Origin of the sequence: Granulimonas faecalis (genome assembly GCF_022834715.1) — a bacterium.
In the GTDB taxonomy this organism is placed as follows: Bacteria; Actinomycetota; Coriobacteriia; order Coriobacteriales; family Atopobiaceae; genus Granulimonas; species Granulimonas faecalis.
This window is the reverse complement of the sequence record NZ_BQKC01000001.1, coordinates 222,501-453,186: the sequence shown is the minus strand read 5'-3', so window position 1 is coordinate 453,186 and position 230,686 is coordinate 222,501. Positions and strand designations below refer to the sequence as shown.

189 protein-coding genes, 5 rRNA genes, 1 other RNA gene and 8 pseudogenes (2 of these 203 only partly in view) are annotated in these 230,686 nt (G+C 68.6%); 67 read left to right on the top strand and 136 right to left on the bottom strand.

From position 1 onward, the window contains the following. The 4 genes from OR600_RS02050 to mfd form a co-directional block, all read right to left on the bottom strand. On the bottom strand, positions 1 to 586 hold the 5' portion of the coding sequence (locus OR600_RS02050; protein WP_135978092.1) for a Ppx/GppA phosphatase family protein. The gene continues 425 nt to the left of window position 1, outside the view; the window shows 586 of its 1,011 coding nt (coding positions 1–586); it begins with the start codon at positions 584 to 586; its stop codon lies off the left edge, out of view. Beyond that, entirely contained in the window at positions 579 to 1,610 is a 1,032-nt protein-coding gene (locus OR600_RS02045) for a septum formation initiator family protein (protein WP_135978093.1), read from the bottom strand. Before OR600_RS02045 ends, OR600_RS02050 begins: the two co-directional genes overlap by 8 nt. Before the next feature lie 146 nt (positions 1,611 to 1,756). Beyond that, positions 1,757 to 3,718 (bottom strand): nucleoside triphosphate pyrophosphohydrolase, encoded by a 1,962-nt coding sequence (gene mazG, locus OR600_RS09960; RefSeq protein ID WP_373871640.1) that lies wholly within the window; start codon positions 3,716 to 3,718, stop codon positions 1,757 to 1,759. A 218-nt stretch (positions 3,719 to 3,936) separates the two neighbouring features. Beyond that, positions 3,937 to 7,386, bottom strand: a complete 3,450-nt coding sequence (gene mfd / locus OR600_RS02030) for a transcription-repair coupling factor (protein ID WP_265590563.1) — start codon at positions 7,384 to 7,386, stop codon at positions 3,937 to 3,939. Positions 7,387 to 7,752: 366 nt separating this feature from the next. Here mfd and OR600_RS02025 point away from each other — a divergent pair, with 366 nt between their 5' ends. Beyond that, positions 7,753 to 8,745 (top strand): putative endonuclease domain-containing protein, encoded by a 993-nt coding sequence (locus OR600_RS02025; protein WP_265590562.1) that lies wholly within the window; start codon positions 7,753 to 7,755, stop codon positions 8,743 to 8,745. Positions 8,746 to 8,820: 75 nt separating this feature from the next. Here OR600_RS02025 and OR600_RS02020 read toward each other — a convergent pair whose 3' ends face one another. The 3 genes from OR600_RS02020 to OR600_RS02010 are packed head-to-tail and all read right to left on the bottom strand — an operon-like array spanning position 8,821 to position 11,417. Next, entirely contained in the window at positions 8,821 to 9,654 is an 834-nt protein-coding gene (locus OR600_RS02020; RefSeq protein WP_251164020.1) for a MetQ/NlpA family ABC transporter substrate-binding protein, read from the bottom strand. A gap of 42 nt (positions 9,655 to 9,696) precedes the next feature. Continuing rightward, entirely contained in the window at positions 9,697 to 10,356 is a 660-nt protein-coding gene (locus OR600_RS02015) for a methionine ABC transporter permease (protein WP_204406972.1), read from the bottom strand. Next, positions 10,353 to 11,417, bottom strand: coding sequence for a methionine ABC transporter ATP-binding protein (locus OR600_RS02010; RefSeq protein ID WP_204406971.1), 1,065 nt, complete (start codon positions 11,415 to 11,417; stop codon positions 10,353 to 10,355). Before OR600_RS02010 ends, OR600_RS02015 begins: the two co-directional genes overlap by 4 nt. A 329-nt stretch (positions 11,418 to 11,746) precedes the next feature. Between OR600_RS02010 and OR600_RS02005 the strand changes: the two genes are divergently transcribed. Continuing rightward, positions 11,747 to 13,204, top strand: a complete 1,458-nt coding sequence (locus tag OR600_RS02005; protein WP_204406803.1) for an LCP family protein — start codon at positions 11,747 to 11,749, stop codon at positions 13,202 to 13,204. Positions 13,205 to 13,394: 190 nt separating this feature from the next. Here OR600_RS02005 and OR600_RS02000 read toward each other — a convergent pair whose 3' ends face one another. After that, a complete protein-coding gene (locus OR600_RS02000; RefSeq protein WP_204406802.1) occupies positions 13,395 to 14,825 on the bottom strand; it encodes an LCP family protein in 1,431 nt (476 codons plus the stop codon). Positions 14,826 to 15,086: 261 nt separating this feature from the next. On the opposite strand from OR600_RS02000, the gene guaA reads away from it, so the two are divergent. The 7 genes from guaA (at position 15,087) to OR600_RS01965 (ending at position 20,965) form a co-directional block, all read left to right on the top strand. Continuing rightward, entirely contained in the window at positions 15,087 to 16,676 is a 1,590-nt protein-coding gene (gene guaA / locus OR600_RS01995; RefSeq protein ID WP_135978101.1) for a glutamine-hydrolyzing GMP synthase, read from the top strand. Between the two features lie 135 nt (positions 16,677 to 16,811). Further along, on the top strand, positions 16,812 to 17,591 hold the full coding sequence (locus OR600_RS01990) for a MerR family transcriptional regulator (RefSeq protein ID WP_265590561.1): 780 nt from the start codon (positions 16,812 to 16,814) through the stop codon (positions 17,589 to 17,591). Positions 17,592 to 17,800: 209 nt separating this feature from the next. Beyond that, complete coding sequence (locus OR600_RS01985; protein ID WP_265590560.1) at positions 17,801 to 18,220, top strand: hypothetical protein; 420 nt, start codon at positions 17,801 to 17,803, stop codon at positions 18,218 to 18,220. Between the two features lie 600 nt (positions 18,221 to 18,820). Next, entirely contained in the window at positions 18,821 to 19,177 is a 357-nt protein-coding gene (locus OR600_RS01980; RefSeq protein ID WP_135978109.1) for a helix-turn-helix domain-containing protein, read from the top strand. A gap of 4 nt (positions 19,178 to 19,181) precedes the next feature. Then, positions 19,182 to 19,745, top strand: a complete 564-nt coding sequence (locus tag OR600_RS01975; RefSeq protein WP_135978110.1) for an ImmA/IrrE family metallo-endopeptidase — start codon at positions 19,182 to 19,184, stop codon at positions 19,743 to 19,745. A gap of 157 nt (positions 19,746 to 19,902) precedes the next feature. Then, complete coding sequence (locus OR600_RS01970) at positions 19,903 to 20,580, top strand: DUF4417 domain-containing protein (RefSeq protein ID WP_135978111.1); 678 nt, start codon at positions 19,903 to 19,905, stop codon at positions 20,578 to 20,580. After that, positions 20,567 to 20,965 carry a hypothetical protein gene (locus tag OR600_RS01965; RefSeq protein WP_135978112.1) on the top strand — a complete coding sequence of 133 codons (399 nt, stop codon included), beginning with the start codon at positions 20,567 to 20,569 and terminating at the stop codon, positions 20,963 to 20,965. Before OR600_RS01970 ends, OR600_RS01965 begins: the two co-directional genes overlap by 14 nt. Positions 20,966 to 21,607: 642 nt before the next feature. Here OR600_RS01965 and OR600_RS01960 read toward each other — a convergent pair. Beyond that, a complete protein-coding gene (locus tag OR600_RS01960; protein WP_265590559.1) occupies positions 21,608 to 22,249 on the bottom strand; it encodes a metallophosphoesterase in 642 nt (213 codons plus the stop codon). Between the two features lie 202 nt (positions 22,250 to 22,451). Here OR600_RS01960 and OR600_RS01955 point away from each other — a divergent pair, with 202 nt between their 5' ends. From OR600_RS01955 to OR600_RS01910, 10 genes are all read left to right on the top strand, one after another. Further along, positions 22,452 to 23,420, top strand: a complete 969-nt coding sequence (locus OR600_RS01955; RefSeq protein ID WP_265590558.1) for an ABC transporter permease — start codon at positions 22,452 to 22,454, stop codon at positions 23,418 to 23,420. Then, positions 23,413 to 24,285 (top strand): ABC transporter permease, encoded by an 873-nt coding sequence (locus OR600_RS01950; protein WP_265590557.1) that lies wholly within the window; start codon positions 23,413 to 23,415, stop codon positions 24,283 to 24,285. The genes OR600_RS01955 and OR600_RS01950 overlap by 8 nt, the downstream gene beginning before the upstream one ends. A 14-nt stretch (positions 24,286 to 24,299) precedes the next feature. Further along, a complete protein-coding gene (locus tag OR600_RS01945) occupies positions 24,300 to 25,886 on the top strand; it encodes an ABC transporter substrate-binding protein (RefSeq protein ID WP_135978117.1) in 1,587 nt (528 codons plus the stop codon). A gap of 67 nt (positions 25,887 to 25,953) precedes the next feature. Next, complete coding sequence (locus OR600_RS01940) at positions 25,954 to 26,751, top strand: ABC transporter ATP-binding protein (protein ID WP_135978118.1); 798 nt, start codon at positions 25,954 to 25,956, stop codon at positions 26,749 to 26,751. Further along, positions 26,741 to 27,481: an ABC transporter ATP-binding protein gene (locus OR600_RS01935; RefSeq protein ID WP_135978119.1), complete on the top strand. Its 741-nt coding sequence runs from the start codon at positions 26,741 to 26,743 to the stop codon at positions 27,479 to 27,481. Before OR600_RS01940 ends, OR600_RS01935 begins: the two co-directional genes overlap by 11 nt. 285 nt (positions 27,482 to 27,766) lie before the next feature. Further along, entirely contained in the window at positions 27,767 to 28,390 is a 624-nt protein-coding gene (gene radC, locus OR600_RS01930) for a RadC family protein (RefSeq protein WP_135978120.1), read from the top strand. Positions 28,391 to 28,511: 121 nt separating this feature from the next. Beyond that, entirely contained in the window at positions 28,512 to 29,081 is a 570-nt protein-coding gene (locus tag OR600_RS01925) for a restriction endonuclease subunit S (RefSeq protein WP_135978121.1), read from the top strand. Between the two features lie 2 nt (positions 29,082 to 29,083). Then, the gene (locus OR600_RS01920) at positions 29,084 to 32,278 is read left to right on the top strand and encodes a type I restriction endonuclease subunit R (protein ID WP_265590556.1); all 3,195 of its coding nucleotides are present in this window, start codon (positions 29,084 to 29,086) and stop codon (positions 32,276 to 32,278) included. An 11-nt stretch (positions 32,279 to 32,289) separates the two neighbouring features. Further along, positions 32,290 to 33,516, top strand: coding sequence for a restriction endonuclease subunit S (locus OR600_RS01915; RefSeq protein ID WP_265590555.1), 1,227 nt, complete (start codon positions 32,290 to 32,292; stop codon positions 33,514 to 33,516). Positions 33,517 to 33,529: 13 nt separating this feature from the next. Further along, a complete protein-coding gene (locus OR600_RS01910) occupies positions 33,530 to 35,113 on the top strand; it encodes a type I restriction-modification system subunit M (RefSeq protein ID WP_251164389.1) in 1,584 nt (527 codons plus the stop codon). A gap of 32 nt (positions 35,114 to 35,145) precedes the next feature. On the opposite strand, the gene OR600_RS01905 is transcribed toward OR600_RS01910, so the two are convergent. Then, positions 35,146 to 36,225 (bottom strand): restriction endonuclease subunit S, encoded by a 1,080-nt coding sequence (locus tag OR600_RS01905; protein ID WP_265590553.1) that lies wholly within the window; start codon positions 36,223 to 36,225, stop codon positions 35,146 to 35,148. 87 nt (positions 36,226 to 36,312) lie between these two features. Here OR600_RS01905 and OR600_RS01900 point away from each other — a divergent pair, with 87 nt between their 5' ends. Beyond that, positions 36,313 to 37,239, top strand: coding sequence for a site-specific integrase (locus tag OR600_RS01900; RefSeq protein WP_135978126.1), 927 nt, complete (start codon positions 36,313 to 36,315; stop codon positions 37,237 to 37,239). A gap of 135 nt (positions 37,240 to 37,374) precedes the next feature. Then, positions 37,375 to 38,352, top strand: a complete 978-nt coding sequence (locus tag OR600_RS01895; protein ID WP_251164347.1) for a restriction endonuclease — start codon at positions 37,375 to 37,377, stop codon at positions 38,350 to 38,352. Between the two features lie 157 nt (positions 38,353 to 38,509). On the opposite strand, the gene OR600_RS01890 is transcribed toward OR600_RS01895, so the two are convergent. The 5 genes from OR600_RS01890 to OR600_RS01870 form a co-directional block, all read right to left on the bottom strand. Next, positions 38,510 to 39,025 (bottom strand): helix-turn-helix domain-containing protein, encoded by a 516-nt coding sequence (locus OR600_RS01890; RefSeq protein ID WP_265590552.1) that lies wholly within the window; start codon positions 39,023 to 39,025, stop codon positions 38,510 to 38,512. A gap of 274 nt (positions 39,026 to 39,299) precedes the next feature. Further along, positions 39,300 to 39,743 carry a hypothetical protein gene (locus tag OR600_RS01885; protein ID WP_265590551.1) on the bottom strand — a complete coding sequence of 148 codons (444 nt, stop codon included), beginning with the start codon at positions 39,741 to 39,743 and terminating at the stop codon, positions 39,300 to 39,302. Positions 39,744 to 40,137: 394 nt separating this feature from the next. Continuing rightward, on the bottom strand, positions 40,138 to 40,974 hold the full coding sequence (locus OR600_RS01880; RefSeq protein ID WP_204407222.1) for a tetratricopeptide repeat protein: 837 nt from the start codon (positions 40,972 to 40,974) through the stop codon (positions 40,138 to 40,140). Further along, positions 40,967 to 41,386: an HIRAN domain-containing protein gene (locus OR600_RS01875; protein ID WP_204407223.1), complete on the bottom strand. Its 420-nt coding sequence runs from the start codon at positions 41,384 to 41,386 to the stop codon at positions 40,967 to 40,969. Before OR600_RS01875 ends, OR600_RS01880 begins: the two co-directional genes overlap by 8 nt. Continuing rightward, entirely contained in the window at positions 41,383 to 42,186 is an 804-nt protein-coding gene (locus OR600_RS01870; protein WP_204407224.1) for a hypothetical protein, read from the bottom strand. The genes OR600_RS01875 and OR600_RS01870 overlap by 4 nt, the downstream gene beginning before the upstream one ends. Before the next feature lie 170 nt (positions 42,187 to 42,356). Between OR600_RS01870 and OR600_RS01865 the strand changes: the two genes are divergently transcribed. Then, entirely contained in the window at positions 42,357 to 42,581 is a 225-nt protein-coding gene (locus OR600_RS01865) for a GNAT family N-acetyltransferase (protein WP_135978132.1), read from the top strand. Between the two features lie 641 nt (positions 42,582 to 43,222). Here the strand turns inward: OR600_RS01865 and OR600_RS01860 are convergent. Both OR600_RS01860 and OR600_RS01855 read right to left on the bottom strand, forming a co-directional pair. Beyond that, positions 43,223 to 43,912, bottom strand: coding sequence for a DNA-3-methyladenine glycosylase I (locus OR600_RS01860; protein WP_265590550.1), 690 nt, complete (start codon positions 43,910 to 43,912; stop codon positions 43,223 to 43,225). A 123-nt stretch (positions 43,913 to 44,035) separates the two neighbouring features. After that, positions 44,036 to 45,520 carry a uracil-xanthine permease family protein gene (locus OR600_RS01855; RefSeq protein WP_135978134.1) on the bottom strand — a complete coding sequence of 495 codons (1,485 nt, stop codon included), beginning with the start codon at positions 45,518 to 45,520 and terminating at the stop codon, positions 44,036 to 44,038. A 364-nt stretch (positions 45,521 to 45,884) separates the two neighbouring features. Here OR600_RS01855 and OR600_RS01850 point away from each other — a divergent pair, with 364 nt between their 5' ends. Further along, positions 45,885 to 46,436, top strand: a complete 552-nt coding sequence (locus OR600_RS01850) for a GNAT family N-acetyltransferase (protein ID WP_251164344.1) — start codon at positions 45,885 to 45,887, stop codon at positions 46,434 to 46,436. A gap of 269 nt (positions 46,437 to 46,705) precedes the next feature. Further along, positions 46,706 to 47,149, top strand: a pseudogene (locus OR600_RS01845) (alpha/beta fold hydrolase); the annotation flags it as partial. Between the two features lie 17 nt (positions 47,150 to 47,166). Here the strand turns inward: OR600_RS01845 and OR600_RS01840 are convergent. From OR600_RS01840 to OR600_RS01825, 4 genes are all read right to left on the bottom strand, one after another. Next, positions 47,167 to 47,685: a pyridoxamine 5'-phosphate oxidase family protein gene (locus OR600_RS01840; protein WP_204406840.1), complete on the bottom strand. Its 519-nt coding sequence runs from the start codon at positions 47,683 to 47,685 to the stop codon at positions 47,167 to 47,169. A gap of 108 nt (positions 47,686 to 47,793) precedes the next feature. Beyond that, on the bottom strand, positions 47,794 to 48,741 hold the full coding sequence (locus OR600_RS01835; protein WP_204406841.1) for a magnesium transporter CorA family protein: 948 nt from the start codon (positions 48,739 to 48,741) through the stop codon (positions 47,794 to 47,796). A gap of 137 nt (positions 48,742 to 48,878) precedes the next feature. Then, positions 48,879 to 50,345 carry a S10 family peptidase gene (locus OR600_RS01830; RefSeq protein ID WP_265590549.1) on the bottom strand — a complete coding sequence of 489 codons (1,467 nt, stop codon included), beginning with the start codon at positions 50,343 to 50,345 and terminating at the stop codon, positions 48,879 to 48,881. A gap of 156 nt (positions 50,346 to 50,501) precedes the next feature. Further along, a complete protein-coding gene (locus OR600_RS01825) occupies positions 50,502 to 51,971 on the bottom strand; it encodes an ATP-binding cassette domain-containing protein (protein WP_265591058.1) in 1,470 nt (489 codons plus the stop codon). Positions 51,972 to 52,403: 432 nt separating this feature from the next. Here OR600_RS01825 and OR600_RS01820 point away from each other — a divergent pair, with 432 nt between their 5' ends. After that, the gene (locus tag OR600_RS01820; protein ID WP_265590548.1) at positions 52,404 to 52,685 is read left to right on the top strand and encodes a hypothetical protein; all 282 of its coding nucleotides are present in this window, start codon (positions 52,404 to 52,406) and stop codon (positions 52,683 to 52,685) included. A 196-nt stretch (positions 52,686 to 52,881) separates the two neighbouring features. Here OR600_RS01820 and OR600_RS01815 read toward each other — a convergent pair whose 3' ends face one another. Next, positions 52,882 to 53,508 carry a putative ABC transporter permease gene (locus OR600_RS01815; protein ID WP_135978142.1) on the bottom strand — a complete coding sequence of 209 codons (627 nt, stop codon included), beginning with the start codon at positions 53,506 to 53,508 and terminating at the stop codon, positions 52,882 to 52,884. 307 nt (positions 53,509 to 53,815) lie between these two features. Further along, entirely contained in the window at positions 53,816 to 54,592 is a 777-nt protein-coding gene (locus OR600_RS01810; RefSeq protein ID WP_265590547.1) for a ZIP family metal transporter, read from the bottom strand. A 216-nt stretch (positions 54,593 to 54,808) separates the two neighbouring features. On the opposite strand from OR600_RS01810, the gene OR600_RS01805 reads away from it, so the two are divergent. Continuing rightward, the gene (locus tag OR600_RS01805) at positions 54,809 to 58,588 is read left to right on the top strand and encodes a phosphoribosylformylglycinamidine synthase (protein ID WP_265590546.1); all 3,780 of its coding nucleotides are present in this window, start codon (positions 54,809 to 54,811) and stop codon (positions 58,586 to 58,588) included. A 212-nt stretch (positions 58,589 to 58,800) separates the two neighbouring features. Here OR600_RS01805 and OR600_RS01800 read toward each other — a convergent pair. From OR600_RS01800 to OR600_RS01780, 5 genes and pseudogenes are all read right to left on the bottom strand, one after another. Beyond that, positions 58,801 to 59,928, bottom strand: a pseudogene (locus tag OR600_RS01800) (ABC transporter substrate-binding protein). A gap of 541 nt (positions 59,929 to 60,469) precedes the next feature. Then, the gene (locus tag OR600_RS01795; protein WP_265590543.1) at positions 60,470 to 61,090 is read right to left on the bottom strand and encodes a DedA family protein; all 621 of its coding nucleotides are present in this window, start codon (positions 61,088 to 61,090) and stop codon (positions 60,470 to 60,472) included. A 298-nt stretch (positions 61,091 to 61,388) separates the two neighbouring features. Then, on the bottom strand, positions 61,389 to 61,943 hold the full coding sequence (locus OR600_RS01790) for an aldo/keto reductase (protein ID WP_265590541.1): 555 nt from the start codon (positions 61,941 to 61,943) through the stop codon (positions 61,389 to 61,391). After that, on the bottom strand, positions 61,843 to 62,409 hold the full coding sequence (locus OR600_RS01785) for an aldo/keto reductase (protein ID WP_251173489.1): 567 nt from the start codon (positions 62,407 to 62,409) through the stop codon (positions 61,843 to 61,845). Before OR600_RS01785 ends, OR600_RS01790 begins: the two co-directional genes overlap by 101 nt. Before the next feature lie 34 nt (positions 62,410 to 62,443). Continuing rightward, positions 62,444 to 62,629 carry a hypothetical protein gene (locus OR600_RS01780; protein ID WP_135978148.1) on the bottom strand — a complete coding sequence of 62 codons (186 nt, stop codon included), beginning with the start codon at positions 62,627 to 62,629 and terminating at the stop codon, positions 62,444 to 62,446. Between the two features lie 128 nt (positions 62,630 to 62,757). Between OR600_RS01780 and OR600_RS01775 the strand changes: the two genes are divergently transcribed. Beyond that, positions 62,758 to 64,302 (top strand): MDR family MFS transporter, encoded by a 1,545-nt coding sequence (locus OR600_RS01775; protein ID WP_168354039.1) that lies wholly within the window; start codon positions 62,758 to 62,760, stop codon positions 64,300 to 64,302. Positions 64,303 to 64,640: 338 nt separating this feature from the next. Here OR600_RS01775 and OR600_RS01770 read toward each other — a convergent pair whose 3' ends face one another. Further along, positions 64,641 to 66,761, bottom strand: coding sequence for a cation:proton antiporter (locus tag OR600_RS01770; protein ID WP_135978150.1), 2,121 nt, complete (start codon positions 66,759 to 66,761; stop codon positions 64,641 to 64,643). A 163-nt stretch (positions 66,762 to 66,924) separates the two neighbouring features. On the opposite strand from OR600_RS01770, the gene OR600_RS01765 reads away from it, so the two are divergent. Beyond that, on the top strand, positions 66,925 to 67,392 hold the full coding sequence (locus OR600_RS01765) for a YbaK/EbsC family protein (RefSeq protein ID WP_265590540.1): 468 nt from the start codon (positions 66,925 to 66,927) through the stop codon (positions 67,390 to 67,392). Positions 67,393 to 67,476: 84 nt separating this feature from the next. On the opposite strand, the gene OR600_RS01760 is transcribed toward OR600_RS01765, so the two are convergent. Then, positions 67,477 to 67,941: a GNAT family N-acetyltransferase gene (locus OR600_RS01760; protein ID WP_135978152.1), complete on the bottom strand. Its 465-nt coding sequence runs from the start codon at positions 67,939 to 67,941 to the stop codon at positions 67,477 to 67,479. Positions 67,942 to 68,113: 172 nt separating this feature from the next. Here OR600_RS01760 and OR600_RS01755 point away from each other — a divergent pair, with 172 nt between their 5' ends. The 3 genes from OR600_RS01755 to OR600_RS01745 are packed head-to-tail and all read left to right on the top strand — an operon-like array spanning position 68,114 to position 70,104. After that, a complete protein-coding gene (locus OR600_RS01755) occupies positions 68,114 to 68,497 on the top strand; it encodes a GntR family transcriptional regulator (RefSeq protein ID WP_135978153.1) in 384 nt (127 codons plus the stop codon). Between the two features lie 31 nt (positions 68,498 to 68,528). After that, positions 68,529 to 69,410, top strand: a complete 882-nt coding sequence (locus tag OR600_RS01750; RefSeq protein ID WP_135978154.1) for an ABC transporter ATP-binding protein — start codon at positions 68,529 to 68,531, stop codon at positions 69,408 to 69,410. Between the two features lies 1 nt (position 69,411). After that, a complete protein-coding gene (locus tag OR600_RS01745; RefSeq protein WP_204407793.1) occupies positions 69,412 to 70,104 on the top strand; it encodes an ABC-2 transporter permease in 693 nt (230 codons plus the stop codon). 130 nt (positions 70,105 to 70,234) lie between these two features. On the opposite strand, the gene OR600_RS01740 is transcribed toward OR600_RS01745, so the two are convergent. The 6 genes from OR600_RS01740 to OR600_RS01715 form a co-directional block, all read right to left on the bottom strand. Continuing rightward, a complete protein-coding gene (locus tag OR600_RS01740) occupies positions 70,235 to 70,549 on the bottom strand; it encodes a UxaA family hydrolase (protein WP_309295234.1) in 315 nt (104 codons plus the stop codon). A gap of 130 nt (positions 70,550 to 70,679) precedes the next feature. After that, on the bottom strand, positions 70,680 to 71,474 hold the full coding sequence (gene pflA / locus OR600_RS01735) for a pyruvate formate-lyase-activating protein (RefSeq protein WP_373871639.1): 795 nt from the start codon (positions 71,472 to 71,474) through the stop codon (positions 70,680 to 70,682). A 99-nt stretch (positions 71,475 to 71,573) separates the two neighbouring features. Beyond that, the gene (grcA3, locus tag OR600_RS01730) at positions 71,574 to 71,825 is read right to left on the bottom strand and encodes an autonomous glycyl radical cofactor GrcA3 (protein ID WP_135978157.1); all 252 of its coding nucleotides are present in this window, start codon (positions 71,823 to 71,825) and stop codon (positions 71,574 to 71,576) included. A 52-nt stretch (positions 71,826 to 71,877) separates the two neighbouring features. After that, positions 71,878 to 74,013 carry a formate C-acetyltransferase gene (gene pflB / locus OR600_RS01725; protein ID WP_265590537.1) on the bottom strand — a complete coding sequence of 712 codons (2,136 nt, stop codon included), beginning with the start codon at positions 74,011 to 74,013 and terminating at the stop codon, positions 71,878 to 71,880. A gap of 373 nt (positions 74,014 to 74,386) precedes the next feature. Then, on the bottom strand, positions 74,387 to 75,451 hold the full coding sequence (gene ychF / locus OR600_RS01720) for a redox-regulated ATPase YchF (protein WP_265590536.1): 1,065 nt from the start codon (positions 75,449 to 75,451) through the stop codon (positions 74,387 to 74,389). Positions 75,452 to 75,523: 72 nt separating this feature from the next. Further along, positions 75,524 to 76,813, bottom strand: coding sequence for a 4Fe-4S binding protein (locus OR600_RS01715; RefSeq protein ID WP_265590535.1), 1,290 nt, complete (start codon positions 76,811 to 76,813; stop codon positions 75,524 to 75,526). Between the two features lie 128 nt (positions 76,814 to 76,941). Here OR600_RS01715 and OR600_RS01710 point away from each other — a divergent pair, with 128 nt between their 5' ends. From OR600_RS01710 to OR600_RS01665, 10 genes are all read left to right on the top strand, one after another. Beyond that, positions 76,942 to 79,497 (top strand): DEAD/DEAH box helicase, encoded by a 2,556-nt coding sequence (locus tag OR600_RS01710; protein WP_265590534.1) that lies wholly within the window; start codon positions 76,942 to 76,944, stop codon positions 79,495 to 79,497. A gap of 426 nt (positions 79,498 to 79,923) precedes the next feature. Continuing rightward, the gene (locus OR600_RS01705) at positions 79,924 to 80,811 is read left to right on the top strand and encodes a substrate-binding domain-containing protein (RefSeq protein WP_265590533.1); all 888 of its coding nucleotides are present in this window, start codon (positions 79,924 to 79,926) and stop codon (positions 80,809 to 80,811) included. 4 nt (positions 80,812 to 80,815) lie between these two features. Continuing rightward, positions 80,816 to 81,676, top strand: a complete 861-nt coding sequence (gene pstC / locus OR600_RS01700) for a phosphate ABC transporter permease subunit PstC (protein WP_265590532.1) — start codon at positions 80,816 to 80,818, stop codon at positions 81,674 to 81,676. Beyond that, positions 81,673 to 82,563, top strand: coding sequence for a phosphate ABC transporter permease PstA (pstA, locus tag OR600_RS01695; protein WP_265590531.1), 891 nt, complete (start codon positions 81,673 to 81,675; stop codon positions 82,561 to 82,563). Before pstC ends, pstA begins: the two co-directional genes overlap by 4 nt. Further along, the gene (gene pstB, locus OR600_RS01690) at positions 82,563 to 83,402 is read left to right on the top strand and encodes a phosphate ABC transporter ATP-binding protein PstB (RefSeq protein ID WP_251173481.1); all 840 of its coding nucleotides are present in this window, start codon (positions 82,563 to 82,565) and stop codon (positions 83,400 to 83,402) included. Before pstA ends, pstB begins: the two co-directional genes overlap by 1 nt. Before the next feature lie 53 nt (positions 83,403 to 83,455). Beyond that, on the top strand, positions 83,456 to 84,175 hold the full coding sequence (locus OR600_RS01685) for a response regulator transcription factor (protein ID WP_135978165.1): 720 nt from the start codon (positions 83,456 to 83,458) through the stop codon (positions 84,173 to 84,175). Further along, positions 84,168 to 85,556: a sensor histidine kinase gene (locus tag OR600_RS01680; protein ID WP_265590530.1), complete on the top strand. Its 1,389-nt coding sequence runs from the start codon at positions 84,168 to 84,170 to the stop codon at positions 85,554 to 85,556. Before OR600_RS01685 ends, OR600_RS01680 begins: the two co-directional genes overlap by 8 nt. A 370-nt stretch (positions 85,557 to 85,926) precedes the next feature. Beyond that, on the top strand, positions 85,927 to 86,940 hold the full coding sequence (locus OR600_RS01675; RefSeq protein ID WP_204407840.1) for an alpha/beta hydrolase: 1,014 nt from the start codon (positions 85,927 to 85,929) through the stop codon (positions 86,938 to 86,940). Next, the gene (locus tag OR600_RS01670; RefSeq protein WP_204407842.1) at positions 86,913 to 88,274 is read left to right on the top strand and encodes a phthiocerol/phthiodiolone dimycocerosyl transferase family protein; all 1,362 of its coding nucleotides are present in this window, start codon (positions 86,913 to 86,915) and stop codon (positions 88,272 to 88,274) included. Before OR600_RS01675 ends, OR600_RS01670 begins: the two co-directional genes overlap by 28 nt. Continuing rightward, positions 88,271 to 88,927: a DUF6320 domain-containing protein gene (locus tag OR600_RS01665; protein ID WP_135978169.1), complete on the top strand. Its 657-nt coding sequence runs from the start codon at positions 88,271 to 88,273 to the stop codon at positions 88,925 to 88,927. The genes OR600_RS01670 and OR600_RS01665 overlap by 4 nt, the downstream gene beginning before the upstream one ends. On the opposite strand, the pseudogene OR600_RS09955 reads toward OR600_RS01665, so the two are convergent. The 6 genes and pseudogenes from OR600_RS09955 to OR600_RS01645 form a co-directional block, all read right to left on the bottom strand. Further along, positions 88,853 to 89,299: pseudogene (locus OR600_RS09955) on the bottom strand (response regulator); the annotation flags it as partial. The gene OR600_RS01665 and the pseudogene OR600_RS09955 overlap by 75 nt on opposite strands. Positions 89,300 to 89,487: 188 nt before the next feature. Continuing rightward, a pseudogene (locus tag OR600_RS10005) lies at positions 89,488 to 89,544 on the bottom strand (hypothetical protein); the annotation flags it as partial. A 328-nt stretch (positions 89,545 to 89,872) separates the two neighbouring features. Next, positions 89,873 to 90,148: pseudogene (locus OR600_RS09945) on the bottom strand (sensor histidine kinase); the annotation flags it as partial. Positions 90,149 to 91,231: 1,083 nt separating this feature from the next. Next, positions 91,232 to 91,738 (bottom strand): PaaI family thioesterase, encoded by a 507-nt coding sequence (locus OR600_RS01655; RefSeq protein ID WP_265590528.1) that lies wholly within the window; start codon positions 91,736 to 91,738, stop codon positions 91,232 to 91,234. 113 nt (positions 91,739 to 91,851) lie between these two features. Beyond that, positions 91,852 to 92,595: a HAMP domain-containing histidine kinase gene (locus OR600_RS01650; RefSeq protein WP_135978173.1), complete on the bottom strand. Its 744-nt coding sequence runs from the start codon at positions 92,593 to 92,595 to the stop codon at positions 91,852 to 91,854. A gap of 312 nt (positions 92,596 to 92,907) precedes the next feature. Next, the gene (locus tag OR600_RS01645) at positions 92,908 to 93,615 is read right to left on the bottom strand and encodes a response regulator transcription factor (protein ID WP_265590527.1); all 708 of its coding nucleotides are present in this window, start codon (positions 93,613 to 93,615) and stop codon (positions 92,908 to 92,910) included. 148 nt (positions 93,616 to 93,763) lie between these two features. Between OR600_RS01645 and OR600_RS01640 the strand changes: the two genes are divergently transcribed. After that, on the top strand, positions 93,764 to 94,357 hold the full coding sequence (locus tag OR600_RS01640; RefSeq protein ID WP_265590525.1) for a hypothetical protein: 594 nt from the start codon (positions 93,764 to 93,766) through the stop codon (positions 94,355 to 94,357). A gap of 72 nt (positions 94,358 to 94,429) precedes the next feature. Beyond that, a complete protein-coding gene (locus OR600_RS01635; RefSeq protein WP_135978176.1) occupies positions 94,430 to 94,702 on the top strand; it encodes a hypothetical protein in 273 nt (90 codons plus the stop codon). Between the two features lie 142 nt (positions 94,703 to 94,844). Here the strand turns inward: OR600_RS01635 and OR600_RS01630 are convergent, their stop codons facing one another. The 4 genes from OR600_RS01630 to OR600_RS01615 all read right to left on the bottom strand — a co-directional run bounded on the left by OR600_RS01630 (position 94,845) and on the right by OR600_RS01615 (position 99,751). Further along, positions 94,845 to 95,381, bottom strand: coding sequence for a GNAT family N-acetyltransferase (locus OR600_RS01630; protein ID WP_135978177.1), 537 nt, complete (start codon positions 95,379 to 95,381; stop codon positions 94,845 to 94,847). Positions 95,382 to 95,524: 143 nt separating this feature from the next. Further along, positions 95,525 to 97,162, bottom strand: coding sequence for a chaperonin GroEL (gene groL / locus OR600_RS01625; RefSeq protein WP_135978178.1), 1,638 nt, complete (start codon positions 97,160 to 97,162; stop codon positions 95,525 to 95,527). A 54-nt stretch (positions 97,163 to 97,216) separates the two neighbouring features. Continuing rightward, positions 97,217 to 97,507 carry a co-chaperone GroES gene (locus tag OR600_RS01620; protein WP_135978179.1) on the bottom strand — a complete coding sequence of 97 codons (291 nt, stop codon included), beginning with the start codon at positions 97,505 to 97,507 and terminating at the stop codon, positions 97,217 to 97,219. A gap of 273 nt (positions 97,508 to 97,780) precedes the next feature. Further along, positions 97,781 to 99,751: an NAD(+) synthase gene (locus tag OR600_RS01615; protein ID WP_265590524.1), complete on the bottom strand. Its 1,971-nt coding sequence runs from the start codon at positions 99,749 to 99,751 to the stop codon at positions 97,781 to 97,783. Between the two features lie 277 nt (positions 99,752 to 100,028). Here OR600_RS01615 and OR600_RS01610 point away from each other — a divergent pair, with 277 nt between their 5' ends. Continuing rightward, positions 100,029 to 100,406, top strand: coding sequence for a hypothetical protein (locus OR600_RS01610; protein ID WP_251173473.1), 378 nt, complete (start codon positions 100,029 to 100,031; stop codon positions 100,404 to 100,406). A 138-nt stretch (positions 100,407 to 100,544) separates the two neighbouring features. Here the strand turns inward: OR600_RS01610 and OR600_RS01605 are convergent, their stop codons facing one another. From OR600_RS01605 to OR600_RS01570, 8 genes are all read right to left on the bottom strand, one after another. After that, complete coding sequence (locus OR600_RS01605; RefSeq protein WP_265590523.1) at positions 100,545 to 101,813, bottom strand: zinc-ribbon domain-containing protein; 1,269 nt, start codon at positions 101,811 to 101,813, stop codon at positions 100,545 to 100,547. A 184-nt stretch (positions 101,814 to 101,997) separates the two neighbouring features. Next, on the bottom strand, positions 101,998 to 103,626 hold the full coding sequence (locus OR600_RS01600) for an amidohydrolase (protein ID WP_204406825.1): 1,629 nt from the start codon (positions 103,624 to 103,626) through the stop codon (positions 101,998 to 102,000). 893 nt (positions 103,627 to 104,519) lie between these two features. After that, positions 104,520 to 105,080 (bottom strand): SPRY domain-containing protein, encoded by a 561-nt coding sequence (locus tag OR600_RS01595; RefSeq protein WP_265590522.1) that lies wholly within the window; start codon positions 105,078 to 105,080, stop codon positions 104,520 to 104,522. A 390-nt stretch (positions 105,081 to 105,470) separates the two neighbouring features. Further along, complete coding sequence (locus tag OR600_RS01590; protein ID WP_135978185.1) at positions 105,471 to 106,238, bottom strand: amino acid ABC transporter ATP-binding protein; 768 nt, start codon at positions 106,236 to 106,238, stop codon at positions 105,471 to 105,473. 12 nt (positions 106,239 to 106,250) lie between these two features. Continuing rightward, on the bottom strand, positions 106,251 to 107,504 hold the full coding sequence (locus OR600_RS01585) for an amino acid ABC transporter permease (protein ID WP_265590521.1): 1,254 nt from the start codon (positions 107,502 to 107,504) through the stop codon (positions 106,251 to 106,253). Between the two features lie 94 nt (positions 107,505 to 107,598). Then, positions 107,599 to 108,522 carry a transporter substrate-binding domain-containing protein gene (locus OR600_RS01580; protein ID WP_135978187.1) on the bottom strand — a complete coding sequence of 308 codons (924 nt, stop codon included), beginning with the start codon at positions 108,520 to 108,522 and terminating at the stop codon, positions 107,599 to 107,601. A gap of 361 nt (positions 108,523 to 108,883) precedes the next feature. Next, on the bottom strand, positions 108,884 to 110,356 hold the full coding sequence (locus tag OR600_RS01575) for a M20/M25/M40 family metallo-hydrolase (protein ID WP_265590520.1): 1,473 nt from the start codon (positions 110,354 to 110,356) through the stop codon (positions 108,884 to 108,886). A gap of 2 nt (positions 110,357 to 110,358) precedes the next feature. Then, positions 110,359 to 111,285 (bottom strand): transporter substrate-binding domain-containing protein, encoded by a 927-nt coding sequence (locus OR600_RS01570; RefSeq protein WP_265590519.1) that lies wholly within the window; start codon positions 111,283 to 111,285, stop codon positions 110,359 to 110,361. A gap of 536 nt (positions 111,286 to 111,821) precedes the next feature. Here OR600_RS01570 and OR600_RS01565 point away from each other — a divergent pair. After that, complete coding sequence (locus OR600_RS01565; protein WP_204406821.1) at positions 111,822 to 112,355, top strand: PTS sugar transporter subunit IIA; 534 nt, start codon at positions 111,822 to 111,824, stop codon at positions 112,353 to 112,355. Positions 112,356 to 112,487: 132 nt separating this feature from the next. Here OR600_RS01565 and OR600_RS01560 read toward each other — a convergent pair whose 3' ends face one another. The 11 genes from OR600_RS01560 to OR600_RS01510 all read right to left on the bottom strand — a co-directional run bounded on the left by OR600_RS01560 (position 112,488) and on the right by OR600_RS01510 (position 123,956). Continuing rightward, positions 112,488 to 113,993 carry a PSP1 domain-containing protein gene (locus OR600_RS01560; RefSeq protein ID WP_135978190.1) on the bottom strand — a complete coding sequence of 502 codons (1,506 nt, stop codon included), beginning with the start codon at positions 113,991 to 113,993 and terminating at the stop codon, positions 112,488 to 112,490. Further along, on the bottom strand, positions 113,972 to 115,132 hold the full coding sequence (locus OR600_RS01555) for a DNA polymerase III delta subunit-related protein (protein WP_135978191.1): 1,161 nt from the start codon (positions 115,130 to 115,132) through the stop codon (positions 113,972 to 113,974). Before OR600_RS01555 ends, OR600_RS01560 begins: the two co-directional genes overlap by 22 nt. Next, positions 115,125 to 115,751, bottom strand: coding sequence for a dTMP kinase (tmk, locus tag OR600_RS01550; protein WP_135978192.1), 627 nt, complete (start codon positions 115,749 to 115,751; stop codon positions 115,125 to 115,127). Before tmk ends, OR600_RS01555 begins: the two co-directional genes overlap by 8 nt. Before the next feature lie 9 nt (positions 115,752 to 115,760). Next, positions 115,761 to 116,645, bottom strand: a complete 885-nt coding sequence (locus tag OR600_RS01545) for an SDR family oxidoreductase (protein WP_135978193.1) — start codon at positions 116,643 to 116,645, stop codon at positions 115,761 to 115,763. Between the two features lie 39 nt (positions 116,646 to 116,684). Beyond that, complete coding sequence (locus tag OR600_RS01540; RefSeq protein WP_135978194.1) at positions 116,685 to 117,308, bottom strand: flavodoxin family protein; 624 nt, start codon at positions 117,306 to 117,308, stop codon at positions 116,685 to 116,687. A gap of 28 nt (positions 117,309 to 117,336) precedes the next feature. Then, positions 117,337 to 119,853 (bottom strand): DNA topoisomerase I, encoded by a 2,517-nt coding sequence (locus OR600_RS01535; RefSeq protein ID WP_265590518.1) that lies wholly within the window; start codon positions 119,851 to 119,853, stop codon positions 117,337 to 117,339. Between the two features lie 68 nt (positions 119,854 to 119,921). Further along, the gene (tatC, locus tag OR600_RS01530) at positions 119,922 to 120,716 is read right to left on the bottom strand and encodes a twin-arginine translocase subunit TatC (RefSeq protein WP_135978196.1); all 795 of its coding nucleotides are present in this window, start codon (positions 120,714 to 120,716) and stop codon (positions 119,922 to 119,924) included. 15 nt (positions 120,717 to 120,731) lie between these two features. Beyond that, positions 120,732 to 121,316 (bottom strand): Sec-independent protein translocase subunit TatA/TatB, encoded by a 585-nt coding sequence (locus OR600_RS01525; protein WP_135978197.1) that lies wholly within the window; start codon positions 121,314 to 121,316, stop codon positions 120,732 to 120,734. A 142-nt stretch (positions 121,317 to 121,458) separates the two neighbouring features. Continuing rightward, on the bottom strand, positions 121,459 to 121,773 hold the full coding sequence (locus OR600_RS01520) for an STAS domain-containing protein (RefSeq protein WP_135978198.1): 315 nt from the start codon (positions 121,771 to 121,773) through the stop codon (positions 121,459 to 121,461). Between the two features lie 74 nt (positions 121,774 to 121,847). Continuing rightward, the gene (locus OR600_RS01515) at positions 121,848 to 122,567 is read right to left on the bottom strand and encodes a tetratricopeptide repeat protein (RefSeq protein WP_265590516.1); all 720 of its coding nucleotides are present in this window, start codon (positions 122,565 to 122,567) and stop codon (positions 121,848 to 121,850) included. Positions 122,568 to 122,669: 102 nt separating this feature from the next. Further along, positions 122,670 to 123,956 carry an aspartate aminotransferase type Ic gene (locus OR600_RS01510; protein WP_265590514.1) on the bottom strand — a complete coding sequence of 429 codons (1,287 nt, stop codon included), beginning with the start codon at positions 123,954 to 123,956 and terminating at the stop codon, positions 122,670 to 122,672. A 137-nt stretch (positions 123,957 to 124,093) separates the two neighbouring features. Between OR600_RS01510 and OR600_RS01505 the strand changes: the two genes are divergently transcribed. Continuing rightward, positions 124,094 to 124,348: a hypothetical protein gene (locus tag OR600_RS01505; protein WP_135978201.1), complete on the top strand. Its 255-nt coding sequence runs from the start codon at positions 124,094 to 124,096 to the stop codon at positions 124,346 to 124,348. Positions 124,349 to 124,450: 102 nt separating this feature from the next. Here OR600_RS01505 and nhaA read toward each other — a convergent pair whose 3' ends face one another. Continuing rightward, positions 124,451 to 125,842 (bottom strand): Na+/H+ antiporter NhaA, encoded by a 1,392-nt coding sequence (nhaA, locus tag OR600_RS01500; protein ID WP_265590513.1) that lies wholly within the window; start codon positions 125,840 to 125,842, stop codon positions 124,451 to 124,453. A gap of 195 nt (positions 125,843 to 126,037) precedes the next feature. Between nhaA and OR600_RS01495 the strand changes: the two genes are divergently transcribed. Continuing rightward, positions 126,038 to 126,931: a DegV family protein gene (locus tag OR600_RS01495; RefSeq protein ID WP_265590512.1), complete on the top strand. Its 894-nt coding sequence runs from the start codon at positions 126,038 to 126,040 to the stop codon at positions 126,929 to 126,931. A gap of 10 nt (positions 126,932 to 126,941) precedes the next feature. Here OR600_RS01495 and OR600_RS01490 read toward each other — a convergent pair whose 3' ends face one another. From OR600_RS01490 to OR600_RS01465, 6 genes are all read right to left on the bottom strand, one after another. Next, a complete protein-coding gene (locus OR600_RS01490; protein ID WP_265590511.1) occupies positions 126,942 to 128,000 on the bottom strand; it encodes a nucleoid-associated protein in 1,059 nt (352 codons plus the stop codon). A gap of 65 nt (positions 128,001 to 128,065) precedes the next feature. Next, positions 128,066 to 128,848 carry a mechanosensitive ion channel family protein gene (locus OR600_RS01485; protein WP_135978205.1) on the bottom strand — a complete coding sequence of 261 codons (783 nt, stop codon included), beginning with the start codon at positions 128,846 to 128,848 and terminating at the stop codon, positions 128,066 to 128,068. A 1-nt stretch (position 128,849) separates the two neighbouring features. Then, positions 128,850 to 131,297, bottom strand: coding sequence for an ATP-dependent helicase (locus tag OR600_RS01480; protein ID WP_265590510.1), 2,448 nt, complete (start codon positions 131,295 to 131,297; stop codon positions 128,850 to 128,852). A gap of 162 nt (positions 131,298 to 131,459) precedes the next feature. Then, positions 131,460 to 133,892, bottom strand: coding sequence for a homocysteine S-methyltransferase family protein (locus OR600_RS01475; RefSeq protein WP_135978207.1), 2,433 nt, complete (start codon positions 133,890 to 133,892; stop codon positions 131,460 to 131,462). 32 nt (positions 133,893 to 133,924) lie between these two features. Further along, positions 133,925 to 134,557 (bottom strand): vitamin B12 dependent-methionine synthase activation domain-containing protein, encoded by a 633-nt coding sequence (locus OR600_RS01470; protein ID WP_204408126.1) that lies wholly within the window; start codon positions 134,555 to 134,557, stop codon positions 133,925 to 133,927. Continuing rightward, positions 134,554 to 135,423, bottom strand: a complete 870-nt coding sequence (locus tag OR600_RS01465; protein ID WP_135978209.1) for a methylenetetrahydrofolate reductase — start codon at positions 135,421 to 135,423, stop codon at positions 134,554 to 134,556. Before OR600_RS01465 ends, OR600_RS01470 begins: the two co-directional genes overlap by 4 nt. Before the next feature lie 189 nt (positions 135,424 to 135,612). On the opposite strand from OR600_RS01465, the gene OR600_RS01460 reads away from it, so the two are divergent. Then, entirely contained in the window at positions 135,613 to 136,062 is a 450-nt protein-coding gene (locus OR600_RS01460; protein ID WP_168354041.1) for a hypothetical protein, read from the top strand. A 416-nt stretch (positions 136,063 to 136,478) separates the two neighbouring features. Here OR600_RS01460 and OR600_RS01455 read toward each other — a convergent pair whose 3' ends face one another. After that, positions 136,479 to 137,420 carry an undecaprenyl-diphosphate phosphatase gene (locus OR600_RS01455; RefSeq protein ID WP_135978211.1) on the bottom strand — a complete coding sequence of 314 codons (942 nt, stop codon included), beginning with the start codon at positions 137,418 to 137,420 and terminating at the stop codon, positions 136,479 to 136,481. 217 nt (positions 137,421 to 137,637) lie between these two features. Here OR600_RS01455 and OR600_RS01450 point away from each other — a divergent pair, with 217 nt between their 5' ends. The 6 genes from OR600_RS01450 to OR600_RS01425 all read left to right on the top strand — a co-directional run bounded on the left by OR600_RS01450 (position 137,638) and on the right by OR600_RS01425 (position 146,888). Further along, complete coding sequence (locus OR600_RS01450) at positions 137,638 to 138,087, top strand: universal stress protein (RefSeq protein ID WP_135978212.1); 450 nt, start codon at positions 137,638 to 137,640, stop codon at positions 138,085 to 138,087. A 392-nt stretch (positions 138,088 to 138,479) separates the two neighbouring features. Continuing rightward, complete coding sequence (locus tag OR600_RS01445; protein ID WP_265590508.1) at positions 138,480 to 139,526, top strand: coiled-coil domain-containing protein; 1,047 nt, start codon at positions 138,480 to 138,482, stop codon at positions 139,524 to 139,526. Between the two features lie 178 nt (positions 139,527 to 139,704). Continuing rightward, positions 139,705 to 140,682, top strand: a complete 978-nt coding sequence (locus OR600_RS01440) for a DMT family transporter (protein ID WP_135978214.1) — start codon at positions 139,705 to 139,707, stop codon at positions 140,680 to 140,682. An 87-nt stretch (positions 140,683 to 140,769) separates the two neighbouring features. Beyond that, positions 140,770 to 143,700, top strand: a complete 2,931-nt coding sequence (locus OR600_RS01435; protein WP_265590506.1) for an insulinase family protein — start codon at positions 140,770 to 140,772, stop codon at positions 143,698 to 143,700. A 21-nt stretch (positions 143,701 to 143,721) separates the two neighbouring features. Beyond that, entirely contained in the window at positions 143,722 to 145,074 is a 1,353-nt protein-coding gene (locus tag OR600_RS01430) for a 2-hydroxyacyl-CoA dehydratase subunit D (RefSeq protein WP_265590504.1), read from the top strand. Next, on the top strand, positions 145,071 to 146,888 hold the full coding sequence (locus tag OR600_RS01425) for an acyl-CoA dehydratase activase (RefSeq protein ID WP_265590503.1): 1,818 nt from the start codon (positions 145,071 to 145,073) through the stop codon (positions 146,886 to 146,888). Before OR600_RS01430 ends, OR600_RS01425 begins: the two co-directional genes overlap by 4 nt. 655 nt (positions 146,889 to 147,543) lie before the next feature. Here OR600_RS01425 and OR600_RS01420 read toward each other — a convergent pair. From OR600_RS01420 to OR600_RS01375, 10 genes are all read right to left on the bottom strand, one after another. Next, positions 147,544 to 149,193 (bottom strand): hypothetical protein, encoded by a 1,650-nt coding sequence (locus tag OR600_RS01420; protein ID WP_265590502.1) that lies wholly within the window; start codon positions 149,191 to 149,193, stop codon positions 147,544 to 147,546. After that, positions 149,190 to 149,927 (bottom strand): ABC transporter ATP-binding protein, encoded by a 738-nt coding sequence (locus tag OR600_RS01415; RefSeq protein ID WP_204407748.1) that lies wholly within the window; start codon positions 149,925 to 149,927, stop codon positions 149,190 to 149,192. Before OR600_RS01415 ends, OR600_RS01420 begins: the two co-directional genes overlap by 4 nt. 168 nt (positions 149,928 to 150,095) lie before the next feature. Next, positions 150,096 to 150,290, bottom strand: coding sequence for a type II toxin-antitoxin system antitoxin (locus tag OR600_RS01410; RefSeq protein ID WP_135978947.1), 195 nt, complete (start codon positions 150,288 to 150,290; stop codon positions 150,096 to 150,098). A gap of 6 nt (positions 150,291 to 150,296) precedes the next feature. Beyond that, entirely contained in the window at positions 150,297 to 151,289 is a 993-nt protein-coding gene (locus tag OR600_RS01405; protein WP_135978946.1) for an SPFH domain-containing protein, read from the bottom strand. Between the two features lie 350 nt (positions 151,290 to 151,639). Beyond that, positions 151,640 to 152,635, bottom strand: coding sequence for a ketol-acid reductoisomerase (gene ilvC / locus OR600_RS01400; protein WP_135978945.1), 996 nt, complete (start codon positions 152,633 to 152,635; stop codon positions 151,640 to 151,642). A 93-nt stretch (positions 152,636 to 152,728) separates the two neighbouring features. Then, positions 152,729 to 153,214 carry an acetolactate synthase small subunit gene (ilvN, locus tag OR600_RS01395; RefSeq protein ID WP_135978944.1) on the bottom strand — a complete coding sequence of 162 codons (486 nt, stop codon included), beginning with the start codon at positions 153,212 to 153,214 and terminating at the stop codon, positions 152,729 to 152,731. Continuing rightward, entirely contained in the window at positions 153,211 to 155,139 is a 1,929-nt protein-coding gene (gene ilvB, locus OR600_RS01390; protein WP_135978943.1) for a biosynthetic-type acetolactate synthase large subunit, read from the bottom strand. The genes ilvN and ilvB overlap by 4 nt, the downstream gene beginning before the upstream one ends. Then, positions 155,136 to 156,800 carry a dihydroxy-acid dehydratase gene (ilvD, locus tag OR600_RS01385; protein ID WP_265590501.1) on the bottom strand — a complete coding sequence of 555 codons (1,665 nt, stop codon included), beginning with the start codon at positions 156,798 to 156,800 and terminating at the stop codon, positions 155,136 to 155,138. Before ilvD ends, ilvB begins: the two co-directional genes overlap by 4 nt. Before the next feature lie 408 nt (positions 156,801 to 157,208). Further along, positions 157,209 to 157,781 carry a GNAT family N-acetyltransferase gene (locus OR600_RS01380; RefSeq protein ID WP_204408262.1) on the bottom strand — a complete coding sequence of 191 codons (573 nt, stop codon included), beginning with the start codon at positions 157,779 to 157,781 and terminating at the stop codon, positions 157,209 to 157,211. A 274-nt stretch (positions 157,782 to 158,055) separates the two neighbouring features. After that, the gene (locus OR600_RS01375) at positions 158,056 to 158,901 is read right to left on the bottom strand and encodes an ABC transporter ATP-binding protein (protein ID WP_251173450.1); all 846 of its coding nucleotides are present in this window, start codon (positions 158,899 to 158,901) and stop codon (positions 158,056 to 158,058) included. Between the two features lie 148 nt (positions 158,902 to 159,049). On the opposite strand from OR600_RS01375, the gene ilvA reads away from it, so the two are divergent. After that, positions 159,050 to 160,270: a threonine ammonia-lyase gene (ilvA, locus tag OR600_RS01370; RefSeq protein ID WP_135978939.1), complete on the top strand. Its 1,221-nt coding sequence runs from the start codon at positions 159,050 to 159,052 to the stop codon at positions 160,268 to 160,270. Between the two features lie 366 nt (positions 160,271 to 160,636). Here ilvA and leuB read toward each other — a convergent pair whose 3' ends face one another. The 15 genes from leuB to OR600_RS01295 all read right to left on the bottom strand — a co-directional run bounded on the left by leuB (position 160,637) and on the right by OR600_RS01295 (position 174,143). Continuing rightward, entirely contained in the window at positions 160,637 to 161,752 is a 1,116-nt protein-coding gene (gene leuB, locus OR600_RS01365; RefSeq protein ID WP_265590499.1) for a 3-isopropylmalate dehydrogenase, read from the bottom strand. Beyond that, a complete protein-coding gene (locus tag OR600_RS01360; RefSeq protein ID WP_135978937.1) occupies positions 161,749 to 162,255 on the bottom strand; it encodes a 3-isopropylmalate dehydratase small subunit in 507 nt (168 codons plus the stop codon). The genes leuB and OR600_RS01360 overlap by 4 nt, the downstream gene beginning before the upstream one ends. Positions 162,256 to 162,257: 2 nt before the next feature. Next, positions 162,258 to 163,535, bottom strand: coding sequence for a 3-isopropylmalate dehydratase large subunit (gene leuC / locus OR600_RS01355; RefSeq protein WP_239654510.1), 1,278 nt, complete (start codon positions 163,533 to 163,535; stop codon positions 162,258 to 162,260). A gap of 25 nt (positions 163,536 to 163,560) precedes the next feature. Continuing rightward, positions 163,561 to 165,090, bottom strand: coding sequence for a 2-isopropylmalate synthase (locus tag OR600_RS01350; RefSeq protein ID WP_135978936.1), 1,530 nt, complete (start codon positions 165,088 to 165,090; stop codon positions 163,561 to 163,563). Between the two features lie 473 nt (positions 165,091 to 165,563). Beyond that, positions 165,564 to 166,502 carry a transketolase family protein gene (locus OR600_RS01345; protein ID WP_251164353.1) on the bottom strand — a complete coding sequence of 313 codons (939 nt, stop codon included), beginning with the start codon at positions 166,500 to 166,502 and terminating at the stop codon, positions 165,564 to 165,566. A gap of 3 nt (positions 166,503 to 166,505) precedes the next feature. After that, positions 166,506 to 167,363 carry a transketolase gene (locus OR600_RS01340; protein WP_204408303.1) on the bottom strand — a complete coding sequence of 286 codons (858 nt, stop codon included), beginning with the start codon at positions 167,361 to 167,363 and terminating at the stop codon, positions 166,506 to 166,508. A 299-nt stretch (positions 167,364 to 167,662) separates the two neighbouring features. Beyond that, positions 167,663 to 168,346 carry a transaldolase family protein gene (locus OR600_RS01335; protein WP_135978933.1) on the bottom strand — a complete coding sequence of 228 codons (684 nt, stop codon included), beginning with the start codon at positions 168,344 to 168,346 and terminating at the stop codon, positions 167,663 to 167,665. Positions 168,347 to 168,536: 190 nt separating this feature from the next. Beyond that, complete coding sequence (locus OR600_RS01330) at positions 168,537 to 169,178, bottom strand: beta/alpha barrel domain-containing protein (protein WP_265590498.1); 642 nt, start codon at positions 169,176 to 169,178, stop codon at positions 168,537 to 168,539. A gap of 2 nt (positions 169,179 to 169,180) precedes the next feature. Further along, positions 169,181 to 170,071 (bottom strand): dihydrodipicolinate synthase family protein, encoded by an 891-nt coding sequence (locus tag OR600_RS01325; protein WP_265590496.1) that lies wholly within the window; start codon positions 170,069 to 170,071, stop codon positions 169,181 to 169,183. Positions 170,072 to 170,073: 2 nt separating this feature from the next. Next, entirely contained in the window at positions 170,074 to 170,694 is a 621-nt protein-coding gene (locus OR600_RS01320) for an SIS domain-containing protein (RefSeq protein ID WP_265590495.1), read from the bottom strand. A 9-nt stretch (positions 170,695 to 170,703) separates the two neighbouring features. Then, a complete protein-coding gene (locus OR600_RS01315) occupies positions 170,704 to 171,231 on the bottom strand; it encodes a hypothetical protein (RefSeq protein WP_265590494.1) in 528 nt (175 codons plus the stop codon). Beyond that, entirely contained in the window at positions 171,228 to 172,001 is a 774-nt protein-coding gene (locus tag OR600_RS01310) for an HpcH/HpaI aldolase family protein (RefSeq protein WP_135978929.1), read from the bottom strand. The genes OR600_RS01315 and OR600_RS01310 overlap by 4 nt, the downstream gene beginning before the upstream one ends. 70 nt (positions 172,002 to 172,071) lie before the next feature. After that, entirely contained in the window at positions 172,072 to 173,391 is a 1,320-nt protein-coding gene (ulaA, locus tag OR600_RS01305; protein ID WP_265590493.1) for a PTS ascorbate transporter subunit IIC, read from the bottom strand. 42 nt (positions 173,392 to 173,433) lie between these two features. Beyond that, positions 173,434 to 173,730, bottom strand: coding sequence for a PTS sugar transporter subunit IIB (locus OR600_RS01300; protein WP_135978927.1), 297 nt, complete (start codon positions 173,728 to 173,730; stop codon positions 173,434 to 173,436). Then, positions 173,730 to 174,143: a PTS sugar transporter subunit IIA gene (locus OR600_RS01295; protein WP_265590492.1), complete on the bottom strand. Its 414-nt coding sequence runs from the start codon at positions 174,141 to 174,143 to the stop codon at positions 173,730 to 173,732. Before OR600_RS01295 ends, OR600_RS01300 begins: the two co-directional genes overlap by 1 nt. A gap of 401 nt (positions 174,144 to 174,544) precedes the next feature. Between OR600_RS01295 and OR600_RS01290 the strand changes: the two genes are divergently transcribed. Continuing rightward, complete coding sequence (locus OR600_RS01290; protein ID WP_265590491.1) at positions 174,545 to 175,339, top strand: DeoR/GlpR family DNA-binding transcription regulator; 795 nt, start codon at positions 174,545 to 174,547, stop codon at positions 175,337 to 175,339. Between the two features lie 321 nt (positions 175,340 to 175,660). Here OR600_RS01290 and deoC read toward each other — a convergent pair whose 3' ends face one another. The 4 genes from deoC to OR600_RS01270 form a co-directional block, all read right to left on the bottom strand. After that, the gene (deoC, locus tag OR600_RS01285; RefSeq protein ID WP_135978924.1) at positions 175,661 to 176,365 is read right to left on the bottom strand and encodes a deoxyribose-phosphate aldolase; all 705 of its coding nucleotides are present in this window, start codon (positions 176,363 to 176,365) and stop codon (positions 175,661 to 175,663) included. Positions 176,366 to 176,518: 153 nt separating this feature from the next. After that, complete coding sequence (locus OR600_RS01280) at positions 176,519 to 177,301, bottom strand: GntR family transcriptional regulator (RefSeq protein WP_251164354.1); 783 nt, start codon at positions 177,299 to 177,301, stop codon at positions 176,519 to 176,521. 115 nt (positions 177,302 to 177,416) lie between these two features. Beyond that, the gene (locus OR600_RS01275; protein WP_135978922.1) at positions 177,417 to 178,652 is read right to left on the bottom strand and encodes a sensor histidine kinase; all 1,236 of its coding nucleotides are present in this window, start codon (positions 178,650 to 178,652) and stop codon (positions 177,417 to 177,419) included. Continuing rightward, complete coding sequence (locus tag OR600_RS01270; RefSeq protein WP_135978921.1) at positions 178,649 to 179,356, bottom strand: response regulator transcription factor; 708 nt, start codon at positions 179,354 to 179,356, stop codon at positions 178,649 to 178,651. Before OR600_RS01270 ends, OR600_RS01275 begins: the two co-directional genes overlap by 4 nt. Positions 179,357 to 179,550: 194 nt before the next feature. Here OR600_RS01270 and OR600_RS01265 point away from each other — a divergent pair, with 194 nt between their 5' ends. Next, positions 179,551 to 180,276 (top strand): C39 family peptidase, encoded by a 726-nt coding sequence (locus OR600_RS01265; protein WP_204407926.1) that lies wholly within the window; start codon positions 179,551 to 179,553, stop codon positions 180,274 to 180,276. 237 nt (positions 180,277 to 180,513) lie between these two features. On the opposite strand, the gene tsaD is transcribed toward OR600_RS01265, so the two are convergent. The 12 genes and pseudogenes from tsaD to OR600_RS01205 all read right to left on the bottom strand — a co-directional run. Beyond that, positions 180,514 to 182,904, bottom strand: a complete 2,391-nt coding sequence (tsaD, locus tag OR600_RS01260; RefSeq protein WP_265590490.1) for a tRNA (adenosine(37)-N6)-threonylcarbamoyltransferase complex transferase subunit TsaD — start codon at positions 182,902 to 182,904, stop codon at positions 180,514 to 180,516. Between the two features lie 73 nt (positions 182,905 to 182,977). Beyond that, the gene (tsaE, locus tag OR600_RS01255) at positions 182,978 to 183,523 is read right to left on the bottom strand and encodes a tRNA (adenosine(37)-N6)-threonylcarbamoyltransferase complex ATPase subunit type 1 TsaE (RefSeq protein ID WP_251164356.1); all 546 of its coding nucleotides are present in this window, start codon (positions 183,521 to 183,523) and stop codon (positions 182,978 to 182,980) included. A 2-nt stretch (positions 183,524 to 183,525) separates the two neighbouring features. Then, positions 183,526 to 184,170, bottom strand: a complete 645-nt coding sequence (locus OR600_RS01250) for a uracil-DNA glycosylase (RefSeq protein WP_135978919.1) — start codon at positions 184,168 to 184,170, stop codon at positions 183,526 to 183,528. Positions 184,171 to 184,180: 10 nt separating this feature from the next. Next, positions 184,181 to 185,341, bottom strand: a complete 1,161-nt coding sequence (alr, locus tag OR600_RS01245) for an alanine racemase (RefSeq protein ID WP_135978918.1) — start codon at positions 185,339 to 185,341, stop codon at positions 184,181 to 184,183. A gap of 1 nt (position 185,342) precedes the next feature. Beyond that, positions 185,343 to 186,968 carry an NAD(P)H-hydrate epimerase gene (locus tag OR600_RS01240; RefSeq protein ID WP_265590489.1) on the bottom strand — a complete coding sequence of 542 codons (1,626 nt, stop codon included), beginning with the start codon at positions 186,966 to 186,968 and terminating at the stop codon, positions 185,343 to 185,345. Positions 186,969 to 186,972: 4 nt separating this feature from the next. Further along, entirely contained in the window at positions 186,973 to 187,515 is a 543-nt protein-coding gene (locus OR600_RS01235; RefSeq protein ID WP_135978916.1) for a holo-ACP synthase, read from the bottom strand. A 3-nt stretch (positions 187,516 to 187,518) separates the two neighbouring features. Further along, positions 187,519 to 189,363, bottom strand: coding sequence for a glutamine--fructose-6-phosphate transaminase (isomerizing) (gene glmS / locus OR600_RS01230; protein WP_135978915.1), 1,845 nt, complete (start codon positions 189,361 to 189,363; stop codon positions 187,519 to 187,521). Positions 189,364 to 189,404: 41 nt separating this feature from the next. Next, on the bottom strand, positions 189,405 to 190,739 hold the full coding sequence (gene glmM, locus OR600_RS01225) for a phosphoglucosamine mutase (RefSeq protein ID WP_135978914.1): 1,335 nt from the start codon (positions 190,737 to 190,739) through the stop codon (positions 189,405 to 189,407). 143 nt (positions 190,740 to 190,882) lie between these two features. After that, complete coding sequence (gene rpsI / locus OR600_RS01220) at positions 190,883 to 191,278, bottom strand: 30S ribosomal protein S9 (RefSeq protein WP_135978913.1); 396 nt, start codon at positions 191,276 to 191,278, stop codon at positions 190,883 to 190,885. Between the two features lie 3 nt (positions 191,279 to 191,281). Then, complete coding sequence (gene rplM, locus OR600_RS01215) at positions 191,282 to 191,719, bottom strand: 50S ribosomal protein L13 (protein ID WP_135978912.1); 438 nt, start codon at positions 191,717 to 191,719, stop codon at positions 191,282 to 191,284. A 508-nt stretch (positions 191,720 to 192,227) separates the two neighbouring features. After that, the gene (locus OR600_RS01210) at positions 192,228 to 193,106 is read right to left on the bottom strand and encodes a patatin-like phospholipase family protein (protein WP_135978911.1); all 879 of its coding nucleotides are present in this window, start codon (positions 193,104 to 193,106) and stop codon (positions 192,228 to 192,230) included. Positions 193,107 to 193,245: 139 nt separating this feature from the next. Continuing rightward, positions 193,246 to 193,368, bottom strand: a pseudogene (locus OR600_RS01205) (PTS sugar transporter subunit IIB); the annotation flags it as partial. A 627-nt stretch (positions 193,369 to 193,995) separates the two neighbouring features. Between OR600_RS01205 and OR600_RS01200 the strand changes: the two are divergent. The 9 genes from OR600_RS01200 (at position 193,996) to OR600_RS01160 (ending at position 202,985) form a co-directional block, all read left to right on the top strand. After that, positions 193,996 to 194,205: a hypothetical protein gene (locus OR600_RS01200; RefSeq protein WP_265590486.1), complete on the top strand. Its 210-nt coding sequence runs from the start codon at positions 193,996 to 193,998 to the stop codon at positions 194,203 to 194,205. A gap of 159 nt (positions 194,206 to 194,364) precedes the next feature. Beyond that, complete coding sequence (locus OR600_RS01195) at positions 194,365 to 195,129, top strand: DeoR/GlpR family DNA-binding transcription regulator (RefSeq protein ID WP_204408007.1); 765 nt, start codon at positions 194,365 to 194,367, stop codon at positions 195,127 to 195,129. 29 nt (positions 195,130 to 195,158) lie between these two features. Next, a complete protein-coding gene (gene pfkB, locus OR600_RS01190; RefSeq protein ID WP_135978908.1) occupies positions 195,159 to 196,082 on the top strand; it encodes a 1-phosphofructokinase in 924 nt (307 codons plus the stop codon). Between the two features lie 272 nt (positions 196,083 to 196,354). Further along, complete coding sequence (locus OR600_RS01185; protein WP_251173534.1) at positions 196,355 to 197,068, top strand: helix-turn-helix transcriptional regulator; 714 nt, start codon at positions 196,355 to 196,357, stop codon at positions 197,066 to 197,068. 121 nt (positions 197,069 to 197,189) lie between these two features. Beyond that, positions 197,190 to 198,146: an ABC transporter ATP-binding protein gene (locus OR600_RS01180; RefSeq protein ID WP_265590485.1), complete on the top strand. Its 957-nt coding sequence runs from the start codon at positions 197,190 to 197,192 to the stop codon at positions 198,144 to 198,146. Between the two features lie 9 nt (positions 198,147 to 198,155). Then, the gene (locus OR600_RS01175; protein ID WP_265590483.1) at positions 198,156 to 199,370 is read left to right on the top strand and encodes an ABC transporter permease; all 1,215 of its coding nucleotides are present in this window, start codon (positions 198,156 to 198,158) and stop codon (positions 199,368 to 199,370) included. Next, on the top strand, positions 199,357 to 200,604 hold the full coding sequence (locus OR600_RS01170; protein ID WP_265590482.1) for an ABC transporter permease: 1,248 nt from the start codon (positions 199,357 to 199,359) through the stop codon (positions 200,602 to 200,604). The genes OR600_RS01175 and OR600_RS01170 overlap by 14 nt, the downstream gene beginning before the upstream one ends. Before the next feature lie 229 nt (positions 200,605 to 200,833). Continuing rightward, the gene (locus OR600_RS01165) at positions 200,834 to 202,477 is read left to right on the top strand and encodes a DEAD/DEAH box helicase (RefSeq protein WP_265590481.1); all 1,644 of its coding nucleotides are present in this window, start codon (positions 200,834 to 200,836) and stop codon (positions 202,475 to 202,477) included. Positions 202,478 to 202,769: 292 nt separating this feature from the next. Further along, a complete protein-coding gene (locus OR600_RS01160; RefSeq protein ID WP_135978903.1) occupies positions 202,770 to 202,985 on the top strand; it encodes a DUF6485 family protein in 216 nt (71 codons plus the stop codon). A gap of 61 nt (positions 202,986 to 203,046) precedes the next feature. On the opposite strand, the gene OR600_RS01155 is transcribed toward OR600_RS01160, so the two are convergent. The 3 genes and pseudogenes from OR600_RS01155 to OR600_RS01145 form a co-directional block, all read right to left on the bottom strand. Next, positions 203,047 to 203,550: a PTS sugar transporter subunit IIA gene (locus OR600_RS01155; protein WP_135978902.1), complete on the bottom strand. Its 504-nt coding sequence runs from the start codon at positions 203,548 to 203,550 to the stop codon at positions 203,047 to 203,049. A gap of 48 nt (positions 203,551 to 203,598) precedes the next feature. Beyond that, positions 203,599 to 203,925, bottom strand: coding sequence for a hypothetical protein (locus OR600_RS01150; RefSeq protein ID WP_265590480.1), 327 nt, complete (start codon positions 203,923 to 203,925; stop codon positions 203,599 to 203,601). Between the two features lie 364 nt (positions 203,926 to 204,289). Next, a pseudogene (locus OR600_RS01145) lies at positions 204,290 to 205,903 on the bottom strand (family 4 glycosyl hydrolase). Positions 205,904 to 206,175: 272 nt separating this feature from the next. Here OR600_RS01145 and OR600_RS01135 point away from each other — a divergent pair. After that, complete coding sequence (locus OR600_RS01135) at positions 206,176 to 206,931, top strand: GntR family transcriptional regulator (protein WP_265590479.1); 756 nt, start codon at positions 206,176 to 206,178, stop codon at positions 206,929 to 206,931. 80 nt (positions 206,932 to 207,011) lie between these two features. Here OR600_RS01135 and ssrA read toward each other — a convergent pair. The 19 genes and pseudogenes from ssrA to OR600_RS01045 form a co-directional block, all read right to left on the bottom strand. Further along, positions 207,012 to 207,380, bottom strand: a transfer-messenger RNA (tmRNA) gene (ssrA, locus tag OR600_RS01130). Positions 207,381 to 207,424: 44 nt separating this feature from the next. After that, positions 207,425 to 207,571, bottom strand: coding sequence for a rubredoxin-like domain-containing protein (locus OR600_RS01125; RefSeq protein ID WP_135978899.1), 147 nt, complete (start codon positions 207,569 to 207,571; stop codon positions 207,425 to 207,427). Between the two features lie 101 nt (positions 207,572 to 207,672). Continuing rightward, a complete protein-coding gene (locus tag OR600_RS01120; RefSeq protein ID WP_265590478.1) occupies positions 207,673 to 208,182 on the bottom strand; it encodes a flavin reductase family protein in 510 nt (169 codons plus the stop codon). Positions 208,183 to 208,226: 44 nt separating this feature from the next. After that, positions 208,227 to 208,727, bottom strand: a complete 501-nt coding sequence (smpB, locus tag OR600_RS01115; RefSeq protein WP_265590477.1) for an SsrA-binding protein SmpB — start codon at positions 208,725 to 208,727, stop codon at positions 208,227 to 208,229. Continuing rightward, entirely contained in the window at positions 208,727 to 209,572 is an 846-nt protein-coding gene (locus OR600_RS01110; protein ID WP_265590476.1) for a tetratricopeptide repeat protein, read from the bottom strand. The genes smpB and OR600_RS01110 overlap by 1 nt, the downstream gene beginning before the upstream one ends. Next, positions 209,573 to 211,642: a ribonuclease R family protein gene (locus tag OR600_RS01105; RefSeq protein ID WP_135978896.1), complete on the bottom strand. Its 2,070-nt coding sequence runs from the start codon at positions 211,640 to 211,642 to the stop codon at positions 209,573 to 209,575. 92 nt (positions 211,643 to 211,734) lie between these two features. Beyond that, the gene (ftsX, locus tag OR600_RS01100; protein ID WP_135978895.1) at positions 211,735 to 212,661 is read right to left on the bottom strand and encodes a permease-like cell division protein FtsX; all 927 of its coding nucleotides are present in this window, start codon (positions 212,659 to 212,661) and stop codon (positions 211,735 to 211,737) included. Further along, on the bottom strand, positions 212,648 to 213,610 hold the full coding sequence (ftsE, locus tag OR600_RS01095) for a cell division ATP-binding protein FtsE (RefSeq protein WP_251164362.1): 963 nt from the start codon (positions 213,608 to 213,610) through the stop codon (positions 212,648 to 212,650). Before ftsE ends, ftsX begins: the two co-directional genes overlap by 14 nt. 111 nt (positions 213,611 to 213,721) lie before the next feature. After that, positions 213,722 to 214,003 (bottom strand): PTS sugar transporter subunit IIB, encoded by a 282-nt coding sequence (locus OR600_RS01090; protein ID WP_135978893.1) that lies wholly within the window; start codon positions 214,001 to 214,003, stop codon positions 213,722 to 213,724. Positions 214,004 to 214,125: 122 nt separating this feature from the next. Then, entirely contained in the window at positions 214,126 to 215,004 is an 879-nt protein-coding gene (locus OR600_RS01085; protein WP_135978892.1) for a YitT family protein, read from the bottom strand. A gap of 8 nt (positions 215,005 to 215,012) precedes the next feature. Then, a complete protein-coding gene (gene prfB / locus OR600_RS01080) occupies positions 215,013 to 216,128 on the bottom strand; it encodes a peptide chain release factor 2 (protein ID WP_135978891.1) in 1,116 nt (371 codons plus the stop codon). Then, positions 216,129 to 216,200, bottom strand: coding sequence for an SEC-C metal-binding domain-containing protein (locus OR600_RS10000; RefSeq protein ID WP_420840274.1), 72 nt, complete (start codon positions 216,198 to 216,200; stop codon positions 216,129 to 216,131). 117 nt (positions 216,201 to 216,317) lie between these two features. After that, positions 216,318 to 218,870 (bottom strand): annotated as a pseudogene (secA, locus tag OR600_RS01075) (preprotein translocase subunit SecA); the annotation flags it as partial. Between the two features lie 181 nt (positions 218,871 to 219,051). Further along, positions 219,052 to 222,018 carry an AfsR/SARP family transcriptional regulator gene (locus tag OR600_RS01070; protein WP_135978889.1) on the bottom strand — a complete coding sequence of 989 codons (2,967 nt, stop codon included), beginning with the start codon at positions 222,016 to 222,018 and terminating at the stop codon, positions 219,052 to 219,054. Between the two features lie 520 nt (positions 222,019 to 222,538). Then, a 5S ribosomal RNA gene (gene rrf, locus OR600_RS01065) occupies positions 222,539 to 222,654 on the bottom strand. Between the two features lie 94 nt (positions 222,655 to 222,748). Then, a 23S ribosomal RNA gene (locus OR600_RS01060) occupies positions 222,749 to 225,731 on the bottom strand. 295 nt (positions 225,732 to 226,026) lie between these two features. Next, positions 226,027 to 227,545 (bottom strand): 16S ribosomal RNA (locus OR600_RS01055). Between the two features lie 718 nt (positions 227,546 to 228,263). Then, positions 228,264 to 228,379 (bottom strand): 5S ribosomal RNA (gene rrf, locus OR600_RS01050). Between the two features lie 94 nt (positions 228,380 to 228,473). Next, positions 228,474 to 230,686, bottom strand: a 23S ribosomal RNA gene (locus OR600_RS01045) (it continues 770 nt past the right edge of the window). The 16S, 23S and 5S rRNA genes sit together here, the layout of an rRNA operon.

Below are 230,686 nucleotides of genomic sequence, written 5' to 3'. Positions count from 1 at the left end.
CGAAGGCCATGCGGGTCTCGCAGCAGCAGGCCACCAAGTCGTCGCGGGAGGGCGGGTCGTTGCGCGAGAGGAACCGCTCGGTCAGGCGACGCGCCCCCAGGTCGAAGGAGTGGGTCCAGTCCACCACGAGCCCGTCGTCGGTGCGGCCGCCGCAGGTGAGCTCGGTGGAGCCGCCACCGATGTCGGCCACGGCCATGCTGTGGCAGTCGAAGGCCTGGGCGACCCCGCGGAACGCCAGGGCCCCCTCCACCGTTCCCGTGAGCACCTCGGGCGCGAGGCCGCGGGCGCGCAGGGCGTCCAGGAGCTCGTCGGCGTTGCGGGCGTCCCGGGCCGCGGAGGTGAGGAAGCACCCCACGACGTCGCAGCGGTGGTCGCGCAGGAAGGCGATGAAGCCGTCCACGGCCTCGAGCACGCGGGCGATGGCGTCGGGAGAGATGAGCCCCACGGCGTCCACTCCCTCGCCGAGGTTGCAGATGCGGCTCTCGCGCACGATGGAGAGGACCACATGGTCCTGGATGTCGGCCATGCCCACGCGGGCGGTGACGGTCCCGATGTCTATGACGCCCACACGGCGGGTCTCACTCATGGTTCTGGTCCCCCTTCTGGTAGAAGAAGAGTCGGTCGAGGGCCTGGATGTACCAAGGGTCCTCCCGGGCAAGCACGGCGGCCCGGACGTCCTCGGGAATGGGCACGGCCTCGCCCCCCTGCCCACCGGGGAGGCCGGAGACCGTTGCGGCCTCCTCGCCCTCCTTCACGTAGCCGTGGAGCCGGGCCTCGTCCTCGATGCCCTGCTCGGTGGTGAGGTCGCGGGCGCGCTTCTCCACGGCCTCGTTCTCGGCGTTTATCTCGGCGAGCACGTCCTGGATGATCTGGTTGTTGCGCTTGGCCATGTAGAGGTCCCGCACCGGCCCGTAAAGCGCCACGACGGCGACCACGACCACCGCGAGCACGGCGAGGGCGCGGCGGGACGGACGCGGGAGGCGCCCCTTGCCCGGCTGCCCGTCGGCACCTTCCTGGGGGGAGGTGCGGCCGCGGCGGGCCCGGGACGGGGAGTCGCCGCCGCGCCGGGCCGACGTCACGGCCGCCGTCAGACGCTGCGCCGCGGAGCGCGCCCCCCCGGCGACGGCCGCACCGGCCTTGGCCGCGGCGGACGCGCCCTTGGACGCCTTGGGGGTCCCCGCCGTCTTGGCGGCCTTGCCAGCCTTGGCGGTCTTGGCCTTGGCGTCTGCGGCCCCCCGGGCGCGCTGCCCGGCCCCGACGCCCCCGCGGCGGCGGGTGCGGTCGCCGCGGCCATCGGCCGCCTGGGCGCGCGCGGCGTCGCGGGCGCGGTGGAGGTCGCCCGTGGACGCCGCGGAAGAGGCGGTGCGGGCGGGGTGCGGGCGGAGCGGCGTGGGGTCGCCGGCATCGGAGGTGGCACGGGCGCGGCGGTGCGACCGGGCCCTGGTGGAGGGCGACGCCAGCTCGCCGCCGGAGGGCCTGGGGCTCACAGAGCCGTCCGGGCCCACGGCGACGTCGTCGACCTCGTAGACGGGCTCGTCGACCGCCTCCGGGGAGGCGTCGCGGCGCGCCCGCGGCCTGAAGGCGATGGTTTTGTCGTCGCGCTGGGACATGGTTCCTCATCTGCTGCGTTTGGGGTGCTCTCTTGAGGGACGCGCCCTCAGGAGAGCCATCATACACGCGTTGCCCCCGCCCCCGGAGGCGGGGGTCGGGGGCGTGCGCGGGATACCCTTGAATCCTCAGAGCCCTGCAGGGCGGCTCAGCGCTCCCCCCGCTCGCCCTCCTTGACGCGGGCCCAGAGCCCCTCCAGCTCCCCATGGGAGAGCTCCTCCAGGGGCGTCCCGGCCTCGCGGGCGGCCCGCTCCATGGCGGCCCACCGGCGGCGGAACTTGGCCGTGGAGCGACGGAGCGCCCGCTCGGCGTCCACGCCCCCCTTGCGGGCCACATTCACCAGGGCAAAGAGCACGTCGCCGAACTCCAGCTCGGCGGCCTCCCCGCCGGGCTCCTCGGCCTCGAACTCGGCGCGCTCCTCGGCCACCTTGTCCCACACGGCGTCGGCGGAGGGCCAGTCGAACCCGGCGCGCGCGGCCCGCTTGGAGACCTTCTGGCACTCCATGAGGGCGGGCAGCGAGCGCGGCACGGAGTCCAGGAGGCCCTGCTCGGCGTCCTCGCGCTCGGCGTCCTTCACCTGCTCCCAGATGGCGAGCACCTCGCCCTCGTCGGCCGCCGCGGCGTCGCCGAACACGTGGGGGTGGCGGCGCACGAGCTTCTCGTCGAGGCCGGCCACCACGTCGTCGATGGAGAACGCGCCGGCGTCGTCCGCGATCTGGGCGTGGAGCAGCACCTGCATGAGCACGTCGCCGAGCTCCTCGGCCAGATGGCGCGGGTCTCCTCCGTCGATGGCGTCCACGGCCTCGTAGGCCTCCTCCACCATGTTGCGCTGGATGGAGCCGTGGGTCTGCTCGCGGTCCCAGGGACAGCCGTCGGGCTGGCGCAGGCGCCAGATGGTGCGCACGAGGGCGTCGAATCCCGGGTGCTCCCCCGGTGCGCCCGCGCGGTCGCGGCTCTGCCCGTCGGCCGCGGTGGCGACGGCCGAGAGGCCCGTGGCCGGGTCCGTCACGGGGCCGGAGGCGATGTCGGCTCGGATGCGCACGGCCAGGGACCGGGCCATGGAGGCCGAGCCCTCGGCGTTGGGGTGCAGCCGCAGGTCGCCGAAGAGGCGGGGGTCGTGGGCCACGAGGTCGAAGCCGTCGACGAAGGAGAATCCCAGCCCGGCGCACTCGTCGCGCAGGATCTGGCCCACCCAGCCCAGGGGCTTGCCCGAGGCGGAGGCGATGGCGGCGTCGGCGCGCCACAGGGGCGACACCACGTACACGCGGGCGCAGGAGCCGTAGAGGTCGGCCACGCGCCGCAGGTAGGCGTGGATGTTCTTCCGGATGCGCCTGGCCGAGCTGATGCGTGCCCAGTCGTTGGTGCCGTAGGCCACGACCACGGCGGCGGGGGCGGCCCTCCGCAGGCGACCGGAGCCCTTGAGGGTGCCCGGGTCGAACACGTGGCCCGCCACGCCCTGGTTCACCAGGCAGAAGTCGAGGTCGCGTCCCAGGCGCACGGGCCAGGTCTCGCCGGAGCAGCCGGCGACGAAGCCCTGGGTGATGGAGTCTCCCAGGGTGAGCAGCAGCGGGCGGTCGGGCATGGGCTCCAGGCTGCCGTCCGTGCGCAGCCCTCCCACCGCCACGGCCATGATGTAGGGCAGCCACACGCGGCACTCCAGGGGAACGTGGGCCCCGTTGTCGAGGACGAACGTGAGCGTGCCCGACTCCACGGTGGCCACATGCTGGACGCCGGCGACCTCGAGGGTCACGGAGTCCACGAGCCCCGCCTCCGGGGCCAGGGAGCGGCCCTCGGCGGCGCGCACCTCGCGCACCATGTCGGCGTCGTGGGCGAGGTCGAAGACCACCTCGAGGTCCACCTGCACCTCGCTGCCGTCGGTGACGAAGGCCAGGCACACGCCCGCCGTGGAGCCGGCGCGGTGGCTGCGGCCCACCTCGGCGAGGTGGCGGAGCTGCTTGGCCGAGAAGCGCCAGGGCCGCACGTAGCCGTCGTCCTGGACCTCCGCACGCACGCACCCGCGCAGGTAGCGGCAGACCTCGGGCACGTCGGCGCCGGTCAGGGTGCGCCCCCGAGCGTCGACCACCTTGGGCTCGAGGGAGGATGAACCCATCAGCGCACCTCCCTGTCGCCGGTGGACGCCGCCTGTCGGGCGGCCCTGCGGCCGGTCGTGCCCCGGCCGGGCTGTATGGGTGCTAGCATGGCGCTCCCTTCCCGCGCTCCTGCGGGGCGCCGCGACGGGCACCCCTCGGACGGTATCAATCTTGGCACAGGCGGCGCAGGGGTCGCCCCGCGCGGGGCCCGGTACATCATTCCGGCGCCCGCAGGGGCTCACTCCCCGTCGTCGCCGCCCATGGCCTCCAGCACGGCCAGGGCGCCGGCCACCACGTCGTCGCCGGCGCGGTGCGGGTAGGCCACCTTGGCGGTCTTGGGGTACACGAGAGCCCCCTTCGCCTTGAGCTCCCGTGTGACGTCGCGGTCGGGGCTGTGGCCCAGGAACACGAACCTGCCGCCCGTGAGGGCCACCGAGGTGACGCCCAGGCGCTCGGCGCGGATGCGGATGCGCTGGCGATCCAGGAGGTTCCGCGCGGCCTCGGGCAGGTCGCCGTGCTCACGGGCGAGGTCGCTCTCCAGGCGGTCCACCTGCTCGAGCTCCGTTGCCGCCGCCACGCGGCGGTAGGCCATGACGCGCTTGTCGATCTCGGGGACGTACTCGTCGCTGAAGTAGAAGTCGGCCGAGAGGTTCACGGTCACCTCGGGAGGCTCGACGTCGCCCACCTCGCCGCGGGCCTCCGAGACGGCGGCACCCAGCATCTGCGTGAACAGGTCGAAGCCCACCTGCTGGAGGTTGCCGTGCTGCTCGGCCCCCACGAGGGAGCCGGCGCCGCGGATCTCGAGGTCGCGCATGGCCACGCGCATGCCGCTGCCCAGGTCCTGGTACTCGTTGATGGCCGTGAGGCGCTCGGTGGCCTCCTCGGTGAGGGGCTTGTCGCCGTCGAAGAGGAAGTACGCGTAGGCCTGGGTGCGCCCGCGGCCCACGCGGCCCTTGAGCTGGTAGAGCTGGGCGAGGCCCAGGCGCTGGGAGTCCTCGATGACGAGGGTGTTGGTGTGGGGGTTGTCGATGCCGCTCTCGATGATGGTGGTGGCCACGAGCACGTCGATGTCGTGCTCCTGGAAGCGCTCCATGACGTCCTCCACCTCGCGGGCGCTCATCTGGCCGTGGGCCACACCCACGCGGGCCTCGGGAGCGGCCTCGTGCACGCGCCCCACGGCCTCGTCGATGGTGGTCACGCGGTTGCTCACGTAGTACACCTGGCCGCCGCGGGCGGTCTCGGTGCGGATGGCGTCGGAGACGACGTCGGGGTCGAACTCCCCCACGTGCACCTTCACCGGCAGGCGGCCGGGGGGCGGCGTCATGATGAGGCTCATGTCGCGCACGCCCGAGAGGCTCATCTGCATGGTGCGCGGGATGGGCGTGGCCGAGAGCGTGAGCACGTCCACCTGCTCGCGCAGGTTCTTGAGCTGCTCCTTGTGCTGGACGCCGAACCGCTGCTCCTCGTCCACGATCACGAGGCCGAGGTCCTTGGGGTTGACGTCGCGCGACAGCAGCCGGTGCGTGCCGACGAGCACGTCCACCTCGCCGGCCGCGAAGCCCTCGAGGGCGCGCCGCTGCTGCGCGGCGCTGCGGAAGCGGCTGAGCACCTCCACGGTCACGCCGAACGGCGAGAAGCGCCGCTCGAACGTCTCGTAGTGCTGCTGGGCGAGGATGGTCGTGGGGCAGAGCACCATGACCTGCTTGCCGTCCTGCACGCACTTGAAGGCCGCCCGCAGGGCCACCTCGGTCTTGCCGAACCCCACGTCGCCGCAGAGCAGGCGGTCCATGGGGCGCGAGGCCTCCATGTCTGCCTTGATGTCGGCGACGGCCCTGGCCTGGTCGGGCGTGAGGGCGTAGGAGAAGCTCGCCTCCATGTCGGCCTGCTCGGAGTTGTCCGGGGCGAAGGCGTGACCTTTGACGGCCGCCCTCCTCGTGTAGAGGTCCACCAGGTCGAAGGCCAGCTTCTTGGCGTTCTTGCGGGCCTTCGCCGTGGCGCGCGACCAGTCGGCCGTGTTGAGGCGCGTGAGGCGCGGGCTGTTGCCGTCGGGCCCCACGTAGCGGGTGATGCGGTCAACCTGCTCCAGCGGCACGTAGAGCTTGTCGCCCTCGGAGTACTCGAGCAGGAAGTAGTCGCGCTCCTTGCCGGCCACCTCGCGGCGCACGATGTCGGCGAACCTCGCGATGCCGTGGGTGGCGTGGACCACGTAGTCGCCGGGCTTGAACGGGAAGGTCACCTGGGTGGGGTCCACCTGCCGGCCGCGGCCGCGCTTGGCCATGCGGGAGGTGAGGTCGCCCACCGAGAAGACCGCCAGGCGCACGGAGGGCACCACCACGCCGGCGGGCACCGGGGCGTCGAAGAACGTGACGCTCTCCCGGGGGAGCGCCTGGGCGTCGGCCTGGGCCCGCGGGTCGGTCACGGGGAGGCGGCCGGCGGCGTCGGCGGCCAGGGCCTCCGAGAAGGGCACGTGCTCGTCGCCGAAGGTGAGCTCCAGGGCCTCACGGGCGCCGCGGTCCGGCACGGCGAAGGCGATGGAGAAGCCGTCGTTCACGAGCTGGCGCACGCGGCCGAGGAGGCGCGTGTCGGAGCCGGCGATCTGGGGCTGGCGCACCTTGAGCTCCACGGGCCGCTGGGCCCCTGCCGTGGCGATGGACGAGAACGACAGCCGCTGGCGGTTGCCGAAGTCCAGCTCCCGGGCCGCCGTGTAGAGGCCGTCGAGGGTCGCGCCGGCGCCCTGGGCCGAGGAGGCGAGGTCGTCGGTGGCGCGCAGGCAGTCGTCGAAGAGAGCCCGGGGCTCGTTGAGGCACACGAGGGTCGACGGCCCCACGTGGTCGAGGGGCGTGCCGGTGGCGCCGTAGAGCTCCCGCAGGTAGAGGCCCGTGCGGGCCGTGGGGATGCGGGCCTGGATCGCCTCGAGGTCGGCCGCCACGGCGGAGGACTCCTTGGCGCGGTTGTAGAGGGCCTTCTCGGCGCGGGCCACGGTCTCGTCGGTGAGGGCGAACTCGCGGGCCGGGAGCAGCTCCACCTCCCGGAGCTCTCCGATGGTCTGGCCCGTGGAGGGGACCACGCGGCGGATGCGGTCGATCTCGTCTCCGAAGAACTCCAGGCGCACGGGGCCGGTCCCCTGGGCGGGGCAGACGTCCACGGTGTCGCCGCGGGCCGAGAAGCACCCGGGCTCCTCGGCGTCGCCGGTGTCGACGTAGCCCGAGGCCAGGAGCGCGGCGACGACGTCGGCGGGCTCCGCCTGCCGGCCGGCGCGCCACACGGTGGAGGCGTAGTAGGGGCTGCCCGCCGGCGGCACGCGGCGCATGAGCGAGCGGGCGCTGGCCACCACGACGCAGGGCTCCTCGGCCGCCAGCGCCGCCATGGCGCGGGTACGGGAGCCGAGCTGCGCCATGTCGGGGGCGATGCGCTCGTTCCAGGGGCGGTCGCGACGCTCGGGGTAGCGCATCACGTGCTCGAGGCCGAGCCAGGCCGAGAGGGCGTGGGCGGCGCGGTCGGCCGCCTCCTCGCCGGAGACCACGTAGAGGCAGGGGCGCGGGTCCGCCGCCCAGAGGGAGGCGAGCACGAGGTTGCGGCCCGACTGCGACACCGAGAGGGTGGCGTCCTCCCCCTCGCGGAGCTGCGACGCGATGGTGCGGAGCCCCTTGTCGGAAAGGAGCTGGCGGGCGATGCGGTTGATGAACATGGGCGGGGTCTCGCTTTCGCACAGCGCAAAGCGCCCTCGGACAGGCCGAGGGGCGCGGGGAGCGACGGGTTTTCGCCTAGAATGGTACCCCGAGCGACGGGGCCCGACGCCGGGCGTCCGATTCCATCCAGGCCGCGGCGCCCCTCTCCCGCAGGGCCGGAGCACCCTTCCTGCGCCTTGGGCGCCTCCGGGCAGAACCTCCGGGCGGAGCCTCCGGACGAGTGCGCGATATCAAATCGCATTCCATGCTGTTTTATGCGCATGTACCTCCAAGACAGGGCGTTTTATCCGTTTTCAAGCGTTTCTTATCCATGTTGCGTCGTTTATATCGCGCAGAGCGTTTTCGGCTACCGAGAGGAGCACCCCATGGCCCACAGGATCGTCATCGGAGGCCCCACCGCCCTCCGCATCGCGTGCGACCGCGCCTGCGCGCTGTGCATACGGCCCACCGAGGTGCGGGCCCACGACTCCCTCGACGACATCGGCTGCCACCGGCACCCGCCCCGCCACCGGGAGCTCGAGGCCATCCGCGCCGCCTGCGAGCCCTACGGAACCGTGCACCTCTACGTGCCCCGGGCCGACGCGCGCACGCGGCACCGCGGTTTCTCCTCCCACGTGTGGGGTGGCCCCGTGAGCGGGGGCTCCCTCCTCCTCTGGGAGGTGCCGGAGACCGAGCTCACGGTCTCCGTGGCGACCCCGGCCCTCGCCCTGCTCCAGACGGCCACGCTTGCGGACGACCCTCCCCTGCTCGGGGCAGCCTGCGAGCTCCTGGGCCGCTTCGCGGGAGCGGGCGGGGACAGACCGACCTCCCCGCCGTGCAGGCGCGCCGTCATGGAGGACTACCTCTCCTCGCTTCCGGAGGCCACGCCGGGGCTCAGGCGCGTCCGCAGGCTGGTGGGGCTGGCCTTTGAGAACGGGTGGTCGCCCCTCGAGGTAGCGACGGCCGGCATGCTCTCCCTGCCCCGAGATCTCGGCGGGCTGGGGCTGCCGCGGCCGCAGCTCAACCATGCGATCCACCTCCCGCCTGCCCAGGAGCGCCAGCTGGGCTACTCGCCCCTGCACGCCGATCTGGCGTGGCCCGCCGAGCATGTGGTCGTCGAGTACCAGGGAAGGCACCACTTCGGCAACCGGAACGTGGCCGAGGACGACATGAACCGGGCCAGCGTCCTGCGCCAGACGGGCTGGTGGGTGGAGCAGTGGGCCCACCGCGACCTGCGCGACCTACTCCGGCTCGACAAGGGGGCAGGCCGAGTCGCCGAGCGGCTGAGATGCCCGCTCCCCGCCCCGGACGGCGCGCTCCGCTCCCTCCAAGGACGCCTCTATGCCGGGCTCACCCGCTGGCGGGACCTCCTACTGTAGCCCCGCACAGAAGGGCGGCCGGCGCCGCTCGTGGGCGCCGGCCGCCAGAGGGGCCGTCCTTGTAAGAACCTGTTCCTAGAAGACCGTGACCACGGCGCCGTCGTAGGTGTCGTCGATGTACTTCTTGGCCGTCTCGGAGGTGAGGGCCTTCACGAGGGCCTTGGTCTTCTCGCTGTCCTGGTTACCGTCCTTCACCGCCACGATGTTGGCGTAGGCCTTGGCGGCCTCGCCCTGGTCGGACTCGGTGGCCAGCGCGTCGGAGACCTTGAGGCCGGCACCCAGCGCGTAGTTGCCGTTGATGGCGGCAATGTCAACGCTAGGCAAGTGGTGAGGCAACTGAGCGGCCTCAACTTCCTCGATCTTGAGGTTCTTGGGGTTCTCCACGATGTCCACCACGGTGGCGTTGAGGCCGGCGCCGTCCTTGAGCTTGATCAGGCCCTCCTGCTGCAGGAGGAGCAGGGCGCGGGCCTCGTTGGTGGTGTCGTTGGGCACGGCCACGGTCGCGCCGTCGGGTAGGGCGTCGAGCGAGGCGGTCTTGCCGGCATAGAGGCCGAAGGGCTCGAAGTGGATGCCCGCGGCGTTCACGAGGTGCGTGCCGTTCTCCTCGTTGAAGTCGTTGAGGTAGGTCACGTGCTGGAAGTAGTTGGCGTCCAGCTCGCCGTTCTCAAGGGCCTTGTTGGGCAGGATGTAGTCGTTGAATTCCACGACCTCGAGGGTGTAGCCGTCCTTGGCGAGCTCGTCCTTCACGGCGTTGAGGATCTGGGCGTGGGGGGTGGGGCTGGCGCCCACCTTGATGGTCTTGTCGCCGTCGGAGGAGGAGCCGGACTGGCCGCAGGCGGCGAGGCCGGCCACGCAGACGACGGCGAGGGCGACGGCGCAGAGACGCGCGGCGATCGGGTGCTTCTTCATGGGTGTCTCCTTGGGTAGCGGGCGGTGCGCCCGGTGTCTGTGTCAGCGGTGGCGCTTGTCCACCTTGGAAACCAGCTTGAGGCCGCCCTCCTGGAAGACCTGCGCGATGACGGCGAGCAGGGCCACCGTGGCGAGCATGACGTCTCCCTGGTAGCGGTAGTAGCCGTAGTTGATGGCGATGGCACCGAGCCCGCCGCCGCCCACGAAGCCCGCCATGGCCGAGTAGCCCAGGATCGTGGCCAGCGAGATGGCGGCGCCCACGAGCAGCGAGGGGCCGGCCTCGGGGATGAGGACCTTGACCACGACCTGCCAGGGCGAGGAGCCCATGGCGCGGGCCGCCTCGATGACCCCGCCGTCGACCTCCTTGAGCGACGACTCCACCATGCGCGCCACGTAGGGCGCGGCGGCCACCACGAGCGGCACGACGGTGGCCGTGGAGCCGATGGTGGTGCCCACCACAAGGCGCGTGAAGGGCAGGATGGCCACGAGCAGGATCAGGAAGGGGATGGAGCGCAGCACGTTGACGACGATGCCCACCACCAGGTTGACGGCGCGGTTGCGCGCGATGCCGCCCTCACCGGTGATGTAGAGCACCACGCCGAGCGGGACGCCGATGACATAGGCGATGGCCGTCGAGACGACGGTCATGTACAGGGTCTCCCACGTGCCGGTGACGAGGAGGTCGATCATCTCCTGGCTCACTGGCGCTCACCCCCTTTCGCGGACGGGGTTCCGGTGCCGTCGCCGCCGGGCATTCGCGGGTCTCCCGCCTCCTCGTAGTGGATGCCGCGGCCGTCCAGGTAGGCGCGGACGCGGTCGGCGGCGTCGGGGTCCTCGGGCAGCTGGATGAGCATCTGGCCGAAGGCGCGACCGCCGATGTCCTGCGTGTTGGCGCCCATGATGGACACGCGCACGCCGCAGGTGAGGGAGAGGTCGCTGATCACGGGGTCGCCGGACTCCTCGCCGGTGAAGGCGATGCGCACCATGCCGGGGGGCAGCTCGCCGCCGAGGGCGTCCTCGAGGTGGCCCTCGGCCGGGGACACGAGGCGGCGGGCCGTCTCGCTCTTGGGGTGCAGGAAGACGTCCTGGACGGCGCCCACCTCGCAGACGCGGCCCTGGGCCATGACGGCCACGCGGTCGCAGATGAGCTCGACCACCTTCATCTCGTGGGTGATCACCACCACGGTGACGCCCAGGCGGGCGTTGAGCTCCTTGAGGAGGTCGAGGACCGAGCGGGTGGCCTCGGGGTCGAGGGCGCTCGTGGCCTCGTCACAAAGGATGATGTCGGGGTCGCTGGCCAGGGCGCGGGCGATGGCCACGCGCTGCTGTTGGCCGCCGGAGAGCTGCGCCGGGTACGAGCGGGCCTTCTCGGAGAGGCCCACGAGCTCGAGGAGCTCGGCCACCCGGGCGTCGGCCTCGGAGCGGGACACCCCGGCGATGTCGAGGGGGTAGCGCACGTTGGCGGCCACGGTGCGCTGCTGCAGCAGGTTGAACTGCTGGAAGATCATGCCGATCTTCTTGCGCGCCTCGCGCAGCTGCCGGGGCGGCAGGGCCACGAGGTCGCGGCCGTTGACGATGACGGAGCCCTCCGTGGGGCGCTCCAGCAGGTTGATGCAGCGCACGAGGGTGGACTTGCCGGCGCCGGAGAAGCCGATGATGCCGAAGACCTCGCCGTCCTCGACGGTGAGGTCGACGCCGCTCACGGCGTGGAGCTCACCCGAGGGGGTGGAGAAGGTCTTGGACAGGTTGCGCAGCTCGATCATGGGTCCCCCGGTTCACGGCCGCCCTCCCACACGTGGCGGCGTTGGCACAGCATCGCAGAACGGGCCGTCAATTCCCAGCGCGTGCGTGGGATTTACCGGACCGGAAACAATGCCTTCTTGGGAGCCTAGCAGTGCCCGGGCACCCGCGCCAACGGCACCGGGGCGAGGGGGCCGCGGGGCGGCGGCGCCGGAAGGGGGCCGAGCGGCGCCATGGCAACCCCCCGGATGGTGCCGCCATGGTTCACAGGGCCGCCATATAACCGCAGGTGCGGCGCGGTATAATCGGGCGATTGTCCGTTGATGACCCACACCGACCTGCGGAGACGCCCGTGAAGTCAAAGAAGAAGGCCAGATCGACCGCCGAGGACGCGGCACACCTCTCCCGAGAGGACGCCGCCGGCCTTTACGCCGAGAGGCGCAGGAGGCGCAGCCGCTCCAAAGGCCTCAAGGTCCTCGCGCTCGTCGTCGTGTGCGTCGTGGCGCTGGGCGCCGTGGGCGCGTGGGCGTACCTCTCCAACATCGAGGGGCGCCTCAACAGCGGCGTCGACCAGAAGCTCCGCGGCACCCTCACCACCACCGAGGCGGGGGACCCGTTCTACATGCTGCTCCTGGGCGTGGACAAGTCCGAGGAGCGCGCCGGGAGCGCCGAGTACGGCCAGGACTCCTCCAACTACCGCACCGACTCCATCATGCTGGCCCGCATCGACCCCAAGGACAAGCAGGTCACCCTCGTGTCGCTGCACCGCGACACCCTGGTGGACCTCGGCGAGCACGGCAAGCAGAAGATCAACGCCGCCTACTCCCTCGGCGGGCCGTCCTACACCGTGCAGGTGGTGAGCCGGTTCGCAGACGTGCCCATCTCCCACTACGCCGAGATCGACTTCGACCACTTCGAGGGCATCGTGGACGCCCTCGGCGGCATCGAGGTGGACGTCCCCATCGACATCGACGACCCTTACGCCGGCGAGCCCATCAAGAAGGGCCTCCAGACCCTCAACGGCGCCCAGGCCCTCACGCTCTGCCGCAGCCGTCACGCCTACGACGCCTACGGCGACGGCGACCTCTACCGCGCCGCCAACCAGCGCATGGTCATCGCAGCCATCGTGAAGAAGGTGCTGGCCTCCGACCCCGCCACCATGACGGCCACCATCTCGTCCATGGCCGACGCCGTGTCCACCGACCTCTCCCTCGCAGACATCCTGTCCCTCGCCAACCAGATGAAGGGCATCGACATGGACAAGGACGTCTACACCGGCATGGAGCCCACCACCTCGAGCTACGTCAACAACACCTGGTACGAGATCTGCGACACCGAGGCCTGGAAGACCATGATGACCCGCGTGAACCAGGGCCTCTCCCCCTACGCGAGCGCCGACGAGGACCCCACCGGCACCGACGCCGGCGGCACCGTCAACGTGAAGAACGACGGCGGCACCGACACCACCCTCCCCGACTCCACGACCTTTGACACCAACACGGGCGCCGACAAGGACGGCACGGACTACTCCGGCACCGTGGAGGTGCTCAACGGCGCCGGCGAGGAGGGTCTGGCCGGCCGCGTGGCCAACAGCCTGGCCCGTTACGGCTACGACACCTCCGCCGGCACCGCCCGCAACCACTACGACGACACCGTGGTGGTCTACATGAACGACGCCGGCAAGGCCAAGGCCGAGACCGTGGCCAAGGTGCTCGGCGGCCAGGTGAACGTCATCGACGCCAGCGCCGGCTACACCTCGGACGCCGACGTACTCGTGGTGCTGGGCACGGACCTGCGCGACTACAGCTGACGCCGCCCCTTGCGAAGGCAGACCCGCCCCTGCGGGGGCACACCGAAGGGGGCCGTGCACCTGGCGATGCACGGCCCCCTTCCCATGTCTGTCCCACCAGTCGGGCACTTCTGTCCCAACGGTCGGGCACTTTTGTCCCACCGGTCGGACCCCCAGGGCGTCACCTCGAGGCATGACCGAGGCCCCTGCCCTACTGCAGGGTGCCCGCCATGTCCGCCCCCAGCATCACCACGACGTCGGCCGTGCCGTCGCCGTAGGCGCCCTGGGCCGCCGCCACGGAGCCGGAGAGACCCAGCAGGTCGGCGATGGCCTGGGCGCGGGCCTTGTTCTCCTCGCCCACAAAGAGGATCTCGGTGGTGGCGTGGTCGTAGCTGTCGGCGCTCTGGGCGTCGGCCGTGTAGCCGCTGTTGCGCAGCGTGGAGGCCACGTTGCCCGCGAGGCCCGTGACGCCGGCGCCGTTGAGCACGAGCACGGAGCCCCCGGACTGCTGCTGGGAGCCGTCGCCGGAGCCGGTGGAGCCGTCGCCGTTCTCGATGGCGTGGTCGCCGCCGGCCACGGAGCTCGTGAAGTCCTGGGACTGGTCGGAGTAGGGCGAGAGCCCCTGGTTCACCCGGTCCATCATGGTCTTCCAGGCCTCCTCGTCCACGGTCTCGTACCAGGTGCCGTCGATGTACTTGGACGTGGTGGGCTCGAGGCCGGAGTAGAGGTCCTTGGACAGGTCGAAGCCCCTGAACGACGTGGCCAGGCTCGCGATGTCGGCCAGGGAGAGGTCGGTGGTGACCGACCCGGCCAGCTCGTTGACGGTGCCGGTGAGGGTGAGCGGGTCGCTCGCCAGCACCTTCTTGAGGATGGCGCCGATGACCATGCGCTGGTTTGCCGTGCGGTAGTAGTCGCCGCCGCCGTAGGCGTCGTAGGCGTGGCGGGCGCGGCACAGGCCCAAGGCCTGGTCGCCGTTGATGGTCTGCTTGCCGGCCTTGAGGTGGAGGTTGGCGTAGTCGTCGTCGAGGTCGATCTTGATGTCGACGTCGATGCCGCCGATCTTGTCCACCACGCCCACGAAGTCGTCGAAGTTGATCTCGGCGTAGTGGGAGATGGGCACGCCGGCGAACCGGCTCACCACCTCCACCGCATAGGAGGCGCCGCCGATGGAGTAGGCGGCGTTGATCTTCTGCCGGCCGTGCTCGCCCATGTCAACAAGGGTGTCGCGCTCGATGGAGACGAGGGTCACGTGCTTGGTCGCCGGGTCGATGCGGGCCAGGATCATGGAGTCGGTACGGTAGGCCGACGGGTCGTCGCCGAACTCGGCGCTCTGGGCGCGTTCCTTGGACTTGTCGGTGCCCAGGAGCAGCATGTAGAAGGGGTCCTTGATGTTCGAGGTGCTCAGCACGCCCTGGAGGCCGCTGTCGAGGCCCTGGTTCAGGCGCCCCTGGATGCCCACGAGGTAGACCACGGCCACGGCGACCACCGCCACGACGACGGCGCCCGCGGCCATGAGGCCCCGCTTGACGTTGCGGCTCCGGTCCCTCTGGCGGCGCTTGCGGGAGTAGCGCTCCTGCGCGCGGTCGCGGGTAAGGGCGGATGGATTGCTCAGTTGTCGGTTGCCTTGGCGTCTGCGGCTCACGGCGGTCCTCTCGGGCGCCGGCGGGCGCCTCTGGTCGATTGGCTGCTGCGTTTCTGGGTGCGGTTCTCGGCCGAGCGGTGCCCGGGTCGGCACCATGGTAGTAAACGGCCCCGCCCCTCTTGCCCCTCGCACAAGATATGCGGGTTTCTGTAGGGGTTGTAAGGGAGGGCGCCGCGCGGCGCCGGGTCCCTCCCCCTCCCCTCGCGGCCTCGCTCCGCGCTATCATCGGTCCTACGCCCCAAGGAGAATCCGGAGGTATCCATGGCAGACACGCCCCGCCCGCTCGTAGCCGTCCTCGATTTTGGCGCCCAGTACGGCCAGCTCATCGCCCGTCGCGTGCGCGACCTCCACGTCTACAGCGAGGTCGTCCCGTGCGACATCTCCGCGGCAGAGCTCGGCGAGATGGCCCCCGACGCCATCATCCTGTCGGGCGGGCCGGCCTCGGTCTACGCCGACGACGCCCCCGACATGGACCCCGCCATCCTCGAGCTCGGCATCCCGGTGCTGGGCTTCTGCTACGGCCACCAGATCATGGCGGTGAAGCTCGGCGGCGAGGTGGGCCACTCCGACGTGGGCGAGTACGGCCCCGCCCAGCTCATGCGCCTGGGCAGCTCCCCCCTGCTGGACGGCACCCCCAACGAGGTCCAGACCGTGTGGATGAGCCACCGCGACTCGGTGAGCCGCGCGCCCGAGGGCTTCATGGTCACGGCCAGGACCGAGGCCTGCCCCGTGGCCGTCATGGAGGACCCCCGCCGGCGCCTGTTCTCCACCCAGTTCCACCCCGAGGTGCGCCACACCGAGCACGGCGAGCGCATCCTCAGGAACTTCCTCTTTGACATCTGCCACCTGGAGCCCTCCTGGACCATGGACAACATCGTGGAGGAGAAGGTGGCCCAGATCCGCGAGCAGGTGGGCGACGCCAAGGTGATCCTGGCCCTCTCCGGCGGCGTGGACTCCGCCGTGGCGGCCGCCCTGGTGCACCGCGCCGTGGGCGACCAGCTCACCTGCGTGTTCGTGGACCATGGCCTGCTGCGCGCCGGCGAGCCCGAGAGCGTGGACCACGTGTTCCGCGAGGTGTTCAACATCCCGCTGGTGCACGTCCACGCCGAGGAGCGCTACGCCAGACTCCTGGCCGGCGTCACCGAGCCCGAGGAGAAACGCCGCATCATCGGCACGGAGTTCTGGAAGGTCTTCTTCGAGGAGGCCCAGAAGCTGGGTGACGTGACGTACCTGGCCCAGGGCACCATCTACCCCGACATCATCGAGAGCGGTGCCCGCAAGACCGGCGGCAAGGCGAGCACCATCAAGAGCCACCACAACCTGATCCCATTCCCCGAGGGGGTGCACTTCGACCTCATCGAGCCTTTGGACCACTTCTTCAAGGACGAGGTGCGGGAGCTCGGCACCACCCTGGGCCTGCCCGACGAGGTGGTCTACCGCCAGCCGTTCCCGGGCCCGGGCCTGGCCATCCGCATCATCGGCGACGTGACCCCCGAGAAGCTCGAGATGCTCAAGGGGGCCGACAGGATCGTGCGCGAGGAACTGGACGCCTACAACGCCAGGCTCTTTGAGGAGACCGGCGAGCGCAACAGCGCCCACTCCTGCTGGCAGTACTTCGCGGTGCTCCCCGACATCAAGAGCGTGGGCGTCATGGGCGACGAGCGCACCTACCAGCGCCCGGTGATCGTGCGGGCCGTGGAGAGCTCCGACGCCATGACGGCCGACTGGGCCAAGCTGCCCTGGGAGGTGCTGGGAACCATCTCCAAGCGCATCGTGGACGAGGTGCCCGGCATCAACCGCGTGTGCTATGACGTCACGAGCAAGCCGCCCGCGACCATCGAGTGGGAGTGAAACACCGGTTTATAGGTGTTTTTTAAGAACGGCCCGGCGGATCATCGTCGGGCCGTTTCCTTTCCTTGACCATTACGCTGCGTCATAGCTCACTCTGATAGCAGTTGCTCAAGAAGCCGCGAGATCGGAGAAGGCATGGGCGTCCCCGTGGACAGAACGTACACCACCAAGGAACTGGCCGACCTGGCTGGTGTGAGTTCGCGCACGCTTCGCTACTACGATCAGATCGGGTTGCTTGTTCCAGCGCGCGCCGCGAACGGGTACCGGGTCTACAACGCTGCCGACATGCACAGGCTGCAGCATATCCTGCTCCTGCGGTCTTGCGGCGTCCCCCTGGAGTCGATCGAGGACGCGCTCGACAGGTCGGATTTCGACCTCGCATCCATGCTTCAAGAGCATCTGACCCTTCTTTGTCGACAGAGGAAAGAATTGGACGAGACCATCGCGGCGGCGAGGATCGCCGTGGCGGGATTGGAGGCTTTTGGAAAAATGGATGATAAAGAGCGATTCGAACGGATAAAGAAGCAGTCGGTCGCCGACTTCGAGAATGAGTACGGCCAAGAGGCCCGTTCGCTCTACGGTGATGCGGCCATCGACGAGGCGAACGAGCGCATGCTCGGGATGAGCAAGACGGCATGGGATGCCAAGGAGGAGCTGGAGCATCGCATCAAGGACAACCTGATCGTGGCGATGGCCACAGGCGATCCGGCCTCACCTGAGTCAAGGCTTGTTGCCGGCATGCACGCCCAATGGATCAAGGTGCACTGGGGAGAAGGCGCCTACACCCCTGAGGCGCATCGATCTCTGGCCCAGGGTTATCTGACAGACCCGCGCTTCGTGGAATACTACGACGGCGCCTGCGGCGATGGCGCTACCGAGTTCCTCTGCCGGATCATCGAGGCAAATATCGAGTAACGCCTTAAACGCCAGGCAGTTGTCGTGGGCGGCATGCGTGTGACAACATACATGCCGCCCTTACAGGAAACACCATCTCTGGGCTATCGGTGCGGCTTGCTCTGGGTGATAAGATTTCTCTTGGTTTCGGGGAGTGGGGGTAGGACATTCTGAATCTATGAGGGAGGCCGGGCGCGGCCTCCCTCTTTTCGTCTCACGAGAAGGGGCCAATGAACATCGAAGGAATCACCCTGCGCGAGGCCGTGGCCGACGACCTGGACGCCATCGCCCTCATCTACAACTCCCTCTGGTGCAACTGGATCCGCAAGGCGGGCGCCTGGGAGGACTGGGCCCTCTGCGGGAGGTTCAACGCCGCGATGCAGCTCCAGCGCTCCCCCATCACGCTGATGGCCGAGCGAAACGGCGCCGTCGTCGGCGCGCGCCTCGTGGGCGTGTTCGAAAACGGCGCCCCGGTGAGGAACCCTCGCTGGCAGCCGGTCTACGAGGAGCTCCTCGCAAAGGCCACCGAGCGGGCCGAGACCGCCGACGAGGACCTCGAGGGGTCGCTCTTCGGTGACTCGCGGGAGAAGGCCACGGCCGACCTCTCTCAAGACCAAGACCATCAACACAATCCATGTATGGGGAGGTAAAACACCTCCAATGACGAGGTCTACGAGGGCACCAGTCCCGTCCCCGCTCCGCTGATCCATCGCTAGGCAATCATTGGGTGAGAGCGGACGTTTGCTCGCTGGCGGGCTCTTGGCCCATGTTTGTATAGTTTGTCGAAAACAACCGATTTGCCGACATCGCCGCTCGCGATACTAGCGATCAGGCGATGCGATTCCACTGGTGATGACTGGAAGCCATGTGCAGCGTAGTCATCAAGTTCATGACCGAATGGAATTGTTTTGTCAGGTTCGGGTTACCCTTGATGCGAGACCCCTATCGTCGCACCGGGTGCACCCCCCCCCAACACGCAAGCATCAAGCTTGATGGCACCTTATCTAAAGCGCCCCTGCGGGCTACTGCATGAATCATGGCACGGCAACGTAAGGCAAGGCCCTCCTAATGGAGGCGAGCGACAGATACGCACCGGGCAGCAATGGGCTCCAGTAGGTCCCACGCAAACAGCACCAGCCAAATAACACGACACCTTAGTTTCGCCCGCTCAGATGTACTCAAATTACAATTCGAGTTGAAGGAGTTTACTTGGTGTTGTAAAGTAATTCGCAGCTACGAAAGGAGACCACATGGCAGCGACAGCGTTGGGAAAGTACCTTCGAAGGCTAAGGATTGACAATGACGAGCTTCTGAAAACCATGGCTGACAAGCTGGGAATTGCATCATCTACACTTTCCTCAATTGAAACGGGGCGGCGCAACCCCCCAAAGGAATTTGCAGGCCGTTTGGCAGCCACCTATAACCTTGATCCAGATGAACTTTCAGCGCTTCAAGACGCCCTGGATCGATCACGCGATGAGGTTTCTTTACGCATTAAAGAGCTTCCTGGCCAAGACCAGCAGCTCGCTGTGGCTTTTGCACGCAAATTCGCCTGTTTAAGCGAGGAGCAGAAAAAACGGCTCAGAGGAATCCTTGAGGAGGACTAAGCGTATGGATACCCATGACTACGGAGTTGAGGTGCCGCCGAAAAGTCGAATGGACCTCACGAAGGATGCGCATGCTGTTCACAGACTGGTCGGATACAAAGGCGACAAGCCCTTTCCAATAGTCGATTTTTTTGAGTTCGTTCTTCCCTTACTGTATGACGATTTCGATTCGGAAATAGTCTCCACCAGTGATTTAGGCGATAAATTCGGAGAAACATATCCCGACAGGCACCTTATTCGCCTCCGAGAGGAAGTGTATGACGGAGCAGTGGATGGCGACCCCTTCTCGCGCATGACAATTGCACACGAGGTTGGGCACCTTCTGGAGCACGAAGGAGTACCGCGGGCTCTCGCACGAAATGCAGCGAGCAAGAGCATCCCTGCATACAAAAGCTCTGAATGGCAGGCAAACGCCTTTGCAGGGGCGCTTCTGATGCCCGCCAGTAAAATACTCGATCTCACTCCAGATGAGGTTAGCGAGTCCTTTCAAGTCACAAAAACTGCAGCTCGGACTCAATGCGCCGCAATAGCGAAGGGAGAAAAGTGGTGCAGAGCGCTAAGGCTATAAGCAACACCACGAAAAGAAAGAGAGCGCCACCTCCGAAAAAGTGGCGCCCATTCGAAAGCGGCGTACACCGCTCCCTAGACAAGACGATTGTACGCACTTTCGAATCGGGCTGGGCTAACGCCCCAGTCTCTATACAAACGATTCGAAAGGAACCGCATTGTACGGCAATCTTGCCCCATACGACGTGTTCAACGCATCCCTTTTGACCGGCGCAGACTACGAAGGCCCTCTCGAGCTCCCCGTTATAATGCCTAGCCGGCTCATCCCCGAAAGCCTCACCCCCTTCACTCGTGCGCGAGCTCAAAAGACCGGTCTCGAAAACTCCTGTATCCACTTTTTTGAGCATGACGTGAAGTTCCGGTGCGTATGGAGGAACCCAATGCGCTACCTCCCCCTCTTCCGCCGCTGCCGGGCGGTGATTGGGCCTGACTTTAGTATGTACAGAAATATGCCGGCAGGAATGCAGCAATGGAGCTGCTTCAAATCAAGAACCATATCTTACTGGCTGCAGCATGAGGGCGTCGAGGTGATACCGAACGTACGAGTATCGGACGAGCGCAGCCTTGACTGGGTGTTTGACGGCCTCCCCCGCAATTCCGTAATCGCCATGTCAACTGTCGGCTGCTGCAAACACCGCGACGACAGAAGGTACATCAGACTTGCGGTCGAGAAAACAGTCGACGTGCTTCGTCCGTCCACCATCATTGTGTACGGCGCCGCTCCAGACGGGCTATTCATCGCAGCTCATAAAGCGGGAGTTCCGATTAAACACTTCGATAGCCAGTTTGCTCTCTCTCACAAGCGCGGGCAGGAGGTGCGCAATGGGGACCGGTAGAGGCGATGGACTCGATTTCGGACGAACCTGGGGCTCTCTCCCGGAAACGATTGCAGGTCAGCCGTTTGTAATCGGCAGAAGTCTTGGCGCAATGGCGCTGAACTATGACGTGAAGGACCCCAAGACAGGGAAGAGGTATCACTTCGCAGAAGGGTCCACCATTTCGGGAGTTGAAGTTTTCGCCGGTAAAGGAACGAGAAAGAAACTTCGTCGCCAAGTTGCAGAAGGGCTTGCCAGCCGATACGGTGGCAAGGCGAGAAATTGGCAACATGTAAAAGGTTTTGGCACGATTGTCAGAGACAATAGATTTATGACAGCAGAAGTCCACTGGTTTCAGGAGTCGAGTGTCGGAAAATGTGAGTTTAAGGTCAAGAGGTGGTTATGATGCAGGTTAAGTACCATGGAGAGTCTTCCCCCCTGGGGCTCCTTAATAATAAGATTTACGATGTTTTGTCCATAGAAAAGGGCTGGTATCGGATTATCGACGAAACTGAGGAGGACTACCTGTACCCGCCCGAATGTTTTGATGTCATAAAACCGAATGATGGATCAACACCGGTATACGACTAAGTTCTAGGACACATCTTCGATGTGTCAGCGGCCTGCAGCGAAATTATTGCTACAGGCCGCTTTAAATCTATCCGCATACCGACTAGAACCTGGACCACATTCTCGGAGCTCGCAGCCTCAGACTCTGTCATGTTTACACCATGTTCTAATACAACAAATCATTAGCTAACGAACCATAGCAGGCTAAACGAGGCCGCTCCAAAGGCCTCATGCATTAATACTGTCGAGGGCCACCCTCGCCAGAAGGCTTGATATATCTTCTTAGCCCATGGTGTTTTCTGGAGCTGCCGAGGTCATCGGCAGCTGGGAGACATACATCCCGGCCATAATCCCCTGTCTGAATGAGGCAGTCGGCCTCCGATTACGAGACTCCGGAGGCCGTTACCCTTGTGCGTGTCGTCCGGCTCTACTACGAATTTGAACACCTCCACTCGTTCCAAAACGGAAACGTCCCCCATCACAGCATGGGCTCATGCTCCTCGACGGACCCGTCGGCACCAAAGCGGAAGCAGGTGTACCTCCGGGCGACCGTGTCGTACTTGAGCACCGGGATCCGATGGCTCACGTGCACGGATCCATCAAGATAGTAATGGCTCTGGCCATCCCAGTAGACGTCGTGGAACCACGGGTCGTCCGCGATGGTGGCGGTGCCCACGTGCCCGGCGATCACGTCCTTCAAAAACGCGCCGGTGCTCCAGGGGAACTTCTCGCAAAAGTAGGCGTCCTCGGACCCGTACCTCCACAGGTCCTGCGCCTCCTCGTCCACCCCGGCATGGACGAATATCTGCGTGTCGGTCTCCCAGTAATACGGGAGCCCGCGCAGCCACGCGACCACGGGGTCGTCCGCAGACGCCACGGCCCTGTGGTCCTCGAGGTACGCGAGCTCGTGGTTGCCCATGAGCGCGATCACCTGGCCGGGATGCTCGCCCTGGATCCCCATGATGAGCCGGATCATGGCAGTGTCGGTGTCCGGCGGCGCCATGTAGTCGCCGCACAGGACCAGCCGGTTGGCGGGGTCGTCCAGGTCCACGACCGACAGGGCCCGGTCGAACGCCTCCATGTCGCCATGCATGTCGCTCATCGCATAGATGAAAGCCACGGCACCCTCCGATCTCTCGGCCCCATGACAAGGTACCCCAGGTCGACCTGTCACTCCGACCCTACCGCCGACCGGCCGGAGGAGACAATCAATGTCTGATATCCTCCCATACCATAGACAGCTGCATGCCAGGCGGCCAGCCGGCCCCGTTGGCGGGCCGTTTGCGACCGCCGAGAGACCCATGGGGGGTGACCGTCCTACCGTGTCCAAGAAGTCCCGGGCCACCGATGGCGCCGCCCCGGTCCTGGCCCGCCTGGCCGGGGCCCTGGTCGTCGTGTTCCTGGTCACCCTGGTCGCCTTCCTGCTCTCGTACCTCTCCCCCACCGACGCCGCGGTGAGGTCGTTCGCTGAGGCGGGCGTCTCCCCCACGGAGTCGCAGCTCGCCGAGAAGCGCGCGGAGCTGGGCCTCGACAGGCCCTTTGCCGAGCAGTACGCCGGCTGGGTGGCGGGCGTCTTCCGCGGCGACCTCGGGACGTCCCTCAGAAGCGGCGAGCCGGTGGCCGAGGTGCTGCTCGACGCGCTGCCCTACACCCTCGCCCTGGCCCTCTCGTCCATCGTGCTGACGCTCCTCGTCTCCGTGCCCCTCGCCCTGGCCTGCGCCTACTGGCAGGGAGGGCCCCTGGACAGGGCCGTACAGGCGGCCACCTACCTCTTCTGCTCCATGCCCTCGTTCTTTGTGGCGCTCCTGCTGCTCTACGTGTTCTCCGTGCGCCTCAGGACGCTCGACGTCCTCTCGACCAGGGACCTGGCGGGCATCCTCCTGCCCACCGTCGCGACGGCGCTCCCGCTGTCGGCATGGCTCACGCGTCAGCTGCGGACGGTCGCCATAGGGCAGCTCTCGTCGGCCTATGTGGACGGCCTCCGGGCGCGGGGCGTCCCGGAACCGTGCATCGTCCTTGTCCACGTGCTCAAGAACAGCCTGGTGCCGCTCCTCACCCTCGCCGGCACGGCTTTCGGGATGCTGCTGGGGGGCTCGGCGATCGTGGAGGGCATCTTCGGCTGGCCCGGTCTCGGGTTCGAGTCCATCAAGGCCGTGGGTCACCGGGACTACCCCTTCATAGGCGCCTACGCGCTCGTGGCAGCCGTCGTGTACCTGCTCGTCAACGCCGCCGTCGACGGCGCCTGCCGGCTCATCGACCCCTCCGTCGAGGGGGAGGCGGGGGATGACTAGGGCGCGCGGCGGGCGAAGGCTCTTATTTGCAGCGGCCCTGACCTGCTCCTTCGTCGGGTTTCTCCTCGTCGCACCGGCCTTTCTCCCCGCCAGCGTGAACGCGACCGACCTGGGCGAGGCCCTCAGGGCGCCGGGCGACGGCCACCTGCTGGGGACCGACTCCCTGGGCAGGGACGTCCTCATGCGCACCGTCGCCGGTGGTCGGGAGTCGGTGCTCCTGGGGCTCGTCACCGTCGCCGTGGTGGCAGCGGTGGGCGTGGCGGTGGGCCTGCTCGGCGGCTATCTCGGGGGCCCGTGGGGCTACGTCGTGGACAAGGTGGTCACGGCCTTCCAGGCCTTCCCGAGCTTCGTCCTCGCGGTGGCCGTCGCGGGCGTCCTCGGCCCGGGGGTGCCCAACATGGTGCTGGCCATAGCCGCGGTGTACTGGACGCAGTTCGCCAGGCTCTCGCGGGCCATGGCCGCGTCGTTCAGGCAATCAGACCGCCTCAAGGCGGCGAGGATGTGCGGGGCGCCCACCGGGGCCATAGTCGTCCGCTACCTGCTGCCCCAGGTGGCAGGGCCCACGATCACCCTGGCGGCGCTCTCCGTGAGCGACGTGGTCCTCACCATGGCGGGCCTCTCATTCATCGGCCTTGGCCCCGAGCGCCCCACCAACGACTGGGGCGCCATGATGGCCGAGGCCCAGCCCACCTTCCAGTACGCCATCTGGTGCATGCTGGTGCCCATGGCGGCGCTCTTCCTGACCGTGGCGATCTTCAACCTCTTGGGCGACACGCTGCGCGAGGCACTCGACGCCGGATCGCAGACCCACGGCGGCGCCCGGCCCAGCGGGCCCGCGGGGAGCGCCCGAGACACGACCCGATGAACCTGGGGGAGACCATGACCCGACCCGTCACGACGGCGCGGCCCGCGATGGCCGCACTCATCCTATTGCTCGGCGCCCTCCTGCTCGCGGGGTGCTCCGGCGGCGGGCAGACCGCCCCCCGTGCCTCCGGCGAGAAGACCCTCCATGCCGGCTCCACCACCCACTTCTCCGCCGAGACCATGGACCCCGCCTCCGAGTGGGACAGCTGGTACCTCATCTACTACGGCATCGTGGAGACCCTCTTCAGGGTGGGCGACGACCTCACCCCGGAGCCCTGGCTGGCCGCGGGGGCCGAGCGGGTGGACGACCGCACCTGGAAGGTGACCCTCAACGACGGCATCGAGTTCTCCAACGGCGAGGCCGTGGACGCCGCCGCCGTGAAGGCCGCCTGGGAGCGCACCTTGGAGAGGAACCCGCGCGGGATGGAGACCCTGCCCTGCGAGGGGCTCGCGGCGGAGGGCAACACCCTCACCATCAGGACCAGGGAGGCCGTGCCCTCCCTGGAGAACGCCCTGTGCGACCCGCTCCTGTGCGTGTACTACGTGGGCGACGACGTCGACTACGCAAGGGAGACCCCGGGCACGGGCCCCTACATGATGCGGGAGTTCGAGGCCGAGAGCCACATCGTCATGGGCCCCAACGAGCACTACTGGCGGGGCACCCCCAAGCTCTCAGAGGTGCGGCTCACGTGCTTCTCCGACGACAACGCCATCACCATGGCCATGCAGAACGGAGAGATCGACGCCGTGGCGATGCCCTCCGCCTCCACCCTGGCCACCCTCGCCCGGGACGGCGACGGCGACTACCGGGTCTCCCGGAAAACGACCTCCCGCGCCGACTTCATCTGCATGAACATGACCCACCCCGTCATCCAGAACGCGGCGGTGCGCACGGCCGTCGCATACTGCATAGACCGGGACGGCTACGCGGACGTCGTCTGCCAGGGCAACGCCACCCCGAGCTGGGGCGTCTACAGCCGGACCCTGCCCTTCGGGGGCACCGAGGGCCTCCGGGTGACCGTGGACCGCTGCGACGTGGCGGCGGCCGCCCGGGTCCTCGAGGAGGCCGGGATAACCGACACCGACGGCGACGGCGTCCGCGAGCTCGACGGCGCCCCGGTGGAGCTCGACCTCTACACCTGCACCAGCTACGAGCGCTTCGTCCAGATCGCCGACGACCTCCAGTCCAGGCTCGCCCAGGCCGGCATACGGCTCCGGATCGTCCCCACCGACTACTTCCTGGAGGACAAGGGGACCTGGGCCGAGGACGACCCCGACATGACCCTCGACAGCTCCGCCATGGCCCCCACCGGCGACCCGGCCTACTTCGCGAGGACCCACTTCGTCACCGGCGCCTCGGCCAACTACGGCGGCTACTCCAACGGGGAGGTGGACGCCCTCGTCGCGCGGCTGGACGAGACCTTCGACGAGGACGAGCGCAACGGGATCGCGCGCCGGATCGCCCAGGTGGTGTTGAACGACAACCCCTGCGTCTTCTTCTCCAACCCCGACGCGACGGTGCTGAGCACCTCGGCCGTGTCCGGTCTCGACGTGGCGCCCTCGGAGTACTATTTCGTGACGGTCGACACCGACGTCGCCTGACCCCCCCCCCCCCCCCCCCCCCCCGACGCGGGCGCGGGGCACAGGGCCGGCAGAAAGCGCGCCACCCATGGACGGACTGCTCGAGATAGACTCCCTCACCGTGAGCTACGGCCCCAACCGGGCCCTGGCCTCGGTGAGCCTTGAGCTGGGTGCCGGGGAGAGCCTCGCCGTCGTGGGCGAGAGCGGGTCGGGCAAGAGCACGCTGCTGCGCTCCATCGCACGGCTGCTGCCGTGCCAGGCCCGTATCGAGTCGGGCGCCATCGAGTTCCGCGGCACCGACCTCGTCACGGCGCCGGGCAGGGTGCTGCGGTCCCTGCGAGGGTCGCAGATAGCCTACGTCTTCCAAAACGGGCGGGAGTCCCTGGACCCGCTGTTCACCGTCGGGCGGCAGCTCGACGAGGTGCTCCGGGCCCACGGCAAGGAGGTGCCGCCCTCCTGGGGGGAGGCCCTCCTCCGGAGGATGGGCATAGAGGACCCCGGGCGGGTCCTGGCGGCGTTTCCCCGGGAGCTATCCGGCGGCCAGTGCCAGCGGGTGGCCGTGGCGCTCTCCGTGGCGTGCGGCCCCAGCCTGCTGCTGGCCGACGAGCCCACCGGCGGCCTGGACGAGGAGGCCCGGGACAAGGTGGGCGGGCTGCTCGGGGACCTCAACGCGAGGGAGGGCGTGGCCCTCGTCACGGTGACCCACGACATCGGGTTCGCCGCGCAGGTGGCCCGGCGGATCGCCGTGATGAGGGACGGGAGGATCGTGGAGGAGGGCCCCACCGAGCGGGTGATGGCGAGGCCGTCGCAGCCCTATACCCGGGAGCTCATCGACGCCGTGCCGAGGACGGGAAGGACGTTCAGGAGGGTCGGCGATGGGGCCTGAGGGCGGCGGGGACGCCCTTCTCCGCCTGGAGGGCGTGTCCAAGAGGTACCGGCGGTCCGGGCTGCTCGCCCTGGACGATGTGTCGATATGGGTGGGGGCCGGGGAGCGCGTGGGGCTCATGGGCCCCAGTGGCAGCGGAAAGAGCACGCTCGCGTGCATCGCGGCGGGGCTCCTCTCCCCCAACGCGGGCCATGTGCGGTTTGACGGCGTGGAGCGCTCCGGGGGCGGCCGCTTGCCGAGGGGCCGGTCGGCCGCGGTGAGGCGGGCCTGGCTGGGGATGCAGATGGTCTTTCAGGACCCGGAGGCGTCGTTTATCCCGACCATGCGCCTGGGCGACGCCGTCTTCGAGGGGGCCCGCTACCTGCCGCGGTTCAAGGGGGCCGACAAGGACCGCTTGGTGAGGGAGGCGCTTGAGGCCGTGGAGCTGCCCGGGTCCTACGCGGAGAGGTTTCCGTACGAGCTCTCCGGCGGGGAATGCCAGCGGGCGGCGATCGCGCGGGCCGTCATCGGCAGGCCCAAGCTCCTCCTGTGCGACGAGGCCACGAGCGCCTTGGACGTCACCGTCCAGGCCAAGGTCATGGCGCTGCTTGGGAGGGTCCACCGGGAGCTGGGCACGGCGTTTCTCTTCATCGGCCACAACCCGGCCCTGGTGGGCGGGTTCTGCGACCGCATCTACCGGATAGGGGGCGGCCGCATCACGGAGGAGCTGGAGGCCTGCGAGCGGCCGTAGGGTTGCCGAGGGGCCTTAGCCAGAGGGTGCGCCAAGTGGCCACTTGGTGCGGCCCCCAGGGACGGCTTTGTCTCGCAGGACGACGTGTGCCCCCTGCACCCATTTGGAGTTGGAAGCCGAGCCACATTCACCCAGCCTCCTCTGACCCCACTTGCGGGTGACCTCCGGACCGAAAAACGCATCCTCAGCGAAGGGGCTCCATACAGATCAACGGCTTAGCATCCCTTACCATAGGTTGCTATGTACGCCGCACGTTATGCATAAGTCACTACGAGGGGCTAAAGCATGACCACCATGATGCCGAGAGAGAAGCTCGTTAAGTTCGGACCTGCGCATCTTACAGACGAGGAGCTGCTGCGCATCCTCATCGGAAGTGGAAACAAGCAAGTATCTGCTCACGACATTGCAAGGCAGGTGCTCAAGCTTCTCAAAGAAAAAGGAAGCTCCGTTACCTACGGAGAGCTTTCCTCCATAAAGGGCATGGGTGCAGCCAAAACAAGCGAGGTCGTCGCGTTGTTCGAGCTCGGTCGGCGATATCTTATGCCCGCAGAGAGCCCCGTCATCTCTTGCACCGACGACGCTGTAGCCCAACTCGGCGCCATTCGCAACAAGAAGCAGGAGCACTTCGTGCTGCTCACTTTGGACGGAGCGAACCGACTCATCAGCAACACGACCATCTTCCAAGGCACTCTTAATCAGAGCCTAGTGCACCCTCGAGAGATCTTTGCAAAGGCCCTCGAAGACAGAGCCGCAAGCATTATCGTCGCTCACAACCACCCGAGCGGGACGGCGCAACCCTCAGCCGAGGACCTAGAGACCACCGCTAAGCTCAAGGAAGCCGGTGAACTCCTGGGGATCAAGGTGCTTGAACACATCATCGTGACCAAATTCGACCACCTGAGCATCTAATCCTCGATTTGCGCCATCTCTGTTTTGTAATTAGCGACAATCACGATTCTTCATTGACATACCATTCAGGATGGCTATCCTTATATTGCAATTACCTGATAGCTCAAAGAAGGATGCTCCTATGGGACGACTGGCCGGCCTAGCGGGCCTAAAAAGCGGATCGCCGCAATCACGCATCGAGGAAACATCGGACCCCAACGCCCCGACCTACTACTTCTACGGCCAAGAAGAGCTTGAGGCGGACCTATTCGGCGAGGATTCATCCACTCATGGCGCACGGTTTATCAAGACCAATGACGACGTGCTTACCTTGCAGACGGGCGATCTGGTCTTCAGCCTCATCTCCGGGAAGGCGACGACGGTCGGGCGGCCCCACGACGGCTTCCTCTTCACCCAAAACTACGTGCGCATCACTCCGCCATCCACGATTGATGCAAATTACCTCGCCTACCTGCTTAACGAGGACAGCAGCACCAGACACCAGTTGCTCGCTGGACGGCAGGGATCAAAGCTCCTAAAGAGCACCGTTAGACAGTTGTCCGAGCTCGAGATCTCAGGTCTCCCCTCACTCGAAGTTCAGAAGACGATCGGATCGCTTTACAGAAACCAGCTCAAATTGGAGTCTCTGAAGAAACAGCAGGCAATGCTGGAAACGAAGTTTGTGCTAGCACGAATGAAGGGGGCACATTAGCCGTGAACGAACTCCAGTTCGAGAACGATCTTATTCAGTACCTCTGCAATGGAACCATCGCGAGCCCACAGGAGGGCGACGAGAGCCCGTGGGGAGTTGTGTGCGAGCCGGCAAGCTACGTTGCCAAGACCAAGCGATGGAAGTACGAGCCGGAGATCAAGACTACCGACCAGCTCTGGGACAACTTCAAAAAAATACTCGAGCGCCACAACCAGGACACCCTCGACAACCCACTGAGCACGGTTGAGTTTAACCAGGTAAAACGCATTATTTCCGACCTGGAGACCCCATATCAGGCCGGTCAGTTCCTTTACGGCATGAACGGTGTCTCGCAGATCGAAGTCGATCTCGATGACGGCCGCCACGTGTTTCTCACTGTGTTCGACCAAAAGCAAATCGGCGCGGGCGACACCGTTTACCAAGTGGTGAACCAGATTCGCCGCCCCGCAAAGATAACCGGCAAAAGAGACTGTCGCTTCGACACCACGTTGCTCATCAACGGGCTTCCCGTGATTCAAATAGAGGAAAAGACCGAGACGCACGATGTCAATGAAGCCCTCAATCAGATGGAACAGTACATTGATGAAGGCCAGTACCGCGACATCTTCTCGACTCTGCAAATTCTTGTAGCCATCACGCCCAATAACGTGAAGTACATGGCCAACACCACCGCAGACCGCTTCAATAAGGACTTTGCCTTCAACTGGCAGCGCAAAAGCGACAACACAGTGGTACGCAATTGGAAAGAGTTCGCAGACTCTATGCTCTCCATTCCCATGGCTCACCAGATGGCTACCAATTACATGATTCTTGACGGCACTAAGAACAAGGAAAGCCTCAAGGTCATGCGCCCGTACCAGGTGTATGCGACACAGAACGTGATCGACGGCCTCAAACGGGTCGACTTTGAGCTGGGAGTGAACAAGGTCGGCTACATCTGGCACACCACAGGCTCGGGCAAGACAATCACGAGTTTCAAAACGGCATGGCTCGCCAGCCGCATGCCCAAAATCGACAAGGTGGTCTTCCTCGTCGATCGCATCGCACTCACCAAACAAACGAGCGAAAACTATCGCGCCTATGACCCGGACGCAGACGACGAGATGCCCTCGAGTGTACAGGACACCCAGAACACGGGAGATTTGAGCCGCAAACTCAAGTCGAAGGACAACGGAATCATCGTCACTTCGGTGCAGAAACTCGACCGCCTGGTAAAGCGCAAGTCGTTCAAGTCTCCGGATAAGAACATCGTCTTTATCGTTGACGAGGCCCACCGCTCCACCGGAGGCGAGTCATTCAAGGCCATCCAGCAGGCGTTCAAGCATGCGGCATGGGTCGGCTATACGGGCACTCCAATGTTCGACGACGCCCCGTCTCTGCGAACCGAGGACATCTTCGGCAAGCTGCTCCATTCTTATACGATCCGTGAGGCCATCGCGGACAAAAACGTACTCGGTTTTAAGGTGGACTTTGAGACCACTATCAATGAGCAAGAAATGCGAGAGAAATACCTCCCTAGTTTTTATAGGCAGCAGCACCCGGATTGGTCCGATGAACAGATCCAGGAAAAGATCGACAACATGACCCCTGAGGACATGGACGATGCCGTGGAGCCGTCTTTCTACGACGAGAACGACGACCACATAGCCCTGGTGGTGCAAGACATCTTTAACAACTGGCGTAACCGCTCAAACGACGGCAAATACAACGCGCTGCTCACCACCCACGTTGGTGGCGGCAAGGCCAGCACCCCCATGGCGATGAAGTATTTCCGAGAGTTCCAACGTATGAACGCCGAGCGCGCGAATGAGGGCAAGGATACCCTCAAGGTAGCGGTTACGTTCAGCCAGAACACATCGAACAACGATACTCAGCTAGAAACCAACAAGGGGCTCTTTGAGGCTATCCAGGCCTACAACGAGGAATTCGGCACCAACTTTGGCATGGCCGATGTCTCTAGTTACACCCAAGACCTCACCACGCGCCTCAACCGCACCGCAAAAGACGGGAACTTTCTCGATCTTGTTATCGTGGTGGACCAACTCCTGACCGGCTTCGATGCCCCGGAGCTCAATACGCTCTACGTCGACCGAACGCTCAAAGGAGCCGGGCTCATCCAGGCGTACTCGCGCACAAACCGTATTGCCGACCTACAGGAAAAGCCGTGGGGACGCATTGTCAACTATCGCTGGCCCGCCCACAACGAGAGGCTCATGAACGAGGCCTTGGCCGTGTACGCCAACAAAGACTCGGCCGATCTTACCGACGAGCAGCGTAGTGAGCAAAACGTTGAGGACGGAATCACTGCGCCTGAATTTGAGGACATGCTCGAGGCGGTTCGAGGAAAGGTTGACAAACTCCGCGATCTGACAAGCGACTTCAACGAGCTCCCGCCATCGGAGGCCCAAAAGGACTTCATGCTCGACCTGTTGCGGGAATACAACCGCGGCATGGCCAAGCTCAAGCAGTACACAACCGTGAACGGTGAGGACGGATTCGACTACGACGATCCCGACAAGATCGTTGAAGCACTCGGGATGACACCGGATGAGGAGACAAGGCTCACCACTGTCCTCGCAAACGAGCTCAAGGAGCACCTCGCCAAAGAGAAACGCATCCCCATCCAACAGCTTGAGCTCCAGATGACACACATCAAGGATGTCGAAGTCAACTACGACTATCTGGCCGAGTTGGTCGAGCAGTTGATGAACCAGGTGCATGAGAACAAGGTTGACGAGGCAATGGCGACACAGGAAGAAATCCGCCAGTTTGCCAACGGCCTCGAGGACCGTTCCTATGCGACAAAGATCATCAAGGCAGCCGCGGCTATTGTGAGCAAGGAGTACCCGCCCGCAGACGCAAAGATCGACTATCCCGTGAAGCTGGATGACTGCGGCCCCATTATTCAAGATGCCAACAACGCGAGTCTGGACAGGCGCTTTCTGCGGTTTAGGGTCAAGTGGGGCATCACCGAGATTGTCCCGAATGCGAAGATGCACGAGATGTTCAGCCATCACCGCTACGGCCAGCAGGACCTGGACGATACTGGATGGATAAAATTCATATTGTCTCAGGCATCCGAAGGCTATAAGCAGATCGCTGAGAGCGAAGAAGTCCAGGCACTCTCAAAGATCAAGTATCGCAATGCCCTGCGAGAGGCGATCTACGAGCTCGCCGACGACCTAGTTATGGAGTAGAAGGGATGCAAATGGACGAAAAGAAGCCAAGTGTTCCAAAGCTCCGCTTTCCCGGTTTTACTGACCCTTGGGAACAGCGGAAGTTTGGTGACCTATACCGCAAAAATAATGAGCGGAATAAACAAGGGCTTGGTCAAGAGTCCACTCTCTCGATTTCGACGATGACATACAAAGAAGAAGGCAATGGAGCCGCGAACGACTCTCTCCGTAATTACAAAGTCTTGAGAAAAGGAGACATTGCCTTCGAGGGTCATAAAAACAAAGAGTTTGCATTTGGAAGATTTGTTCTAAATGATGCGGGTACAGGCGTTATGTCCCCACGATTCACTTGTCTTAGGCCAACTGGAGAACAGAATCAGGCTTTTTGGAAGCACTACATACATCATGAACCAACCATGAGGCCAATTCTGGTTCGGTCTACTAAGCTTGGAACAATGATGAATGAGCTGGTTGTCGATGATTTCCTCGACCAAACAATTCTTGTCCCGCAGATCTCCGAACAGGGCCAAATCGGACGGTTCTTCAGCAAGATTGACTCCCTCATCACCCTTCACCAGCGTAAGTTGGAGCACCTCCGGGAGATGAAGAGGGGCCTGCTCCAGAAGATGTTCCCGAAGGACGGGGAGTCGGCTCCGGAGCTCCGCTTCCCCGGTTTTACTGACCCTTGGGAACAGCGGAAGCTAGGCGATTGCGGAACGACCTACTCTGGCCTTAGCGGTAAATCCAGCTCTGATTTTGGGCACGGATTCGCACGTTACATCCCCTATACCAACGTATTTGAGAATCCAGTAGTGGACCCCGAAAGACTAGAGCTTATAGAGATAGATACAAAGCAGCAGTTGGTGCAGACGGGGGATACGCTCTTTACAACGTCGTCTGAGACTCCGGAAGACGTCGGCATGTCTTCAGTTTGGCTCTCTGACCAGAAGGACGTCTACCTAAACAGCTTCTGCTTCGGCTACCGGCAGAATGGCTCATTCGATGCGTTGTACCTCGCCTACATGCTCCGTTCGAGCTTATTCCGTTCGAAAATGAAGGTTCTCGCACAAGGTATATCAAGATTCAATATTTCAAGAAAGAGGGTAATGGAGACGCCTGTCCCTTTACCGCAAATTGCGGAACAAAAGGCGATTGGTGACTTTTTCTCCCGTCTCGACTCCCTCATCACCCTTCACCAGCGTAAGTTGGAGCACCTGCAAGAAATGAAAAAAGGCCTGCTTCAGCAGATGTTTGTCTAGAAAGGAAACCTCCATGAGCAACCTGCAGGAGATCTCTTCGAAGTTGTGGGCCATGGCCAATGAGCTGCGCGGCAATATGGACGCAGCCGAGTACAAGAACTACATCCTGGCCTTCATGTTCTACCGGTATCTGTCCGAGCACCAGCAGAACTACCTGGTCAACGATGGCATTATCGACGTCGCCCCTGGACAAACACCCAACGACGCCTATCTGGAGCAAGCCAGCGGTGACGACCTGAACGACTACCTTGAAGACATTTCTTCGAGCCTCGGATATGCCATCGCACCGGACGACACCTGGGCATCGCTGGTAGCAAGAATCGACAACAGCGAGGTCGTGCCAAGCGACTACCAGGACATGTTTGACAACTTCAACAAGAACGCCCAGCTCAACAAGGACGCGGAGCGTGATTTCAGAGGCATCTTCAACGACGTCAATCTCGGCGATTCGCGGCTGGGGTCCTCAACAAACGAGAGAGCGAAGTCTCTGAACCGCATCGTCAAGCTCGTAGACAGCATCGATTATAAAAGCGATGACGGGAAAGATATCCTAGGTGCGATTTACGAGTACTTGATTAAGCAGTTCGCAGCATCGGCCGGTAAAAAAGGTGGCGAGTTCTACACTCCCCACGAGGTGAGTGAGATTCTGTCGAAGATTGTCACCCTAGGCAAGAAGCGGACGAACGATTTCTTTGAGGTGTACGACCCTACGATGGGGTCGGGGTCTCTTCTTCTCACCGTTGGCCAGGAGCTTCCCGAGGGCCAACCAGTTAAGTACTTTGGGCAGGAGCTGAACACCACCACATACAATCTTGCACGTATGAATCTGATGATGCACGGCGTGCCCTATAACAATATGATCCTGTCCAATGCCGATACGCTCGACACCGACTGGCCGTTTGGCAAGGACGCTCGTGGTATTGACGACCCCCACACATCCTTTGATGCCGTTGTGGCCAACCCCCCTTATTCCGCGCATTGGGACAACAGCGAGACTAAGCTGAAGGACGAGCGCTTTGGTCCATATGGCAAGCTCGCCCCTAAGACAAAAGCCGACTATGCCTTTATCCTCCACAGTCTTTACCATCTTGGAGACGAGGGCACCATGGCGATCGTCTTGCCCCACGGCGTGCTATTCCGTGGCGCAGCAGAGGGCGTGATCAGGCAGAAGATTATCGATAAGAACTACTTGGATGCCGTCATCGGGCTCCCTGCCAATATCTTCTACGGCACAGGAATTCCCACCATCATCATGGTTCTCAAGAAGAACCGTGACACCAAGGACGTGCTGTTTATCGATGCATCTCGGGAGTTCGAGAAGGCGAAGAATCAGAATCGCCTGGAGCCCGAGCACATCAAGAAGATCGTCGAGACCTACAAAAACCGGGTCGATGTCGACAAATACGCACATGTGGCACCGCTCGAGGAGATTAAGGAGAACGACTACAACCTCAATATCCCGAGGTATGTGGACACATTCGAACCCGAGCCGGAAATCGACCTGCAGGAGATCCAACGAAAGCTCGAGCAGGACGATCGAGAGATAGCCGAGCTTGAGAAGACCATCGCCGAGCAGCTGAAACTCCTCGGAGTGTAGTCAAGGCTCATCGCAGCGCGAGTACGGCCCCATCAGGGGGCGGTCCGATTAGGGTTAATCGGACCGCCCCCTATTTGCAGGCAGTTCACCATAGAAGCAAGCTCCTTACGCTGGTGAAGGGTGATGAGGGAATCACAATATGAGAGTGCCTTACCAATCTTCTGTTGCTCCTGGAACAGCGGAGCCATAATAGGCACACTATTTATTATTTTCTTTGAAAGGCTCGGAAGTCCTGTTGATTCGTCTTTTGACTTCCAATTGATTCTATGAAATAAACCCAATACAAAATCTAGGTCCGCTTGACTAGATGGAACTGCATAAAAAAGGGTGTCGACAGTCCAAAACGGAGCTTTAAGCTTGTATGGATGATCAATGGTACCTTTTCGTCCTATACCTACCGCATCCTTTTTGTAGGAAAGGGCTTCGTTAACATAGGCTAGCAACCCTCCCGTCCCGTAGACAGGGATGCCTCCATTTTCGAGGTGCTTGTAGTCTCGCCCACTGTTAATCTCAATCAAATCGCCCAGCTTCCGCTGTTCCCAAGGGTCAGTAAAACCAGGGAAGCGGAGCTCCGGGACCGACTCACCGTCCTTCGGGAACATCTTCTGGAGCAGGCCCCTCTTCATCTCCCGGAGGTGCTCCAACTTACGCCGGTGAAGGGTGATGAGGGAATCACAATATGAGAGTGCCTTACCAATCTTCTGTTGCTCCTGGAACAGCGGAGCCATAATAGGCACACTATTTATTATTTTCTTTGAAAGGCTCGGAAGTCCTGTTGATTCGTCTTTTGACTTCCAATTGATTCTATGAAATAAACCCAATACAAAATCTAGGTCCGCTTGACTAGATGGAACTGCATAAAAAAGGGTGTCGACAGTCCAAAACGGAGCTTTAAGCTTGTATGGATGATCAATGGTACCTTTTCGTCCTATACCTACCGCATCCTTTTTGTAGGAAAGGGCTTCGTTAACATAGGCTAGCAACCCTCCCGTCCCGTAGACAGGGATGCCTCCATTTTCGAGGTGCTTGTAGTCTCGCCCACTGTTAATCTCAATCAAATCGCCCAGCTTCCGCTGTTCCCAAGGGTCAGCGCATTGGGCACTCAAAAACACTCTTCCAAGGCGCCAATTAGGGATAATTTCAACTCAAAGCCATGCCCTCATCAGCGTGAGCCAAGAGAATTGGTGAAGGAGGGTGAGATGACCGAAGCAATTAACGGCAGCACGCTGTTTTGTGACTACTTTGCCCAGTGGGTAAGCGTCTACAAGACGGGCGCAATCCGGGACGTGACCATGCGCAAGTATGAGCTGACCCAAAGCTGGTTGAGAAAGCTCGTACCCGCTCTCAAGCTGTGCGACCTCGACAGAATCGAATACCAGCGGCTGATAAACGGCTATGCAGCAGAACATGAGCGCCAGACCACCATGGATTTCCACCACCAGATAAAAGGCGCGGTCCTTGACGCGGTAGACGAGGGGCTCATCAAGCGCGACCCTACTCGCAAAGTAATAATCAAAGGCAAGCAGCCACGCCCAAAGAAAACGAAGTACCTCAATCAGTTCGAACTCCACGCTATCCTCGAGGATCTGGCGCTGGGCGACTCACCTGACTGGGATTGGATGATTCTTCTGGTTGCCAAAACGGGGCTGCGATTCTCCGAGGCCCTGGGGCTCACGCCCAAAGACTTTGACCTTGCACGCCAGACGCTCACAGTCGATAAAACCTGGGACTACAAAAACGGTGGAGGATTTGTCCCTACAAAGAACGCATCCTCTGTGAGAAAAGTCCAGCTCGACTGGCAGTTAACGATGCAATTCGCTGCCCTACTCAAAGACCTTCCTACAAACAAGCCCATCTTTGTAGAAGGCAAGGTGTACAACTCTACGGCCAACAACGTTCTTGCTCGGCATTGCCGCAGGGTTGGCGTCCCGGTCATCTCCGTTCACGGGCTACGGCATACCCACGCCTCGCTCCTGCTCTATGCAGGCGTCTCCATTGCAAGCGTTTCCAAGCGCCTTGGTCACGCAAGTATGAATACTACCCAAGACACATACCTGCACGTAATACGTGAACTTGAGAACAAGGACGTCGACATAATCATGCGAGCGTTATCAACGCTCATCTAGGACGGCATCGCGAGGCTTTCGCTGATGAGGGAGTAGAGGCCCGGCTGTTAAAAACACATGGCGCAGTGATGTGCGACGACCTTGCGGCATACTTTTATCCGATTGCAATCACCTAGGACGTCAACAGGAGCCCGCATGGACGCATGGATGATTCGCGCAGGCCGCAACGGCGCCTACGCGTCCAACTGGATCGAGAACGGTGTCATCGGTATCGGATGGGACCTGGGAGGCGCCGACATCTCCGCCATGTCCCGCGACCAGATCAGGACGGCCTACGAGTCCCTCCACCCCGAGGAAAGCCGCGCCAAGATCGCCGCGGCGGCCGGCCAGGTGAACCGCTTTGCCCATGCCATGGTCGAGGGCAGCACCGTCGTCATGTACGACCCCCAAACCCGCCTCTATCACATCGGCGAGGTGGCGGGCCCCTGCGAGCCCGTTGCAGGCAACGAGGCCATGACCTACCGGCGCGCCGTTGTGTGGACCCAGGAGGCCCCGCGCGACAGCCTCTCGACGTCCTCAAAAAACTCGCTGGGCTCCATCTCGACGATCTTCTCCATCTCTGACGAGGTCATGGCCGATGTGCTTCGCGCCGCCGCACTACCGCCGGCGGCCGATGAGGAGCCGGCGCCCTCCGACGACGAGGAGGCCCGTGCCGCCACCTACAACGACGGCGTCGAACGCATCAAGGACCGTGTGAACCTCCTCGACTGGGAAGAGATGGAGCAGCTGGTGGCCGGGTTGCTCCGCGCCATGGGCTATTACGCACGCGTGACGCCCAAGGGACCCGACGGCGGGCGCGACCTGATCGCGTCCCCGGATGCCTTGGGCCTTGAGAGCCCGCGCATCATCGCCGAGGTAAAGCACCGCAAGGGGGCCATGGGGGCGCCCGAGGTGCGCTCCTTCATCGGGGGCCTGCGCGCAAGCGACCGCGGGCTCTACGTGAGCACGGGCGGCTTCACCCGGGAGGCCCGCTACGAGGCCGACCGCTCCAACGTGCCCGTGAAGCTTCTCGACCTCGACGAGTTCGTGCGGCTCTATGTGGAGTGCTACGACAGCGCCGACGGCGAGGCCCGCGCCATCCTGCCCCTCGTTCGCATCTGGTGGCCCGCGTAGGGGCGCGGGCGGGTGCGGGAGCTCGCGGACCAAAACATGCACCAACTGGCTGGTTGGTGCATGTTCGGGGGCGCCTCTCTGCACCAAGTAGCCACCTAGTGCAGCCCAGGGCCCACCTCCCCGCCGAAAAGCCGCACCACCCAGCCACCCGGCGCAGCTAGGAGCGCCGCCACCTCCACACCGCCACGGCGCCCGCGCCCGCCGCCAGCAGCACAACCGGCGCCGCACGCACGAACAGCCACTCGAATCCGTGGAGGGCCGTGGCGGCAACGGCGGTCTCCGGATCGGAGAGGTCCCACTCCAAGTATGGGCTCCCCATGGCCACGAGCAACGCAAACGTCGCCACCACGGCCGCGCACACCGCCACGAGCGCCCAGAACAACACGGACCGCTCCATCCGCTGCCGCCGCGCCAGCTGCAGGTTGACCACCTCCAGCTTCTCGGCGATGGCCGCCAGGCCGTCTGGTTCGGCCTCGGGAACCGACTCACCCAGCAGCGTGCTCACCGGCGTGTCCAGCTCCTCCGAGAGCGTCACCAGCATGGACGCGTCCGGCACCGAGAGCCCCTGCTCCCACTTGGACACCGTCTGGCGCACCACGTTGAGCCTGATGGCCAGCTCCTCCTGTGTGAGCCCCTTGGACTTCCTCAGGTTCTTGATCGTCTCGCCGAGCATGGAACCTCCCGTCGCCGCATCCGTCTCCCTCAGATATGCCGGAGGACGGCCGCGCCCGCAAGCAACGCAAACTCACATTCGCGTTGCGCGAGGTAGATGGAAGTAAGCGGTAGGTCTTCATGAAGAGCATCGACGCCAGCTGCCACTACGAGGGGTACGCGACGTACCCGCTGCACGAGCAGTGAGGGGGCACCCGAACCGCCGCGAAGAGGGCACCCCCGCAGCATGTATGCGGGGGCCCTTGTGGCGTTCGCAGACTGCATCAACCCGGCCTCTACAAAAGACGCTTCCGCCGAGCCTGCTTCAGCCAGTTCCTCTTGAACGCACCCACACCACCGAAGAACTTGTTGTAGGTCTCGCCAGCCTCGTTGGCCTCGTATTTCAAAGCGGCAAGCTCGATCGTGCAAAAGTAGTCCGCGGCCTGTGAGAGTCGATACTCGGTCATGGTCGTCTTTCTCCTGATTACGACATTGCTCGAGAGTTCCGACTCTGTTGCGGCATAAATTGCTTCTTTTACAATCTGCTGCCCATTGTCGTAATAAACCTTCACGTCGTCGAACGACTGAAAGAGATCGAGCCTGTCCCGTATAGCACGAGCGATATCCCGCTCCATGCGGCAACGAAGCAGCTCCTCGTCGGCGAACTCGGAGCTTTTATAAACGAAGCAGTCGTATTGAATCGGCAGATGGCGTACAAGCGACGCGAAGCAGACAAGCATCTTCTTCCGTTGTTCGATGCTGAGCGAGGAGTATGCCTTATGGCCGTTCAAGAGCGGCTCGGAGTGAAAGGGTAGATTTGGCAGGTCGGCATCGAGCAGTACCGTCTCGTAGCGAGATATGCCCCCTCTGATGTCATCGGCCTGATTGTGGAACACAAGCGTAAGCAGGTAGTAACGAGCTCTACCTGTCTTATCGCCACTCTCATCGACGAAGATGCTCAGTTCCGCAGCCAGATGTTCTCCCTAGACAAAAAACGCCGGGGGACTACCCCCGGCACTTGGAGGAAGCGCTACCCGCGCCTCCGATAGGCTATTTATACCATGTGGGGCCGCTCCTCACTCCAACAGATGCGATCCCGTCATCCCCCGCTCATCCGTCCCGCCGTCCGCACGCTCACTCCCCCAGCGCGACCTCCTGCTCGCAGCGGCGCACACCGTCCCGGGCACCGCGCAGGGCCTTCCTGTAGTACCAGCCGCCATGGCTCACAGCCGCATCCAGGTAGGTCTCGGCCAGGCGGTAGCACTCGAGGGCCCGCGCGAAGTCGTGCCCGCAGCCGCGGCCCTCCTCGTAACAGTCGCCCAGCCGCAGCGCGATGCTGCCCGAGAGGTAGGCGGCCCCGTGATCGTCCTGCTCCATAGCCCGCTTGTAGCAGCGAAAGGCCTCACCGTCGTCGGGCTCGCACCCCACGCCGTTCTTGTGGCAGTCGCCCAGCTTGTACGAGGCCTCGACCAACCCGGCCTCGGACGCCCACCGGTAGCAGAGGAACGCGCGCTCCTTCAGCGGCATCGGGCCGTCCGGGCCCGTGAAGCAGGTGCCATCCTCCCAGTACGCGCCATCGGCCCGGTCGTAGTAGTACACGTAGCCCAGGTTCATCTGCGCCACGGCGTTGCCCTGTGCCGCGCCGTGCCGGTAGAGGAGCTCGACGGCCTGAAAGAGCCGCCGGCGCTCCGCCGCCCGACTTGGGTCCCTGAGGGCCATAGCCTCGTCGTAGTACCCTCCGCCGTACCAGAGGGCCTCCTCGCCGCAATAGTCGTCGGCGGCGACGTACGGTTTGAGGAGGACGCGGCCCGCGTACGCCCCGCTCTCGTCGAAGACGGGATCTGTCAGCCAGATGCCGGGCAGCACGTCGCCGTTGTCGTACGCGGTCGTCTCCTCCGGGATGACGATGAAGGGGTCGGCGCCGAACCCGCGCCCCTCCTGCGGGGCAGTGCCATCTCCATGCTCAATCAACGAGGCTCACCTCCATGTGCAGCTTCCACCAGTTGCCGAGCTTCTCGCGGTCGAGGAGTTCGCCGCGCACGGTCTTGCCGCCGTCCATGAGGCGGGCGAGGACCTCGTTGCGGTCGGCCGGGACGAAGCCCAGCTTCCTGCCCTCGTGCTCCACGCGGATGGCCCACTCGTCGGCCAGGTTGCCGGGCTCGCGGACGAAGGAGAGCATGGCGTCCTCGGGCATGGACGCCACGAGGTCGTCGATGCCCGGCACGTGGGTCGTGCCGGCGATGCGCATGCTCTCGTAGAGGACGATCTTGGACTCAAAGGGCATGGGTATCGAGAGGGACGCCCCTCCCAAGGTTCCCAGAGAGCCCCCGTGGCTCAGGATCGTCGCAAGGCCGGCGGACGTGCCGGCACCCTCCCCACTCACCGCTTCTCCCCCCTCAGCTCCCTGATGGCCTCCTCATAGGCCTCGGCCACCTTCCTCTGCTCCGCGATGCGTACCTTCAAGTCCCTGCGCACGCGCGCGAGCTCCCTCGGGCTGCCCAGGAGCTCCCGCAGGATGTAGGGATGGCCCGACTTGAGCTCCTCCAGCTGGCCGAGAAGGACGTTGAGCTGCACCTCCGCCATGGCGAGGTCCACGGCGGCGTCCTGCTCGCCCCCGCCGGCGCCCACGGAGCCCAGCGGCTCGTCGAGGTACTCCGTGGCGGTGGCCACAGCCTCAAGGCTCTGGAGGTCGCCGGCCTTGTAGGCTGCCTGCGCGATGGCGAAGAACCGCCGCTCCTCGTCCGACTGCCCCGGGTGGATGTCGGGGTGGAGGCGCTTCACCAGCAGGCGGTGCAGGCGCTTGACCTCGGCCGTCTCCGACGGGGAGAGCTCGCGTGACCCGGTGAGGTACTCGAGCCGCGCCAGCTGGTCGGCCATGCGCCGGGAGAGTTCCTCCTCCCAGGCCTGGAACTCTACGTCCAAGGCCGCGTTCAGCTCCTCGTTGGAGAGGGTCTCCCCGCGGTTGACGGCCGCGCGGAGGAGGGTCGCCTTCCTGCGCAGGCGGCGGGCCTTCAGCTGCCAGGAGTAGAGGTCGTTCTCCAGGTAGCCCACAGCTCCGGCGTACTCGGCCAGGATCTGCGGGTTCACCTGCAGGTGGATCTCGTCGATCTCAAACAGCACCTCGATGATGCGACGTCGCGTGGCCACGAGCTCGTCGAGGATGGACCGTGTTTCTTCCCCCATGGGGACCTCCCCCCGATGTGCGCGGGTACCGGATGCTTCTCTCAACCATAGCTGAAAGTACCATGAATTCTCTGTCCCATAGCGGCAGAGGGAACAGCGCACCGTTCTCGCCTCCTGAACGCGGTTGAGGGCACGCCCCTGCGCTCTACGCCTACGCCAAGGACCCCGAGGTGAGCCCATCGCAGGATGGCCGCCACGGCTTCGAGGACCTGGGCCTCAGCGCCGTCTGGTGCGGACACTACGAGGGCAACGACCGGTCGCAGCACTGCATGGAGAAGTGCGGGTTCGTCTACCACCACACCGCGAGGGACGTCCCCTGTAGGCTCATGGGCGACGTGCGCACCGAGCGGGCCTCGCTCCTCACGAGGGAGCGTTGGCTGGCGGGACGGCGGTAGACACCCCACGGGCGCTTCCCTGGCCGAGCACTTCTCCCGCCACGTCGCATAGCCGCACAGCAAGGGCGCACAGTAGGGGCCTCTCGACGCAAGGGCCCCTTAGCGAACGAGAAGTCGCACACCAAGGGGCCCTTATGCGCCAAAAACCGTGCGCTAAGCCCAACTCGACGCAAACACGCCTTGGCGAATACACAGTAAGGGCCTCTTGAGACAAGGCCCCCTTACTGCGCGGCCTTGGTGTGCGACCTGTCTCGAAGCCCGCATCGAGGTCGGTGGCGCCCGGTATTAGACTGGCATCCTTAACTGTTGCTGAACAACTGCGGGAGGCACTCGAGGCCAAGACCCCCGACGTGCTGCCATTCCGCAGGTCCGTGGAGGCGGTGAATGACCTGCACAACCGGCCGTTCCAGATCCTCTCCGACGGCCGGGCCGTCTACCTCTCGCCGATGGAGGAGTAGCGGGCTGGCCCCCAAGGGTGCGGCCGGCGCCAAGAGGCTGGTTGGGGCAGGTTTGGGGGCGTTTGCCAGCCGCCAGATGCGCCAACTAGCTAGTTGGCGCATGTCTGGAAGCCCTTCTCCGGTCGAAAAGTGCACCAACTAGCCAGTTGGTGCACCTAGAAGCGCCGCCACGGCCCCAGCCCGTCAGCGGCGCCCGTCTCCCCCGTGCAGCCAACACCCGTCCTCGTGCCCCTGCACCACCCCCACCGACTGCAGGTACGCATACACCGTCGTCGGGCCCACGAACGCCATACCGCGGCGCTTGAGGTCGCGGGAGACCCGCTCGGCCAAAGGCGATGTGGTGCGACCGGTCTCGCGCACCGGCACGCCGTCCACCCAACCCCAGAGGTAGCCCGCAAACGAGCCGAACTCCCCTTGGATCGCCTTGAACACCCGCGCGTTCTTGATGGCCGCACGGATCTTGGCCCGGTTGCGCACGATGGCGGGGTCCCCCATGAGGTCTTCCACCTTCTCCTCGTCGTAGGCACAGACCTTCTCCAGGTCAAAGCCGTCGAAGGCCCGGCGGAACCCCTCCCGCTTGTTGAGGATGCACTCCCACGACAGCCCAGCCTGAAAGGCCTCCAGCACCAGCATCTCAAAGAGGTGCCCGTCGTCGTGACTGGGCACGCCCCACTCGTGGTCGTGGTAGGCCATGTAGGCGGGGTTGTCGGGATTGGCCCAGGCGCAGCGACCGCGCCCGTCCTCCCAGAGCGCGCCGTAACCCTCCCCCGCCCGGGCGTGGCACCGCACGCAGCGCGGGCTCGAAGGTTTGAACCCCGTGCAGCCGTCGCCGCAGCCGGTGCGGGCGGCGGGCCGGGACGACGGGTGTGCCATGGGGGCTCCTCTCCACGATGCCGGTGGCGCCTGTATTCGAGTTATACACAAACGTCGGCGCCCGTGGCCACGAGGACCCCGGGCGCCGACGCGCCGGTCGGATATGAGAGAAAGGCCGAGACCCTACACCGCCTTGGACTCCGCCGGAACGGCAGCCCCGTGGAGCGCTGCCTCGTGCTCGTCGATCGCAAGGTCCGCGCCGTCGATGCCGATCATCTCGTCCTCCTCCACGGCACCCACGGCCCGCTCGCCGTCGGGGTCGGGCAGCACCAGGTTGAGCACGATGGCCATGAGCGTGGTGACCACGATGGCCGACCCGCCGAAGATGCTGGTGACCCAGGCGGGGATCCCGGGGCCGGCCAGGGCGCCCGACACCATGGAGATGCCCATGCCGAGCGCGATGGAGGTGCCGGCGATGGTGCCCTTGCGGGCCGAGAGCCCGTCGCGGGTGAGGATGCGGATACCGGTCACGGTGATGGAGCCAAAGACCGTGAGGGTGGCGCCGCCGATCACGGCCATGGGGATGGTGTTGAGCACGGCGGCGAACTTGGGCATGAGGCCGGCCACGATGAGGATGCCGGCGGCGCAGGCGAACACGCGCTTGCTCACCACGCGGGTGCTGGTGGTGATGCCCACGTTCTGGGCGAAGGTGGAGGTGGGCAGGCCGCCAAAGAGCGCTCCCACGGTGGAGGCGAAGCCCTCGCAGAGGATGCCGCCCTTGATCTCCTTGAAGCGGGGCTCGCGGTCCATGGCGCCGCTGGTGGTGGCCGAGAAGTCGCCCATCATCTCAACGGCCGCGATGATGAACATGGAGCCCAGCGACACGATGGCGTCGGGGCGGAACTCGATGCCGAAGGGCAGGAAGCGCGGCAGCGACACCCAGGCGGCCCCGGCGATGCCGCCGAAGTCCACCATGCCGAGCACGAGCGCCACCACATAGCCGGCCAAAAGGCCGAAGAGCAGCGACCCCAGCTTGAGCACGCCCTTGCAGAAGTTGCCGAAGAAGATGCAGAACGCAAGGGTCACCAGGGCAACGATCCAGTTCTGGGCGCTGCCGAAGTCCGCGGCGCCGTTGCCGCCGGCCATGTAGCCCACGGCCACCGAGTACAGTGACAGGCCGATGCAGAACACCACGGTGCCCATGACCACCGGCGGGAAGAGCTTGCGCAGGGGCTTGAGGAAGAGGGCAAAGGCCATGGCCACGAAACCGCCGACAAACTGGGCTCCGATGACGGCGGCGATGCCGTCGGCCGCGCCGATGGAGTTGAGGACGGGGACGAAGGCGAAGGAGGCGCCGGTGATCACCGGCAGGCCGGAGCCCACGCGGCCGAAGAGAGGGTGGGCCTGAAGAAGCGTCACGATGCCCGAGAAGAGCATGGCCGCCTGGATGAGCATGGCGCTGTCCTCGGAGGGCAGCCCGCAGGCGTTGCCCACTATCATGGCCGGGGTGATGATGCCGATGATAGCGGCCATCACATGCTGGAGTGCCAAGGGGACGAAGTACTTGGGAGAAGGCTTGCCTTCTCGCTCGAACAGCGACGCCGGCTCGCCCGCCGATGCGGAGGCCGGGGCTTTCTTTGACGCTTTGAGATCCTGAGCTGGGGTCATAAGATGATCCTCCCTCTCATAACGGTTGTGTGCAGCCGCTAAAACAGTGGTGTTCTCGCCCTTTCCGCCAGCATGACTTTGTGTCTTACTGGCAAACTTTTTTTCTTGTATATCACTAATGTAGACAATGCGCGGCGACGATACATCCTAAATTTTATTGAAGAAAATTTGAATACTATCTGAACGAGTCAACGTTGCCGGAAATGCAGGACCTTAGGCTGCCCATAACCCCATCTACCTCTATATATGTAGCCATCATCCCTTATTTGCAACAATGTGCGGATAGGACGCTATTTTCAGACTCGCGTATACTAGCGTGCACATACCACACCGACGCCTTGAGACTGCCGACTCGGGAGGAACCATGCCGATAGCCCTGAAATCGCCTCGCATCGTCCTGCGGCCTTGGCAGGAGGAGGACGCCCCAGTGCTCTTCTCCCTCGCTAGCGACCCCGCAGTGGGCCCCATCGCCGGGTGGCCGCCGCACACGTCCGTGGCAGACAGCCTCCGCGTCATCCGCGACATCCTCTCAGCGCCCGAAACCTATGCCGTGGTCCTGTCCGAGACCGGCGAGCCCGCAGGCTCCATCGGCCTGCACTTTGGCGACGCCGGGACCGTGCCCCTTTCTGAGGGAGAGGCCGAGCTTGGCTATTGGATCGGCAGGAAGTTCTGGGGCCGGGGCCTCGCTCCCGAGGCGGCCGACATGCTTATCCGCCACGGCTTTGTCGACCTGCGCCTCTCCACGCTGTGGTGCGGCTACTACGACGGCAACGACCGGTCCCGCCGCGTCCAGGAGAAGTGCGGGTTCGTCTTCCACCACACCGAGAAGGACGTTGCCCGCGAGCCCATGGGCGACGTCCGCACGGCGCACATGAGCTGCCTCACCAAAAGGATGTGGGAGAACCAAAAACGTTGAGGCATGGCGCCGCCCGTTCGAAAAAAAAGGGCCCGACGTCGATAAGCGCCGGGCCCTCTCAAAACAAGAAAGCTCCTGGATAGGCACTCCCCGAACGGGGCGGAGTCGGTTGACCTCGAGCATGGCGTTCAGCTCGTCGTAGCCCCTGGAGAGCAAGAAGCCCGTGGGCTCAGCGCCCACAAAGGTGCCGCTCTCACTGATATAGACGATGTAGGGGCTGTCCAGCCCGGAGAGGTGGCAGATGGGCCAGGAACCTCTGTCACGCGACGGGTGGGCCAGGCACCTCTGTCACGCATCCGCGGGCACAGGACCATCTTGCGGCCCGCGGGCACTGGCCGGTGGCTTACGACGTGCGCGGCCACGGGGCGAGCGACAAGCCCGCGGCGTTCTCCATGGCCGACCACGTGGCCGACCTCCTGGGGCTCTGCCGCGCCCTCGGCCTGACGCGGCCCGCACTGGTGGGGTTCTCCATGGGGTCGTACATAACGCTCCGGACGGCCGAGCTGCACCCCCACGCGTTCGGGCGGATCGTCCTCATCGTCCACGGCACGGCCGACAAGGTCGTGGACCTGTCCTACGCCCGCCGGGCCGCCGAGGTCCACGGGTCCCGGGCCACCGGCTCCACGACCCTGGTGGAGCTGGACGGGGCCGGCCACGGGTTCTCGCGGCGCCACGACCGTGAGGCCCTGGGGGCCTTTGCCGCGAGGAGCTAGGCCCTCCCCTCGGCCTCCTAGGGGCGGGCCCTCACGAGCTCGATGGCCTCCTTGGCGACGAGCTCCTCCACATCCATCACGACCACCGCCGTGCGGGCCAGGGACCCCTCGATCTCTGCGGCCACCTTTGCGTCGAGGCCGGGGCAGTACCTGCGGCCCAAGGCCTCGAGCCCCGCCCGCCTCTCGTCGTCGTCCTCGGCGATCCGGGCCTCGCCGAAGGCCATGGCGCTGCGATAGAGGGTGGTGAGCAGCTCGGGCGCCGTCTCGTTGTGGGCCACCACCACAAAGGAGACCCGGGGATTCTCGGCCAGGGCGTCGAGCTTGTGACCCTGGGGCGCGCCGTGGAAGTAGATGCGGCCCCACGGGGCGCCGGGGGCGGGGCAGGCCTCGAAGGCGTAGCTCAGGGGCACGCCGTAGGGGTAGCCGTCGGCGGCGGTGCCGCCCGTGACAAGGACGCCGTACTCGCCGGAGGCCATGATGGAACGGGCCTCGTCGTCGGACAGCCTTTGACGCTTGCGGCGCATGGGAACGCTCATGGGCACACCCTCTCGTCTGCACGCCGGGCCCTCGAACCCATGGTCGCAGGGTCGGCGGAGCGGTCTGTTCCGCGCATTCTACCTAAACGCCGCCGGCCTGGCGCCCGGTCACTTGAGGAGTCGCAGAACCCTGAGGGCCACCACGGCCAGGGCCGCCACGGCCACCGAGAGCACCACCGAGAACACCCACGACCCCGCGAAGGGCAACCCCGCCACGTTCATGCCGTAGAAACCGAATACCCCGGTGGGAATCGACAGGATCAGGGTGAGCACGGTGAGGGTCCGCATGGTCTTGTTGAGGTTGTTGGACATCACGTTGGAGAAGGTGTCGGTGACGCTGTTCAGGATCTGGGTGCAGGTGACGCACATCTCCACGGCCTGGCGCACCTCGATGAGCACGTCGTCCAGGAGCTCGCGGTCGTCGTCGTAGAGCGGGATGGTGCGACCCGTGCCGATACGGTTCACCGTGGCCTCCAGGCCCTGGAGCGACGTGGAGAAGTAGACCAGCGACTTCTCCAGGCCCAGCATGGAGATGAGCTCGTCGTTGTCCATGGTACGCCGCAGGGTGTTCTCGCTGCGGCGGATCTGGCGGTTGATGGAGCGCAGGTCGGCAAGATAGCGCTGGGTCACCTTGAGCAGCACCCTGAGCAGGAGGTTCACCCGCAGGTGCGTCTCGATGCCCATGGAAGCGGCGTGGGTGAGGGCCCCCACGATGTCGTTGGGCCTGAGCGACACCGTGACGAAGTGGTCCTGCTCGGGCAGGAAGATGAAGGAGAGCGGGTGGGTGTCGTACTGCACCCGGCCCGACCCGTCGTCGGTCTCCTCGAAGGGACAGTCCACCACCACGAGGATCTGGCCGGTGTCGTCGTCGTGGTCGATGTGGGAGGTCTCCTCGTCGTCGCAGGCCTCCCGGATGAACTCGTCGACGATGCCCAGGTCGCGGGTGAGAAACGCCAGGTCTTGGTCGCGCGGCTCGAGCACCTCCACCCAGCAGCCCGGCACCAGGCCCGAGACCTCCTCGATCCGGCCTTCCTTGGATTTGTAGAACGAGATCATGGAACGCCCGCCGTCGTGTGCCTCACGGATATGCAGGCTCCTACCCGGACCCCGCGCGCCCCATGCGGGCCTCGCACAGGCGGGCACCCCCGCCGACGGTGCGGCGGGGGCGCCCGGGACAGGACGATGGGGACGGGTTACGCCTGGTGGCGCAGGTCGTAGAAATCCTGGAGCACCGGCGTGGTGGCCTTCAGGGCCTCGGTGTCGGCGTAGAGCATGTGGCCGTTGCTGGACTCGTACCACAGGACCTGCTTGGCCAAGTCGTCAGGCAGGTACATCTTTGCCATGTCGTGGATGACGTTCCAGTAGGGAGTGGCGCCGTCGTGGCGGCCGCCGAGGAAGATCACGTGGCTCGTGGGGTTGCGACGCAGGGCCGTGGCGATGTCGAAGGCCACGTTGGGCATGGGGGCGGTGCCCACGCCGGGCATGTCGTGGTTCCAGTTCCAGGCCTCGTTGACCTCGATGTTCAGGCCGCAGTAGTTGGGGTAGCCGGCAAAGCCCATGTCGCGCAGCAGCTTCTGGTAGACCTCGTTGTAGACCACCTGGATGGCATCGTAGGAGGGGTCCTCCATCTGGAAGAAGCCAAGGTCGCCCTGAACCGGTTGATAGACCTGCTCGGTGAAGCGGGTATCGTAGCGGCCGTGGGACAGGCCCTTGTCCTGGGCAAAGTGGGCACGGAATTCATAGAGCTCGATGCGCAGCTTGCGAGCCATGATGAAGTCCACCGGCAGCCCGATGAACTCGCTCATCTTCTCGGCGATCTCCTGCATCTTGTCCTGCGGCAGGTTGCCGGCGATGGTGAGTGCGTTGATGTAGGTGGTATTCACGAAGTCCATGGCCTGGGCAAACCAGTCCTCAGGAGAGACGCCCTGACCGGTGACGCCGGCGGACTGGGCGGTGGCGGCCATGACCGGGAACATGCCGGCGTAGTAGTCGTCGTTGCCCGGAAGCATCACGGCGTAGTCGAGGATGGAGGACTGCTCCACCACGCCGTCGACGCCCACGCCCCGCTCGCCGAGCAGGCGGTAGACCACGGCGGCGCGGGTGGTGCCGTAGGACTCGCCGTAGAGATAGTGCGGACGGTCCCAGGCGTTGTGCTCGTTCAGCCACGCGATGACGGTGCGGGCCATGGCGTCGCCGTCGCCGTCCACGCCCCAGACCTTCTTGGGGTCGTAGCCGGCGGCCACATGGGAGTAGCCGGTGCCGGGGGCGTCGATGAAGACGAGGTCGGAGACCTGCAGCAGCGTGTAGGGGTTGTCCTCCACCGGGCAGGTGTTGGGCAGGTGCCTGGTGCCGTCGGTGGGCACGCGCACGGGACCCATGCCGCCGATGCACACCATGGACGACGAGCCGCCGGGGCCGCCGTTCCAGAGGAAGGTCACCGGGCGGTCGGACTTGTCAACGTCGTCGGAGACGTAGGACAGGCAGAACTGGTGGCACATGGCCTTCCCCTTGTCGTCGAAGATGTCCACCATCTCCGCGGTGCCGGTGTAGTCGATGGTCTTGCCGTCCTCGCCGTGCCAGGTGTAGTGCTTGGAAGCCTTCTCGGGCACCTTCTCGGCGCCCTCGTCCGCGGGCTTCTCGGCCGCAGTGACGTCTGCCATGGTCCTCCTCCTTCCGACGGCACCAAGCCGTCGTCGCATGATGTTGGGACGGTTTATTCCCGCAAGGGGCGCGATCCGGGGCCGGTGGCCCATCTCGACAGCATTTACATTGATGTCCATTGATTTAAGGTTCGCCGTGGGGCGGAGGGCCGTGGTCTAGGTGCGGACAAGATGCGAGCGGACGGGGCCGTCGGGGACCACCTCCCAGCGCACGGTGGATACGGCGTCGAGCAGCGCCGCGTCGTGGGAGACCGTCACCGCGGCCCCGGGAAAGACTCCCAACAGGCCCTGAAGCGCCTCGATGGAGGCCACGTCCAGATGGTTGGTGGGCTCGTCCAGCACCAGAAGCGCCGGATTGTCCAAAAGGCCGAGCGCAAGCATGAGCTTGCGGGTCTCGCCAGGGCTGGCGTCTGCGCCGGAGAGCAGACGCTCGGGGCGGGAGTTGAGCCGCGCCACGAGAGACAGGGCGGCCCCGGCCTCCCCAGGGCCGAGCGACCTCAGCCGATCAAGGGCCTCCGCACGCACAGAGCCGTCAACGTCCTGCGGCACATAGAGGCAGCTCCCGACGCTGCGCACCCCTTCCATCAGCCGACGCACCAACACGCTCTTGCCCGCGCCGTTGGGCCCCGAGACACCCACCCGGTCGCCGGGCCCCACCCAGAGCTCGGGCACTGTCAGCGAGAAGTCCCCCGCGCGCACCTCTCCCGCAGGTACATGGGCCACCGTCGCCGTGCGGGCGCGATGGCCAAAGCCCTGCAGCCCTCCTTCGTAGCGCTTGGCCACCCGGGCGCCCGCCAAGTCGCCCCTAGCCCTTTTCAGGCGCCTGTCCATGGTTGCGCTGGCACGCCCTGCCACACCGTCCTTGCCCGTGAGAATCGCAAGCCCGATCCGGCCCTTGGCGTCGCGGTCGCCCGGATCCACCGACGCACGGCTCATCCGGGCCGATGACGATGCCGCCACCTGCGCGCGCCGTCGCGCCTCCGCCTCGAGCCGCGCCACCTCCCCTTTCGCGCGGGCCCGGGCGCGCTCGGCCGCGACTCGCTCCAAGCGCTCCTGGCCCGACGCAGCCGTGTAGCCGCCCGGGCGCATGACCCATCGCCCGTCGGAGCACACGAGGCACTGAGAGGCAAGGGCGTCGAGCAGACGGCGGTCGTGGGAGATGAGGATGCCAACGCCTTTAAAGACGGCGAGCGTTCGAGCGAGCGCCTCGCGAGAGGGAAGATCGAGGTCGTTGGTAGGCTCGTCCATCACTAGGACGTCGGGGCGCCTCCACAGGGCACAGGCCACCTGCAGCCGCTTTCGCTGTCCGCCGGAAAGCTCCTCCCAGCGCCAGCCCCAGGCGTCGTCTGCGTCCAGAAGGCGCCGTACCTCGACGGCCGCCTCGCCCCAGTCGCAGCAGAACTCCTCCAGACCCGCAGGGCGCATCGAGGAGTCCTGCGGACAAAAGGCCGACGAAAGCCCGCGCGTGCAAGAGCCATCGCTGGGTGCGACAAGTCCGGCAGCAACAGCGGCAAGCGTCGTCTTGCCGCAGCCGTTGTCGCCTAAAAGGCCGGTCCACCCCGCAGGAAAGACGGCCGAGACATCGTTGAGCGCCGGCGCCGGCGCATCTGGATAGGTATAGGACACATGGGAAAGCTCAAGTTGCACGACGGTCTCCTCAACAGGGAGGCCGCCCGGCGCAAGGCGCAACGGCAAAGAAAGTTTATAGGAGAGCAGCGCGACACCCAGCGGCCAGGCGGCCGTTTGACAGCAAATTGTGGAGTGCCCCTAGTGGGCGTCGCTACAGCTTCAAGAACCTTGCCTTTCTCGGGGCCCCGCTTGCCAAAGGCCGGGCCGAACACAGCGGATCCATGATAGCACGGCAAAGACAAGGTACCCGGTTGTTTTGTCACGGCCCTGCGCCTGAAAGCGTCTGAGGGTGCCCTCAGACGCTTTCAGGCGCAGAAGAGAGATGGGAGAGGGGGATGCCGGCCGGATCGGAAGGTTCAACCCTTGACGATTATGGCCCTCCGCGCGAGAATGACTCTTCAGAGACTATTGAGGCGAAAGGACCCCCCCATGGCCCCCTTCGACAATCCTTTTGGCAACGCTTCCAGCCAAAACGGCATGCACTCGGTCATCGGCAGCGACGGCTCTTTCCGGACCGTCACGAGCACCGGCAACATGGCATTCTCGTCGGACGGCACCACCTATACCCGATGCGGCAACACCGTGTTCTCGTCCAAGGGGACGGTGCTCACCGAGACCCCTTCGGGCATCGCAAGCTCAGACGGCACGTTCTTCTCGCGCATCGGAAACACGCTGTTCGGGTCTGACGGGAGCTTCTACACGAGCTTCTAGGCGGGCATCCGGAGGAGCTGCCGGCATAGTTCTTGCTGCTGTTGATATAGATGCCGCCGCCCTCGTGCTCGGTTGCAGTATTGCCCGCTGCAAAGCCCGTCGCCGTGACTGCAGCCTATAAGCAAGCGCAAACCACGCGATTATCGTCTGCCACGGAGCAGACGCATCCCTAAAATATGCGGCCTCAAAGCGGTTTTTACAGGTAGGCCAAAAGAGCTGCCACGACAATGAGGGCGATGAGAGCGAGGCACAGGGTGTTGGCCACCCAGGGGCGCAAAGAGCGCAGCCAAGCGTCGATGGCGGGATAGAAGACCCAGAGATACAAGATGGCCATAACGCCGATGACGAGGTCGTTCACGAGCCAGCCCTGACCCAGGATGTTGAGAGGCAGCTGCGAGTTGTCCCAGTAGGGGTAGGTGCCGGCGGCGTCGGGCTGGTTGATGATGAGGCCGATGACGGTCTCAAGCACGGCCGACACGGCCACGGTGCAGGCAAACGTCTCGAGCACGGCGCCCCACGTGGTCTTTCGCTTGGTGATGACGTCCTCACGGAAGGGCTCGATGACCAAGGTCATGGCCACGGCGCCGATGCCGTAGACCCAGTAAGGGGTGAACCACGGTTCAACCCACACGGCATAGTCGTCGGCCACGATGCCGAACTGGTCCATAAAGGTGCAATAAGGGATCTCGAGCCAATGGCCCACCCAGCAAAAGACGCAGAAGACCACGAACAGGGTGCGCCACCACTCCACCGTGAGCACGTGGTAGCGGCCCTCTTGGTCCTTTGTGAAGAACTTCATGAACATGCGCTTGAATGACGCCATGGGTCTCTCCCCCTCCTGCAGACGACGCGGCGTCGCCCAGGATCGGCTGAGAGGGCGCCCGTACAGATAGGTTCCCCGCCGCGGCGACTCCCATGCGCACGGCACGGGAGCGTCACGGATGAATGCGACGAACGCCCGGAGCAGGGGCAGGGCCTTTACCTAGGCCCCGAGCACGACATGCGCCTGAAAGCGGATAGGGGCGCCCTCAACCGCTTTCAGGCGCGGGAGAGGGGCGCGGGGTAGCGATGGGCCGGGGTGCGGGCGGCTGGCGTCGAGGCACGGGGCGGGACAGGTGACAGCGCCCCCGTCACCCCAGGGCCACGTCCAGCACCATCATCAGGGTGAAGCCCACAGAAAACAGCAGCGTGCCCAAATTGGAGTGGCCCTCCCCCATGGCCGTCTCGGGGATGAGCTCCTCCACCACCACGTACACCATGGCGCCGGCCGCAAAGCCCAGGAGGTAGGGCAGCACCGGAGTCACGAGCTCGGCCAAAGCGATGGTGGCGAGGGCCGCCACAGGCTCCACCACGCCAGAGAAGACGCCCCAGCCAAAGGCCTTGGGACGGCTCACGCCGTCGCTGCGCAGGGGCATGGAGACGATGGCGCCCTCGGGAAAGTTCTGGATGGCGATGCCGGCCGAGAGGGCCAGCATGCCGCCGGTAGTGATGTCCGCCCCGCCCATGAGCCAGCCGGCGCAGAGGGCGCCCACAGCCATGCCCTCGGGGATGTTGTGGATGATCACGGCCAGGGCCAGCTTGGCCGACTTGGGCAGCGAGCTCTGGGGCCCCTCGTCCTCGCCGTCGGCGTGCTCGTGGGGCACCACGTGGTCGAGCAGGAGCAGGAAGCCCACGCCGGCCCAGAACCCCACGAGCGCCGGGACGAAGGCGAACTTGCCCATGGCCTCCGACTGGTCCATGGCGGGGATGATGAGGCTCCAGATGGAAGCGGCCACCATAACGCCGGCGGCAAACCCGGTGAGGGCGCGGCGCAAAAGCGGGCTCATGGTGCCGGTCATAAAGAACATGCAGGCAGAACCGGCTACGGTACCGGCGAGGGGCAAAAGCAGGGCAAGGGCGAGATCCACGAGGACTTCTTTCTCGGATGGAGGAGGCAGGTCCATGGGAGCATACCCAGACTGGCGGCCGGCATCGGGCTCGCGGGCGTGACAAACCAACCTGGTACCTTGTCTGCCCTTGTCTGCGCCGGGGCGCCCGCCCTTTTCAGAAGGGGCGCAGCGCCAAGTCGGCAACGCTATCATGGTCTGTGCAGACCGGACGCACAGAGAGAGGCCTTCAGACCTATGGTTTCAAGGATCTACGTAGAGAAAAAGCCCGGGTTCGACATCGAGGCGCAGTCCCTTGCCCAAGAGCTGCGCGACATCGTGGGCATAGCGGGCCTCACCGGCCTGCGCCTGTTCAACCGCTACGACGTGGAGGGCGTGGACGAGGCGACGTTCGCCGCCTGCGTGCCCACGGTCTTTTCGGAGCCGCAATCGGACAATGTCACAGACAAGCTGCCCCCCTCGGGCGGGGCCGCTGTGTTTGCCGTGGAGTACCTGCCCGGCCAGTTCGACCAGCGGGCGGAGTCGGCCAGCGAGTGCGTGCAGCTCATCAGCCAGAAAGAGCGGCCGCTCGTGCGCTCGGCCACCGTGTACGCGCTCGAAGGGGAGCTCTCGCCCGAGGACGTGGAGCGCGTGAAGGCCTACGTGGTGAACCCCGTGGAGGCGCGCCTTGCCGGGTTGGACAAGCCTGGCACGCTGGCCCAGGACTTCCCGGCCCCAAAAGAAGTGGAGGTTCTTGACGGCTTTCGCACCTGGGACGACGCACAGCTGGCAGAGTTTATCGCCGAGCGCGGCCTGGCCATGGACGCAGACGACGCGCGCTTCTGCCGCGAGTATTTCTCGGGCGAGAGGCGCGACCCCACCATCACCGAGATCCGGGTCATCGACACCTACTGGTCCGACCACTGCCGCCACACCACCTTCGGCACCGAGCTCGACTCCGTGACCATCGAGGACAGCCGTGTGCAGAGGGCGTTCGACCGCTACCTGAAGTGCCGCCACAGCCTGGGCCGCGACGCCAAGCCCGTCTGCCTCATGGACATGGGCACCATCGGCGCCCGCGCCCTCAAGGCGCAGGGCGTGCTCACGGGTCTCGACGAATCCGACGAGATCAACGCCTGCACCGTCAAGGTGAGGGTGGACGTGGACGGCGAGGAGCAGGACTGGCTCTACCTCTTCAAGAACGAGACCCACAACCACCCCACCGAGATCGAGCCCTTCGGCGGCGCGGCCACCTGCATCGGCGGCGCCATCCGCGACCCGCTCTCCGGGCGCTCCTACGTCTACCAGGCCATGCGCGTCACCGGCGCGGCCGACCCCACGGTGCCTGTGGCGGACACCCTGCCCGGCAAGCTCCCCCAGCGCAAGCTCGTGACCACCGCGGCGGGGGGCTACTCCTCCTACGGCAACCAGATCGGCCTGGCCACCGGCCAGGTGGCCGAGCTCTACCACCCCGGCTACGCCGCCAAGCGCATGGAGATCGGCGCCGTGGTGGGCGCCGCACCGGCCGCCAACGTGCGCCGCGAGGAGCCCACCCCCGGCGACGTGGTGGTGCTGCTCGGCGGCCGCACGGGCCGCGACGGCATCGGCGGGGCCACGGGCTCGTCGAAGTCGCACACCGCCACCTCCATCGAGACCTGCGGCGCCGAGGTGCAGAAGGGCAACGCCCCCGTGGAGCGCAAGCTCCAGCGCCTGTTCCGCAACGCCGAGGCCTGCCGGATGATCAAGCGCTGCAACGACTTCGGCGCCGGCGGCGTGTCGGTGGCCGTGGGCGAGCTCGCCGACGGCCTGGCCATCGACCTCGACGCCGTGCCCAAGAAGTACGAGGGGTTGGACGGCACCGAGCTCGCCATCTCCGAGAGCCAGGAGCGCATGGCCGTGGCCCTGGCGCCCGAGGACGTGGACGCCTTCATCGAGCTGGCCCGCGGCGAGAACCTCGAGGCCACGCCCATCGCCACCGTGACGGCCGAGCCGCGGGTCACCATGGCCTGGCGCGGCGACACCGTGGTGGACCTCTCGCGCGAGTTCCTCGCCTCCAACGGCGCGCCCAAGCATCAGGACGCGCTGGTGGAAGCGCCCAAGGCGTGGGACGTGCCGGCGGCCTGGGCAGACGACGCGCTGCCTTTGGCCGAGCGTCTGACGGCCGTTGTCTCCGACCTCAACGTAGCCTCCAACAAGGGCCTCTCCGAGCGGTTTGACTCCACCATCGGCGCCGCCACCGTTTTGATGCCCCACGGCGGCTCGCGCCAGCTCACGCCGCCGAGCGCCATGGTGGCAAAGCTGCCCGTGGACGGCGAGACCACCACGTGCTCGGGCATGGCCTGGGGCTTCAACCCCTACCTCTCTGCGGCCGACCAGTATTCCGGTGCCTACCTGGCCGTGGTGGAGAGCGTGGCGCGCCTTGTAGCGGCCGGCTTCCACCGCGAGGACGCCTACCTCACGTTCCAGGAGTACTTCGAGCGCCTGCGCGACGAACCCGCCCGCTGGGGCAAGCCCGTGGCCTCGGTGCTCGGCGCCTTGGACGCCCAGTTGGACCTCGGGGTGGGCGCCATCGGCGGCAAGGACTCCATGAGCGGCTCCTTTGACGAGCTGGACGTGCCCCCCACCCTGGTGTCGTTTGCCACGGCCGTGGGTCCCGTGGACCGCGTGACCTCCCCCGAGTTCAAGGGGGCCGGCCACCGGCTGCTGGGCATCGTGCCGCGCTACCGCGACGACGCCCCCCTCGTGCCCGAGGCCGGCGCCGAGAAGTGCGCCATGGCCCTTGTGGAAAAGCTCGTGGGAAGCGGGGCCGCGCTCTCCGTGGCCACGCCCGGCTACGGCGCCACGGCCGAGACCCTGTTCAAGATGAGCCTGGGCAACGGCCTGGGCATCGAGCTCGACCCCACCTTCGTGGCGAGCCACGGCGCAGAGGCGCTCTTCTCGCCCGCCTACGGCTCCTTCATCGTGGAGCTGGCCGACGGTGCCGAGGTACCGGACGCCCCCGACTGCCTTGCCGTGGGCCTGCTCGGCACGACGCTGGACGAGTACGTGCTGCGCGCCGGCGACGAGTGCGTGGACCTGGCGGCCGTGCAGGAGGCCTGGGAGCGTCCGCTGGAGGGCGTGTTCCCCTACCGCACGGCACCCGAGGAGGCCGCCGGCCTGCCCGAGGTGCCCCAGGCCACCTGGACGGGCGGCGTGGGCGCCACCTACCACGGACCGTCGCTGATCGGCGCCGACGCCGGCAGGCCCCGGGTGGTCATTCCGGTGTTCCCGGGCAACAACTGCGAGTTTGACAGCGCGCGGGCCTTCCGGCGCGCCGGCGCCGTGGCCGAGACCCTCGTGGTCAACAACCTGACGCCGGACGCCGTGGCCGAGAGCTGCGCCGCCCTGGCCGACGCCATCGACCGCAGCCAGATCGTCATGATCCCCGGCGGCTTCTCCGGCGGCGACGAGCCCGACGGCTCCGCCAAGTTCATCACGGCATTCTTCCGCTCGCCGGCGGTCACCGAGGCCGTGCGGCGCCTCCTGCAGGACCGCGACGGCCTCATGCTGGGCATCTGCAACGGCTTCCAGGCTTTGGTGAAGCTGGGCCTCGTGCCCTTTGGCGACATCCGGCCCATGGACAAGGACTGCCCCACCCTCACGTTCAACGGCATCGGCCGGCACCAGAGCCGCCTTGTGCGCACGCGCGTGTGCTCCGACCTGTCGCCGTGGCTCTCGAAGTGCGAGGTGGGAGACGTGCACACGGTGGCCGTCAGCCACGGCGAGGGCCGCTTTGTGGCGCCCGACGCCGTGCTCGCCTCCATGGTGGAGAGCGGTCAGGTGTGCACTCAGTACGTGGACGACAACGGGCGGCCGTCCATGGACCTCTCGGTGAACCCCAACGGCTCGCTCCTGGCCATCGAGGGCATCTGCAGCCCCGACGGCCGCGTGATGGGCAAGATGGGCCACACGGAGCGCTCCGGCAGCGGGCTGTACAAGAACGTGGGCGGCAACCTGTTCCAGCCGCTCATCGAAGGCGGCGTGGCCTACTTCGCGTAGGGGGCGCCCCCCTGTCCCACCACCCGGACACTTTTGTCCCAATGGTCGGGCACTTTTGTCCCACCACCCGGAACTCTCGGTGTCGCACGGCCTGGACGACAGCCCCCTCCCGCATGGTGTCGCGGGAGGGGGCCGTCATAATTCACGCAACATGCGAAGTGACAGATGGGCCAGGCACCTCTGTCACACGGACGGCACTGCGTGACGGGGTGCTACTCCGCGAGCTTCCAGGAGGCGTCGCTCTGGGCCCGGTTGGGCGCCACGTAGGCCTCCTTGATGCGCTTGGAGCCGAGCTTCCGCAGGGTCGAGAAGGTCAGCGGCGCGTAGGGCACATCCTCGGCCACGACAGCGATGGCCTGGACCGTATCGGCGTGGCCACCGTCGGCGTTGTAGAAGAACGACAGCTCTGGCGTGCCATCCGGGTAGTACTGGGCCACGAGCTCCTTGGCCTTGTCGGGGTCGTACCGCGCGTAGGCCCACTGGCCCTGCCTGTAGCCCTGGCACGCCGGCGGCACGAGGTTGTCGGCCACGGCGGCGGAGCCCTGGAGCACCGTGTTCACTATGTTGTTGCGGTTGATGGCCTGGCGCAGGTGCGCGTCCTGGAGCGCCGGGTCCTTGAGGTTGAACACCAGGTACGACACGGCGGGCATGGTGCCCATGAGGAGCTGGTGGCCCGGGGTGATGGTGTAGCCGTCCTCGGAGAGGCCGTACTCCTTCTCGATGTTGGAAATCTCGGCCGTGGGGACGTCGCAGTAGTCAACGTTGCCGGCCTGGAACTCGCGGTAGCCCGTGGAGACGTCCTTCTGGATTATGATGTGGAGCCTGCCCACCTTGGGCCTCTCCTCGCCGGTGTAGCCGTCGTAGGCGGCGAGGTTGACGTACTGGCCGTCCACCCAGTCGCCGTCGATCTTATAGGCGCCGTTGCCGATGGGCGAGTGGAAGAAGGTGCTCGGGTCGTCGAGGGCCGCCTGGGGCACCGGCGCGGCCTGCATGAGGGTGCACATCATCGGGAACTCGAAGAACGGCTCGTCGAGGGTCACCTGGAAGGTGTACTCGTCGGGGCATGAGACGCCGGAGAGGGAGTCGGCCTTGCCGTCGAGAACATCCTGGTAGCCCTTGACCGCGGAGAGCGCGCCGGCCACGGCGCTGGGGCTGTCCATGGTCTTGGGGTTCACGAGGCGGTTTCAGCCGCGCTGGAAGGCGGCGGCGTCCACCTTGTCGCCGTTGTGGAACGTGGCGCCCTGGCGGATCTTGAAGGTGAAGACGGTGCCGTCGCCGTTGGCCGAGACGGACTCGGCGGCACAGGGCACGACCTCGTCCTTCTTGAAGTCATAGGTCATGAGCGGGTCGAAGACCTGACGGCACACGGAGATGTCGGTGTCGTCCTGCACGTTGTAGGGGTCGATGCACGAGAGGCCCACCACCGAGAGCGAGAGCGTGCCGTCGGACTGGCCGTCGGAGCCGGAGCCGCCGTCGGACGCCCCCTCCGACTTGCAGGCGGCCAGGCCGAGAGCGGCGGCCAGCGCGGTGCCGCCGACGAACGCGCGGCGGGTGATCCCATGAGTCGTCTTCATACATGCTCCCAAGGTTCGAAGGGTGCCTACACTCCTGGCGTCGTACCCTGGGGTAGGAGTCATTAATCTTACGATAATATAACGTCATGAATATACAAACCAACGGACACTCCGCACCTGAACGTGAATGAGGGCGACCTTCGGCGCCGTTCTACGCCGAAAGTCGCCCTCGGATGCGTTCAGGTGCACAGAATCCGCCCCCAACCGCGTTCAGGTGCCGAGAGGGTCGCCCCTATCCGTGTTCAGGTGCGGCGGGGAGGTGCGCGGACAGGGGGGGGTGCGACGAGGAGGAGGTGGGAAAGCCCCGCTAGGCGCGGTCCTCACGCCACGCGGGGACCGCCCGGCGCACGACCCACCAGCAGGCGCCCGCCGCGAGCAGGGCCACGACGGCCAGCTTGAGCACGTCGGAGGCCCAGGCCACGGAGCCGGCCACATTGTGCCAGGCGTCGCCCGCCGCCGCACCCAGGCCGCAGAGCACGGTGTTCCACAGGAGGGACCCCGCCAGCGTGTAGAGCGTGAAGCGTCCAACGCCCATGCGGGCGGTGCCGGCCGGGATGGAGATGAGGCTGCGCACGCCGGGCACGCAGCGGCAGAGCAGGACGGAGAGCTGCCCGCGGGTCTCGAACCACCCCACGACGCGCTCGACGTCGGCCCCGGTGAACCCGAGCAGGCGCATGGGTCTCGTCTCGAAGAACGCCACGAGACGCTCGCGGCTGATGACGCGGCCGATGCCGTAGAGGATGAACGCGCCGAGCACCGAGCCCGCCGTGGCGGCCACGATCGCACCGGGGAGGGTGAGGTGGCTTGTGGTGGTGAGAAAGCCGGACAGCGGCAGGATGACCTCGCTCGGGATGGGCGGGAACACGTTCTCGATGAGGATGAGGGCACCGACGGCCAGGTAGCCGAACTGGTCGATGAACGCCTCCATGGGCTGCTCTCCTTATAAAGTGGGCGCGGCGGCCCGCAGACGGTGGCCACCCATCCTACCCCCGCAGGGGCCACCTTACAGCCTGAACACAATCTGTCTCACGTCCCACCACATGGATGAAAACGGCGGACCCCCGGACCCCCGGACCCCGGCGCCCAGTGGGCCTCGGCCACGCGGCGGGCTACGGCGGCGGTACGGCCGCCGTAGCTGAAGAAGGCGACGAGTGACTTGCCCATGATCGTTCCTCTCATCGGGTTTTGAAGGGGTGCGCAGGCAACGGCGGCGGGGCCGGCCGCCCTCACGAGGGGTCGAACGCCAGCGCGCCGCCCGCCAGGGCCTTCTCGCCGGGACGGGCGAGGGGCCCCACGAGCTCGTGGGCGGTGTAGGGCCCCTCGAGCCGCTCCATGTCGTCGGCCGTGAGCTCGAGGGCGAGGGCGGCACAGGCGTCGTCCACCCGCGAGGGCTTGGAGCAGCCCACGATGGGGCCCTCCACGTCGCGGGCCCACAGCCACGCCAGGGCCACCCTGGTCATGGGGACGTCGTGCTCGGCAGCCACCTCGGCCACCCGCTCCACGATGGGCAGGTCCCGGGCCTTGGCGGCGTCGTACTTGCCGCGCATGGTGGCGTCGGTCTCGCTGCGCACGGAGCGGGTGTCCCAGGTGGGGCGCGTCAGGTGGGCGGACGCCAGCGGGCTGTAGGGCGTGAGCGCCATGCCGTACTGCCGGCACACGGGGATGAGCTCGCGCTCGTCCTCACGGTAGAGCAGGTTGTAGTGGCACTGCATGGAGGTGAAGCGGGTCCAGCCGTGGGCGTCGGCCACGTGCTGCAGGTTCTGGAGCTGGTAGGCGTACATCTCGCTCGCCCCCCAGGGCCCGCACCTTGCCGGAGCGGACCAGGGCGTCGAGCGCCCCCATGGTCTCCTCGGGGTCGGTGCCGTAGTCGTAGCGATGGATGATGTAGAGGTCCAGGTAGTCGGTGCCCAGGCGCGAGAGCGTCCCGTCGACCTCGCGCTCGATGGCCGCCGCCGAGAGGTTGCCCTCGTTGAAGTAGACCTTGGACGCAAGCACCACCCGGGAGCGGTCGACGCCGAGGTCGCGTAGGGCGCGGCCGATGTGCTCCTCGGACGTGCCGGAGGAGTGGCAGTTGGCGGTGTCGATGAAGTTGATGCCATCGTCCAAGACCCTGGCCACCACGGAGCGAGTGTCGCCGGGGCCGAGGGTCCACCGGTGGAACCGGGGGCTCGGCTCGCCGAAGCTCATGCCGCCGAGGCGGACCTTCGAGACCTCGATGCCGCTCCATCCGAGTTTGGCGTACTCCATGGCATTCCTTCCCTTTTCTCGCGCGTGCGACGGCTCAACCGTCGTCCCGGCCGCCGGCCGCCATCTCCTCGTGGATGCGGCGCCACCCGGCACGGTGCTCCTCGGGCACGGCCTCCTCGCCGAGGGACCGAAGGGCGGCCTCGTCGGCACCGGCCAGAAGCTCGTCGTAGTACCAGCAATAGCCAAGAAATAATGCACTAATGGCTGTGTTTTTTGGCACATCTTGCATACTCCTATAAAATTGATAAATTGATGAGGAGCACGGTGTGCGCCATTCGCCGGAACCATCCCTGAAACGCGGGGAGCGCCCCTATGGGTAAGGGGCACACGACCACCGAAGGGAGCACCGTGAAGAGCAGCCCCGCCACAACCCCAGACCCAGCGCGTGCACAGGGAGGGCTGCAGGGCAAAAGGCTCTCGCTCCTCTTTGGAACCCTGCTTCTGGCCATGGCCGTGAGCTCGCTCTCCGAGACCATCGCCGCCACGGCGCTGCCTACCATCGTGGGTGACCTCGGCGGCGTGGAGGCCATGCAGTGGGTGACCACCACCTACATCCTGGCCACCACCGTGACCATGCCCATCTACGGCAAGCTGGGCGACGTCGTGGGGCGCAAGCGGCTCCTCATGGGATGCCTCGCCCTCTACGCCGCGGGCAAGGCCGTGTGCGGGCTCACGCCCAACATGGGGTTCCTCATCGTGGGCCGGCTCGTCTCGGGCCTGGGCGGGGGCGGCCTCATCATCCTGTCCCAGGCCTCCCTGGCCGACATCATCCCGCCGCGGCGCCTCGGCACCTTCATGGGCGTCATGGGGTCCACGTTCACGGCGTGCCGTGTGGTGGGACCGCTCCTGGGCGGGTGGTTCGTGGAGGTCACCGGTTGGCGCTGGATCTTCTGGTTCACCGTCCCGCTTGCCCTCGCAGCGCTAGCCGGTCTTTGGAGGTTCCTCCCCCGCGATGCGGCCGACCGGAAGACGCACCCCGACTACGCCGGCATGGTCTCACTGGCGGCCGCCGTCTGCAGCCTGGTGCTGGCCCTGTCGTGGGGCGGCAACCGTTTTGCCTGGGACAGCTGGCAGGTGGTGGGACTCCTCTGCGTGGCCGTGGCATCGGCGGGCTGCCTCGTGGCAGCCGAACGCCGGGCCGCGAGCCCGGTCATGCCCCTGGGGCTGTTCCGCGACCGCAACTTCGTGCTCACCTCGGCCGTGGGCTTCCTCATCAACATCGGCCTCATGGGCGCCGTGTCGTACCTGCCCACGTACTTCCAGATCGTCGACCGCATGTCGCCCGAGGCGGCCGGCCTCATGTGCGTGCCCATGTCCGTCGGCAGCCTCGTGGCCTCCACCTCCACCGGCATGCTGGCCTCCAAGACCGGTCGGTACCGCTGGATGCCCGTGGCCATGTGCGCCGTGTGTGCCGCAGGGTTCGGCCTGATGGCCACCATGGCGCCGGGCACCCCCGTGTGGCAGACGGTGGCGATACTGCTCACCGTGGGCTGCGGCTTCGGCCTGGGACTGCAGATCCTCACGCTGATCGTGCAGAACGAGTTCCCGCACTCCATGGTGGGCACCGCCACGGCCGCCAACAGTCTGTTCAGGCAGGTGGGCTCCACCGTGGGCGCCTCGCTCGTGGGGTCGCTGTTCACCGCGCGCCTGGTGGCGGACGTGGCCGACAGGCTCCCGCCCGCCGACAACGTCTCGCTCTCCTCGATCACGCCGTCGTTCGTGGACGGGTTATCCGGCCCGGTGCAGGCCGCGGTGGCCCAGGGCTACTCAGAGGCGCTCGTGCCGCTGTTCGCGTACTTCGTGCCGCTGTGCCTGGCCGGCCTGGTGCTGGCCCTGTTCATCAGGCAGAAGCCGTTGGCCACGACGATCGACCACGGGGCAGCGGGGAAGTAGCGGCGCACGGCGGGGCCGGGCCCAGCTGCGGGGCGTGACAGCGGTGCCTGGCCCATCTGTCACTTCTCCTATTTCTTTCCTTATGGTTCCCAGCCATGCCGATGAGGGCTCCGGCATGGGTTTTGGGCAGCCGCTTCCGAAAAACCCATGCCGCAGGGGGCCTTGGCATGGGTTCTGGGGCCTCTCGGCAGGAAAAACCATGCCAAAAGGACCTTCGGCATGACATGGCGCCCCGTCGGGGGCGTGACGCCCCGGGCACCCGGCCGACGAGCAAAAGTGGGACAGAAGTGCCCGACCATTGGGACAAAAGTGTCCGGGTGGTGGGACAGGGGCCGGGCCTAGAGGCCCAGCTGCAGCACGTGGACCTCCTCGGTGAGCTCGGCCGCCTGGCCGTGGGAGAGGTCGCCCGAGGCCACAAGCCCGTCGATGCGGTCCAGCTCGAGCCTGAGCCCCTCGGCCGTCATGGCCCGCGCCAGGTGCCGGGCCTCCGCGAGAGAGGCGCCCTGCTCGGCGGCCAGGTGTTCCAGGTCGCGGCGCGGCCGGGGACCCGGCGGCACTGGGGACGCGCCGGTGCCGGGCCCCTCCACGAGCGCGTTGTACACGGCCCAGTGGTCCGAGAGCAGCAGCCGCGCTGCCAGGGAGCGCTCCGGGGACGGGTCGCGTGCCGCCTCGCTGAGGTACCCGATGGCGGCCTCCTGGGAGGCGCGGGCCAGCACCGGCAGCGTGCGCTCGAAGGCGCCGTCCGACCCGCGGCCGCGGACCTCGTCGGCCAGGGAGCGCGCGAGGGCGCGGAGGGCCGAGGGCCGGCGCCGGCGCACCCGGGTGGCCGAGGGGTCGCCGCGGCCCAGGCGCGCCACCATGGAGAAGAGCTCGGAGAGCTGCGCGTCGTAGCGCTCCACGGCCGCCGGGCTCAGGGCCGGGTCCCCGGCCAGTGCGGCCACGGCGGCGCGTTGGCGGTCGAGGGTCTCCAGGCGCAGGCACACGAGGGCGTGCGGGTCGACCGTGCGGTTGCGGGCGCGGGCGATTCGGTCGCCGTACCCCGAGAGCACGAAGCGGCGCGCGGCCCGGGCGGCGGCGGTGTCCCGCGGGCGGCGCGACAGCTCGCGCACCACGGGCTCCAGCACGGCCAGGCGGGCCTCGTCGAGGGCACGCGCCTCCCCGTCGGCGTCCTCGGGCGAGGGCGCCACGAGCGGCATGGCGAAGTTGGCCAGCAGCAGCGTGGCCACGATGACGAACGAGGCGATGAACACGAGGACGTTTCGCTCGGGGAAGGGGTCGCCGGCCGCCGTGAGGTAGGGCAGCGTGAGGATGACCGAGAGCGTGATGGCGCCCTTGGGACCGGCGAGGGTGAGCAGGGCCGCCGAGCGGAGCGCTCCCCCCGCCGTGGCCGCGCCCCTCTCGGCGGCGCCCGTGCAGGCGGCGCCGGACCGCGAGAGGGACCGGGCGCGCACGAGCTCCATGGCCAGGGTCCACCCCAGGCGCACGGCCACCACGACGAGGCAGACGGCGACGGCGCTCGCAAGCAGCGTGCCGTTGGAGATGGCGGGCGAGCGCCACGACGGCAGGAGGGCGCGGGGCAGCTCCATGCCCAGGATCACGAAGACGACGCCGTTGATGATGAAGGCGACGAACTCCCACACGTTGGAGGAGACCAGGCGCATACGGGCCCGGGCCGGCGTGCGGCGCTCGGGCATGGCGGCCATGACGATGCCGGCCGCCACCACGGCGAGGATCCCGGAGACGCCGAGCTCGCCGGCCACGAGGTAGACGAGGAACGGCGTGAGCACCTCGAACGCCACGTGGGCCGTCGTGCTCTCGAGGCCGGTGGACCCAAGGGCCCGCAGCACGAGCGCGCCGGCGAGGCCCATGAGGGCGCCCACGGCCAGGCCGCCGGCGAACGTGACCGCAAAGGCCACCGACACCTCGGCCGCCGAGAAAGACCCGGTCACCGCAGCTGCGACGGCAAACTGGAACGTGACCACGCCCGAGGCGTCGTTGAAGAGCGACTCCGCCGACAGGATGGCGTCCTGGCGCTTGGTGACTGCCACGTCGCGGGAGAGGGCGTAGACGGCCGCGGCGTCGGTGGGGGCCACGGCGCCGCCGAGGGCGATGGCGGCGGCCAGGGGCACGGTGGGCAGCACGGCGTGGAGCGCGACGCCCACCGCGAGCGCCGTGGCCACGACGAGCCCCAGGGAGAGCGAGGCGATGGGCCTCCAGTGCCGTGCCATGGAGGCGAGGGGCACGTGGCGGCTCTCGTCGAAGAGCAGCGGGGCGATGAAGAGAACGAGGAAGAGCTCGGGGTCCACCTGCACGAGGGCCACCGACCCCAGCGGGAGCGAGATGGCCAGGCCGATGGCCACCTGCACGAGGGGCAGCGAGACGCGGGGGACGAACTGCTCGAGCACCGCGGAGACGAGCACCGACACGAGCAGCACGAGGGCGATATGGAACAGGGCCACGGGCGGGTCCTCCCATCGGGGGGCGGTCTGGTCTGGAAGGCGGCCCTTTCAGTCTCGCACAGCCGCTCCCCCGCCCGCTCTGTCACGGTTTGACGAACCCTCGGGGCGGGTGCCGGCGGTTGCCCTAGGCTTGTGGGCCGAGAGGGTAGACGAGAGGAGGGCCATGGGAATCGAGAGGGCACGGAGGGCCCTGGCGGCGGCCGGGCTGGAGGACCGGGTCATGGAGTTCGACACGTCGAGCGCCACGGTGGAGCTCGCGGCCGAGGCCGTGGGGTGCGAGCCGGCGCGCATCGCCAAGACGCTGTCGTTCGCCGTGGGCGACCGGGTGGCCCTCGTGGTCTGCGCCGGCGACGCGCGCATCGACAACCCCCGGTTCAAGGCGGAGTTCCGCACCAAGGCCAAGATGCTGGGCCGCGACGAGGCCGAGGAGCGCATCGGCCACGGCGTGGGCGGCGTGTGCCCGTTCGGCGTGGAGCCCGGCTGCGACGTGTACCTCGACGAGAGCCTGCGGCGGTTCGACACCGTGTGCCCCGCCGCCGGCAACGCCGCCAGCGCCGTGCGCCTGTCGTGCGAGGAGCTCGAGAGGGCCTGCGACGGCGCCCGGTGGGTGGACGTCTGCAAGGGGTGGTAGCGGGGCCTCGCCACCTGGAGTCCTGCGTCGACCCGGATGGTGGGGGCGGCTGAAGGGCGCACCCCGGGAGCCGAGCCAAAGGCCCTACAGCACCTGCTCCATGCAGGTCTTCATCGGCGCCATGCCTAGGGTCTCGTAGAAGGCGCGGGCTCCGGGGTTGCACTCCCACACGTTGAGCGTCACGTTGAAAAAGCCCCGCTGTCTGGCCCACGCCACCGCGTGCCCGTAGAGGGCGCGCCCCACCCCACGGCCGCGGACGCCCTCGTCCACACAGAGGTCGTCGATGTAGAGCGTGGTGGCGTCGCGGCGGATGGGGTCGCCCTCCACGGTCCGCACATCGCAGAGGCAGTAGCCCGCCACACGCCCGTCGAGCACCGCCACGAAGACGGGTCGGCCGTCGTCCTCCAGGATGGCGGCGAGCTCGTCGGCTCCGTACTTGGTGCCCAGGCGGAACAGGTCGGGCCTGCCCTCGGCGTGCACCCGGTTCACCTGCGCCAACAGGTCGAGCATGGCACCTATGTCCTGGCGCCCCGCGTCGCGTACCTCCATGCCCCCCTCTCCTCCCGACCCCTGCCGGGCCTCCCGGTCCCTTGGATTATGGCCCTCGGCACCGCTCCCCGCCACCGGCCTGCGCCGTCCTTTGAGATCCCCCTTGACAGCTCCCCACTGTACCCATACTGTACATATCGTGTATACACAGTAAGGCAACCCGAGGAGCGATTTGGACATCATCCTCTCGAACTCCAGCGACCTGCCCATCTACGAGCAGATCGCGGCCCAGCTGGAGCGGGCCATCCTCAACGGCGAGCTCGCCGCCGGGGAGCGCCTGCCCTCCATCCGCTCGCTGGCCAACGACTTGCGGGTGAGCGTCATCACCACCAAGCGCGCCTACACGGAGCTCGAGCACCGCGGCTTCATCGACACGGTGCAGGGCAAGGGCAGCTTCGTCTCGGGCGGCAGCGCCGAGCTCCTCCAGGAGGGGCGCCTGCGCCGCGTGGAGCACCTGCTCGCCCGGGCCGTGGACGAGGCCGCCGCCACCGGTGTGCCGCTCGCGGAGCTGCCGGCCATGCTCGACCTTCTCATCCAAGACGTCCGGGAGGGCTGACCCCTCCCGCCCGAAAGGAGCCCGACCCGCCATGAAACCCCTGGTGCAGGTCTCCGACCTCTGCAAGTCGTACCGAGACTTCGCCCTCGAGGGCGTGTCCCTCACGGTGGAGCCCGGCTGCGTCTGCGGCCTCGTGGGGCCCAACGGCGCCGGCAAGTCCACCCTCATCAAGTGCCTGCTGGGCCTTGTGACCCCCAACGGCGGCAGCGTGGAGGTGCTGGGCGAGCCCGTGCCCTGGGCACCCTCCCTTGCCCGCGACCTCAAGGCCCGCGTGGGAGTGGTGTTCGACACGATCCCGCTGCCCCGCGCCCTGCGCGTCTCAGCGGTCGGAGGCGTGGGAAAGGCCGCCTACCCCGAGTGGGACGACGACCGGTTTCGCTCCCTCTGCCAAGACTACGGTCTTGGCCCCACTAAGTCGGTTGGCGAGCTGTCCCGCGGCATGGGCATGCGTCTCTCGCTGGCTTTCGCCCTGGCGCACGACCCCGACCTGCTCATCCTCGACGAGGCAACCGCCGGCTTGGACCCCATGGCCCGAGACGAGGTGCTCGACGACCTGCGAGCCTTCATGGCACAAGACGAGCGCCGTGGCGTCCTTATGGCCACCCACATCACGACCGACCTCGAGAAGGCCGCCGACGAGGTCGTGTGCCTGGACGGAGGCCGGGTGGCGTTCGACCTGGCCAAGGAGGACATCACGGATACCGCGGGCGTCGTGCGGTGCACGGCGGAGCAGTTCGAGCGCCTGCGGGCGGCCGGCGTCGAGGGGCTGCGCTGGGAGCGGCGCCCCTACGAGACCGTGGTGATGGCGCCCGACCGCCGGGCCCTGGCCGCGGCCTGCCCGGACCTCGCCGTGGGCCGGGCCACCATCGAGGAGTACATGACGCTCGCCGTCAAGGGCGAGAGGGAGGCGTGACATGCGAACCGTGATCATCTCGGACATCCTCACCATGAGAAAGCCCCTCGCACAGCTCGCGCTCATCGGCGTGTTCATCGCGCTGTTCACCGGGAGCGTGGCGATCGCGGGGTTCTTCCCGCTCCTCTTCATGACAAGCCTGTTCACCGTCGACGAGCAGAACGGGTGGGAGCGCTTCCGCCTCACGCTGCCCGTGACGCGGAGCCAGGTGGTGCGCGGCAGGTACCTGACCGTGCTGGTCTCGTGCGCCGTCTCGGTCCTCGCGGCGGTGGCGCTCGCGGTGCCGCTCTCCTGGCTCGCCGAGACGGGGCTCCCCGTGGCGACGGTGCTCCCGACGGAGGGGCCCGGCATCGGGGAGCTGCTCTTCACCACCTCCGTGGCCTCGGCCGCCGCCGCCCTGGCCATCCTGCTCCTGGCGTCGCTCTCTATGCCGGTCTACCTGCGCTACGGCGCCACCAAGGCGTCGCGCTTGGCCCCGGCGGTCGTGATCCTGGCGTTCTGCCTCGCCATGGCCACCCTCGAGCAGGTGGGCGTGCTCGCCCAGTGGGGGCCGCACGTGGACGCGTGGCTGGAAGGGCTGGCCGCCAGCGGCCAGGGGGCGCCCCTCGCCGTCCTCGCGGCAGTGGCGGTGCTGGCCGTCTACGCCGTGTCCTCGCAGGTGTCGTGCGCCATCTACGAGAGGCGGCAGTTCTAGCGCCAAACACGGGAGACACACGGCGCCCCCGGCCGCCCGTCCAACGGGCGGCCGGGGGCGCCGGCGGCGGTTTGGGACAAAAGTGCCCGACCATTGGGACAAAAGTGTCCGGGTGGTGGGACAGCGGGTCCTACAGCGTCACCCCGTCCTTCCAGATGGCGACCTCCGCCGCACCCCGGCGCTCCGCCGAGGTCCTGCGTCCGCTGGCGCAGGCCAGCACGGCGTCGAAGTCCACCCAGCCGGGCTTGGCCGCGGCCAGGGCCTCGTCGAAGGTCTCCCGGCTGTCGCAGCGGCCGAGCAGGAAGTCCTCGGCGCCGAACATCTCGGGCACCTCGCAGAGCACCGACGTGCCGCCCTCGGCCGCCACGCGGTCGCTCACGCGGCCGATGACCGGGTTGGCCGTGATGCCCGAGAGGCCGTCGGAACCGCCGCACTTGAGGCCCACCACGATCCCATCGGCGAGGGCCGCACCGGCAGCGAGCGCGTCGGGACCCGCCCTCAGCCGCGTTCAGGTGCAGAGGAGGGGGGGTGCGGAGGAGGGGCAGTGGGGGGCAGGTGACGGGGGCGGGCCCCTGTCAACCGCGGTCGGACCGGGCCGCGGCGCGGGCCTCCAGCACCTGTCGGCGCAGCCCCGGGATGGCGCCCTTCTCCTGCGCGGACACGCCCTCCAGGGGGTAGTCCAGGCCCAGCGCCCGGTACTTCCCCACGCCCATGGTGTGGTAGGGCAGCAGGTCGAGGCCCACGACGTTGTCCCAGCGGGCGATGAGCCGACCCAGGGCGGCGAGCTCCTCAGGGTCGTCGGTGATGCCTGGCACCACCACGTGGCGGACCACCACAGGCGTGCCGCGGCGGGCGAGCTCGTCGCCCAGGGCCCGGGGGTTGCCGGCGGCCTTGCCCGTGAGCTCCCTGTGCCCCTCGTCGAAGGCGTGCTTGACATCCAGCAGCACGAGGTCGCACTTGTCGAGCAGGGCGGCGTGGCGCTCGGGCGAGGCGGCCGAGAAGGCGATGCCCGAGGTGTCCAGGCACGTGTGGATGCGCCCCGCCGGCGCGGCATGGGCCAGGGCGAACACGGCGGCGGCGAAGTCGGGCTGCAGCATGGGCTCGCCGCCGGAGAGCGTGATGCCGCCGCGGCGGTAGAAGGGGCGGTTGCGCTCGAAGAGGTCGAGCACCTCCCCCGCCGTGGTCACGGAGCCGGCCGCCGGGTCCCAGGAGTCGGGGTTGTGGCAGTAGGCGCAGCGCATGGGGCACCCCTGGCAGAAGACCACGAGCCTCGTGCCCGGGCCGTCGACGGTGCCCATGGTCTCCATGGAGTGCACGCGACCCTCCCGGGCCCGCAGCGCCCCGATCTTGCCCGCCTCGTCTTTCTCCACACCTGCCTCCTCGTTCCTCAGCCCCGCCAATCATAGGACGGGTCGCGCCCCACACTGCAGGCGCGACCCGTCCTCAGTCGTTTTCAGGCGCTTATCTGCCTAGAGCGCCTCGTGGAACGTGCGGGAGATGACCTCGTCCTGCTGCTCGCGGGTGAGCTTGTTGAAGTTCACGGCGTAGCCGGAGACACGCACCGTGAGCTGCGGGTACTTCTCGGGGTGAGCCTGGGCGTCAAGCAGCGTCTCGCGGTTGAAGACGTTGACGTTGAGGTGGTGGCCGCCCTTCTCGGCATAGCCGTCGAGCATGGAGACGAGGTTGTCGACCTGGTCGGCGGAGACTTCGCTGGTGGTCATGGCAGCTCCTTCCGTAGGGGCTTCTAGGTGGTCGGGTGGTCGGGTGCGGGCGCTACGAGCAGTCGACGTCCACGGCGCCCTCGCGGGCGGAGGCGTCGGCGGCGCAGGCAGCGGGGATATCGTTGGCAAAGGTCACCTCCACGCCCAAGGCGTCGAGGTCGAGGTCGCCGAACATGACGTCGCCGTCCTTGCCCAGGGCGCCCGGCACGATGGAGAACGTGTTGGAGATGCCGTCCTGGGCGTCCTTGAAGGGCATCTTGGCCACGGAGGCGAGGCTCGCCACGGCGCCGCAGCTGTCGCGGTGGTGCATGGGGTTGGCGCCGGGGGCGAAGGGCTCGCCGGCCTTGCGGCCGTCGGGGGTGGAGCCGGTGGCCTTGCCGTACACCACGTTGGAGGTGATGGTGAGCACCGACGTGGTGGGCACGGACTTGTGGTAGGTCTCGTAGCCGCGGATGTCGTGCATGAAGTCCTCGATCACCTCGGCGGCGATGGCGTCCACGCGGTCGTCGTCGTTGCCGTAGCGGGGGAAGTCGCCCTCCACCGCGAAGTCCACCACGATGCCGCGCTCGTCGCGGACGGGGCGCACGGTGGCGTACTTGATGGCCGAGAGGGAGTCGGCCACCACGGAGAGGCCCGCGATGCCCGTGGCGAACCAGCGGTGCACGTGCTCGTCGTGGAGGGCCATCTGCAGCCGCTCGTAGCAGTACTTGTCGTGCATGTAGTGGATGATGTTGAGGGCGTTCACGTAGACGCCGGCCAGCCAGTCCATCATGTCGTGGAACTTGTCCATGACGTCGTCGTAGTCGAGGACGTCGCCCTCCACGGGACGGTACTTGGGGCCGATCTGGGTGCCCTCGACCTCGTCCACGCCGCCGTTGATGGCGTAGAGCAGGCACTTGGCCAGGTTGGCGCGGGCGCCGAAGAACTGCATCTCCTTGCCCACGCGCATGGAGCTCACGCAGCAGGCGATGGCGTAGTCGTCGCCGTGGTACACGCGCATGAGGTCGTCGTTCTCGTACTGGATGGAGCTCGAGACGATGGAGATCTTGGCGCAGTAGCGCTTGAAGGCCTCGGGCAGGCGGGTGGACCAGAGCACCGTGAGGTTGGGCTCGGGGCTCGTGCCGAGGTTCTCCAGCGTGTGGAGGTAGCGGAAGCTCATCTTGGTGACCAGCGGGCGGCCGTCGATGCCCATGCCGCCGATGGACTCGGTGACCCACTGGGGGTCGCCGCTGAACAGCTCGTTGTAGTCGGGGGTGCGGGCGAACTTGACCATGCGCAGCTTCATGATGAAGTGGTCCACGTACTCCTGCACCTGGCGCTCGTCGACGATGCCGCGGGCGAGGTCGCGCTCGGCGTAGATGTCGAGGAAGGTGCTGGTGCGGCCCAGGCTCATGGCGGCGCCGTTCTGCTCCTTGACGCTGCCCAGGTAGCCGAAGTACAGCCACTGGATGGCCTCCTGCAGCGTCTCGGCGGGACGGCCCAGGTCGAAGCCGTAGATGGCGCCGAGCTCCTTGAGCTCCTGGAGGGCGCGGATCTGCTCGGAGAGCTCCTCGCGGTGGCGGATGACCGGCTCGGTCATCGTGGACTCGGTGCCCTCCTTCTGGCGCTTCTTGTCGGCGATGAGGAAGTCGAGGCCGTAGAGGGCCACGCGGCGGTAGTCGCCGATGATGCGGCCGCGGCCGTAGGCGTCGGGCAGGCCGGTGATGATGTGGGAGTGGCGGCAGGCGCGCATCTCGGGGGTGTAGACGTCGAACACGCCCGCGTTGTGGGTCTTGCGCAGGTTGGTGTAGATGTCCACGATCTTCTCGTCCACGTGGTAGCCGTGGCTCTCGCAGGCCTGCACGGCCATGCGGATGCCGCCGTTGGGCTGCAGGGCGCGCTTGAGGGGCTTGTCGGTCTGCAGGCCCACGACGGTCTCGCGGCCCTTGTCGATGTAGCCGGGGCCGTGGCTGGTGATGGTGGAGATGACGTCGGTGTCCATGGCGATGACGCCGCCCATGGCACGCTCGGCGGCAAAGAGGTCCATGACCTCGCCCCACAGGTACTCGGTGTCCTCGGTGGGACCCTCGAGGAAGGTCTCGTCGCCCTCGTAGGGGGTGTAGTTGCGCTGGATGAAGTCGCGAACGTCGACCTCATGCTGCCAGGGGCCCGGGGCGAAGCCCTCCCAGGCGACCGGAGTCTCTTGCATGGCGATGCTCACTTTCTGCGAGAACCTTGAAGTCTTTCCAAGCAAAAACCTAGCAGAGCCGGAGGGGTGCCGGAACAGCCCAACTGAAATACCGGTAACTGGGTGGGTGAACGAGGTTTGGCATGCTCGATGAGGGCGGAGCGGGGCCCGGCGGCGGGGCGGCAGGGTGCCGGGATGCGCCACGGTAGTGCGGTCTTGCAGCCGGTGCGCCACTGTGGTGTGGGAAACCCGGCGGACCGGCCGAAAAGCGCACCACCGTGGCGCGGTCTCGCGACCGGCGCGCCACGGTGGTGCGTGACGGGGAAACTGTACGATCTGGGACAGAAGTGCCCGACCATTGGGACAAAAGTGTCCGGGTGGTGGGACAGGGGGCCTAGACGTTGAAGCGAAAGTGCATCACGTCGCCGTCCTGCACCACGTAGTCCTTGCCCTCCATACGCAGCTTGCCCTGGGCGCGGCACCCGGCCTCGCCGCCCAGCTCCACGTAGTCCTCGTAGCTGGCGACCTCGGCCTTGATGAAGCCGCGCTCAAAATCCGAGTGGATCACGCCGGCGGCCTGGGGTGCCTTGGCGCCCACGGGGACGGTCCATGCCTTGACCTCCATGGGGCCGGCGGTGAAGTAGCTCTGCAGGCCCAGCGTGCGGTAGGCGGTCTGGGCCAGCGTCTCGAGGCCGCTCCGCTCCAGGCCCAGGCTCTCCAGGAAGTCCTTGGCCTCCTCGTCGCCCAGCTCGGCGAGCTCGGCCTCCACCTCGGCGCAGATGGGGATGGGGGTCTGGCCGTCGATGGGCGCCGGGGTCTCCCCCACCTCGTCCTCGTCGACGTTGGCCACGTAGATCACCGGCTTCATGGTGAGCAGGAACAGCTCCCTGGCGGCGACGCGTTCGTCGTCGGTCATGTCCATGGCGGCGGCGCGACCGCCGTCGTTGAGCCACGCCAGCAGGCGCTGGGCCACGGCGAGCTTGGGCGCCAGCTCCTTGTCGCGGCGGGCCTCCTTCTCCAGCTTGGGCAGCTGCTTCTCGAGGGTGGCGATGTCGGCGAGGATGAGCTCGGTCATGATCGTGTCGGCGTCGGCCGCGGGGTCCACCCGGCCGTCCACGTGCACGACGTCGGGGTCGGAGAAGTAGCGCACCACCTCGCAGATGGCGTCGGTCTCGCGGATGTTGGCCAAGAACTGGTTGCCCAGACCCTCGCCGGCGTTGGCCCCCTTGACCAGGCCGGCGATGTCCACGAACTCCACGGTGGCCGGCACGATGCGGTCGGGGCTCACGATGGCGGCCAGCTCGCCCAGGCGGGCGTCGGGCACGTCCACGATGCCCACGTTGGGCTCGATGGTGGCGAAGGGGTAGTTGGCGGCCAGGCCGGCGCGCTTGGTGAGGGCCGTGAAGAGCGTGGACTTGCCCACGTTGGGCAGCCCGACGATGCCGATGGAGAGAGACACGGGGGTTCCTTTCTGGAGGGTGCTCCTCCCACTGTACCCCGCACGGCGGCCCCCGGGCGCTGAGGCGCCGGCCTAGCCCTCGTCGTCTGCCAGTGAGCCGCCGAGCCTCTCCAGCATGTCGAGGCCCTTGAGCACCTGGCTCCGGCCCTGCTCCTTGAGGCGCTCCAGCTCCGCCTTGGACTCGGCCTCGCGCTCGCGGCGGTCCTTCTCCTCCTCGTCGGGAAGCACCAGCTCCTCGGCGTCGGAGAACTCGTACTCGACGGCACCCGTGGGGCACACGTGCTCGCAGGCCCCGCACTGCACGCAGAACTCCGGCTCCACGCTCCAGCGGCCGTCCTCGCCGATCTGGATGCAGCGTACCGGGCACACGTCCTCGCACCTGCCGCAGAGCGTGCAGAGGGCCATGTCGCACACCGGTTGGTACAGGTCGATGTTGCCGGCCAGCTCCGGGTGCTTCTGGAGGGCCCCCATGACCTGCTTGCGGCGGTCGGTGAGGACGCGGCGGCGGTTCTTGGCGTTGGTGACGCCCACGGCCCGGTCCAGGGTGTGCTGCACCTGGTCCATCTGCCTCTTGTGGGTGTCCAGGAGCCCCCGCACCCGCTTGGCCGCCGTGAGCACGGGGTTGGTGCGGCTCACCAGGCGCTCGCCGCTCTTCATGATGCTCTCCACGAACTCCTTGCGCTGCCAGCTGCGGCGCACCTCGCAGGTGAGGTCGGCCTCGTCCACCACGAGGTCCAGGCCAAACCCCGCCCAGGTCTCGGCCCGGGAGATCATGTCGCAGTAGGTCTGCTCGCCGGTGGTGGTGCGGCAGCGGTCGCAGATGCCCAGGGGCAGGTAGACGGCGATGTTGGGGAAGCGTGTCATGAGGGCGAACCACGTCTCGGAGGGCACGGCGCCCACGCAGGGCAGCACGACCTCGTTCTCCCGGGGCAGGCGGCCGAGGGCCCGGGTACACGTGACGTAGGCGGTCTCGTGGCTGGCGGCGGCGCCGGCGATGCGGTCGTAGAGCTTGACGGTGTTGATCTCTCGCGTGTGGTAGGCCTCGCTCGGGCACACCGAGACGCACAGGCCGCACTTGATGCAGGTGTCGTCGATCTCGATGGCGCCGTCGTCCACGTGGACGGCCCCCTTGGGGCACACGTCGACGCAGCGGGTGCAGGTGGAGGCGTCCCGCGACTTGCAGCTGGTGCACGACGGCGTGGCCGCCCGCGGGCGCTCCTTGTAGTCGGCGGGGTTCCACACGGGGACCTCGCCGGGCTTGGCGGCCAGGGTGTTGGCGATGTCGGCCAGGGGGTTCCGGATGGCCTGGAAGTCCTGGGAGATGTCGATGATGTCGTCGAGGAAGTCGCGCTTCTCGGCCATGGGGGCTCCTTGGGTGACGGCGCCGGGCGCGCGGTCTGCACGCGGTCTGAACCCAACATTGTAGGACAGGGCGCCCCGGCGGCGTACCATGGGAGGCCGACGTCCAAACCGCTGCGGAAGGCAGGCCCATGGCATCAGAGATCGTCTCCCCCCAGGAGTTCGGGGAGCTGGGGGAGCTCGCCCTCGAGCTCAACGGACGCGAGACGCTCACCCGCGAGGACTGCTTCGACGCGTTCCTCGATTGGTGCTCGGGCCGCGGCATCGAGCTCTGGCCCCATCAGGAGGAGGCCCTCATGGCCCTCATGATGGGCGACCACGTGGTGCTGGGCACGCCCACGGGCTCCGGCAAGAGCCTCGTGGCCTTAGGCATGCACTTCATGGCGGTGGCCCGGGGCGAGACCTCCTACTACACGGCCCCCATCAAGGCCCTCGTGTCCGAGAAGTTCTTCGACCTCGTGGACCTCTTCGGCCGCGACCTCGTGGGCATGCTCACGGGTGACGTGCAGATAAACCCGGACGCCCCCATCGTCTGCTGCACGGCCGAGATCCTGGCCAACCGCGCCCTCGCCGAGGGCGACGGGGCCGACATCTCCAGCGTCGCCGCCGACGAGTTCCACTTCTTCTCGGACCCCGACCGCGGCCGCGCCTGGCAGATCCCGCTGCTCTGCCTGCCCCAGACGCAGTTCCTGCTCATGAGCGCCACGCTGGGCGACATGGACGACATCGTGGCCCTCATGGAGCGCATGAGCGGCCGCGACGTGGACCGCGTCATGGACGCTGAGAGGCCCGTGCCGCTCAGCTACCGCTACGCCATGACGTCGCTCGAGGCCACGGTGGAGCTCGCCCTGCGCGAAGGCGAGGGGCCCCTCTACATCGTGCACTTCGCCCAGGCGGCGGCGCTGGACTCCGCCCAGGCGCTCTCGTCGTTCGGCATCGCCACCAAGGAGCAGCGCAAGCGCATCCAGGAGGCCTGCCGCGGCACCAACTTCTCCACGGCCTTCGGCAAGATCCTCAAGCGCCTGCTGGCCAGCGGTGTGGGCGTGCACCACGCCGGCATGCTGCCGCGCTACCGCCTGCTCGTGGAGCGCCTGGCCCAGCAGGGGCTGCTCCCCGTGATCTGCGGCACCGACACCCTGGGCGTGGGCATCAACGTGCCCATCCACACCGTGGTGTTCACGCAGCTCACCAAGTTCGACGGCCACCGGCAGCGCCGTCTGCGCTCCCGCGAGTTCCACCAGATCGCCGGCCGCGCCGGGCGCAGCGGCTTCGACACCGAGGGCGTCGTGGTGGCCGAGGCCCCCGAGCACGACATCGAGAACGCCCGCGCCCTGGCCAAGGCCGGCGACGACCCCAAGAAGCGCCGCCGCGTGAAGAAGAAGCGGCCGCCCGAGGGGTTCGTCAACTGGAACGGGGGTACGTTCGAGCGCCTCGTGGAGTCCGTGCCCGAGAAGCTCACGCCGCGCATGGACGTCACGCACTCCATGGTGCTCGAGGTCGTGGGCCGCGGCGGCGACGCACGGGCCGCCGTCTCGCGCATCATCCAGGACTCCCTGCAGACCCCCGAGCAGAAGGATGCCCTCGAGGCCAGGGCCGACGAGGTCTTCGCAACGCTCATCGACACCGGCGTGGTGGTGCGCGAGGACGGCGGGGACGGCCCCACCTACGCCCTCACCCGCGAGCTGCCCGAGGACTTCGCCCTCGACCAGCCCCTCTCGCCGTTCCTGCTGGCGGCCCTCGAGCTCCTCGACCCGGAGGACCCCTCCTACGCCCTGGACGTGGTCTCCATGGTGGAGGCCACCCTGGAGGACCCCTACCAGATCCTGCGCGCCCAGCTCAGGAAGGCCAGGGAGGCCGAGAACCAGCGCCTCAAGGCAGAGGGCGTGGACTACGAGGAACGCATCGAGCTCCTCGCCGACGTCGACTACGAGAAGCCCCTGGCCGACGAGTTGGAGGCGGCGTTCGAGATGTACTGCCGCGAGGTGCCCTGGGCCCGCGACTTCAGCCTCCGGCCCAAGAGCGTGCTGCGCGCCATGCTCGAGAGCGCCAACGACTTCAAGAGCTACGTGCAGGCCCTGGGCATCGCGAGGTTCGAGGGCATCCTGCTGCGCTACCTCTCCGAGGCCTACCGCGCCCTGGACCGCACCGTGCCGCCCGAGAAACGCGACGGGCGCCTGGACGAGATCTGCGCCTGGCTGGGCCTCATGGTGCGCTCGGTGGACTCCAGCCTCGTGGACGCCTGGGAGGCCGCCGGCGAGGAGGAGGACGGTGGGCCCGGCGCCTTCGTGGCCTCCGACGCCGTGGTCAAGGACCGCCGAGGCCTGACCCTGCTGGTGAGGAACGCCCTGTTCCGCCGACAGACCCTGGCGGCGCGCCGCGACGCGGCGACCCTGGGCGAGCTGGACGCCGACTGGGGCTACGGCGAACGCGTGTGGCGCCAGGTGCTCGAGCGCCTCTACGCCGAGCACGACGAGATCCTGCTGGACGGCGACGCGCGCTCGGCGGCCTTTTTCGACATCGACGACGGCGACGAGGAATCCGCCCACGTGTGGCACGTGCGGCAGATCTTCTCGGACGCCGACGGCGACCATGACTTCCGCATCACGGCCGACGTGGACCTCGACGCCACCCAGGCAAGCGACGGCGTGGTGTTCAAGAACTACCGCGCCGGCTTCTGGGAGGCGTGACAGGCCCCTGTCCCACCACCCGGACACTTTTGTCCCAATGGTCGGGCACTTTTGTCCCACCGCCACCCCGGCCGGGCACCCTGGGTGGCACCGCATCCACCCGCAGGCCGGGGGGGGATGCCCGCAGAACGTTCTACGGGTGCCGATGGTGCCGAAAACCACCCGCAAAAGCACCTGCGGGTGACGAGGCGGCCGAGAAACGCCCGCGGAACGTTCTGCGGGCGTTTGCCCACCCGCAAGGCGTTCTGCGGGCGGCACGGGCCGCGACCGCTCCGTCGGCCGGGTGCTTTCGCCGTCTCATCTTGCGCAGTCAACGTGGGATCGGGACCGTCCGGTCTTTACAGAAGCTTTTCATTGGGCTGACAACGGCTTGATGTGGGGCCCCCATCATCGGTCTCGCATCTCGCCCCCGATGAAAGGACTTCCATGCACGCCCGTACCCGCCGTATCGCCGCCGCCCTCGCCGCGGTCCTCTGCGCCGTGGGCCTCGTCGCCTGTGGCCAGCCTCAAGCCTCCGCCGAGGCCGGCGGCTCCGTGAACGTCTTCTCCCGCGAGGACGGCAGCGGGACCCGCAGCGCGTTCGTCGAGCTCGTGGGCCTCGAGGAGAAGGCCTCCGACGGCACCCCCGTGGACCTCACGACCAACGACGCCGTGATCACCAACTCCACCTCCGTCATGCTCACCTCCGTGGCCGGCGACCCCGACGGCATCGGCTACGTCTCCATGGGCTCCCTGTCCGACGCCGTGCGCGCCGTGGCCGTGGACGGCGTGGAGGCCACGCCCGCCAACGTCAAGAACGGCTCCTACAAGCTCGTCCGCCCCCTCAACCTCGTGACCGATGACGGCCTCTCCGACGCCGCCAAGGACTTCGTCGCCTTCGCCGAGAGCGCCGAGGGTCAGAAGGTGGCCGAGGAGGCCGGCTACGTGACGGCGACCGACGGCGCCCCCTACACCCCGTCCGGCGCCTCCGGCAAGGTGGTCGTCGCCGGGTCCTCGTCGGTCGCCCCCGTGGCCGAGAAGATCGCCGAGGCCTACAAGGAGGCCAACCCCGCGGTCACCGTCGAGATCCAGACCTCGGACTCCACCACCGGCATCACCATGGCCTCCGACGGCACCGCCGACATCGGCATGGCCTCCCGCGCCCTCAAGGACAGCGAGGCCGCCAAGGGGCTGACCTGCTCCCCGGTGGCCCTCGACGGCATCGCCGTGATCGTGGCGCCCTCCCAAGCCGTCACGGACCTGACCACGCAGCAGGTGCGCGACGTCTTCGCGGGAGACGTCGCCTCGTGGGCAGAGCTCCAGGGCCGAGGGTGACGCCGTGAAGACCAACATCCTCAAGGAGCGCGCGGCCCGCGCCGTCTTCGGCACGGCGGCGCTCGTCTCGGTGGCCGCCGTCGCCCTCATCTGCATCTTCCTGTTCGCCAACGGCATCCCGGCCATGGCCCGGATCGGCCTGCCCGACTTCCTCCTCGGCAGCACCTGGAAGCCCACGAGCGACCTCTACGGCATCTTCCCCATGCTCGTGGGCAGCGTCTATGTCACGGCCGGCGCCCTCGTCGTCGGCGTGCCCGCGGGCGTCCTCACCGCCGTCTACCTCTCACAGTTCGCAAGCGGCAGGCTGTCCACCCTGCTCAAGGGCGGCATCGACCTGCTCGCCGGCATCCCGTCGGTGGTCTACGGGTTCTTCGGCCTCATGGTGCTCGTGCCCTTCATCCGCACCGAGATGGCGGGCCGCGGCCTGTCGCTCCTGGCCGCATCGGTCCTCCTCGGCATCATGATCCTGCCCACCGTGGTGACCGTCTCCAAGAACGCGCTCGACGCCGTGCCCGAGTCCTACTACCAGGGCGCAGTGTCCGTGGGCGCGAGCCACGAGCGAGCCGTCTTCACCGTGGTGGTGCCGGCCGCGGCCTCGGGCATCCTGGCCTCCGTCGTGCTCGGCGTGGGCCGCGCCATGGGCGAGACCATGGCCGTGGTCATGGTGGCCGGGAACCAGCCCCAGGTCCCCGGGTCGGTCTTCGACGGCGTGCGCACCCTCACGGCCAACATCGTGCTCGAGATGGGCTATGCCGCCGACCTGCACCGCGGCGCCCTCATCGCCACCGGCGTCGTGCTCTTCGTCCTCGTCATGCTCGTCTGCGCCCTGTTCCACACCCTCAAGACCGAGAGGAGCGCCCAGTGAGCCCCGCAACCTGCGAGGCCGTCGCCGCCCCGGCGCGCCGCGCCTGCCGCGACTGGCCGGCCCTCGCCCTCAGGGCCCTCGTGGGCCTCGGGGCCGCCCTCACCCTCGCGGTGCTGGCCGGCCTCGTGGGGTTCGTCCTCGTCCGAGGCGTGCCCCACATCACCGCCGACCTGTTCGCATGGGAGTACACCTCCGAGAACGTCTCCCTCATGCCGGCCCTGGTCTCCACGCTGCTCATGGCCGCAACCTCCCTGGGTGTGGCCGTGCCCGTGGGCGTCGCCGCGGCCATCTACCTGGTGGAGTACGCGAGGCCCGGCTCGCGGCTCGTTGCCGTCGTACGCCTGACCTGCGAGACGCTCCAGGGTGTGCCCTCCATCGTGTACGGGCTCTTCGGCCTCCTGTTCTTCACGGGTGTGCTCGGCTGGGGGCTCTCCCTCGCCTCGGGCGCCGCGACCCTGGCCCTCATGGTGCTGCCGGTGATCGTGCGCACCACCGAGGAGGCCCTCATGGCGGTGCCGCAGTCCTGGCGCCAGGGGAGCTTCGCCCTGGGTGCCGGCCGTCTGCGCACCGTGGTGCGCTGCGTGCTGCCGAGCGCCGCGCCCGGTATCGCCGGTGGCGCCCTGCTGGCCCTCGGCCGCTGCGTGGGCGAGGTCGCGGCGCTGCTCTTCACCGCCGGCACCGTGGCGCAGGTCCCCGACCTCCTCGGCCGGGGCCCGGGCGCGCTACTCGACTCCTGCCGCACCCTCGCCACCCACATGTACGTGCTCGCCAACGAGGGCCTGCACGTGGACGAGGCCTACGCCTGCGCCGTCGTCCTGCTCGCCCTGGTCATCGTTGTCAACCTTGCAACCAACCTCACCATGAGGCTCCTGAAGGGATCCCGCTGATGTTCGAGCCCACGCTGGCGCGGCCCGAGGCCGTCGCCGCCCCCTCCGCCCTCGTCGACGGCGAGCCCGCCGCCCCCCGCGTGGCGGCGGGCACCAAGATGGACGTCTCACACCTCGACCTCTCCTACGGCCGCACCCACGTCCTCAGGGACGTGAGCCTGTCGTTCCCCGAGAAGGAGGTCTGCGCCCTCATCGGCCCCTCGGGCTGCGGCAAGTCGACACTGCTCAAGACGCTCAACCGCATGAACGAGCTCGCCCCCGGCTGCTCGGTCTCCGGCCTCGTGACGCTCGACGGCACCGACATCTACCGCGACCTCGACGCCCAGGAGGTGCGGCGCCGCGTGGGCATGGTGTTCCAGCAGCCCAACCCCTTCCCCATGTCGATCTTCGACAACGTGGCCTACGGTCCTCGCACCCACGGCGTCCGCGACCGCGACGAGCTCGAGGGCCGCGTGGAGCAGGCCCTGCGCGACGCCGCCCTCTGGGACGAGGTCAAGGACCGCCTCAAGAGGAGCGCCCTCGGGCTCTCCGGCGGCCAGCAGCAGCGCCTCTGCATCGCCCGCGCCCTGGCGGCCCAGCCGGAGGTCCTGCTCCTCGACGAGTCCACGAGCGCCCTCGACCCCATCTCCTGCGCCAAGATCGAGGAGCTCGTCATCTCCCTCAAGGGCTCCTACACCGTGGTGATGGTGACCCACAACATGCTGCAGGCCCTGCGCATCTCCGACACCTGCGCCTTCTTCCTGATGGGGGAGATGGTAGAGGCCGGCCCCACCGAGACCCTGTTCACGAGCCCCACCGACCCGCGTTGCGCCGATTATGTGGCCGGGCGGTTCGGCTGACGCGCCTCCGGACTAGGATGGGTGCTGCCCGCACACAGCCCGAGGAGGAACCCATGGCGGAAGCCACGGTCTACTATCTCGAGGATGACCCGCGCATCCTCGAGCTCACGCTCTACACCCTCGCCCAGACGGGCATCCGCGCGGAGGGCTTCTCGTCGGCGGGAGAGTTCCTCGACGCCTGCGCCGAGTCCGTTCCCGACCTCGTGCTCCTCGACATCATGCTGCCCGACGTGGACGGCCTCACGGTGCTGCGCCGCCTGAGGGGCGAGCCGGCCACACGGGACGTCCCCGTCATGATGCTCACGGCCAAGGGCGACGAGCTCGACAAGGCCTACGGGCTCGACCTGGGCGCCGACGACTACTTGGCCAAGCCGTTCGGCATGGTGGAGCTGCTGGCCCGCGTGCGGGCGCTGCTCCGCCGCTCCCAGGCGCCCGCACGCGGGGAGGCGACCGAGCCGGACCGCCTCTCGTTCGGGGGCATCGTGCTCGACGAGGGGCGCCACACCGTGACCGCCGACGGCGTGCCCGTGTCGCTCACCCCCAAGGAGTTCGACCTGCTCAAGACCCTCATGGCCTCGCCAGGCCGCGTGCTCTCGCGCGACCGCCTGCTCGCCGACGTGTGGGACGTCGCCTTCTCCGGCGGCACCCGCACAGTGGACGTGCACGTGCGCACGTTGCGCCAGAAGCTCGCCGCCGCGGCCCCGGGCTCCGAGCGCGCCGTCGAGACCGTGCGCGGCGTCGGTTACCGGCTCGGGGACGGCCACCATGGCTGACGGTCGCGGCACGGGCCGCAGGCGCCTCTCCACCACGGTGTTCGCCGCCCTCGTGGCCTCGGCCCTCGCCTGCGTGCTCGCCGCGTTCCTCGGTACCGCCGCCGTCTACTACGCCACCCACGAGGCCGGCGAGGCCCAGCGCCTGGCCGCCTTGGCCGAGGAGGCCGGCGCCACGCTGGGACCCCTGGACGCGGACGGCCGCCGCGCCATGCTGGCGGCCCAGCTCCCCGGGCCCGAGCGCTACACCCTGGTGTCGTCCGACGGCGAGGTGCTCTTCGACAGCGCCGACGACGATGCCGGCTACCACGGCGACCGGCCCGAGGTCCTCGAGGCCGAGAAGGCCGGGTCCGCCTCGGTGAGCCGCCACTCCGCCACCCTGGACCGCGACATGCTCTACGCCGCCCAGCGCCTCGCCGGCGGCGACGTGCTGCGCATCGCCGAGGAGCGCGAGTCGTTCGCGGCCTTCGCCGGCTCGTTCGTGCTGCCGGCCGCCGCCGTCATGGCCGCCGTGTCCGCGCTCGCCGCCGTGGCGTCGCGGCTCATCACCCGGAGGATCGTGGCGCCCTTCGCCGCCCTCGACGACGGGCTGCCCGCCCCCGACTGCTACCGGGAGGTGGCCCCGCTCATCGAGCGCATCGAGGACCAGCAGGCGCGCCTGCGGGAGCAGAACCTCGAGCTGGCCCGCGCCGACACCATCCGACGAGACTTCTCGGCCAACGTCTCCCACGAGATGAAGACGCCGCTCCAGATCATCTCCGGGTACGCGGAGATCATCGACCAGGGCATCGCCGACGAGGCCGACACCCGCACCTTCGCCCACATCATCCACGACGAGGCCCAGCGCATGCGCTCCCTCATCGACGACGTGCTCACCCTCTCCCGCATGGACGAGCCCCTGGGCGCCGAGCAGGGCCCCGTGGACCTGCTCGACCTTGCCGGCTCCGTCCTGCGCCGCATGGCGCCGGTGGCCGACGCCGCCGAGGTGGGGCTCCGCGCCCTAGGGTCGCCCATCACGGTGGAGGCCAACGCCCGGCTGCTCGACCAGGCCCTCTCCAACCTGGTGGAGAACGCCGTGCGCTACAGCCCTGCCGGATCCCAGGTGACGGTGACCGTGGCCAAGGACTGCCACCCCGGCGAGCCGGGCGCCGTGGCCGAGGCCGTGGTCTCGGTGCGCGACGAGGGGTGCGGCATCGCGGCCGACGAGCAGGACAAGGTGTTCGAGCGCTTCTACCGCGTGGACAAGAGCCGCTCCAAGGAGACCGGGGGCACGGGCCTGGGACTGGCCATCGTGAAGCACGCGGTCGAGCAGTGCGGCGGCACCGTGGAGCTGGAGAGCACCCCGGGCGAGGGGTCGGTGTTCCGGCTGCGGCTGCCCCTGTGAGCCCCGCGGGCCCCTGCCCTTGTCCCATCACTCGGACACTTTTGTCCCATCCGCGGAACGTCCTGCGGGCGCTGGAGCTGCGCCCGTTCTGCCTTCTCCCCACCTGAACACGTCCGAGGGCGACTTCCAAGGCCAACCCCTGCGGAAAAACGCCCCCGGACGCGTTCAGGTGCGCGAAATCCGCTCCCGTGCGTGTTCAGGTGGGAAAGAGGCCGACCTCAACGGCGTTCAGGTGCCGAAGACGGTGCCGGGAGCGGTGCTGCAGACGATGCCGAAGACGGTGCCGGAGATGCCGCCCGAGGTGGCGCCGTTGGGGTATCACCCTTATGTTCTGCCACCATCGCCCACCCCGACACCCGAGCGAGGACCCATGCCCTTCGAGAAAGTCGCCAAGGCCGCCGTCAAGGCCTACACCCACCTGAAGCCCGACGTCGTGGACGGCTACGAGGCCATCAGGGTCGCCGAGGAGGCGGCCTCCAAGATCGAAGCGCCCCGCATCCGCGTGCGGGAGGGGCGCGTCTCGGTGCCTGCAGCCGACGGGTACGCCGTCGAGTGCCGCACCTTCACGCCGCTCGACCTCGACATCTCGTTGGACGGCGTCAAGTTGACCGACGACTGGAAGGGCACCGTGGTCTTCTTCCACGGCGGCGGCTGGGTCACCGGCCAGGTCGGCCTCTACGCCGACGCCTGCAAGGACCTCGCCCTGACCCTCAAACGCCGCGTGGTCTCGGTGGACTACCGCCTGGCCCCCGAGAACCGCTTCCCGGTGCCGCTGGACGACTGCTACGCCGTGGCCCGGGCCGTCATGGCCGGGAAGGTCTTCTCCGACGTGAACCCCGATCACGTGGTCCTCATGGGCGACTCGGCCGGCGGCAACCTCGCCTGCGCCGTGGCCCTCAAGGCCCGCGACACCGGCGACTTCTCCGTGCCCCGCCAGATCCTGCTCTACCCCGTCCTCAACAACGACTACGGCCCCGACGCGCCCTTCGCCTCGGTGCACGAGAACGGCAGCGACTACATCCTCACGGCCCAGGACTGCCAGGAGTACCTGATGCTGTACGCCGAGAAGCCCGAGGACCTGGAGAACCCCTACCTCGCCCCGCTCCTGGAGACGGACCTTGCGGGGCTGCCGGAGACCCTGGTGGTCAGCGCCGAGCTCTGCCCGTTGCGTGACGAGGACGAGGAGTTCACCCGGCGCCTCGCCCAGGCGGGTACGAACTCCGCTGCCTATAGAATGCAAGACGTCATGCACGGCTACCTGCTCTACCCGTCGGCCGCCGACGCGGTGAAGACCACCTTCGCGATCTGCCGGAGCTTCCTCGACGGGGAGGGGCTGCCCAAGGGAAATGGATCGACGTGGCTCGAGATACGTGGTATCGCCTAGACAACATCGGCAAGTACTACTCGGCCCAGGCCGGGCGCCGGGCCCAGACGGTCTTCCGCTACTCGGCCACCATGGATGCCCCCGTCGACGAGGCCGCCCTCCAGCGGGCCCTCGACCGCACGGTGGGCCGGTTCCCCACCTTCTCCGTCACCCTGCGCACCGGGCTGTTCTGGCACTACCTCCAGCACGTGGACACCGTCCCCAAGGTGCACCAGGAGGACCTGCCCATCTGTGCCCCGCTCCACGCCGGCCACACCTCGGTGCTGTTCCGGGTGAGCCGGTACCGCGACCGCATCAACTTCGAGGTGAGCCATATGGTCTCCGACGGCCGCGGCTCGCTCGCCTTCTTCAAGGAGCTCCTCGGGGCCTATGTGGAGGAGGCCTTGGGCGTGACGGGCGTGCCCGAGAGCTACGCCGGCTCTCCCTCGGAAAGCTCCGAGGACTCCTTCGACAAGAACTACGAGCCCGGGAAGCGGGGGGCGGCCACCCTCTCCCGGGCCGTCCACGTGGGGAGCGCCAAGCACGCGGAGGACCCCTCCTACTTCGAGTACCACCTCTCCTGCAAGGCGGTGCTCGACCTGGCCCATCGATGGGACGTGAGCCTCACCTCGGTGATGGTGGCCGCCATGGCCCTGGCGGTGCGTCGGCAGATGCACCGCCGCGACGTGGGGAGGCGCCCCATCCGCATCGGCGTCCCGGTGGACCTCAGGGGCGCCTTCTCCTCCCAGACCACCCGCAACTTCTTCGGCCTGGCCTATGTGACCTTCGAGACCGGCGATGCCGTGCCCGAGGCCGAGGCGCTGGCCCAGGAGGCCCAGCGCCAGATTACCGACGCCACCCGGCCGGACAATATCAAGCTTCGCATGAACTCCATGATCCGCCTGGAGAAGAACCCCTTGGTGCGCGTGGCGCCGGTCTTCCTCAAGGACCTCGGCCTGGGCGTCGCCCGCTCCCAGGAGGGGCGCGGCGTCACCTGCGCCGTCTCCAACCTCGGGCGCGTGGTCCTCGACGGGGCCGTGGCCGCTCATGTGAGGGATGTCAACATCCTCACCTCCACCCAGGACCTCAACCTCACCCTGTGCTCCTTCGAGGACGACCTGTCCTGCGGCATCTCCACGGTCTACACCGACCTCGACGTGGTGCGCGACTTCTGCCGCTTCTTCTCGGCCCAGGGCATCCCCGGGAAGGTCAACTGCAGCAAGGCCCGGCCGCTCAAGGAGCGCGACGGCGCCGCCTCCGACAGGGACCGCAGGTGCCGGCCGCCCAAGGGTGCCCGCCGACGGCTGACGGGGGCGCGCAAGCCGCTGCCGGCCGAGAAGGGAGCCGGGGCATGAGACACTGTTCGGCCTGCGACCTCGACTACACCGGGGCCATCGAGCGCTGCCCCCTCTGCCACGGCGAGCTCGTGGGGGAGCCGTCGCCGGCGGTCTTTCCCCACACCGACAACATCCGGCCCCAGAAGGCGCTGCTCACCATCGTCACGCTGGCGAGCGCCGTGGGCGCCCTCACCGTGGCGTTCCTAGCCCTTGTGGGGGCCGCGCGCTGGTCGGTGGCCCTGCCGGCGCTGGCCGTGGTTGCCGCCAACTACCTGCTGCTCAGGAACTTCCTCCGCTACGACCCCGGGTTCGTGCGGGGGGCCTCGCGCTACCTGCTCATGCTGGTGGCCGTAACCGTGGCCTGGCGCCTTATCTCGGGCGTCGACGCCCTCACGAGCCTGGTGGCCCCCATCGTCTGCCTGGCCGCCATCGCCTTCGACGCGGTGCTGCTCCTTGCCTGGCGCGACCGGTTTGCCGAGGAGTTCTCGGCCTACCTGCTGCTCGACGTGGTGTGCGGGTTCATCCCGCTCGCCCTGGTGTGGCTGGGGCTCGCCCAGTGGCCCACCCTGGCCTACGTGAGCGCCTTCTGCGCCGGGCTACTGGCCATATTCGTGCTGGTGTTCTTCCGCCGCGACATCTTCGGGGCCGCCGGCCGCCTGTTCAACGCCTGACGAGGCGCCCTCCCCGCCGTGGCCGGAGAGCTCCTCGAGCAGCAGGGTCAGGCTCGAGAGGAAGAAGGGCTTCTGGAGGAAGCCGTCGACCCCGGCGCCGTCGCAGGCCGACTCGGCGTCGGCGCGGTCGGAGGCGGTGAGCACCATGACCGGCACGTTGTGGGGGACCACATCGCGGATGGCCCGGGCCGTCTGGGCCCCGTCCATGGCCGGCATCCGCCAGTCGACGATGACGAGGCCGAACCCGCGGCCCTCCGCCTCGGCCTCCGCGGCCATGGAGACGGCGTCGGCGCCGGTGAGGGCGAACTCGGCCCCCACCCCGGCGTCGCCCATGACGGCCACGACCTCGTCGCACACGGCCCGCTCGTCGTCGACCACCAGGACCCTGTCGATGCCCATGCGCTCGAAGAACTCGCGGCCGTCCCTGTGCCGGGCCACCCTGAGCTCCAGGTCCACCACGAAGGCGCTCCCCCGGCCCACCTCGCTCTCCACCGAGATGGCGCCCCCCCCATGAGCTCCACGAGGCTCTTGGCGATGGCAAGGCCCAGGCCCGTCCCCTGGACCCGGTTGGTCACCGAGCTCTCCTCGCGGGTGAAGGGGTCGAAGATCGTCTCCATGAGCTCGGGGGCCATGCCCATGCCGTCGTCCCTCACGGTGAAGCGCAGGGAGACGAAGTTGGCCCGGGGGCTCGGCGTCTGGACGAGGTCGAACTCGACGGTGCCCCCCCTCGGGGGTGTACTTCACGGCATTGGTGATGATGTTGATGAGAACCTGGTTGATGCGGAGCTTGTCGCCCACCACGAGACCGTCGCGGACCCCGGAGACGTCGACCCGGAAGTCCTGGCCCTTGGCGAGGGCCCGGGGCCTCGCGATGGTAACCACGTCCTCGGCCAGCTCCGAGAGCTCGAACTCCGAGAGGTTGAGGGTGGTCTTGCCGCTCTCGATCTTGGACATGTCGAGGACGTCGTTGAGCAGGCCCAGCATGTGCAGGGAGGAGGCCTGGATCTTGCGGGTGTGGTCGCGCACGAGGTCGGGGTCGCCGGCGTCGCGGAGGAGGAGCGTGGCCAGGCCCACGATGGCGTTCATGGGGGTGCGGATGTCGTGGCTCACGTTGGACAGGAACGTGCTCTTGGACTCGTTGGCCACCTCGGCCACGGAGAGGGCCTCCCGCAGCACCTCCTCGTTGCGGCGCTCCCGGGTGCGGTCGGACAGCACCGCCATGCAGCGACGGCCGCCGTCGACCTCCACGTCGTAGAGGCTGTCGGTGAACCAGAGGGGCTCGCCGGTGGCCCGGTTGTGGCGCAGGCCCTCGCGCACCACGGTGCGGCCGTCGTCGAGCGACGCCGTGTCCACGGGCCCCTCGGCGTCCTCGAGCTCGAGCACGGCGCAGTCGGCACGCACCTCGTCGGGCCCCACGCCCAGGATCCGGCCCACGTTGGGGCTCACGTAGTCCACCCGCACGGGGTCGCGGCTCAGCATGAGGAAGACCTCGTCGGTGGCGCTGGCCAGCACCGAGAAGAGCTCCTCGCGGGCCCGGGTCTCGGCGCCCTGGGCCCTCATGGAGCGAGTGAACCGGAAGGCCGCAAGCCCGAAGAAGGCGGCCGCCCCCACGACGAGGACCACGAGGAACAGCACCACCGTCGAGGTGCCGATGATGGCGTTGCCCTGCTCCATGATGACGTCGTCGGGGATCACCGACACCATGGACCACCCGTCGGTGTTCCCGATAGGCACGAAGGCCATGACGCAGTCGCGGTCGTCCAGACGTACCCGCACCACCCCGGAGCGGGAGGCGGCGAGGCTGTCGGTGAGGGCCGAGACGCCCGAGAAGACCGCCTCCACGGCGGCGTCCAGGGCGGCGGGGCACCACAGGCCGTTGGCCGCCACCATGCGCCCGGCGCCCACGAGCTCGCCATAGGCCAGGCGGTGGGGGCCGGCCTCGACCTCCGTGGCAAAGAGAACCGGGTAGCACGAGCCGTCGGCGCAACGGGAGAGCTCGACCTCGGACCGCAGCAGGTGCTCCACGAAGGCGAGCCCGTGGGCCTGCCGCCCCGAGCCGCCGTTCACGGCAACGCACCCGTCGAGGTCGCAGACCCCGAAGGTGCGGCCATCGGGACCCGGCAACGGACCCATGGACCAGGCGAGGCCGGGCCGTTCCCGGAGCAGGGCGACCGTCTCACAGAAGGCTCTGATCGTCCCGTCGCCCACGGCAGGCTTGCCCACGGCCCCTCCCCCCCACCTGCTCCTCATAATCATCCCTGTGAATATATTCTGAATGAAATCTGAGTTACAAGTGGCCCACGATCACTCCCCGGCGGGCACGGGGCGGCCGTCGTCCTCCCACACATAGGACCCCTCGTCGGAGCACTCGCCGACGATGCGCTCCACGGGAAGGATCATGTAGGTGGCCTCGGCGGTCACGCACACGGTGCCGTCCTGCCGGCGCAGCTCGCAGGTACCCTCGAAGGTGCGCCGGGTCACCTTGGTGATGACGCCCACCACCTCCAGGGACTCGCCGATGGGCGTGGGTTTGCGGTAGCGCAGCTTGAGCTCCATGGTGACGCCCCACTGGTCGGGGTGGTCGGTGATGAAGGCGCGGCCGATGGTCTCGTCGCACATGGCCGCCGCCACGCCGCCGTGGAGGCGGCCGGGGTAGCTCTGGTGGATCGGCTTGGGCGTGAAGAGGCCCACCACGCGGCCGGGCGCGTCGTCGCGCTCCACGAACTGGGCCTCGAGTCCGGCGGGGTTGTCGAATCCACAGACGAAGCACTCGTCGTTGATGGGCTGGTTGTGCAGGTGGGAGCAGGCCATGGGGGCTCCTTCGGAACGCGGGCTTGTCGACCCTCATTTTATGCGTCCGACCCTGCGCCTGAAAGCGGTCGAGGGCGTCCCCATCCGCTTTCGGGGACAGGAGCGGGCGCAGGTCAGGCGTGCGAGAGAGGGTAGACGAGCGACACCCGGCGACGGCGGGCGGCCGTCTCGGCCTCCACCGCGCACGCCTCCACCGCAGGAAGGCGCTCGAGCAGGGGTGCCAGCGTCTCGTTTCCCGGGACCCCGGCTGCGACCTCCCACGAGACCCCCAGCGTCACGGCCGTGCCCGAACGGGCGAAAAGCCGCGCGCATCCGTCCGCCTCCGCCAGCGCCTCCTTGGCCACACAGCAGAGCACGGCCGCGACGCGCCGCCCGTCGCACACGACCCGGGCGGGCTCGGGAGCGTCCACCGCCAAGCGGCCGCCCGACCCCTCCGCATCCCGGTCCACAAGGCGCGCCGCATCGAGGACGACCTCCCGGGCATCCGTCGCACACGGATCGCCGCCGGAGGGGCCACCCAGAAGAAGCAGGCGGTCGAACGCCTCGGCGAGCTCGTCGAGCGCACCCTCCGGGCACGTCGCCGCACCCGGGGCGGCCCCCTCGCCCGAAGCCAGCAACGCGGCAAGGGGCGTTTTCACGTCATGGAGCAGGCGCCTCGCGATCTCGTCGGAAAGGGCCTGCCTCCCCTCCACAGCCCCTACAAGCCTTCGGCCCAGGGCCGCAAACGCGGCGAAGGATGCGAGCAGCACCGTGACGGCCGCGAGCTTGACGGCACGAAGGAGCCGCAACGCCTCGTGGCAGTCGAGGAAGCGGATCTCGACGCCGGAGGCCCCCGTTTGGACCACCCGGTAGAACACGAGGCTGTCCCCCGCCCTATAGCTCCGGCGTCAGGCCGCAGACCGGCCTCCGCGACCTCGGCGAAAAAATCGGCCAGATAGGGGCCGGCGTCCCCGCGACCGGACCGGCCCATCCGCGACGCCTCCTCGACGGTCACCGACCGCACCTCCGTGTCGAGGAACGGCCCGGGATCGCCCGAGAGGGCCCCATGGGCGGCACCCGCAAAACCGAGAAGCCCCACGACGTACAACGCCGAGCACAAGGCCGCCCCGGCGAGCAGATAACGGGTCAAACCTGCCGAAAGGCTTGCGCGCCACGACGCCATCGGGCCCTCACGTCTCTTCGCAGGGGCCTTCGAGGCGGTATCCCACACCCCAGACCGACCTCAAGGAGACCGAGGCCCCCGCCGGCTCGAGCTTGCGCCTCAACCGCCTGGTCATCTCGTCCGCGGTGCGGCTCTCGACGCCGTCGGGGAGGCCCCACACATCGAGCAGGAGCTGGGAGCGGGGGACGGTCTTGTCGGGGCGCGCCAAGTAGTAGCGCAGCAGCTCCAGCTCCGTCGGCGTGAGGGCGACGGGCAGGCCGTCGATGCGACACTCCCCCTTCCCGCATCGCACGTTGCCCAGCTCGAGGACCCTCGGCCTCTTTGCGCCGTCGCCCTCGCCTTCAAAGCGCGCCCGTCGCAGGAGGGCCGCCACCTTGGCAAGGAGGAGCGCCGGGCGCACGGGCTTGGTCAGATAGTCGTCGCAGCCATGGGTCAGGGCGTCGATGACGGACAGCTCGTCGTCTTGGCCCGACAGGGCCAGCACCGGCACGCAGGACCGCTCTCGAACGCGGAGGAGCAGCGCCGTGCCGTCCATCTTGGGGAGCCCCATGTCGAGCAGGATAAGGTGGCAGCCGACTTCTTCCCCACGGAAAAGCGCCTCGAGAAGCTGCGTGCCATCAGGTTGGGTCACCGCCTCGTAGCCCGCATTCTCCAGCACCAGCCTCACGGCGCCCCGCAGGGAGTCGTCGTCCTCGATATAGAGAATCCTCTGCATGGCACCCCCTCAACTATTCCAAGACTATCGCACCTCCCCCTCGGGCCACAATGCTGTTTTGCAACTTGAGGCCATTGTTTTGTTTTTCACGGTTTTATGGCCCGACCCTTTACCCGACACTCGTCTCACATGGCGGAAGGAGCAGGAAATGAGCCTACCCGGAAAACGCCCAGTGGTGAAAATCTGCATTGCCATCGCAGCCATATCGTTTTGCGCCCTTGCAATCACACATATCACCCATGCAATCTCCTCATCCTCGACATCCCCCGATTCTGTGGAAGAAGCTACCGGTTACAGCTGTCATGACCTCGAGGTAGCTCACATCAACGACATAGAACTGGAGGGTGACGAGAGCCTTTTCTCGCACCTTTCCGGCAACGGGGAGAGCTTAGCCCTTCTCGCAGTCGCATGCGCCCTCTCCACTGCCCCCGTCGCAGCATACGCCAGCGAGACCTCAAATTATCGTACCTACCATATGGACTCGATCTCTAGCGAAGCCAGCCCTCAGCGCGAACGTGGGAACTGCTTCTCTGTTTATGGGAAGGGCTGGTGCGTCTCCCATGGATACGGAAATAATCGTCCTGTCGGCGCCAGCATGGCGGTCAATCTGACCCAAAAGGAAAAGGACTGCCTGTTCAGTGCATATACTTGGATGATCGAGGCGGGACGCGCTTGGTATACAGGCAACAGCTGGGACGCACTTGCGGCAACTTCCTACACCCTTTATACCTGCTTGAAGTAAAACGCCTTCATATGGGCGGGTTGTAACGGCTTGGCGACAGCGTTTCAACCCGCCCTTTTCCAGGAGGGGCTTATGACGTGGAACGGCATTGCAAATAAACTTGAAATCGGGTGGAGCAACGGTCATCTATCGTGGGGCGGCATTGCTATTGCAGCAGTGTGCGTACTGATCGGCATCCTGTACTACTGCTTCCACATCATTGACCATACCACCTTAGTTCTCTTGAGCGGCCTCAATGTCGTGGCCGTCCATTTAGGAAGCTCACTTATTTATAAAAAACAAGGACGGGCGTTTGACTCGGTGATCAGTGTCCTATTCGCTCTACTCTACTTGCTTCTCCTGTAGGAGACTTCGACCTGCTCTTTCTCTGAGGCGATTCCGGCCGCAGGCCCCGGCGCCCCGGCGTAACGCGCCACCGTGGTGCGACGTTTTGCCGTTTTGGGCCGAGAAGGGCGCCACGGTGGTGCGGGTCGGCCCCGACCCCCTCCTAGAACGGCTCGGCCAGGCGCTTCTCCATCCACACCATGTCGTACCAGCGGTCGAACTTGCGGCCGCAGGCCTCGAAACGGCCCACCTCGCGATAGCCCATGGCCCTGTGGAACCGCACCGAGGCGTCGGTGAGATAGGGGTCGTCGGGCTCCCGCGGCACCCCGATGCAGGCCTCGAGGGCGAGGATGTCGCGGGCCCGGGCCTCGCCCTCCAAGGCACGGTAGAGCGCGCGGCCCACTCCCCGCCCGCGGGCACCCATGTGGAGGTAGATGGTGGTCTCGGCGTTATGACGGTAGGCCTCGCGGCCCACGAACGGGCGGAGCGAGGCGTAGCCCACCACGGCGGAGCCCTCCTCGGCCACCACAAAAGGGTACCCCCGCTCGAGGATGGCCCGGATACGCTCGGAAAACTCCGCTACGGTAGGCACGTCGTACTCGAAGGAGACAGCGGTCCTCCGCACGTAGGGGGCGTAGACGCAGAGGGCCCTCACGGCGTCTTGCGGCGTGGCGAGGCGGATGCGGGGCGTGGGTGCCATGGGACCTCCGGTGACGGTGCGGGCCTACGTCAGAGCATAGCGCGGCCGGACCTCCTCCGCACACCGGCCCCCACAGAGAAGGGCGGCCCGCCGCTGAGACGAGCCGCCCTCCTGTCAGGCGCTTTTTCGGAGAGCCGTACGGCTTAGTACATGCCGCCCTGGCCGCCCTGGGCAGCGGCCGCGGAGATGGCCTCCTCGATGGTGGTGTCCTTGGGCTCATCGGTGACGGTGGCCTCGGTGATAAGGAACAGGCCGGCCACGGAAGCGGCGTTCTGCAGGGTCACGCGGGCAACCTTGACGGGGTCGAGCACGCCCATCTCGATCATGTCGCCGTACTCGCCGCTGGCGGAGTCGAGGCCGTGGCCCTTCTCCATGCCGCGGACCTTCTCCACCACGACGGCACCCTCGAAGCCGGCGTTGTCGGCGATGGTCTTCACGGGAGCGGCCAGGGCCTTGGCGACGATGTCCACGCCGATCTTCTCGTCCATGTCGGAGGTCTCGACGTTGGCGAGCGACTCGGAGGCGTCGAGGAACGCCACGCCGCCGCCAGCGACGATGCCCTCCTCCACGGCCGCACGGGTGGCCTGGAGGGCGTCCTCGATACGGTGCTTGATCTCCTTGAGCTCCACCTCGGTGGCGGCGCCCACCTTCAGGACGGCCACGCCGCCGGCGAGCTTGGCCAGGCGCTCCTTGAGCTTCTCGACGTCGAAGTCGGAGTCGGTGTGCTCGATCTCGCCCTTGATCTGGGCGATGCGGTCGTCGATGGCGCCCTTGTCGCCCTCGCCGCCCACGATGGTGGTGTTGTCCTTGGTGACCTTGACGCTCTTGGCGCGGCCGAGCATCTCGGCGGTGGTGTCGGCGAGCTTGATGCCGAGCTCCTCCATGGCCACCTGACCGCCGGTCACGACGGCGATGTCCTCGAGCATGCGCTTGCGACGGTCGCCGTAGCCCGGGGCCTTGACGGCGCAGACGTTGAGGGTGCCGCGGAGCTTGTTGAGGATGAGGGTGGCCAGGGCCTCGCCGTCGACGTCCTCGGCGACGATGAGCAGGGCGGAGCCACTCTTCTGCACGGCCTCGAGCACCGGCAGGATGTCCTGGATGTTGGAGACCTTCTGGTCGGTCATGAGGATGTAGGGGTTCTTCATCTCGCAGACCATGGTCTCGTTGTCCGTGGCGAAGTACGGGGAGATGTAGCCCTTGTCGAACTGCATGCCCTCCACGGTCTCGATCTCGATGCCGAAGGTCTGGGACTCCTCGACGGTGATGACGCCGTCCTTGCCCACGACCTCCATGGCGTCGGCGATCTTCTCGCCGATCTGGGGGTCGGCGGCGGAGATGGTGCCCACGGAGGCGATCTGCGCCTTGGTGGAGACGGGCGTGGCGGCCTTCTTCATCTCGTCCACGACGGCGTCCACGGCGTGGTCGATGCCGCGGCGGATGGCCAGGGGGTTGGCGCCGGCGGCGACGTTGCGGAGGCCCTCGTTGACGATGACCTGGGCCAGCAGCGTGGCGGTGGTGGTGCCGTCACCCACGGTATCGTTGGTCTTGGTGGCGACCTCCTTCACCAGCTGGGCGCCCATGTTCTCCACGGGGTCCTTGAGCTCGATCTCCTTGGCAACGGAGACGCCGTCGTTGGTGATGGTGGGGGCGCCGTAGGGGCGCTGAAGGGCCACGTAGCGGCCCTTGGGGCCCATGGTGGTGGTCACGGCGTCGGCCAGGGTGTTCACGCCGGCGGCGAGCTTGGCGCGGGCGTCGGTGCCGAACTTGATGTTCTTAGCCATGGTATGCGTACCTCCTGTGAGGGTTTGGGTGCAGATGGTGCGTGATGGGAGGGGTTAGCCCTCGATGATGGCGTAGATGTCGTCTCCGCGGAGGAGCAGGTACTCCTCGCCGTCGACCTTGATCTCGTTGCCACCGAACTTGCCGTAGAAGACCTGGTCGCCCACCTTGACGTCGACCGGGATGCGGTTGCCGGAATCGTCGCGACGGCCCTCGCCCACGGCGACGACCTCGCCCTTCTGGGGCTTCTCCTGGGCGCCCGAGGAGATGTAGAGACCGGTGGAGGTCTTCTCCTCCTTGGGGGCGGGCTTCACGAGGACGCGGTCACCCAGCGGCTTGAGATTCATAGCGGTTCCTCCTTCTGCATGCGCCTTCTCGGCGCCCCCGCCTGAGTGCGGGGTGTGTTCTGACACGAAGTATCCTAGCCAGCCCATGGACCTAGGGCAAGGTCCATGAGGAAATCTTCATCACGCAGACTTAGATTATCCACCAACGCAGCCATCACGTAAGGCGGCGCCGGGTCAGGCTCTAGGTCGCTGTACCCGGTGCGTGGTGTCCGTTAACCTGCGGCGGCGCGGCCATGGGGGCCGTCACCGATCGTGCACGGAAGAGTCGCGGCCTCAGGCCTCGAGGGCCTCGGCCTGGGTCACCCACAGAGCCGCCGAGGCGTCGCTGGGCATGCGGAGGTCGCCGCGGGGCGACACGGCCACGGTGCCCACCTTGGGGCCGTCCGGCAGGCAGCTGCGCTTGAACTGCTGGGAGAAGAAGCGGTGGTAGAACGTCTGCAGCCAGCGGAGGACCGTGGCGCGGTCGAAGGCGGGCTCGCGGCCGGCCTCGAGCTCCTGGTCCACGAACGCCCGGCAGGCCAGGGCGAACACCTTGGCCGGCGGGAAGGCCTGGCGGAGCACCGCGTAGAGAAAGAAGTCGTGGAGCTCGCAGGGGCCCACGAGGTCCTCGGTGCGCTGAGCGATGGTGCCGTCCTCCCCGGCAGGCAGGAGCTCCGGGGAGACCGGGGTGTCGAGCACATCGTCGAGCACGGCGGAGAGGACCGCGTCCCCGCAGGTGCGGGCCACGTGGGCCACGAGGTGGCGCACGAGCGTCTTGGGCACGCCGGCGTTCACGCCGTACATGGACATGTGGTCGCCGTTGTAGGTGGCCCAGCCGAGGGCGAGCTCCGAGAGGTCGCCGGTGCCGATCACCAGGCCGCCGCGCTGGTTGGCGAGGTCCATGAGGATCTGGGTGCGCTCTCGGGCCTGGGAGTTCTCGTAGGTGACGTCGCGGACGGCCTCGTCGTGGCCGATGTCGGAGAAATGCTGCCGCACCGCGCTGGCGATGGGCACCTCGAGCAGGGTGCAGCCCAGGGCGTCGGCCATGGCGCGGGCGTTGCCGTGGGTGCGGTCGGTGGTGCCGAAGCCCGGCATGGTGACGGCCACGATGCCGGCGCGGTCGAGCCCCACGAGGTCGAAGGCCCGGGCGCACACGAGCAGGGCGAGCGTGGAGTCCAGGCCGCCGGAGACGCCCACCACCGCCGTGGCGGAGCGGGTGTGGGCCATACGCTGAGCGAGGCCGTGGGCCTGGATGTCGAGGATGTCCTCGCAGCGCCCCGAACGGGTCGCGGGGTCGTCGGGCACGAAGGGGTGCGGGTCCACGTGGCGGGTCACGGGCGCCGGGGCGGCCACGGCCCCGGCGAAGGCGTCGGGCAGGCGCACCTCCCGGTAGCCGGCTGCCGCGGGCGACGGGGCGGACGTCCAGGTGGAGATGCGCCGGCGTTCCTCGGCGAGGAAGGCGACGTCCACTTGGGCCAGGGCCCGGCCGTCGCCGAAGGGGCGGCCCTCCGAGAGGATGCGGCCGTTCTCGGCCACGAGGTCGTGGCCCGAGAAGACCACGTCCTGGGTGGACTCGCCCCAGCCGGAGCTCGCGTAGGCGTAGGCGCAGAGGAGCCGGGCGCTCTGGCCCGAGACGAGGGAGCGACGGTAGTCGGCCTTGCCCACGAGGGCGTTGGAAGCCGAGAGGTTGCAGACCACCGTGGCGCCGGCCCGTGCGAGGCCCACGGAGGGCGGGCAGGCCACCCAGAGGTCCTCGCAGACCTCTACGCCCACCTTGAGGGCGGGCATGCCGGGGCAGCAGAACAGCTGGTGCGCGCCAAAGGGCACGGTACGGCCGCAGACCTCGGCGTCGACGCAGGCCTCGGGCCCCGCGACGAAGTGGCGGCCCTCGTAGAACTCGTTGTAGGTGGGGATGTTGAGCTTGGGCACGACGCCGAGGAGCTCGCCCGCGCAGCAGGCGGCGGCGACGTTGTGGAGCTTGCCGTTCTGGCGGAGGGGCAGGCCCACGAACACGAGGCAGGGAAGGTCGGCCGTGCGGTCCAGGAACCCGGCCAGGCCCTCCTCGGCGGCGTCGAGCAGGGCGTCCTGCAGGAAGAGGTCGCCGCAGGTGTAGGCCGTGAGGCAGCACTCCGGGAGCACCACCACGGAGGCTCCGTGGACCACGGCCGCGCGGGTCTCCTCCACGCAGGCCACGACGTTGAAGGCGACGTCGGCGACGTGGACGGCGGGGGTCGCGGCGGCGACGGTGACAAGGCCGTGGTTCATGGGGGCTCCTCTCGGCGGTTCGTGGGTCCATGGTAGCGCGACCGGGCCCCGCCCCCCGCCGGAGCCGCCGGGCGGCCGGGCCCCGGGAAGGCGCACCGATTGTGCTGGGAGTACAAAAACTGAGGATTATTCGTAGGGAGAGAAAATGTCCCTGCAGGTGAGAACGCTGTGGCGTCACTCGCGGCGCAAGGTGGTTCCTGCGCCAAGGATTTCAACTACATCCCAGTTATACAATGGGAAGGGCAATTGGTTACCGTTTCTCAGAAAGAGGACCTCCGTGGCTGAAGACGCCCCCGTCACCCCTCGCCGCATCGTCGTCGACGTCGTCGAGACGGCCGCGGACCTCCCGCCCCGGGCGACCACGATCCTGGACGGGGAGCTCGCCCGCCACGAGCCGGCCGTCGTGCGCGCCCTTGTGGAGGGCTCGGGCGCCCCGGAGGCACGGGCGGTGCTCGACGGCCTCATAGGCGCCTTCTCGCGCCCGGATTTCCCGGTGGTCGACGGCTTCTCGGCCGAGGACGCCCTGCTCGCCGCCATGGAGCGCGCCGACCGCGAGGGCGGCGACGGCCCGGTGCCCGTGCTCATGGCCCCCATGGACGAGGTCCTGTGGGAGTGGGTGGACAGCCGGGTCGGAACCGAGCAGGCGGCCGAGTAGGCAGCCGGGCCGCCACCCCTTTGGCCGGGCCCTCCGACCGTCGCAGGCCGGGCCCGGCGCCCCGGACGGAAGGCGGGGCCGCGCGGCGGGTCATCCCCATCGCGCGGCCCCTCCCGGAGCCCGTGCTGTGCGCCGGCCCTACTCGGGGCGGAACCCGACGCCGCTCCCCTCGCGGGGGGCGCGCTTCCACTGGGGCGCGTTATGGTCGATCCACACGCCCACGGCGCGCACGGACCACAGCTGCGCGAACGTGCCCGCGAAGGCGGCGGCCAGGACCACGATCACGACGGCGGGCCCGAGGATGCCGAGCATGGTGGCCACCGTCGACAGCGGGTCGAGACCGTAGCCGTAGTACGAGCCGGAGTACAGGTAGTACCTGCTGGCGTACATGGAGCCCGCGGCGCCCGTCAGCACGAGCATGGCGACCACGACGATGACGGCGCCGGCGGCGAGGCCGGGCACGAAGACGGCGACGATGGCGCCCCAGGGGTCGCGCTTGAAGGCCTCGAGGATGTCCGAGAGGTCGAACGCGGCGCCGAAGCTGCCCCTGGCGGCCATGCGGACGCCTGCCACCGTGGTGTAGACGGAGACCAGCACCGCCCAGCAGAACAGGAAGATGGGGCCGAGGACCGGCACGGCGCCCACGTAGAACAGGCTGGCGGTGGCGACGGCGCCGATGACGCCCAGGACCGCGTAGAGGAAGCCCAGCCAGACGGTGGAGCGGCTGAAGCTGCGGCGCGGCAGGCCCTCGGAGCCGTCACCGGCAGACGCACCCCACTGGAGCATGTAGCCGGAGACGTACCAGCCGAGCACCGGCACGAGGTTCATGAGGACGAGGGCGGCCACGCGGCCGAACCAGCCCTGGGAGCCGGTGAGGTCGTGCCACGCCTGGCCGAGAATCCCGCGCTGGGCGGCCATCGGGGGCACGGGCGGCTGCGACGGGGGCACGGGGCCGGCCGACGGGGCGCCCGCGGGCGGCTGGGCCGGCGGGGGCGGCGTCTGGCGCCGGGCCTCGGGGGCGGGGCCGGCGGTGGGATGCAGCTCGTCGGGCGGGACCGGGGCGCCCGGGGCGTCGGGCAGCGGCTGCCTCTCGGGGACGGTGTCGGCCTCCCCGGCGGCAGCCTCCTCGGCCACGACGGTCGTCTCGTCGGCCTCCACGACGACGGTCTCGTCAGGCGCGGCCGCGGGCTCACCGGGCGCGTCCCCGGCATCGGCGGCGGCGAGGGCTTCCGCGGCCACCGCGGCCTCGCCCTCGAGCTCCTCGGGGTCGACGGGGGCCGCCCCGACGGCCTCCTCGGCCACGGTCTCCCCGGCCACGACCTCCTCGGGGACGTCGAGGGGGCTGCCGCAGCTGCTGCAGAATCGGGCGTCCTCGCCGTTATCGTGGCCGCAACGGTTGCAATGCATACACATCTCCTCACTGTGAGCACGGACGATGCAACGTACCGTCACAGGATACGGGTCCGGTGGGACCGTGGATTACCCTGCACAGTCTTTTTAAGATTCCCGCAAGCGGTATTCCTCAAACCATGCCGCAACCGGAACATCAGCCGTAGACCGGCCTGACGGGGGCCAGGGCCGGCAGGTCCCTTCAAACCCCGTCGAAGACCTTGCGGCCTCCCACGTAGGTGGCGAGGACATGGGCGCCATGGAGGGCGTCGGGGTTCTCGGAGAGGGGGTTGCGGTCGATGACGACGAGGTCGGCGAGCCTGCCCGGCTCCAGGGTGCCCAGCTCGCGCTCGCGACCCACGGCCACGGCGCCGCCGAGGGTGAGGGCGCGCACGGCCTCGGCCGCGCTCACGCGCTGCTCGGGCAGCCAGCCGCCCGCGGGGTCCCCCGAGGCGTCCCGGCGTGTCACGGCGTCGTGGACGATGGCGGCGGGGTCGCAGGGCACGCAGGGGGCGTCGGTGCCAAAGGCCATGGGCACGCCGCTGTCCAGGTAGGTGCGGAACGGCCACATGAAGGAGGCGCGCCCCTCGCCGAGGTCGCGGGCCGGCTGCGTGACGTCGATGACGATGTGCTGGGGCTGCACGGACGCCACGACGGCGGCGTCGCGCATGCGTGCCACGTCGGCCCGCTCGAGGTTCTCGATGTGCTCGAGGCAGTTGCGCCCCTGGGCAGGCGCACCGAAGCGCCCCTTCGCCTCCTCGAAGATGGAGACGCCCTCGTGCACGGCGGCGTCGCCGATGGTGTGGATGCGCACGGCGATGCCGGCCTCGGCGGCCTTGAGCACGATGGAGCGCATCTGCTCGGCGGGGATGGCCGGGTGGCCGCAGTCGCCGGGGAAGCGCGGGTTGGCGTAGGGCTCCAGCAGCCACGCCGTGTGGGCGCTGCTCACCCCGTCGAAGAACTGCTTGACGCCTGGGGCGCGTAGCATGGGGCCAGTGAGCTCGGACTGCAGGCGCTCGATGCGGGAGAGGTCGCCGTCGAGGGGCAGCGTGGGGAACAGGTGCCCGCGCACGGTGAGCTCGCCGGCGGCGTCGAGGTCCGACCACACGTCGTCGAGCACGGCGTCGCAGCCGGGGATGGCCGAGAGGCCCATGTCGCACACCGAGGTGACGCCGCGGCGGTTGAGCTCGTGGAGCCAGTCGCGAAACACCTGGCGGAGCTGCTCCCTGGGCAGCGACTCCAGCACCCGGGCCACGTAGTACATGCCGGCACCCTCGCGGAACACGCCGGTGAGGCGGCCGTCCCCGTCGCGGTCGAAGGAGCCGCCGGCCGGGAGCTCGGTGTCCTCGTCGATGCCCAGCTCGCGCATGGCACAGGTGTTGAGCCAGAGGGTGTGGGAGTCGCCGGAGTACATGGCCGCGGGCGTCGTGGGGAAGTAGGCGTCGAGCGAGAGGCGCGTGGGGGCGATGGGCGGGTCCCAGAGCATGTCGCGCCAGCCGTGGGAGAGGGCCCAGGTGCCCCAGGGGCGGTCCTTGGCAAAGTCGTACATGCGGGCGGCGCAATCGGCCTCGGAGGTGCCGCAGTACTCCATGGCGAGGGCCGAGGGGAAAAGTGCCGAGTGGAACACGTGCTGGTGGGCGTCGTGGAGGCCGGCGCAGACGAAGGCGTCGCCCCAGTCTTCCACCTGCGTGGAAGAGTCTTGGTAGAGATGGGCGTGGTCCGGGTCCACCACGGCCACGATGCGGTCGCCGTCCACCACCACGGCGGCGGGGCGCGTGCGGTCCCCCAGCCCGTCGAAGACGTGGCGGGACGTGATGATCCGCGTGGCCATGGCCCTCTCCCCTGTCCTCGAGGCTCATTCAAAGGTGCAGTCGCCCACCAGCATACGCCTACCCGGCCCCGGGGCCGAACCGGCGTCCACCGCGACCCGCCGACGGCCGGCGGGGCGGCGGCTGTCATGCGGCGCCGGCCGCACAGTGGGTGTCACTTTGGTCGGGTTCTTTTGCTGTCACACGGCCCCGACTGTGCAGCAACGCCGCCACCCCGCCCGAAGCGACTGACGGACCGGGCGCCCCGGAGGCCGCAGGGCGCCGCCCGCACAGCACGGACGCACAGTAAAGGCATCGTGCTGCAAGGGGGCCTTGCTGTGCGTTCGCCAAGCCCCCTTTGCGTCGAGGAGGACTTGGCGAACGGTTTTCGAGGAACAGGCGGGCCTTAGCGAGCGGCCAATCGCACGACAAGGGGCCTTTGCGTCGAGAGGGGCCTACTGTGCGGCCTTGGTGCGCGGCGTTGCCGAGCAGCCCTTCCCCTCTCGTCATCCTCTCGTCATCATCGGCCGACTTGGTGAAATGACAAATGTCGCCGCCCTCTTTATCGCAGTTGCCGCCTAATATCATGGCACCTTGGAAGGATGAGAGGCGGCACGGGAGACGCACCCCGTGCCGCCTCTAAGAAAAACGCCTGAAAAGAGGGCGAGCCGCCAACGTACCCACATAGACCCAGAAGAGTGCCTCGCAAACCACCGAGAAGACACGATCCGCCACAAGGTCTCCCGCACCAGAGCGCACAAGGGGATACCATATAAAACCAGATATCATTATCACCGTTACCGCAACAAGAACGGCGCCCCATACGGTGCGTAGAACATTCAGGTGCGGGGGCACTGGGTTGGAACGCTCGAGACGAATCTGCACCCAATTAACAAGTCTCCGCCAATCCATAGCGTTAAGCCGGCCGCGATCCTGAGAACGGACCGTATCCAAACCAATATATCATTGACCTATAATTTGTATCATTGTAGAATTGGACAACCCAGTAACTCATACCAGCATTGCTGTTGACGTAGATACCGATAGCACAGTAAACAGATGCAGTGTTACCTACGAGATTAACAATTGCATTGTATACTTCTCGTACTTTCCCCGAACCAATCCCGAGTCCTATCAAAGTTGCGGCGAAGCTAGCCCAGGGCATAATATTGCCAAGATACATTGTACTATTATATTGATATCCAGCAGGAATCCTGCGAATAGCCCGCCCACTCCCATCGAATCCAATTGAGCTCTCAATATATGGCGCACCATTCAAGCTAACAGTTACACGCTCTTGAGAAACCAGTGCTTCTGCCAAATCACCGGTGGAGTCATCGAGCACAATAGCTTTGCAGGTATCCGTTGAAGACGCGTTTGATGGAGCCGCATGGGCCATCTTTGGTGCCAGTGACGCAACCGCACATACACTCGCCAGGCCGAACAGCCCGCGCCTTGTCAAGTCAATTGAACTCATTTTAACTCCTTTCTTTTGTCGATACCGTCATTCAATCAAACGTCTTGATTAGATTCATTAGCAGATTGCACACTTATGCTGAACGGTATCTATAAAGTGGTAAACGGCGCATCGTTTATCCATTGTCATTCGATTGCCGCACACTTTGTTCTTGGCCACAAACAAGCAGATTCGACCACATCGCCTTGAACCGCGACAACGATGAGTTAGGCCGCTCCCGGTCGCCTGCACAGCAGACTTACCAACCCATCCGTGGCCGGTGGCAGGAGAACGACGGCAGGCGCCCCCACCCCTTCCGGAGGGGTGGGGGCGCCTGCCGATTACATATAGGTTCAAATAGGATAAGTGAAAGATGTCACCGTCCCCATTGTCACGACACGCGACGCCTGGCTAGTCGTCGAGGTAGCGGGCCAAAAACTCGCGGGTGCGGGGCTGCTCGGGATCGCCGAAGATCTTCTCAGGCGCCCCCTGCTCGGCGATGACGCCTTGGTCCATAAAGACCACGCGATCGCTCACGTTCTTGGCGAAGGCCATCTCGTGGGTGACCACCACCATGGTCATGCCGCCCTCGGCCAGCTTGCGCATGACCTCGAGCACCTCGCCCACGATCTCGGGGTCGAGGGCGCTCGTAGGCTCGTCGAAGAGCATGATCTGCGGGTTCATGCAGAGGGCGCGGGCGATGGCCACGCGCTGCTTCTGACCGCCGGAGAGGCGCTTGGAGTCGGCGTGGGCGAAGTCCGCCAGGCCCACGGAGGCCAGGTGGTCGAGGGCCACCCTCTCGGCCTCCTCCTTCTTGAGCTTGCCCAGGGTCACCGGGGCCAGGGTGCAGTTGTCGAGCACGTCGAGGTTGTTGAAGAGGTTGAACCCCTGGAACACCATGCCGATGTCGGCGCGCAGGGCGTTGACGTTGGTCTCGGGGGCCATGAGGTCCTGGCCGCCGAACCACACGTGGCCGGCATCGGGGGTCTCGAGAAGGTTGAGGCAGCGAAGGAGCGTGGACTTGCCCGACCCCGAGGCGCCGATGATGGTGAGCACCTCTCCCGGGGCCACGTCGAGATCGATGCCCTTGAGCACCTCGTGGGAGCCGAAGGACTTGCGCAGGCCCTGGACCGAGATGAGCGGGGCCTGGGCGGCGTTGGGGGTGTCGGCTGCGGTCATGGTCGCCCCTCCTTAGGACTGGCGCGCGCGGGCGGGCGCGGCGGCGGGATCGGTGGTGGAGCCCACGGGACCCGGGGCCTCCACGTCGAGGCGGGCGGCGAGCATGGTGAGGACCTTGGAGAACACCATGGTGAGAATCAGGTAGACCACGGCCGCGATGCAGTAGGCCTCGAGGCCCTTGTAGTAGATGCCGATGACGCTCGTGGTGGCAAACATCAGGTCGAACACGCCGATGATGGAGAGGACCGAGGAGTCCTTGATGTTGACGATGAGCTCGTTGGACAGGGCCGGGATGGAGTTCTTCACGCCCTGGGGGAAAACGACGCGGCGCATGGCCTGCCACTGGGAGAGGCCCAAAGAGCGCGCCGCCTCGAGCTGGCCGGGGTCGACGGCCTCGATGCCACCGCGCAGCACCTCCATCATGTAGGCCGTGGAGTTGAGGCTGATGGTGACGAGGCCGGCCCAGAACGGAGACCACACCGCGTTGATGTGGGCCGTCTCCCAGCCCATGCCGCGAAACACCGCGAGGCCGGCGAAGTAGACGATGGCACCCTGCACCATCATGGGCGTACCGCGCACCACGGTGGAGTAGAGACGGGCGAAACCTGCACCCACGGCCTTGAAGAAGCGCACGGCGTCGTTCTCGCCGCGGTCGGGCGTCTGGATGCGCAGGAACACGAGGAGCAGCGCCAGGAAGAAAGCGATGACCGTGCCGAAAAGGGCCAGCTCAATGGTGGTGGTCACGCCGGTGACAAAGAGCTGGCGACCGTTGTAGAGCATGTAGACGGCACTCTCGAGAAAGCCAGAAGGGTTGGTGGGGCTGGCGATGGCGCCCTGGCAGAGGGCCACGAAGTGGGCCACGGGTCCCAGGCAGAACAGCGCTATGGCGCAGGCCCACACAAGGTAGCTGAGATAGCGCAAGGGCTTTCTCAGCGTGACGCGGGCCAGCGGGCACCGGCTGCGGTAGGCGCCGCGCAGGACCGCCTTGGCCACGAGCGCCACGGCCGAGAACGCGAGCCAGGCAAGGCACGCAACGGTGAGCACGCGCCCGGCCGCCCCGAGCGGCAAGGTGGCAGTGCAGGCAAGCGAGAAGGCGGCCACGGCGCTCGTGCCGAGCAGCACGTAGGGATGGTCGCTCTTGACGAAGCGGGCCAGGCGGCGGAAAAAGCCGGCCCCCTCGGGCAGAGGCTCGGCATAGGGGTGGAGGTTTTCCTCCTCGCCGAGGACGGCCTCCTCGAGCCTGGGATCGGGTACTCCAAGTGCCATGGCAACTCCTTATCGATGGCGAAGGAGCGCCGGACGCACCTCGGGCGTCCGGCGCTCTCAAAGGCAGGTGGCCTGGATGGCCGAGCAGCCTGGGCTAGGCGGGCTGACGGTCGCAGGCAGCCGTCCAGATCTCCTGGCGCTCGGTGTCGGAGATGGCGTTCACGGCGTCGTTCACGGCGTCGGCCTTCTCATAGCCCTTGGCGTAGCCCACCGAAGCGGGGTTGGTGGTGGCAAAGCCCTTGCCCTCGGCGAACTGGATGGGAACGAGGTTCTCGTTGGAGCGCATGTAGCCCTCCTCGTTCATCTTGGGGTAGGTGACCGCGTCCACAGCGCCCTGGGCCAGCTGAGAGAGAACGGCGGGCATGGTGTCAACGGGGTTGGCGTGGGTGGAGTCGGGCATCTCCTCGCCAATGACGTCGTCGTAGAGGGTGGCCTTCTGGCCCATGACGGTGGCGCCGGCGAAGTCGGCCAGGCTGGTGGCGTTCTCGTAGGGAGAGCCCTTCATGACGAAGATGCCGATGCTGTCCTCGATGTAGGGGTCGGAGAAGTCGATGGACTGACGACGCTCCGGCGTGTCGCTCATGCCGGCGATGATGAGGTCGATCTGGCCGTTGTTGAGGGCGTCCACCAAGCCGTCGAAGGAGAGCTTCACGGCCACGGGCTCGGCGCCGAGGGCCTCGGCCACGCGCTTGGCGATCTGAACGTCGTAGCCGTCGGCGTAGGCGCCGGAGACGTTCTCGATGGGGATGGTGAACTCGGTCTCCTCGGTGGCCTGCCAGTTGTAGGGGGCGTAGGCGGCCTCCATGCCCACACGCAGGGTGGTGCCGGAGCCGCCCTCGGTGGCCTCGGCCTGGGCGCCGTCGGGGGCGGTGCCGCAGCCCGCAAGGGCCGTGGCGGCGACGGTGAGGGCGCCGGCGGCAAGGAAGCCGCGGCGGGTGAGGAAGCCGGAGGCGGTGCGCTTGGGCAGCCCGCCGTTCGTCGAGGACTGGCGCACCGGGGAGGTGTTCTGGTCGTTCATGGCTGCTCCTTCGCATCCAGACGGGACGGGCCCTATGCCCGTCGGTGGGTCCCAGAGTACGATAAAGACGAATACCGAGGTAGGACGCGGTGCCTCCCTTTCACTGCATAGAAACAGTATGCACCCGCAATCCTATGCATCATAGGCCGGATAGGGGAACACGGGTATAAAGTAGCTGGTAAAGTGCATGAATCCGTGAATAGAAACGCGTATCACAGCGCTTTTCAATCGGCTCTATCCGTCAAAAGATACGGCTCTATTGACCACCTATTTGAATAATAGCTGGTAGATTTACTATCATTTATCACACCCATGAGCCAAGCGGCGTATATGTCAGCTGTTTCTGTATACAACCTGTAAGTCAGTGGAGGCAGCAGGCCTCCACGAGGCGGCGCAGGAACGCCGCCCCTTGGGTGAAGGACCGCTCCAGGACACGCTCGTCCGTGCCGTGGACGCCGCGGGAGCTCTCCCCCGCGTCCACCACGAATGCCGAGAACCGCAGGCACTGGTCGCAGACGCCCTCGTACATGCGGGCGTCGCTGGCGCCGACGGCCAGGGTCGGCACGAGCGGCACGGGGGTGCCGTCGGGCTCCGTGAAGAGGGGTGCGGCGGCCTGGCGCAGACGCTCCATGCCCCAGCCGTCCCAACGCGAGACCGCGGAGGGCGGATTGGAGCCGCCCATGAGGGCCACCTCCACGCCGAGGTCGGCCACGAGTTCCCGAACCGCGGACACGAGGCCCTCCAGGGTCTCACCCGGCAGCAGGCGGAAGTTCACGGCCGCCCCCATGTCCTGCGGCATCACGTTGGGCACGGAGGCGCCGCCCTCCATCATCGTGGGCGCGGCCGTGGTGCACACGAGGGGGTAGGTCTCGGGGTCCCGGGCCAGCAGGGTGGCGAGCTCGGTGGCGCAGGCGTCCACGCGGCCCGGGTCCCCTTGGAGGAGGTCCGCCACCGGCCCGCGGGAGATGCGGGGCGCGAGCTCTCGGAACATGGCCGCCACGGGCCCGGTGAGCCGGGGCTCCCCCACGGCGTCCAGAATGCGGGACACCGCCCGGCAGAGCCTGCCGAGGGAGGTGCCGCCCACGGGGTTGGAGGAGTGGCCTCCCGCCGACGCCGCGGAGAGCCACAGGTCGGCGTAGCCCTTCTCGGCCACGGCGACCCCCATCCAATGCCCGTCGCCGCCGAGGCCGGCGAGGTCGTGCACCAGGTAGTCGCCCTCGTCGACGAGGAACACCGGACGCACGCCGCGGGATCCGAGGGTGCGCGCGAGGGCGCGGGCACCCTCCTGGAGGCACTCCTCGTCGTGGCCGCACGCCACCACCACGCCGCGGCGGAGGGGGCGGCCTTCGGCGAGCACGAGTTCCAGGGCCTCGAGGATGCCGGCGAGCTGCACCTTCATGTCGATGGCGCCGCGACCCCAGACCCATGTGCCGTCGGCGGTCCCCGAGAAGGGGCCGTGGGTCCAGTGGTCCTCCGTCCCCGGCATACAGGGCACCACGTCCTGGTGGGCCATGAGCATCACGGGGTCGAGGCCCGGGTCGCGGCCGGGCAGCTCCAGCAGCAGCGCCTGGGGACCGCCGCCGGCCGCGCCCTCCACGAGGGTCTCGGTGGCCGCGGAGAAGACGCGGGGGTAGTGGGACCTCAGGTAGGCGCGCTGCTCCTCGAAGGCGCCCCAGTCACCCGACCCGTACGCCCCCGTGGCCACGGTGGGAAACGACAGGAGGCCGGCCAGGCGCCGGGCGGCCGCCGGGCCGTCGAGCCCGGGGCAGCCGTCGCCGGCGAGGAACGCGAGGACGCCGTCGCCACCCGCGGGCGGCGCTCCATGGGCACCCACGGTCACTCCGGCTGGCGCTCGACGGCGCCGTCCCACAGCTCCTGGCGCTCCGCGTCGGAGAGGTCGGCCAGGGCCCCGTTGATGACGGCGAGCATGTCGTCGTTGCCCTTGGCCACACCCACGCCGGTGGTCACCACATCGGGGAAGCCCTCGCCCTCATCGAACCGCACCGGCACGATGCCGGGGTTGCTCCGCAGGTAGGCAGCCTCGTTCTCCATGTTGTAGGTGGCGGCGTCCGCGGCGCCCTGCTGGAGGGCGGCGAGCACGTTGGGCACGGAGGGCAGCGGGGTCATGTGCACCACGCCGGGGATCTCGTCGATGATGTCGTCGAGCTTGGTGCCCTTCTGACCCACGACGGAGGCGCCGGAGAGGTCCACGAGGGTCTTGGCGTCCTCATAGGGCGAACCCTCGCGCACGAACAGGCCGTAGGTGCCCTCGAAGTAGGGGTCGGAGAAGTCGATGGACTGGCGGCGCTCCTCGGTGGGGGCCATACCGGCGATGATGACGTCGATCTGACCCGAGGCCAGGGCGTCGATGAGGCCGTCGAACGAGAGCTTGACGGCCACGGGCTCACGGTCGAGGGCGGCGGCCACATGCTTGGCGACCTGGACGTCGTAGCCGTCCGCATAGGCGCCGGAGACGTTCTCGATGGGGATGGTGGTGTCCGACGCCTCCGTCACCTGCCAGTTGTAGGGGGCGTAGGCCGCCTCCATGCCCACCCGCAGCGTCTGGGACCCGGACCCGCCCTCGGCCGCCTCGGCCTGGGCGCCGTCGGGCGCCGCGCCGCAGCCGGCGAGCGCGACCGTCGCCGCCGCGAGGGCGCCGGCGGACAGGAACCCCCTGCGTGTGAGGACGCGGGCGGCGGGGCGCTTGGGCAGCCCGCCGTTCGCTGTGGACTGCTGCACCGCGGGGGCGCTGCTCTCGGTCATGGCCGCTCCTTCGCATCCGGGGACGGCACCTTTCCGGCCGCCGTTGGCACGAAAGGGTACGACGTCCCCCGGATCCCTGCGGCCACGGCCGGGGCAACAGTCGATGTATAGAAATAAAATTCGCTCTTGTTTCTATGCATCCATGGGCGTATGGGGTCAAATGTCAGCAAAAAAGCCGGTAAATGTACCTATCCAAACGTATAACCGGCCTTGCTTCCTCCGTTTTTGGGCGAATCCATGCGGTGATTCATACATTCAGGTTGCTATCAATTGCATACTTCGGCGTGAAAGGGGCGGGGTTTGAACCCATCGCCGCCCGGCAATGAATACGGGGCCGCAGGGACGCCCTTTGGGAACCGCCGCCCTGTCCCACCGGTCGTGTCCCGTCCCATCAGTCGAACAGGGCGGCGGGCGGCTGGCATGACAACCTGCCGCGCACCGACGGGCCTGTGGTTTTTGACGCGACCGTGCCACAGCAGAGTCACGCTGGGAATAAAGGGACTAGAGGACTACCCCTTTGCCAGATAGGAGCACCCATGAGCCTCTTCGGCCTGTTCAACAAGAACAACGAGCCCAACCTCGAGGGCATTGAGCCCATCGAGGCCATGGCCAACCCCACCACCATCGCCGCCCCTGTGACAGGTGCCGTCATCGAGCGCACGGATGTTGAGCGCGACATCTTCTCCGAGGGCCTCCTCGGCTGTGGCTGCGGCATCAAGCCCCAGAACGAGGTCGTCTACGCCCCCGTCAACGGCACCGTCACCGTGGAGTACGCCGGCAGCCAGCACGCCATCGGCTTCGTGAGCGAGGGCGGCGCCCAGGTGATCGTGCACGTGGGCATCGACACGGTGGCCATGGAGGGCAAGGGCTTCACCTACCTCGTGGAGCAGGGCGACGGCGTGAAGGCCGGGCAGCCCGTGCTCGCCTTCTCCCGCGAGGCCATCGCCGAGGCCGGCTACGACGACATCGTGACCGTCGCCGTCGTGAACGCCGACGACTTCGAGCGCGTGGAGCTCGTGCAGCACGGCCACGTGGACGCCGGCCAGATCCTCCTGGAGATCACCGACTAGCGCCACCGAGAACCGAGAAGACCGCCTGTCCCGCACCGGGACGGAGAGGCCCCCGCATCCCACCGGGTGCGGGGGCCTTCTTCGTCGCACGTACCCTCGCCGACGGCCGGTCGGCACCGCCGGCCGCGGCCGCTACTCGGCGGCGGGGCCGCCGCCCTTGGGCCGGTTGGAGCGGCGCCTGCGCCTGCGACGCGGTTTCTCCGCACCCTGGCCCCCCTGGGGCTGGCCCTTGGCATCCTGCTGCGGGCGCTGGGCGCGGGGCCTGTCGGCACCCCGGTCGCGGCGCTCCTTGGTGCCGCGCTCCTTGGGCGCGCGCACCTCGGCGCCCTGACCTTGGCCCTGGCCGGGACGGCTCTGCCGGTCCTGGCGGCCACCGCCGTCGCCGGGGCGGCGCCTACGCGTCGCCTTGGGCGCGCCGGCCCCTCCCCCGCGGGTGTCCTGCCGGGCCTCGGCCCCGCGGCACTCCTGCATCTCCGCGCCCTCGCCAGCGTGGTGGCGCCTGCGGCGGCGCCCCGGGCGCTGCCCGTCGCCACCGGCGCTCTCTCCCTTGGCGGCCTTGCGGGCGGCCCGCTTGGCGCGCTCGGCCTCCTTGGCGGCGGCCTCCTCCTTCTTCTCGGCCACCTGCGCCCGGCGCCTACGGCGGCGCTGCTCGCTCACGAACACGATGTCGCTGTCGTCGAAGTCCTGCTGCCCCACGCCGTTGGCGCGGTCGAGCTCGGCGAGGGCCACCTGCACCTCGGAGGACTCCAGGGCCTCGAGCATGGAGCGGGTCACGGTGTCGGGGCGGCACGGGCAGTGATTCTCCTCGGCCTTCTTGCAGGCGCGCTCGGAGCACTCCATGCCGGCCAGGGGCACCTTGATGGACTTGCCGTTCTCCAGGCGCAGGCCCAGCATCTCGCGGGGGGTGTCGTACTCGCAGATCCTGGCCTTGCCGAGCGGGGTGTCGATCACGGCGTTCTTCTTGGGGGCGCGGCCCTTGAAGTCACGGTAGGCCTCGAACTCGTAGCGCAGGCAGCACATGAGACGGCCGCAGACACCGCTGATCTTGGGGCTGTTGAGCGGGAGGTCCTGCTCCTTGGCCATGCGGATGGAGACGGGCTCGAAGCGGGTCTCCCAGCGGGCGCAGCAGAGCTCCTGGCCGCAGCCGGCATAGCCGCCCATGAGGGCGGCCTCCTCGCGCACGCCGATCTGGCGCATGTCGATGCGCTCGTGGAGGGCCCGGGAGAGGTCGCGCACGAGCTGGCGGAAGTCCACACGCTCCTCGGCGGCGAAGTAGCACACGCAGCGCTCTCCGCCAAAGAGGTACTCCACGCCCACGGGCTTGATGGGCAGGCCTGACTCCTTGGCCAGGCGGCGGAACACCGGCAGTGCCTCGTCGCCCTTGGCGGCGAGTTCCTCGGCGCGGTCGTAGTCCTCGTCGGTGGCCTTGCGCACGATGGGCTTGAGGGTGGCGTCGCCGATGGTCTCCCTGAGCTCGGTCTCCGAGACCTCGCGGACGCCCTCGGTCACGAGCCCCATCTCCAGGCCGCGCTCCGTCTCGCAGATGGCGTGATCGCCGGCCTCGATCTGGGCCCCCGCGGGGTCGAACCACAGGTCGGAGAAGGCGAAGGTGAACTTCACCGGGATGACGCGGGGCATAGGGCCTCCTTGAAGGCGAGCAGCATGGCCTCGACGGCCAGGCGGGGGGTGACGTTGTGCGCGATGTCCGCGGCGGCGCGCTCGGCCGCCTCGCAGGCGGCGGCGACGCGCTCGGCACCGGCCGCGGCCAGGGCCTCCACGATGGGGGCGGCGTCGGCGTTGACGGGCGTGGCGGCGCGGTCCTGGGTGGCGACAAAGGCGTCGCGCAGCACGGACTCGCAGATGGCGACGGCCTCCATGATACCCGAGCGCTCCTTGGCCGCATCCTCGCGCTTCTCCTGCTCCTTGACGGCCTTGAGGGCGCCGCGGGTGAGGTACTCCTCGAGCAGGCGGTCCCGCTCCTCGCGCTCCCCGTCGGTCATCGCGCCCTCCCCGTCCGAGAACGACACGGCGGCCGCCTCGGCGACGGTGTCGGCCGCCTGGAGGACGCCCCAGCCGTCGAGCGACCCCAGGCGACCGAGGGTGTCGAGCACGGCGTCGCGCACGGCCCGGCGGGGCGCGCTGGCGAGCAGGGCCGCGGCGTCGGCGGCCGCGGGGCACACGAAGAGCGCCCAGGCGGCCTCGGCCTCGGAGACTCCGGCCGCGGCGGCCGCCTCGGCGACGGCGCTTGCGGCCGCGGGCGCGAAGGGCACCACCTGGCAGCGGCTCACGATGGTGGGCAACACGAGGTCGGGGGCGGGGGAGCAGAGGATGAAGTGGGTGTCGCCCGGGGGCTCCTCGATGGTCTTGAGCAGGGCGTTGGCCGAGACGCCGCGGAGCTGGTCGGCCCGCTCCAGCACGAACACCTTCGCCGGCGAGCGCACCGGCGTCTTCTGGGCGCGGGCGATGACCTCGTCGCGCACCTGCTCGATGCGGTAGCCCGTGGCGGAGTCGGGCGACAGGATCGTCACGTCGGGGTGGTCGCCGGCCGCCACGAGGCGGCAGTCGTCGCAGGAGGCCGTGTCGCCGCAGCCGCCGCGGGGGCACACGAGGGCCTGGGCCAGGGCCACGGCGGCCCTGTGGGCCTCCTCGCCCGCAGTGCCGCAGAACAGGTAGGCGGCCCCCACGCGCCCCTGGGCCAGAGCGTCGGCGAGGAAGCGCCTCACCCGGGGCTGGCCGTCGAGGGCGGAGAGGCACGGGGGCACGGCGGTCTCAGACATGGACGCCCCTCTCGGCGAGGGCCGCCACCACGGCGCCCCAGACCTCGTCGGGGGTGCCCGACGCGTCCACGCGCGCCACGCGGTCGCCGTGGCGGCGCCAGACGTCCTCGTAGCCGGCGCGCACGCGCTCCTGAAAGGCGAGGCCCTCGGCCTCGATGCGGTCGCAACCCCCGGACAGGGCGCGCCCCAAGGCGCGACGCGGGCTGACGTCGAGCCAGAGCGTGACGTCGGGCACGCAGTCGCCGCAGGCCAGGGCGTTGGCCCCCTCCACCATGGAGGCGGGCAGGCCTCGGCCGGCGCGCTGGTAGGCCGTCGTGGAGTCGGCGAACCGGTCGCACACCACCCAGGCGCCGCAGGCCAGGGCCGGCCCCACGACCTCCCCCACCAGCTGGGCGCGGGAGGCCTCGTAGAGGAGGAGCTCGCACGGCGCCGTCATGGCCCCGTTGGCAGGGTCCAGCAGGAGGGCCCGCACCTTCTCTGAGATCGCGGTGCCGCCGGGCTCCCGCAGGCGCACGACCTCGCGGCCCGCGGCCTCGAGGGCCGCCGCCAGCCGTGCCGCCTGGGTGGTCTTGCCCGACCCGTCGGTCCCCTCCAGGGTTATGAACGTTCCCCGCTCCACGACGGCCTCCTAGAAGGGCTTCTCGGGGAAGCCGAAGTCGGCCATGATGGCGGCCACGTTGCCCTCGAAGGTGCCGGGGTCGATGCCCGCGGCGCGGATCTTGGAGGAGTCGAGGCGATAGTCGCGGGGCTGGTCGGCGTAGCTCTCGAGGTCCGGGCGAATGAGGGCGTCGACCTCCTCGGGCGTCGCGCCGAAGGCCGCGGCCAGGCGCCGGGCGCACTGGTACACGGAGCCGTCGGTCTCGGCCGCGAAGTTGTAGGTGCCCCGGGGCAGCTCGCAGACCTGGGTGAAGGAGTCCGCCAGGTTCTGAGCGTAGGTGAGGCAGCGGCGGTCGTGGACCTTGAACGAGGCCGGGGTGCCGGTGCGCACGGCCTCGAGCACCTGGAGCGCCACGTTGGGGCTCGGGCGCACGCCGTGGAGGGGCATGCCCATCATCCAGGAGAGGCGCAGGGTCACATGGTCGACATCGGAGGCGGCGAGCCAAGCGTCCACCTCGGTCTTCTGGCGGCCGTAATGGGAGTGGCTCTCGGGCTCGGCGTCCTCGGCGAAGGGCGCGCCGGAGGTCTTGGCGTTGAAGGTCTGCTCGGTGGTGATGAACAGGAACCTCGCACCCTTGTCGCGGCACACCTCGGCTAGGGCGATGGGCGACTCCACGTTCACCCGGTGGGTCATCTCGGGATCGTTCTCGCAGAGGGCCGTGGCGGCCACGGCGGCGGTGTGGAGGAGCAGGTCGAAGTCCAGCGCCGAGAAGTGCGCGCGCACGGCCTCGGGGTCGGCGAAATCGACGTCGGCGCGGGTCACGGGCACGATGTCGAACCGGTCCGCGTTGTACAGGGCCACGAGGCTCGCGATGTAGCCGTTGGCGCCGGTGATGACGAGATTTCTCCTGGACATGGGGTCTCCTTCCAACGACGGCGGCGTCCCGCCGCCACGTCAGTCGCCGATGAAGTTGGTGCGCACGCCCGGCTCGTGGAGCGGACGGTCGACGCCCGCCTCCTGGCCCGCGGCGATGCAGCGGAGCATCCAGGCCATGTTGCGGCCGAGGGTGCGCATGGTCTGCAGGCCCTCGGCGTCGCGGCGCACCTGCTCGGGGCTGTTGCCGTGGACCATGTTCCAGTACTGGGACGGCACCACGGGCATATTGTTGATGAGGAAGTACTGGTTGAGCCGCTCCAACGTGGCCGTGGTGCCGGCGCGGCGCGCGCTGCACACGGCGGCCGCCGGCTTGAAGGCCAGGCGGTTGGAGGCCGCGTAGAACAGGCGGTCCATGAACGCGCAGAGGCCGCCGTTGGCGCCGGAGTAGTAGACCGGCGAGCCCACGACGAGGCCGTCGGCCCCCGGCAGGAGCTCGATGACCTCGTTGACCACGTCGTCGACGGCGCAGAGGCCCGTCCGCTTGCAGCGGCCGCAGGCGAGGCAGCCGGAGCGCACCGAGGCGCCCACGTTCTTGACCTGGGTCTCGACTCCGCACTCGTTGAGGACGCCGGCCACCTCGTTGAGGGCGGTGCGCGTGCACCCGCCGGCGTGGGGGCTCCCGTTGATGAGCAGGACCTTCATGACAGACCTCCCATGGTGTGGGGTGCGGCTACGAGCGCTTGCGGGCGGTGCGGGCGCGGCCGCGGGGCGCGCCCTTGCCCCTCTTCTCCTTGCCGGGGCAGTCCATGTTCACGCAGATGCGCCAGGGGCCGCGGTCGGTCTCCACCTCCACCACGGGGGCCCCGCAGTGGGGGCAGGTCTCGCCCGTGGCCGACAGCTTGCCGCGCTGGGGCAGCGGGTAGCTCACACCGCACTCGTCGTAGTTGGTGCACCGGATGAAACGCTTGCCGGTCTTCTCGCTCTTGTGGGCCACGAGGTCGCCGTGGCGGCCGGCCTCGGCGCACACCGGGCAGGTGCCCACCACGACATCGGGCTCGCGGTTGGTGGGACACACGGGGTTCACGCACTGCTCGTAGGGCTTGGAGCGGAACGGCCACACCTTGAGGCGCGGGGCGCCGCACTCGGGGCACGGCTCCTCGAGCGGCTCGATCTTGTCGGTGTTGCGGCCCGGCACCGGGTAGGTGACGTCGCAGTCAGGCCAGCCCATGCAGCCGATGAACCGGGAGCGGGTCTTGGCGGAGTTCTTGAGCACGAGGTCCTTGCCGCACTTAGGGCAGGCGCCCACGCGGGCGTCGGCGGTCACGGCGTCGGCGATGGCCTCACCGAGGTCGTCGGTGTGCTCGATGAGGTCGTCCATCATGCCGGCAAGCAGCGCGCGGGAGCGGTCCACCACGGCGGCCTCGCTCGTGGCGCCCTCGGACACGCGGGTCATGTCGTCCTCGAGGGTGCTCGTCATCTCCGGCGTGGTGATGGTGGGGGCGAACCGGTCGAGGGCGTCGATAATGGCCATGCCCAGCTGGCTCGGCTCCACGGGGTTGTTCTTGAGGTACTTCACCTGGAAGAGGCGGTCGATGATGGAGGCACGGGTGGACTTGGTGCCCAGGCCGCGCCTCTCCATCTCCTGGATGAGGCGGCCCTGGCTGTAGCGCGCCGGCGGCTCGGTCTGCTTGGCCTCGCAGGCCACGTCGCGCACGGCTACGGCGTCGCCCTCGGCCATGGCGGGCAGCTGCTCGTCCTTCTTGAGGCCGTAGGGGTAGATGGCGCGGTAGCCCTTGGTCTTGAGCACGTCGCCGGAGGCCAGGAACGGCTGGCCGGCCACGTCGATCTCCACCTTGGTGCCCTCGATGACGGCGGGGCCCATGAGGGTGGCGAGGAAGCGGCGGGCGACGAGGTTGTAGAGCTTCCAGGCCGCGGGCTCGAGCTTGTCGGGGTCGGCCGGGGCCGTGGGGTAGATGGGCGGGTGGTCGGTGGTCTCCTGCTTGCCGCGGGTGGCCTTGACGGGGCCGCCCGAGAGGATCTGGTCGACCACAGGGGCGTAGGCCGGCACCTTCCTGAGGGCCTTGGCCGTGGCGGCGAGGTCGAGCGACGACGGGTAGACCGTGTTGTCCACGCGGGGGTAGGAGATGAGGCCGTCCATGTAGAGCGACTCTGCGAGGCGCATGGTGCGGCCGGGCGCGAGCCCCTCGGCCGCGGCCGCGGCCTGGAGCGACGTGGTGTTGAAGGGCGCGGGGGGCTTGGAGGTACGGCTCTTGCGGGTGACGGCGCACACGGTGCCCTCGGTGGCCCCCTTCACGGCGGCGAAGGCCTCCTCGGCCTCCTCGGCCTTCCAGAAGCGACCCTTGGCGTGGGAGATCCTGAACTCCTCGCCGTCCTTCTCGCCCATGCCCTGGATGACCCAGTAGTCCTCGGGCACGAACGCCTGGCGCTCGCGCTCGCGCTCCACCACGAGGGCGAGCGTGGGGGTCTGCACGCGACCGGCGCTGCGCACGTTGCCGAAGCCGCCGTAGCGGGCCATGGTGAGGTAGCGCGTGAGGGCGGCACCCCAGATGAGGTCGATGTACTGACGGCTCTCGCCGGCGTCGGCGAGGTCCTGGTCGAGCTCCACGAGGTTGTCGAAGGCGTGGTCGATCTCGGCCTTGGTGTAGGCGGAGTAGCGGGCGCGGGTCACCGGGACGTCGGGGTTGACCATGCGCACCTGGGAGAGGGCGTCGGAGCCGATGAGCTCGCCCTCGCGGTCGAAGTCCGTGGCGATGACCACCTCGTCGGCCTTCTTGGCCAGGTTCTTGAGGGCGCGGATGATGCCCTTCTCGGCCGGCTTCTTCTCCACCGGGGCCCACACGAGGTACGGCAGGCTCGGCACCTTCCAGCCCTTGATGTCGATGCCGTCGGGCAGGTAGGGCTTGCGGGGTTTCTTGGGGGTGCCGTCCTTCTTGAGACCGCCGTCGAACGGGGGCCTCGGCAGGGTGTCGGGGACGTCGGCGGCCAGGACCTCGCCGTCCTCGTCCACGGCGAACCAGCCCTCGCCGTCGGCGTAGTGCAGCTCCCGCGGGAAGTCGGGGGCCAGGATGTGGCCGCGCAGGCCGACGGCCACCCAGTCGTCGCCCCCGCGGCGGAAGCGGTAAACCGGCGTGTCGTAGACCTTGTCGTTCTCGGGCCTCCCGGACTCGCTCAGGAGCCGGGCTATCTGCTTGGCCGCGTCGTTCTTCTCGGCGATGACGAGTACCACGGCTCTCACTCCCTCATAGGTTCAAGGGGGCCCGCCCATCGTGCGGACCCCCGGCGGTTGCGGTTCCTCTAGTCGTCGGCGCGCTCCGCGTGGAGCTCGTAGTCCTCGCGGGTCCACCGGAGCGACTCCGGCCCGTCCTGCCGCACCAACACCACGCGGGCCACGGCGAGGGACGCCTCGTAGAGCATGACGAGCGCGGCGAACATGAAGAACATGGTAACCGGGCTGGCGTCGGGCGTGACCACGGCCGAGAAGACCAGGAGCCCGACATAGATGAAGCGCCAGTTCTCGCGGAACGTCTTGTAGGTCACCAGGTGCAGGATCGACAGGTAGAAGATCACGAGGGGCACCTGGAAGGCGATGCCGAAGCCTATCTCCAGCAGCATGATGATGGAGATGTAGTCCTCGGCGTTGGGCAGCACCGTGGCGAAGGCGCTCGACTGGTCGATCATCCAGCCGAAGGCCGCCGGCAGGATGACGAAGTAGCAGAACACCATGCCGAGGAAGAACAGCGCCACCATGGCCCCCACCGTGGGCACCACCCAGCGCTGCTCGTTGGGCTTGAGCGCCGGCAGGAAGAACGCCAGGACCTCCCAGATGATGATGGGGCACGTGATGATGACGGCCGCGAAGCAGGCCACCTTGAAGCGGATGGTGAAGCCGCCGAGAGAGCTCATGATGGCGAGCTTGCCGCCGTTGGGCAGGAAGCCGCGGATGGGGTCGATGACGATGTCGATGATGGTGGGCGTGGCCATGTAGACGGCCACGGCGCAGACGACGACGGCCACCACGATGATGGTGAGCCGGCGGCGCAGCTCGCCGAGGTGGTCCATCAAGGGCATGCGTGCGGGTCCGATGGGCATGGGCGGACGGGAGCGCTAGGCGCGGCTCCCTCCCTCCTCTCCGGCTGCGGGGTCTGCGGCCCCGGCGGGTGCCGGGTCCTCGGGGGCGGCGGTACTGGGATCGGCCGCGGGCGCCTTGGGCGCGAGGCCGTAGAGGGAGGCGGCGCTGCGGGGGTTGGCCCCGGGCTCGGAGGCGGGAGCCGCCTCGGACTCGGGCTCCTCGGCCGACGCGGGAACGGCGGGCGCATCGGCCGCGTCGTTCGCGGCCGCGGCGGCGCCGCCGGCCGCGGCCCCGTCGCGGGCGGCCTTCTCGGCGGCCAGGCGCGCCTTGCGCTCGGCGAAGGTCTCGGCGCTCCGCCGGGTGAGGTCGGCCGCCTCGATGTCGGCGTCCTCGTCGGTGGCCACCTTGGCCTTGACGCCGTCGGCACCGGCGGAGGCCGCCTTGGTCATGGGATCGATGACCTCGGACTGGACCACCTTGGTGACCGAGTCCTGTGCCTCGCGGAACTGCCTGAGGCCGCGGCCGATGGTGCGCCCCATGCCCGGCAGCTTGTCGGGCCCGAAGAGCAGGAACGCGAAGATGACGATGAGGACGAACTCGGTGTCTCCGATGCCAAACAATCGGGGCACCCCCTCCCTACATAGAAATGGGGACCGTCGGATGCGGCGGTCCCCACGGGTTCAGCGCATGTAAGCCCATACTTTAAGGCTTAGGCAACCTGGGTGCAAGATTCCCTTAAGAGTTGAGAATTGAAGAGACCGCCTAGGCCTCGTTGACGTTGAACTCGGAGCCCACGCCGAGGAGCGTGAGGACGCGCAGGACGTTGGGCTGGGGGCGGCTCACGGTGAGCTCGGAGCCCGCGTCTTGGGCGCGGTGCGCGGCGGCCACGAGCACGCCGATGCCGGTTGAGTCGATGTAGGGCACCTGAGCCATGTCGACGTCGATGGTGGCGACGTCGTCCTCCAGGACGCTGGCCAGGGCCTCGGTGAGGTCGGGGGCGCAGGAGACGTCCACCTCGCCGAGGATGACGACGTCGACGTGGGATCCCGTCTTTTCGGTCTTCACAGAGAGAGACATGGGGCCTTCCTCTTCTTCCTCTTCATGCGCCTCGGGCGCGGATCAGCCAACGGTGCGGGTGGTACATCCCTCGGTCACGAGGAGGGCTGGGTCGTGTCCAACTTCTGGGAGAGCGCCTCGGCGCCGCCGGACTCGCTGGCGGCCGAGCCCTTGAGGCTCGAGAGCATCTGCTCGCAGTAGCTCTTGACGCCCGCGGCGCCGTCGGGATCCGCGTCGATGCCGTGCTGGTAGGCGTCCATGGCGTCCTGGGTGCTTCCCTGATTCTGATACATCATACCGAGGTTGGCCCACGCGGGCGCGTAATTGGTCTCGTCCGCAACGGATTTAAGGCTTTCGATACAAGCCGCGGTGTCCCCGGCGTAGTAGTCACACAGGGCGCGGTCCACGGCGGCGTTCCTGGCCTCGTCGCTCTCGAGGGAGCCCTCGAGGTTCAGGTAGGCGCCGAAGGCCTGCCGGGCCTGGTCGAGGAGCTCCTTGGCCTCGGACTGCTCGTCGTCGTTGCCGGCGTAGGACTCAGCGTAGATGCCCCACTGGTAGTAGGCCTGGGCGAGCTTGAGCTGGGCGGCCTTGTCGCCGCCGTCGCGGTCCACGGCCTCCTTGGCGCTGTCCACCTCGGGCCGGTACTTGGAGGCCGCCCCGTCGAAGGACGTGGGTGCTGACGAGGTGGTGGGCTGGGACGCGAATATCTGGGAGAAGGAGGGCAGCAGGATGGACACGACCATGATCACCGACACCACGACGACGGCGACCTCCTTGCCCGTGGGCTTCTTACGGCCCTTCTTGGAACCGGCCACAGCACCTCCACGCATAGGTCCGTAACGAGACTTCTCGAAGCAAGGGGGAAGCTTATACCAACCCCCGGCGCTTCAATCAGATGCAACCCATTCTCCAGAACTTCAACGAAGTCCGCGGGCCTCGGCGGCCAGCTGTGCGCTCACAAGGCGGGCGCAGGCGCAGAAGACCTCGAGGGCGGCGTCGAGCTCCTCCAGCGTGGGGTAGCTGGGAGCGATGCGGATGTTGGAGTCCCTGGGATCGTCGCCGGGCCAGGTGGCGCCGGCACCGGTGAGGGTCACACCGGTCCGACGGCAGAGCTCCACGATGCGCGAGGCCGAGCCCTCGGGGCCCTCGAAGGAGACGAAGTAGCCGCCGCGGGGCGTGGTCCACGTGGCGCAGCCGGTCTCGCCGAGGCCCTCGGAGAGGCGCCGCTCCACGAGCTCGAAGCGCGGGCGCAGGACCTCGGCCAGCCGGGCCATGTGGGCGCGCACGGCGTCGACGTCGGGGAAGGAGCGCACGTGCATGAGCTGGGACATCTTGTCGGGGCACACGCGCTCCACGGCGAAGGAGCCCTTGAGGTCGGCGATGTCGGCCGGGCTGGCGGCCACGGCGGCGATGCCGGAGCCGGGGAACGTCACCTTGCTGGTGGAGGCGAACTCGTAGACGAGCGCATCCCGGCCCTCCCCGGCCAGCACGTCGAAGATGTTCAGCAGCTCGTCGCCCTCGTCGTAGAGGTTGTGGACCGCGTAGGCGTTGTCCCAGTACACGCGGAAGTCGGGTGCGGCGGGGCGAAGGGCCGCCATGCGGCGCACGGTCTCGTCGGAGTAGGTGATGCCGCAGGGATTCTGGTACTTGGGCACGCACCAGATGCCCTTGACCGACGGGTCGGCCACGAGCCCCTCCACGACGTCCATGTCGGGGCCCTCCGGCGTCATGGGCACGGGCACGTTCTCGAAGCCGAAGTGCTCGGTGACGGCAAAGTGCCGGTCGTAGCCCGGGGCCGGGCAGAGGAAGCGCAGCGGACCCTGGGCACACTGGGGCTTGGCGCCGCGGACGCCGCGGACGAAGCCGTGGGCCACGCAGTCGAACATGAGGTTGAGCGAGGAGGACCCCGCCACGACCACCTGGGACGCCGGGACGCCCATGAGGGAGGCCATGAGGGCGCGGGCCGAGGGAAGGCCGTCGGGCACGCCGTAGTTGGCGGCGTCCTGGCCCTGGTCCTCCAGGCAGGAACCGGAGTCGAGGGCGTCGAGCATGGACCGGGAGAGGTCCACCTGCTCGCGCGAGGGCTTGCCGCGGGCCATGTCCAAGGAGAGCCCCTTGGCGGCCAGGGCGTCGACGTCGGCCTGCAGGCGGTCGACCTCCGCGGCGAGGGCCGCGTCGTCCAGTGCGAGGTACACGTTGTCCATGGGTCCCCCTCGGGTCCGGTGGGCTTCGGCTGACAGAGAAGTATAGACGGCCCGGCGCCGAGCGGCTTGCTATGATGGCCCGGTCGGCGGGCGTGTTCGCGCGCCCGAAACAGGCCGCCGGGGAAAGGGGCGCAGCGATGTCGGAGACCTGGCAGGAATCGCCCGAGCACGGGGAGCTCCAGCGCCTCGTGGACCTGCTCTTCGCGACCGAGACGCGCGCAGACCGCTTGGACGCCCTGGTCCTGGCCCAGTCCCACGACCTCTCCGAGGACCTCGTGGAGGTGGTCTCGCTCCTGCCGCCCATGGGGCTCACGCGGCCGCAGTTCTGCGACCAGATCAACTCCACCCTGGCCGCCCACGGCTGGGGGCGCCGCTACGGCATCGTGAGCTGAGTCGCCCCCGCGGGATGCCCCTATCGCGAAGAAAAGGGACGCGCCCTCCCCGGACCGGTGCCGGGGAGGGCGCGCCTTGTTGGCAGGACATGGGAGGCGACGTCACCCCTCGGACGACGCCCTCCCCTTGCGGCCCGTGGCCATCATGTAGACGCAGCCCACGACGGCGGCGACCACCGAGCACGACAGGATTGCGCACTTGGCCGCCAGCACCTCGGCGGGCTCGGTGAAGGCCAGGCCCGAGATGAGGATGGACATGGTGAAGCCGAGGCCGCCCATGATGCCCACGCCGGTGACCTGGTGCCAGTCGACGCCGCGGGGCAGCCGGGCGAAGCCCACCTTCACCAGCACCCAGGTGACGAGGATGATGCCCACCGGCTTGCCCACGAGGGCGCCGAAGAACGAGCCGAGGGTCACCGGGTCGGAGACGATGGCCATGGGATCGACGCCGATGAGGCGCACCTGGGCGTTCACGAAGGCGAAAATCGGCAGGATGACGAAGTTCACCGGCACCGTGATGGCGTGCTCCATGCGCTGGAGCGGCGGGGTCACACGGTGCATGACGCGCTCGACGCCCGAGGCGATGCGGGTGAACCCGTGCTGGCCGAGGACGTCCAGGTCGCCGTCGTAGGCGTTGTCGAGCTCGCGGCTCTTGGACTCGAGCCAGGGGCGCAGGGCCGTGAGGCGGATGTCGCTCGTGCAGGGCAGGAACAGCGCCAGCACCACGCCGGCGAGCGTGGCGTGGATGCCCGAGTTGAACATGCAGAACCACAGGGCCAGGCCCACCACCACGTAGCTGCGCGCGGTGTAGACGCGGGCGTAGTTGAGCAGCGCGAGGACCAGGACGCAGGCCAGGGAGGCCGCGAGCCAGGGGATGGACGGGGCGTGGCCGTAGAACAGGGCGATGACCACGATGGCGAGGATGTCGTCGGCGATGGCCAGGGTGGAGAAGAAGACCTTGGTGGCGGGGGCCACGCGATCTCCCAGCAGGCTCATGACGCCCAGGGCGAAGGCGATGTCGGTGGCCATGGGGATGGCCCAGCCGCCGATGCCGGGGCCGCCCACGTTGAAGGCGACGTAGATGAGGGCGGGCACGACCACGCCGCCCACAGCCGCCAGCATGGGCAGGGCGGCCTGGCGCGGGTTCTTGAGCTCGCCGACGGTCATCTCGTACTTGAGCTCTATGCCCACGAGCAGGAAGAAGACGGCCATGAGGAAGTCGTTGACGAACACCTCCACCGAGAGGGTGCCCACGAGGGGACCCACGCCCAGCGTGAGGGGCTCCATGAGGAAGTGGTGCACCGCCTCGTAGGCCGGGGTGTTGGCCACCACGACGGCCACGAGGGCCGCGAAGACCATGACCGCCGCGGCCACGGTGCCGTTGGACGTCAGCTTCTGGCGGCGGAGGCGCTTCCTGCGGCGCTCCCTGACCTTGGGCTCCGAGATGATGACGATGGGCTTCTCCCCACCGTCGACGTGCTGGTTCTGTGCCATGGCAAGCGGCTCCTTAGTACGCCGTCGATTCATCGAACGTCGATTTTATCAGCTCGCTAACAGATAGTATGGAGGCCTCGGGGACTCCGGAACGGAGGGCCCCGTCGGCAAATCCACCGCGAACACGGGGTAGGTACCCGGGGGCATGGCCACCGAGCACCTGCCCCTGCACAACCGAAAGGGTGACACGCCTCCATGAACGCCCAGAAGATAGCCGTCGTGACCGACACCGGCACCAACGTGCCAGCGGACTTCGCCGAAGCGCACGACATCAGACAGATCCCCCTCCAGATCAACTACACCGAGGGCAGCTTCCGCTCCGGCGTGGACATCACGGCCGAGGAGGTGATCGAGCGGTTCTCCACCGAGATCCCCACCACCTCGCTGCCGAGCCCCGCCTCCATCAGGGAGACCTTGGAGCAGGCCAGAGCCGACGGCTACGAGAAGGCCGTCGTCGTGACCATCTCCTCGGGGCTCTCGGCCACCAACCAGACCTGCCACCTCGTGGCCAAGCAGATGGAGGACTTCCCCGTGGCCGTGGTGGACACCAGGTCCATCGGCGTGGCCGCCGGCATGACCGTCATGGACTGCGCCCTCATGGTCGAGGCCGGCGTGGACTTCGACCTGCTGGAGGAGCGCCTCAACGCCGAGGCCGAGCAGACGTGGGTGCTCTTCTCGCTCGACGAGCTCTCGTTCCTGCGCCACGGCGGTCGCATCTCCGAGGCCACCTACCGCCTGGGCTCCGCCCTCAACATCAAGCCGATCTTCGAGTGCGACGAGGAGGGCAGGTACCGCACGGTCAAGAAGTGCCGCGGCCGCGAGCGTGCCCTCAAGGCCACGGTGGACCTCATCGCCGAGCGCGCGAGGCTCTACAAGGACGTGGTGCTGGCCTGCGCCTCCGCCACCGGCGACGACCCGATGCCCGAGCGCTACGTGGCCCTGCTCCAGGAGAAGGTGGGCAACGCCTGCGGGCTCATCCGCTCCAGGCTCTCGCCGGACCTGCTGGTGCACACCGGCCCCACGCTCATCGGCATGGCGGTGCAGCCGGCGATGCCCGAGATGGCGGAGTGGATGGCGGCCCGGGCGTAGGCGCTGGGTCCTACCGGTTCTCGATGGCCCCCACGTTCTTGATGCGGATGCTCAGCGTGCCGTCGAGGTTGCTCTCGAACTCCAGGAAGTCGGGGTTCTTGCCGTACTCGGCCGGGAACGTGATGTCGATGCCCGTGTCGGTGCGGATCTTGTGCTTGGCGGCCACGCGGCGGGCCACCTCGGGCTCCACCGACACACGGTCGGGCAGGTTCTGCTCGGCGGCCTCCTCGACGAAGCGGTCGTGCATCTGCGGGGCGTCGGCGAAGACGTCGCGGGCCAGCTGCTCGGGGACCAGGACCTCGTCGGTCTCGGCGTTCTCGGAGACATAGGCCTTGGCCCGGGCCACGGCGGCGGCGGGGTTGGCGCCGAACTCGTCGGCCACGGCCCCCACGAGGTCGCACACCCCCTGCACGACCTCCTTGCTCGAGGCCTCGCTCGTGCACTGGAGCAGGGCCTCGGGCAGCAGCTCCACGCTGCGGCCGGCCACCACCCGGGGCTCGTCGCAGAAGCGCACGTCGCCCGTGGCCGACACCACGGCGAACGACCGCACCTTCTGGGAGGGGTTGGGCAGGATGGCGTGATGCCGGGCGATGGAGGCCAGGGTGTGGCCCAGCTCGTCGCGGCCCACCTCGTGCATGTAGGCGCGGCGGCTCTCCAACATCACGATGGCCAGGTACCGCGGCGCCTGGGAGCGGTACATCATCTCGATGTCCTCCTCGCCCAGGCCGTCCACGGTCTCCTCCTCGCGGCCCTCGAAGTCGATGAAGAGCAGGTCGAACGAGGGGGTCTCCTCCATCTGGCCCATCTGGCCGATGAGGAACTCGGCGGCGACGGCCGTGAACGGGGCGAAGTCGGCGTTGCCGCGGAAGAAGGCCACGGCCTCCTTGGCGAAGGCGCTGTCGGGCAGGAAGGCCCCGCGGCGGGCGTCCAGGTTGGAGAGGGCGCGGCGGGCCTGGGAGGTCACATAGCGCTTGACCTCGTCGTCGGCGAGGTCCATGGGTGCCTCGGAGAAGACCTTGACGCAGGACTTGCCCTCGTAGCTGTGGAGAATGGCCTGGTTGACGCGCATGGGTGTTCCTTCCTCGGAAGTCGGGGCGGAGACGGCGGGACGCCGCTGCGGGGTTGGGGGAGGGGTCAGGCCAGGTAGCTCGCCCCTTCGAGGGCACGGACCACGGCGTCGGTGGCGGCCTGGAAGGTCACCGACGGGTCGACGTCGAAGTAGACGCTCACCTTGGTGCCGTCGCTGCCCGTGGCGGTGCACACCACCCGGGTGGCGCTCGCCGGGTCGGCGGTGCGGCCGAGGGCCTTGTCGGCGGCCTCCCGGATCTTGGCACAGGCGTCGGCCACGTCGCACCCGGCCTTGAGGGTGACGTCAAGGCTGGTCATGTTGGCCTGGCGCACCGCGATCTTGGTGATGGCCGACGAGTTGAGCTGGGAGTTTGGCACCACCACGGCGTTGCCCAGACGGTCGCGCACCGTGGTGTCGCGCCAACTGACGTCGGTCACCTGGCCGGTGATGCCGTTGACGGTGATGTAGTCGCCCGGCTTGATGGTCTTGGTGACCATGAGCGTGAGGCCGCCCACCAGGTTGGAGATGGTGGTCTGAAGGCCCAGGGAGACGGCGATGGAGGCGGCGCCGAGGGACGTGATGAGGGCGTTGGGGGCGACGCCGAAGACCGGCTGCAGGATCATGAGCAGCGCGATGATCCATACCGTCCCGCGCACGACGTTGACGAAGATCGACGCGTTGGGGACGTCGGCCTTCTCCAGGCCCTCCCGGGTCATGCGGGTGAGCACGCGCTCCACGCACCGGGCGACGACCGCCATCACCGCCACGAGGATGACCTTGCCCACCAGCACGCCGAGGTCGCTCTTGAAGAACGTCGCCACGTCGGCCGTCATCGTCCCGACACCCATGTCACTGCACCTTGACGATGGGGGCGAAGCCCTTCATGAGCTTCTTGGTCTGGCCGCTCTTGGCGAAGCGCACCTCGAGGGTGTCGCCCTTCACCGCCACCACGGTGCCGGAGCCGAACGTCTTGTGGTGCACGCGGTCGCCCGGCTCGAAGCTCTCGGCGGCTTTGCGGGGATCCTTGCGCACCGGAGCCGGCCGGGCCGTGCCCGAGGAGCGCGTCTGGTTGCCAAAGACCGAGCCCCCGTACACCGAGGAGCCCGTGCCGGAGCCGAAGGTGCCGCGGCGGTCGCCGCGCTTCTCCCAGCCGGTGCCCGAGAAGCCCGCCGAACCCACGCCGGTCACCTTGATGTGGCTCTCGGGGATCTCGTTCACGAAGCGGCTGCGGGGGTTGGCCTGGGTGGCGCCCCAGGTGCGCCGCGTGGCGGCATAGGTGAGGTAGAGGCGCTTGCGGGCCCGGGTGATGGCCACGTAGGCCAGGCGGCGCTCCTCCTCCAGGCGGGCCGGGTCGGAGTCGTGCGTCAGGTTGGGGAACAGCCCCTCCTCCATGCCGCAGACGAACACCACGGGGAACTCCAGGCCCTTGGCGGAGTGGATGGTCATCATCGTGATGGCGCTCGTCTGGCCCGAGAGGCTGTCGAGGTCGCTGCGGAGGGCCAGCCACTCCATGAAGGCGGGCAGCTGGGAGGAGGCCACGGCGCCGAAGCCGCCGTCGGCCGCGGGCGCGGCGCCCTCGTCCGGCGCGGCGAACAGGGCGCCCTGGCCGTCGTCGTCCACGGGCTGCGGGGCGGGTACGGCGCCGGGGTCGTCGGCGGCCTCGGCACCGGCCACGCCGGCCTCGCGGAGCTCCGCCAGCGACTCCAGGGCCGAGACCACGTCGTCGTGGCTCTCGTCGAACTCCTGGGCGATGAGCAGGAACTCGCGGATGTTCTCGATTCGTCCCTCGGCCTCGGGCGTGCGCTCGGCCTCGAGGGCGGCCACGAGCCCGGAGCGCTCCACGATGAGCTCCACCACGCGGGAGAGCTCGCCCTCGTAGTGGCGGGCCTCCTCCACAGCGCTCGTCCAGGCCGCCAGGGCGTTGCGCACCTTGGGCGAGAGGAGCCCGGCCTCGGCCACGCAGGCCTGGGCGGCCGAGAAGAACGGGGTGCCGTGGGTCGCGGCGTAGGCGGCTATCTTGTCCTGGGAGGTGGCACCGATGCCGCGGCGGGGCACGTTGACCACGCGGCGGGCCGAGACGTCGTCGGCCGGGTTGAGCACGAGCTTGAGGTAGGCCATGACGTCGCGGATCTCGGCGCGGTCGAAGAAGCGCGTGCCGCCCACGATCTTGTAGGGCACGCCGGCACGCAGGAACATGTCCTCGAGGATGCGGCTCTGGGCGTTGGTGCGGTAGAAGACCGCCATGTCGTCGTAGGGGGTGCCGGCGGCGTGCAGGCGCTCGATCTCGGCAGCCACCCAGCGGCCCTCGTCGCGCTCGTCGGCGGCCTGGTAGGCCGAGATGGGCTCGCCGTCGCCCTCGTCGGTGAACAGGCGCTTGGGCTTTCGGTGGGAGTTGTTGGCCACCACGGCGTTGGCCGCGGCCAGGATGTGGCCCGTGGAACGGTAGTTCTGCTGCAGCTTCACCACGCGGGCGTCGGGGTAGTCCTTCTCGAAGTCCAGGATGTTCTGGATGTCGGCGCCGCGCCAAGAGTAGATGGACTGGTCGTCGTCGCCCACCACCATGAGGTTGCGGTGGAGCTCGGCCAGCCTCTTGGTGATGAGGTACTGCACATGGTTGGTGTCCTGGTACTCGTCCACCGAGATCTGGACGAAGCGCCGCTGGTAGCGGGCCAGCACCTCGGGGTGCCTCTCGAACAGGAGGAGCGTGTTCACGAGCAGGTCGTCGAAGTCCATGGCGTTGGCCACCATGAGGCGGCGCTGGAGCTCGGCGTAGACCCGGGCCGCCTTCTGGGTGGCGGGGTCGGCCGCCTGGGCGGCCATCTCGTCGGCGTCCACCATGGCGTTCTTGGCGGCACTGATCTTGGAACGGACCATGTTGACGGGAAACTGCTTGGTGTCGATGTCGAGGTCGGCCATGATGGCCTTGACCAGGCGCTTGGAGTCGTCGTCGTCGTAGATGGTGAAGTTGGGACGGTAGCCCAGGAGCTCGGCGTCGTCGCGCAGGATGCGCACGGCCATGGCGTGGAACGTGCACACCCACATGCCGCGTGTGCCCCCGGGGAGCAGGGCGCCCAGGCGCTCGCGCATCTCCGCGGCGGCCTTGTTGGTGAACGTGATGGCCAGGACCTGCCAGGGGGCCACGCCGAGGTCGGCCACCATGTGCGCGATGCGGTGCGTGAGCACGCGGGTCTTGCCCGAGCCGGCGCCGGCGAGCACGAGGAGCGGGCCCTCGCAGGTGAGGACCGCCTCGCGCTGGGCGTCGTTGAGCGAGTCGATGTCGATGGCGCTTTCTTGCATGGGGTCCCTCCGGGCGCGGCTGGGTGCGGTGCGGCCCTCCAGTCTAGCAGTGGCGGGCGGCGCGTCGGCGACGGGTACCGGCCGGGAGGGCGGGCCCGGCCGGTACGACGCCGGGAGGGCGGGGCGGCGGTTCGGTGGGACGGCCTTCGATGGGGAGGGCCGCTACGCGTAGACCTCCGAGAGGATCCGCGCGCTCTCCGCCGCGTCCTTGGCGTAGGCGTCGGCGCCCACCATCTCGGCGTACTCGGGGTTGAGCACGGCGCCGCCCACGAAGACGAAGGTGCCCGGGGCCCTCTCGCGCAGGAGCTCGACGGTCTCGGCCATGGCCTTGACCGTGGTGGTCATGAGCGCCGAGAGGCCCACCACGCGGATGCCGGTCTCCTCCACGGCGGCGAGCACGGCCTCCGGGGGCACGTCGCGGCCCAGGTCAACGACGTCGTAGCCGTAGTTCTCCAGCAGCATCCTCACGATGTTCTTGCCGATGTCGTGGATGTCGCCCCTCACCGTGGCGAGAATCACGCCGCCCTTGCCGCCCGAGGAGCCCTCGGGCATGGCGGCCCTGATGACGTCGAAGCCCGCGCCGGCGGCCTCGGCCGAGGCCATGAGCTGCGGCAGGAACATGGTGCCCGCCTCGAAGCGCTCACCCACCTCGTCCAGCGCGGGGATGAGCACGGAGTCGATGAGGTCCAGGGCGTCGCGGCTCCCCAGCAGGCGGCGGACGACCTCTCCCATGGGGCCCTTTCGGCCCGAGAGGATCAGCTGCCGGGCCAGGTCCTCGTCGGTGGCGGGCGCCCCCTCCCCCGCCCCGCCGACAGCCGTGGCCGGCCCGGGCGCCGTGGCCGCCGCGGCGTCGGTGCGGCCGGCGCAGCCCTCGATGTAGGCCCGGGCGCCGCCGTCCTCGCCGTCGAGCACCCGGTGCACGGCCACGACGTCGGCGCTGCGGGTGTCCAGCGGGTTCATGATCGGCATGGTGAGGCCTGCCGAGAGGGCCTCGGCCAGGAACGTCGCGTTCACGAGCGGCCGCAGGGGCAGGCCGAACGATATGTTGGAGACGCCGAGCATGGTCTGCACCGGCAGGGACGCGCGCACGAGGCGCAGGGCCTCGAGGATCTGGGCCACGCCACCCTGGTCGGTGGAGGCGGCCATGGCCAGGCAGTCTATGGAGACGTCCTCCGGGGCGATGCCGGCCTCCTCGGCCCGGGCAACAATGCGCCGCGCGATGGCCGCGCGCTCCCCGGCCGTGGACGGAATGCCGTCCTCGTCCAGCGTGAGGCCCACGACGGCGGCGCCGTGGCGGGCGGCCACGGGCAGCACGGCGGCCAGGGACTCCTCGGAGCCGTTGACGGAGTTGATGAGCGGCTTGCCGGCGTAGGCGCGGCAGGCGGCGTCGAGGGCCGCCGGGTCGGTGGAGTCCACCTGCAGCGGCAGGTCGCAGGCTGCCTGCACGGCGCCCACGGCAGCGGCGAGCACGGCGGGCTCGTCCAGCTCGGGCAGGCCGCAGTTGACGTCGAGGAGGTCGGCGCCGGCGTCGCGCTGGTCGAGGGCCTCGGCCACCAGGTAGTCGAGGTCGCCGGCGCGCAGCGCCTCCTTGAGACGGCGCTTGCCCGTGGGGTTGATCCGCTCGCCCACCACGGCCACCCGGTGCCCGCCCACCGGCAGCCCCACGAGCCGGCGGGCGCTCGCCACGGTGAAGGCCGGCACGTAGGCGGGCGCCGGCAGCTCGGCCCCGTCCAGGAGGCGCCGGAGCCCGGCGATGTGGCTACCGGTGGTGCCGCAGCAGCCGCCCAGGACGGTGGCGCCGGCGGCCACGAGGTCGGCGGCGGCGGCCACGTACTCCTCGGGCCCCACGGAGAATACCGTGCGGTCCCCCTCCATGTGGGGCAGGCCGGCGTTGGCCTGGCACACCACGGGCACGCGCGACACCCGGGCCATGGCCTCCACCACAGGCACCAGGCGGTCGGGCCCCAGGGAGCAGTTGACACCCACCGCGGCGGCCCCGGCGGCGGACAGCGTGGCCGCGGCCACGTCGGGCGGCGTGCCCAGGAACGTGAGACCGTCCTCACCAAAGGTCATGGTCACGACCACCGGGATGTCCAGGACCTCGCGGCACACCCGGAGCGCGCACTTGGCCTCCAGGAGGTCGCCCATGGTCTCGATGACCACGAGGTCGGCGTCGGTGGCGGCCACGGCCTCGGCCTGCTCGCGGTAGAGCGCCTCGCACTCGTCCAGCGTCATGGGCCCCAGGGGCTCGAGCAGGGCGCCCGTGGGCCCCATGTCGGCCGCCACGTAGCGCGCGCCGGCGCCGCGGGCCAGGGCCACGGCCGCCGAGAAGACCTCGGCCACGGTGGCGCGCCCGGCCAGCTTGGCGGCGTTGGCGCCGAAGGTGCAGGCCGTGACCACGTCGGCGCCGGCCTCCACGTAGGCGCGGTGCACGCCGGCCACGAGGTCGGGGTCCGAGAGCACCAGCAGCTCGGGCACGGCGCCGGGGGCCATGCCCCGGGCCTGGAGCATGGTGCCCAGGCCGCCATCGAAGAGCAGGAAGGCCTCGCGGGCCAGGGCGGCGCCGAGCAGGTCGGCGGGCTTCTCGTCGGTCATGGGGTCACCCTCCTCGGTGGGCGCGTGGCGGGTCAGGCGGGCCCGATCCCCACCACGGCCGTCACGGACTTCATCGGCACCATCAGCAGGCTCTCGGTCAGCGTGACGCCCAGGCGCCGGCCTGCATCCAGGGCGTCGAGCAAGGCGGGCTGCACCGAGAGCGGCAGGTCCCCGTAGCCGGGGCTGTAGCGGCGCGTGGGCACGAGGCCCCGGGCCGCGGCCCAGGCGTCCACGGCGTCGTTGCAGGCGTCGGCGCCCTGCTCCACGAGGTCGATGGCGCAGGCGTCGTAGACGAGCGCCCCCACCGGGTCGCGGGAGGCGTCGCGGACGGCCACGGCGTCGGGTCCGGGCCCGCACGTCACGGCCAGGAGCGCCACGGCCCGGGCGTCCCCGAGCAGCACCTCCATGGAGCGGCCGGGCAGCACCAGGCCCGTGCCGCCCACGACGAACCCCTCGGGGCCCGGCGCCACGGGGCATGCGCGCCACACCCAACGGGGGCGCACCTCGGCGGCGGCGCGGGCCATGACGGCCGAGAGGCGCCCCTCCAGCTCGGGGCCCAGCTCCTGCCCCCTGTGCCCCAAGTAGCGGAGCACCTCCGAGCGATCGGGCGAGAACGACCCCGCGCCCGCCAGGATGCCTGTGGCGGCGGCGCAGGCGGCGCTCATCGGCCCTCGCCGCGCGCGGCGGCGGCGCAGGCGGCGGCCACCCCGGGGCGGTTCATGGTGTAGACGTGCAGGCCGTCCACGCCGTGGGCCGCGAGGTCGGCCAGCTGGTCGCAGGCGTACTCCACGCCGGCCGCGCGCAGGGCCTCGGGGTCGTCCTCATAGCGGGCCAGGAGCTTGACCACGGCCGCGGGCATGCTGGCCGCGCACATGAAGACCATGCGGCTCACCTGGGACTTGGACATGAACGGCATGATGCCGAAGGAGACGGGCACCGTGACGCCCGCCTTGTCGCAGCGCTCGCGGAAGCGGCAGCAGGCCTCGTTGTCAAAGCAGAGCTGGGTGAGGAGGAAGCTCGCGCCGGCGTCCTGCTTGGCGCGGAGGTAGGCCACGTCCACCTCAGGGTCCAGGCACGAGATGTGCCCCTCGGGGTAGGCGGCCGCCCCCACGCAGAAGCCCTCATCCACCAGGAAGGGGATCATGTCGCTGGCGTGCTCGAAGTCCCCGGGCCCCACATCGGGCCGCGGGTCGCCGCGCAGGGCGAGCACGTTGCGGATGCCGGCGGCGCGCATCTGGGCGCACTTCTCGGCCAGAGCGGCGCGGGTGAGCCCCTGGCAGGTGAGGTGGGCCACCGTGGGGATGCCGTGGTCACGCTGGATCATGGAGGCGACCTCCACGGTGGGGCCGGCGTTGCCGGAGCCGCCGGCGGAGTAGGTCACCGAGACGAACGCGGGGTCGAGGGGCGCGAGGTCGGCGGCCAGGGAGCGGGCCTCCTCGGCGGAGAGCTCCCCCTTGGGCGGGAAGATCTCGAACGAGACGGGCTGCCTGAAATCGCGGAAGATCTGGGCTACGGTGCGGTCTGCGGTCATTGCGGCTCCTCCGGGCACGGCGGCGTTTTGCCTAGGGTAGGCCATGGGGGCCGGGGCCGGGACGGTTGCAACGAAGCCGAAAAGGGACGCGGGGCACACACCGGCTCCTCGCATTAGACTCGAGCACTTATAATAGGTCGGGTCACGCCATGGCATGCGAAGCTATGACCGACTACACGGTGATACGTCATGGCCAGTCAAATAACCAAACAACAAGGGGTCCTCCTGATCCTGATAGGGGGATCCATTGTTTTTATTCTGATAGCACTGGTATCAAGTGATCCTTCTGAAATAAGCCATCATACCGAAAGAAAATCAATGCCAGTTTTCGAAGACCACGGTCAAACACAGCGAACAGACCCACCCCCGGCGGACCCAGCCGACCAGAAGGGCCTGGTGACCGGCACCGCGGTGCGCACGCTTTACCTCGGGACGATTGCCGAGATCGACGACGATTCGCTGACCGTGACGACGGACGACGGAGACACGCTCACCTTCACCTTCTCCCCTCCCCGCAGCGCCACCGAATCGCCGGACGGCCAAGGGATGACCGTCGGCAGCCACGTCGCCATCTACTCATGGAACGACACCGACCCCCATGGCGCCTTGATCATCAGCTCGATTTACCTCGACCGGTAGGAAGGGTCGTCGATCCCGAGACCGTCAACCCCGGGTCCGTGCCGGGGCCGCCGCGAAGGGCCTCCGATGCGCGATGAAAACGCGAAAGCCCTCCAGTGCGCGATTTCATCGCCACGAACGGCCTCCAGTGCGCGATTCTCGGCCCGTTTCACGCACTCGAGGCCGCTCACGGCAGTTCGGCCGCGCATCGGGGGCCGTTCACGCCACCGTCGCGCACTCGATGCCGTTCGCAGCGTGCACGTCGCGCATCGGAGGCCGTTCGCGCCCCTGTCGCGCATCCACTGCCACTCGCGGCGCAACGGCCGCGCACTCGAGGCCGTTCGCGGCGCCCCTGTCGCGCATCCGCGCCCCCTCCCCACGAAGAAGGCCCCGCCGCGGGCGCATCCGCGACGGGGCCTCGCAACCGGAACGCTCCCCTACCTCACCACGAGGAAGTACAGGATGACCAGCGCGCCCAGGACGATGCGGTACCAGCCGAACGCCTGGAAGTCGTGCCTGCGCACGAAGTCCATGAGGAACCGGATGGCCAGGATCGACACCACGAAGGCCACGATGCAGCCCACGGCCAGCACCGACCCCTCGGCGGCCGTGAGGGCGTTGCCGGCCAGGAAGTACTTGGCCAGGCGCAACACGGAGGCGCCGAACATCACGGGGATGGCCAGGTAGAACGTGAACTCGGCCGCCACGGTGCGGGTGCAGCCCAGAAGCAGGCCGCCGATGATGGTGGAGCCGGAGCGCGACGTGCCGGGCACGAGCGACAGGATCTGGAAGCAGCCGATGCCCACGGCCCGCCCCATGTCGAGCTCCTCGATGGTCTGCACGGGCTGGTCGGCGTCCGCGAGCTCGGCCTTGGTGGCCTGGGGCAGCACGGCCTCCTCCTGCACCTTGAGGTGCCTGGGATGGGGGGCGTCGGCAAGCTCCGCGGCCCGGGCCATGGCGCGGCCCTCGCGCACGTGCTCGATGGCGATGAAGGCCACACCGTAGACGATGAGGGCGGCGGCGATGACGAAGGGGCCGGAGAGGTGCTCCTCCATCCAGTCGTCCAGCGGGATGCCCACCACGGCCGCCGGGATGCAGGCCACCACGATCTTGGCCCAGAGCGACCACGTGCCGCGGCGCTCCTCGGGCGTCTTGGACGGGGCGAAGGGGTTCAGCTGCCGGAAGTACAGCACGCATACAGCCAGGATGGCCCCCAGCTGGATGACCACGAGGAACATGTTCCAGAAGTCCTCGGAGACGTCCAGCGACACAAACTGGTCGAGGAGCAGCATGTGCCCCGTGGAGGAGATGGGCAGCCACTCTGTGACCCCCTCCACCAGGCCGAACAGTGCCGCCTTGAGCAACTCGACGATGTCCACGCTCACTCCTTAACCATCGTTGGCGCCCACAGGCTCGTCCACGGGCAACCGGTTCCGGGCCTATCCATGATGGACCCTCGGTTGGCATGCACTAGCCTTTTCACCGTTTCTCTCAACGGCCCCGTGCGCAAGGGCTTTCAGGCAGCGTAGTATTTTGTCCGTCGGACGCGTCGCCAGCCGGCGCCATCGCTCGGCCCGAGGGCCGATAAGGAGGGTCATGGTTTCGTACAAGGATATGGGTTACAAGCTGGTCTTCGTCTCGCTCGACGGCTCCGACCAGCAGGGGGTCGTGCTCGAGCGCGCCATCACCGTCGCCGTAAACAACGGCGCCAGGCTCGTGGTGGGCCACGTGGTGGACACCTCGGCCCTCGAGGCCGCCGGCGAGCCCCATGACGGCTACGTCGAGAAGCGCACGGCCGCGTTCAAGGAGTCCGTGACGCCGGTGCTCGAGGAGGCCCAGGCCCACGGCGGGCTGGAGGAGTACGAGGTCGTGGTGGAGCTGGGCCGCGTGCGCGAGACCCTCAAGGACAAGATGCTCGACGCCGTGCACCCCGACATCGTGGTCTGCGGCGCCCGTGGGCTCTCCAACATCAAGTACGCGCTCCTCGGCTCCATCTCCACCTTCCTGGTGCGCGAGAGCGACTGCGACGTGCTCGTGGTCAAGTAGGTCCCGAGACGGGCCCCGGCCCGTCGCCGGCACGACCCCGCCGCTGCCCGAGAGGCCGCGATAACCGGGCCCCGGCGCCGCCCCTCCCGCGGGCGGCGCCGGGGCCCCATGCAAAAACGCGAGCACCGTTTGGTAGGGACCGGTGGAAGCGGGGCGCAAAAACGATGCCCCGTTTTTCCATCGTGCGGCATATCGTTTGATGTTTATGCAATTCCCGCCGGTTAAGGCATATGCGGAGTTCATGGACCTTTCTGGATGAGTGTATGGTTGCATAACCCGGGACACCCCCGGGCCCTGCGGGCGTCGCCCGCCCCGCGCCGGCCCGCACCTTGGGAGGCGCCCCTCGCCGGCCCTGCGCCGCGAGCCCCTGTCCCCAACCGGAGGAGTGTGGCATGGAGAGACCTTCGATCGCGTCGCGCCTTCTCGGCACGGCCCTCGCGCTGCTTCTTGCGGGCGCACTCGTGCCCTGCAGCGCCCTCGCCGACGCCGACGCCCCCGAGGCCGACCTTTCGGAGCTCCAGGAGCGCATCGAGTCGTCCGGCGCCGCGTTCGACGAGGCCACCGCCAAGGCCGCCGAGCTCGAGCAGCAGGCGGCGGAGAACCAGAAGCGCATCGACGAGGTCGAGGCACAGCTCCCCGGCCAGCGCGAGAAGGCCTCGGCCGCCATCAACGCCAGCTACAAGATGCACCAGGACAGCCCGGGCCTGCTCGGCCTCGTGCTCTCGTCCAACGACTTCAACGAGCTCCTCGCCACCATCACCTACCTCAACGCCGTGGAGGACCACAACGTCGACCAGGTGCAGCGCCTGGCCGACCTCCAGGACGAGCTCGACCGCAACCAGAGCGAGCTCGAGCAGAAGCTCTCCGAGGCCGAGGAGCAGAAGGAGGAGGCCGAGACCGCGCTCCAGGAGGCCAAGGCCGCCCGCGAGGAGGCCCAGCGCCAGGCCGAGGAGAAGGCCCGCCGCGAGACCGAGGAGGCTGCCGCCGCCGTGGCCGCCGCCCAGGCCCAGGCCGGCCAGGAGGCCCAGCTCGCCGCCCCCTCCCAGGCCACGCCCAGCTCCGTCGACTGGAGCCAGGACAAGCAGGCCTTCGTGGGCCACTGGGCCCCGCGCATCGACGCTTACCTCGCAGGCTCGCCCCTCGGCGGCCAGGGCAAGACCTTCGCCGACGCCGCCTGGGACTACGGCGTGGACCCGCGCTGGTCGCCCGCCATCTCCAACACGGAGAGCTCCAAGGGCCTCTACTGCTTCAAGCCCCACAACGCCTGGGGCTGGGGCAGCTCCAGCTGGGGCAGCTGGGAGGAGGCCATCCGCGACCACGTGGCCGGCCTCGCCCGCATCTACGGCCCCACCATCTCCATGGAGGCCGCCCGCAAGTACTGCCCGCCCAACGCGGACCACTGGTACAGCGCCACCCTGGCCGAGATGGAGCGCATCTAGCGCCCGGAGGGGCGCCCTGCGGCACACACCACCGGCATCCGAGGCCGGCACCCCCACCGGGTGCCGGCCTTTTTCCTCGCCGCGGTGGCGGCGCGGTGTCTGTCCCCCAGTTTCTCCAGGACCACGCCGGGGGTACAATCGCTCCTTGCGTAACCAGACCGAAACCGAAGGGGGACCTGTGGCCCAAGACACCCAGCCCGCACTCGCAGAGAACGGCGACGAGGTCCGGGCCGTCCCGGGCGAGCCCCTCGGCGAGACGGGTCCGGACGCGCCCTCCCCGCGCTCCGTCGCGGCCACGGGCGTGGCCTGCACCCTCGTGGGTGGCATGCTCTGGGGCCTCTCGGGCACCTGCTCCAAGATCCTCATGGGCGCCTGGGGCATCGAGCCCCTCTGGCTCGTCTGCGTGCGCCAGGTGCTCGCCGGCGTGCTGCTCCTGGCCATGGCCCTCGTACGCAACCCCCGCGTGGTGAGCGACCTCGCGCGCCGCCGCCGCGACGTGCTCCAGCTCCTGGCCTCGGCCCTCCTGGGGATGTTCCTCAACTCCTGCTGCTACCTCTACGCCGTGGACCTCACGGACTCCGGCACGGCCACCATCCTGCAGTCGCTCTCCATCCCCATGGTGCTGGTCTACGTGTGCCTGCGCACCCGCCGCGCGCCGCGCCGCCGGGAGCTCGCCGGCCTCGTCCTGGCCCTGGCCGGCGTGTACCTCGTGGCCACCCACGGCGACCTCGGGGCGCTCCACATCTCGCCCGCCGGCCTGGCGTTCGGCATCGGCTGCGCCACGGGCGCGGCCGTCGTGGCCGTGCTGTCCCGCCGCCTCCTGGCCGAGTACGGCTCCATGGCCATCGTGGGCATGGAGATGGTGATCGTGGGCGGCTCGCTGTGCGTCGCCGTGCGGCCCTGGGAGAGCATGCCCGCCTTCGACGCGGGCGGCTGGGGCCTCCTCGCCTTCACCGTGGTGGCCGGCACGGTCCTCGCCTACGGCCTGTTCTTCCAGGGCGTCAAGAACCTCGGTGCCTACAAGGCCAACCTCCTCGGCACCGTCGAGCCGGTCACGGCCACCGTGGCCAGCGTGCTGCTCACCGGTACGGCCTTCGTCCCGGCGGAGCTCGCGGGCTTCGCGGCCATCCTCGTCATGGTGTTCCTCACCAGCTGAACAGGCACATCACCGGCCGCCCCTCGCTCGGGGGCGCACCCCGTAGGGCTATAGTCTCCTAGATACCGCGAACCCCGAGGAGGACCCATGGACCCCAAGACCACCCACGCAGACGAGCTCGCCCCGGGCGAGGTGCACGCCGGCTTCGAGGTCGTGAGCGCCGAGGAGGTGCCCGAGGTCGACGGCTGGGCCTACGTCCTCACCCACCGCGCCACCGGGGCCCGGCTCCTGTGGCTCGCCAACGCGGACGAGAACCGCGCCTTCTCCATCGCCTTCAAGACGCCGCCCGCGGACGACACGGGCGTCTTCCACATCCTCGAGCACTCCGTACTCGACGGCTCGGCCAAGTACCCGGTGAAGGAGCCCTTCGTCAACCTGCTCAAGAGCTCCATGCAGACGTTTCTCAACGCCATGACCTTCCCGGACAAGACCATGTACCCGGTGGCCTCCACCAACGTGGCCGACCTCGAGAACCTCATGGACGTCTACCTGGACGCCGTGCTCGACCCTAACATCTACCGCCGCCCCCGCATCTTCGAGCAGGAGGGCTGGCACTACGAGCTGGAGTCGCCCGACGCGCCGCTCACCATCAACGGCGTCGTGTTCAACGAGATGAAGGGCGCGCTCTCGGACCCCGAGGACGTGCTGTTCATGGAGCTCAAGCGCCAGCTCTTCCCCGACACCTGCTACCGCCACGAGTCGGGCGGCAACCCCGAGGCCATCCCCGACCTCTGCTACGAGGAGTTCGTGGACGCCCACCGGCGCCACTACCGCCTCGACAACTCCCACACCGTGCTCTACGGCGACATCGACATCGACCGTGAGCTCGCCTTCCTCGACGAGCGCTTCTCGGCCGCCGAGGTGCGCGGCGAGGAGGGCCCCAACGAGCTCGCGATGCAAGGGCCCGTGTCGCCCGCGCCCCTCGAGGTGCCGCTGGCCACCGCCCCCGACAACCGCTGCGTGGGCCTGGGCTACGTGATCGGCACATGGGCCGACCGCGAGCGCGTGCTGGCCGCCGACATCCTGCTCGACACCCTCATGGGCTCCAACGAGGCCCCGCTCATGCGCCGCATCATCGACGCCGACCTGGGCGACGACGCCTGCGCGTTCGTGGTGGACGGCATGGCACAGCCCATGGTCGTCTTCGAGCTCAAGGGCGCCAAGCCCGGCGTCGCCGAGAGGCTCCGCGCCCTCGTGGAGGGTGCCTGCGCCGAGCTGGCCGACGCCGGGGTGCCCTGCGACCGCCTCCAGGCCTCCCTGGCCCAGGCAGAGTTCAACCTGCGCGAGGGCGACTTCGGCTACCCGGACGGCGTGGCCCTGGCCGTGTGCGCCATGGGCAGCTGGCTCTACGACGAGGACGACCCGCTCTCCTACGTGCGCTACGAGGACGCCTGCCGCGACCTCGGCGACTCCATGGGCCTCGGCATCTTCGACCGCCTGCTGCGCGAGGCCGTGGTGGAGAACCCCCACAGCGCCCTCGTGTGCGTGGAGCCCCAGGAGGGCACCGGCACGGCCCGCGAGGCCGAGCACCTGGCCCGCATCAAGGAGGCCATGGACACCGCGTGGCTCGAGGACGTCATGGAGGAGGCCCGGGCCCTCAAGGAGGAGCAGCAGCGCCCCGACGACCCCGCCGACGTCGCCAAGCTGCCCCACCTCACGCTAGCGGACATCGCCGAGGCCCCGGCGCCCGTGACCTCCCGCGAGGTCGAGGCGCCCTACCCCTGCCATGTGTACGACCTCGACACGCACCGCATCGACTACACCTATGCGTACTTCGACCTCGAGCGCCTCGCGTGGCCCGAGCTCCCCTACGCCCAGGTGCTCGCCTGCCTGCTCGGCAAGCTCGACACCCGGCGCCACACGGCGGCCGAGCTCGACTGCCTGCTCGAGTCGACCCTGGGCGACTTCTCCACCTTCATCGAGACCTACGGCGACGCCGACGACCCCCTGGGCGTGGCGCGGCCCAGGTTCGTGGTGGGCGCGGCCTCCCTCTCCGAGAAGGTCGACGGCCTCGCGAGCCTGCCCATGGAGGTGTGCCTCGAGACGCTCTTCAAGGACACCGAGCGCATCCGCGCCATCCTCACCCAGCGCCGTGTGGCCATGGAGCAGGGCTTCATCGGCTCCGGCCACAGCGCCGCGCTCGCCCGCTGCCGCAGCTACTACTCCCGCGGGGCCCTCGTGGCCGACGCCGTCTCGGGCATCGGCTTCTACCGGTTCCTCGTGTCGCTGCTCGACTCCTTCGACCGCCGCGCCGCGTCGCTCTGCGAGGTGCTCCGCAACCTCCAGGGCCGCATCTTCAAGGGCGACGGGCTGGAGACCTCGTTCGCCGGCGCCCCCGGCGACGTGGAGCGCTACTGGGAGGCGGCGGGCGACCTCGGCCTCATGAACGACGGCCATGCCACCAAGACCCAGCTGGAGGTCCCCGAGCCCGAGCCCGCCCGCGAGGCGTTCACCATCCCTGCCAACGTGTGCTTCGTGGGCCGCGCCGCCGCCGGCCTCACGCTGCCCCGGGACCCGGTTGCCTATAACGGCTCCTGGCTCGTCGCGTCCCGGGCCCTTAGTTATGGGTACCTCTGGAACGAGGTGCGCGTCCTGGGCGGCGCCTACGGGGCCGGCTTCAGCGGGACGCCGGCCTCGGTGATGGGGTTCTACTCCTACCGCGACCCTGCGGTGGACCCGACCCTCGCCGCATATGCCGGCGCGGGCGCGTGGCTTTCCGGGTGGGACCCCGCCGCCTCCGACCTGGAGGGCTTCGTCATCTCCACGGTGGCGGGCCTCGACGCGCCGGTGAAGCCCCGTGCCGCCATGCGGCGCGAGGACAAGCTGCGCATCTCGGGCCGCGGGCCCGCGTGGCGCGCCCAGGTCAGGCAGGAGGTGCTCGACTCGTCGGTCGACACGGTGCGCGCCCTCGGCGCCGCCGTGGCCCAGGTGGGCGAGACGGGCGGCGTCTGCGTCATCGGAGGCGCGGACATCATAGCGGCATCCACGGCCGAGCTCGAGGTGTCGCGCCTCGTCTGAGGCCGCGTACCAAGGAGGACCATGGCTCAAACCACCAAGAGCGACGACCAGAAGCTCGGGATCAAGATCCTGGACGCCTGGGCCGCCGCCATCGACGACGTCATGGAGGAGCGGCCCGACATCACCGGGTTCTGGCTCCTCAAGGCGTTCCAGGTCAAGCGCGCCCAGACGCGCTTCCTGCCCGACCGCTGGGCCCCCAGGTCCTCGCGCATGGCCGCACGCCATGCGCTGGACTCGGTGACCTGCGCCCTCGAGCACCCCGACCGCGTGGTGCTCACCTCGATCTTCATGCCCAACGAGATCTTCCAGTGCCTGGGCCTCTACCCCCTCATCGCCGAGGCGGCCGCGAACTTCGTGGCGGGGGCCCACGCCGAGAGCGCGTTCATCGAGAGTGCCGAGAAGAGCGGCATCCCCGAGACCTACTGTTCCTTCCACAAGGTACTGCTCGGCGGCGCCCTCGCCGGCGTGCTGGCGCCCCCGCGCCTCATCGCCAACTGCTCGGTGGCCTGCGACGCCAACAACCTGTCGTTTCGGCTCCTCGCGGACCGCTACGGCTGCCCCCAGAGCTACATCGACGTGCCGGCCGAGTACACCGAGGAGGGCTGCGCCTACGTGGCCGACCAGCTCCGCGACCTCGAGGCCCGGCTCTGCGAGGTCTACGGCGGATCGGTGGACGGCGACGAGCTCCGCGCCCGCGTGGCCCGCTCCCAGCGCACGCTCGACACCCTCGTGGGCACGCTCCCGCTCCGCCGCGGGCGGTTCGTCCGCAACAATATGGGCCTCGAGATGCAGTACGCCCTCGTGCTCCACACCATGCTGGGCACCGAGGTGGCCGAGGACATGGTGGACGCCCTGGCGGCCGACCTCGCGGCGGCCGAGCCCTACGACGGCATCGACCTCGTGTGGAGCGCCACGGCGCCGTTCTTCTCGGTGCCGCTCCAAAAGCTGATCGACGTGAACACCGACCAGCAGGTCATCGCCAGCGACATGTGCTTCGACCAGCCCAGCCTCGACGGCTGGCACCACGACGGCGCCCACGAGCCCTACCTGGCCATGGCCGAGCGCCTCATCCGCAACTCCTACAACGGCCCGGCGTCTCGCCGCGTGGAGCGCATGCGCGAGCTCTGCGAGCGCACCGGGGCCGACGGCGCCGTGGTGTTCTGCCACTGGGGCTGCAAGGAGACCATGGGCTGCTCGCAGCTCATGCGCCGCACCCTGGAGGCCGACGGCTACCCGTGCCTGTCCCTGGACGGCGACGGCTGCAACCGCGGCAAGTTCCCCGGCGGCCAGGCCGCCACGCGTCTGGGGGCGTTCCTCGAGATGCTCCACAAGCGCCGGGACCACGGCACGCCCGCGAGAAGGACGGTGGCGTGAGCCCGCGCCGCGCGGCCGTGCCGCGCCCCACGCCGGTGGACACCCCGGGCGCCCGTGACGAGGCCCCCGAGTCGGTGCGCACGCGCGCCCTCGACCGGGCGCCCGTGGTCCACTACGCCTGCAAGTACGCCCCGGTGGAGCTGCTCGCCGGCTACGGGGCCGCCTGCGAGCCGGTGACCTACGAGGCCGACAGCTTCGAGGAGGCCGACCGCCTCGCCCACCCCAACCTGTGCGGGTTCGGCAAGTCGCTCATCTCCTACGCCCTGCGCGACGACGTCCGCGCCCTCGTGCTCACAAGCTGCTGCGACGTCATGCGCCGCATCTACGACGTGCTCGAGGCCGAGCAGTGCCTGGACTTCCTGTTCCTCGTGGACCTGCCGCACCTCACGGGCCCGGCCGAGCGGCACCGCCTGGAGGCGGAGCTCCGCCGGCTGGCATCGGCCTGGGAGGGCTTCACGGGCGCGAGCTTCGACGTGGGTCGCGCCCTCGCGTCGTTCGAGCCGCCGGTGGCGCGCCAGGACGCCCGCGTGACCCTGCTGGGCGCCCACGGGCCCGACTCGCTCCTCGAGGCGGCCGCAGAGGCCTTCGACGTGCCGGTGGAGAACCTCACCTGCACCGGCGGCCGCCGTGTGGCCTCTCCCCCGGCCCGCCTGGGCCGCGTGCCCCAGCAGCGCCCGTGCCACGAGGCCTGCGACGCCCAGGCGCCCGGCCCCGACCCCATGGACTCCTTCGTGCAGTGGTACGCCGGTGCCCTGCTCGACCAGGTGCCGTGCCTGCGCATGGCCGACGTCGAGCGGCGCTCCGAGCAGATCGGCACCGCGGGACAGCGCGGCATCGTGTACCACACGATGAAGTTCTGCGACTACTACGGCTTCGAGTACCTGTCCGTCTCGGCCGACTCCCCCGTCCCCATGCTCAAGGTGGAGACGGACGGCACGCGTCAGAGCGCGGGCCAGCTCAGCACCAGGCTCAAGGCCTTCGACGAAACGTTGGTGGGTATGACAGACCAGATGAGGTTCTCGGCCGGCAACGGCCCCGTGTACGTGATGGGCGTGGACTCCGGGTCCACCTCGACCGACGCCGTGGTGGTGGACGGCGAGGGCACCGTGGTGGCCAGCGTCATCCTGCCCACCGGCTCCAAGGCCACCGAGAGCGCCCGCAAGGCCATCGATCAGGTGCTCGAGAAGGCCGGCATCTCCCGCGACCAGGTGACGCTCGCCGTGGCCACGGGCTACGGCCGCGACTCCATCCCCGACATGGACACCTCCATCACCGAGATCACCTGCCATGCCCGGGGCGCCCATGCCCTGGCCCCCGAGGCCATGACCATCGTGGACATCGGTGGCCAGGACTCCAAGGTCATCAAGCTCGACCGTGACGGCGGCGTGGTGAACTTCGTCATGAACGACAAGTGCGCCGCCGGCACGGGCCGGTTCCTCGAGATGATGGCCCGCACCATGGAGCTGCCCCTCGACGAGTTCTGCCGCCAGGGCCTCGAGTGGAAGAAGGACGTGAAGATCAGCTCCATGTGCACCGTGTTCGCCGAGAGCGAGGTGGTCTCCCTCGTGGCCGACGACACGCCGGTGCCCGACATCATCCACGGCCTCGACCAGTCGGTCGCCAGCAAGATCCGCAGCCTGGCCAAGCGGGTGAAGGCAGAGCCGCCCTACCTCATGACCGGCGGCGTCGCCAACAACGAGGGCGTTGTGGCCGCCATCGGCGAGGCCCTGGGGGCGCCGGTGACCACGAGCGAGGACTCCCAGCTCTGCGGCGCCCTGGGTGCGGCCCTGCTGGGCCTGGAGGCCCTGGACTGAGCCGCCACCGGCGCGCGTGACAGCGGTGCCTGGCCCATCTGTCACTTCGCCTATTGAACAGTCGATCAAAGGGGTCGAGGGGCCGCACGCCTCCTGACCCCTTTCCATGCCGCGGCGACACGGACGACGCGCCACGGTGGCGCGCTTATCGGCCCCAATGGCTTCCCGACCGAGTCACGGCGGCGCGGCGGGCTCGTCACTCATGCCAGAGGGAGCGGCAGGACGGCCGGTTATGGCGGGTGCCTCGGCCGGACATGACGCGCCACAGGGGACACCGGATGCATACCGAGGGTTAGAGGGCAGAAAAAAGACGATAATCCTTAAAATGGGGAGCGACCGAATTTCAGCGGGGCATGGGAGTACCGATCGCGGAGGCCGTGGCGCCAAAGGCGGGCGATCACCCGCGAGCGCAGCGACGTCAGGCGCGCCAGAAACGGGTGACGCCGACGCGTCGAACTCCACTCCGAACGGTAACGACCCATGGCACCCCCAATCTCTTTCAGACTCTTTCTAACAAATAATCGTAGATGATGCATCGATGGTTGTCGAGGTCTTTACCACAGGTGGCGGTTTTTCATCCACAAGACACCCCGAGGGTGCATAAAAGAAGCCCCGGCGCACCAGAGGGCACACCGGGGCCTGAAAAACCATCCAGCTACAACCGCTCCCGGGGCACCGGCCGACGGCACGACGCCCAAAAGAGCAGGGAGCCCACGACCGCAAAGACCGCCGCAACGACGAGGCTGGCCATGGCGGCCCCTCCGTCGGGCCACCCCAGAAGCAAGGGACCGGCGACCACAAGGCCCGCCATGATGATGCAGGCCACCATCGACACCACCACCGAGACCGTGATGGGCAGGCCCCGTTTGGCCAGGGCCGCAGGGCTCGTCCACTGGAAGTCGGGCCTGCGGCCGTCGAGGAACAGGCCGATGTTAGCCGTGAGCCAGAACGTGGCGCAGGGGACCGCCAGGCTGAGGACCGAGGCGGTCCAAGGGAGCCCCGCCACGGCCACGAGCACGGCCGACACCGCCGAGGCACCCAGGCATGCGACGGCCCACGGGACCACCTTGGACGCCATGAGAACGGGCACCGGCACGGGCAGCGTCTCCATGATCCACGAGCAGCGCCCCTCGAGGGAGACCGAGACCGCCGGCACCGGCGCCATGGAGGCGCAGAACGCAAGGGCCCACGGCACAGCCGCCGCCATGACAGGCCCCATCTCGCCATGGAAGGAGGCGGGGATGTCGAGGGCGCCCATGACGCCCTCGAGGCCCACCGCGGCCACGGCCCCGGCCAGCACCACCATCAGCAGGAGGCCGAGCAGGTCGTTGACCACCACCGACGTGGTGTCGAAGACCTGGCCCACCTCCTTGCGGCAGAGGGCGGCGAAGGCGCTCCGGGCAGCCCCAACCCGGGCGGCCCTCCGCGGGCCGGACACGGAGGCGAGGGCTGCCATGGTGCGGCGGTAGGTGCGGGCCACCACCTCGAGACAGAGGGCCCCCACGGCCACACAGACCGCGCAGAATAGCACGAGGGGCACCACCCCCGCCGCCTCCGGGGACACCCACGCGGAGCGGAGCAGGGCGGCCGGGGGCCACGCGGCGCAGATGCCGTCCGTAGCAGCGGCCAGGACCCCGGCCACGGCCTGGACCTCACCCTCCCCCGAGATGGAGGGGGACGACCCCACCAGAGCGAAGTAGGCCACCATGAACACCAGGGCGAGCGCCACCATGAAGACGGTGTAGACCGCCTTGGCGTGGGTCAGACGGGCCGTGGCCATGGTCACGGCGGCGGCCACGAGCACCGCCACCCCCGTGCCGGGCAGGGAGGCAAGGGCCACGCAGGCCACGAGGGCCAGCACCTTTACCGCCGTGGGGCCCACCCCGAAAGAGGCGCCCAAGGCCATGGCGGCGATGCCCATGGGCAGGGCCACGAGGGCGGTCATGGCCACGTTGGCCAGGACCAGGGAGGCGGTCCGCGCGGCCACCTGGACGCGCTCGGGAATGGGCCAGCTCATCATGAGGCCGTAGTCGCCGGCCTCATAGAGCAGGCCCGAGGCCTTGTAGAGGGTGAAGGCCACGCCCGCCACGGTGCCCACCGCCACGCAGAAGACGGGCACCGCCCCGTCCGCGCCCATGATCTCCAGGCCCATGCCCAGAAACGCCGAGTAGGTGGCCAGCAGCACGGCCAGCACCCCGTAGGCCAGGCCCACGAGCACCCTGACGCCGCAGCCCCGGTCCTGCCGGGAGACGGATGAGACGAGGCAGCGGAGCTGCACCGACACCACCCGGGCAAACAGCCTCATCGCCCCTCCCCCGCGCCGTCGGCCATGACGTCCATGAAGACGTCCTCGAGGGTCTCGTCGCCCATCACGGCCTCGATGGGGCCCTGGGCCCGCACCGCGCCGCCGCGCACGATGGCCACGGTGTCGCAGAGCCGCTCCACCACCTCGAGCACGTGGGACGAGAAGAGCACGGCGCCGCCGCCGTCGGCGTGCTCGCGGAGCATGGCCCTGAGGGTGCGGGTCGCCACCGGGTCGAGGCCCACGAAGGGCTCGTCGAGGACGAGGAGGGCCGGCCTGTGGACGAAGGCGCCCATGAGCACCAGCTTCTGCTGCATGCCGTGGCTGTAGGAGGAGGCCTTGGAGCCCAGGGCGTCGGCCATGGCCAGGCGGTCGGCCAGCCCCCCGATGCGTCCGGCCCGCTCCGGGGCGGGGACCCCGAAGACGTCGCAGACGTAGTCGAGGTACCCCATGCCGGTCATGAAGCCGTAGACCGAGGGCGTGTCGGGGACGAAGGCGAGGCCGGCCTTGGCGGCGACGGGGTCGGACGCCACGTCGTGGCCGCAGACGGCGATGGACCCGCCGTCGAAGCCCTGGATGCCCACGACGGAGGAGATGAGCGTGGTCTTGCCGGCGCCGTTGGGGCCCACGAGGCCCAGGATCTGGCCGGAGTCGACCTCGAGGGAGTAGCCGTTCGCGGCCACCTTGGCCCCGTAGGTCTTGGTGAAGTCACGGACTTCGAGAATCGGCTGGGACACGGAACACCTTCCTTCTTGATCGGGCTGCGCCGCCCTCCGGCGCCACGGCCGGGCACCCCTGCAAACGGAGGGGCATGCCCGGCTCCCCACGGTAGCCCCGCGGAGAGTGGGATTGGGAATTATTCAGGAGCAGGAAAAGAACCTGTCATACCGGGCCGGCCGTCCGGGCTAGCTCCCTTCGGCCGCGCCGCCGTCGGGCCTGTCGCCCGGGCGGTCCTTCGGCAGCCGTCCCGCGCGGCGCAGGGCGTCGCGCAAGATCCACTCCACCTGTCCGTTCGCACTGCGCATCTCGTCGTCGGCCCACTTCTGGACCGCCGCCCACACCTCCGGGTCCACGCGCAGGGGGTACTGCTTTCTGGCCATGGGGTGTCAGTAGAGCGATCCGGTGTTGACCACGGGATGGGCCTCGGAGTCACCGCAGAGCACCACCATGAGGTTGGAGGCCATGGTGGCGCGGCGCTCGTCGTCGAGGTCCACCGCCCCTCCGCGGGCCAGCTCGTTGACGGCCATCTCCACCATGCCCACGGCGCCCTCCACGATCTTGCGGCGGGCGGCGATGACGGCCTCGGCCTGCTGGCGCCGCAGCATCGCCTGGGCGATCTCGGAGGCGTAGGCCAGGTGGGTGAGCCTGGCGTCGTCCACCACCACGCCCGCGGGCTCGAGACGGCAGGAGAGCTCCTCGCGGAGGGCCGCCGAGACCTCCTCGACGTTGGAGCGCAGGGTGATGACGTCGGAGGAGTCGGAGGAGTCGCCCGCATGGTCGTAGGGGTAGATGCTCGCCACGTGGCGCAGGGCCGTCTCGGCCTGCATGGCCACGTAGCTGGGGTAGTCGTCCACGTCGAACAGGGCCTTGGCCGTGTCCTCCACGTGCCACACCACGACGTCGGCGATCTCGATGGGGTTGCCCACCTTGTCGTTGACCTTGAGGCGCTCGCCGTTGAGGGTGCGGGCGCGCACGCTCACCTTGGTGGAGAGGCCTTCGGACAACGAGACGCTTTTGTCGTCGTCCGAAGCGACCTTGACCACCTCTGCTGCCGAGATGTTGGAGTCGAGACGGCGGCTGTAGAAGGGGTTGGCCCAATGGAACCCCTCGGAGCGCACCGTGCCCACGTAATGGCCGAACAGCACGCACACCCGGGCCTGGCCGGGCTGCACGGTGAAGAATCCCCCGGCGAGCACGGCAATGACAAGGGTGAGGAGGATGGCTCCGACAAGCATAAAGACGGGAACTATGGACTCGGTCTCTTCGACGAGGCCGGGAATGGCTACGGCATAGAGGGCGGCGTCGCCAAGGACGAGGAGGGCCACTGGGCCAAGCATCGGCCATCCAGACAGGGCCGTGGCCTTCTTCTCAACGGTCATGGAGGGTCTCCTTTCGAGGTCGCGGCCCCACTGGCCGCTGACTGAAGTCATTGTGATATCACATTGGTCTCTCGTCAAGAAGGGACTCACCGTGCCGAAGCGTTGCCTGGCGAGACGGCACCTTGTCGAGAACCGAACAATGGTGCCCGACCCGGACAGCCGCACCTCCCGTGCTCCTTATCAATCTCTTATCGTGAATGGAAAAGCGCCCATACCGGATAAAAATGCCGGTACAGGCGCTTGTGGTGCATATTGTCGGGAAAATGCTCCTTTGATAAGGAGCGCGACCGGCAGGGGGATCGTGCTTGGCCGCCGGGTCCGAGCACTGCCACCAGGGCCGCCGCAACCTCCTACTTCTTGATCCAGCTGAACATGGAGCGGATGGACTCGCCGGTCTCCTCGATGGGGTGGCTGTTGATGGCCTCGCGCTGCTCGAGCAGCCAGCGGTGGCCGTCGTTGCAGTCGGCCACAAACTCCTCGGCGAAGGAGCCGTCCTGGATGCGGGCGAGGATCTGGCGCATGGCGGCGCGGCTCTCCTCGTTGATCACTTTGGGACCGGCGTAGTACTCGCCGTACTCCGCGGTATTGGAGATGGAGTAGTTCATGAAGTGGATGCCGCTCTCGTACATGAGGTCCACGATCATCTTCATCTCGTGGTAGACCTCGAAGTACGCCAGCTCGGGCGGGTATCCGGCCTCGGTCAGGGTCTCGAAGCCCGCCTTCACGAGCTCCACGAGGCCGCCGCAGAGCACGGCCTGCTCGCCGAAGAGGTCCTCCTCGGTCTCGTCCTTGAAGGTGGACTTGATGATGCCGGAGCGGGCGCCGCCCACGCCCCAACAGTAGGACAGGGCGATGTCCCATGCGTCGCCGGTGGCGTCCTGGTAGACGCAGGCGAGGTCGGGCACGCCGGAGCCCTCGGTATACTGGCGGCGCACGATGTGGCCGGGGCCCTTGGGGGCGCACATGATGACGTTCACGTCCTCGGGGGCCTTGATGTAGCCGTAGTGGATGTTGAAGCCGTGGGCGAAGGCCAGGGTGTCGCCGGGCTTGAGGTTGGGTGCCACGTACCTCTCGTAGACCGCGGGCTGGGTCTCGTCGGGGGTGAGGATCATGACGACATCGGCCTCTTTGACGGCCTGGTCCATGGGCACGACCTTGAGGCCGGCCTCCTCGGCGGCCTGGGCGCTGGAGGAACCCTCGCGCAGGCCCACGCGGACATCCACACCGGAGTCCATGAGGTTGAGGGCGTGGGCGTGGCCCTGGGAACCGTAGCCCAGGACGGCGACCTTCTTGCCCCGGATGACGTTGGGGTCGCAGTCGTTCTCGTAGCAGATGGTGACGGCCATGTTCTCTCCTTTGTGCTTCTGGTGACACGTTCTCCGCCCGGCCGGGCGGGTTGAACCGGTTGGGACGCCCCTGCCGTGCCGGGGCTCGGGGGGTCAGGCGTCGCGGGAGCCGCGAGTCTGGGCCACCTTGCCTGTACGGGTGAGCTGCTTGATGCCGTAGGCGCGGAACAGGTCCTCCATGGCGTCGAGCTTGCTGGCAGTGCCCGTGGCCTCGATGGTGAGAGTGGCGTGGCCCACGTCGACGACGTTGGCCCTGAAGACGTTGGCTATCTCGATGACCTCGTGGCGGCGCTCGGGTGGCGCCTGCACCTTGAAGAGCACCAGCTCGCGCTCCACGGCCCCCTCAAAGGTGAGGTCGGAGATCTTGAAGACGCTCACGAGCTTGTGGAGCTGCTTGGTTATCTGCTCGAAGCCCACCTCGTCGGCCTCCACGATGACGGTCATGCGGGAGAGCGACTCGTCCTCGGTGGGGGCCACCGACAGGGACTCGATGTTGAAGCCGCGGCGGCTGAACAGGCCGGTGATCCGCGACAGCACACCGGGCTTGTTCTCCACCAGGATGGACAGCAGGTAGTTCATGAGACCTCATCCCCTCTCACCCGGTCATCGTCGTCGGACACCGGCGGGTGGCCGGCGGCCCCGAAGCCCTTCTCGCTCACCCGTACGCCGCCCAGGGTCACGTCGAGGGCGCCGATGATGTCGTCGATGGGGGCGCCGGGGGCCACCATGGGGTAGACGGTCTGGTCGGCCGGGATCTGGACGTCCAGGAGGTAGGGGCCGTCGGCGGCGAGCATGGCGTCGAGGGCGTCGGAAACCTCCTCGGGGCGGGAGATGCGGGCGGCCTCCCAGCCGTAGGCGTCGGCGAGCTTCACGAAGTCGGGCACGGCGTCGAGCTCGGTGAACGAGTAGCGGCGGTCGTAGAAGAGGGTCTGCCACTGGTGCACCATGCCGAGGGCGCGGTTGTTGACGATGAGCACCTTCACCGGCACGCGGTTGGCCGCGGCCGTGGCCATCTCCTGGCTGTTCATCTGGAACGAGCCGTCGCCGGCCACACACACCACCTCGTCCTCGGGGCAGCCCAGCTTGGCGCCGATGGCCGCGGGGAACCCGAAGCCCATGGTGCCGAGGCCGCCGGACGAGATGAACGTGCGGGCGTGCTCGCGGTGGATGTTCTGGAGGGCCCACATCTGGTGCTGACCCACCTCGGTGGTCACGATGGAGCGCTCGGGGTCGAGCTTGTCGGAGAGCTGGCCGAGCAGCACCTCCGGCGCGATCTTGTCAGGGAAGTCCGCGAAGTCCGAGGTGTAGAAGGGCCAGCGCTCCCGCCAGCCGAAGACCTCGCGGCACCAGGCCTCGCCCACGGGCTCGGCGCCGGTCTCGTCGAGGCGCCGGTTGACGGCGGCCAGCACGGTCTTGACGTCGCCCACAATGGGAACGTCGGGGTTCACGATCTTGCCGATCTCGGCCGGGTCGATGTCGATGTGCACGATCTTGGCGTGGGGCGCGAACTCCGAGACCTTGCCGGTCATGCGGTCGGAGAAGCGCGCGCCGCAGGCGATGAGCAGGTCGCACTCCATGACGGCCATGTTGGCGTACTTGGAGCCGTGCATGCCCACGGGCCCCAGGTTGAGCGGGTTGGAGCAGCGCATGGCGCCCTTGCCCATGAGCGACGTGATGACGGGTATCCGCATCTTCTCGGCCAGCTCCGTGAGCTCCTGGCACGCGTGGCTGGCCACCACGCCGCCACCGGCGTAGAGCAGCGGCCGCTTGGCGGAGCGGATGAGCTCGGCGCAGGAGCGCACCTGCTTGGCGTTGCCCCGGTAGGTGGGGCGGTAGCTGGGCAGGTTCACGGAGTCAGGGTAGTGGAAGACCATCTCGGCGCCGGAGAGGTCGCTCGGGACGTCGATGAGCACGGGGCCCGGGCGGCCGGTGGAGGCGATGTAGAAGGCCTCGCGGAACGTGCGGGTGAGGTCGTCGGTGGACTGCAGCAGGAAGCTGTGCTTGACGATGGGCATGGTGATGCCCACGATGTCGGACTCCTGGAAGGCGTCCGTGCCGATGACGCCGCGGGTCACCTGGCCCGTGATGACCACCAGGGGGATGGAGTCCATGTAGGCGGTGGCGATGCCCGTGACGGTGTTGGTGGCGCCCGGGCCGCTTGTGACGAGCACCACGCCCACCTTGCCCGTGGCGCGGGCGTAGCCGTCGGCCATGTGGGTGGCGGCCTGCTCGTGACGGGCGAGGACGTGGCGGATCTTAGGTGAGTCGTAGAGGGCGTCGTAGATCTTGATGGCCTGGCCGCCCGGGTAGCCAAAGATCGTGTCCACGCCCTCGGCCTCGAGGCTGGCGATGATGGCCTGGGCGCCGGTCATGGTCCTACCCTCGTGCTCCGTGCGGCTTCCGGGGCCGAAGGGGCGGCCCTCGATGGCCCGGGCACGACGGGCGACCTTGTCGGCGACGGTGTTGGACCCAGCCTGAGCCGGGATACGGTCCTGGTCTCTCATGACAGGTAGGCCCCCTTGTCTGCACTGGTGACGAGCCTGGCGTAGCGGGAGAGGACGCCGGTGGTGTACTTGGGCGCTGGAGGCTCCCAAGCGGCGCGGCGGCGACCGAGCTCCTCCGGCGCGACCTCGAGCTCGATGGTGCCGGCGTCGATGTCGATGGCGACGGTGTCGCCCTCCTCCACGAGGGCGATGGGGCCGCCGGCCGCGGCCTCGGGGCTCACGTGGCCGATGGCCGGGCCCTTGGTGGCGCCGGAGAAGCGGCCGTCGGTGACGAGGGCCACGGAGCGGTCGAGTCCCATGCCGCAGATGGCCGACGTGGGGGTGAGCATCTCGCGCATGCCAGGGCCGCCCGAGGGGCCCTCGTAGCGGATGACCACGACGTCGCCGGGGCGGATGCGGCCGCCGAAGATGGCCTCGCAGGCCTCCTCCTCGCTCTCGAAGACCCGGGCCGGACCGCGGTGGCGGCGCATCTCGGGCGCCACCGCGCTCTTCTTGACCACGCCGCAGTCGGGGGCGAGGCTGCCACGGAGCACCTTGAGGCCACCGTCCGGCGAGTAGGCCTCCGACACCGGGCGCACGATGTCGCCGTCGGGCTCCGAGCACCCCTCGACCCACTCGCCCACCGTGCCGTGGCAGGTACGGGCCGAGAGGTCGAGGTGGCCGGTGCGGCCGAGCTCGCCCACGATGGCGGAGACGCCGCCCACGGCGTCGAGGTCCTCGATGTGCCGGGGGCCGGCCGGGGCGATGCGCACGATGTTGGGGGTGGCGGCCGAGACCTCGTCCCACTCGTCCATGGTCACCGGGCAGCCGGCGGCCTGGGCGATGGCGGTGAGGTGCAGCATGGTGTTGGTGGAGCCGCCAAAGGCCATGTCGAGGGCCATGCCGTTGCGGATGGCCCGGGAGTCGACGATGTCCAGGGCGGTGACGCCCTGCTCGAGGAGCTCCATGACCTTCATGCCGGCGCGCTTGGCCAGGCGGATGCGCTCGGAGAAGACCGCGGGCACCGTGCCGTTGCCGGGCAGGGCGATGCCGAGGGCCTCGGCCAGGCAGCAGATGGAGTTGGCGGTGAACATGCCGGAGCAGCTGCCGCAGGTGGGGCAGGCGGTCTCCTCCAGGCGAGCGCACTGCTCCACGGTCATGGTGCCGGCGGTGACCTGGCCCACGGCGTCGAAGAGGCTGTTGAGGTCGGTCTGGCAGCCGTCGGCGCCGCGGCCCGCAAGCATGGGGCCGCCGGAGACGAGCACGGTGGGGATGTCCAGGCGGCAGGCGGCGATGAGCATACCCGGCACGATCTTGTCGCAGCTGGGGATCAGCACCATGGCGTCGAACCGGTGCCCCTGCACGGCGCACTCCACGGAGTCGGCAATGACCTCGCGGCTGGTGAGCGAGTAGCGCATGCCCTCGTGGTTCATGGCGATGCCGTCGCACACGCCGATGGTGTTGACCTGCAGCGGCGTGCCGCCGGCCATGCGGACGCCGGCCTTGACGGCGTCGGCGACGGACTGGAGGTGGATGTGGCCGGGAATGACCTCGTTCTGGGCCGAGACGACCGCCACGAGCGGGCGCTCGAGCTCCTCGTCTGTGAGACCGTCGGCTTTGAGGAGGCTGCGGTGCGGTGCGCGGGCCAGCCCCTTCTTGACGGCGTCGCTGCGTAGTTTCATGGTCCCTCGCTTCTCTCTCGGACGTGGGCCAAGAGCTGCGCGAGGGCGCGGGCGCCCACAGGCCCGGTGTCGGTGGGCCGCCGGCCGCGGGGCTCGTCCCGCCGGGACCGGGGGTCGCCCGGTCTGGCGGAATGCCGCACCGCAGCTGCTCGGGGGTGTTTCGGGGCCGTCCCATCCGGGGTGTGGCTGGGGTGGGCCCGTACTCGTCCCGTCCTCGCATCGCTCAGTGAGGGACACGGTATCTTATTAGATTGATTTCAGAGGAAGCGGAAACCAATCCGTCACAGACCGGGCCCTCGCCGCGGGCCCCGTCCCACCACCCGGACACTTTTGTCCCATCAGTCGGACACTTTTGTCCCAACATCAATCGAGCAATAGGCGAAGTGACAGATGGGCCAGGCACCGCTGTCACAGGCGGGCGCCGTGGGCCTCGGCCGCCTTCCTCGCGCGGGCCCAGCGGGCCTTGGCCTCTCCCTCGGCGACGTTGCCCCATGCCCGCTCCCAGGGCCTGAAGCCCAGGCTCTCGTAGAGGACCACCGCCGGCCAGGACTGGGCCTGCGTGGAGAGCTGCACGGGCCGTCCGTCGGCCGCCGCCAGCGCCGCCCGGCACACGGTGCGCGAGAGCCCACGGCGCTGGTGTCCCTCTGCCGTCATGACCCAGTGCATCCGCAGCGGCGCGGCCTCGGGGTACTTGCCGGCGCAAAGGGTGCAGGTGGCCGCCAGATCCCCCTCGGGGCCCAGGACAAAGAAGTGGCGCGCCGCGACGTCGGGGGCCTGCAGCTCCCGCCACTTGCCTCGGGCCTCCTCAAGCGAGAACGGAAACCCGAGCGACGTCATGAGGGCCGCCCACTCCTCCCCCATCGATCCGGGCTCATCGGCCCAGCGGTACCCCTCCGGCAGGCCCGGCGCGGGACCGACGGCAGGCCGGGGGCAGACCATGAGCAGGTCCTCGTAGGGGATGGCGTCGTCGAGCTTGGTCATGGGTCGTCTCCTCCTCACCGGGGGCCACCGGCCCCTCTCTCAGTCGCCGGTCGCCGACCGGCCCCTCTCCTGGCACCTGAACGCGGCTGGGGGCGACCTCGGGAGCTCCTCGGCACCGGAATCCGTCCTCATCCGCGTTCAGGTGCGCCGAATCCGCCCCTAGACGCGTTCAGGTGCCGAGAAGGTCGCCCTCATCCGCGTTCAGGTGCACAACGCGGAACCCGCAGCAGGCCGGTATGCGGGCCCCGCCGCGGGCCGGCGCCGCCCGCCCCGCTCACCCGTACACGCCGCGCAGCGAGTACCAGCCGTCGCGCTCCTCCACGGCCAGAGGCACGCCGAAGAGCCCCGTCATGGCGTCGTCGCGCAGCAGCTCGTCCTTGGGGCCGTCGGCCACCACCCGGGCGCTGCCGATGAGCAGCACACGCCCGATGGCCGGGACGATGTCCTCAGGGTAGTGGGTCACGAGCACCACGGAGCGCCCCTCGGCGGCCAGCGTGGCCATGGCCTCGCGCACGTGGTACATACCCTCGGGGTCCAGGCCCGTGCAGGGCTCGTCGAACACGAGCACCCCCGGGTCGCGCACGAGCTCGCGGGCCACGAGCACGCGGCGCACCTGGCCCGTGGAGAGCGTCATGACGTCGCGGTCGGCCAGGTCGGCGATGCCCAGGCGCTCCAGGGCGTCGGCCGCCAGCCTGCGGTGCCCCTCGGTCACCTCGCGGCGCAGGGGCAGCCCCAGCGTGCCGAAGAGCCCGCCCGCCACGACGTCGGCCGCCGGCAGGTGCACGCGCACCTGGTCGTGCATGGTGCCGCTCACCACCCCCAGGCAGGCGCGGATGTCGGAGAGCGCGGGGCGGTCCTGGCCGCGGAAGCGCACGGGCGGCTCGTCGCGGTGCAGCGGCAGTACCTCGCGGGTGAGCAGCTGCACGAACGTGGACTTGCCCGCGCCGTTGGGCCCGAGCAGCGCGACGGACTCCCCCTCGGCCAGCGAGAAGGACCCCACCGAGAGGATGGTCTTTCCCGTGCGGCGCACCTGGGCGTCGCGGAGCTCGAACAGCGGCGGCCTCCCCCCGGGCGTCTCCGGGGCCCGCGCGGCCCCGCCCCTCTCGTCAGGCTCCCCCATGGGCCCTCCCCGTGCGTCGAGACTGAAAACACCCTGCCGACGGCGCGGCGGGTTTCCCTATAGTAGTCGAGAACGGCCGGACCGGGCCCCCGCCCGTGGGACCGGTGACCGCCCGGATGCCACGCACCGCACCGCACGAAGGAGCCCCATGGCAGAGATGCTCACCCTCGAGGCCTTCGAGGAGGCCTCGATCAAGGTCAAGGACGTCACGCAGGAGACCAAGCTGCAGGAGAGCCCGCAGCTCTCGGCCGCCACAGGCAACCGCGTGTGGCTCAAGCCCGAGAACCTCCAGCGCACCGGCGCCTACAAGGTGCGCGGCGCCTACTACAAGATCTCGACCCTCTCCCCCGAGGAGCTGGGCCGCGGCCTCATCACCGCCAGCGCCGGCAACCATGCCCAAGGCGTGGCCTATGCCGCGAGCCGTGCCGGCGCCCGCTCCGTGGTGGTCATGCCCACGACGACGCCGCTTATCAAGGTGGAGCGCACCAAGGCCCTGGGGGCCGAGGTGGTGCTCGCCGGCGACGTCTACGACGAGTCGTGCGAGCGCGCGCTGGAATTGGCCGAGGAGCAGGGCCTCACCTTCGTGCACCCCTTCAACGACCCCACGGTGGCCACGGGCCAGGGCACCATCGCCATGGAGATCGTGCAGGAGCTACCGCTCGTGGACACCATCCTCGTGCCCATCGGCGGGGGCGGCCTCGCCTGCGGCGTCGCCACGTTCGCCAAGCTGTACAACCCCAAGATCCGCGTCGTCGGCGTGGAGCCCGCCGGAGCCGCCTGCATGCGTGCCAGCGTGGAGGCCGGCCATGTGGTCAAGCTCCCCGGTGCCGACACCATCGCCGACGGCACCGCCGTGCTCGAGCCCGGCGACAAGGTCTTCCCCTACGTGCGCGACAACGTGGACGAGATACTCACCGTGGAGGACGAGGAGCTCATCGTCGCCTTCCTCGACATGGTCGAGAACCACAAGATGATCGTGGAGAACTCCGGCCTGCTCACGGTGGCCGCGGCCAAGCACCTGCCCGCCGAGGGCAAGCGCGTGGCGGCGATCCTCTCCGGCGGCAACATGGACGTGATCACCATGAGCTCCGTGGTGCAGCACGGCCTCATCCAGCGCGGGCGCATCTTCACGGTCTCCGTGCTGCTGCCCGACCGCCCCGGCATGCTGGTGAAGGTGGCCTCGGTGGTGGCCGAGAACAACGGCAACGTCATCAAGCTGGACCACAACCAGTTCGTGAGCACCAACCGCAACGCCGCCGTGGAGCTCAAGGTGACCATCGAGGCCTTCGGCGCCGGGCACCGCGACCAGATCGTGACCGCCCTGGCCGACGCCGGCTTCGCACCGACGGTGGTCCAGGCGCAGCTGTAGGGCCGCGAGGCCTTCGGCTCCCGGGACCCGGGTTTTGCATCACGGGAGGGGTTGGGGCCCGGCGAGCAGCGCTCGTCTGTCCCAACACTCGGACACTTTTGTCCCACCGTCACTTTGGTCGGACTCTTCCTCTGCCACACCCGTGGTGAGAGTACCCGCGGAACGTTCTACGGGTGCCGGGAGCGGCAAAAACCACCCGTGGAAGCTTCTGCGGGTGACGGGACGCCCGGGCGGTACCCGCAGAAGCTTCCACGGGCGCTTATCCACCCATAGAACGTTCTGCGGGCACCGAGGGCCACGGCCGTCCCGCCAGTCGGACGCTTCGGGCGCCGCACGCGGGTACCGCCGCGACAGGAGCAGGCGCCCCTAGGCCAGGTAGGCCGCCACCCTCTCGCCCATGGCCGCGCATCCCAGCACGCGGTCGGCCGGGGTGGCGTCGTCGGCGATGTCAGCCGTGCGCCAGCCGTCGTCGAGGGCGCGCTCCACGGCTGCCTCCACGGCGTCGGCGGCCGCGGGCTGGCCCAAGCCGTGACGTAGCATGAGGGCCACGGAGAGGATCTGGGCCAGGGGGTTGGCCACGTCCTTTCCGGCGATGTCGGGCGCCGACCCGTGGCTCGGCTCAAAGAGCGGCGTGCCGTCGCCCAGGCTCGCGCTGGCGAGCATCCCCAGCGACCCTGCCACCATGGAGGCCTCGTCGGACAGGATGTCGCCGAAGGTGTTCTCGGTCACCACGACGTCGAACTGCGCCGGCCGGGCCACCAGCTGCATGGCGCAGTTGTCCACGAGCATGTCGGAGAAGGCCACCTGCGGGTACTCAGCCGCCACGCGGTGGGCCACGTCGCGCCAGAGCTTGCTCGTGCCCAGCACGTTGGCCTTGTCCACCGAGCAGACCGTGGCCCGCGGGCGCCCGGCCGCGGCCTCGAAGGCGTAGCGCACCACGCGCTCGATCTCTCCCTCGCCGTACTCCAGGGCGTCGGAGCACCACACGCCGGGCTCGCCGTTCGCGCCGGCGCCGGGAGCGTCGTCGATGCGCTCGCGGGCCCCAAAGTACAGGCCGCCGGTGAGCTCGCGGACGATGAGCATGTCCACGCCGCGCACAAGCTCGGGCTTGAGGCTCGAGGCGTCCACCAGGGCGTCGAACACGTGCACCGGGCGCAGGTTGCAGTAGAGGCCAAGAGCCTTGCGGATGGCGAGGAGCCCCTGCTCCGGGCGGGGGGCGGCGGGGTCGGTGGTGTCCCACCTGGGGCCGCCCACGCTGGCGAGAAGCACGGAGTCGGCCGCACGGGCGGCCTCCAGGGTGGCGTCGGGCAGGGCGCAGCCGCAGGCGTCGATGGCGGCGCCGCCGATGAGGTGGCCCTCGCAGTCCACGGTGAAGCCGAACCTCTCGGCCACGGCGTCGAGCACCGCGCGCGACGCCGCCATGATCTCTGGGCCGATGCCGTCACCGGGCAGGCAGCAGACGGTGTAGGCGGTCACGGTCACTCCCCCTCCCTGGCGTCGAGCACCCGGCGGGTGCGCTCCACGAGGCCGCCGGCGTCCATGATCTCGACAAGGAACGGCGGGAACGGTTCGGCGGTGAACTCCTGGCCCGTGGTGACGTCGCGCACGGTGCCGGCCTCGGTGTCCACGGCAACGGTATGGCCGTCCTCCACGGCGTCCACGGCCGCGGGGCACTCGAGGATGGGCAGTCCCATGTTGATGGCGTTGCGGTAGAAGATGCGGGCGAAGCTCTTGGCCACGACGCAGGCCACGCCGGCGGCCTTGAGGGCCACGGGGGCGTGCTCGCGCGACGACCCGCAGCCGAAGTTCTCCTCGGCCACCACGATGTCGCCGGGGCGCACGCGGTCGACGAAGGTCTCGTCGAGGTCCTCCATGGCATGGCGGGCCAGCTCGGCTGGATCGGACGTGTTGAGGTAACGGGCCGGGATGATGACGTCGGTGTCGATGTCGCGGCCGTAGCGGAAGGCGGTGCCCTCGAACTCCATGGCTACTCCTCTCGGGGGTCGAGATCGCTGGGCAGGCAGATGCGGCCGGCCACGGCGCTCGCCGCGGCGACGGCCGGGGCGGCCAGGTAGACCTCGCTGGTCTTGGCGCCCATGCGACCCACGAAGTTGCGGTTGGTGGTGGAGATGCAGCGCTCGCCGTCGGCGAGGATGCCCATGTAGCCGCCCAGGCACGGACCGCAGGTGGGCGTGGAGACGACGCAGCCGGCGTCCACGAAGACGTCCATGAGGCCTTCTGCCACGCACTGGCGCCAGACGTCCTGGGTGGACGGCAACACGATGCAGCGGACGCCCGGGGCCACGCAGCGGCCCTCGAGGACGTCGGCGGCCTCGCGCATGTCCTCGATGCGGCCGTTGGTGCAGCTGCCGATCACGGCCTGGTCCACGGCGATGTGGCGGCTCTCGGCCACGGTGTGCACGTTGCTGGGCAGGTGCGGCCAGGCCACGCAGGGCTCCACCTCAGCCAGGTCGATGGTGACGGTGCGGGCATAGGCGGCGTCAGCGTCGGGGTGGTACTCGGTCCACGGGCGCTCGCAGCGGCCCTCGAGCCATGTGCGGCAGACGTCGTCCACCTCGAAGAGCCCCGCCTTGGCGCCGGCCTCGATGGCCATGTTGGCGATGGTGAGTCGCCCCTCCACGGAGAGGTCGGCCACACCGGGGCCGCCGAACTCGAGGGCCTGGTAGAGGGCGCCGTCGACGCCGATGAGCCCGATGAGGTGCAGGATGACGTCCTTGGCTGTGACATAGGCGGGCAGCTCGCCCACGAGCTCCACGCGCAGGGTCTCGGGCACGCGGAACCAGGCGCGGCCGCTCGCCATGCCCACACCGGCATCGGTGGAGCCCACGCCGGTGGAGAAGGCGCCGATGCCGCCGTAGGTGCAGGTGTGGGAGTCGGCGCCGATCACGAGGTCGCCGGGGCCCACGACGCCCTGCTCAGGGAGCAGCGCGTGCTCCACGCCGGCGCGGCCCTGCTCCCAGTAGTGGGAGATGCCCTGAGCGTGGGCGAAGTCGCGCATCCTCTTGGTCTGCCCGGCGCTCTTGATGTCCTTGTTGGGGGCGTAGTGGTCGGGCACGAGGCACACGCGGTCGGCGTCCCACACGCCGTGGCCGAGGTCCTCCACCACGTCGATGGCGATGGGGGCCGTGATGTCGTTGGCCAGCACGAGGTCGAGGTCGCACTCCACGAGCTGCCCGGGATGCGCCTCGGACAGCCCCGCGTGGGCCGCGAGGATCTTCTCAGCCATGGTCATGGGCCTGGGCATGGTTGTCTCCTAACTCGCGCCGTGCCTAGGCACGCTCGCGCTTGTCGGCGATGAGGCGGTTGAGGGCGTTGAGGTAGGCGCGGCAGCTCGAGACGATGATGTCGCCGTCGGAGCCGCGGCCGATGTAGACCTCGCCGTCGCCCCCGGTGACGCGCACGGTGACCTCGCCGAGGGCGTCGATGCCGCGGGTGACGGCCTTGACCGAGAACTCCGAGAGGTCGCAGCCCACGCCCACGACCTTGTCCACGGCCTTGTAGACGGCGTCCACGGGGCCGGTTCCGTAGGCCACCTCGGTGATGCGGTTGCCGTCCTCGCCGATGAGGGTGAGGGTGGCCGTGGGGGTAAGCGGGAAGCCGCAGGAGATCTGCACGGCGTCCAGGGTCCAGATGGCCTCGTCGGCGCGGTTGCGCTCGTTCACGATGGACTCGAGATCGCCGTCGTAGACCTCCTTCTTCTTGTCGGCCACCTCGAGGAAGGCCTCGTAAACGGGCTCGAACTCGGCGTCGGTGAAGGCGTAGCCCAGCTCCTCGTAGCGGTGGCGCAGGGCGGCGTGGCCGCTGCGGGCCGAGAGGATGATCTGGGAGCCGCCGGCGCCCACGTCGGCCGGGTCGATGATCTCGTAGGTGTCGCGGGCCTTGAGGACGCCGTCCTGATGGATGCCCGAGCTGTGGGCGAAGGCGTTGGCGCCCACGATGGCCTTGTTTGGCTGCACGTTGATGCCGGTGATGGAAGAGACCAGGCGGCTGGCGCGGGTGAGCTCGCGTGTGTCGACGCCCGTGTGCGCGTCGAGCTCCTCGCCGTGCATGCGGATGGCCATGACCACCTCCTCCATGGCGGTGTTGCCGGCCCGCTCGCCCAGGCCGTTTATGGTGCACTCGATCTGAGAGGCGCCGTTGCGCACGGCCTCCATGGCCAGCGCCGTGGCCATACCGAGGTCGTTGTGGGTGTGCACGGAGACGGTGACGTCCTCGATGCCGCGGACGTTCTCCACGAGGGAGCGGATGCGGGCGCCGAAGTCCCACGGCAGGTTGTAGCCGGTGGTGTCGGGAATGTTCACCACGGTGGCGCCGGCGTCCACGGCTGCCTGGATGATGCGGACGAGGAACGGGATGTCAGCGCGGCCGGCATCCTCGGCGTAGAACTCCACATCGTCCACGAAGCTCTTGGCGTAGCGCACGGCATGGACGGCCCGCTCCACGGCCTGGTCCTCGGTGAGGCGCAGCTTGTCGCGCAGGTGGGACGGCGAGACGCCCAGGCCCGTGTGGATGCGGGGGCGCTTGGCCGTAGCCAGAGCCTCGGCGGCCACCTCGATGTCGCGGTCAACGGCGCGGGTGAGGCCGCACACCACGCAGTCGTCGCCGGCCAGGCGGCCGATCTCGGCCACGCTCTTGAAGTCGCCCGGGCTCGAGATGGGGAAGCCGGCCTCGATGACGTCGACCTTCATGCGGATGAGCTCGCGGGCCACCACGAGCTTCTCCTCGGTGTTCATGGAGGCGCCGGGCGACTGCTCGCCGTCGCGCAGGGTGGTGTCGAAGATGGCGATCTTGCGGGTCATGGTCCCTCCTTGGGGGTCCGGGGCCCGCGGCGTCAAGAGAAAGCACGCGTGGGGCCCAAGGGCGACGCGTGCTCTCGATGGTGCTGGGTGCTCGCGTCTTGCTAGGTCGCAAGGGCGAGAAGGGACCGCGGGGACGGTGCGTGGTTCATGGGGCCGCCTCCTCGGTCGCGGACTGATGCTTGTGGAGGGAGTATGTCATGGTTCTGTGGAGGGGACAACAGGGCGTTTTCAGATGGAAACAGAAACGGGACCGGGCGGAGCTTCTCCGCACCTGAACGCGGTTGAGGGCGACCCATCCCGCACCTGAACGCGACTAGGGGCGGATTCCTGTCGCATGGACACGAAGAAGGGCGCCCCGGGCACAGAATCCGTGCCGTGGGGCGCCCTCAACCGCATTCAGGTGCCAAGGGGGTGCCAGGGGGTGCCGCCAGGGGGGTGCCAGGGGGGGGTGCCGCCAAGAAGCCGGGCCGGCATCAGCCTTGACAGAACCCCCGGACCTGGCGGGCGATGCCCTGGGCGTCCAAGCCAAAGTGCGCGAGCAGGTCGGCCGCCGGAGCGGAGGTGCCGAACGTTGTCATGCCCAGACGGTGCACGGGGCAGGGGCGCCTCTCGCCGAGGAGCTCGGCCACCGCGGCGCCGAGGCCCGTGGCGGTGCTGTGCTCCTCGACCGTGACCACGCGGCCGCAGCGTTCGGCGGCGGCGAGGACGGCCTCCTCGTCTAGCGGGCTCACGGAGTAGGCGTCAACCACGTGGACCTCGATGCCGTCGGACGCGAGGATGTCGGCCGCGGCGAGGGCCTGGGAGACCTCGACGCCGCAGGCCACGATGGCCACGTCGCGGCCCTCGCGCAGCACGCGGGAGCCGCCGAGCTCAGCGGCGAAGCCCTCGTCGTACAGGGCGGGGACGGGATGACGGCCCATCCGCACATAGAGGGGGCCGGGCGTGGCGGCGGCCAGGCGCAGGCATGCGGCGGCGCTGTCGTAGTCAGCTGGCACGAGCACGCGCATCTGGGGCAGGGCGCGCATCATGCCGATGTCCTCGAGCGACTGGTGCGTGGCGCCGTCCTCGCCCACCGTGATGCCGGCGTGGGTGGGGCACACCTTCACGTCGAGGCCGGAGTCGCACACGGTGTTGCGGATCTGGTCGTAGGCGCGGCCGGTGGCGAACACGGCGAACGAGCCACAGAACACGGTGCGGCCGGTGAGCGACAGGCCCGAGGCCACGCCCACCATGTCCTGCTCGGCGATGCCCACGTCCACGAAGCGGTCGGGGTAGGCGGCGCCGAGGACCCCCAGCTTGGTGGAGCCGGCGAGGTCCGCGTCCACGGCGCAGACGTTCAGACCTTCCTCGACGAGCGACACGAGCGTGGCGCCGTAGGCCTCGCGGGTGGCGCGGGGTTTGGTCTCAGCCATGCCTTAAGCCTCCTTCTCGATGGCGTCGCGCTCGGCGTCGAGCTCGGCGAGGGCGGTTGCGGCCTGCTCGGGGCTCGGCGCGTTGCCGTGCCAGGAGGCCTGGTCCTCCATGAAGGAGACGCCCTTGCCCTTGACGGTCTCGCAGACCACGGCCTGGGGCGCGCCGGCGGCGGCCTTGACGGCGGTAAGGGCGGTCACGACGGCGGCCACGTCGTGGCCGTCCACGCGGGTGACGCCCCAGCCGAAGGCCGCGAGCTTGGCGTCGATGTCACCGAGGGAGCAGACGTCGGTCACATGCCCGTCGATCTGCAGGTTGTTGAGGTCGACGATGGCGCAGAGGTTGTCGAGGCCGCGGTGGGCGGCGAACATGAGCGCCTCCCAGTTGGACCCCTCCTGCAGCTCGCCGTCGCCGAGCAGGCAGAAGACCTGGCGCGGGGTGGCGCCGACGGCCGCGGCGTCGATCTTGAGGCCGAGGGCGCAACCGGCGGAGACCGAGAGGCCCTGGCCGAGGGAGCCGGAACAGACCTCCACGCCGGGGCAGGCGTGGGAGTCGGGGTGGCCCTGGAGCTTGGAGCCGAGCTGGCGCAGGGTCATGAGGTCGTCGTCGGAGAGCCAGCCGAGCCGGTGGTAGGCGGCATAGAGGATGGGGGCGGCATGACCTTTGGAGAGGAAGAAGCGGTCGCCGGTATGGTCGTCGGGGTTCCCGGCGTCATAGTCCATGACGCCCGAGAAGAACAGGGCGGCCACAATGTCGGCCGCCGACAGCGACCCGCCGGGGTGGCCCGACTTGCTCTGCGCCAGCATGCGGATCACGTCGTGGCGCATGGCGTTGGCTGCGAGCCTGAGGTCTCGCGTGTCCAAGGATGGTCCTCCTTCTGCGAGGTGAACGGACGGTTCAAGCATACCCGTCGAGCGGGGGCGCGACGGGAAGACGGCGGCGGGCGGGGCGCCTCTGCGGGCGCGTCCCTCTCAGCACCTGAACGCGCCTGGGGGCGCCCCTCTCCAAACCTGAACACGCCTGAGAGCGGATTCCGCCTCCCTGAACGCGCTTGAGGGCGACTTCCCGCACGGTTCGGCACCGGTGGTCGCCCTCAATCGCATTCAGGTACCGATGGGCGTGCCGATTGGGGGCGGCCGACAGCGGCAGGGAGAGCGTCGCTCTACTCCGCGGCGGACACCTTGGCCCAGTCGGCCTCGAAGGCGGCCAGGCCGGCGTCGGTCAGCGGGTGGTGCAGGCACCTCTCGAGCGTGGCAAAGGGCACGGTGGCGATGTCCGCGCCCATCAGGCCGGCCTGGGCCACGTGCTCGGGCGTGCGCAGGGAGGCGGAGATGACCTCGCAGACTCCGTCGACGTTCTTGCCGGACCAGTCGTAGTTGGAGACGGCGGCCACGACGTCGGCCAGGCGGTCCACGCCGCTCTCGGCGATGTCGTCGAACCTGCCCACGAACGGGCTCACATACCGGGCACCGGCGTTGGCGGCCATGAGGGCCTGGGGCACCGAGAAAATCAGGGTCATGTTGACCCGCACGCCTTGGTCTGCCAGGCGGCGGCAGGCCGAGAGGCCCTCGGCGCACACCGGCAGTTTCACCACGATGTTGGGTGCCAGGGAGGCGAGGCGAAGACCCTCCTCCACCATGGCGTCGGCGGTGGCGGCGGTGGATTCGGCCGAGACGGGCAGGCCGTCGCAGAGCTCGGCGATGCGCAGCATGTGGGCCTCGAAATCGGCCAGGCTGCCGCCGGTCCGGGCGTAGAGGGTGGGGTTGGTGGTGACGCCGGCCAGGCAGCCCCAGCTGTAAGCGGTCTCGATCTGCCCGAGGTCGGCGGTGTCGATGAAGAACTTCATAGGGTCATCCCCTCTCTGGGGTGTCACGTCGGCCGGACACCCCGAGCATCTTGACATCATCTTCTAAATAGACAAAGTGACAGATGGTCCAGGCACCCCTGTCACGCGGTGCGGCGGGCGGTATCTGGGACAAAAGTGCCCGACCATTGGGACAAAAGTGTCCGGGTGGTGGGACAGTGGGGCAGGTGGGCTAGCGGGCGGCCCGGTGCGCCCTCACTGCCGCGCGCACGGCCCGGGCGTTCTCGGCGATCGCCTCGACCGACCCCGTGGCGAGCAGGCCGCCAAAGCCGCAGCAGTCCACGCCGGACGCCAGCCACTCGGGAAGGTTCTCCAGGGTCACTCCGCCGGAAGCCATGAGTGGCATCCACGGGGTGGGCGTCTTGAACAGACCCACCAGGGAGGGGCCGTAAACGCTGGATATAGGAAAGCACTTGATAAAAGACGCCCCGAGCTCCAAGGCCCTCACAGCCTCCGTCACCGATGTGCAGCCCGGTGCGTAGGGCAGCTGGTAGCGGTTGCATGTGGCCGCGACGGCCTCGGACAGGCAGTTGGACACCACAAAGCGCGCCCCCGCCATCCGGGCCATGCATGCCGTGGCCTCGTCCATAACCGTGCCGGCGCCCACAAGCACCTCGTCGCCAAAGCGCCCGACGATGGCCTCGATGGCCCGGACGGCGCAGGGTGCGGTGAAGCTCACCTCGAGGGCGTCCATGCCGCCGGCGAGACACCCCTCGGCGATCTCGAGGGCACGCTCCGGAGTCTCGGGGCGCACCACGGCAAAGGCCCATCCATCGGCCAGTCGCTGGCCGACCTCGGCCCTCTGCAGCCCCATGGTCACTCCTCCCCCGCAAGCGCGGCCACGAGGGCACGGGCGGCGGCATCGGCCTCGGGCCCAGCCTCCTCCACGGGGAGCCGGGCCGGCCCGACCGGATAGCCCGACAGCTCCACGAGGCGCTTGAGCATCTGGGGCACGGCACCGAGGTGCAGCACGTCCCGCACCGGCTCGAGCGCGGCCTGGAGCTCGGAGGCGCGCCCGGTCTCGCCCGCCTCAAGGGCGGCCCAAAGGCCCACGACCGTCTCGGGCACGAGGTTGGCCGTTCCCGCCACGGCGCCGGATGCGCCGAGGGCATGGGCCGCAGAGATGATCCCGTCGGAGCCCACCAGCACGTCAAGGGCGCCATCGCCCGCCTCGATATAGGAGGCGAGGAGGTCGAGGTCGCCGGAGCTGTCCTTGATGCCGGCGATGGAAGGGTGGGCGGCAACCTTGGCCACGACGGCCGGCGCGATCACGCGTCCCGTGGCCTTGGGGATGTTGTAGAGCAGGACCGGCACCTCGGCGGCGTCGGCGACGGCCTCGAAGTGCGCCGCGAGCTCGTCGTCGCTCGGCTGCAGGAAGTACGGGTTCACCACCGAGAGACCCGACACACCGGTGTCCTGGACCCGTTTGACGAGCTCCCGCGCCTCCGCCGTGGAGCAGGAGCCCACGCCTGCGATGACCGGCACCCGGCCGGCCGCCCGCTCCACAAGGTGCGCCGTGTATGCCACCCGCTCGTCGTCGGAGGCCACATGGAACTCGCCGTTGGAACCAAAGGCGAACAGGCCGTCCACTCCGGCGCCCACGAGACGTTCCACGAGGGTGTCGGCGTTCCCCGCCACCAGCGGCTGCCCCGCCGTGCGGCCGAACGGGGTCAGGATGGGGACGATGACCCCGGAAAAAGCCGCCATGGTCAGACCACCGCCGACTGCGTGCCGAGGATGGATGCACCGAGGGCGCCGGCCGGGTGCCAGCGCACGTAGGTCTCGGGGTCCAAGCCGCGCTCCGCCTGAAGCAGGATCGACAGGCACTGGAGCTCGATCATCTCCGCCAGGATGGAGGCACGGGGCGGCTTGTTCATGGCGTCCCCCTCCTGCTCGACACCGGCGATGAGGGCCACATCGGCATTGCGCGCCAGCCAGGACCCGGGCTTGCCGGTAAGCGCCACGATACGGGCGCCGTTGGCCTTGAGGCACTCCACCGAGCGCTTGAGCTCGGAGGTCTCGCCGGAGTTGGAGATGGCGACCACGACGTCGCCGGGAAGCACCTGGCCGGCGCTGCCGTGGACGCACTCGGTGCCGTCGAGCTGATAGGCCGGGGTCCCGGTGGACGAGAACAGCGACGCCGCGTACCCGGAGACATGCCCCGGCTTGCCGATGCCCGTCACATGGAGACGTCCGCCGGCGGCCTCGGCGTCAAGGATGAGCCTCTTGGCGTCGGCCAGCGCGCCGTAATCGATGGCCCCCACGTAGTCGCGGAGCGACCGCGCCATGATGTCGAGGAACGTCCTCGCTTGGTCTTTCTCAAAGTGCATGGGTTCTCCTCAAGTCGTCAAAGATGGGACGGGGCGGTCATGGTCGGCCGGGGCGACACCACGGTCGCCGAGGGCGCGGGCGAGCGCGGAGGCAAGCCTGTCGGCGTCGGCGCGGCCGTCGCACCCCACGGCAAGGGCCTCGAAACCGGCTGGGTGGTCCACCCAGTCGCCCCAGAGCAGCAGCACGCACGAGGTACCGCGTACCTCCGTGCGGAACGCCGTCACCGAGCGGCAGGGCACGCGCCTTCGCCCGCCGCCGCGACCGGCCGGGGGCAGCACGAGGTCATCGCCGTCGAACTCGATCACGGGTGCGGGCCTCACGGCGTCGCGCGCCGCCGCAGCAGCCCGCCGGCTGAGCACCCAGGCGACCGGCACGGCCGCCAACGCCCCCAGGAGCCAGAGCACCGAGCCCGTGACCTGGGCGAGGGCCCCCGATGCGAAGGCGGCGAGCAGGGAGGCCGCGGTACCGGCGGCATAGGCTGCGACGCCCCGCACGGAGGAGCGGAAAGAGGGGACGGCACGGAGGTCGTCGCTCATCGCGCACCCCCTCCCAGCAGACGGTCGTAGTCGGCACGGGCCCCGGCGAATGCGTCGCGCAGCAGATGGGCGTCGATGGCGCTCACCATGAGGTCGAGGTCTCCGGCATAGGTGCCGAGGAGCTCGTTGGACCCGATGATCCCAAAGGCCCGGCCGTGCCTCCTGCAGGCGTCGCGCACGCGGTCGATGAGGGCGAGCTCCTCGGCACAGCCCACCTCGTCCGGGCGGCCGAGCGAGATCGCGAGGTCACAGGGGCCCACGACCGCAGCGCCGACGCCGGGGGTGGAGAGGATCTCGTCGACGTTCTCGACCCCGGCCACCGTCTCGATCTGCACGACCGCGAGGGTGCCGTCGTTGGCGGCCCCCATGGTCGGGCCGTGGCCGCCGCTGGGGCCAAAGCGGGTGTGACCGCCTCCAGAGTAGCTTCGCCGCCCCAGGGGCGGGTACTTGGACCACCCCACAAGGAGGCGCGCCTGCTCGGCCGTCTCCACCATGGGAACCATGACCCCCGTCGCACCGAGGTCCAGCGTGTGCGACACCCAGTCCCGGCTGAGCTCGGGCACCCGCACCACGGTGGGCAGCCCGCAGGCGTCGGCGAGCAGGAGCAGCGACCCGAGCGACCCCGCATCGAGGTTGCCATGCTCGCCGTCGAGGAGCAGGAAGTCCAAACCGGCCGCCTTTGCCATAAGCACGCAGGGGGCGTCGTCGAGCACCTGCACGAGGAGGCCGCCCTGGGCCTTCCCCTTTCCGAGGTCGCGAAAACCAGTCATGGGGTTCTCCCATCCCGGGGCGGGCACCCACGGCGCCCGCCCCGCACAGCATCCCTAGGGCCGACAGGTGTCACTGGAAGAAGGAGCCTATGCCGTAGACGATCGATCCGATGACGTTGTAGTCGACGTTGGGGAACGAGGCGCCGGCGATGCCGAGGCCCGAGAAGAGCGGGTACAGCAGCAGCGGGCCTGCGCAGAGCACGATGCCGATGAGGAACGAGCCGAGGGCCGCGCCGCGCCAGCCGCCGTAGGCGTATCCCATGACGCCGCAGGTGCCGCCGGAGAAGAAGCAGATGCCGGCCGCAGGGATCATGATGGTCTCGCTATGGAACAGCACCATGAGGGCCATGGCCGCCAGGCCGCCCAGGAACGAGCCGATGAAGCCGATGATCACGGCGTTGGGGGCGAACGGGAAGATGGCGGGGCAGTCGACGGCGGGCAGGGCGTTGGGAACGAGCTTCTCGGAGATGCCCACGAAGGCGGCGGTGATCTCGGCGATGAACTGGCGGACGCCAAAGATGAGGACGGACATGCCGGCCGCGAACTTCAGGCCGGCAAGGAAGGGCCACAGCCACCAGAGGTCGTTACCGAAGTACTGGCCGGCCAACGTGGCGCCGGTGCTCTCGTTGACCACGTCGTTGAAGTGGCCGGTGACGAGGCAGGCGATGGTGACGATGTAGAACAGTACGATCATGAACAGGGCCACGGAGAAGACGAAGTCCTTGAAGAGCTTGAAGAACTCGGGAAGCTCGCGCTCCTCCACGGCGCCCTTGGCGAGGTCGGCGTCGTTCTTCTTGGCGAAGAGCTTGCCGCAGTAGCCCGCGATCATGTAGCCGATGGCGTTGAAATGGCCGATGGCGAAGGTCCGGCCGCCGGCCACCTTGTCGACGAAGGGCTGACAGAGCATGGGCAACGCCGCACCGCAGACGCCGAGGACGAGGCCGCCCAGGAGCACGGTCACCATGAACGGGGCCCCGAGGCCGATGAACACGAGGGCGAGCACGCAGGAGAAGTAGAGGAAGTGCTGGCCCGTGAGAAAGATGGCCTTGAACGGGGTGAACTTGGCCACCAGCACGTTGCAGACGAAGCCGACGAGCATGACCAGGGCGACCTCGGTGCCGTAGGTCTGCAGGGCGAGCGACGTTGCCACCTCGACCTGCGTCACCACGCCGGAGACGGAGAACGCCCTGTTGAACATGTCGGAGAAAATGGTCACCTGGGCCGACATGGCGTCGGAGCCGATGTTGAAGATCAGAAAGCCGATGATGGTCTTGACGGTGCCGGAGAAGACGTCCACGGCCGACTTCTTCTGGAGAAGGAGGCCGATGAGGGCGAAGACGCCCATGATCACAGCCGTGTTGCGCAGCTGCATAAGGAACATGTCTACCATATGGGTTCCTCTCGGGGCCCGGACGGGCGGTTGTCGGTTCGTTTACTCGGTCTGGGCCTCGGCCCACTCCTTGAGGACGCGGCGGATCTCCTCCTTGTCCACGAGGTTCTTCACCCCCACCGCCGCGGGCACACGCGGGTCGGCGTTGAGCTCGTCGGTGAGGTCACACATGGTTATGACGAGGTCGCCCGTGAACCCGAGGATGGAGTCGAGGTTGCCGTGCTCGGTGACTATGGGCAGCCCCTCCTCGGCAATGACCTGGTCGCACTTGATCTTGAGGATCATCGACGAGCCCATGCCCGCCCTGCAGCACACCAGCGCACGGTACTTCTTGGCCATCAGAGGCCTCCTTCCTTCTCCCGGATGAGGTCCAGCACCTCTCCGGCCGTCTCTGCCTCGTCGAGTCCCACATAGAAGCCCTCGTCGCCCAGCAGCTCTGCAAGGGACATCAGGGCCTGCAGGTGCCCGCCGTCGTCGGCGGCCACCAGAGGGAAGAGGTAGCTCACAGGGTCGTTGGCCTCGCTCCCGAACTCCACGGGCTCGGCGAGGCGCACCACGCCGATGCCGTTGCCCAAGGCGCCCTGGTCGGGGCGCGCGTGGGGTATGGCCACATGGGGGGCCAGCACGAAATAAGGACCGAGCTCCTTGGCGCCCCGCACGATGTCGTCCACGTAACCCTGGGTGGCGATCCCAGCCTCCACAAAGGGCGCGACCGCCGTGCGCACGGCGTCCTCCCAGTCACGTGCGACCACATCGAGTTAGACGAAGGGCTCCTGCACAAGAGCGGACAGCACCGATCCACCTCGCTCTCCTCCAGGCGGGCGCACCCGCCACCGACAAGCCGTGGGGAAACATCCATTAATCCGTTCCCCCTCGCTTGAAATATGAACGTTTTGACGGGAAATGGACTATGAATCCGCGATCATCCCCGAACGGCCAGATATTGCCCCTGAGCGGTACATCCGTTTTTACCTTAATCTACCTGCTGTTTTATATTCCCGTGCGCGTATTGTCCCTGAGCTCCATTCAAAAGGACATTCGTTCGTATAATACGAACATAACCCACGATTTATATGAACGTATTCCATGGAACCGTGGGATGAAAAACAATGGGGCCTATACTGTCCCCAGGGACCCACGGACGGGAGTGCCGATGAAACGCAGCCGCGACCTTGTCGCCGAGAGACGCGACGCCATCATGGTCCTCGTGGAGCAGCGAGGGGAGGTGGCGGTCTCCGAACTCGCCGAGCGCTTCGAGGTCTCGCCGCTCACCATTCGACGGGACCTCTCCTACCTCGAGGAGCAGCGGGTGGTCGTACGGCAGCACGGCAAGGCGGTGCTGGACAACCCCCTGGGAAGGCCCTCCGGAACGAGACGGGTGCGCTCCATCAGGACCATCGCCACCGAGGCCGCCTCCCTCGTGGAGGACGGGGACTGCATCTTCATCAACGCCAGCTCCACGGCCCTGGCCATCGTCGAGCACATACGCGCCCAGGACGTGACCGTGGTCACGAACAACGGGAAGGCGCTCTTCCTGGCCTCGTCGCCCCACGTGTCGCTGCTGCTCACCGGCGGAGAGATCCGGCCTCCCAAGGCGTCCATGACCGGCGAGGACGCCCTGCGCTGCATCGAGCGTGTGACGGCCACCAAGTGTTTCTTGGGCACGAGCGGGTTCTCCCCCATACACGGGCTCACCTCGGCCACGGCGCCCGAGCCGGCGGTCAACGCCGCCATGCTCGACCACGCCCTCACCCGGGTGGTGGTGGCCGACTCGGAGAAGATCGGCCGCACGTCGAGCTTCCACTGGGGCGACCCAGGCGACATCGACCTGTTGATCACCGACACGGGCGCCACCGACGAGCAGCTGCAGGCGTTGGAGCGCCACGGGCTCCGCAGCGCCGTGCGGTGCGACCCGGCGGGGGAGCTTGCGGCGGAGCGGCTGTTCTAGCCACCGGCGCCCGAGCCTGCGCCTGGCGGCCGGTTGGCGCACCCCTCGACGCGCACCTCTCGGCGCCTCGGCGCCGCCAGCTCCCTCCCTCTCGACACCACCCCCTTATCGGCACCTGAACGCGATTGAGGGCGCCCCTCCCCGCACCTGAACGCGCTCGGGGGCGGATTACGCCTCCCTGAATGCGATTGAGGGCGACTTCCGGCATGGTTCCGCGCTGGAAGTCGCCCTCAATCGCATTCAGGTGCCGACGGGGGTGCCGACGGGGGGGGTACAGGTGGCGCCGACGGGCGGCAGCCGCCCTACCCCGCGGCAGCCGCCCTACTCCCCCAGCACCTCGGGCGTGGAGCGGTACCCGATGCCCATGCGATCGATGCCCTTGTCGATGAGCTCGAGGAAGTGCTCCCGGTCGCGAATGCAGCCGGAGCCCTTGACGCGGATCTCGCCCTCCCCGGCCTCCATCATGAGGTCCACCACCTCGTTGGTGGCGCCGCGCTGCTCGCCACCGGTGTAGAAGCCGGTGGACGACTTGATGAAGTCGGCGCCGGCGGCCACGGCGCAGCGGGTGCCGTCCTGAATCTGCCCATGGGTGAGGGCGTCCGTCTCGATGATGACCTTCACCAGGACGCCCCTGGCGTGGCAGGCCTCCACGACGGCGCGGATGTCCTCGGTCACGTAGTCGAGGTCGCCGGAGCGCAGGCGACCGTAGTTGGCCACGATGTCGAGGTCCTGGATGTCGTAGCCGTCCATGATGGCCTCGGCCTGGGCCACCTTGGAGGCCGTGGAGCTGGTGCCAAAGGGGAAATCGCACACCACGCAGAGACCGGTGCCGGTACCCTCCACCATGGGGGCCACGATGGGCAGGCTCGACGGGTTGATGCAGATGGTCGCGCAGCCGAAGTCGATGCCCTCCTGGGCGTACCTCCTGATGTCCTCCACCGTGAACTCGGGCTTGAGGACCGACTGGTCGATATAGGCGGCGAGCTCGGCGCGGCTCATCTCGGAGGCGGGCTTGGCGGGGGTCATGGTGCTCCTCTCTGCAAGGGGTCTGAAGGACGGTTCGAAGATACGACCGCCCGCAGGCCTTTTCGGGGAGCGTGGGGAAAAACAGCCTCCTGATGCTGAACGTTCTGTACGTTTGCGGCGGGGCGGCGGCCGGTGTCCGCGCGCGCCGCGACCCTAGGCGCGCCGGTAGGCGGTGCCCTCGGCGGAGACATCGAGCACGAACCGCGAGAGGGCGGCCGGCATGAGGATGACGCTCGTCTCGAACGGAAGACCGTCGCCGTCGAGGGTCTGGCGCACACAGCGCAGGGCCGGGGCGCCGGGCTCCAGCCCAAGGGCCCGGGCCTCCCCCGCCGCCAGCGTGCAAGCCTCGTAGGCCTCCAGCGCCCGGGCGGGGAGCTTGCCGCTGCCGGCGGCAATGGCAGCGTAGAGGGAGCCCGTGCCCTCCACCTGCCCCCGGGAGAGGCCGGGCACGAGGTCCTGCGGCACCCAGGCCGTCACATACTGCCGCGGCTCGCCGTCGGCCATGCGCACGCGCACCACCCGCCAGAGGGGCGTGCCCTCGGCCACCTGGAGCTGGCGGGCCTGACGCTCGTGGGCGGGCACGGCGGAGAGGTCCAGCAGGCGGGAGAAGGGCTCGCCGCCGGCGGAGCGCACCTGCCCGGAGAAGTTGAGGGCCGTGGAGATGTCCTCGGCTTCCTCGGGCCACCGGGCGAAGGTCCCGAGCCCCCGGCAGCGCACCACGCGGCCCTCGCGGGCGAGCTCGTCGAAGCAGCGGCGCACAGTGCCCCGGGAGAGGCCGAAGGCCCGGCAGAGCTCCTGCTCGGAGGGCAGCGGCTGGTCGGGACCCACTGCGCGCGCGGCGATGACCTGCAGAATGCGATCCTTGAGCTGGCGGTAGAGCGGCGCCTGCGCCGCCGGGTCCAACGGCGGGGCGCACACGAGGGCGAGCACGTCCATGGGTCCTCCTCCGGTGGCCGACGGGACAAAGGTACCCGAGCGGCAGCCCCGGCCGGTGGGACAAAAGTGCCCGACCATTGGGACAAAAGTGTCCGGGTGGTGGGACGAGGCGGGGTCAGCGGGGCAGCTCCACCGTGAACGTCGTCGTGCCGCCGGCGCTCTCCGCCCACACGCGGCCGCCGTGGGCCCGGGCGATCTCCTCCACGATGGAGAGGCCCAGCCCGGCCCCGGCGCCGTCGCCACGGGCGTCGTCGCCTCGCACGAACCGCTCGAAGACGTGGGGCAGCAGCTCCTCCGGGATGTCGGGCCCGTTGTCGCGCACCGTCATCCGCACGCCGCCGTCGGAGGCGCGGCCCACCCCCACCACGACCTCCGTGCCGTCGTCGCCGTGGGCCACGGCGTTCCTCACCAGGTTGGAGAGCATGCGGGCGGCCCGGCCCGGGTCCACGGCGGCCACGCACGGGCCGTCGGCCGCCACCCGCACCGTCAGGCCGTGGGCCGCGGCGTCGGGCATGGCCTCCTCGGCCACCTGCTCGCCGAGGAGCACGAGGTCGACCCGGCTCCTCTCCAGGGGGATGGTCTGCAGGTTGAACCGCGAGATCTCGAAGAGCTCCTCCACCAGGTCGCCGAGGCGCACCGCGCGCCCGTGGGCCACCGAGACGTAGCGACGGCGAGCGTCCTCGGGCAGGTCGGGTGACTCGTCGAGGAGCTCGAGGTAGCCGGTCACGGAGGTGAGCGGGGTCCGGAGGTCGTGGGCCAGGTAGGTCACAAGCTCGTCCTTGCGGCGCTCCGCGGCGAGCGCGGCCTCGTCGGCCTCCAGGCGCTCCCGACGCACCGACTCCAGCTCGCGCCCGGCCACGGAGAGCTCCTCGGGCAGGCGCACCGGCGCCGCGGGGTCGCGCACGAGGTCGGTCACCGCGGCGGCGAGGTCGTCGAAGGCGTCGAGGTAGCGGCGCTGCGCCCAGAGGAACACGACCACCAGCCCGCTCAGGTAGACGACGACGGCCGCAGGGGCCTTGAGGTCGTGGAGGCGCGTGTAGAGCGTGATGTCGCGCACGCGGAAGACCTCCTCGCCCGTGGCCTCGTCGTAGCCGCCCACCACCTGATAGGCCTTGCGGGGGTCTGAGAAGCGGCCCGTCTCCGCGAGGACGTTGTAGTCCTCCACCGTGTAGGTGGCCCATGCGGAGTCGTTGGCTGCGATGGCCTCGCCGAGCGCGCTTACAAGGTCCCGCGAGCCCCACGCCACGAGGAGGCAGAACAGCGTCCACAGGGCCACCGCGAGCACGGTGCGGCCCTCGACACGGCGGGCCAGGACGCGGGCCTGCTCGCTGCGGGAGGCCCGCCGCCTCACCGGCCGTCGCCCGACACGCGGTAGCCCACGCCCCACACGGTCTGCACGTAGCCGCGGGAGGCGTCCACACGCTCGAGCTTGGCGCGCAGGCGTCGGATGTGCACCATCACAGTGTTGCGCGACGAGGCGTCCGGCTCGGCGTCCCACACGCGGCGGAACAGGTCGCCCACGGGCACGGGGTCGCCGTCGGCGGCCATGAGCTCCTGGAGGAGGCGGAACTCCGTGGGAGTGAGGTTGAGGGGCACGTCGAGGAGCGACGCCCGGTGCGCCACGGGGTCGAGGGCGAGCGGGCCCACCCGCAGGCCGTGGGAGGAACCCTCGCTGCGGCGCAGGCGCGCCCGGATGCGGGCCACGAGCTCGCGGGGGCGGAACGGCTTGGCCACGTAGTCGTCGCCGCCGATGGTAAGGCCCACCACCTGGCTGGTCTCGTCGTCCTTGGCGGAGAGGAAGATCACCGGCAGGTCGGGCTCGCGGGAGCGGAGGAGGCGGCACGTCTCGAAGCCGTCCATGCCCGGCATCATGACGTCGAGGACCACGAGGTCGACGGGGCCGTCGGTCACGGCGGCCAGGGCCTCCTCGCCGCTGCCCACGCCCACGAACCCCAGGCCCTCGCCCTCCACCAAGGCGCCCACCAGGCCCACGATGGCCGGGTCGTCGTCCACCACGAGGACCCGCGGCGTGCGCCCCTCTCGTCCCTCCCCCATGGCTCTCCCCTCTCCCCGCTCCGTTGCCCCCAGTCTAGGGGGACTGCGAGTGCCGGACGGCCCTGTCAGGCCACCGTAAGGAATTCGTAAGCCACCCTTACGGGCTTGTCAGCAAGCGTAAGGCGCCCGTCACGGACTTTCCGGGAGGCAGGGCGGACGATGGGGACACCGAGACGCGACGTGAGGAGGACCCCATGGACACGCGACCCACCACCGTTGCCGCCAACCCCTACCCGGACGAGAGCGCGGCGTTTCCCGCACCGGCGTCCTGGCAGGAACCGCCCCACCGACGCGTGGGCGCCATGGTGCTCATGGTCCTTGCGGCCGTGGTCGCCCTCTGCCTCGTGGCCGTGGCCTTTGGTCTGGCGGGTACGGCGGCGCGGGCGGCGGACGGCTCGTGGGCGAGCGACCCTGCGGGGCAGTGGCGCCAGGGCAGCGTGCCGCGGCTGTACCAGACCGACCCCGCCTGGTCCGGGGAGCCCTACGCCGGGCAGACCGTCGGGGAGGCCGGCTGCGGGCCCACGTGCCTCTCGGCCGTGTACGTGGCGGTCACGGGGCGCGGCGACCTCACGCCGGTGGACGCCGCGCGCCTGTCGGAGCGGGGCGGCCATGTGACCGACGGCCTCACCGCCTGGACCCTCATGGACGAGGGCGCCGCCTCGGTGGGCCTCGCGTCGCGGCCGGTGGCGGCCGACGCCGGCGCCGTGCGGGCGGAGCTGGCCGCAGGCAGGCCCGTCATCGCCTCCATGGGCCCGGGCGACTTCACGAGCAGCGGGCACTTCATCGTGCTCACCGCCGTGGACGACGCCGGGCGCCTGCAGGTCATGGACCCCAACTCGGAGCCGAGGACCGAGCAGCCCTGGAACCTGGAACGCACCCTCTCCCAGGCGCGGGCGCTGTGGTCCTTCTCCAAGGCGTGACAGCGGTGACAGTGGTGTGACAGCGGTGCCTGGCCCATCTGTCACTTCGCATGTTTCTCACTTTATGATATGCCTCCATGCCGGAGGGGCCTGTGGCATGGGTTTTGGCCTCCAGACGCCGAGAAACCCATGCCGTAGCGGCCTCCAGCATGGGCTCTTGGCACCTACCGGGCGAGAATCCCATGCCAAAGCTCGCTTTGGCATGGCCGGGCGGTGAGGCCGGGACAGCAGGCGCCCCTACAGCGACATGTTGGGGTCCCCGTCCATCGACAGCGGGACCAGCCGGCCGGCATGGTAGTCGCGCAGGGCCACCAGCGCGATCATGGCGGCATTGTCGGTGCAGGCGTTCATGGGCGGCACGGTCACCCGCACACCCCGCTCGCCCAGGCGCTCGCGGTAGGCCGCACGCAGGGCCGGGTTGGCCGCGACGCCGCCGCCCACGCAGAAGTCGTCCACGTCGCACTCCTCCACGGCCGTGAGAGCCTTGGCCACCTGCACGTCAATGACGGCGGCCTGGAAGCTCGCGGCGAGGTCGGGCAGGTCGATGGGGCGCCCGGCGGCGTTCTCGGCCTCGATGTAAGTGATCACCGCGGTCTTGAGGCCTGAGAGCGAGAACCGGTAGTCGTGGCTGTGGAGCATGGCCCGCGGGAACGCCACCGCCCTGGGGTCGCCCTGCTCGGCGAGGCGGCTGATCACGGGGCCGCCGGGGTAACCCAGGCCCAGGGCCTTGGCCACCTTGTCGAAGGCCTCCCCCACGGCGTCGTCGATGGTCTCTCCCAACACCTCGTAGTCGCCCCAGCCGCGCACGTGCACGAGCATGGTGTGGCCACCCGAGACGAGGCTCGCCACGAAGGGCGGCTCGAGGTCGGGGGTCTCGAAGAGGTTGGCGTAGAGGTGGCCCTCCAGGTGGTTCACCCCCACGAGGGGGATCCCGGCGGCAGCGGCGAGCCCCTTGGCGAAGGCGATGCCCACCACGAGGGCGCCCACGAGGCCAGGGCCCTGGGTGACGCCCACGCAGTCGAGGTCGGAGACCAGAAGCGTCTTGCAGCCGAAGTGCGCGCCCGCCTGGGCCATGGCCTCCTCGAAGACGCCCACCACGGCCTCGGTGTGCTTGCGGCTGGCGATCTCGGGCACCACGCCGCCAAAGCGCGCGTGGAAGTCGATCTGGGTGGCCACCACGTTGGCCACGATCTCGCCCGTGCCGTCGATGACGGCCATGGCGGTCTCGTCGCAGGAGCTCTCGATGGACAGCACCAGCGGTTTTGCCGCCTCGACGGCAGCGGCAGCCTCGGCCGTGCGGCCCGCGTCGACCATGGGCCAGGGCTCCACGGCGGCCGTGGGGTCGGGCAGGTCGTCGCTGGCGGCGATGGAGAGGGGCAGGGACGCCGTGAGGATGAGGGCGTCGCGGCCGCTGCCGTAGTAGTCGGGGCGCCGGCCGGCCTCGGAGAAGCCCACGGAGCCGTAGAGCGCCCGGGCGGCGGCGTTGTCCTCGAAGACCTCGAGGGACGCCGTGCGGGCGCCGAGCATCTGGCCGTCGTAGGTCACCCGGGCCAGGAGCCTGCGGCCGACGCCCTCCCGGCGCCGGGCCGGGCTCACGCAGACGTCGAGCACCTCGAGGTCGTCGCCGGCCATCTGGGCGCCGGCGAAGCCCACCACCTCGCCCTGGTCGTGGGCCACCCACCAGGTACGGCCCTCGGCCCCCAGCTCCTGGGAGAACATGGCCTCGTTCCACGGAGTGTGCTCGGTGCCGGCGAAGACGGCGTCCTCGAGCAGCGCCACCTGGGGCGCGTCGTTCACGCCCATGGGGCGCAGCTGGAGGTGGCGGCCGGCCAGGGCGTCGTCGACGCCGGTGGTGGCCACGGTGGCCGGCTCGGCCATGCCCAGGCGTTTGAGCTCGTTCTCCTCGGCGTCCGAGAGGCGCGTGTACACCGGCAGGACGAGGGCGGGATGGCCGTCGCCCTCCCAGAGGGCGGGGTCGGCCGCGGCCGAGAGGAGCAGCGACTCCCCCGTGGGGTGCCAGAGCGCCTCGGGCAGCACGGCGGTGAGGCCCGCCTCGGCAAAGAGCCCGCGGTACTTCCTGAGACCGTCGCCGGTGAGCTGGATGTCGGCGCCGTCCGCGCGGTCGGCCCACGCCGCCGCGGCGGCCGGTGCCTTCATCACCGTCTCCACCGAGAAGAGCCGCTTGGGTCCCTCGTCGTCCACGCCATAGAGGCCCGGGTAGACCTCGCGGCGCATGGCGTCGCCTACCACGCCCACGAGGCCGCGCACGCCGGCGGCCCAGGCGCGCCAGGCCACGGCGTCCAGGGTGGAGGCGCCCGCCACCGGGCGGTCGAGCCCGCAGCCCAGGCCCTTGGCCGTGGCGATGCCGATGCGCACCCCCGTGAAGGACCCGGGGCCGCGGCCCACCACCACGCGGTCCACGTCGCCCATGGAAAGGCCCGCCTCGTCGAGAAGGCCAAGGCACGTGGGCACGAGCTCCACGTTGGCTTGGCGACGGCACGGACGGTCGCCCGAGGCCAGGACCTCCACGCGCCGGCGGCCGTCGCCAACGCCCACCCGCGCCACGGCACAGGCAAGCTCGTCGGTGGAGGTGTCGAAGGCAAGGACGACGCGGTCTGGTGTGGTCATGGGCAGGTCCTCCAAAGGCTCGGGTTGCACCACGCCATTCTAGTTCCCCGGGACGCCCATGAAGAGACGGGCCTCAGCCGACGGACCCCGCCACCGCCGCGTCCAGGGCCGCCGCGAGCTCCGCGCCCCGCACGCCCGCGCCCCGCACCTCCACGGTCCGGGCCGGCTCGGCGCCGCCCTCCACGGGTGCGCGCGATATGGCCACGTCCAGGCGCTCGTCGCCGAGGTCGTCGGCAAAGGCCTCGCCCCACTCCACCAGGCTCGCCCCCTCCACGCCGGCGACGTCGAGCACGCCGGCGTCGCCCAGCTGGTCGGCGTTGTCCAGGCGGTAGAGGTCGAAGTGGTAGAGGTCCAGGGTCTCGCCCCGGTGGACGGCCATGATGTTGAACGTGGGGCTCGTGACGTCGTCGGTGCAGCCCAAGGCCCGGGCCACCCCCTTGGTGAGCTGGGTCTTGCCGGCCCCGAGGTCGCCCGTGAGGATCACAAGGTCGCCCTCGCCGAGAAGGGCCCCCAGAAGCTCCCCCAGGGCCTGGGTGGCCTCGGCCGAGGTGGAGGCGTAGCGGCCCTCCCCGGTGCGGGTGAGGCCGTCCATGGCGGTATCGTCGCAGGTGACTCCCATCGTCACTCCTCCCCCACGGGGACGCCGCCCGCCGCGGGGGCAGGGGCGGCCGGGTGCTCGGCCAGCCATTGGCCGAGGAGCGCGAAGTCGGCCTCGAGGCTCGCCTGCTTGGTGCGGTCGTAGATGGCCGCGGCGGGGTGGAACACCGGCAGCACGTGGAAGTGCCCCGTCTCGTAGAAGCGGCCGCGGAGCGACGTGATGCCCTGCTCGGTACGCAGGATGAACCTCGTGGCAAAGTTGCCCAGGCACACGATGACGTCGGGCCAGACGCTACGGATCTGCTCCCGCAAAAACGGGCTGCACTCCGCGATCTCCTCGGGCCGCGGGTCGCGGTTGGAGGGCGGGCGGCACTTGAGGACGTTGCAGATGTAGACCTCATCGCGCCTGAGGCCGGCGATCTCGAGCAGGGCGTCGAGCTTCTTGCCGGCGGCACCCACGAAGGGCACGCCGGAGAGGTCCTCGTTCTTGCCCGGGGCCTCGCCCACGATGACCACGCGGGCGTAGGCGTCACCGTCGCCGAACACGATGTTCGTGCGCGTCTCGCAGAGCGGGCACCTGCGGCAGTCGCCGAGGAGGTCGCGCACGGCCGACAGCGGCACCTCGCCGGGGCGCTGATTCTCGTAACCCGGGATCTTGAGCATGGCCATAGCTGCCCCCTTAGACGTAGACCTTCTCGAGCCTGAGGCCGAAGTCGCAGACGACCTCGTAGTTGATGGTGCCCGACAGCTCGGCGAGCTCCTCGGCCGTTATCTCCTCGTCGCCGTCCACACCCATGAGGGTGACGAGGTCGCCCTCCTCCACGGGGCCGCAGGGGCGGTACTGCCGCACCTGGTTGACCTCCACGGCGAACATGCACTGGTCCATGCAGACGTTGCCCACCTGGCGGTGGCGCCGGCCGCGGCAGAGCACCTCGGCGCGGTTGGAGAGGATGCGCCCGTAGCCGTCGGCGTAGCCGACGGGAATCGTGGCCACCTGCACCGAGGAGGTGGTCACGCGCCAGGTCATGCCGTAGGAGACCCCCGTACCCACCGGCGGCCAGCCGCAGCGGGTGACCCGGGCGCGCACGGCCATGGCCGGTTCGAGGTCGATGTGGTCGCGGCTGGGCTCGCAGGGGTGCAGGCCGTAGAGGCCGATACCCACGCGCACCATGTCGTAGTGGGTGTCCTTGTGGAGCACCACCGAGGGGGTGTTGTCGCAGTGAACGAGGCCCGGGTCGAACCCGGCGTCGCGCAGGGCCGCCACAGCCTCGTCGAAGTGGCTGCGTTGGAGCTCCCAGTCCCAGTCGCCCGGCACGTCCGCCGTGGCGAAGTGCGTGAAGGTGCCGGCGCACACGAGACCGGAGTGGAAGTCCACGGCGCGCCGGAACTCCACGGCCTCGGCCCAGGGCACGCCTATGCGCGTCATGCCGGTGTCCAGCGCCAGGTGGTAGGCCCCCTGGCGGCCGCCGGCCGCGGCGTACTCGCCAAAGGCCAGGGCGAACTCCGTGGTGTAGACCGAGGGCATGAGGTCGTAGGCGAGGAGGTCGGGGATGGCCGTGGCAGGGGGCTGCGAGAGGACGAGGATAGGCTTGGAGACCTCGGCCTCGCGCAGGGCGATGCCCTCGCGCACCGTGGCCACGGCGAAGGCGTCGGCGCCGGACGCGGCCATGAGGGGGGCGCACACGGCGGCACCGTGGCCGTAGGCGTCGGCCTTCACCACGCACATGAGCTTGACGCCCCGTGCGAGGCGCTTCTTGTACTCGCGGGTGTTGTGACGGATGGCGGAGCGGCTCACCTCCACCCAGGCCCAGCGGGTGTCGGGGCAGCGGCTCTCCGCCACCTCACTCACCTTCCTCGGGCGACACACCGGCGACGGCCAGCGAGACCTGCTCCTCCATGGCGTCGAGGGCGAGGCCGAGGTTGCCGATGAGGTCGGAGGCCATCACGCCGCGGCTGCCGTGGGCCTCGGCGGCGAGGTTGGCGGCGAACCCGTGGACCTCGCAGGCGAAGGCGCACACGAGGGGGAGCACGTCGTTCTCCACGACGCCGCGGGCGAGGAGCGCCGCCATGATGCCGCCGAGCACGTCGCCGGAACCGGCGGTGGCCAGGCACGCAGGGCCGGGTTTGGGGAGCAGGGCGATCTCGACGCCCACGCAGCCCGTGGACTCGCCCTTGGCCACCACGCAGATGTCGGAGCCGCCGTCGGCCCAGACGATGCGGCGAGCGGCCTCGAGGGCGGCGGTGAGGGAGCTGGGCGGCTCGCCGGGCTGGCCCACGAGGCGGCCGAGCTCCCGGCGGTGCGGGGTGAGCACGAGCGGCGCCTCGCGGCGGATGAGCTCGGGGAAGTTGTCCAGGCGGTTCGTGGTCATGCGAGACAGCGCGTTGAGGGCGTCGGCGTCGAGCACGAGGGGGACGTCGCACTCGAGGAGCGACGAGACCACCGAGACGGTGTCGGCGCACACGCCCATGCCGGGGCCGCAGAGCACGCAGCTGCGCTGCTCGGCCATCTTGACGATCTCCGTGCGGGCGCCGGCCGAGAACATCCCCTCCTCGTTGGTGGGGAGCCCCACCACGGGGATCTCGAGGAGGTGGGTGCGGCACACCGTGGCGATGCGGTCGGGCACCACGAGGGTGACGTAGCCGGCACCGGAGCGGGCGGCCGCCATGGCGGCCATGACGGCGGCGCCGGGGAAGCGCGTGGAGCCGCCCACCACGAGGACGGAGCCACGGGAGTACTTGTCGACGTCGGCCGTGGGCTCCCGGAGGGTCTCGAGGTAGTCGGCCGTGTCGCAGCGCCAGGCCACCGGGTCGGCCTCCACCACGAGGCGCTCGGCCTGCTCGGCGAGGGGCGCGAGCACGATGGCGCCGCAGACGTCGCGGCCGCGGCCCGAGAGCAGGCCCGGCTTGAGGCAGATCATGGTCACCGTGGTGTCGGCGAAGACGGCGCCGCCCGGGGCGTGGCCGGTCTGGGCCGAGAGGCCGCTCGGCACGTCCACGGCCACCACGTGGGCGCCGCTGGCGTTGACCGCGTCGATCCAGATGTCGAAGGGCGCGGCAGGCTCGCCGTGGAACCCGGTGCCGAGCAGGGCGTCCACCACCACGGCCGCCTGGGCCAGGTGGGCGTCGAGCTCGTCGCGGCTGGGGGCCACGAAGAACGGCACGCCGGCGTTCACGGCCGACTGGGCGACCATGAGGGCGAGGGGGCTCTTGAGGGACTCGGGCTCCACGGGGGTCATGACCTCCACCTGGGCACCGGCCTTGGCCATGAGCTCGGCCGCCACCCAGCCGTCGCCGCCGTTGTTGCCGGTGCCGCAGAGCACCACCACAGGCCCGAGGTTGCCGAGGTCGAGCACCTCCTGGGCCACGGCGTGGCCGGCACGGCGCATGAGTTCGGCGAGGCTCACACCCTCCAGCGTGAGGTCCTGCTCGACCTTGCGGACGTCTTCGACGTTGAGAACCGGTTGCATGGGATCAGACCTCCTCGGGGCCCGCGGGCGCGGGCTGGGCCGCCTGGGCGGCCTTCCATTCTGTCTCCTGGACGCGCTCCAGGTCGTCGAGGACCGAGCGCGCCTCCTTGAACGAGCGGGTGAGCTCGGCCGCCGGGTCGGGCCGCTCCTCCTTGGGAGGGCGGGCGTCCTCGGTCACCGCCACGGCGATGGCCTGGGCCACGTCGCGGGTGTGGGAGAGCGAGAGCGCCACCTCCACGACGCCCCGCTCGGCGGCCAGCCGGGCGGCGGCGCCGGCGAGGCGCGCCTTGGGGGCGCCGGTGCGCGGGTCGGGCACCACCGAGACGTCGGCGAGGCCCATGCCCGCAAAGCCGCAGCCCAAGGCCTTGAGCACGGCCTCGCGGGCCGCGAAGCGCGCGGCGTACGACTCCGCGGGCCGGGCCCGGCCGTCGCAGTAGGCGCGCTCCTCGGCCGTGAACACCCGCTCCCTGAACCGGGGCGTGCGCTCCAGCACCCGCTCCATGCGGGCGATCTCGACCATATCGACCCCGACGCCGGCGCAGGCCACGGCCTACTCCACCGTGACCGACTTGGCGAGGTTGCGCGGCTTGTCCACGTCGCAGCCGCGGGCCAGCGCCACGTAGCGGGCCAGCATCTGCAGGTGCACCACGGCGACGATGGGCACGTAGTACTCGGGCGCCGGCGGGATCATGAGCAGGTAGTCGGAGAGCTGGGCGATCTTCTGGTCGCCGTCCGTGGCCACCGACACCACCACGGCGCCGCGGGCCTTGACCTCCTGGATGTTGGAGATGGTCTTATAGCGCACACGGTCGTCCGGGCAGATGACCACCACGGGAAAGCCCGGGTCGATGAGGGCGATGGGGCCGTGCTTCATCTCGCCCGCCGGATAGGCCTCGGCATGGAGGTAGCTGATCTCCTTGAGCTTGAGGGCGCCCTCGGCGGCCGTGGTGGAGTTGAGCCCGCGGCCCAGGAACAGCGACGACCCGGCGCCGATGAAGGCGTGGGCCGCGGCCTCGTCCTGCCACGCGCGGGCGAGCACCTCGCGGATGAGGCCGGGCACGCGCTCGAGCTCGCGGAAGCGGCGGGAGACCTCGCGGTAGCCGAGGGAGCCGTTGCGCTGGGCGAGGAACAGGGCCACGAGCACGGAGGCCACCATCTGGGCCGTGTAGGCCTTGGTGGAGGCCACGGCCACCTCGGGGCCGGCCTGCACATAGAGAACGCCGTCGGCCTCGCGGGCGGCGGAGGAGCCGATGACGTTGGTCACGGCGAGCACCTTGGCGCCGGCGGCGTGCATCTTGCGGGCGCTGGCCAGGGTGTCGGCCGTCTCGCCGGACTGGGTGATGATGATGCAGAGGGTGTGGTCGGAGACCAGCACGTCCTCGTAGTTGAACTCGCTGGCGGGCTCCACCGAGACCGGGATGCGCGCCCACGACTCGATGAGGGAGCGGGCAATGAGGCCCACGTGGTAGGAGGTGCCGCAGGCCACGATGTAGACGCGGTCGATGGCGGCGATCTCGGCGTCGGTCATCTCGAGCTCGTCGAGGCGGATGCCCTTGGGCGTGAGGCGGTCCTTGAGGAGGCGCTCGATGGCCTCGGGCTGCTCGGCGATCTCCTTGGCCATGAAGTCGGGGTAGTCGCCCATGGCGGCGGCGCCGGCATCCCAGTCGATGTCGAAGGAGTCGGGGCTTGCGCAGACGGAGAGGTCGCTCTCGAAGACCTCGACGGTGCCGTCGGGCGAGAGGCGCGCGAGCTGGCCGTCGTCCAGGTTGACCACGTGGTTGGTGATGCCGGCGAGGGCCGTGACGTCGGAGGCGGCGTAGGCGCCGTCGTCGGTGGAGGCGAGCACCAGGGGCGAGCCCTTGCGGGCGCAGACGATGGTGCCGGGGTCCGCGGCGTCCACGAGGGCCATGGCCCAGGAGCCCTCGAGGCGCGAGCAGGCCAGGGAGACGGCCGTGAGCAGGTCGCCCTCCGCGGGGCCGGCCAGGGCGTCCTCCACCAGGTGGGCGATCACCTCGGAGTCGGTCTGGGAGCGGAACGTGTGGCCCGCCCGGGAGAGCTCCTCCTGGAGGGCCTGGTAGTTCTCCACGATGCCGTTGTGCACCACGGAGAGGGTGCCGTCGCAGTCCTGATGCGGGTGCGCGTTGGCGTCGCTCGGCTCGCCGTGGGTGGCCCAGCGGGTGTGGGCGATGCCGCAGGTGGAGGCGGTGTCGAACCGCTCGCAGAGCTCGGCGAGGGCGGCCACGCGGCCCTTGCACTTGATCTGGAGGATGTCGTCCTGGGGCGTCACGAGCGCCACGCCCGCGGAGTCGTAGCCGCGGTACTCGAGGGTGGTCAGGCCGTCGATGAGGAAGGGCAGCGCCTGACGCGCGCCGGTGTAGCCAACGATGCCGCACATGACAGGTCTCCTTTGGTCTGGTTTGCGGGGGACGGCCCCGTCTAGGCGAGGGCGCGGATGACGTCGGCCACGGACTCGGCGAGCTCGGCGGCGAGGTCCTCGGTCTCGGCCTCCACCATGACGCGCACGAGGGGCTCGGTGCCGCTGGCGCGCACGAGGATGCGGCCGTTGCCGGCCAGGCGCTCCTCGGCGGCGGCCACGGCGGCCGTCACGGAGCCGTCACCCATGGCGGCGTCCTTATCCCCCACGGTGACGTTCACGAGCTTCTGGGGGAACAGGCGCACGGGGCGCACGAGCTCGGCCAGGGTCTCGCGCTCGGCGCGGATGACCTCCATGACCCGGAGGCTCGTCATGATGCCGTCGCCGGTCTTCTCGATGTCGCCGAAGATGATGTGGCCGGACTGCTCGCCGCCGAGGGAGTAGCCGTTCTCGCGCATGCAGGCAAAGACGTTCTTGTCGCCCACCGCGGTGGTCTCGTAGTTGAGCTGGGCGATCTCCAGAGCCTTGAGGAACCCGAAGTTGCTCATGACCGTGGGCACCACGGTGCCGCCGGCCAGGCGGCCGTGCTTGTTGAGGTACTTGCCGCACACATAGAGGATGAGGTCGCCGTCCACCACGCGGCCGCGGTCGTCCACGGCCAGGCAGCGGTCGGCGTCACCGTCGTAGGCGAAGCCCACGTCGAGGCCCTGCTCCACCACGAGGCGCTGGAGGCGCTCGATGTGCGTGGAGCCGCAGTCGACGTTGATGTTGAAGCCGTCGGGGGCGTTGTTGATCACGCGAACGTCGGCGCCGAGGGCGTCGAACACGGGCTTGGCCACGGAGGAGGCGGCGCCGTTGGCGCAGTCAAGGCCCACCTTGACGCCCTGGAGCGAGAAGTTGGCGCTGGCGATGAGGTGCGCGATGTAGCGGTTGCGGCCCTGCATGTAGTCCACGGTGCAGCCGATCTCGTTGCCGGTGGCCAGCGGGATCTCGAACTCGTCGTCGATGTAGGCCTCCACGCGCTCGAGCACGGCCTCGTCCATCTTGAAGCCCTCGCGGTTGACGAGCTTGATGCCGTTGTCGGTGAAGGGGTTGTGGGACGCGGTGATCATGATGCCGCAGTCGAAGCTGCCGTCCACCACCTCGTAGCACACGCCCGGGGTGGGGATGACGTGGAGCATGTAGACGTCGGCGCCGGAGGCCACGAGGCCGGAGATGAGCGCCGCCTCGAACATGTAGCTGGAGCGGCGGGTGTCCTTGCCGATGACCACGCGGGCCTTGCGGCCCTGCTCGAGGCCGTAGTGCCAGCCCACGTACCGGCCGATCTTGAAGGCCTGGTCGACGTTGAGGCCCTCGTTGGCCCTTCCTCGGAAGCCGTCGGTGCCGAAGTACTTCATCTGCTATCTCCTTTTTAGCTGCTTTCAGCGGATGAGCGCGATGTGGGTGACGCCTCGCCTAATCGTAGCGAACGAAAAGGGGCCCGTCGCGGACGACGGGCCCCCACAGGACAATCTTCGTGGCGACTGCGCAGATGCCAGGCTTAACGCTTGGAGAACTGCGGGCGCTTGCGGGCCTTCTTGAGGCCGTACTTCTTGCGCTCGACGGCACGGGCGTCACGGGTGAGGAAGCCGGCCTTCTTGAGCTCGGGACGGTAGTCGCCGGCCTCGAGAAGGGCGCGGGCGACGCCGAGACGCACGGCGCCGGACTGGCCGGAGATGCCGCCGCCGTCGCACTTGGCGAGGACGTCGAAGCGGCCCTGGGTATCGGTCACGCGGAAGGGGGCGAGGGCGGCGTCGACCAGGTGCTGGCGGCCGAAGTAGGCCAGGGCGTCCTTGCCGTTGACGATGAACTTGCCGGTGCCCGGGATCAGGCGCACGCGGGCCACGGCCTCCTTGCGGCGGCCGGTGCCGTAGTAAACAACAGTGTTCTCAGCCATGGGTTAGCCCTCCAGCTCGATCTTGACGGGGTTCTGGGCCTCGTGGGGGTGCTCAGGGCCGGCGTAGACCTTGAGCTTGCCGAACTGCTGGCGACCCAGGGTGGTCTTGGGGAGCATGCCCTTGACGGCGTGCTCGATGACGCGCTCGGGGTGCTTGGCCATGGCCTCCTCGAACGACTCCGTCTTGAGACCGCCGAGCCAACCAGAGTAGCGCCAATAGCTCTTCTGGGCGGCCTTGTTGCCGGTAAGCTGGACCTTATCGGCGTTGATGACGATCACGAAATCGCCGGTGTCGACGTGCGGGGTGTACTGCGGCTTGTTCTTGCCGCGCAGGATCGTGGCGATCTGCGTGGCGAGACGGCCGAGGACGGCACCGTCAGCGTCGATGAGGACCCACTTGCGGGCGACCTCGCCGGGCTTGGCGTACTTGGTCGACTTCATGCTACGAACTCCTCCATGCATTGGTGGTACGTGTTCTTTTACGAGGTTACGGGGCTCAGCAAAAGAAGCTTGTCGATTGTACACGAACGGCCCGGAAAAGCGCCGGTAGTTTGGGCTTTCTCCACAGGTGGGCCACGGCGCCCCGCGACAAGGGCCTCAGGGCCCGGCTGAGGGGCGTCCCCGAGGGGTTCCGCACGGGGGCGGGACCGTGGCGCCCCCGCCCCCTCCAGGGGCCCCGTGGCGCACATGCCTTTTAGAGTGCGCCCCGCAAGGGGATTCTGCGGCAAGGCGGCCTTGGAGGGCGCCTCCCGGCCGCAACCGGCCGTTGCAGGGTGGCCCGACCGCCCCGCAGCGGCCTGTTGGGACAGGCCCCTCCCGCAGGGCGCCCCTGGAGGGGGGGCGTCGGCGGGCGCCCCGGGGCGGGCATCGCACGGCATAGACCATCGAACATGCGAAGTGACAGATGGGCCAGGCGCCGCTGTCACGCCGGGCTCCGGGTCGCGGGGGCCTAGTGGAAGGTGGGGTTTCCCTCCCACCCCAGCGACTGCAGGAGCGCGGCGGCCATGCGGCGGCCGTCCACGTAGAGCTCCAGGAGCTTGGTGCCGTCCTCCTCCATGAGGGCGAGTTCCACCGGGGCGGAGGGGGCCACCACGTGGGCCACGCCCTCGGCCTCGAGCTCGAAGACATGGTCCAGCTGAGCGTTGTAGCGGGCGCCGCGGGTCTCCAGGGCCTCGAGGTAGTAGGGGTAGTCGCCGTAGAGGCGGCGCGCCACGCCCATGAGGGAGTAGGCCTCGGACTTGCGGTAGCCGCGGTGCTGGGTGAGCACCACCACGAGCTCGTCGGCGCCGTCGGCCAGGGCCCGCTCCACCGGCACAGAGTCGCAGGTGCCGCCGTCGAGGAGCCGACGCCCGTCGTAGGCGACCACCTCGGAGAGGCACGGGAGCGAGGAGGAGGCCATGACGGCGTCCATCTGCGCGGGGAGGTCGGCCACCTCGAGGTAGGCCGCCGTGCCGAACGTGAGGTCGGAGGCCACGACGGTGAAGGGGACGGGGTCGGCGTTGAAGGCGGCGCAATCAAAGGGGTCCATGCGCGTGTTGACCGTATCGTAGAGGAACTCGCGCCCGGTGACGTTGCCGGTGAGGGCGAGGCTCCGGAGGCTCATGAACGCGGGGTTGTCGCGGGCGGCCAGCGTGTCGCGGCAGAACCGGCCGACCTGCCCCGCCTTGAAGTTGGCGCCGTTGATGGCGCCGGCGGACACGCCGTAGATGTGGCTGAAGCCGCGGAAGCCCTGCTCGAGGAAGACGTCGAGTACGCCGGCCGTGAACATGCCGCGCATCCCGCCGCCCTCGAGCACGAGGGCGACCCTCTTGTCGGTGTCCTGCTCCATCGCACGCCCCTCCCGCCGGGTTCCCGCCGTATTGGGTCAGGATACCCCGTCGGGGGCGGGAGGCAACGGGGGCCGGGCCGTCCAGGAAGTTGTCGATGACCGCGATCTGGGTCTGCGGGGCGCTCGAGCGGGCGCGCTCGGAAAGGATGCGCTGGCAGACCACGATGGCGGCGTCCGCGGGCACGGTGTCGACCGAGGAGTGCTCCACCGTGAGGTCGGGGCGCACGGCCCTGATGCGGTTGCGGAAGCGGGTGGCGCCCATGACCGAGGAGCCCATGCCGGCGTCGCAGGCGAAGACGATCTTGGCGTCCTCGGTGTTGGAGATGACCACAGCCTCGGCGGTGCCCAGCTGGGAGCGCAGGTCCTCGGCCGCCTCGTCGGCGGCGGCAGGGGCCGTGGCCCGCAGCATGGGCGCGGCGACGGCGAACGAGACGCCGGCGGAGATGGCCACGCCCGCGATGGTGGGCAGCATATAGGCCACGGGCGTCATGGACAGGTACGCGATGATGGATCCCGGGGACGCGGGTGCCACAAGGCCGCAGCCGGTCATGGAGAACCAGGCGATGGCGGCGGCGGAGCCGGCGATGGGGGCAACGATGAGCTTGGGGTTGGACAGCACGTAGGGGAAGTAGATCTCGTGGATGCCGCCGAAGAAGTGGATGATCACGGCGCCGGGAGCGGACCGCCTGGCCTTGACGTCGCGGGAGAACTGGCAGTAGGCCAGGAGCACGCCGGGGCCGGGGTTGCTCTCGGGCATGTACATGATCGAGCGCCCCATGGTGGCGGCCTGCTCGGCCCCGATGGGGCTCAGGATGCCATGGTTGATGGCGTTGTTGAGGAACAGAATCTTGGCCGGCTCGATGAAGACGGCCAGAAGCGGCAGAAGACCGTGGTTCACCCGCACGGAGACGCCGGCGGCAAGAAGCTCATCTACACGCACGTGAGCATGCCGCTCACCGCCATCGACGACTTCCGCGGCCTCGCCGCGGAGGACCCGCGCTTCGGCGAGTTGGCCGCCATCGTGGAGGCCAACAACGGCCTGTGGTGCGCCGCCGCCGAGCGCTACCTGCTGGACAACTGGGATCCCATCGACGACTGATCCCCGGGTCCCTGAGAGCCCCACAGGGCCGCCCCCTGGCGACCCTGTGGGGCTTTTCAGTCAGCCTCGCCCGTCGCCGCACCCCCTTGCGAAACGATGGTATTTTCCTTTTGGAACGACAATTGCCGAGACCGAGGGGGCGGTGTGAGGGAGCGACCCATGACCCAGGAGATGCACCATCGGCGCGAGCGCATCGTCGAGCTCGTCAACCGCCAGGGCAGCGTCTCGTTCGCCCAGGTGAAGCAGGAGCTGCCCGGGGTCAGCGAGATGACACTGCGCACCGACCTCAAGGCCCTGGACGCCGAGCGCCGTATCGTACGCATCCACGGCGGGGCGCGCTCCGTGGGCTACGTGGTGGGCACCGACGACCTGCTCGACCGCCGCACGGTGCGCAACGTCGAGGCCAAGGAGGCCATCGCCGCCAAGGCCGTGGCCCTCGTGCGCCCGGACAGCTGCATCTGCATCGACTCCGGCTCCACCACCACGGCGCTCGCGGCCCGCATCCCCGACGAGCGGCTGCTCGCCTTCACCAACAGCCTCACGGTGGCCGGCGAGCTCGCCCGTCTCGCGAACCCCCAGACCCATGTGTTCGGAGGCACCCTCAACCGCTTCTCCCGCTGCATGAACGGCAGCGCCGTGGTGGAGGCCGTGCGCGACGCGCACTTCGACACGTTCTTCTTCGGCGTCACCAACTACAGCGACTCCATGGGCTTCACCTGCGGCTCGGAGGAGGAGGCCCGGTTCAAGCGGGCCTGCATCGAGCAGGCGGACACCGTGGTGGCCCTCATGGACGGCTCCAAGGTGGGCCCCCGGGGGACCTTCCGCATCTGCGGCCTCGACGCCGTGGACGCGGTGGTGGGCGACGACGGCCTGCCCGCCGGTTTCCGCGAGGCATGCTCCGAGCACGGGGTCGACGTCCTCTGACACGGCACACAGACCAGAAGGGATTGGCCATGATCTACACCGTCACGCTCAACCCGGCCCTCGACAAGACCATCTACGTGGACGGGTTCGCCGTCGACGAGGTCAACCGCGTGCGGTCCCTGCGCGAGGACCCGGGCGGCAAGGGCATCAACGTCACCAAGGTGGTGGACGCCCTCGGCGGGTCGTCCCGCGCCCTGGCCCTGCTCGGCGGGTCGGTGGGCCGCCGCATCCAGGACATGCTCGCCGCCGCCTCCATCGACTGCTGGGCCTTCGAGGTCCCGGGCGAGACCCGCACCAACACCAAGGTGGTGGACGAGGAGCTGCACACCAACACCGACATCAACGAGCCCGGCCCCACCGTCACCGCCGCCGACCTCTCCGCCATGCTCGACGCCCTCGTGGACATCGTGGGGGAGGGCGACATCGTGGTGCTCTCCGGCAGCCTGCCCGCCGGCGCCCCGGCCGACACGTACCGCACCTGGGTGGGGGCCTGCCGCGACGCCGGCGCCCGCGTGTTCCTCGACGCCTCCGGCGGCGCCTTCGAGCTGGGCCTCGAGGCCAAGCCGTACCTGGTGAAGCCCAACGAGGTGGAGCTGGGCGCCATGCTCGGCCGCGACCTCGACACCGACGAGAAGGTCGTGGAGGCCGCGCGGGAGCTCGTGGCAGGCGGCATCGAGCGCGTGGTGGTCTCCCGCGGTGGCGACGGCGCGGTCTTCGTGGACGCCGACGGCGCCACCGTGGTGTGCTCGCCCAAGGTCAAGGTGGCCTCCACCGTGGGCTGCGGCGACTCCGTGGTGGCGGCGCTGGCGCTGGGCTGCGACCGCGGCATGGACACCCGTGACGTCATGGTGCTCGCCATGGCCACCGGCTCCGCCAACGCCATGCAGTCCGGCACCCAGCCGGCGCCGCTGGACCTCGTGGAATCGCTCAAGGGCGACGTGAGCTTCGCCTAGGGTCCCCCGGTACGCCCTCTCGGCAGGCATCTCTCTCGGCACCTGAACGCGATCGAGGGCGACCGTCTCCCCACCTGAACGCGGTTGGGGGCGGATTCGCGGGCCGACGAGACCCGGGAGCCGCCCCCATTCGCGTTCAGGTGGAGAAGGGGGAAAGGGCGCGCGACTTGGGTGCAGGGCGCGCGGCGGGCGGCGCAGGCCGGGCGGTGTGGTGTGCGCTACCCTACTGAGGTCCGCACCCACCGCCGAGGAGAGAGGCGCCCGTGGCCGCCATGCCCGTCGACAGGACCATGAACCACGCCGTCGCGCTGACGCTCGGCATCGCCGCGCAGCTCCTCTCCCCCGCCCTGGAGCCCTACGCGCCCGCCTTCCTGGCCGCCCTCTGCCTCGCCTGCCTCCTCGACCTCGCCCGGCCCCGCTGGCGCGACGCCGTGACGGCCGCGGCCCTCGCGCTCCTCGCCCTCTGGGGGCCCTTCGCGGCCTTCGGCCCCCTCGTCGCGGCCCTCGCCGCCTCGAGCCGCCGCCGATGGGTGCGCCTGGCGTGGCTGGCACCCGCCGCGGTGTCGCTCGCCCCCATGGGGCCCACGGCGGCCGCCGGGCTCGCCCTGCTGGAGGCCGTGGCCTTCACCCTCGCGGTGCGCAGCGAGGCCTCGGCCGCCGAGCGCGTCGCCCTCACGGCCCTGCGCGACGGCCTCCGGGAGCGCGTGATCGCCCTCGGCGAGGAGAACACCGCCCTGGCCGACGAGGCCGCCCGCCCCGTCGCGGCCCCCGCCGCCGAGGCCGCGCTCGAAGGCCTCACGGACCGCGAGCGGTCGGTCCTGGCGCTCGTGGCCGAGGGCCTCGACAACCGGGAGGTCGCCGGCCGCCTGTACCTCTCCGAGGGCACGGTGCGCAACCATGTGAGCGCGATACTGCGCAAGAAGGAGCTCCGCAACCGGGCCCAGCTCGTCTCGCTCTACTATCGCGGACCCGTCGTCGCCCCCTGAGCCAGCACCCCCTTCTAGCTGCGAAGACAGAGCCCGTGACAGAAGTCACTTCCGCTTCTGGCGGCCGTCGGGCCATGCTGTGGCCACGTTTTGGCACCCAGACCCACCGGGAGGACCCATCATGGACACAACCTCGCCGCCGACGCCCGCCGTGTCGGTGGAGAACCTCGTGAAGCGCTACGGCTCCTTCGTGGCCGTCGACCACCTCTCGCTCTCCATCCGGCCGGGGGAGGTCTTCGGGCTCCTCGGCCCCAACGGCAGCGGCAAGACCACTACCATCGACTGCATCCTGCAGCTGCTCACCTACGACAAGGGGCGGATCGAGCTCTTCGGCGAGCCCATGACCCCCACGAGCTACGGCCTCAAGCGCCGCGTGGGCGTGGTGCCCCAGAACATCGCCGTCTTCGACGAGCTCACGGTACGCGAGAACATCGACTTCTTCTGCGGCCTCTACGTGACGGACCGCGCCGAGCGCGCCCGCCGCGTGGACACCGCCGTGGACTTCTGCGGCCTCGGGGAGTTCGCCTCGTGGCGCCCCCGCAAGCTGTCGGGCGGCCTGCTGCGGCGCCTCAACATCGCCTGCGGCATCGCCCATCGGCCCGACCTCGCGTTCTTTGACGAGCCTACCGTGGCCGTGGACGCCCAGAGCCGCGCCCAGATCCTCTCGGGCATCCGCTCCATGAACGAGGCGGGCACCACCGTGGTCTACACCTCCCACTACATGGAGGAGGTCGAGGAGCTCTGCAGCCGCGTGGCGATCCTCGACCACGGGCGCATCATCGCCCAGGGCACCGTGGACGAGCTCAAGGCCCAGGTCAAGATCGGCGAGACCGTCTCCGTCGAGCTCGCGAACCTGCCTGCGGGGCTCCTGGAACGCATCGAGGCGCTGCCCGGGTGCCGCGAGGCCTCCTATGGCGACGGCACCCTGCAGGTGCGCTGCGCCAACAGGCCCCACAACCTCCTCGACGTCCTCGGCGCCGTGCGCGACTGCCACGGCACGCCGGGCCGCGTATGGAGCGAGCCACCCACGCTGAACGACGTGTTCCTCGAGCTCACCGGCCGCAAGCTCAGGGATTAGGGGGTCGCCATGCTCAAGAACTGGTGGCTCGCCCTGCTCACCCTGGTGCGCGACAGGAGCTTCCTCGTCTGGTGCCTGGGCCTCCCGCTGGGCCTCGCCACGATCTTCGTCTTCATGTTCCAGCCCCTGGAGCGGCTCACCGTCCTGGAGGAGCTCCCCGTGGCGGCCGTGCGCCCCGCGGACGGCCCCGAGGGCGAGGCGTTCCGGGACTTCGTGGACGCCCTCTCCACGGGCGACGGCGCCCCGGCGGCCTTCTCGGTCTCCTGGTACGGCTCCGAGCAGGACGCCCACCGCGCCGCGGAGAAGGCCACTGCGAAGGGCTCCGCCATGGGGGGCGCGGGCGACGGGAGGGCGCCCATAGCCGTGGTGTCGCTCGACGGCGCCGACGTCTCCGTGGACCTCGCGCCCACCTCCGACTCCACCGTGGAGCTCGAGCAGTCCGTGGTGGTCTCGGTCTTCGACGGTTGGGCCGCCCGTATGGCCGCCGCGAGGGCCGTGGCCGAGAGGGACCCGGTGGCCCTCGCCTCGGAGGCCGTCGCGGCCGCGCTCTCGGGCGGCGGCCACGTGGACAAGGTCTCGCTCACCGAGACCGCGCCCAAGGAGACCACCGCCTTCTACTTCGCCCTCCTCGGCTTCGCCGCGCTCATGAGCGCCCAGAGCGGCCTCATGGCGGCGCTGACCCTCGTCCCCGGCGCCACGGGGTGCGCCTCGCGCATCACCGTGGGCGGCAGGCCCCGGTCCCGGCAGCTCCTCTGCTGGCTCTCGGCCTCCTGGGCCACCTCGTTCGCGGGCCTGGCGGTGTGCCTCGCCTACATCTGCGTCGCCGCCTCCATCGACTTCGGGGCGCGGCTTCCCCTCGTGGTACTGGCCCTCGCCCTGGCCTCGCTCATGGCCACGGGGCTCGGCGGCCTCGTGGCGGTGACGGGGCCACGGGACGCCGGTGTCAAGGACGGTATCCTCACGGCCGTCACGTGCGTGGGCGCCCTGTTCGCCGGCCTCTACGGCGAGCCCGTCATGGAGATGGCCAACTCCCTTGCCCGCGAGGTCCCGGCGTCCGCCTGGGTGAACCCCGTGCGCCAGGTCATGGACTCGCTCTCCTCCCTCGTCTACTACGACAGCCTCGCCCCCTACTGGTTCCACCTGGGCCTCGTGGCCGCATTCGGGGTCGTGTGCTGCGCCGTTGCCGTCGTCCGCCTAAGGAGGCTGCGCCGTGAGAGTCTTTAGGTACGCACTGACCATGGCCGTCAGGAAGCCGCTGTTCTTCCTCATCTACGCCGTGGGACTGTCGTTCATGGGTGTGGCCATGGCCCTGGCGGTCGCGTCCTCGCAGCCCGCGGACACCGCCGCGGCCGTGGCCCGGCCCCAGGTGGACTGGGCCGTCGTGGACCGCGACGGCAGCGAGCTGTCCCGCGGCCTCGTCGAGGGCCTGGCCGGCCTAGGCACCCGCGAGGACGTGGCCGACAACCGGCTCGCCATGGAGGAGGCCGTGGCCCAGGGGCAGGTGGACTGCCTGTTCATCGTCCCCCCGGGCTTCGGCGACGACTTCCTCGCCGCCGCCCGGGCGGGCCGGGAGACGCCGTCCGTGGAGGCCGCCTACGGATTCGTGGGGGCCGGCGGCGCCCTGGCCTCCGCCACCGCCGATCGGTGGCTCTCCGCGGCGGCCGTGGCCGCGGCCGCCGACCCCGGGGCCGGCGGCGCGGCCGTCTCCGAGGAGGCCGCCAGGGCCGCAGCCGAGACCGTGTCCGTGGCGGTGCTCCCCTCCGAGCGGGCCGAGGGTGCCGACGGGGGCGTCAACGCCTTCACGTTCTACCTGCAGTGGTCCATCTACACCACCGTCGCGTCGGTCGTCGCGTGCACCGCTGTGCTCTTCTCGACGTTCAACCGCACCGACGTGCGCCGCCGCGACCTCGCGTCGCCCGAGACCTACGCCTCCTACACCCTCCAGGTGGCGGGCGCGGCCCTGGCGGTCACGCTGGCGTGCTGGGGCGTCGCCACCGCGGTGGGCCTGGCGTTCTTCGGGGCCGACGCCGCGGCCATGGGGCCCGCGGGCCTCGCCGCCACCCTGGGCGCCTCGCTGGTCTTCTGCCTGGTCCCGCTGGCCGTGTCGTTTCTCGCGGGACAGTTCGGCTGCGGGCTCGGCGGCGCCAACGCCATCGGCAACCTCCTCGGCATGGCGATGTCGTTCCTGGGCGGCGCGTGGATCTCGCTCAGCCTCCTGGCCCCCGAGGTCCAGGCCGTGGCGCGCTTCACACCCGGCTGGTGGTACACCGACGCCCTCGCCCGGGCCCGCGACGTCGCCGGGTCGGCCGGCACCGACGCCGCCCTCGAGGCCATCGCGGTCGACCTCGCCGTGGTGCTGCTCTTTGCCGTCGCGCTCTTCCTCGTGGCCCTCGTGGTGGGAAAGCTGCGCGAGCAGACCGCCGAGGCCGGCGGCAACGGGGCCGTCGAGGGGGCGTAGGCGGGCACCGCGACGGGCACTGCGCCTGAAAGCGCCTGAGGGTGCCCTCGGTCGCTTTCAGGCGCTGGCACCGGCGGCGGTCCCGTGGATTTTGCCTGCGATGACCGCGTGACGGCGGCGAGGGCGTGTAGAGTGTTCGAGTTGTCGGTCCGGGCCCACGCCGCCCATCGTCCAGGGGCCGCTCCCCCGCCATGGGCGGGCCTTGTGAATCGACCTGTAAGGAACCCTTTTGTCTGAAACCCAATCCAGCACCTTCGCCGAGCTCGGCCTCGGCGCCAAGGTCCTTGCCGCCGTGAAGTCCCTGGGCTACGAGAGCCCCTCCCCCGTGCAGGAACAGGCCATCCCCGCCGTGCTCGCCGGGAAGGACGTGCTCGCCGCCGCCCAGACCGGCACCGGCAAGACCGCGGCCTTCCTGCTGCCCGTGCTCAACGACCTCCCGCACCACGGCAAGGCCAAGGGGCCGCTCTGCCTCATCGTCACCCCCACCCGCGAGCTGGCGATCCAGATCGAGGACGTGTGCCAGACGATCTGCAAGAAGACCGGCCACCGCTCCGTCACCGTGGTGGGCGGCGTCTCCTACGGGCCGCAGCGGGGCAAACTCGCCCGCGGCTGCGACGTGCTCGTGGCCACCCCGGGGCGCCTCATGGACCTCATGGGCACGGGCGACTGCGACCTGTCCGAGGTGACCACCCTCGTCATCGACGAGGCCGACCGCATGCTCGACATGGGCTTCCTGCCCACCGTGCGCAAGATCGTGGCCGCCTGCAGGAACCGCCGCCAGACGCTGCTCTTCTCGGCCACCCTCGACGAGGCCGCCGTGGGCGAGATCACCGACCTCGTCCACGACCCCGCCGTCATCGAGATCGCACGGCGCGGCACGGCGGCCCAGACCATCGACCAGTTTCTGCTGCCGGTGTCGCCCGAGGTCAAGAACAAGCTCCTGGCCAAGGTGCTCGAGCGCGAGGGCCACAGCCGCGTCATCGTGTTCTGCCGCACCAAGCACCGCGCCGACGCCGCCTGCCGACGCTTGCGCAAGGCCGGCATCGCCGCGGCGCCCATCCACGGCGACCGCAACCAGAACCAGCGCGAGCGGGCGCTCCGCGACTTCCGCAAGGGTTCCATCGAGGTGCTCGTGGCCACCGACGTGCTGGCCCGCGGCATCGACGTGCCCGACGTGGACTATGTGGTGAACTTCGACGTGCCCGGCGACCCCGAGGACTACGTCCACCGCATCGGCCGCACCGGCCGCGCCGGGGAGTTTGGCTGGGCCCTCACCTTCGTGACGCCCGACGACGTGGACGACATGCTGGCCACCGAGGCCCTCATGGGCCGCACCGTGCCCGCCTTCGAGCGCACCAAGGGCCTGGACCTGGGCACCACGCCGCCCGAGCTGGACCCCGACCGCGTGCCGGCCAAGGTGAGGAACCTGCCCGCCTCCGGCAAGCACCGCAAGAGCCGCACGAAGGCCGCCGCCGCAAAGGCCGTGGCGCGCCAGGCCAAGCGCGACAAGGGCCCCCGGCCCTCCCACGGCAAGCCCAAGGCAAAGGCCGGCGAGCGCGAAACCGGCAAGAAGACCAAAGACGCCACGGCCAAGAGCCCTACGGCCCCTGGCGAGAGGGGCAACCGCAGCAGCAACGCCAAGCGCCAGGGAGCTTCGACCAAGGGCCGTGGCAGCCAGGGCCGCGGCGACAGCAGCCGCGGCAACGGGCGCCCCGGCTCTCGCAAGCGCAGCGGATCATCTCAGCGCGAGAGCGGATCCGGCCAAGGCTGGCAGAGCTACAACGGCCCGCGCCCCTCTAAACCCGCCCGCAAGAAGGGTCGCCGCCCCGGCGATCTGGGCGGAAAGACCCGCTCCAAGAGCGGGCGTCGCTAGGAGCTGCGAGCAAACCCGCTTTGTGCCCCCTCGACCCATGCCAGGGAAGCCTCTGGCATGGGTTTTTCCTTATCGGTGCTACGCAAGCCCGTGCCAGAGCGCTCCTTGGCATGGGTTCTCGCCGCTTGGCACCACTAAAACCCATGCCGCAGGGCCAGCTGGCATGGGCTTCTCCCCGCACAAGCCCCAAAACCCATGCCAGAGGCCCCCGCGGCATGCCCTATCCCCGGAGAATGACGCAGGATGGCACAATGAAGGGACTTCCCAGCCGCCAGCCTGCCGAGGAGCCCCTATGGACCAGCTCTCCCCCTTCTGCACCTGCACCGACCAGGTCTGCCCTTATCACCCGTCAAACCACGACCGGGGCTGTGCTCCCTGCATCGCCAAGAACCTTGCCGAGCACGAGATTCCCAGCTGTCTGTGGAACCTTGTCGACACCGCCAAGGGCCAGCCGTCCTACTCCATCCGGGCCTTCGCCGAGCTCGTGGTGGAGAAGGACCTCCGCTGACATCCACCAAAAAAGGGGCGCGGTCCAAACTCGAACCACGCCCCTTGGACCACCGCGCCCGCTACTCGAACCAGATCACCGGCTCCCCAACCTTCACGGGGCCGGGCCCGCGCTTGCGCATGGTCATGCCGGCGGGCGCCTCCAGGACCACCACCATGACGGTGGGGTCGTAGCCGGCGGCGCGCACGGCGTCGGCGTCCATGGTCACCACGGTCTGGCCGGCCGTCACGGCGTCGCCCTGGGCGGCCGCGACCTCAAAGCCCACGCCCTCGAGGTCCACGGTGTCGATGCCGCCGTGGACCATGACCGAGAGGTCCCCGGCCTCCACGCCGAACGCGTGCCCCGTGGGGAACAGCGCCGAGAGGGTGCCGTCCACGGGCGCCGCGAGCGGGCCGCCCACGGGCACGATCGCCACGCCGTCGCCCATGGTCTTCTCGGCGAAGACCGGGTCGGCCACCGACTCGATGGCCACGAGCTCGCCGTCGGCCGGCGAGAGGACGCGGGGCCCCTCGGGCGCCTTCTGCGCCTTGCCGGCCCCCTTGAACATGCGGTCGAACAGTCCCATGAACCTCTCCTTCCTCAAGCCTCCCACGCAGGGCGGCCCTCAAACTGTCTAGCCGTTGTTGATGCGCCAGCTCGCAAAGGCGCACAGGGCCGCGAGCACAACCACCACGATGGCGCCCGACACCTCGGCCGCCTTGGCGCCCCACGGACGCTCCTTGCGCCAGCGGGCGCGCTCTTTGGCCGTAGGTCTCCAAACACGCCACAGGAGCAAGACGATGCCGGCCAGCCCCGCCACGTTCTGCATGAGCATCTCAGCGCAGAGCAGCCCCACGAGGTTGGCCGCCGTGTAGCCTCCGCCGCCGTCGGCGTAATGCTTGTGGGCCAGATGGAGCAGGTAGGCCACGAGCGGTTGGATGCAGGCGGCAAGAAAGCTCACCGCAAAGGCGGGGCTTCAGGCGAAAAGGTCCTGCAGGCTGGCGATGCCGGCCGCATCGAAGTTGAGCGAGCCCGAGACGGCCATCCCGGCAAAGGGGCTCACAACGAGCAGCGCTTCCACGACGAGGAACATGCGACGGGAGCCCCTCCCGACCAGACGCGCCGCGCGTCACGGGAGCCGCGACGCCTTCGGCCTGCTCCCGAGACTCGCGGCGCTCGGGGTCGAGGCGCGTCCCGCGGCTGGCGGCCTGGGCGCGGTTTTTCTTGGCCATGGGCGAGGCTCCTTTCTGGGGCCGACGGCGGCCACGGGAGCCGGCGAGGCGAGCAACGCCCCGCCGGCCCAAACGATTATGAACTATATAAACTTACGAGAGCTCGGGCCAGAATCCTTGTTGGCCTCGATGAGGTCGTCCGGGACGTCCTTGGCCACCTTGGCCGAGGGGATGGTGGCCGAGGGGGTGAGGGCCTGCCAGAGCTTCTGGTAGCTGCCCTCGGCCCAGGCCTGGACCACGGGCTTCTCCACGGAGACCTGCTGCTCCATCATGCCCTTCTGGAACTGCGGGATCTGACCCTGGCAGATCTTCTCGTAGCCGTTCCTACCCACGACGCAGGGCACCCCCACCATGGCGGTGGGGTCGAAGTTCGAGATGGCGCCGTCGTTGGGGACGATGAGCAGGAAGCGCTCGCGGGTGTTCTCGGCAAGGGCGCAGGCGAGGTCGACGATGTCGGTGGCGTGGGCGTCGGCCTCGAAGTCGGACCCGACGGCCGTCCCCTTCTCGATGATCTCGCGGCAGGCGCCGAAGACCTTCTTCTCGCAGCCGTCCATGACCTCGTTGGCGCGGGTGTACTCGGGGTCGGAGGTCTCCACCACGTAGTCGGGGAACAGGTAGTACTTGAGGTAGGTGTTGGGGATGGTCTCGGGGTCGACGGCGTAGACGTCCTTGGCCTTGCCGAACGTGTGCACCCAGGACTCGTCGATGTGTTGGGCCTTGTCGCCGGAGGTCTCGAAGCCGTCCATGTAGCCGCTCTTGGCCATGTGCTCCTTGATCTGGGGCATCAGGTCGTTGCCGTCCCTGTCGAAGATCTCGGTGAACCAGCCGAAGTGGTTGAGGCCGTAATAGCTGTACTGCAGCTCGCGGCGGTCGGCGATGCCGCACGTGTGGGCCATCTTGTCCATGAGGTCGATGCATGTCGCAGATGTTGATGATGCGGGAGCTGGGGCGCAGGAGGCGGCAGGCCTAGGCCACGATGGCGGCGGGGTTGGAGTAGTTGAGCATCCAGGCGTCTGGGCTGCACCTCTCCATGTAGTCGAGGATCTCGAAGACGCCGCCGATGGAGCGCATGCCGTAGGCGATGCCGCCGGCACCGCAGGTCTCCTGGCCGACCACGCCGTGCTTGAGGGGGATCTTCTCGTCGAGCTCGCGCATGGCGTAGAGGCCCACGCGGATGTGAGCGAGGACGAAGGTGGACCCGGAGAAGACGCCGAGCCACTCGGGCAGCTCGAACTCGAAGAAGCGGTTGTGGATTCAGGTGATGACGCCGGAGATGGCGAGGGCGCCGATCATGCCCATGTCGAGCGTCTTGATGTTGGCGATCATGGCCAGGCCGCTCGTGTTGCCGGTCTCGAGGGAGTAGTCGACGCCGAAGAAGCCGCCCCACTGGGAGAGCATGGTGGCGACGAAGTAGTTGAACGTGAGGTAGCCGACGAGCACCTCCATGCAGCACCGGGCGTTGTGCTTCTTGGCCAAGCCGATGGGCAGGGCCACGGCGAACAGGAGCGGCAACTGGTTGAACACGGTCCAACCGCCCTGCAGGACGACGTTCCAGACGCCGTACCCCATGGCGCCTTCCGCCGCCATGGGGCCGAAGATGACCCCGGTGGTGAACAGCGTCCCCAACCCGATGACCACGCCGGCGAAGGCGAACAGCAGCACCGGGGTGAACATGGCCCCACCGAACTTCTGGATCTTCTCCATCATCTCGGGCACCCCCTTTCTTGTCTGTCGTGCGATGTCTTTTACTGGCGGCCCTCGGGCCGCCGCCTCGCACGGGCCCCGCGGCGCCACGGGGCATTACTTATTCGTACAAGATAGGCATTCATGGTGCCCAAACTTGTTCGTATAAGTTTCCATCTTAAGGGGAACCGAGGTGAGCGGTCGTATTCTCCTGGCAAGCGTTGTACGAATAAGTTTGACGCAGGTAGAGTATGCTGGACACTAAGAGTGACCAACCTTCTTTCGAGGAACCCGCCGTGCCCAAGGCCATCTACCGACAGATCTACTCCACCCTCAAAGACGAGGTCGTGAGCGGCCGCCTCCCCTACCAGTCGTTCATACCGTCCGAGCACGCGCTCACGGAGCGGTTCGACTGCTCACGGAGCTCGGTGCGCCGGGCCCTGTCCCAGCTGGCGGCCGAGGGGTACGTGCAGCCCATGCAGGGCAAGGGCGTGCGCGTGATCTACAACCCGCTGCACGAGAGCCCCCGGGAGCGCGAGGACAGCGGCCTCGAGACCTACCAGGAGCTGGGCGCACGCCGGGGCTTCGTCCCCGAGACGCGCACCGTCGTGCTCGAGGAGGTGACCGCGGACGAGGAGCTCGCACGCCTCACGGGCTTCTCCCGGTCGAGCGGGCTCACGCACATCCTGCGCGTGCGCTACGCCGACGGGGTGGCCGTGGGCACCGACGAGAGCTTCTACCTCTCGTCCAGCGTGCCCGGGCTCACCCCCGCCATCGTCGACCGGTCGGTCTACCGCTACCTGGAGGAGGACCTGGGTATCCGGATCGTCACCAGCAAGCGCGCGGTGACCGTCGAGCGCACCAACGCCGTCGACGAGGCGCTCCTCGACCTCGGGGGTCTCAACGCCATAGCCGTCATGCGCTGCAACGCCTACGACGGCACCGGCATCATGATCGAGTACACGGAGACCCGACAGGTGCCCGGCTTCTTTGAGCTCTGCTTCACGTCACAGCGCAACCGGCCCGCCCGCGCGACGGACCAGACCGGCTGAGCCCGAGCCGAGCGACCGGCGCCCGGCCGGCACAAGAAAGCGGCCCTGCGCCATGGTCTGGCGCAGGGCCGCGTTGCCATTGGTGGAGGCGCGGAGAATCGAACTCCGGTCCTACATGGCCCCCTGGCGGGCATCTCCAAGCTCAGCCACCGATCGGGTCTCGAGCCGGGCTGGTACGGTGGCCCACGCACCCGGCTCCAGTCGGTTCCGTCTTAGCCTGCGGCATACCGACCACGTCCGCAGGCGCATCTCCCTAAGATGACACCTTGCACGGACCAGGAGCGAGCCCGTGCTCGGCGCGCTGGTTAGTTAAGACTAAGCAGCGAGGGCATACTGCCCAGAGAACTCAGTGTCGTCAATTGAATTTGACGGTACCCCTGTTTAACGTGGCGAGGAGACCACGGCTTGCTTCCCACCTCAGGACCATCCAGTCGAAACCAGTCGCCCCCGAAGGAAGAACGAGTCTAGCACAGGGCCCGACCCGCAGGCAGGGCTAGTCCTCCTCGACAAGCTCGAAGAGCTCGGGGCCCACGCCGCACACAGGGCAGACGTAGTCCTCGGGAAGCTCGGGCTCGTCGATGGTGACCTCGTAGCCGCACACGGTGCAGCGGAAGGTGTAGGTCTTCTTCTCATCAGCCATGATGTCTCCTTTTTTGACGTGACGACGTGCCGGCGGGTCCGGCCTTGTCTTTAGATACCCCGTGGCACGCCCCGTAAGCGCGACAACCGGAACGGGCAGGCCTACTCGGCCACGTAGCTGGCGGCCTTGGGCGGGGTCTTGCCTTTGAGGGTGGTGTGGTAGTAGCTGTAGGTCATGGGCGTACCGTCACCCAGGTCGCGCGTCTCGACGACCTCGCCGAGGAACACGAGGTGCGTCCCCGCGTCCACGGTCTGGCGCACGGCACAGGCGCACATGCCGCAGCAGTGGTCGGTGGTGTAGACGTCGCCAAACTCGTCGGTGGCGCAGGAAAGCCCCTCGAACTTGTCGATGTCGGCGGAGCTGCGGAAGCCGAAGCGCCCGATGAAGGGCATGTCGGCCGACTCGTCGAGGACGGTCACGGCGAAGTGCCCGCTGGCGGCGATGCGGCCGCAGGTGACGTTGTCCTTGTTCACCGAGACGACGACCTGGATGGGCTCGGCCGTGACCTGCGTGACGGTGTTGACGAGGCAGGCGGCGGCGCCCTCCTCGTCCTTGGACGAGACGATGTACAGGCCGTAGGAGTGTTTGAACATGACGGTGGGATCCACCATGGCTCCCCCTTTCCGGGCGGGTGCGGGCGCCGGCCCGCCGCCGCTCATATACGTCGGTTGCGCTCCTTGAGTGCCCGGGCGATCTCTCGGTCGGAGTCGCGCTTGGCCATGTCGGCGCGCTTGTCGTAGAGCTTCTTACCCCGCGCGAGACCGATCCGGAGCTTCACGCGGTTGTGCTCGTCGAAGTAGAGCTCGAGGGGCACGAGGGCCACGCCCTTGACCTTGAGCTTGCCGGCCAGGTAGTCGATCTGGCGGCGATGCAGCAGGAGCTTGCGCTTGCGGTCGGGGTCCTGCCCCCAGGCGCCGGTGTGGCTGTAGGGCTGGATGTGCATGCCGTGGAGCCACGCCTCGCCTCCGCGGACGAGCACGAAGGCGTCCGTGATCTGGGCGGAGCGCTCGCGGAGGCTCTTGACCTCGCTGCCGGTGAGGACGATGCCGGCCTCGAACGTCTCGTCGATGAAGTACTCGTGGCGGGCGGTGCGGTTCTTGGCGAGGACCTTGATGAAGGGGCCCTTCTTCTTTCCGCCCTTGGCGGGAGAGGCCATCACTTTCCCCCTTCCCCGTCGTCCGTGGAGCGGATGACGTCGATGAGCAGCGCGCAGGCCTCGGTGCCCACAAGGTCGCGGGCACGGAGGGTGAGCGACGCCGCGAGGTTGCGGTCGCCGGCGTCCGCGGCGTCGGTGGCGCACATGAGCAGGCAGACGGCGATCTCGGCGTTGGCGCCGTCGGGCAGCCCCTCGGCCTCGACCAGCTCGGCCGCCTCCCGGCGGGTCAGGGCATCGGGGTCGCCGTCGGTGCCGCGGGCGGCGTCCACCATCTTCCCAAGGGCGGCATCGTCCTCAGAGAGGTTCTGGGCGCTCTTGAGGCAGGCGGCCGCCGTGCGGGGGCGCCCCGTCTCCTCGAAGTGCCGGGCGAAGTTGCAGTAGGCGCGCACGAGGTGCTGGGCCTCGCTGGCGCGGGCGAACACCGAGAAGGTGAGGGCCAGCCACTCGTCGATGTCGCCCTTGATGCGGTAGAGCTCGGCAAGGTCGAGGCGGTAGCCGCAGCCCATGGGGTTCCAGCGCACGGCCTGCTTGAGTGCCTCGGCGGCGCGGTCGTAGTCGCCGAGGTTCACCTGGGCGAAGGCGAGGTCGCCGTAGAGGCGGTCCAGGGGCTCCCCCACCTGCTCGAGGCGCCGCGGGTCGCGCTCCACGCGCCGGTAGGCGAGTCGGTCGAAGACCGTGGGGAAGCTGAACCACTGCACCTCGTCGGTGGTGTGGCAGTTGCGGTCGACGTACTCCTCGGCGTCGGCCGCCATGGCGGCGAGCATGGGCTCCGCCTGCTCGGCCTGGCCGGCCGCAAGCAGCATCTCGGCCTGCACGAGGTCGGCCGTCATCTGGCTGAGGTCCATCTAAGACTCCCGTTCTCCGTTGTGGCCGCACCCATTGTGGCACGGCTCCCCGCCGTCGTCGGCCAGGGTGAAGTCGATGCGCCCCCGGGGCACGTCCACGGCCTCCACGCGCACCCGTACCCGGTCGCCGAGGCCCCACCGGGTTCCGTCCTCCTCGCCCGTGAGGGTGAGGCGCCGGTCGTCGTAGGAGAACCACTGGTCGCCGAGGCGCCGCACGGGCACGAGGCCGTCGGCGCCGGTGCCGTCCAGGGTCACGAACAGGCCGAAACGCTCGCAGCCGCTCACGACGCCACCCTCCACCGAGCCGATGCGCCCCGCGTAGAACTCGGCCATCTTGATGGCCTGCGACTCGTGCTCGGCCGCGGCGGCGCGGCGCTCGCCGTCGGAGCAGTCGCGGCACCGCTGGGGCAGCAGGCGCTCGGCGGCGCGCCACTCCCGCGTGGAGAGGCGCCCGCGGGCGAGGGCCTTGAGGGCGCGGTGCACGAGGATGTCGGGGTAGCGGCGGATGGGGCTCGTGAAGTGGCAGTAGGCCTTGGCACCGAGGGCGTAGTGGCCGTCGTTGCGTGGCAGGTAGATGGCCCGCTTCATGGCCCGGAGCAGCAGCGTGGAGGCGAGCGTCTCGGCCACGGTGCCGGCCGCGCGCTCGAGCACCCCCTCGATGGCGAAGGGGTCGCCCGCGGCCACGGCCGCCGCCTGGGCGGCGTCCACAAGGTCGAACTCCTTGAGCACCGGCACCACGCGCGCGAGGTCCTCCGGGGAGGGCTGCTCGTGCACGCGGAAGGCCGTGGCCACGGAACGCCCGGCAAGCTCGGCCGCCACGGCCTCGTTGGCGAGGAGCATGGCCTCCTCCACGAGTTCCGTGGCCGCGGTGGGGCGGCGCACGATGACATCCACGGGGCGCCCGTCGGCATCCACGGTCACCTTCGACTCCCTCGAGGCGAAGTCGATGGCGCCCCGGCGGTGCCGGAGCACCCTGCGCTTGTAGGCCACCTCGTCGAGCACGGCGAGCGACTCGGCCACCACGGACGGGTCGCCCTCGGCCACGGGCAGGTCCCGGGGCTCCGACCCGCCGCCGAGGAGGGCGTCCACCTGCCCGTACTCCAAGCGGGCCCGCGAGCGGATGACGGCCGGCGCTATGCGCGGCGACCCGGTCACCGCGCCGTCGCGGTCGAGCTCCACCGCGACGTTCATGGCCAGGCGGTCCATACCCGGCACGAGGGAGCAGACGTCGCAGGACAGCGCCTCGGGCAGCATCGGCAGCACGCGGTCGGCCAGGTACACCGAGCAGGTGCGCGACGCCGCCTCGGAGTCGAGCGAGGAGCCTGGCCCCACATAGTGGGTGACGTCGGCGATGGAGACCGACACCTCGTACCCACGGTCGGTGCGGCGGGCGAAGACGGCGTCGTCGTAGTCGCGGGCGCCTGTGGGGTCCACCGTGACGCACGGGACGTCGCGGAGGTCCAGGCGCCCGGGCTCGGACAGCGCCTCCTCGATGCCCGCCCTCACGTAGGACGCCTCCCGCTCCACGGAGGGCGGGAACGAGCGCGGCAGGTCGTGACGGGCGATGACCGCCTCGATGTCCACATCCACGTCGTCGGGCGAGCCCAGCCGCTCGTCGACGGTGACCACGCCGGCCTCCCCGCGGGACGGGTAGGCGAGGATCCGGGCCCGCACGAGATCGCCGTCCCCCACCCCCAGCCGCCCCGCGCTGCGGTCGTCCGGCAGCACGAAGAAGTCCCGCCGGATGCGCTCGTCGAGGGGCGTGACGGCCCCGAGGGGGTCCAGGCGCCCGTAGATGCCTACGAAGGAGGTCGTGGCGCGGGTGACGACGGTCTGCACCCGGGCCATCTTGCCGGGCCCGTGATGGGCCGGCGAGAGGGTCACACCCACGGTGTCACCGTTCATGGCCTCGCGGATGCCGCCCCGGGCCACCGGGAACGTGCCCTCCGCCGTCTCGACCTCGGCCACGCCGGGCCGGGCCACCCGGATGGTGCCGATGAGGGCGCTCCGGTGCTTGGGCCTGGTCTTGGGCGGCCTGCGCCGGTTGGAGCCCTTCCTGCCCTTGGCCATGGGAACCCCTCCTTCAAACAAAGCGGCCCGCGCTCAGCGCGGGCCGCACCTGTCGCTCTTGTCCGTTCTTACCCCATCTGGGGCGCCGGCGGCTACACCTTGAGGTAGCGACCCATGGCAATGGCCGAGCCGAACAGGCCGATCACGAGGCCCACCACGATCAGGATCACGTAGGTGAAGCCGACGATGGCCGGGTCGACCGCGATGGCCAGAAACTGCAGGCTGCTCTCGAGGCGCGGCAGCACCACGGAGATGACCAGCTGCAGGGCGCCGATGGACAGCAGCGCGCCGATCAAGGCCTCGAGGGCGCCCTCCATGAGGAAGGGCCCGCGGATGAAGCCGTTGGACGCGCCCACGAGGCGCATGATGGCGATCTCGCGGCGGCGGGCCGAGATGGCCAGGCGGATGGTGTTGTTGATGAACACGAAGGCCACGAAGGTGAGCATGATCACCAGCACCACGGCGATGACGCGGATGTAGTTGGCCACCGAGAAGAGGCGCTCGACGGTCTCCTGACCGTACTGCACCGAGGCGGCCGGGTTGTCGGTGTCGTCGCAGACCTCGGCGAACGAGGGATCGGCAATGAGCTTGTCGGCCGTGGCCGAGACCTGCTGCGGGTCGTCGAGCTTGATGACGAGGGAGGCGGGCACCGGGTTCTGACCGTCCAGCGCGTCCACGGCCGCGGCCGCGTTCTTGTTGGACATGGTGGTGCGGTACTCCTCGAGGGCCTCGTCCTTGGACTTGTAGGTCACCGACTCGACGTTGTCCCAGCCCTGGACGGACTTCTGGAGCGCGTCCACCTTGTCCTGGGCGGCGTCGTCGGAGAGGAACGCCTGGATGGTGACCTTGTCCTCCACGGAGCCCACCATGTTGTTGACGATGGAGCTGCCGAGGACGAAGACGCCGATGATGAAGAGCGAAAGGAAGATGGTGACCACGGCGCCGAGGGCCGTGGACAGGTTCCTGCGGAAGTGATGCCCGGCCTCGCGCAGGGAGTAGCCGAAGTTAGAGGGCGCCATAGTAGCCGTAGCCTCCCCTCTCCTGGTCGCGGACCACATGGCCGGCCTCGAGCGCGATGACGCGCTTACGCATGGAGTCGACCATCTCGCGGTCGTGGGTGGCCATGAGGACCGTGGTGCCGGTGCGGTTGATGCGCTCGAGCAGCTTCATGATGCCGAGCGAGATGGCGGGGTCGAGGTTGCCCGTGGGTTCGTCGCAGATGAGCAGCGGCGGGCGGTTGACCATGGCCCTGGCCACCGAGACGCGCTGCTGCTCGCCGCCGGAGAGCTGGTCGGGGTACATGTCCATCTTCTCCTGCAGGCCCACGAGACGCAGCACCTCGGGGACCTGGGCCTTAACCACGGATCGGGGCTTGCCGATGCACTCGAGCGTGAAGGCCACGTTCTCGTAGGTGGTCTTGTCGGGCAGCAGCTTGAAGTCCTGGAACACGCAGCCGATCTGACGGCGCAGGTACGGGACCTTCCAGTTGCGCATGGTGGTGAGGTCCTGGCCGGCCACGATCACCTTGCCGCCGGTGGCCTTGAGCTCGCGGGTGAGCAGCTTGATAAAGGTCGACTTGCCCGAGCCGGAGTGGCCCACGAGGAAGACGAACTCACCGGGGTAGATGTCCAGCGAGACGTTCTCGAGGGCCGGTTTGTTGGGCTGCGCGGGATAGATCTTGGTGACGTCGCGCATGGAGATGGTCGGCGCGCCCGAGCGGTTGATGTGGCTCTCGTCCTCGTCGGTGGGACGCAGCGGCGCGAAGACGCTGGTGAAGCCGGGCTCGTTGGTGGGGTCGAAGGCGCTTTCGCGGGCGGGCGCGTGGGCCGTCTCCACGACGACGGGCTCGAGGCCCTCGTTCGCGGTGGGGGCCCCGTCGGCGGGCGCGTCCGCCGTGTCGGGGGCAGCGGGGCGCGTCGCCGGGGACTTCTCCGGCTCCGCATCCGGGCTGCGGAAGTGATTGGCCACGTGGTGCTCCTTTTGTCGTGCGTGTGTGACGTGCGCCCATAGCCTATCAGAGGCCGGGGTTGCCTATATGGCCTTTCATCGGATGGGCAGAAGGGACGGGGCGCCCCGGGCCTAACCCTGACGGGTGGCGATGAAATCCTCGAGGACGGCCTTGATCTCGTCCTTGTCGAGGATGTTGTCCACCGAGGCGACGTAGACGCCGTGGGTGTCCACCCTGTCGGCGAAGTCGGACTGCGTGAGGATGAGGTCGCCCTTGAAGTCGGCGATCGAGTCGAGGGACCCGTGCTGGGTCACGATGGGGAGCTCGTTCTCCTTGATGACCTGGTCGGCTTTGATCTTGAGCATCATCGAAGAGCCCATGCCGGCCTTGCACGCAACGAGCGCCTTGTACATCTCGAATCTCCTTATCCGCCCGGTCACGACCGCCGGGCCATGGCCCATTCCAAAGGGCATGCCTTATACACATCGTACCCACGGTAGCGCCAAAGAAGCCCGACCACCGCATTTCCAGAGGGTCAGTGATGCCCCATGCCCTCGAAGCCCTCGCCGAACGCCTCGTGGACCTCGGAGATGATCATGAGCGCCTCCGGGTCGGCGTCGGAGACGATCTCCTTGAGCATGCCCACCTCGCGGTTGGACAGGATCACCAGGAGCATGGGCTTGGGGTTGCCCGACCACACACCCCGGGCCGAGACCTCTGTGCAGCCGCGGCCGAGGGAGTACATGACCGCGTTGGCGATCCGGTCGTGGTTCTGGGAGATGATCCAAGCCGCACGCTCGCTCCTCGGGCCGTCGATGACGGCGTCGAGGACCCGGCACATGAGATACATCATCACCATGGCGTACAGGGCGTTGGAGAGCGAGAAGACCGGGATGGAGACCAGCACGATGAGGGCGTCCACGACCACCGACGCGGTGCCCACGGGCACGCCGAGGCGGCGGTTGGCGAGCTGGGCCACGATGTCGGTGCCGCCGGTGTTGCCGCCGGTGCGAAAGACGAGGCCCAGGCCCACGCCGCAAATCACGCCGCCCCACAGGGCGCAGAGCAGGAGGTCGCCCCCGCCGAGGGGCGGCACCACCGGGGCGAACAGGTCGATGAACAGGGAGCTCGCGACGATGCCGCCGATGGTGCGGGCGGCGTAGCGCAGGCCGCCGGTGCGGATGACCGGGATCATGAGCAGGCCGTTCATGACCAGGGTCTGGGTGCCCACGGGAAGGTAGAGGCCGTGCTCGGCCCCCACGGCGTAGATCACCGTGGCGAGGCCCGTGACGCCGCCGGCGGCCAGGCCCTCGGGCACGGCGAAGGCGTCCACGCCGAAGGCGTAGAGGGCCGATCCCACGACGATGAGGACGACGTCGCGCGCGACCCTCCTGACATCGACCCCGCCGCCCATGGAACCCCCTACTCCGCCTGCTGCGACACCGCCCACCGATGATACCCGACGATGAACTGGTCGAGGTCCCCGTCGTCGAGCACCGCCGACACGTTGCCGGTCTCGATGCCGGTGCGGGTGTCCTTGACCAGCTGGAAGGGGTAGAGCACGTAGTTGCGGATCTGGTTGCCGAACGAGATCTCGTGCTTGGGGCCGCGCAACTCGTCGAGCTCGGCCTCCCGCCTGGCCTTCTCCTGCTCGTAGAGGCGGGCCTTGAGGATCTGCATGGCGCTGGCCTTGTTCTGGATCTGGCTGCGCTCGTTCTGGCAGGTGACCACGATGCCCGAGGGCAGGTGGGTGATGCGCACCGCGGAGTCCGTGGTGTTGACGCCCTGGCCGCCGGGGCCCGAGGCGTGGTAGACGTCGATCCTGAGGTCGGAGGGGTCGATCTCGACCTCGATGTCGTCGGGGAGCACCGGGAGCACCTCGACGCCCGCGAAGGTGGTCTGGCGGCGCTTCTTGGCGTCGGTGGGCGAGATGCGCACGAGGCGGTGGACGCCCTGATCGGCGCGGAGCATGCCGTAGGCGTTCTTGCCGCTCACGGTGAACGTGGCTCGGTCGAGGCCGATGACGTCGCCCGCAGGGGCGTCGTTGACGTCCACCTTCCAGCCGCGGCGCTCGCAGTAGCGCAGGTACATGCGGAAGAGCATCTCCGTCCAGTCCTGGGCCTCGAGGCCGCCCTGGCCGGGCGTGACGGTGACGATGGCGTCGCCGTGGTCGAGGTCGTCGGTGAACCAGCTGGAGAGCTCGAGCTCCGAGAGGCTCGAGGAAAGCCTCTCGGCCAGGGCCTGGGACTCCTCGCGCAGGCCGTCGTCGTCCATCTCGTCGCCGAGCTCGAGGGCCGCCTGGGCGTCCTCGAGCAGCGAGCGGGCGGCCTCGAAGGCCGCCACGTCGTCGCGGTCGCGGGCCAGGGCCTCCATGACGGCCCTGGCGCCGTCGGCGTCATCCCAGAACCCGGGGGCCGCGCTCTCCCGCTCGAGGCGGGCGATGCGCTCGCGGGTCTCATCGAGGTGCAGATAGCCCTCGACCTCCTCAAGGCGCGCCGAGAGGAGGCCGAGGTCCGCCGTGGTGGCTTCTTCGCTCACTTAGTGCTTCTTTCCGTGGCAGTTCTTGAACTTCTTGCCCGACCCGCATGGGCAGGGGTCGTTGCGGCCCACGCCGGCGTAGGGGTCGCCGGACTCCGCCTTGACGTAGGGGCGGGGCTTGGCCGGCTCGCGGTCCTTGCCGTCGCGGGCGATGTTGCTCGTGGCGGCGATGCGGCCGCGGGGGCGGTCACCCTGATCACCGTCGACCTCGGCGGGCCCGGAGAACGTGGCCCCGGCGAGGTTGTCGCGCTCGGGTTCGGGCTGGGGCCGGGTGGAGACCTCGATGCGCAGGAGCGTGCGGATGTAGTCCTCGTACATGGCGTTCACGAGGGCCTGGAAGGCGCGGTAGGCCTCCTGCTTGTACTCCACCAGCGGGTCGCGCTGGCCGAAGCCGCGCAGGCCGATGCCGGTCTTGAGGTAGTCCATCTCCTGGAGGTAGGTCATCCAACGCTGGTCGATGACGCGGAGCATCACCTGCTGGGAGAGGTCGGCCATGACGTCGGCGCCGAGGGCCTCCGAGCGCTGGGCGTAGAGGTCCGACACGTAGCCGCGGACGATGGAGAGAATCCGCTCGCGGTCCAGGTCGGCGTCGAGCTCGGGGGTGTCCTTCCTGCCGGTGAGCTCCTCGAGCCAACCGCGGAGGCCGTCGAGGTCCCACCCCTCCACGTCCTTGCCGGGGCAGAACTCGTCCACGGCGGTCTCGCAGGTCTGGTCGAGCACCTCCTGGACGTGGCCCACGAGGTCCTCGCCGTCGAGGATCCGGTTGCGCTCGGCGTAGATGACCTGGCGCTGCTGGTTCATGACGTCGTCGTAGTCGAGGACGTTCTTGCGCATGCCGAAGTTGATCTCCTCGATCTTGCGCTGGGCGCTCTCGACGGCCTTGGAGACCATCTTGGCCTGGAGCGGCATGTCGTCGGGCATGTCGTAGCGCTGCATCATGGCGCCGATGCGGTCCATGCGGTCGCCGCCGAACAGGCGCATGAGGTCGTCCTCGAGGGAGAGGTAGAACTGGGTCTCGCCGGGGTCGCCCTGACGGCCGGAGCGGCCGCGGAGCTGGTTGTCGATACGGCGCGACTCGTGGCGCTCGGTGCCGATGACGCAGAGGCCGCCGGCCTCCACCACGTGCTCGCGCTCCTCGGAGCACACGGCCTTGGCGCGGGCGAGGGCGTCGTCGCGCTGTTCCTGCGTGGCCTCCTCGAGCTCCACGCCCTCGGCCACGAGCATGTCCTCGGCGAGCACCTCGGGGTTGCCGCCGAGCAGGATGTCCGTGCCTCGACCGGCCATGTTGGTGGCGATGGTCACGGCGCCCTCGCGGCCGGCCTGGGCCACGATCTGGGCCTCGCGCTCGTGGAACTTGGCGTTGAGGACCTCGTGCCTGATACCGCGGCGGTCGAGGGTGTCGGACAGGCGCTCGGAGCTCTCGATGGTCACGGTGCCCACAAGGACCGGCTGGCCCTTGGCGTGGCGGCGCTCGATGTCGTCGGCCACGGCGGCGAACTTGTGGTCCACCGTGCGGTAGATCTGGTCGTCGAGGTCCACGCGGCGCACGGGGCGGTTGGGCGGGATCTCCTGCACCGGGAGCTTGTAGATCTCGCGGAACTCACCGTCCTCTGTCATGGCGGTGCCCGTCATGCCGGAGAGCTTGTCGTAGAGGCGGAAGTAGTTCTGCAGCGTGATGGTGGCCAGCGTCTGGTTCTCCTCGAGGACCTTGACGCCCTCTTTTGCCTCGATGGCCTGGTGCAGGCCCTCGGAGTAGCGGCGGCCCTCCATGATGCGGCCCGTGAACTCGTCGACGATCTTCACCTCGCCGCCCGTGACCACGTACTGTTGGTCGCGGTGGAACATGTACTCGGCCTTGAGGGCCTGCTGGAGGTGGTTCACCAGCTGGCCGGCCATGTCGCCGTAGATGTTGTCGATGCCGAGGCGGCCCTCGATCTTCTTGAGGCCCTCGTCGGTGGCCATGATGGTGTGCTTGGCCTCGTCGAGCTCGTAGTCCTCGTCGGCCACGAGGCCCTTCACGGCGCGGGCGAAGTCGCGGTAGATGGAGGCCGACTTGGTGCCGGCGCCCGAGATGATGAGGGGCGTGCGCGCCTCGTCGATCAGGATGGAGTCGACCTCGTCGACGATGGCGTAGTGGTGCCCGCGCTGCACGCGACGGGAGGCCTGGGTGACCATGTTGTCGCGCAGGTAGTCGAAGCCGAACTCCGAGTTGGTGCCGTAGGTGACGTCGGCCGCGTAGGCGGGGTGCTTGTCGCCCAGGGGCATGCCGTTCTGGAGCAGGCCCACGTTCATGCCCATGGCGCGGTACAGGCGGCCCATCCACTGGGCGTCGCGGCGCGCGAGGTAGTCGTTGACCGTGACGATGTGGACGCCCTTGCCGTCGAGGGCGTTGAGATAGCCCGCGAGGGTGGAGACGAGCGTCTTGCCCTCGCCGGTCTTCATCTCGGCGATCATGCCGCGGTGCAGCGCGACGGCACCCACCACCTGCACGTCGAAGTGGCGCATGCCGATGACGCGCCCAGACATTTCGCGGACGGCCGCGAAGGCGTCGGGGAGCAGGTCGTCGAGGGACTCGCCGTTGGCACGGCGCTCCTTGAGCAGCGGCGTCATGGCCGCGAGCTCCTCGTCGCTCTTGCCGGCGTACGTTGGGGCAAGACCGTTGACGCGGTCGGCTATCTTTTGGAACTCCTTGAGCTCCTTATCGGATCCCATCGACAGGATCTTGGAGAACAGTCCAGCCATAGGCACCTACCCTTTGTTCTTGACGGGGCGCGGGGCCGATAGACGCCACACCGCCATACCACTATAGCCATAGCCGACGGGGCTCCGGCCGAGAGGGCGCTTCCGCGGCAGTATTTCAAGCTTCATGCAGACTACCTTATTCCCCCTCGTAGTGCCATATTTACACACCTACAACAATCGATTATTCGACGGTCTGGCACAACCCCCTGATCCTCCGGTCGACCTCCCTCGCGAGGGCCGAGAGCTCGGGGCTCGGCGGCGCTCCGTAGACCCCCTCGACCGTCTTCGCGTGGTCCCGGCACACCTGGGCGGCCTCGGAGAAGCGGTGGGCGGCCATGAGCATGCGCACGTAGCAGGCCGCCGCGTCGTCCCTCGCGGGACAGAGGCCATGGGCCGCCTGGGCGAGCACGATGCCGTCGTGCTCGCGGGAGCAGGCCGCGGAGAGCGAGGCGCCCCGCACGAGGGCGTCCACATAACGGCACTCGAGGCGGTCTCGCTCCGCGGCGAAGAACTCCGCGGCAGGCCCCGTGTCGGGCACACGGAGGCCGCCGGAGTAGAGCGCCATGGCCTTCAGCGCGGCGTCGACGCGCCCCTCGTCGGACCCTGGACCGAACACCTCGGCCAGCGCCGAACGCAGCTCGTCGATGTCGCACTCGACGAGCGGCTCGGAGAGCGCCACGACGCCGTTGCGGCACGCGACCACCGGCTCGCCCTCCCGGGCCCGGCCGACGGCGCGACGTACGGCCGATGTCATCTGGTAGAAAGCCTGAAGGCAGGCCTCCTGGTCGCGATCGGGCCAGAAGGTGGGCAGGACCTCGTGGCGGTAGGCCCGGTGCCCCTCCCGGACGGCAAGGTACCCCATGAGCTGTGCGGACCCCCGCCGCCACGAGGACGGGGGCACCTCGCGCCCGTCCACCGTCACGCGGAGGCCGCCGAGCACCGACACCCGCACCCCGGGCCGCTCCCCCTCGGAAGCCGCGCGGTCCGCCCACCCCCTCCTGGCCCTGACGGCCCCGCGCCAGGTCTCGGGCAGCAGCCGCCAGAGGCCGTCGGCCGCCTCCCGGCCGTGGGAGACGGCGGCGCCGACGAGGAGTGCGGACGCCGCGTCGCACCCCTGGGACGCCAGGTGCGACCGGATCCGTCGCTCGCGGGCCGCGTCGCGAGAGTCCCCGAGCCCGTAGGCCACGACCTCGGCGGCCGCCCCGAGGGACCCGCCGCCCCAATCGGCCCCGACGCCGCCCTCCTCGCCGCGGAGCATCGAGACCACGGCCACCGTCAGCGAGCAGCACCGCGACACCCACGGGCCGCCGTGGCCCTCCAGGGCAGCATGGGCGTGGGCGACGGCGCCTTCCAACTCGCCGCGGGTCAACTCCCCGAGGGCCATGCCGCACCTGACCAGCGACGCCACGGCACCGTCCCCGCGGCCGTCGGCCGTCGCCAGCACCTCCATGGCGCCGCCGCAGCCCGCAGGGGAGCCACAGGCCGTATCGGCGACCCAGCAGAGCGCCTCCTCGTAGACGGCCCAGGGCTCGGGCGCGGAGGTCCTCAGGAACGCCAGCGCATCGGCGAGGGCGACCTTCTCTCCGAGCGAGACGACCTTGCCCAGAAGGCGCGCACAGACGTAGGAGTCGACGGCCAGGAGTGCCCCGCCCAGGGTGGAGCCGCCGTCCGCCCGGCCCTCCTCGCGGGCGAGCACCCTGAGGGCCTCCCCGAACGCCCCCGACAGGATGTGCGTGCGCGCCTGCAGGTGCGCCGCGAGCCTTGAACGCGTGGCCTCACGCACCAACGACGTCACGCCGCCCTCCCCGCGGCCGCCGCCCCCGCACCGCCAGGGGAGCGCCGGCCCCCCGGCGTAGAGGTCCCGGACACGCCCGAGGAGCCGCACCTGGTCGGCCACGGGGCCCTCGCCCAGGGTCTGCTCGGAGAGGTCGGCACCTCCCGCCTCAGCGGCCTCGAGCACGGCGCGCACACGGCGGAGGTCGTGCTCGTCGCAGCCGTCCGATGCCGACGCCGCCAAGGTGGATCGAAGGAGCGAGGCGCCGCCCGCGTCGAGGATCTCGGTGGGGAAGGCGGCCGCGACGGACAGCATGTCGATGGAGTCGACGCACCTCGACGCGATCGCTATGGCCTGGGAGAGAGCGCCCCGGGACACCAGGCGCTGGACGGCCTCGAAGACGAGGTCCGGGTAGCGCCATGAGACCTCGTCCACACAGGACGCCGGGCATGGGCCGCTCCCCGCCACGGAGAAGCGCACGCCCAGGGCGTCGATGCCGAGCACCGGGCACTCCTCGCGAGTCGACGCCACAAGCTCCGCAGAGAGGGGCACACCGAGGGCCGACACCTCCTCGAGGGAGCCGCTCCCCAGGAGCACGAGGGCGCAGCGGAGACGGCGTTCCTCGTCGATGAGCGGGCACGTGACCGCGTCGAACAGGAGGGCAGCCCGCCGACGTCGGTAGGCCGCGCACCGCCTCGAGGGGTCGTCCCGGGGAGAGGAGGCCATGACACGGGCCTCGACGAGGGAGGGGATGCCGCCGGTGGAGACAAAGAGGTCGCGAAGCGTGCCCTCGTCGTCGAGCCCGCGCGCCCACGACGGGAGCTCTGACCTGAGGACGAGGAGGTCTCGGGCACCCACGAGGCGGTGCTCCGGGAGCGCGTCGCAGAGCAGGGCGCATTCGGAGGACCCGAGGAGCAGAACCGTCCCTCGCCGGACCAGGCGCGTGACCATCCTCGCGATACGGGCGCAGTGGTGCTCCTCGAGCCCGTGGAGACCATCGAACACAAGGGCGAGCTCGTCATCCTCCGAATCGATCCCCTCGCCGGTCAGGAGGTCGTCGACGACATCGAAGACGTTGGCCTGGGCCGAGGGCGCGAGCCCGGACAGGTCGAGAAAGACCGGCCGACGGCTGCCGCCGTCAAGACGGTAGGCGGTCTCCACGGCAGTCGAGCTGGCCCCATGGCCGGGGTTGCAGCAGAAGAACGCAAGGTGGCAACAGGCGAGGTCGGCGACGAGCGAAGAGACGAGCCCGGAGCGCTCCACCCGAGGCCTCTCCGGGACGGGGGCCGCCACGGTCCCGACGGGAAGTCGGGAGAAGAGCAGGTCGCTCAGATGCTCCTCGACGGGGGCGGGGCGGAGGCTGGGCTCGGACATGGGTTCCTCTTCTCAGGTCGGTAAAGATTCACGAGGAACAATACGTCTGGTAAAGGCCTGAAAGTGCGGCGACGCGGGAAAAACCTATCCAGATTGATGCAGCTCATTCCATTGCCCGCTTTATCCATTATCGACTTCACTATCGAACCGATAAACCCCGGTAAGTAACCAAAGTATATTCAGAGTCGATTCAGCGATATTCATCACAAGTGGAATTTGACACTGCGCTGACATCGGCCGGTGGCAGGGAGCCCCCGTTCGTATATCCATATTCTTCTATGCATGAAAACCACGATAACGCAGGGTTTGCGGCCCAGAAGAAGGCCCCGTAACACCCCAAGGCGCCGAGCCTTGACGGCCGAAGGGGCATTAATCGATGGTTCTACAAACCCGCTGAAAGCAAGAGAGGGCGGGTCGAAGACCCGCCCTCTCAGATTCGCTCCTTCGCTCGCCCCCCAAAAAAGCGAAGAGGGGCCCCGGAGGGCCCCTCGAGGGTTCGCGCTGTCCCGCGCCCGTCGCTGGTCGGCGGCGTCCTGCTCTCCCACCGGCTGGACCGGCAGTACCATCGGCGCTCGGGGGCTTAACTTCCGGGTTCGGCATGGGACCGGGTGTTCCCCCCCTGCCATGGCCGCCGACCGGCGACGGGCGCGGGGAGGGCGGGTCGCCTCCGCCCCCTCAGGGCCGCACAGCGACGCGAAGCGCTCGTCTCGCACCGTCCCGGGTAAGAATGGGGGGCAAGAGCTCGGCCTATTAGTACCGCTCGGCTGAGGCGCTCGCGCGCCTTGCACCTGCGGCCTATCGACCTCGTGGTCTTCGAGGGGCCTTACCGGAAGGGAGAACTCATCTCAGGACCGGCTTCCCGCTTAGATGCTTTCAGCGGTTATCCGAACCGGACTCAGCTACCGGGCCGTGCCGTTGGTCGACAACCCGTTCACCGGAGGTCCGTCCACCCCGGTCCTCTCGTACTGGGGGCAGCCTCCTTCAATTCTCCTACGCCCACGGAGGATAGGGACCGAACTGTCTCACGACGTTCTGAACCCAGCTCGCGTACCGCTTTGAATGGCGAACAGCCATACCCTTGGGACCTGCTCCAGCCCCAGGATGCGATGAGCCGACATCGAGGTGCCAAACCTTCCCGTCGATGTGGACTCTTGGGGAAGATCAGCCTGTTATCCCCGGAGTACCTTTTATCCGTTGAGCGACGGCCGTTCCACGCCGGGCCGCCGGATCACTAGAGCCTGGTTTCCCACCTGCTCGGCCTGTGGGCCTCGCAGTCGAGCCTGCTTATGCTCTTGCACTCAAGAGGACGGTTGCCGACCGTCCCGAGCAGACCTTTGCGCGCCTCCGTTACTCTTTAGGAGGCGACCGCCCCAGTCAAACTACCCACCAGGCACGGTCCCCGGGCCGGTTCACGGTCCCGGGTTAGGATGCCAGAGCGACGAGGGTGGTATTCCAAGGGCGACTCCCCGCAGGCTGGCGCCTGCGGTTCTCGGTCTCCCACCTATCCTCTACACGTCGGACCGGCAGCCAATGCCTAGCTGCAGTAAAGGTTCACGGGGTCTTTCCGTCCTTCCGCGGGTAAGTCGCATCTTCACGACTAGTGCAATTTCACCGGGTCCATGGTCGAGACAGCGCCCAAATCGTTGCGCCTTTCGTGCAGGTCGGAACTTACCCGACAAGGAATTTCGCTACCTTAGGACCGTTATAGTTACGGCCGCCGTTTACCGGGGCTTGGGTTCGCCGCTTCGCGCCCGGAGGCGCTGACGGCTCCCCGTGACCTTCCGGCACCGGGCAGGCGTCAGACCCTATACGTCGTCTTACGACTTCAGCAGAGTCCTGTGTTTTTGGTAAACAGTCGTTTGGGCCTCTCCACTGCGGCTCCCCCGGGCTCCGGACGCGAGGTCCATCACCTGGGGGAGCGCCCCTTCTCCCGAAGTTACGGGGCCATTTTGCCGAGTTCCTTGACCATGGTTCTCCCGATCGCCTTGGTATGTTCTACCCACCCACCTGTGTCGGTTTGCGGTACGGGCCCCCAGGGGCTCGCTAGAGGTTTTTCTAGGAAGCACGGGCTCACTCGCTTCGCTCAATCGCTTCGTCGGCCGCCTCACCCCTTGGCGGGGCGCGCGTTTCACAGCGCCCCGGGCTACGCGGCTTCGCGGGGACGTCCAGAACCCCGTCGAGCCACCCCTCTCCGTCACCCCGTCGCTGATAGCGCCCCTCGGGGGGTGCAGGAATGTCTGCCTGCTGTGCATCGGCTACGCCTTCCGGCCTCGCCTTAGCCCCCGACTGACCCTGGGAGGATTAGCCTCGCCCAGGAAACCTTGGGTTCACGGCGGCGGCGTTTCCCACGCCGCTCTCGTTACTCATGCCAGCATTCTCACTTCCGCGCGCTCCACCGGTCGGTCGCCCGCCGGCTTCGCCGCTGCGCGGAAAGCTCCCCTACCACCGGACGCTGGGTCCGGTCCGCCGCTTCGGCGCCGTGCTTAGCCCCGTGTATTGTCGGCGCATGTCCACTCGACCAGTGAGCTGTTACGCACTCTTTGAATGGATGGCTGCTTCTAAGCCAACATCCTGGTTGTCTGGGCAGACGCACATCCTTTGCCACTCGGCACGGACTTGGGGGCCTTGGCGGGCGGTCTGGGCTGTTTCCCTCTCGAACGCGCGGCTTAGCCCACGCGTTCTGACTCCCGGCCTCTCGACCGTCGCCATTCGGAGTTCGGTTGGGGTTGGTAGGCGGTGAGGCCCCCGCGCCCATCCGGTGCTCTACCTGCGACGGTAAACGGCCGAGGCTAGCCCTAAAGCTATTTCGGGGAGAACGAGATATCTCCGGGTTTGATTGGCCTTTCACCCCTACCCACAGGTCATCCCCCCAGTTTTCAACCTAGGTGGGTTCGGCCCTCCACGGGGTCTTACCCCCGCTTCAGCCTGCCCATGGGTAGCTCACCCGGCTTCGCGTCTGCGTCGCGCGACTGGAACGCCCGTTTCGGACTCGCTTTCGCTGCGGCTCGCTTCCAAGCTAAACCTCGCCGCGCGGCGCAACTCGCTGGCTCATTCTACAAAAGGCACGCCGTCACACCCCGAAGGGGTGCTCCGACTGCTTGTGGGCGCACGGTTTCAGGTGCTGTTTCACTCCCCTCCCGGGGTGCTTTTCACCTTTCCCTCACGGTACTGGTCCGCTATCGGTCACAGGAGAGTGTTTAGGCTTGGAGGGTGGTCCCCCCTGCTTCCCACCGGGTTTCACGTGTCCGGCGGTACTCAGGGTGCGCGACGCGCAGCCGGGGCGGGTTCGCCTACGGGGCTCTAACCCTGTGCCGCCGGCCTTCCCATGCCGTTCGGCTCCCGTCCCGGTTTGTCACTGCGCCGGGGGCCGGCAGGCCCCCGATGCGCGCCCCTGCAACCCCGGCGGCGCAAACCCTGCCGGGTGCGCGCGCTCGCCGGTTTGGCCTCTTCCCCGTTCGCTCGCCGCTACTGGGGGAATCTCTGTTGATTTCTCTTCCTCCGCCTACTTAGATGTTTCAGTTCGGCGGGTTGTCCCCCGCCGGCCTATGGGTTCGGCCGGCGGGCGGCAGGCGTCTCTTCCTGCCGGGTTCGCCCATTCGGAGATCCGCGGGTCGCAGGCCATGTGCGCCTCACCGCGGCTTATCGCAGCTTGTCACGTCCTTCGTCGGCTTCCTGTGCCAAGGCATCCACCGTGCGCCTTTTCCATCTTGCCCGCCCCCCGCGCGGGTGCGCGGGGGGCTCGCTTTCTTAACGCTGGTGTGCTTTCTTGTGCAGTTGCACATACCCGGGCCCCAGGGAGGGGCCCAGGCGATCAGATGCGACCCCTCCCCCTTGGGGGGAGGGGATTGCTTCGCGTGCTATGCGGCTCTCAAGGTGCGGAGGGACGGGCCCTCGGGACCGGGTGCCGCGGCGCCTCGGGTGCGCGGGGAGACGGCGGCCCACCGGCCGGGCGGGCCCGGCTGCGTGAGCTTCGATGAAAAGTGATTCTAGAAAGCTTGTTCTCCCTAGAAAGGAGGTGATCCAGCCGCACCTTCCGGTACGGCTACCTTGTTACGACTTCACCCCCCTTACCCTCCACACCTTAGGCGCCTCCCCCCGCGGAGCGGTTGGGCCGGCGACTTCGGGTGCAGACGACTCGGGTGGTGTGACGGGCGGTGTGTACAAGGCCCGGGAACGCATTCACCGCGGCGTGCTGATCCGCGATTACTAGCAACTCCGACTTCACGGAGGCGGGTTGCAGCCTCCGATCCGAACTGGGGCCGGCTTTGAGGGATTCGCTTCCGCTCGCGCGGTCGCAGCCCGTTGTGCCGGCCATTGTAGCACGTGTGCAGCCCAGGACATAAGGGGCATGATGACTTGACGTCGTCCCCACCCTCCTCCGGCTTGACGCCGGCGGTCCCGCGCGGGTGCCCAACTGAATGCTGGCAACACGCGGCAGGGGTTGCGCTCGTTGCGGGACTTAACCCAACATCTCACGACACGAGCTGACGACAGCCATGCACCACCTGTCACCGCTCCTCTCGGCCACGGCGTCTCCGCCGCTTCACGGTGATGTCAAGCCCTGGTAAGGTTCTTCGCGTTGCTTCGAATTAAGCCACATGCTCCGCTGCTTGTGCGGGCCCCCGTCAATTCCTTTGAGTTTTAGCCTTGCGGCCGTACTCCCCAGGCGGGACGCTTAATGCGTTGGCTGCGGCACGGAGGGCAGGTCCCCCCACACCTAGCGTCCATCGTTTACGGCTAGGACTACCAGGGTATCTAATCCTGTTCGCTCCCCTAGCTTTCGCGCCTCAGCGTCAGTCGTGGCCCAGAAGGCCGCCTTCGCCGCCGGTGTTCTTCCCAATATCTGCGCATTCCACCGCTACACTGGGAATTCCGCCTTCCCCTACCAGACTCAAGCCTGCCGGTATCGGGGGCGGACCGGGGTTGAGCCCCGGTATTTGACCCCCGACCTAACAGGCCGCCTACGCGCGCTTTACGCCCAATGAATCCGGATAACGCTCGCCCCCTACGTATTACCGCGGCTGCTGGCACGTAGTTAGCCGGGGCTTCTTCTGCAGGTACCGTCACCGTGAGGGCCTCGTCCCTGCTGAAAGCGGTTTACGACCCGAAGGCCTTCGTCCCGCACGCGGCGTCGCTGCGTCAGGCTTCCGCCCATTGCGCAAGATTCCCCACTGCTGCCTCCCGTAGGAGTCTGGGCCGTGTCTCAGTCCCAATCTGGCCGGTCGGTCTCTCAACCCGGCTACCCATAATCGCCTCGGTGGGCCGTTACCCCGCCGACTAGCTAACAGGCCGCGGGCCCATCCCCTCCCGTCTGGGCTTTCCCGGGCCGGCCATGCGGCCGTCCCGGAGTATCCGGTATTACCCACGGTTTCCCGAGGCTGTCCCGGTGGAGGGGGCAGGTTGCCCACGTGTTACTCAGCCGTTCGCCACTCTCGGCGGGGCCCGGAGGCCCCGCTTCCCGTTCGACTTGCATGTGTTAGGCGCGCCGCCAGCGTTCATCCTGAGCCAGGATCGAACTCTCCGTTCGGACACGCGGCGCCCGCTGGCGCCGCGGTGCGTGTCAGATGGAGCCCGACCCGGCCGATGATCCGCCGATCGTCGGATCCACAAGGAAATGACAGGTTCGCTCGTTTCCCGGCGGGGTCTCCCCCGCCGCGAGGAACCATCCTTAATGGTCTGTCTCCCCGCGGCCCCCAAAGGCCGCGGTATCCGGTTCTCAAGGTCCGTCGCGCCGGGACCACCAGGCGGTGGGTGCCGCGGCGCGAGAAATGACTATACGCGGCGCCCGGGCCCCCGGGGGCGGGGATCGGACCCTCCACATTCCCTACACATACGGGGCGGTCAGAGGGAGGTGACAGGCTAAGCGCACCAAAGGGCAACCTCAGACCATAATGCCAGCTTATGGCCTAAATCTCGGTCGAGATTCCCCAGACAGGATGCCGATTGTCCGGCAAGGCGAACGGAAGGCGGGCCGATGGGTCCTCGGACCGGGATCCCCTGGGCGGCGCGATCGGCAACCGCAGACGGCCATGGGGTCGGCCGATGGCCAGGGATATCCTCACCCCATGCCCACAGATCGACGATCGGGCAACCACGGTCACACGGCCAGCGGACGATGCGACGGAACCTCGCGGCACAAAAAAGGGGCCACCTCTCGGCAGCCCCTCACATACTCGCCCCCCAAAAAAGCGAAGAGGGGCCCCGGAGGGCCCCTCGAGGGTTCGCGCTGTCCCGCGCCCGTCGCTGGTCGGCGGCGTCCTGCTCTCCCACCGGCTGGACCGGCAGTACCATCGGCGCTCGGGGGCTTAACTTCCGGGTTCGGCATGGGACCGGGTGTTCCCCCCCTGCCATGGCCGCCGACCGGCGACGGGCGCGGGGAGGGCGGGTCGCCTCCGCCCCCTCAGGGCCGCACAGCGACGCGAAGCGCTCGTCTCGCACCGTCCCGGGTAAGAATGGGGGGCAAGAGCTCGGCCTATTAGTACCGCTCGGCTGAGGCGCTCGCGCGCCTTGCACCTGCGGCCTATCGACCTCGTGGTCTTCGAGGGGCCTTACCGGAAGGGAGAACTCATCTCAGGACCGGCTTCCCGCTTAGATGCTTTCAGCGGTTATCCGAACCGGACTCAGCTACCGGGCCGTGCCGTTGGTCGACAACCCGTTCACCGGAGGTCCGTCCACCCCGGTCCTCTCGTACTGGGGGCAGCCTCCTTCAATTCTCCTACGCCCACGGAGGATAGGGACCGAACTGTCTCACGACGTTCTGAACCCAGCTCGCGTACCGCTTTGAATGGCGAACAGCCATACCCTTGGGACCTGCTCCAGCCCCAGGATGCGATGAGCCGACATCGAGGTGCCAAACCTTCCCGTCGATGTGGACTCTTGGGGAAGATCAGCCTGTTATCCCCGGAGTACCTTTTATCCGTTGAGCGACGGCCGTTCCACGCCGGGCCGCCGGATCACTAGAGCCTGGTTTCCCACCTGCTCGGCCTGTGGGCCTCGCAGTCGAGCCTGCTTATGCTCTTGCACTCAAGAGGACGGTTGCCGACCGTCCCGAGCAGACCTTTGCGCGCCTCCGTTACTCTTTAGGAGGCGACCGCCCCAGTCAAACTACCCACCAGGCACGGTCCCCGGGCCGGTTCACGGTCCCGGGTTAGGATGCCAGAGCGACGAGGGTGGTATTCCAAGGGCGACTCCCCGCAGGCTGGCGCCTGCGGTTCTCGGTCTCCCACCTATCCTCTACACGTCGGACCGGCAGCCAATGCCTAGCTGCAGTAAAGGTTCACGGGGTCTTTCCGTCCTTCCGCGGGTAAGTCGCATCTTCACGACTAGTGCAATTTCACCGGGTCCATGGTCGAGACAGCGCCCAAATCGTTGCGCCTTTCGTGCAGGTCGGAACTTACCCGACAAGGAATTTCGCTACCTTAGGACCGTTATAGTTACGGCCGCCGTTTACCGGGGCTTGGGTTCGCCGCTTCGCGCCCGGAGGCGCTGACGGCTCCCCGTGACCTTCCGGCACCGGGCAGGCGTCAGACCCTATACGTCGTCTTACGACTTCAGCAGAGTCCTGTGTTTTTGGTAAACAGTCGTTTGGGCCTCTCCACTGCGGCTCCCCCGGGCTCCGGACGCGAGGTCCATCACCTGGGGGAGCGCCCCTTCTCCCGAAGTTACGGGGCCATTTTGCCGAGTTCCTTGACCATGGTTCTCCCGATCGCCTTGGTATGTTCTACCCACCCACCTGTGTCGGTTTGCGGTACGGGCCCCCAGGGGCTCGCTAGAGGTTTTTCTAGGAAGCACGGGCTCACTCGCTTCGCTCAATCGCTTCGTCGGCCGCCTCACCCCTTGGCGGGGCGCGCGTTTCACAGCGCCCCGGGCTACGCGGCTTCGCGGGGACGTCCAGAACCCCGTCGAGCCACCCCTCTCCGTCACCCCGTCGCTGATAGCGCCCCTCGGGGGGTGCAGGAATGTCTGCCTGCTGTGCATCGGCTACGCCTTCCGGCCTCGCCTTAGCCCCCGACTGACCCTGGGAGGATTAGCCTCGCCCAGGAAACCTTGGGTTCACGGCGGCGGCGTTTCCCACGCCGCTCTCGTTACTCATGCCAGCATTCTCACTTCCGCGCGCTCCACCGGTCGGTCGCCCGCCGGCTTCGCCGCTGCGCGGAAAGCTCCCCTACCACCGGACGCTGGGTCCGGTCCGCCGCTTCGGCGCCGTGCTTAGCCCCGTGTATTGTCGGCGCATGTCCACTCGACCAGTGAGCTGTTACGCACTCTTTGAATGGATGGCTGCTTCTAAGCCAACATCCTGGTTGTCTGGGCAGACGCACATCCTTTGCCACTCGGCACGGACTTGGGGGCCTTGGCGGGCGGTCTGGGCTGTTTCCCTCTCGAACGCGCGGCTTAGCCCACGCGTTCTGACTCCCGGCCTCTCGACCGTCGCCATTCGGAGTTCGGTTGGGGTTGGTAGGCGGTGAGGCCCCCGCGCCCATCCGGTGCTCTACCTGCGACGGTAAACGGCCGAGGCTAGCCCTAAAGCTATTTCGGGGAGAACGAGATATCTCCGGGTTTGATTGGCCTTTCACCCCTACCCACAGGTCATCCCCCCAGTTTTCAACCTAGGTGGGTTCGGCCCTCCACGGGGTCTTACCCCCGCTTCAGCCTGCCCATGGGTAGCTCA

Excerpts from the sequence above, each read along its gene's own strand:
- OR600_RS01940 (WP_135978118.1), top strand. The coding sequence starts at position 25,954 with ATGGACGGACTGCTCGAGATAGACTCCCTCACCGTGAGCTACGGCCCC.
- OR600_RS01760 (WP_135978152.1), bottom strand. The coding sequence starts at position 67,941 with ATGGAGGTACGCGACGCGGGGCGCCAGGACATAGGTGCCATGCTCGAC.
- OR600_RS01585 (WP_265590521.1), bottom strand. The coding sequence starts at position 107,504 with ATGGCACTTGGAGTACCCGATCCCAGGCTCGAGGAGGCCGTCCTCGGC.
- OR600_RS01665 (WP_135978169.1), top strand. The coding sequence starts at position 88,271 with ATGAGACACTGTTCGGCCTGCGACCTCGACTACACCGGGGCCATCGAG.
- OR600_RS01580 (WP_135978187.1), bottom strand. The coding sequence starts at position 108,522 with ATGAACGACCAGAACACCTCCCCGGTGCGCCAGTCCTCGACGAACGGC.
- OR600_RS01505 (WP_135978201.1), top strand. The coding sequence starts at position 124,094 with ATGTCGGAGACCTGGCAGGAATCGCCCGAGCACGGGGAGCTCCAGCGC.
- OR600_RS01120 (WP_265590478.1), bottom strand. The coding sequence starts at position 208,182 with ATGGTGGATCCCACCGTCATGTTCAAACACTCCTACGGCCTGTACATC.
- OR600_RS01240 (WP_265590489.1), bottom strand. The coding sequence starts at position 186,968 with ATGCAACCGGTTCTCAACGTCGAAGACGTCCGCAAGGTCGAGCAGGAC.
- OR600_RS02025 (WP_265590562.1), top strand. The coding sequence starts at position 7,753 with ATGGCCCACAGGATCGTCATCGGAGGCCCCACCGCCCTCCGCATCGCG.
- OR600_RS01560 (WP_135978190.1), bottom strand. The coding sequence starts at position 113,993 with ATGCCCCGCGTCATCCCGGTGAAGTTCACCTTCGCCTTCTCCGACCTG.
- ilvD (WP_265590501.1), bottom strand. The coding sequence starts at position 156,800 with ATGAAACTACGCAGCGACGCCGTCAAGAAGGGGCTGGCCCGCGCACCG.
- OR600_RS01320 (WP_265590495.1), bottom strand. The coding sequence starts at position 170,694 with ATGCACTTTGAGAAAGACCAAGCGAGGACGTTCCTCGACATCATGGCG.
- OR600_RS01790 (WP_265590541.1), bottom strand. The coding sequence starts at position 61,943 with ATGTACGCCTACCAGCTCCAGAACCTGCAGCACGTGGCCGACGCCCAC.
- OR600_RS01180 (WP_265590485.1), top strand. The coding sequence starts at position 197,190 with ATGGACACAACCTCGCCGCCGACGCCCGCCGTGTCGGTGGAGAACCTC.
- OR600_RS01640 (WP_265590525.1), top strand. The coding sequence starts at position 93,764 with ATGAGCCTACCCGGAAAACGCCCAGTGGTGAAAATCTGCATTGCCATC.
- OR600_RS02045 (WP_135978093.1), bottom strand. The coding sequence starts at position 1,610 with ATGTCCCAGCGCGACGACAAAACCATCGCCTTCAGGCCGCGGGCGCGC.
- OR600_RS01380 (WP_204408262.1), bottom strand. The coding sequence starts at position 157,781 with ATGACCAAGCTCGACGACGCCATCCCCTACGAGGACCTGCTCATGGTC.
- OR600_RS01615 (WP_265590524.1), bottom strand. The coding sequence starts at position 99,751 with ATGAACCACGGCCTTGTCACCGTCGCCGCCGCGACCCCCGCCGTCCAC.
- OR600_RS01545 (WP_135978193.1), bottom strand. The coding sequence starts at position 116,645 with ATGTCCAGGAGAAATCTCGTCATCACCGGCGCCAACGGCTACATCGCG.
- rplM (WP_135978912.1), bottom strand. The coding sequence starts at position 191,719 with ATGAAGTCGACCAAGTACGCCAAGCCCGGCGAGGTCGCCCGCAAGTGG.
- OR600_RS01345 (WP_251164353.1), bottom strand. The coding sequence starts at position 166,502 with ATGGCTGAGACCAAACCCCGCGCCACCCGCGAGGCCTACGGCGCCACG.
- leuC (WP_239654510.1), bottom strand. The coding sequence starts at position 163,535 with ATGCCCAGGCCCATGACCATGGCTGAGAAGATCCTCGCGGCCCACGCG.
- OR600_RS01655 (WP_265590528.1), bottom strand. The coding sequence starts at position 91,738 with ATGGCCTGCTCCCACCTGCACAACCAGCCCATCAACGACGAGTGCTTC.
- OR600_RS01600 (WP_204406825.1), bottom strand. The coding sequence starts at position 103,626 with ATGGCCACGCGGATCATCACGTCCCGCCACGTCTTCGACGGGCTGGGG.
- OR600_RS01805 (WP_265590546.1), top strand. The coding sequence starts at position 54,809 with ATGGTTTCAAGGATCTACGTAGAGAAAAAGCCCGGGTTCGACATCGAG.
- OR600_RS01290 (WP_265590491.1), top strand. The coding sequence starts at position 174,545 with ATGAAACGCAGCCGCGACCTTGTCGCCGAGAGACGCGACGCCATCATG.
- tsaE (WP_251164356.1), bottom strand. The coding sequence starts at position 183,523 with ATGGGAGTCACCTGCGACGATACCGCCATGGACGGCCTCACCCGCACC.
- OR600_RS01090 (WP_135978893.1), bottom strand. The coding sequence starts at position 214,003 with ATGTACAAGGCGCTCGTTGCGTGCAAGGCCGGCATGGGCTCTTCGATG.
- OR600_RS01265 (WP_204407926.1), top strand. The coding sequence starts at position 179,551 with ATGGACACGCGACCCACCACCGTTGCCGCCAACCCCTACCCGGACGAG.
- OR600_RS01110 (WP_265590476.1), bottom strand. The coding sequence starts at position 209,572 with ATGGACCTCAGCCAGATGACGGCCGACCTCGTGCAGGCCGAGATGCTG.
- OR600_RS01175 (WP_265590483.1), top strand. The coding sequence starts at position 198,156 with ATGCTCAAGAACTGGTGGCTCGCCCTGCTCACCCTGGTGCGCGACAGG.
- OR600_RS01360 (WP_135978937.1), bottom strand. The coding sequence starts at position 162,255 with ATGGAGTTCGAGGGCACCGCCTTCCGCTACGGCCGCGACATCGACACC.
- OR600_RS01330 (WP_265590498.1), bottom strand. The coding sequence starts at position 169,178 with ATGGGGCTGCAGAGGGCCGAGGTCGGCCAGCGACTGGCCGATGGATGG.
- pfkB (WP_135978908.1), top strand. The coding sequence starts at position 195,159 with ATGATCTACACCGTCACGCTCAACCCGGCCCTCGACAAGACCATCTAC.
- mazG (WP_373871640.1), bottom strand. The coding sequence starts at position 3,718 with ATGGGTTCATCCTCCCTCGAGCCCAAGGTGGTCGACGCTCGGGGGCGC.
- tatC (WP_135978196.1), bottom strand. The coding sequence starts at position 120,716 with ATGCCCATCGGACCCGCACGCATGCCCTTGATGGACCACCTCGGCGAG.
- OR600_RS01705 (WP_265590533.1), top strand. The coding sequence starts at position 79,924 with ATGCACGCCCGTACCCGCCGTATCGCCGCCGCCCTCGCCGCGGTCCTC.
- OR600_RS01710 (WP_265590534.1), top strand. The coding sequence starts at position 76,942 with ATGGCATCAGAGATCGTCTCCCCCCAGGAGTTCGGGGAGCTGGGGGAG.
- OR600_RS01555 (WP_135978191.1), bottom strand. The coding sequence starts at position 115,132 with ATGTCTGAGACCGCCGTGCCCCCGTGCCTCTCCGCCCTCGACGGCCAG.
- OR600_RS01485 (WP_135978205.1), bottom strand. The coding sequence starts at position 128,848 with ATGGGTGTCGGGACGATGACGGCCGACGTGGCGACGTTCTTCAAGAGC.
- OR600_RS01445 (WP_265590508.1), top strand. The coding sequence starts at position 138,480 with ATGGAGAGACCTTCGATCGCGTCGCGCCTTCTCGGCACGGCCCTCGCG.
- OR600_RS01950 (WP_265590557.1), top strand. The coding sequence starts at position 23,413 with ATGACTAGGGCGCGCGGCGGGCGAAGGCTCTTATTTGCAGCGGCCCTG.
- OR600_RS01925 (WP_135978121.1), top strand. The coding sequence starts at position 28,512 with ATGGGACGACTGGCCGGCCTAGCGGGCCTAAAAAGCGGATCGCCGCAA.
- OR600_RS01420 (WP_265590502.1), bottom strand. The coding sequence starts at position 149,193 with ATGAGGCTGTTTGCCCGGGTGGTGTCGGTGCAGCTCCGCTGCCTCGTC.
- OR600_RS01410 (WP_135978947.1), bottom strand. The coding sequence starts at position 150,290 with ATGGCCAGAAAGCAGTACCCCCTGCGCGTGGACCCGGAGGTGTGGGCG.
- OR600_RS01765 (WP_265590540.1), top strand. The coding sequence starts at position 66,925 with ATGGGAATCGAGAGGGCACGGAGGGCCCTGGCGGCGGCCGGGCTGGAG.
- OR600_RS01820 (WP_265590548.1), top strand. The coding sequence starts at position 52,404 with ATGGCCCCCTTCGACAATCCTTTTGGCAACGCTTCCAGCCAAAACGGC.
- radC (WP_135978120.1), top strand. The coding sequence starts at position 27,767 with ATGACCACCATGATGCCGAGAGAGAAGCTCGTTAAGTTCGGACCTGCG.
- OR600_RS01310 (WP_135978929.1), bottom strand. The coding sequence starts at position 172,001 with ATGACTGGTTTTCGCGACCTCGGAAAGGGGAAGGCCCAGGGCGGCCTC.
- OR600_RS01895 (WP_251164347.1), top strand. The coding sequence starts at position 37,375 with ATGGACGCATGGATGATTCGCGCAGGCCGCAACGGCGCCTACGCGTCC.
- ilvN (WP_135978944.1), bottom strand. The coding sequence starts at position 153,214 with ATGAACTACCTGCTGTCCATCCTGGTGGAGAACAAGCCCGGTGTGCTG.
- OR600_RS01860 (WP_265590550.1), bottom strand. The coding sequence starts at position 43,912 with ATGGCACACCCGTCGTCCCGGCCCGCCGCCCGCACCGGCTGCGGCGAC.
- OR600_RS01745 (WP_204407793.1), top strand. The coding sequence starts at position 69,412 with ATGCGAACCGTGATCATCTCGGACATCCTCACCATGAGAAAGCCCCTC.
- glmM (WP_135978914.1), bottom strand. The coding sequence starts at position 190,739 with ATGAAGTACTTCGGCACCGACGGCTTCCGAGGAAGGGCCAACGAGGGC.
- OR600_RS01785 (WP_251173489.1), bottom strand. The coding sequence starts at position 62,409 with ATGGAGTACGCCAAACTCGGATGGAGCGGCATCGAGGTCTCGAAGGTC.
- OR600_RS01675 (WP_204407840.1), top strand. The coding sequence starts at position 85,927 with ATGCCCTTCGAGAAAGTCGCCAAGGCCGCCGTCAAGGCCTACACCCAC.
- OR600_RS01520 (WP_135978198.1), bottom strand. The coding sequence starts at position 121,773 with ATGTCTCTCTCTGTGAAGACCGAAAAGACGGGATCCCACGTCGACGTC.
- OR600_RS01990 (WP_265590561.1), top strand. The coding sequence starts at position 16,812 with ATGGGCGTCCCCGTGGACAGAACGTACACCACCAAGGAACTGGCCGAC.
- OR600_RS01480 (WP_265590510.1), bottom strand. The coding sequence starts at position 131,297 with ATGCAAGAAAGCGCCATCGACATCGACTCGCTCAACGACGCCCAGCGC.
- OR600_RS01375 (WP_251173450.1), bottom strand. The coding sequence starts at position 158,901 with ATGGGGGAGCCTGACGAGAGGGGCGGGGCCGCGCGGGCCCCGGAGACG.
- OR600_RS01210 (WP_135978911.1), bottom strand. The coding sequence starts at position 193,106 with ATGGAGCAGGACACCGACAAGAGGGTCGCCCTCGTGCTCGAGGGCGGC.
- OR600_RS01250 (WP_135978919.1), bottom strand. The coding sequence starts at position 184,170 with ATGGCCATGCTCAAGATCCCGGGTTACGAGAATCAGCGCCCCGGCGAG.
- OR600_RS01750 (WP_135978154.1), top strand. The coding sequence starts at position 68,529 with ATGAAACCCCTGGTGCAGGTCTCCGACCTCTGCAAGTCGTACCGAGAC.
- OR600_RS01105 (WP_135978896.1), bottom strand. The coding sequence starts at position 211,642 with ATGGCCAAGGGCAGGAAGGGCTCCAACCGGCGCAGGCCGCCCAAGACC.
- OR600_RS01910 (WP_251164389.1), top strand. The coding sequence starts at position 33,530 with ATGAGCAACCTGCAGGAGATCTCTTCGAAGTTGTGGGCCATGGCCAAT.
- OR600_RS01815 (WP_135978142.1), bottom strand. The coding sequence starts at position 53,508 with ATGGCGTCATTCAAGCGCATGTTCATGAAGTTCTTCACAAAGGACCAA.
- OR600_RS01125 (WP_135978899.1), bottom strand. The coding sequence starts at position 207,571 with ATGGCTGATGAGAAGAAGACCTACACCTTCCGCTGCACCGTGTGCGGC.
- OR600_RS01435 (WP_265590506.1), top strand. The coding sequence starts at position 140,770 with ATGGACCCCAAGACCACCCACGCAGACGAGCTCGCCCCGGGCGAGGTG.
- deoC (WP_135978924.1), bottom strand. The coding sequence starts at position 176,365 with ATGACCCCCGCCAAGCCCGCCTCCGAGATGAGCCGCGCCGAGCTCGCC.
- OR600_RS01470 (WP_204408126.1), bottom strand. The coding sequence starts at position 134,557 with ATGAGCGCCGCCTGCGCCGCCGCCACAGGCATCCTGGCGGGCGCGGGG.
- OR600_RS01635 (WP_135978176.1), top strand. The coding sequence starts at position 94,430 with ATGACGTGGAACGGCATTGCAAATAAACTTGAAATCGGGTGGAGCAAC.
- OR600_RS01085 (WP_135978892.1), bottom strand. The coding sequence starts at position 215,004 with ATGGGCGGCGGGGTCGATGTCAGGAGGGTCGCGCGCGACGTCGTCCTC.
- OR600_RS01630 (WP_135978177.1), bottom strand. The coding sequence starts at position 95,381 with ATGGCACCCACGCCCCGCATCCGCCTCGCCACGCCGCAAGACGCCGTG.
- nhaA (WP_265590513.1), bottom strand. The coding sequence starts at position 125,842 with ATGGCACAGAACCAGCACGTCGACGGTGGGGAGAAGCCCATCGTCATC.
- OR600_RS01465 (WP_135978209.1), bottom strand. The coding sequence starts at position 135,423 with ATGACCGCAGACCGCACCGTAGCCCAGATCTTCCGCGATTTCAGGCAG.
- OR600_RS01935 (WP_135978119.1), top strand. The coding sequence starts at position 26,741 with ATGGGGCCTGAGGGCGGCGGGGACGCCCTTCTCCGCCTGGAGGGCGTG.
- OR600_RS01590 (WP_135978185.1), bottom strand. The coding sequence starts at position 106,238 with ATGACCGCAGCCGACACCCCCAACGCCGCCCAGGCCCCGCTCATCTCG.
- OR600_RS01540 (WP_135978194.1), bottom strand. The coding sequence starts at position 117,308 with ATGAAGGTCCTGCTCATCAACGGGAGCCCCCACGCCGGCGGGTGCACG.
- OR600_RS01595 (WP_265590522.1), bottom strand. The coding sequence starts at position 105,080 with ATGAGTTCAATTGACTTGACAAGGCGCGGGCTGTTCGGCCTGGCGAGT.
- pstB (WP_251173481.1), top strand. The coding sequence starts at position 82,563 with ATGTTCGAGCCCACGCTGGCGCGGCCCGAGGCCGTCGCCGCCCCCTCC.
- OR600_RS01795 (WP_265590543.1), bottom strand. The coding sequence starts at position 61,090 with ATGGAGGCGTTCATCGACCAGTTCGGCTACCTGGCCGTCGGTGCCCTC.
- OR600_RS01300 (WP_135978927.1), bottom strand. The coding sequence starts at position 173,730 with ATGGCCAAGAAGTACCGTGCGCTGGTGTGCTGCAGGGCGGGCATGGGC.
- OR600_RS01915 (WP_265590555.1), top strand. The coding sequence starts at position 32,290 with ATGGACGAAAAGAAGCCAAGTGTTCCAAAGCTCCGCTTTCCCGGTTTT.
- OR600_RS01945 (WP_135978117.1), top strand. The coding sequence starts at position 24,300 with ATGACCCGACCCGTCACGACGGCGCGGCCCGCGATGGCCGCACTCATC.
- OR600_RS01160 (WP_135978903.1), top strand. The coding sequence starts at position 202,770 with ATGGACCAGCTCTCCCCCTTCTGCACCTGCACCGACCAGGTCTGCCCT.
- OR600_RS01850 (WP_251164344.1), top strand. The coding sequence starts at position 45,885 with ATGCCGATAGCCCTGAAATCGCCTCGCATCGTCCTGCGGCCTTGGCAG.
- OR600_RS01885 (WP_265590551.1), bottom strand. The coding sequence starts at position 39,743 with ATGCTTGTCTGCTTCGCGTCGCTTGTACGCCATCTGCCGATTCAATAC.
- OR600_RS01715 (WP_265590535.1), bottom strand. The coding sequence starts at position 76,813 with ATGGCCGAGAAGCGCGACTTCCTCGACGACATCATCGACATCTCCCAG.
- groL (WP_135978178.1), bottom strand. The coding sequence starts at position 97,162 with ATGGCTAAGAACATCAAGTTCGGCACCGACGCCCGCGCCAAGCTCGCC.
- OR600_RS01855 (WP_135978134.1), bottom strand. The coding sequence starts at position 45,520 with ATGACCCCAGCTCAGGATCTCAAAGCGTCAAAGAAAGCCCCGGCCTCC.
- OR600_RS01195 (WP_204408007.1), top strand. The coding sequence starts at position 194,365 with ATGACCCAGGAGATGCACCATCGGCGCGAGCGCATCGTCGAGCTCGTC.
- OR600_RS01835 (WP_204406841.1), bottom strand. The coding sequence starts at position 48,741 with ATGATCTCGTTCTACAAATCCAAGGAAGGCCGGATCGAGGAGGTCTCG.
- OR600_RS01890 (WP_265590552.1), bottom strand. The coding sequence starts at position 39,025 with ATGCTCGGCGAGACGATCAAGAACCTGAGGAAGTCCAAGGGGCTCACA.
- OR600_RS01280 (WP_251164354.1), bottom strand. The coding sequence starts at position 177,301 with ATGGACGTGCTCGCCCTCGTGTGCGCCCCGCCGTTGGACCCGGCGGCG.
- OR600_RS01570 (WP_265590519.1), bottom strand. The coding sequence starts at position 111,285 with ATGACCGAGAGCAGCGCCCCCGCGGTGCAGCAGTCCACAGCGAACGGC.
- rpsI (WP_135978913.1), bottom strand. The coding sequence starts at position 191,278 with ATGGCTGAGAACACTGTTGTTTACTACGGCACCGGCCGCCGCAAGGAG.
- OR600_RS01405 (WP_135978946.1), bottom strand. The coding sequence starts at position 151,289 with ATGACCGTTGAGAAGAAGGCCACGGCCCTGTCTGGATGGCCGATGCTT.
- OR600_RS01605 (WP_265590523.1), bottom strand. The coding sequence starts at position 101,813 with ATGCATTGCAACCGTTGCGGCCACGATAACGGCGAGGACGCCCGATTC.
- OR600_RS01565 (WP_204406821.1), top strand. The coding sequence starts at position 111,822 with ATGAGCCTCTTCGGCCTGTTCAACAAGAACAACGAGCCCAACCTCGAG.
- OR600_RS01070 (WP_135978889.1), bottom strand. The coding sequence starts at position 222,018 with ATGTCCGAGCCCAGCCTCCGCCCCGCCCCCGTCGAGGAGCATCTGAGC.
- OR600_RS01645 (WP_265590527.1), bottom strand. The coding sequence starts at position 93,615 with ATGCAGAGGATTCTCTATATCGAGGACGACGACTCCCTGCGGGGCGCC.
- grcA3 (WP_135978157.1), bottom strand. The coding sequence starts at position 71,825 with ATGACCACCAGCGAAGTCTCCGCCGACCAGGTCGACAACCTCGTCTCC.
- ftsX (WP_135978895.1), bottom strand. The coding sequence starts at position 212,661 with ATGGCGCCCTCTAACTTCGGCTACTCCCTGCGCGAGGCCGGGCATCAC.
- OR600_RS02020 (WP_251164020.1), bottom strand. The coding sequence starts at position 9,654 with ATGAAGAAGCACCCGATCGCCGCGCGTCTCTGCGCCGTCGCCCTCGCC.
- OR600_RS01155 (WP_135978902.1), bottom strand. The coding sequence starts at position 203,550 with ATGGGACTGTTCGACCGCATGTTCAAGGGGGCCGGCAAGGCGCAGAAG.
- tsaD (WP_265590490.1), bottom strand. The coding sequence starts at position 182,904 with ATGACCACACCAGACCGCGTCGTCCTTGCCTTCGACACCTCCACCGAC.
- OR600_RS01510 (WP_265590514.1), bottom strand. The coding sequence starts at position 123,956 with ATGGACAACGTGTACCTCGCACTGGACGACGCGGCCCTCGCCGCGGAG.
- ilvB (WP_135978943.1), bottom strand. The coding sequence starts at position 155,139 with ATGAGAGACCAGGACCGTATCCCGGCTCAGGCTGGGTCCAACACCGTC.
- OR600_RS01430 (WP_265590504.1), top strand. The coding sequence starts at position 143,722 with ATGGCTCAAACCACCAAGAGCGACGACCAGAAGCTCGGGATCAAGATC.
- OR600_RS01975 (WP_135978110.1), top strand. The coding sequence starts at position 19,182 with ATGGATACCCATGACTACGGAGTTGAGGTGCCGCCGAAAAGTCGAATG.
- OR600_RS01685 (WP_135978165.1), top strand. The coding sequence starts at position 83,456 with ATGGCGGAAGCCACGGTCTACTATCTCGAGGATGACCCGCGCATCCTC.
- OR600_RS01335 (WP_135978933.1), bottom strand. The coding sequence starts at position 168,346 with ATGAAGTTCTTCATCGACACCGCCGACCTCGGGCAGATCGAGACCGCT.
- OR600_RS01460 (WP_168354041.1), top strand. The coding sequence starts at position 135,613 with ATGGCCAGTCAAATAACCAAACAACAAGGGGTCCTCCTGATCCTGATA.
- OR600_RS02010 (WP_204406971.1), bottom strand. The coding sequence starts at position 11,417 with ATGATCGAGCTGCGCAACCTGTCCAAGACCTTCTCCACCCCCTCGGGT.
- OR600_RS01985 (WP_265590560.1), top strand. The coding sequence starts at position 17,801 with ATGAACATCGAAGGAATCACCCTGCGCGAGGCCGTGGCCGACGACCTG.
- OR600_RS01495 (WP_265590512.1), top strand. The coding sequence starts at position 126,038 with ATGAACGCCCAGAAGATAGCCGTCGTGACCGACACCGGCACCAACGTG.
- OR600_RS01900 (WP_135978126.1), top strand. The coding sequence starts at position 36,313 with ATGACCGAAGCAATTAACGGCAGCACGCTGTTTTGTGACTACTTTGCC.
- OR600_RS01620 (WP_135978179.1), bottom strand. The coding sequence starts at position 97,507 with ATGAATCTCAAGCCGCTGGGTGACCGCGTCCTCGTGAAGCCCGCCCCC.
- OR600_RS01350 (WP_135978936.1), bottom strand. The coding sequence starts at position 165,090 with ATGACCCGCAAGATCGCCATCTTCGACACCACCCTGCGCGACGGCGAG.
- OR600_RS01965 (WP_135978112.1), top strand. The coding sequence starts at position 20,567 with ATGGGGACCGGTAGAGGCGATGGACTCGATTTCGGACGAACCTGGGGC.
- glmS (WP_135978915.1), bottom strand. The coding sequence starts at position 189,363 with ATGTGCGGCATCGTTGGCTACACCGGCGCGCGTCAGGCGCTGCCCTTC.
- OR600_RS01450 (WP_135978212.1), top strand. The coding sequence starts at position 137,638 with ATGGTTTCGTACAAGGATATGGGTTACAAGCTGGTCTTCGTCTCGCTC.
- OR600_RS01680 (WP_265590530.1), top strand. The coding sequence starts at position 84,168 with ATGGCTGACGGTCGCGGCACGGGCCGCAGGCGCCTCTCCACCACGGTG.
- ilvA (WP_135978939.1), top strand. The coding sequence starts at position 159,050 with ATGGCAGAGATGCTCACCCTCGAGGCCTTCGAGGAGGCCTCGATCAAG.
- OR600_RS01185 (WP_251173534.1), top strand. The coding sequence starts at position 196,355 with ATGCCCGTCGACAGGACCATGAACCACGCCGTCGCGCTGACGCTCGGC.
- ulaA (WP_265590493.1), bottom strand. The coding sequence starts at position 173,391 with ATGGTAGACATGTTCCTTATGCAGCTGCGCAACACGGCTGTGATCATG.
- OR600_RS01325 (WP_265590496.1), bottom strand. The coding sequence starts at position 170,071 with ATGGCGGCTTTTTCCGGGGTCATCGTCCCCATCCTGACCCCGTTCGGC.
- OR600_RS01830 (WP_265590549.1), bottom strand. The coding sequence starts at position 50,345 with ATGGCAGACGTCACTGCGGCCGAGAAGCCCGCGGACGAGGGCGCCGAG.
- OR600_RS01840 (WP_204406840.1), bottom strand. The coding sequence starts at position 47,685 with ATGAGCGTTCCCATGCGCCGCAAGCGTCAAAGGCTGTCCGACGACGAG.
- OR600_RS01315 (WP_265590494.1), bottom strand. The coding sequence starts at position 171,231 with ATGAGCGACGACCTCCGTGCCGTCCCCTCTTTCCGCTCCTCCGTGCGG.
- ilvC (WP_135978945.1), bottom strand. The coding sequence starts at position 152,635 with ATGGCCGTCACCATCTGCTACGAGAACGACTGCGACCCCAACGTCATC.
- smpB (WP_265590477.1), bottom strand. The coding sequence starts at position 208,727 with ATGGCCTCTCCCGCCAAGGGCGGAAAGAAGAAGGGCCCCTTCATCAAG.
- OR600_RS01475 (WP_135978207.1), bottom strand. The coding sequence starts at position 133,892 with ATGACCGACGAGAAGCCCGCCGACCTGCTCGGCGCCGCCCTGGCCCGC.
- OR600_RS01490 (WP_265590511.1), bottom strand. The coding sequence starts at position 128,000 with ATGCGCGTCAACCAGGCCATTCTCCACAGCTACGAGGGCAAGTCCTGC.
- pflB (WP_265590537.1), bottom strand. The coding sequence starts at position 74,013 with ATGCAAGAGACTCCGGTCGCCTGGGAGGGCTTCGCCCCGGGCCCCTGG.
- mfd (WP_265590563.1), bottom strand. The coding sequence starts at position 7,386 with ATGTTCATCAACCGCATCGCCCGCCAGCTCCTTTCCGACAAGGGGCTC.
- OR600_RS01980 (WP_135978109.1), top strand. The coding sequence starts at position 18,821 with ATGGCAGCGACAGCGTTGGGAAAGTACCTTCGAAGGCTAAGGATTGAC.
- OR600_RS01870 (WP_204407224.1), bottom strand. The coding sequence starts at position 42,186 with ATGGGGGAAGAAACACGGTCCATCCTCGACGAGCTCGTGGCCACGCGA.
- OR600_RS01270 (WP_135978921.1), bottom strand. The coding sequence starts at position 179,356 with ATGGGGGAGGGACGAGAGGGGCGCACGCCGCGGGTCCTCGTGGTGGAC.
- guaA (WP_135978101.1), top strand. The coding sequence starts at position 15,087 with ATGGCAGACACGCCCCGCCCGCTCGTAGCCGTCCTCGATTTTGGCGCC.